Source organism: Pseudobutyrivibrio ruminis HUN009, from assembly GCF_000703005.1.
In the GTDB taxonomy this organism is placed as follows: Bacteria; Bacillota; Clostridia; order Lachnospirales; family Lachnospiraceae; genus Pseudobutyrivibrio; species Pseudobutyrivibrio ruminis_A.
In genome coordinates this window covers 1,583,357-1,814,042 of sequence record NZ_JNLH01000001.1, presented here as the reverse complement: position 1 = coordinate 1,814,042, position 230,686 = coordinate 1,583,357, and the positions used below count along the sequence as shown (strand labels likewise).

At 39.4% G+C, this 230,686-nt stretch carries 196 protein-coding genes (2 of these 196 cut by a window edge); 19 read left to right on the top strand and 177 right to left on the bottom strand.

All coding sequences use genetic code 11. The annotated features are described in order from the left end of the window. The 14 genes from BO15_RS0108135 to BO15_RS0108070 all read right to left on the bottom strand — a co-directional run. Positions 1-276 carry the 5' end (the start) of a DUF3298 and DUF4163 domain-containing protein gene (locus BO15_RS0108135; RefSeq protein WP_033153876.1) on the bottom strand. 981 nt of this gene lie to the left of the window's left edge, so 276 of the gene's 1,257 nt are visible here — the first part of the coding sequence; the start codon lies at positions 274-276; the stop codon falls past the left edge of the window. Between the two features lie 201 nt (positions 277-477). Beyond that, positions 478-1,761 (bottom strand): PhoH family protein, encoded by a 1,284-nt coding sequence (locus tag BO15_RS0108130; protein WP_033153875.1) that lies wholly within the window; start codon positions 1,759-1,761, stop codon positions 478-480. 164 nt (positions 1,762-1,925) lie between these two features. Next, positions 1,926-2,810, bottom strand: coding sequence for a ribokinase (locus tag BO15_RS0108125; RefSeq protein WP_033153874.1), 885 nt, complete (start codon positions 2,808-2,810; stop codon positions 1,926-1,928). A gap of 18 nt (positions 2,811-2,828) precedes the next feature. After that, on the bottom strand, positions 2,829-4,217 hold the full coding sequence (gene mgtE, locus BO15_RS0108120; RefSeq protein ID WP_033153873.1) for a magnesium transporter: 1,389 nt from the start codon (positions 4,215-4,217) through the stop codon (positions 2,829-2,831). A gap of 259 nt (positions 4,218-4,476) precedes the next feature. Beyond that, complete coding sequence (locus BO15_RS0108115) at positions 4,477-5,955, bottom strand: AAA family ATPase (RefSeq protein WP_033153872.1); 1,479 nt, start codon at positions 5,953-5,955, stop codon at positions 4,477-4,479. Between the two features lie 241 nt (positions 5,956-6,196). Continuing rightward, a complete protein-coding gene (locus BO15_RS0108110; RefSeq protein WP_033153871.1) occupies positions 6,197-7,048 on the bottom strand; it encodes a YitT family protein in 852 nt (283 codons plus the stop codon). A 123-nt stretch (positions 7,049-7,171) separates the two neighbouring features. Beyond that, positions 7,172-7,639: a hypothetical protein gene (locus tag BO15_RS13245; RefSeq protein WP_052169851.1), complete on the bottom strand. Its 468-nt coding sequence runs from the start codon at positions 7,637-7,639 to the stop codon at positions 7,172-7,174. Positions 7,640-7,650: 11 nt separating this feature from the next. After that, a complete protein-coding gene (locus BO15_RS0108100; protein ID WP_033153870.1) occupies positions 7,651-8,379 on the bottom strand; it encodes a hypothetical protein in 729 nt (242 codons plus the stop codon). Positions 8,380-8,396: 17 nt separating this feature from the next. Then, positions 8,397-8,834, bottom strand: a complete 438-nt coding sequence (locus tag BO15_RS0108095; RefSeq protein WP_033153869.1) for a hypothetical protein — start codon at positions 8,832-8,834, stop codon at positions 8,397-8,399. 140 nt (positions 8,835-8,974) lie between these two features. Then, positions 8,975-10,783 carry a methyl-accepting chemotaxis protein gene (locus BO15_RS0108090; RefSeq protein WP_033153868.1) on the bottom strand — a complete coding sequence of 603 codons (1,809 nt, stop codon included), beginning with the start codon at positions 10,781-10,783 and terminating at the stop codon, positions 8,975-8,977. Positions 10,784-10,897: 114 nt separating this feature from the next. Then, positions 10,898-13,927: a glycoside hydrolase family 3 N-terminal domain-containing protein gene (locus BO15_RS0108085; RefSeq protein WP_099047348.1), complete on the bottom strand. Its 3,030-nt coding sequence runs from the start codon at positions 13,925-13,927 to the stop codon at positions 10,898-10,900. 121 nt (positions 13,928-14,048) lie between these two features. Next, positions 14,049-15,344 (bottom strand): ATP-binding protein, encoded by a 1,296-nt coding sequence (locus BO15_RS13240; protein WP_052169850.1) that lies wholly within the window; start codon positions 15,342-15,344, stop codon positions 14,049-14,051. Between the two features lie 2 nt (positions 15,345-15,346). Then, the gene (locus tag BO15_RS0108075) at positions 15,347-16,060 is read right to left on the bottom strand and encodes a LytR/AlgR family response regulator transcription factor (protein WP_033153866.1); all 714 of its coding nucleotides are present in this window, start codon (positions 16,058-16,060) and stop codon (positions 15,347-15,349) included. A gap of 274 nt (positions 16,061-16,334) precedes the next feature. Next, positions 16,335-17,159, bottom strand: coding sequence for a Cof-type HAD-IIB family hydrolase (locus BO15_RS0108070; protein ID WP_033153865.1), 825 nt, complete (start codon positions 17,157-17,159; stop codon positions 16,335-16,337). Positions 17,160-17,270: 111 nt separating this feature from the next. Here BO15_RS0108070 and BO15_RS0108065 point away from each other — a divergent pair, with 111 nt between their 5' ends. Further along, positions 17,271-17,738 (top strand): methylglyoxal synthase, encoded by a 468-nt coding sequence (locus BO15_RS0108065; protein ID WP_033153864.1) that lies wholly within the window; start codon positions 17,271-17,273, stop codon positions 17,736-17,738. Positions 17,739-17,789: 51 nt separating this feature from the next. Here BO15_RS0108065 and BO15_RS0108060 read toward each other — a convergent pair whose 3' ends face one another. From BO15_RS0108060 to BO15_RS0107980, 17 genes are all read right to left on the bottom strand, one after another. Then, positions 17,790-18,638 (bottom strand): DegV family protein, encoded by an 849-nt coding sequence (locus tag BO15_RS0108060; RefSeq protein WP_033153863.1) that lies wholly within the window; start codon positions 18,636-18,638, stop codon positions 17,790-17,792. 93 nt (positions 18,639-18,731) lie between these two features. Next, positions 18,732-20,117 carry an AmmeMemoRadiSam system protein A gene (gene amrA, locus BO15_RS0108055; protein ID WP_033153862.1) on the bottom strand — a complete coding sequence of 462 codons (1,386 nt, stop codon included), beginning with the start codon at positions 20,115-20,117 and terminating at the stop codon, positions 18,732-18,734. Positions 20,118-20,132: 15 nt separating this feature from the next. Beyond that, the gene (amrS, locus tag BO15_RS0108050; RefSeq protein ID WP_081828597.1) at positions 20,133-20,969 is read right to left on the bottom strand and encodes an AmmeMemoRadiSam system radical SAM enzyme; all 837 of its coding nucleotides are present in this window, start codon (positions 20,967-20,969) and stop codon (positions 20,133-20,135) included. A 67-nt stretch (positions 20,970-21,036) separates the two neighbouring features. After that, positions 21,037-21,885, bottom strand: coding sequence for an FKBP-type peptidyl-prolyl cis-trans isomerase (locus BO15_RS0108045; protein WP_033153860.1), 849 nt, complete (start codon positions 21,883-21,885; stop codon positions 21,037-21,039). 73 nt (positions 21,886-21,958) lie between these two features. Then, a complete protein-coding gene (locus BO15_RS0108040) occupies positions 21,959-22,183 on the bottom strand; it encodes a hypothetical protein (RefSeq protein ID WP_033153859.1) in 225 nt (74 codons plus the stop codon). A gap of 467 nt (positions 22,184-22,650) precedes the next feature. Beyond that, positions 22,651-22,884 (bottom strand): GlsB/YeaQ/YmgE family stress response membrane protein, encoded by a 234-nt coding sequence (locus tag BO15_RS0108035; RefSeq protein WP_033153858.1) that lies wholly within the window; start codon positions 22,882-22,884, stop codon positions 22,651-22,653. A gap of 180 nt (positions 22,885-23,064) precedes the next feature. Next, complete coding sequence (locus BO15_RS13235) at positions 23,065-23,661, bottom strand: hypothetical protein (RefSeq protein ID WP_052169849.1); 597 nt, start codon at positions 23,659-23,661, stop codon at positions 23,065-23,067. A gap of 54 nt (positions 23,662-23,715) precedes the next feature. After that, entirely contained in the window at positions 23,716-25,326 is a 1,611-nt protein-coding gene (locus BO15_RS0108025) for a hypothetical protein (protein ID WP_033153857.1), read from the bottom strand. Positions 25,327-25,364: 38 nt separating this feature from the next. Next, the gene (locus BO15_RS13830; protein ID WP_033153856.1) at positions 25,365-28,109 is read right to left on the bottom strand and encodes an ATP-dependent DNA helicase; all 2,745 of its coding nucleotides are present in this window, start codon (positions 28,107-28,109) and stop codon (positions 25,365-25,367) included. A 304-nt stretch (positions 28,110-28,413) separates the two neighbouring features. Continuing rightward, on the bottom strand, positions 28,414-28,815 hold the full coding sequence (locus BO15_RS0108015) for a (deoxy)nucleoside triphosphate pyrophosphohydrolase (protein WP_033153855.1): 402 nt from the start codon (positions 28,813-28,815) through the stop codon (positions 28,414-28,416). 14 nt (positions 28,816-28,829) lie between these two features. Next, a complete protein-coding gene (locus BO15_RS0108010; protein WP_033153854.1) occupies positions 28,830-31,820 on the bottom strand; it encodes a DUF3427 domain-containing protein in 2,991 nt (996 codons plus the stop codon). A 31-nt stretch (positions 31,821-31,851) separates the two neighbouring features. Beyond that, positions 31,852-32,766, bottom strand: coding sequence for a DMT family transporter (locus tag BO15_RS0108005; RefSeq protein ID WP_242843761.1), 915 nt, complete (start codon positions 32,764-32,766; stop codon positions 31,852-31,854). Positions 32,767-32,878: 112 nt separating this feature from the next. After that, on the bottom strand, positions 32,879-33,199 hold the full coding sequence (locus tag BO15_RS0108000) for a nucleotide pyrophosphohydrolase (protein WP_033153853.1): 321 nt from the start codon (positions 33,197-33,199) through the stop codon (positions 32,879-32,881). 130 nt (positions 33,200-33,329) lie between these two features. Further along, complete coding sequence (locus BO15_RS0107995; protein ID WP_033153852.1) at positions 33,330-33,914, bottom strand: 50S ribosomal protein L25; 585 nt, start codon at positions 33,912-33,914, stop codon at positions 33,330-33,332. Between the two features lie 219 nt (positions 33,915-34,133). Then, positions 34,134-35,426, bottom strand: a complete 1,293-nt coding sequence (locus BO15_RS0107990; protein ID WP_033153851.1) for a hypothetical protein — start codon at positions 35,424-35,426, stop codon at positions 34,134-34,136. A 6-nt stretch (positions 35,427-35,432) separates the two neighbouring features. Next, positions 35,433-36,011: an ATP-binding cassette domain-containing protein gene (locus BO15_RS0107985; protein WP_033153850.1), complete on the bottom strand. Its 579-nt coding sequence runs from the start codon at positions 36,009-36,011 to the stop codon at positions 35,433-35,435. 200 nt (positions 36,012-36,211) lie between these two features. Next, positions 36,212-36,706: a helix-turn-helix domain-containing protein gene (locus BO15_RS0107980; RefSeq protein WP_033153849.1), complete on the bottom strand. Its 495-nt coding sequence runs from the start codon at positions 36,704-36,706 to the stop codon at positions 36,212-36,214. Between the two features lie 164 nt (positions 36,707-36,870). On the opposite strand from BO15_RS0107980, the gene BO15_RS0107975 reads away from it, so the two are divergent. Next, positions 36,871-37,068 (top strand): PspC domain-containing protein, encoded by a 198-nt coding sequence (locus BO15_RS0107975; RefSeq protein WP_033153848.1) that lies wholly within the window; start codon positions 36,871-36,873, stop codon positions 37,066-37,068. 16 nt (positions 37,069-37,084) lie between these two features. Further along, entirely contained in the window at positions 37,085-37,300 is a 216-nt protein-coding gene (locus tag BO15_RS0107970; RefSeq protein WP_033153847.1) for a hypothetical protein, read from the top strand. A gap of 1,065 nt (positions 37,301-38,365) precedes the next feature. Here BO15_RS0107970 and BO15_RS13230 read toward each other — a convergent pair. From BO15_RS13230 to BO15_RS0107920, 10 genes are all read right to left on the bottom strand, one after another. Continuing rightward, the gene (locus tag BO15_RS13230; protein ID WP_052169848.1) at positions 38,366-40,147 is read right to left on the bottom strand and encodes an HD-GYP domain-containing protein; all 1,782 of its coding nucleotides are present in this window, start codon (positions 40,145-40,147) and stop codon (positions 38,366-38,368) included. Between the two features lie 17 nt (positions 40,148-40,164). Then, the gene (locus BO15_RS0107960; RefSeq protein WP_033153846.1) at positions 40,165-41,157 is read right to left on the bottom strand and encodes a histidine kinase N-terminal 7TM domain-containing protein; all 993 of its coding nucleotides are present in this window, start codon (positions 41,155-41,157) and stop codon (positions 40,165-40,167) included. Between the two features lie 80 nt (positions 41,158-41,237). After that, complete coding sequence (locus BO15_RS0107955; RefSeq protein ID WP_052169847.1) at positions 41,238-42,548, bottom strand: sensor histidine kinase; 1,311 nt, start codon at positions 42,546-42,548, stop codon at positions 41,238-41,240. Further along, the gene (locus BO15_RS0107950; RefSeq protein WP_033153845.1) at positions 42,541-43,212 is read right to left on the bottom strand and encodes a response regulator transcription factor; all 672 of its coding nucleotides are present in this window, start codon (positions 43,210-43,212) and stop codon (positions 42,541-42,543) included. Before BO15_RS0107950 ends, BO15_RS0107955 begins: the two co-directional genes overlap by 8 nt. Positions 43,213-43,224: 12 nt before the next feature. After that, positions 43,225-43,821, bottom strand: a complete 597-nt coding sequence (locus tag BO15_RS0107945) for a GTP pyrophosphokinase (RefSeq protein WP_033153844.1) — start codon at positions 43,819-43,821, stop codon at positions 43,225-43,227. Positions 43,822-43,949: 128 nt separating this feature from the next. Further along, positions 43,950-44,345, bottom strand: a complete 396-nt coding sequence (locus tag BO15_RS0107940) for a hypothetical protein (protein ID WP_167541221.1) — start codon at positions 44,343-44,345, stop codon at positions 43,950-43,952. A gap of 24 nt (positions 44,346-44,369) precedes the next feature. After that, positions 44,370-46,058: an amino acid ABC transporter ATP-binding/permease protein gene (locus BO15_RS0107935; protein WP_033153842.1), complete on the bottom strand. Its 1,689-nt coding sequence runs from the start codon at positions 46,056-46,058 to the stop codon at positions 44,370-44,372. Next, positions 46,058-47,794 (bottom strand): ABC transporter ATP-binding protein/permease, encoded by a 1,737-nt coding sequence (locus BO15_RS0107930; RefSeq protein ID WP_033153841.1) that lies wholly within the window; start codon positions 47,792-47,794, stop codon positions 46,058-46,060. Before BO15_RS0107930 ends, BO15_RS0107935 begins: the two co-directional genes overlap by 1 nt. Before the next feature lie 15 nt (positions 47,795-47,809). Next, complete coding sequence (locus BO15_RS0107925; protein ID WP_033153840.1) at positions 47,810-49,786, bottom strand: amylo-alpha-1,6-glucosidase; 1,977 nt, start codon at positions 49,784-49,786, stop codon at positions 47,810-47,812. A 170-nt stretch (positions 49,787-49,956) separates the two neighbouring features. Further along, on the bottom strand, positions 49,957-50,499 hold the full coding sequence (locus BO15_RS0107920) for a glutathione peroxidase (RefSeq protein WP_033153839.1): 543 nt from the start codon (positions 50,497-50,499) through the stop codon (positions 49,957-49,959). Positions 50,500-50,679: 180 nt separating this feature from the next. Here BO15_RS0107920 and BO15_RS13225 point away from each other — a divergent pair, with 180 nt between their 5' ends. Continuing rightward, positions 50,680-51,828, top strand: coding sequence for a D-alanyl-D-alanine carboxypeptidase family protein (locus BO15_RS13225; RefSeq protein ID WP_052169846.1), 1,149 nt, complete (start codon positions 50,680-50,682; stop codon positions 51,826-51,828). A 95-nt stretch (positions 51,829-51,923) separates the two neighbouring features. Next, positions 51,924-52,652 carry an N-acetylmuramoyl-L-alanine amidase family protein gene (locus tag BO15_RS0107910; protein ID WP_052169845.1) on the top strand — a complete coding sequence of 243 codons (729 nt, stop codon included), beginning with the start codon at positions 51,924-51,926 and terminating at the stop codon, positions 52,650-52,652. A 144-nt stretch (positions 52,653-52,796) separates the two neighbouring features. Here BO15_RS0107910 and cysK read toward each other — a convergent pair whose 3' ends face one another. The 6 genes from cysK to BO15_RS0107880 all read right to left on the bottom strand — a co-directional run bounded on the left by cysK (position 52,797) and on the right by BO15_RS0107880 (position 58,478). Next, on the bottom strand, positions 52,797-53,729 hold the full coding sequence (gene cysK / locus BO15_RS0107905; protein ID WP_033153838.1) for a cysteine synthase A: 933 nt from the start codon (positions 53,727-53,729) through the stop codon (positions 52,797-52,799). A gap of 27 nt (positions 53,730-53,756) precedes the next feature. Continuing rightward, positions 53,757-55,091, bottom strand: coding sequence for an O-acetylhomoserine aminocarboxypropyltransferase/cysteine synthase family protein (locus BO15_RS0107900; protein ID WP_052169844.1), 1,335 nt, complete (start codon positions 55,089-55,091; stop codon positions 53,757-53,759). A gap of 379 nt (positions 55,092-55,470) precedes the next feature. Then, the gene (locus BO15_RS0107895; protein ID WP_033153837.1) at positions 55,471-56,226 is read right to left on the bottom strand and encodes an amino acid ABC transporter ATP-binding protein; all 756 of its coding nucleotides are present in this window, start codon (positions 56,224-56,226) and stop codon (positions 55,471-55,473) included. Then, entirely contained in the window at positions 56,226-56,900 is a 675-nt protein-coding gene (locus BO15_RS0107890) for an amino acid ABC transporter permease (protein ID WP_033153836.1), read from the bottom strand. The genes BO15_RS0107895 and BO15_RS0107890 overlap by 1 nt, the downstream gene beginning before the upstream one ends. Next, positions 56,881-57,540, bottom strand: a complete 660-nt coding sequence (locus BO15_RS0107885; protein WP_033153835.1) for an amino acid ABC transporter permease — start codon at positions 57,538-57,540, stop codon at positions 56,881-56,883. The genes BO15_RS0107890 and BO15_RS0107885 overlap by 20 nt, the downstream gene beginning before the upstream one ends. 38 nt (positions 57,541-57,578) lie before the next feature. Further along, positions 57,579-58,478, bottom strand: coding sequence for a transporter substrate-binding domain-containing protein (locus tag BO15_RS0107880; RefSeq protein ID WP_033153834.1), 900 nt, complete (start codon positions 58,476-58,478; stop codon positions 57,579-57,581). A gap of 186 nt (positions 58,479-58,664) precedes the next feature. Here BO15_RS0107880 and BO15_RS0107875 point away from each other — a divergent pair, with 186 nt between their 5' ends. Then, a complete protein-coding gene (locus BO15_RS0107875; RefSeq protein ID WP_033153833.1) occupies positions 58,665-59,069 on the top strand; it encodes an RrF2 family transcriptional regulator in 405 nt (134 codons plus the stop codon). Here BO15_RS0107875 and nifU read toward each other — a convergent pair. The 47 genes from nifU to BO15_RS0107630 form a co-directional block, all read right to left on the bottom strand. Continuing rightward, complete coding sequence (gene nifU / locus BO15_RS0107870; RefSeq protein ID WP_033153832.1) at positions 59,066-59,503, bottom strand: Fe-S cluster assembly scaffold protein NifU; 438 nt, start codon at positions 59,501-59,503, stop codon at positions 59,066-59,068. The two genes, BO15_RS0107875 and nifU, sit on opposite strands and share 4 nt — an antisense overlap. A gap of 26 nt (positions 59,504-59,529) precedes the next feature. Then, positions 59,530-60,738 (bottom strand): cysteine desulfurase NifS, encoded by a 1,209-nt coding sequence (gene nifS, locus BO15_RS0107865; RefSeq protein WP_033153831.1) that lies wholly within the window; start codon positions 60,736-60,738, stop codon positions 59,530-59,532. A gap of 150 nt (positions 60,739-60,888) precedes the next feature. Beyond that, positions 60,889-61,563, bottom strand: coding sequence for a thiamine diphosphokinase (locus BO15_RS0107860; protein WP_033153830.1), 675 nt, complete (start codon positions 61,561-61,563; stop codon positions 60,889-60,891). Further along, on the bottom strand, positions 61,560-62,213 hold the full coding sequence (rpe, locus tag BO15_RS0107855) for a ribulose-phosphate 3-epimerase (protein WP_081828694.1): 654 nt from the start codon (positions 62,211-62,213) through the stop codon (positions 61,560-61,562). Before rpe ends, BO15_RS0107860 begins: the two co-directional genes overlap by 4 nt. A gap of 5 nt (positions 62,214-62,218) precedes the next feature. Beyond that, a complete protein-coding gene (gene rsgA, locus BO15_RS0107850; protein ID WP_033153828.1) occupies positions 62,219-63,106 on the bottom strand; it encodes a ribosome small subunit-dependent GTPase A in 888 nt (295 codons plus the stop codon). Then, a complete protein-coding gene (gene pknB / locus BO15_RS0107845; RefSeq protein ID WP_033153827.1) occupies positions 63,106-65,106 on the bottom strand; it encodes a Stk1 family PASTA domain-containing Ser/Thr kinase in 2,001 nt (666 codons plus the stop codon). The genes rsgA and pknB overlap by 1 nt, the downstream gene beginning before the upstream one ends. Before the next feature lie 26 nt (positions 65,107-65,132). Beyond that, positions 65,133-65,852, bottom strand: a complete 720-nt coding sequence (locus tag BO15_RS0107840) for a Stp1/IreP family PP2C-type Ser/Thr phosphatase (protein ID WP_033153826.1) — start codon at positions 65,850-65,852, stop codon at positions 65,133-65,135. Then, positions 65,852-66,925, bottom strand: a complete 1,074-nt coding sequence (gene rlmN, locus BO15_RS0107835) for a 23S rRNA (adenine(2503)-C(2))-methyltransferase RlmN (RefSeq protein WP_033153825.1) — start codon at positions 66,923-66,925, stop codon at positions 65,852-65,854. The genes BO15_RS0107840 and rlmN overlap by 1 nt, the downstream gene beginning before the upstream one ends. Further along, a complete protein-coding gene (gene rsmB / locus BO15_RS0107830; protein WP_033153824.1) occupies positions 66,904-68,184 on the bottom strand; it encodes a 16S rRNA (cytosine(967)-C(5))-methyltransferase RsmB in 1,281 nt (426 codons plus the stop codon). Before rsmB ends, rlmN begins: the two co-directional genes overlap by 22 nt. A 14-nt stretch (positions 68,185-68,198) precedes the next feature. After that, complete coding sequence (gene fmt / locus BO15_RS0107825; protein ID WP_033153823.1) at positions 68,199-69,134, bottom strand: methionyl-tRNA formyltransferase; 936 nt, start codon at positions 69,132-69,134, stop codon at positions 68,199-68,201. A gap of 107 nt (positions 69,135-69,241) precedes the next feature. After that, complete coding sequence (locus BO15_RS0107820) at positions 69,242-70,039, bottom strand: alpha/beta fold hydrolase (RefSeq protein ID WP_033153822.1); 798 nt, start codon at positions 70,037-70,039, stop codon at positions 69,242-69,244. Between the two features lies 1 nt (position 70,040). Continuing rightward, the gene (locus BO15_RS0107815; protein ID WP_052169843.1) at positions 70,041-70,517 is read right to left on the bottom strand and encodes a GNAT family N-acetyltransferase; all 477 of its coding nucleotides are present in this window, start codon (positions 70,515-70,517) and stop codon (positions 70,041-70,043) included. 623 nt (positions 70,518-71,140) lie between these two features. Continuing rightward, positions 71,141-71,689: a GNAT family N-acetyltransferase gene (locus tag BO15_RS0107810; RefSeq protein ID WP_033153821.1), complete on the bottom strand. Its 549-nt coding sequence runs from the start codon at positions 71,687-71,689 to the stop codon at positions 71,141-71,143. Between the two features lie 128 nt (positions 71,690-71,817). Beyond that, entirely contained in the window at positions 71,818-73,104 is a 1,287-nt protein-coding gene (locus BO15_RS0107805; RefSeq protein ID WP_033153820.1) for a hypothetical protein, read from the bottom strand. A gap of 75 nt (positions 73,105-73,179) precedes the next feature. After that, positions 73,180-73,488 (bottom strand): hypothetical protein, encoded by a 309-nt coding sequence (locus BO15_RS0107800; protein WP_033153819.1) that lies wholly within the window; start codon positions 73,486-73,488, stop codon positions 73,180-73,182. 198 nt (positions 73,489-73,686) lie between these two features. Beyond that, on the bottom strand, positions 73,687-73,935 hold the full coding sequence (locus BO15_RS0107795) for a hypothetical protein (RefSeq protein ID WP_207641080.1): 249 nt from the start codon (positions 73,933-73,935) through the stop codon (positions 73,687-73,689). Positions 73,936-74,051: 116 nt separating this feature from the next. Continuing rightward, positions 74,052-74,306: a hypothetical protein gene (locus BO15_RS0107790; RefSeq protein ID WP_033153817.1), complete on the bottom strand. Its 255-nt coding sequence runs from the start codon at positions 74,304-74,306 to the stop codon at positions 74,052-74,054. 26 nt (positions 74,307-74,332) lie between these two features. Then, a complete protein-coding gene (locus tag BO15_RS0107785; RefSeq protein ID WP_033153816.1) occupies positions 74,333-74,803 on the bottom strand; it encodes a GNAT family N-acetyltransferase in 471 nt (156 codons plus the stop codon). An 18-nt stretch (positions 74,804-74,821) separates the two neighbouring features. Beyond that, positions 74,822-75,232 carry a peptide deformylase gene (locus BO15_RS0107780; protein ID WP_033153815.1) on the bottom strand — a complete coding sequence of 137 codons (411 nt, stop codon included), beginning with the start codon at positions 75,230-75,232 and terminating at the stop codon, positions 74,822-74,824. A 92-nt stretch (positions 75,233-75,324) separates the two neighbouring features. Next, a complete protein-coding gene (locus BO15_RS0107775; protein WP_033153814.1) occupies positions 75,325-75,690 on the bottom strand; it encodes an ACT domain-containing protein in 366 nt (121 codons plus the stop codon). Then, complete coding sequence (locus BO15_RS0107770; protein WP_207641079.1) at positions 75,650-76,666, bottom strand: alpha/beta fold hydrolase; 1,017 nt, start codon at positions 76,664-76,666, stop codon at positions 75,650-75,652. Before BO15_RS0107770 ends, BO15_RS0107775 begins: the two co-directional genes overlap by 41 nt. A gap of 38 nt (positions 76,667-76,704) precedes the next feature. Then, positions 76,705-77,616 (bottom strand): cyclophilin-like fold protein, encoded by a 912-nt coding sequence (locus BO15_RS13825; RefSeq protein ID WP_242843760.1) that lies wholly within the window; start codon positions 77,614-77,616, stop codon positions 76,705-76,707. Positions 77,617-78,430: 814 nt separating this feature from the next. Next, complete coding sequence (ppdK, locus tag BO15_RS0107755) at positions 78,431-81,067, bottom strand: pyruvate, phosphate dikinase (RefSeq protein WP_033153813.1); 2,637 nt, start codon at positions 81,065-81,067, stop codon at positions 78,431-78,433. Between the two features lie 199 nt (positions 81,068-81,266). Next, the gene (gtfB, locus tag BO15_RS0107750) at positions 81,267-82,619 is read right to left on the bottom strand and encodes an accessory Sec system glycosylation chaperone GtfB (protein WP_033153812.1); all 1,353 of its coding nucleotides are present in this window, start codon (positions 82,617-82,619) and stop codon (positions 81,267-81,269) included. After that, positions 82,592-84,088 (bottom strand): accessory Sec system glycosyltransferase GtfA, encoded by a 1,497-nt coding sequence (gene gtfA, locus BO15_RS0107745; RefSeq protein ID WP_033153811.1) that lies wholly within the window; start codon positions 84,086-84,088, stop codon positions 82,592-82,594. Before gtfA ends, gtfB begins: the two co-directional genes overlap by 28 nt. Before the next feature lie 24 nt (positions 84,089-84,112). Next, positions 84,113-86,452: an accessory Sec system translocase SecA2 gene (secA2, locus tag BO15_RS0107740; protein WP_242843759.1), complete on the bottom strand. Its 2,340-nt coding sequence runs from the start codon at positions 86,450-86,452 to the stop codon at positions 84,113-84,115. Next, positions 86,452-86,895 carry an accessory Sec system protein Asp3 gene (gene asp3 / locus BO15_RS0107735; RefSeq protein ID WP_033153809.1) on the bottom strand — a complete coding sequence of 148 codons (444 nt, stop codon included), beginning with the start codon at positions 86,893-86,895 and terminating at the stop codon, positions 86,452-86,454. Before asp3 ends, secA2 begins: the two co-directional genes overlap by 1 nt. After that, positions 86,896-88,506 carry an accessory Sec system protein Asp1 gene (asp1, locus tag BO15_RS0107730; protein ID WP_033153808.1) on the bottom strand — a complete coding sequence of 537 codons (1,611 nt, stop codon included), beginning with the start codon at positions 88,504-88,506 and terminating at the stop codon, positions 86,896-86,898. Between the two features lie 12 nt (positions 88,507-88,518). Next, a complete protein-coding gene (locus tag BO15_RS0107725) occupies positions 88,519-89,664 on the bottom strand; it encodes a preprotein translocase subunit SecY (RefSeq protein WP_167541220.1) in 1,146 nt (381 codons plus the stop codon). 160 nt (positions 89,665-89,824) lie between these two features. Continuing rightward, complete coding sequence (locus tag BO15_RS13760; RefSeq protein WP_052169841.1) at positions 89,825-92,059, bottom strand: hypothetical protein; 2,235 nt, start codon at positions 92,057-92,059, stop codon at positions 89,825-89,827. Positions 92,060-92,204: 145 nt separating this feature from the next. Further along, complete coding sequence (gene asp2 / locus BO15_RS0107715) at positions 92,205-93,698, bottom strand: accessory Sec system protein Asp2 (RefSeq protein ID WP_033153806.1); 1,494 nt, start codon at positions 93,696-93,698, stop codon at positions 92,205-92,207. Positions 93,699-93,765: 67 nt separating this feature from the next. After that, a complete protein-coding gene (locus BO15_RS0107710; protein WP_033153805.1) occupies positions 93,766-94,788 on the bottom strand; it encodes a hypothetical protein in 1,023 nt (340 codons plus the stop codon). Between the two features lie 102 nt (positions 94,789-94,890). Next, on the bottom strand, positions 94,891-96,900 hold the full coding sequence (locus BO15_RS13755) for a hypothetical protein (RefSeq protein WP_052169840.1): 2,010 nt from the start codon (positions 96,898-96,900) through the stop codon (positions 94,891-94,893). Positions 96,901-97,174: 274 nt separating this feature from the next. After that, complete coding sequence (locus BO15_RS13750; RefSeq protein WP_052169839.1) at positions 97,175-102,496, bottom strand: hypothetical protein; 5,322 nt, start codon at positions 102,494-102,496, stop codon at positions 97,175-97,177. A gap of 155 nt (positions 102,497-102,651) precedes the next feature. Then, positions 102,652-103,896: a class B sortase gene (srtB, locus tag BO15_RS13205; RefSeq protein WP_081828588.1), complete on the bottom strand. Its 1,245-nt coding sequence runs from the start codon at positions 103,894-103,896 to the stop codon at positions 102,652-102,654. A 4-nt stretch (positions 103,897-103,900) separates the two neighbouring features. Further along, entirely contained in the window at positions 103,901-104,254 is a 354-nt protein-coding gene (locus tag BO15_RS0107685; protein ID WP_033153804.1) for a hypothetical protein, read from the bottom strand. Positions 104,255-104,377: 123 nt separating this feature from the next. After that, on the bottom strand, positions 104,378-105,544 hold the full coding sequence (locus BO15_RS0107680) for a hypothetical protein (protein ID WP_033153803.1): 1,167 nt from the start codon (positions 105,542-105,544) through the stop codon (positions 104,378-104,380). A gap of 1 nt (position 105,545) precedes the next feature. Continuing rightward, on the bottom strand, positions 105,546-106,403 hold the full coding sequence (locus tag BO15_RS0107675; RefSeq protein WP_157752327.1) for a hypothetical protein: 858 nt from the start codon (positions 106,401-106,403) through the stop codon (positions 105,546-105,548). Between the two features lie 9 nt (positions 106,404-106,412). Beyond that, the gene (locus BO15_RS13200) at positions 106,413-107,162 is read right to left on the bottom strand and encodes a hypothetical protein (protein ID WP_052169837.1); all 750 of its coding nucleotides are present in this window, start codon (positions 107,160-107,162) and stop codon (positions 106,413-106,415) included. Continuing rightward, a complete protein-coding gene (locus BO15_RS0107665; RefSeq protein ID WP_033153801.1) occupies positions 107,162-107,737 on the bottom strand; it encodes a hypothetical protein in 576 nt (191 codons plus the stop codon). Before BO15_RS0107665 ends, BO15_RS13200 begins: the two co-directional genes overlap by 1 nt. Before the next feature lie 13 nt (positions 107,738-107,750). Next, positions 107,751-108,842, bottom strand: coding sequence for a DUF5979 domain-containing protein (locus BO15_RS0107660; RefSeq protein WP_033153800.1), 1,092 nt, complete (start codon positions 108,840-108,842; stop codon positions 107,751-107,753). Positions 108,843-108,859: 17 nt separating this feature from the next. Then, positions 108,860-109,741, bottom strand: coding sequence for a class C sortase (locus tag BO15_RS0107655; protein ID WP_033153799.1), 882 nt, complete (start codon positions 109,739-109,741; stop codon positions 108,860-108,862). Next, on the bottom strand, positions 109,722-110,615 hold the full coding sequence (locus tag BO15_RS0107650) for a class C sortase (protein WP_044933727.1): 894 nt from the start codon (positions 110,613-110,615) through the stop codon (positions 109,722-109,724). The genes BO15_RS0107655 and BO15_RS0107650 overlap by 20 nt, the downstream gene beginning before the upstream one ends. A 96-nt stretch (positions 110,616-110,711) precedes the next feature. After that, the gene (locus tag BO15_RS0107645) at positions 110,712-112,160 is read right to left on the bottom strand and encodes a SpaH/EbpB family LPXTG-anchored major pilin (protein WP_033153798.1); all 1,449 of its coding nucleotides are present in this window, start codon (positions 112,158-112,160) and stop codon (positions 110,712-110,714) included. A gap of 22 nt (positions 112,161-112,182) precedes the next feature. Then, positions 112,183-116,526, bottom strand: coding sequence for a SpaA isopeptide-forming pilin-related protein (locus BO15_RS0107640; protein WP_033153797.1), 4,344 nt, complete (start codon positions 116,524-116,526; stop codon positions 112,183-112,185). 243 nt (positions 116,527-116,769) lie between these two features. Then, positions 116,770-117,582: a hypothetical protein gene (locus BO15_RS13195; protein ID WP_052169836.1), complete on the bottom strand. Its 813-nt coding sequence runs from the start codon at positions 117,580-117,582 to the stop codon at positions 116,770-116,772. 769 nt (positions 117,583-118,351) lie between these two features. After that, complete coding sequence (locus BO15_RS0107630) at positions 118,352-119,368, bottom strand: glycosyltransferase family 2 protein (RefSeq protein ID WP_033153796.1); 1,017 nt, start codon at positions 119,366-119,368, stop codon at positions 118,352-118,354. Positions 119,369-119,610: 242 nt separating this feature from the next. On the opposite strand from BO15_RS0107630, the gene BO15_RS0107625 reads away from it, so the two are divergent. After that, positions 119,611-120,681 (top strand): HD-GYP domain-containing protein, encoded by a 1,071-nt coding sequence (locus tag BO15_RS0107625; RefSeq protein ID WP_052169835.1) that lies wholly within the window; start codon positions 119,611-119,613, stop codon positions 120,679-120,681. A gap of 57 nt (positions 120,682-120,738) precedes the next feature. Here the strand turns inward: BO15_RS0107625 and BO15_RS0107620 are convergent, their stop codons facing one another. The 35 genes from BO15_RS0107620 to leuB form a co-directional block, all read right to left on the bottom strand. Then, complete coding sequence (locus BO15_RS0107620) at positions 120,739-123,684, bottom strand: glycoside hydrolase family 3 protein (RefSeq protein WP_033153795.1); 2,946 nt, start codon at positions 123,682-123,684, stop codon at positions 120,739-120,741. A 43-nt stretch (positions 123,685-123,727) separates the two neighbouring features. Further along, positions 123,728-124,279: a GtrA family protein gene (locus tag BO15_RS0107615; RefSeq protein ID WP_033153794.1), complete on the bottom strand. Its 552-nt coding sequence runs from the start codon at positions 124,277-124,279 to the stop codon at positions 123,728-123,730. Between the two features lie 104 nt (positions 124,280-124,383). Further along, on the bottom strand, positions 124,384-126,741 hold the full coding sequence (locus BO15_RS0107610; RefSeq protein ID WP_033153793.1) for a glycoside hydrolase family 3 C-terminal domain-containing protein: 2,358 nt from the start codon (positions 126,739-126,741) through the stop codon (positions 124,384-124,386). Between the two features lie 225 nt (positions 126,742-126,966). Continuing rightward, positions 126,967-128,106 carry a GHKL domain-containing protein gene (locus BO15_RS0107605; RefSeq protein ID WP_157752326.1) on the bottom strand — a complete coding sequence of 380 codons (1,140 nt, stop codon included), beginning with the start codon at positions 128,104-128,106 and terminating at the stop codon, positions 126,967-126,969. 218 nt (positions 128,107-128,324) lie between these two features. Next, positions 128,325-129,029 (bottom strand): LytR/AlgR family response regulator transcription factor, encoded by a 705-nt coding sequence (locus tag BO15_RS0107600; protein ID WP_033154767.1) that lies wholly within the window; start codon positions 129,027-129,029, stop codon positions 128,325-128,327. A 79-nt stretch (positions 129,030-129,108) separates the two neighbouring features. Further along, entirely contained in the window at positions 129,109-130,182 is a 1,074-nt protein-coding gene (gene prfA, locus BO15_RS0107595; RefSeq protein ID WP_033153791.1) for a peptide chain release factor 1, read from the bottom strand. 56 nt (positions 130,183-130,238) lie between these two features. Continuing rightward, on the bottom strand, positions 130,239-131,069 hold the full coding sequence (gene prmC, locus BO15_RS0107590) for a peptide chain release factor N(5)-glutamine methyltransferase (protein ID WP_033153790.1): 831 nt from the start codon (positions 131,067-131,069) through the stop codon (positions 130,239-130,241). 2 nt (positions 131,070-131,071) lie between these two features. Then, complete coding sequence (locus BO15_RS0107585; protein ID WP_033153789.1) at positions 131,072-132,001, bottom strand: DUF1385 domain-containing protein; 930 nt, start codon at positions 131,999-132,001, stop codon at positions 131,072-131,074. A gap of 66 nt (positions 132,002-132,067) precedes the next feature. After that, positions 132,068-132,274, bottom strand: coding sequence for a 50S ribosomal protein L31 (rpmE, locus tag BO15_RS0107580; RefSeq protein WP_015550865.1), 207 nt, complete (start codon positions 132,272-132,274; stop codon positions 132,068-132,070). 136 nt (positions 132,275-132,410) lie between these two features. Further along, positions 132,411-133,259: a response regulator gene (locus BO15_RS0107575; RefSeq protein ID WP_033153788.1), complete on the bottom strand. Its 849-nt coding sequence runs from the start codon at positions 133,257-133,259 to the stop codon at positions 132,411-132,413. Beyond that, positions 133,259-135,241 (bottom strand): ATP-binding protein, encoded by a 1,983-nt coding sequence (locus BO15_RS0107570; RefSeq protein ID WP_052169834.1) that lies wholly within the window; start codon positions 135,239-135,241, stop codon positions 133,259-133,261. Before BO15_RS0107570 ends, BO15_RS0107575 begins: the two co-directional genes overlap by 1 nt. A 3-nt stretch (positions 135,242-135,244) precedes the next feature. Next, positions 135,245-135,760: a DUF4364 family protein gene (locus BO15_RS0107565; RefSeq protein ID WP_033153787.1), complete on the bottom strand. Its 516-nt coding sequence runs from the start codon at positions 135,758-135,760 to the stop codon at positions 135,245-135,247. A gap of 35 nt (positions 135,761-135,795) precedes the next feature. Next, a complete protein-coding gene (locus tag BO15_RS0107560; RefSeq protein ID WP_033153786.1) occupies positions 135,796-136,947 on the bottom strand; it encodes an NAD(P)-dependent malic enzyme in 1,152 nt (383 codons plus the stop codon). A 27-nt stretch (positions 136,948-136,974) separates the two neighbouring features. Further along, on the bottom strand, positions 136,975-138,393 hold the full coding sequence (gene rho, locus BO15_RS0107555) for a transcription termination factor Rho (protein WP_033153785.1): 1,419 nt from the start codon (positions 138,391-138,393) through the stop codon (positions 136,975-136,977). Between the two features lie 118 nt (positions 138,394-138,511). Then, the gene (locus BO15_RS13190) at positions 138,512-140,458 is read right to left on the bottom strand and encodes an EAL domain-containing protein (RefSeq protein WP_052169833.1); all 1,947 of its coding nucleotides are present in this window, start codon (positions 140,456-140,458) and stop codon (positions 138,512-138,514) included. A gap of 32 nt (positions 140,459-140,490) precedes the next feature. Beyond that, a complete protein-coding gene (locus BO15_RS0107545) occupies positions 140,491-142,134 on the bottom strand; it encodes a putative manganese-dependent inorganic diphosphatase (RefSeq protein WP_033153784.1) in 1,644 nt (547 codons plus the stop codon). A gap of 21 nt (positions 142,135-142,155) precedes the next feature. Then, entirely contained in the window at positions 142,156-142,794 is a 639-nt protein-coding gene (locus tag BO15_RS0107540; RefSeq protein ID WP_033153783.1) for a hypothetical protein, read from the bottom strand. 17 nt (positions 142,795-142,811) lie between these two features. Next, positions 142,812-144,209 (bottom strand): glycine--tRNA ligase, encoded by a 1,398-nt coding sequence (locus BO15_RS0107535; protein ID WP_033153782.1) that lies wholly within the window; start codon positions 144,207-144,209, stop codon positions 142,812-142,814. A gap of 20 nt (positions 144,210-144,229) precedes the next feature. Next, on the bottom strand, positions 144,230-145,009 hold the full coding sequence (locus tag BO15_RS0107530; protein WP_033153781.1) for a hypothetical protein: 780 nt from the start codon (positions 145,007-145,009) through the stop codon (positions 144,230-144,232). Next, a complete protein-coding gene (recO, locus tag BO15_RS0107525) occupies positions 145,006-145,731 on the bottom strand; it encodes a DNA repair protein RecO (RefSeq protein WP_033153780.1) in 726 nt (241 codons plus the stop codon). Before recO ends, BO15_RS0107530 begins: the two co-directional genes overlap by 4 nt. After that, positions 145,732-146,646 carry a GTPase Era gene (gene era, locus BO15_RS0107520; protein ID WP_033153779.1) on the bottom strand — a complete coding sequence of 305 codons (915 nt, stop codon included), beginning with the start codon at positions 146,644-146,646 and terminating at the stop codon, positions 145,732-145,734. A gap of 159 nt (positions 146,647-146,805) precedes the next feature. Beyond that, entirely contained in the window at positions 146,806-149,715 is a 2,910-nt protein-coding gene (locus BO15_RS0107515) for an insulinase family protein (protein WP_330372009.1), read from the bottom strand. Between the two features lie 12 nt (positions 149,716-149,727). Beyond that, a complete protein-coding gene (locus tag BO15_RS0107510) occupies positions 149,728-150,597 on the bottom strand; it encodes a mechanosensitive ion channel family protein (protein ID WP_033153777.1) in 870 nt (289 codons plus the stop codon). A 101-nt stretch (positions 150,598-150,698) separates the two neighbouring features. Further along, positions 150,699-151,736 (bottom strand): MucBP domain-containing protein, encoded by a 1,038-nt coding sequence (locus tag BO15_RS0107505; protein ID WP_033153776.1) that lies wholly within the window; start codon positions 151,734-151,736, stop codon positions 150,699-150,701. A 1-nt stretch (position 151,737) separates the two neighbouring features. Next, complete coding sequence (locus BO15_RS0107500; protein ID WP_033153775.1) at positions 151,738-152,586, bottom strand: hypothetical protein; 849 nt, start codon at positions 152,584-152,586, stop codon at positions 151,738-151,740. A 14-nt stretch (positions 152,587-152,600) separates the two neighbouring features. Further along, a complete protein-coding gene (locus BO15_RS0107495; protein WP_033153774.1) occupies positions 152,601-153,344 on the bottom strand; it encodes a hypothetical protein in 744 nt (247 codons plus the stop codon). Between the two features lie 11 nt (positions 153,345-153,355). Next, entirely contained in the window at positions 153,356-153,874 is a 519-nt protein-coding gene (locus tag BO15_RS0107490; RefSeq protein ID WP_052169831.1) for a hypothetical protein, read from the bottom strand. Positions 153,875-153,897: 23 nt separating this feature from the next. Next, a complete protein-coding gene (locus BO15_RS0107485) occupies positions 153,898-154,935 on the bottom strand; it encodes a DUF5979 domain-containing protein (RefSeq protein ID WP_033153773.1) in 1,038 nt (345 codons plus the stop codon). A 37-nt stretch (positions 154,936-154,972) separates the two neighbouring features. Next, positions 154,973-158,749, bottom strand: a complete 3,777-nt coding sequence (locus tag BO15_RS0107480; protein ID WP_033153772.1) for a DUF7604 domain-containing protein — start codon at positions 158,747-158,749, stop codon at positions 154,973-154,975. A gap of 292 nt (positions 158,750-159,041) precedes the next feature. Next, positions 159,042-160,277, bottom strand: a complete 1,236-nt coding sequence (locus tag BO15_RS0107475; protein ID WP_033153771.1) for a DUF1015 domain-containing protein — start codon at positions 160,275-160,277, stop codon at positions 159,042-159,044. After that, complete coding sequence (locus tag BO15_RS0107470; protein WP_033153770.1) at positions 160,277-161,440, bottom strand: phosphoglycerate dehydrogenase; 1,164 nt, start codon at positions 161,438-161,440, stop codon at positions 160,277-160,279. Before BO15_RS0107470 ends, BO15_RS0107475 begins: the two co-directional genes overlap by 1 nt. After that, positions 161,440-162,522, bottom strand: coding sequence for a 3-phosphoserine/phosphohydroxythreonine transaminase (gene serC / locus BO15_RS0107465; RefSeq protein WP_033153769.1), 1,083 nt, complete (start codon positions 162,520-162,522; stop codon positions 161,440-161,442). The genes BO15_RS0107470 and serC overlap by 1 nt, the downstream gene beginning before the upstream one ends. 4 nt (positions 162,523-162,526) lie before the next feature. Further along, complete coding sequence (gene ilvB / locus BO15_RS0107460; protein WP_033153768.1) at positions 162,527-164,197, bottom strand: biosynthetic-type acetolactate synthase large subunit; 1,671 nt, start codon at positions 164,195-164,197, stop codon at positions 162,527-162,529. 105 nt (positions 164,198-164,302) lie between these two features. Then, entirely contained in the window at positions 164,303-165,961 is a 1,659-nt protein-coding gene (gene ilvD / locus BO15_RS0107455) for a dihydroxy-acid dehydratase (protein ID WP_033153767.1), read from the bottom strand. Between the two features lie 2 nt (positions 165,962-165,963). After that, on the bottom strand, positions 165,964-167,055 hold the full coding sequence (gene leuB / locus BO15_RS0107450) for a 3-isopropylmalate dehydrogenase (protein ID WP_033153766.1): 1,092 nt from the start codon (positions 167,053-167,055) through the stop codon (positions 165,964-165,966). Between the two features lie 196 nt (positions 167,056-167,251). On the opposite strand from leuB, the gene BO15_RS0107445 reads away from it, so the two are divergent. Next, positions 167,252-168,040, top strand: a complete 789-nt coding sequence (locus tag BO15_RS0107445) for a biotin--[acetyl-CoA-carboxylase] ligase (RefSeq protein WP_033153765.1) — start codon at positions 167,252-167,254, stop codon at positions 168,038-168,040. Positions 168,041-168,043: 3 nt separating this feature from the next. On the opposite strand, the gene BO15_RS0107440 is transcribed toward BO15_RS0107445, so the two are convergent. Together BO15_RS0107440 and BO15_RS0107435 are read right to left on the bottom strand one after the other, a co-directional pair. Next, positions 168,044-169,600 (bottom strand): family 43 glycosylhydrolase, encoded by a 1,557-nt coding sequence (locus BO15_RS0107440; RefSeq protein ID WP_052169830.1) that lies wholly within the window; start codon positions 169,598-169,600, stop codon positions 168,044-168,046. Between the two features lie 153 nt (positions 169,601-169,753). Continuing rightward, entirely contained in the window at positions 169,754-171,094 is a 1,341-nt protein-coding gene (locus BO15_RS0107435; protein ID WP_033153764.1) for a butyryl-CoA:acetate CoA-transferase, read from the bottom strand. A 119-nt stretch (positions 171,095-171,213) separates the two neighbouring features. Between BO15_RS0107435 and BO15_RS0107430 the strand changes: the two genes are divergently transcribed. Next, positions 171,214-171,669, top strand: a complete 456-nt coding sequence (locus BO15_RS0107430) for an acyl-CoA thioesterase (protein ID WP_033153763.1) — start codon at positions 171,214-171,216, stop codon at positions 171,667-171,669. Positions 171,670-171,714: 45 nt separating this feature from the next. Here the strand turns inward: BO15_RS0107430 and BO15_RS0107425 are convergent, their stop codons facing one another. Genes BO15_RS0107425 through BO15_RS0107415 form a run of 3 tightly spaced genes read right to left on the bottom strand, consistent with a single transcriptional unit; the run spans position 171,715 to position 174,299 of the window. Continuing rightward, complete coding sequence (locus tag BO15_RS0107425; protein ID WP_033153762.1) at positions 171,715-171,957, bottom strand: hypothetical protein; 243 nt, start codon at positions 171,955-171,957, stop codon at positions 171,715-171,717. 10 nt (positions 171,958-171,967) lie between these two features. Continuing rightward, the gene (locus BO15_RS0107420; RefSeq protein ID WP_052169829.1) at positions 171,968-173,821 is read right to left on the bottom strand and encodes an ATP-binding protein; all 1,854 of its coding nucleotides are present in this window, start codon (positions 173,819-173,821) and stop codon (positions 171,968-171,970) included. A gap of 28 nt (positions 173,822-173,849) precedes the next feature. Beyond that, positions 173,850-174,299, bottom strand: coding sequence for a hypothetical protein (locus BO15_RS0107415; protein ID WP_033153761.1), 450 nt, complete (start codon positions 174,297-174,299; stop codon positions 173,850-173,852). A 164-nt stretch (positions 174,300-174,463) separates the two neighbouring features. Between BO15_RS0107415 and BO15_RS0107410 the strand changes: the two genes are divergently transcribed. Next, a complete protein-coding gene (locus BO15_RS0107410; RefSeq protein ID WP_033153760.1) occupies positions 174,464-175,411 on the top strand; it encodes a tetratricopeptide repeat protein in 948 nt (315 codons plus the stop codon). 9 nt (positions 175,412-175,420) lie between these two features. After that, the gene (locus tag BO15_RS0107405) at positions 175,421-176,605 is read left to right on the top strand and encodes a hypothetical protein (RefSeq protein WP_033153759.1); all 1,185 of its coding nucleotides are present in this window, start codon (positions 175,421-175,423) and stop codon (positions 176,603-176,605) included. Here BO15_RS0107405 and BO15_RS0107400 read toward each other — a convergent pair. From BO15_RS0107400 to BO15_RS0107325, 16 genes are all read right to left on the bottom strand, one after another. Next, positions 176,598-177,044, bottom strand: coding sequence for a MarR family winged helix-turn-helix transcriptional regulator (locus BO15_RS0107400; protein WP_033153756.1), 447 nt, complete (start codon positions 177,042-177,044; stop codon positions 176,598-176,600). The two genes, BO15_RS0107405 and BO15_RS0107400, sit on opposite strands and share 8 nt — an antisense overlap. A 21-nt stretch (positions 177,045-177,065) precedes the next feature. After that, positions 177,066-177,377 carry a thioredoxin gene (gene trxA, locus BO15_RS0107395; RefSeq protein ID WP_033153754.1) on the bottom strand — a complete coding sequence of 104 codons (312 nt, stop codon included), beginning with the start codon at positions 177,375-177,377 and terminating at the stop codon, positions 177,066-177,068. Between the two features lie 30 nt (positions 177,378-177,407). Beyond that, positions 177,408-178,280: an NAD(P)/FAD-dependent oxidoreductase gene (locus BO15_RS0107390; protein ID WP_033153752.1), complete on the bottom strand. Its 873-nt coding sequence runs from the start codon at positions 178,278-178,280 to the stop codon at positions 177,408-177,410. A 165-nt stretch (positions 178,281-178,445) separates the two neighbouring features. After that, entirely contained in the window at positions 178,446-179,258 is an 813-nt protein-coding gene (locus BO15_RS0107385; protein ID WP_033153750.1) for a flagellin, read from the bottom strand. 114 nt (positions 179,259-179,372) lie between these two features. Beyond that, on the bottom strand, positions 179,373-180,434 hold the full coding sequence (locus BO15_RS0107380; protein WP_033153733.1) for an SGNH/GDSL hydrolase family protein: 1,062 nt from the start codon (positions 180,432-180,434) through the stop codon (positions 179,373-179,375). A gap of 9 nt (positions 180,435-180,443) precedes the next feature. After that, complete coding sequence (locus tag BO15_RS0107375) at positions 180,444-182,036, bottom strand: MBOAT family O-acyltransferase (RefSeq protein ID WP_033153731.1); 1,593 nt, start codon at positions 182,034-182,036, stop codon at positions 180,444-180,446. A gap of 3 nt (positions 182,037-182,039) precedes the next feature. Beyond that, positions 182,040-182,273 (bottom strand): phosphopantetheine-binding protein, encoded by a 234-nt coding sequence (locus tag BO15_RS0107370; RefSeq protein ID WP_033153729.1) that lies wholly within the window; start codon positions 182,271-182,273, stop codon positions 182,040-182,042. Positions 182,274-182,395: 122 nt separating this feature from the next. Next, positions 182,396-183,916, bottom strand: a complete 1,521-nt coding sequence (locus BO15_RS0107365; protein WP_033153727.1) for an amino acid adenylation domain-containing protein — start codon at positions 183,914-183,916, stop codon at positions 182,396-182,398. Positions 183,917-183,920: 4 nt separating this feature from the next. Beyond that, a complete protein-coding gene (locus BO15_RS0107360; protein ID WP_033153726.1) occupies positions 183,921-184,640 on the bottom strand; it encodes an aspartate/glutamate racemase family protein in 720 nt (239 codons plus the stop codon). Positions 184,641-184,646: 6 nt separating this feature from the next. Beyond that, on the bottom strand, positions 184,647-185,909 hold the full coding sequence (locus BO15_RS13185) for a transglutaminase domain-containing protein (protein WP_052169828.1): 1,263 nt from the start codon (positions 185,907-185,909) through the stop codon (positions 184,647-184,649). Positions 185,910-185,988: 79 nt separating this feature from the next. Further along, entirely contained in the window at positions 185,989-187,566 is a 1,578-nt protein-coding gene (locus BO15_RS0107350; RefSeq protein ID WP_033153724.1) for a helicase HerA-like domain-containing protein, read from the bottom strand. 21 nt (positions 187,567-187,587) lie between these two features. Further along, the gene (locus BO15_RS0107345; RefSeq protein WP_033153722.1) at positions 187,588-188,283 is read right to left on the bottom strand and encodes an MgtC/SapB family protein; all 696 of its coding nucleotides are present in this window, start codon (positions 188,281-188,283) and stop codon (positions 187,588-187,590) included. A gap of 33 nt (positions 188,284-188,316) precedes the next feature. After that, positions 188,317-189,150, bottom strand: coding sequence for a formate/nitrite transporter family protein (locus BO15_RS0107340; RefSeq protein ID WP_033153720.1), 834 nt, complete (start codon positions 189,148-189,150; stop codon positions 188,317-188,319). 22 nt (positions 189,151-189,172) lie between these two features. Next, entirely contained in the window at positions 189,173-189,514 is a 342-nt protein-coding gene (locus tag BO15_RS0107335; protein ID WP_033153718.1) for a hydrogenase maturation nickel metallochaperone HypA, read from the bottom strand. A gap of 113 nt (positions 189,515-189,627) precedes the next feature. Beyond that, positions 189,628-190,710 carry a PTS transporter subunit IIC gene (locus BO15_RS0107330; protein WP_033153716.1) on the bottom strand — a complete coding sequence of 361 codons (1,083 nt, stop codon included), beginning with the start codon at positions 190,708-190,710 and terminating at the stop codon, positions 189,628-189,630. A gap of 20 nt (positions 190,711-190,730) precedes the next feature. Continuing rightward, a complete protein-coding gene (locus tag BO15_RS0107325) occupies positions 190,731-193,571 on the bottom strand; it encodes a glycoside hydrolase family 3 protein (protein WP_242843758.1) in 2,841 nt (946 codons plus the stop codon). A gap of 150 nt (positions 193,572-193,721) precedes the next feature. Between BO15_RS0107325 and BO15_RS0107320 the strand changes: the two genes are divergently transcribed. Next, positions 193,722-194,582 carry a patatin-like phospholipase family protein gene (locus tag BO15_RS0107320; RefSeq protein WP_081828585.1) on the top strand — a complete coding sequence of 287 codons (861 nt, stop codon included), beginning with the start codon at positions 193,722-193,724 and terminating at the stop codon, positions 194,580-194,582. A gap of 29 nt (positions 194,583-194,611) precedes the next feature. Here the strand turns inward: BO15_RS0107320 and BO15_RS0107315 are convergent, their stop codons facing one another. Then, positions 194,612-196,624: a methyl-accepting chemotaxis protein gene (locus BO15_RS0107315; RefSeq protein ID WP_033153712.1), complete on the bottom strand. Its 2,013-nt coding sequence runs from the start codon at positions 196,622-196,624 to the stop codon at positions 194,612-194,614. 239 nt (positions 196,625-196,863) lie between these two features. Between BO15_RS0107315 and BO15_RS0107310 the strand changes: the two genes are divergently transcribed. Beyond that, complete coding sequence (locus BO15_RS0107310) at positions 196,864-197,508, top strand: hypothetical protein (RefSeq protein ID WP_033153710.1); 645 nt, start codon at positions 196,864-196,866, stop codon at positions 197,506-197,508. Positions 197,509-197,536: 28 nt separating this feature from the next. Here the strand turns inward: BO15_RS0107310 and BO15_RS0107305 are convergent, their stop codons facing one another. The 3 genes from BO15_RS0107305 to BO15_RS0107295 all read right to left on the bottom strand — a co-directional run bounded on the left by BO15_RS0107305 (position 197,537) and on the right by BO15_RS0107295 (position 200,314). Further along, positions 197,537-199,192: a sensor histidine kinase gene (locus BO15_RS0107305; protein WP_033153709.1), complete on the bottom strand. Its 1,656-nt coding sequence runs from the start codon at positions 199,190-199,192 to the stop codon at positions 197,537-197,539. 16 nt (positions 199,193-199,208) lie between these two features. Beyond that, the gene (locus BO15_RS0107300) at positions 199,209-199,880 is read right to left on the bottom strand and encodes a response regulator transcription factor (RefSeq protein ID WP_033153708.1); all 672 of its coding nucleotides are present in this window, start codon (positions 199,878-199,880) and stop codon (positions 199,209-199,211) included. 83 nt (positions 199,881-199,963) lie between these two features. Beyond that, a complete protein-coding gene (locus BO15_RS0107295) occupies positions 199,964-200,314 on the bottom strand; it encodes a hypothetical protein (protein ID WP_033153706.1) in 351 nt (116 codons plus the stop codon). A gap of 200 nt (positions 200,315-200,514) precedes the next feature. On the opposite strand from BO15_RS0107295, the gene BO15_RS0107290 reads away from it, so the two are divergent. Both BO15_RS0107290 and BO15_RS0107285 read left to right on the top strand, forming a co-directional pair. Further along, positions 200,515-200,895 (top strand): response regulator, encoded by a 381-nt coding sequence (locus BO15_RS0107290; RefSeq protein ID WP_033153704.1) that lies wholly within the window; start codon positions 200,515-200,517, stop codon positions 200,893-200,895. Between the two features lie 3 nt (positions 200,896-200,898). After that, on the top strand, positions 200,899-201,780 hold the full coding sequence (locus BO15_RS0107285; protein ID WP_033153702.1) for a hypothetical protein: 882 nt from the start codon (positions 200,899-200,901) through the stop codon (positions 201,778-201,780). A 318-nt stretch (positions 201,781-202,098) separates the two neighbouring features. Here the strand turns inward: BO15_RS0107285 and thrC are convergent, their stop codons facing one another. From thrC to rsmH, 9 genes are all read right to left on the bottom strand, one after another. Further along, positions 202,099-203,589 carry a threonine synthase gene (thrC, locus tag BO15_RS0107280; protein WP_033153699.1) on the bottom strand — a complete coding sequence of 497 codons (1,491 nt, stop codon included), beginning with the start codon at positions 203,587-203,589 and terminating at the stop codon, positions 202,099-202,101. Between the two features lie 105 nt (positions 203,590-203,694). Continuing rightward, entirely contained in the window at positions 203,695-206,517 is a 2,823-nt protein-coding gene (locus BO15_RS0107275; RefSeq protein WP_033153696.1) for an ABC transporter permease, read from the bottom strand. A gap of 26 nt (positions 206,518-206,543) precedes the next feature. Next, on the bottom strand, positions 206,544-207,245 hold the full coding sequence (locus BO15_RS0107270) for an ABC transporter ATP-binding protein (RefSeq protein WP_033153693.1): 702 nt from the start codon (positions 207,243-207,245) through the stop codon (positions 206,544-206,546). 136 nt (positions 207,246-207,381) lie between these two features. Continuing rightward, a complete protein-coding gene (locus BO15_RS0107265) occupies positions 207,382-209,076 on the bottom strand; it encodes a phospho-sugar mutase (RefSeq protein WP_033153691.1) in 1,695 nt (564 codons plus the stop codon). A 19-nt stretch (positions 209,077-209,095) separates the two neighbouring features. Then, on the bottom strand, positions 209,096-210,202 hold the full coding sequence (locus tag BO15_RS0107260) for a cation diffusion facilitator family transporter (RefSeq protein ID WP_033153689.1): 1,107 nt from the start codon (positions 210,200-210,202) through the stop codon (positions 209,096-209,098). A gap of 1 nt (position 210,203) precedes the next feature. Beyond that, positions 210,204-210,548, bottom strand: coding sequence for a helix-turn-helix domain-containing protein (locus BO15_RS0107255; RefSeq protein ID WP_033153681.1), 345 nt, complete (start codon positions 210,546-210,548; stop codon positions 210,204-210,206). Positions 210,549-210,626: 78 nt separating this feature from the next. After that, complete coding sequence (locus tag BO15_RS0107250; protein ID WP_157752325.1) at positions 210,627-211,592, bottom strand: GGDEF domain-containing protein; 966 nt, start codon at positions 211,590-211,592, stop codon at positions 210,627-210,629. Positions 211,593-211,860: 268 nt separating this feature from the next. Further along, positions 211,861-212,817: a Gfo/Idh/MocA family protein gene (locus BO15_RS0107245; protein ID WP_033153676.1), complete on the bottom strand. Its 957-nt coding sequence runs from the start codon at positions 212,815-212,817 to the stop codon at positions 211,861-211,863. Between the two features lie 16 nt (positions 212,818-212,833). Then, positions 212,834-213,877, bottom strand: a complete 1,044-nt coding sequence (gene rsmH / locus BO15_RS0107240; protein WP_033153673.1) for a 16S rRNA (cytosine(1402)-N(4))-methyltransferase RsmH — start codon at positions 213,875-213,877, stop codon at positions 212,834-212,836. 161 nt (positions 213,878-214,038) lie between these two features. On the opposite strand from rsmH, the gene BO15_RS0107235 reads away from it, so the two are divergent. Next, on the top strand, positions 214,039-214,644 hold the full coding sequence (locus BO15_RS0107235) for an HAD family hydrolase (RefSeq protein WP_033153671.1): 606 nt from the start codon (positions 214,039-214,041) through the stop codon (positions 214,642-214,644). Between the two features lie 26 nt (positions 214,645-214,670). Here the strand turns inward: BO15_RS0107235 and BO15_RS0107230 are convergent, their stop codons facing one another. After that, positions 214,671-216,155, bottom strand: coding sequence for a DUF1846 domain-containing protein (locus tag BO15_RS0107230; RefSeq protein WP_033153670.1), 1,485 nt, complete (start codon positions 216,153-216,155; stop codon positions 214,671-214,673). 211 nt (positions 216,156-216,366) lie between these two features. On the opposite strand from BO15_RS0107230, the gene BO15_RS0107225 reads away from it, so the two are divergent. Next, positions 216,367-217,008 carry a DUF4867 family protein gene (locus tag BO15_RS0107225; RefSeq protein ID WP_033153668.1) on the top strand — a complete coding sequence of 214 codons (642 nt, stop codon included), beginning with the start codon at positions 216,367-216,369 and terminating at the stop codon, positions 217,006-217,008. A 29-nt stretch (positions 217,009-217,037) separates the two neighbouring features. On the opposite strand, the gene BO15_RS0107220 is transcribed toward BO15_RS0107225, so the two are convergent. Then, positions 217,038-218,540 carry an alanine/glycine:cation symporter family protein gene (locus tag BO15_RS0107220; RefSeq protein WP_330372007.1) on the bottom strand — a complete coding sequence of 501 codons (1,503 nt, stop codon included), beginning with the start codon at positions 218,538-218,540 and terminating at the stop codon, positions 217,038-217,040. 211 nt (positions 218,541-218,751) lie between these two features. On the opposite strand from BO15_RS0107220, the gene BO15_RS0107215 reads away from it, so the two are divergent. Next, positions 218,752-220,113, top strand: a complete 1,362-nt coding sequence (locus BO15_RS0107215) for an MATE family efflux transporter (RefSeq protein WP_033153663.1) — start codon at positions 218,752-218,754, stop codon at positions 220,111-220,113. Here the strand turns inward: BO15_RS0107215 and BO15_RS0107210 are convergent. From BO15_RS0107210 to BO15_RS0107185, 6 genes are all read right to left on the bottom strand, one after another. Continuing rightward, on the bottom strand, positions 220,110-220,985 hold the full coding sequence (locus BO15_RS0107210; protein WP_033153661.1) for an aldose 1-epimerase family protein: 876 nt from the start codon (positions 220,983-220,985) through the stop codon (positions 220,110-220,112). The two genes, BO15_RS0107215 and BO15_RS0107210, sit on opposite strands and share 4 nt — an antisense overlap. Before the next feature lie 19 nt (positions 220,986-221,004). Then, on the bottom strand, positions 221,005-221,487 hold the full coding sequence (locus tag BO15_RS0107205) for a GNAT family N-acetyltransferase (RefSeq protein ID WP_033153659.1): 483 nt from the start codon (positions 221,485-221,487) through the stop codon (positions 221,005-221,007). 381 nt (positions 221,488-221,868) lie between these two features. Beyond that, positions 221,869-222,396, bottom strand: a complete 528-nt coding sequence (locus tag BO15_RS0107200) for a cysteine hydrolase family protein (RefSeq protein WP_033153657.1) — start codon at positions 222,394-222,396, stop codon at positions 221,869-221,871. A gap of 14 nt (positions 222,397-222,410) precedes the next feature. Then, the gene (locus BO15_RS0107195) at positions 222,411-222,827 is read right to left on the bottom strand and encodes a DUF523 domain-containing protein (RefSeq protein ID WP_033153655.1); all 417 of its coding nucleotides are present in this window, start codon (positions 222,825-222,827) and stop codon (positions 222,411-222,413) included. 65 nt (positions 222,828-222,892) lie between these two features. Next, positions 222,893-223,693: a hypothetical protein gene (locus BO15_RS0107190; protein WP_033153653.1), complete on the bottom strand. Its 801-nt coding sequence runs from the start codon at positions 223,691-223,693 to the stop codon at positions 222,893-222,895. 438 nt (positions 223,694-224,131) lie between these two features. Beyond that, positions 224,132-225,133, bottom strand: coding sequence for an HD domain-containing phosphohydrolase (locus tag BO15_RS0107185; protein ID WP_033153651.1), 1,002 nt, complete (start codon positions 225,131-225,133; stop codon positions 224,132-224,134). Between the two features lie 84 nt (positions 225,134-225,217). Between BO15_RS0107185 and BO15_RS0107180 the strand changes: the two genes are divergently transcribed. Further along, complete coding sequence (locus BO15_RS0107180; protein ID WP_033153649.1) at positions 225,218-225,838, top strand: Hpt domain-containing protein; 621 nt, start codon at positions 225,218-225,220, stop codon at positions 225,836-225,838. A gap of 5 nt (positions 225,839-225,843) precedes the next feature. Here BO15_RS0107180 and BO15_RS13180 read toward each other — a convergent pair whose 3' ends face one another. The 6 genes from BO15_RS13180 to BO15_RS0107150 form a co-directional block, all read right to left on the bottom strand. Further along, positions 225,844-228,249, bottom strand: a complete 2,406-nt coding sequence (locus tag BO15_RS13180; RefSeq protein WP_052169827.1) for a response regulator — start codon at positions 228,247-228,249, stop codon at positions 225,844-225,846. A gap of 152 nt (positions 228,250-228,401) precedes the next feature. Beyond that, positions 228,402-228,704 (bottom strand): Dabb family protein, encoded by a 303-nt coding sequence (locus BO15_RS0107170; RefSeq protein ID WP_033153647.1) that lies wholly within the window; start codon positions 228,702-228,704, stop codon positions 228,402-228,404. A gap of 28 nt (positions 228,705-228,732) precedes the next feature. Continuing rightward, on the bottom strand, positions 228,733-229,086 hold the full coding sequence (locus tag BO15_RS0107165; protein ID WP_033153646.1) for an arsenate reductase family protein: 354 nt from the start codon (positions 229,084-229,086) through the stop codon (positions 228,733-228,735). A gap of 15 nt (positions 229,087-229,101) precedes the next feature. After that, positions 229,102-229,737 (bottom strand): methylated-DNA--[protein]-cysteine S-methyltransferase, encoded by a 636-nt coding sequence (locus BO15_RS0107160; RefSeq protein WP_033153644.1) that lies wholly within the window; start codon positions 229,735-229,737, stop codon positions 229,102-229,104. Between the two features lie 15 nt (positions 229,738-229,752). Beyond that, entirely contained in the window at positions 229,753-230,424 is a 672-nt protein-coding gene (locus tag BO15_RS0107155) for a methyltransferase family protein (RefSeq protein WP_033153641.1), read from the bottom strand. A 24-nt stretch (positions 230,425-230,448) separates the two neighbouring features. Further along, positions 230,449-230,686: the 3' portion of a deoxyribonuclease IV gene (locus BO15_RS0107150; protein WP_033153639.1), read on the bottom strand. 590 nt of this gene lie beyond the right edge of the window; only the last 238 of its 828 coding nucleotides appear in the window; its start codon lies beyond the right edge, outside the window; it ends in the stop codon at positions 230,449-230,451.

The window sequence follows — 230,686 nt, the reverse complement described above, 5'->3', positions numbered from 1 at the left end:
ATCAATTGCTGACTTTAGCTCTGGATGACTGTCATCTGTAATCTCAAGACACTGTACCTGGCCTTCGAAATAATCATAGCCCTCAGCCTCGACAGATGTATATGCGATTTCTGGTGCTGAAGCACTGGAATACTCTTTTTCTGTATTCTCTTCCTCCTGTGTCTGTTCTGTAACCTCTATTGTATCTGTATCCTGTGAATCTGTATCTTTTGCACAAGCCAACATAGATGTGACTGTAACCGCACAGATTGCAAGCATAGCTATTCTCTTTTTCATTTGTCTTTCCTCCATATTACTTAAAACAATATAACTAAGTTTAAGTTCAGTATACACATTCTCTGTATTATATCAAGTAGTACAGTAAATATTTAAGAATTCTTTACATTTGCTTTAGAAATACAAAAATAGGATTCCCCAAGAACCCTTGGGGAATCCCATCTTGAAAGGAGGATTTATTGTAATAAAAGAAATAGTAAACTATTTAACTACCAGCCTCTTTGCGCCTTCTGCAGCAAGTGGACTACGAACAGTTTCACTTTCTTCGAAAGTGATTTGAGCACATAATGTTGAGCCCTTCATTCTTTCTGCCGCAAATGTAAGACCATTGTTTTTTCTATCCAGCTTTGGAGAATCAATCTGATCAGGGTCACCAAGAAGAACTACCTTTGAGCCCTTACCAGCTCTTGTGATGATTTCCAAAATCTGGCCAATTGTACAGTTTTGAGCTTCGTCCACAATAATATATGAATTAACAAGCGAACGACCTCTCATATATGCAAGTGAACAAATCTCCAGGATACCTGTTTCAAACATATCCTCAATTTGAATCTTAATCTGCTCTTTCTCCTCGTTTTGTCCCTTCAAAAGAACCTGCAGGTTATCCATAAATGGAGCAATTAAAGGAGTCATTTTTTCTTCCAAATCACCAGGAAGGAAACCTAAGTCATTATCAGAAAGGGTGTTACTTCTGGTAATCATAATTCGATCATAGCCGTTGTGATAATAACCCTGAAGTCCTGCCGCCAGTGAAAGGAATGTCTTAGCGGTACCTGCACTACCCTTTAATATAACAAGTGGCAGTACATCTGGGCTTGCTAATAGCGCATACAATGCAAATCTCTGGCCCACATTTCTTGGCTGGCAATAAGGTGTGTAAAAATCTCTATCCTTTAATAGATGCCATCCATCAGTCTTAAATGTATAAAGAGCAGAATTGCTTCCATCCTTACAAATACCAAATTCATTCTCGATAAATCCCTTATTAAAAGGACTTTCTATATCTTCCGGAGTGATATCCGTTCTACCTGTGTAATTCTCATTATCAAGAATCATTTCGTTGTGATAGCCCTGTACAACGCAGCCACACATTGTAGCATTAATTCTCATGGATATATCATTTGTAACCAGAATAGTTTCAAGCTCAGATTGCTTTGCAATTCCCAGTACACAGTTGATTATTCTATTGTCAGGCCTATCAAGAGAAAACTCAGCTGGAATCAGCTTTTCAAATTCAGATTCTTTGGCGATGATAAAAGTACCGCCATTTGGCATCGTAACCCCCTTAGCATAATCACCTTCAACAGATTCGATGTTTCGAATACTCTCTCTGGCGCCATAGCCCACTTCCGCAAAAGCAGTCTTCTTTGAATCAAGCTCTTGCAACGTTGTTGTGGTGATGAGGACATTGTTGTCATCAAAACCAAATAGTGCTGTAGGGCAGTGAATCAAGATGTTTGTGTCTAGTACGTAGTTTTTCTTCATAGGGTCACGCTCCTTTATTAATTTGTATAATCTAATTTTATACCAATCAAGCACTAAGTTCTACAACATTTTGTGTTAAAGTATGTAAACTTTGTGAAAATAGACACCACATCTAGAACTGTCCCTAATAAAAAAACTGGCACCCGAAAGTACCAGTTTTATCGTTACATATTAAATAATTCTACCTCAGACATAAATGGAATTGATTGAGCCGCACCCTGCTTTTGAACTGCAAGGGCAGCTGCTTTAGAAGCGTTCACAAGTACATCCCTCATAGGTTGTTTTTTAAGAATTCCAGCAATTAAATATCCTGTAAATGTATCCCCTGCCGCTGTAGTATCCACTGTATCCACATCAAAGGCTGCTTGATATAACTCTTCATCTCCATGATGGAATATAGAACCGCCCTTTCCAAGAGTTAGGACGATTTTGGCATTTGCAAAGCTTGCTTCCATAGCCGCAACTATTGTGGTAGGTGTAGTCTGACCTGTCAGCTGCTGCCCCTCTGTTTCATTCAAAACAAATATGGAAACCTTGCCCAAATCACATTCGTCTATAATTTCATTCATAGGCGATGGATTCAAAACAATTGTCATTCCCTTTGCAAAGGCCTGATCAATTATATATGGAAGCTCATTTACTTCATTCTGAAGAAGAAGTATGTCGCCTGTTTCAAAATTCTTAAGAACCTCATCCACATATTCTTTTGTGTTCTTTTGATTAGCACCACCAAAGAGAACTATGCTGTTTTGCCCATCTTTATCCACTTGGATAATGGTGTGACCACATCTGCCGGTGACAGTTTTGATATAGTCCGTTTTGATGCCGCATTCTTCACAAGCATCATAAAAATCCAGACCTTCCTCTCCTACCAATCCTGCATGATAGACAGGCACTCCTGCCCTAGCCAATGCCACAGATTGATTGAATCCCTTTCCTCCTAAATGCATCTGCACATCGTTAGAAGAGATTGTCTCGCCTTCCCTGACAATGTGTGGAACCTGATAGGTATAATCCAAATTAAGTGAGCCGAAATTTAATACCTTCATAAGCACCCCCGTAGACAATTAAATATGTCCAACCAATAATAATCCAGCTAAACCATAATATGTAACAACAGCAACCAAATCGTTTACTGTTGTGATAAGTGGACCTGAAGCAACTGCTGGATCCACCTTAATTTTGTGGAAGAAAATTGGAATGATAGTTCCAATAAAGCTTGATACTATCATAGCAATAAAAAGCGAAAATCCAACGATTCCCGATACTTTAAATGCAGCTATCCAAACATATCCCTTAAAAGCATGCAGATAAAGAGCTACAAATACAAGTGCCAACAAGCCTAAAATAAAACCATTCGTTCCACCAACTCGCATTTCCTTGAGAACGAATTTAGCCTTTTCAAGACCAGAGATTTCTTCGTCCATAAGCACACGAATTGTAACAGCCAGTGACTGAGTTCCAACATTTCCTGCCATATCAAGAATCAATGACTGGAACACAACAACGATAGCTACCGATGCAACAACTTTATCAAAAATACCAATAACTGAGCTTGTTACAAGACCAAGACCAAGTAAAAGCAAAAGCCATGGAATACGTTTTTTAATACTCTCTGGCAAGCTCTCGTTTAAATCTTCCTCTGCAGTCAAACCAGCTAACTTAGCGTAGTCTTCACCCATCTCATCATCTACGGCCTCGATGATATCCTGAGATGTGATAACACCAATGATTTCATCATTTGGATTAAGAACTGGGATAGAATCCTCAGCGTAATCCTTTAAATCTTCGATTGTATCAGCAATCATTGCGTCAGCCTTTACGCTTGGATAGCTATGACTGATGATATCGTCCAATGGGGTGTAATCGCGAGCTAAAATAAGATCACGAAGCTCGATAGCACCGTAGTATTTCTTGTCTTCGTCCTCAACATAAATAGTGTTGATATTGTCGTTGTCCTTTGATTGCGAAATCAATGAACGCATTGCCTGCTTTACAGTGAAATTCTTAGCAATGACAATGAAGTTGGTAGTCATCATGCTACCGATTTCATCCTCGTCGTAAGAATTAATCAATCGTACATCAGCAGATGCATCCTTATCCATGAGGGCAATGAGCTTTTCTCTCTCTTCCTCATCTTCGATATCCTCCAAAGCATCAACCGCATCATCGGCATCCATGTTTTCCAGGACGTCAGCAGCCTGCTCTGGTGTAATCTCTGCTAAATATTCACCTACATCTTCAATATAAGGGAAAATCTCTGATAGACGCTCAGCTCCCAAGATATCGAACAGCCTTCTACGGTCCTCTGACTCAAGTGCTTCGTACGCTTCAGCGATATCATTTTCATGATAATCATCCAGCGCCTCCATAAGCTCCTCCGCGCTGATATTAGAACGTAGCAGGTCGACGATTTCTTGTAACTTGATGTCCTCTAATAAATCCTTTGTTTCCATGTTACTTTCTCCGCTATAAAAAAAGAATGTCATGTCTGATTTAGATGACGATGACATTCCTTACTTACATGAAAACAAAGCTCTTTTGATATTAACAAAAAGAACAGCTAATCATATGTATAAAAAATGTCTCGTCGCAGCATAATCGCCCATGACTGTCTGATTTATCCATAGCTGTTCTCCTTTCTTTAATTTGAATTAATTGTTTGAATTTTACATAAAAAACATAACATAAAAAACAAGACTTTGTAAACCCCATTTAACAAAGTTTTTCAACCATTTCTCTATTAAATACCACCGATTTTACACCATCCACTTCTATCTGATATAAAGCATTTGCTGCAAGGTGCTCTGCGGCCTGTTCTACGTTTCTGATTCCTGTCGAAATTACAAACTTTTCCATCACAGCATCAAGTCCATCTTCTGTTACCTGACACTCTTCCGAGCTCATACCAATTCGCTTTAAAACCTTTGGTAATGAAAATCTGCGGAAGATTTCTTTCTTCTCCTCCACTGTATAATCAGGAATATCGATAACTGCAAATCTGGACATGAGAGGTGCTGAAATATCAGCCTTTACATTTGCTGTGGCAATAGGGTAAACACCCATAGTTGGAATCATGCATTCCATATAATTATCTGTGAAACCAAGGTTATCAAGAAGGGTCAAAAGCACATCCGCTGGATTGCCGTTCCCTTTGCCGGAATTTGCTTTGTCCAACTCATTGATGATAAACACCAAGTTGCTTGTGCCCGAATTTGCAAAGGCTTCCATAATAATACCAGGCTTAGCATTTGAATAGATACGAGAGCTACCAGTAAGCTGCTCAGGATCATTGATAGAGCTCATATCAAGTGTTGTCCATGGCAATTTTAGAATACGTGCTACCGCATATGCGATTTGAGATTTACCAACTCCAGCTGGCCCACACAAAAGCAAGCCATAGCTTGGCAAAGTATGGGTACGATTGACTTGAATTACAGTCTCCATGATTCGCTGCTTCACTGATTCAAGACCGTATAATTCCTCATCTAGAATTCGTCTTGCCTCAACCGGATCAATAGCCTCAAAATAATCACTCTTCCATTGAATGCTAGTCATTATCGAAAGTGCTCTTTGAGCGTGGCGTCTTTCTTCTATTGTAACCTCAGCAGACTTGGCAACAGCCAGATTTCTTCTAGCCCAAAGGCGAATATTATCCGGAAATGTTCTGCCAGCGCAGGTGATAAAATCGGTGATAGATTGAATGCTTGTAAGCTTCATATCATCTCCGTCTTCTGCATCCTCCTCGTCAAGCTCTTCCTCCGATGGTGGATTGGAAGCAAAAAGACGTTCCATCATAAACTGTAGGAAGCCATCCTCCGAAGATAGTTTTCCGTTTCCTGTTGATGTCTCACGAATTTTATAGACAGCATAGCCTTCCTCAGTGTTTGCACCAGAAAGTCTAACTGGAATGTGATTCTCTCCAAGCCATCCAATCAAGCTGACAAAACGAGAATCCACTCGCAATATATCCTTTGATATAACACCATCTGCAAGCTCAGCTTCAAAGCTGCTTCTAGCAATAGGATTTGTAAACACACCATTTACATGATGGCTCAACTTGCCGTCCTTATCTTCTATTATAATAATAGGCTTTTGAGGACTGGCCTGAGGCTCATCAGATTGAAAAGTAGTATATGTCTTCACTGCCTCGCTGTTGTCTTTTTCTTCCTGTGCAAAATCAAATACTGGCATTTTTCTCTCCTTAAACTCCATTTTTATCTTTTTGATTGTAGCAAAACTCTTTAGCATGGTAAAGAGTTCTCAGAAAGAATCTTGCAAGTATACTTGCATTCCATTTTTGATTTAGAGGCTAAATATTGCTATTGCATAAAAAATGTGGATAACTCTCCAAAATTTATCTTAAAATTCAAAGAGTTATCCACATGTTATCTTTCAACAATATGATATTAATTATTTGATAATAATCTGATGATTATAAATATTTCTTTTGCTCTGTAAAGCCTCTTCCCTTAACTTCTGAAACACGACTTACAATAATAAATGCTTCTGGATCAATTTCATGAACAAGCTGTTCTGTCTTTGCAAGCTCTCTTGCTGTTACGATTGAAAGGGTGATTTCAGTATCTTTACCAAGGTAACCGGTGCGACCATACATAACAGTAACACCACGGTCGATATCCTGAAGAATTGCTCTACGTATTTCATCGCTCTTCTTGCTGACAACCTTAATCTGTGTTCTTGCCTTTCCAAGAATAAGCATTCTATCAAGAGTGTTTGTATATATAATTACGAGAATTATTCCATAGAGTACAAGGGTCTTTTCTGTGAATAAAGCCTGCAATACCAAAATGCAAATATCAAATACCCACATTGCTCCCGAAATAGGCGTACCAAAAAGCTTATTTAAAACAATAGGTGGAATATCCATTCCTCCAGTAGATGCGCCTGTACGAATAACAACACCAAGACTGGCTCCAATTATGATTCCTCCAAATACTGTGCAGAGGAATATATCGTCTGTAGGGGCGTAATGGACTGCAAGCATTTCTGCTATGTGAAGTTCTATAGGAAAACAGAATGTAGAAAGTAATGAGTTGGCTGCAAACCTGCGGCCCATAACCTTCCATCCGATAAGAAATAGACATGTGTTTATTACAAATACCACATGAGGGACCTTCCAACCAAGTATGTGGTGAAAGAACAACGCTATACCAGTACCGCCGCCAGTAATCAATCCTGCTGGCTCAATAAAAAATGCTACTGCTATGGCGTAAGTAAAGTTTCCAAGTATTACAATCAATGCTGTCTTTAATATCTGCTTCATAGTACACCTGTGCTTTTGAATAAATTATTCGATTTAACGTTTCGCAACAGGTTGGATTGTACACCATTTACGGACATTTGTCAGCACAGCACGGTAACGCATTAGCAGACTAAAGTATTCCAATTATTTGTCAAACTTTAGGAAGTGCATGCGGCCATCTTCTTTCTTGACCTCATGCTGAGGCTTTTCGCCTACATCTGGGTTGAAGAAAACACCCTTTAGGTTGTTGGTGCGTGAGCGAATGCAATCAGGACAATAGCGTCCGTAGCGGATGCTGCAGCCACAGCTTTCACACTGCACATATACAGGACTGCCCTCTGGAATCTCCAGGCGTCCCTGACGAAGCATACCATTGATAATATCAACTGGCACCCCAGTATGTTCTGAAATGATGATAGCTGGTGTGGGACCATGTTCATCTATGTATTCTTTAACTCTGCCAAAATCATCTATTTCTTGATTACCACAATCAAAACATTCGTATCGGCCTCCTCCGATGTAACGGATACGGCCCTTACATTTTGAACATCTATTAGGTTTTCTCTCAAGAAATTCTTTGGTGAATTTCTCTTGTTCAGCCTTTGTTCCCATTAAATATCCTCTTATAAATCAAAATCTTTTGTAATGCTCTCATCGAGAGTTACAGCATCTTTGCCAGCGCCCTCCAGCCCTTCTCTAATGAGCTTCCAATTCTGCAAGAACCAGACTGTCTGTGCAGGGTGCTTGTATAAAGAAAGCATCTGTGCTCCCTCATATTTGTATGGAAAAACCAGAGGGATGTTTGCTGGACGAGCTGTTGTAAAATAAAGAACGTTTTTATATTGATGCTTTGCAACAGCCTTTGGAGTGACACAGTAGAAAATATTCTCGCCAAAATCTGTAGAGTACCAAAACTTCATACTGCTTTGGTCTACATCTGAAGGCTCCATACCAGTAACTTCAAATTCATTCACTCGAAGTGACTTCATTTCTAAATCCTCTTCGTCATCCTCTTTCGCTTTTTTGACAGCTTCTTTCCATTTCTTTGCTTCTACAGGATTCATCAATCCTGCAAAGAATCTGTTTTCTTTTTCTGCTTTTTCGGAATCCTCTTCACTCTCATTTGGATCCCTGCCTGTCTTTAGCCAATAATTAATTGTGTTAAGATTGTTTGTAAGCAATCTCACATGTGGCGCATATTGTTTGTCCATTTGCACCATCAATTTAAGATAGTATTCGAATTCCTCTCTTGCTGCCTGTAAGTCATTTTTTCTTTTAAAATAAAATGGCAAACCTACAAGAGCAGAAATGCCTACAACAATAACCATTATGTTAACTACAACCCAATTCATAAATCATTTACTCCAAATTAAATAAATAAAATTGAATATCCAATCAGTCCTATCAGTGCAATCAAAAGAATGGTATTTATAACGGTAAGACTTGTTAATGTGGACATGCTCTTTTCCTGCTTTTTCAATCTATCCGCATTGTACACTTCTTCGATTTTTGCTGAAAAATCCTTTGTAACGTTATCCAATTGCTTTTTCAGTGGTGTACCGTAATCAAGAGAATCCTTTAAATCATTAACCTTTTTCTCTAAAGATTTAAGTAATTTTTCATTACGCTCCTGATTGTCAGCCACCTGCTGTTTAATGTCATTATTATCATGACCAAAAAGCTCCAGAGTTTGCTGCATAGCATAAATCTCTCCCTGAAGTCTATCAATCTCCCCACGAATGGATTCCTCGTCCATGCTTACATAACGATGCCTAAAAATAGGTTTTCCATTATATTCGTTTTGCATAAACTTCTCCCTTCTATGCGTATTATCCTGAATTTAGTTTAACACTTTTTCACAACAATTTGTATACTAAAAGACAAATTAATACTAAATCTAGAAAAGGCAGCTAGAGTGAACTAGCTGCCTTAAAATATACATATCTATTATAAAGAGAATTGTGCAACGAAATCCTGAAGCTCTTGAGCATTACCTGCAAGACGGTCAGATGCCTGGGCAACTTCATATGAAGATGCTGTCTGCTCCTGCGATGCAGCTGATACATTTGAAGTCTCATCCGCAACTGAAATACTCATCTGCTCTATGTCATGGATATTCTTTGCAATGGTATCTGTTCCGCCTGAAAGCTGTTCTACAATGGCGCTCATTGTATTTGATTCCTCAGAAATAGAGTTAACCATGTTTACAATATTATTGAATGTTTCACCAGCTTCATTTACAAGCTCAGAGCCATTGATAACTTCTTCTGCGCCCTGTTTCATAGCATCTACAGCCTGTCTTGAATTGTTCATAATAGCTGCAATTAGCTCGTTAATCTTCTGAGCTGCCTGATTTGATTCATCAGCAAGCTTTGAAATCTCACTAGCAACAACGGCAAAGCCTTTACCCATCTCTCCTGCACGAGCTGCCTCAATTGAAGCATTCAAAGAAAGGAGGTTTGTCTGGCTTGCAATTTCTGCAATTGTAACAACGAACTCGTCAATACTCTTTAATCTCTCGCCAAGATCATCTACTACTCTTGCTGAATTTTCAACAGATTCTTTGATTGTATTCATCATATCTGTTGCATTTGTCATATCAGCAGCGCCGTTGATAGCAGCTTCATTTGTAGATTTAATCATCTCAGAAGAACGATTAATTGCTTCCTTGAATTCCTGCATGTTTGTAACAAATGAATCTGTCTCTGAGCTGGCATCTGTTACTGCGCTTATCTGGCCAGAGCATGAGTTTGCAACATTTGTACAAGATGTTGCAACCATCTCACTAGCTTCTGCAGACTGTGATGCTGATGCTGAAAGCTCTTCAGATGCAGATGCTACAGACGATGTAGTATCTGAAATCTGAAGCATCAAATCTCGAATATTTTGATGCATCAAATCCAAAGCTTCCGAAATGGCTCCTATTTCATTGTTATGGTTCTTCAGCTTTCGAACCTCTTCCATCGCCTCATTTTCTGTAAAGTCTCTATTAGACATTCGAATCATCTGATCTGCTGCTGTTATAATAGGCTTTGTAATTTTGCCTCCTGCCAGGAATGCTGCAACAGAACCTATAATAACAAGAATAAGCATAATGACCACTATAGTCATGATATTCTTAACAAGCGCTTCATGTGCATGAGCTTGATACTCATCTACGACTACATCCAAATCATCAACCCATACACCTGTACCCATTACCCAATCAAATGGCTCATAGTATGCTGTATAGTTAATCTTTGGAAGTTCTTCTGTCTCATTTGGCTTCGCAAACATAAGCTCGGTGTAGCCGCCGCCCTCTTGCAAACCGTTTTCAATCATCATCTGAATATATTTATTTCCAGATGAATCTGTAGCATCCCATCTAGACTGACCTTCTGTATCTCTGCCTAAAAGAACTACATTCACACCTTTTGATGTATCAACCCAGAAATAACCGTTCCCATCGTCGTATCTAAGTTCACGAATGATATCAGCCGACTCCTTTTCAGCCTCTGCCAGTGTCATTTCACCATTCTGGTATCTTCCATACATAACCTCACAGATACTCATGGCTTCTTCTGTTTCATGTTTTAATTTAAGCTTAACATCCTCAAGAAGTCTTGAGCTATATACATCTCGCTGTGTATTGTTGGTGTTTATAGTGTTTATAATTGAAAATACAGAAACAATTGCTGACGAAAGTATAACAGACGCCATAACAACCCCAACCAAAACTGTTTTTAAACTACCACGTTTTTTTGCTTCTCCTGCCATAGTAAAAGTCCCTCCTTATTGTAATGGCTACATCAATTACTATAGCATTTATTTTCTGACATTTTTGTATTTTCACAGATAGTTCACTGTTAGTTCAAAATGTTGCACACAATATTATTTAGCTTTCTTTGCTGCTCTCTTCTCTGCCTTAGCCTGAAGTTTTGCTAGCTTTTTAGCGGTAGGCTTAAACAGTCTAAATATCTTGTAAATCTCAAGAAGTATAAGAAGAACAAATACAACAGTTACAATACGCATAACATGAGTTGTGATTCTTGCACCATCTTTAATATGGCTTCCTGGCATTGCACCATTCATTGCCTTTGAATTAGCGATAATGTAAAGCATGTGATGCATAGCCTGTCTTGCATAGTAGTATGTTGCAGCATCATTTTTATCAAAATTGTATCTTGCTGCTGAAGGAAGTGTTGTAAGCTTCACATCAGCTCCTGCCTCTGTCATCTGATAGCCATCCATGAATACACCAGTATTGGCATTATCTGTCATAACGAGACCATCAAAAGCCCACTCGTTTCTAAGAATACCTGTGATAAGGCCGTAATCGCCACCTGCCCATGTAGCACCAACCCTGTTGAATGATGTCATTACTGCCTGTGATGCTCTGATTTCCTTAGATGCATTTGCATAAGAACCATCATCCTGTTTTTCAACATAATTGAGAGTAACATCTCCTGCCTTCATGCACATTTCAAATGGAAGAAGGTAAATCTCACGAGCGCTTTGCTCGTTAAGCCATGTTGCAATACTGTACTGACCATCTCTATCACCACGGTGATTCTCCTGGTCGTTAAATGCGAAATGCTTAATATATGTATACATTCCCTTAGAAGCTGCACCCATTACCTCATTAGAAGCAACTGTACCAGAAAGGAATGCATCCTCTGAATAATACTCACCATTTCTTCCTGAGAATGGAGTACGGTGAATATTCATTGATGGTGCATACCAACCATCAGCTCCACCTATTAAACCTTCATTTCCAATCATAGTGCCATATTCCCTTGCAAGTGATGGATTCCAGCACTGAGCCATTGTCATGGCACTTGGGAACATTGCACTTGTTCCACCATAAATAAGGCCTGATGCTGTATCAGCATCGATATTAAATGGCTTTTCTATTGATTTGATATACTCGATTCCGTATCCGCTTACGCCGATTGCATTGTAGATTTCATCAGCTGAAAGCTCATCCAATAAATCTTCCCATAGCGGGTCATCATAATCCAGACCACGCATATCTATAAGCTTAAGTCCATTATCTTTGTCATAAACAATCTCTGTATCAGAAAGAGTTTCTGGATCTATAGTGGTTCCTGATTCAAAACTATCTAACTGTGCTATCAACTCATCAGATGCAGTCTTAGTATATGTATAAGATGCACCGTCATCTCCATTGATTTCATTTCCCCAAGTGCTTATCTGAGCACTTGCTGTACCATCGTGTGTAGGGAATGTTCCTACCCAATCGTTTCTAGTAAGATATGTAGCCTCACCCTTTGCATCATCAAATTGATTTGTGATTTCCTCGCCTGAATAGCTGTCCTTTGAATATGTAACAGTATCAACCTCTGTAATATCAGGAGTGTAAACTGATACAAACTCAGATGTAGCTTCATCTGTTGTATCATCAAGCTTTGTATTGATAATATTGTTAACTGCCTCATGTGCATTCTTTGCTGCAGTAATATAGTAATCACCAGCATCAAATATATATGTCTTTGCGTTATTAGCATCGTATGCCTTTAACTGAGACTTATCAAAACTAAGTGACATTGTCTGTGACTCGCCTGCTGCAAGCTCATTTGTCTTATCGTATGCTACAAGCTGCACAGATGCTTTTTCTACACCATTTTCAATATCATAATCTGTGTATGGACTCTGGGCATAGATTTCAACTACATCCTTACCAGCCACATCACCTGTGTTAGTAACTGTGATTTCAATGTTGCAAGTATCTCCATCCCATGATGTCTTCATATCGGACCATTCAAATGTGGTGAAAGACAATCCGTATCCAAATGGATAAACAACTTCTGAATCGTAGTCAAAATCCCCAGCGTTTTCACGACCTAGAGTTACATCCTCGTATCTGGTTTCAAAGTACTTATATCCAACGTAGATTCCCTCTTCGTAAGTAACATAGTTGTACTTTGTAAGGTCACCGTTTGAATCTGAATACTGATAGTCACCAAAGTTCATAGCAGCTGGTGACTCAAGTGGATTTGCAGCAAAAGTATCTACTGTTCTACCTGATGGGTTAACCTGGCCAGTTAAAATATAAGGCAATGACTCAATTGCTGTTGCTGAAATTACAGCCTTGATATTTGGATAATCTTTAACAAAATCAAGATCAAGTGCAGCATTTGAATTGCTTACAAGAATAAATCCATCAAAGTTGTCATTCAAATATGAGATAATTTCAAGCTCTGTGCTGTCTGGCTCAAGATATGTCTTTGCCTGATCCTGCGCATTATCAGCATGGTTGTACATAGAACGAGGCATATCTCTTCCTTCACCTGCTACTCTCTTTAAGAAATAAACAGGCACTGTACCTTTGAGTGAGTTCATTACATCGTCATTTGCTTGAAGCTCTGATAATGGAACCTCATTAATTGAGAAATCCTCAGCATCACCATATGAAATTGAACCAGCCCCCAAACCATAATTTTCAGACTGCTCTTTGTAATAATCAAAAAGTGTTTTATTGATAGATACATTTGCCGAATCAAAAATATCAGCAAGGCTTCTACCACCCATCATGCTATCATTTGATGTTACTGTAGCTGAATTCACACTAAAGAAACTAAATGTAGCATCTGCTGTCTGTGGTAAAAAACCATCCTCATTTTCAAGCAATATTGTACCTTCATCTGCAATTCTCTGATGAAGATCTGCCTCTGCAGTCTTAATAGAATCTGCATTGTAATCCGCCTTGTTGTACTGTAAGTCAAGACCTGTAGTATCAACATCCGAATTATCGATTTTTGTGTTAATGCCTCCCAGCATACTGTCTACCATTCTGGCATAGTTTGGTAGGATGCTGTTAACCGCTACAATTATAATCGCAAATACGATAATAAGAATTGAGCGGATGCATGTTCCAATAATTTTTCTTCCCTTGCTCATTTGCATTCTCCTTTTCTAGGGGCGTACCCCGATTGATAACTTTATCGAAAGAATAACAAAATCATTAAAAAAAATGCAGGCCTTGTCACAGCCTGCACATTTTTTGTCATAATCAGCATCTCTACTCAGAAAAAATAATTCTAAGTAAATACTTATCATTTTCAGTTTTAATAGTTAAATTGCCATCATATTTTTCTACAATAGCTTTGATACTTTGGGTGCCATATCCATGGCTTAGCTTGTCACTTTTAGATGTGATAGGCAAGCCATGCTGCATTTTAATTGTACCCGTGTATGGATTAATGATTTCTACCAGAACAATCCCTTTTTTATTTTGAATCTGCACTGATATCCATCTCTTGGCTCTATCTAAAATCTTTTCATTTGCTTCAATTGCATTGTCTAAAGCATTTCCAAGCAATGTGTACAAATCGATTTCATCCATAAACTTGAGCTGCTCCCCATCTGCCATACAGCTCATTCTGATTTCCTTACTGTGACATATCAGCTTTTTTTCAGTCAAAACTGTATCTAGAAGATCGTTACCTGTACGAACTACAGCATCATATATTGCTATGTCGTTTTCCATCTCAGATAAAATGCCTCGTCTTTTCTCATCACTTTCCATATTGGCCAAAGCATTAATCTGATGTTTCATATCATGATAATGTTGATTAACTACTGCCATGGCATCCTTTGAAAACTGATATCTCACCTGAGTATCTTTCCAAAGCTGCTCTTTAATTCTAAATGCTCTTTTTTCTTTTTCATTGATAAGCTGAGCTCTTTGATTTATCAAAATAAATAGACTTGCCAAAATAGCATACACCGCATGAATATGACCAATATTATTAACACTCGAAATAATGCTTAAAAACCAAACCACAAGCAAAATTACAACTGTGGCAGATGTAGCAGAAAGAGTCTCTATCAAATATTTGCCATCAACTACTGTAGATTTAGCAAACCAAAAATAAGCCATTATAAAAGAGCCTATAAGACAGACGGTATATAGTATTGGTTGATTATCCGGTATCCTGCCGTCTGTGCAATAATCAAAGAGTTCTCTTATACAGTAAAAAATATGCTCAATACAATAGCTAATTGCAAACAGATAGATTGCCTCGTGAAAATTTACCTCTGTAGCAAAATATATTCCAAATATCACCGCTATCCATATGACCATAAACCAAAACAAAATGATTATATATGCGGAGGGAGTTATATCTGAATAATCTGTTCCCTCATATCCAAACAGCTTAAGCACTCCTGTCATGACAGCATCAAAAAGGAGTCCTAAACAGACACAAGCTGCCCCTCTTAACAATGGATATTTTTTCTTGTTTAGAACACTGCAAATCCCTAAAACAGGTATCACCATTTCTAGAAGATATCCAACATTGAAAGAATTATCCATGGCTATATCTCCATTCCTACAAAATCACCAAAGGCTGAAATAAAATCCTTTTTCCTGCTTCGACTAAGAAAAAGCTCATCGCCTGCAACTGTAACCACATCACCTTTTATTCTATCCACATATTTAAGATTAATAAGATGGGATTGTCCACTTTGAACAAATCCATAATCTCTTAAATCTTCGGCGATTGCCTTTAGGCTTTTGCTTCTGGTTTCATAAACCCCACCCCTGCTATGGATAACAATAGTGTGCCCAACAACCTCTATATAACAAATATCTTCTGTATCAATTTTTCTTTTTGCTCCATCTTCTGCCACAATCAGTTCTGTACCTTTGTGATACTTATCAGCAGTTTTTAACACTTTATCCATTGTGACTTCAAATTGCTCATATACTACTGGCTTTAAAATAAAATCAAGAGCATTTACCTTGTACCCTTCTATCGCATATTGGGCAAGGGCTGTTATAAATACGATGATTACGCTGTCATCCAGCTCTCTTATTTTTCTAGCTGTAGTCATTCCATCCTGATATTTCATATGTATGTCCAAGAAAATCAGATCATACTCTGAAGTGTAGTCATCTAAAATATCTATTCCATCAAAAAAAGTCCTGACAATGAAACTGTCCGAATGCTCTTTCTCATATCTGGATAAATGCTCTATCAAGCTAGCCTGACACTTTTTTTCGTCTTCTACTATTGCAATTCTAAGCATCAACTATCCCCTTTCTATATTCTAGTGTAAGTATACCATTTATGTCTTCAAATCGACATGATATGCCAAACCTATAGAACTTTGCAAGATATCTGTTAACATATTTATTGATTGATAACATTCTAAAAGAGCCAGTTACTATGTATTTTATAGTGACTGGCTCTTTCTCATTTTTTCTTAAGATTTAGTATACTTCGTAAGCATCTCTATGTAGCTTTTAGTCATTTGTGACTGTGGCAAATTGCCAGGAAGGATATAGCCTATCTCCATATAGTCATCTACTTTTAGTGGCTTCGATGAATTTTTCGATTGCTACTGCTACTCCATCTTCATCATTGGATGGTGCAATAAAATCAGCCCATTCCTTGGTCTCATCCTGTGCATTTGCCATGGCAACAGAAAGACCTGCGTAACGCATCATAGGAATGTCGTTGAAACCATCACCGCAGGCAATCAGATGCTTGCGATCAATGCCAAGACTTCCTAACAATATTTCTAGAGATGATGCCTTTTCAATTCCTTGTGGCATTATCTCTAGGAAAAATGGCTCTGAGAAGAAAACATTAACAGTGCCATTAAACTTTTCATTAAGCTTTGCTTCTACATTTCTAAGAACCTTGTGATCACCCACGCATAAAAACTTAACAGGTGGATCAAGCTGTGCTTCCTCATCCAGGTGGAATACCTGTCTGATTGGAATGTTATTGATTTTTGATTCCAGCTGCACGTACTGATTGTTCTCGTCATTTGAAATGATGCCTTCTGAATCATATGTAAGTGTGGCAACATTGAATTTATTTGCGCAACGAAGAATATCTGCGTAGTACTTTTCAGGAATAGTTTCTCTGCGTACAACCTCTCCTGTCTTGCAATCGATAATCATACCACCGTTATACGCCAGTATGTATCCTCCTACCTCTTCCAGGTGAAGCTGCTTTGCAATCTTTTTTATTCCAGGTACTGGACGGCCTGATGCAAGGATAATCTTTACCCCTGCCTTTGCAGCCTTCATTATTATTTCTTTGTTTTTGTTACTAACCTCTTTTTTACTATTTAAAAGAGTTCCGTCTAAATCTAGTGCTATTGCTTTATATTTCATAAGGCATATCATAGCAAGCCGATTAGGTTACGTCAAATGTATTTTTTCACTTGTGATATCCCTCCCCAAACATTAAAATAACACTAGCAAAAATAATGACTGGAGGTTTTTATGGAAGATAAAATTACACTTACTATTGGGAAACAAAAAAACATTGCTCTTATTGCCCACGATGGAAAGAAGCCACTTCTTATCCAGTGGTGCGAAGACAATAAAGAAATTCTTAAGAATCATTTCTTGTGCGGTACAGGAACCACAGCCAGAATGATTTCTGACAAAACAGGGCTTCCTGTTAGAGGCTACAACTCAGGCCCTCTTGGCGGCGACCAGCAAATCGGAGCAAAGGTTGTAGAAGGCAGAATCGATTTAATCATCTTCTTCTCCGACCCGCTTACAGCACAACCACACGACCCAGATGTAAAGGCTCTGATGCGAATCGCTCAGGTTTACGATATCCCTATCGCAGTCAACAAGGCATCCGCAGATTTCATGATTAAATCAGAATTCATGGATACACCTTACGACCACGATGTCATCAATTTCCAAAAGAATATTGCAGATAGAGCAAATACACTATAATCAATTCTTTCTAAAAAAGACGATGCATTGCATCGCCTTTTTTGTTATCTATTAAAGTGAAAAGTATGCCAAGGCTATTGCACCTGGTCCAGCGTATGTGCCAATTGTTGCGCCTACAACTGTGTACTGAAGCTGTTCTTCATGGCCCTCATAGATAGCCTTTGAATCTTCTACATATTTAGTAAGCACCTCCTGGGAGAAACCTGAATAAGCAAGACATAATGGCTTACTAAAATCAATTCCACCAGAATTTGTTACATATTCTGTCAGCATGTTGTGGCTCTTTTTTGAACCTCTTGCTTTTCCAATAACCTTTACAATTCCCTCTTCGATAGTTATTACAGGCTTAATCATTAGCATATTTCCTGCAAAAGCTGCCGCTGAAGAAAGTCTTCCACCAAGCTTTAAATACTCTAAAGTATCAAAGGCAGATATTACATGCACCTTCTTCATTTCTTCCTGGATGATGGAAATGATTTCATCGCAAGTTTTTCCCTCATCCCTCAAATTTACAGCTCTTTGCACTAAAATATATTCTGATATGCAAAATTGCTTTGTATCCACAATATGAATATTGTCAGAGTAATCCGCTGCCGCAAGCATGGCGCTTTGATAGCATCCTGAAACTCCTGCAGATAAGCAAAAATAAATAAGCTCATCGCCAGCTTCATCAGCCTTCTCAAACTCCTGTGCATAAACATAAGGTGAAATCTGGCTTGTCTTAGGCACTTCATCAGTCTCGATTAATTTATGATAAAAATCCTCTGCGGAGAGTGTAACACCATCTAAATACTCTTCATCCCCAAATCTTACATTTATGGGTAATACTGTCACTCCCCATTCTTTTGCTACATCCTGTGGGATATCGCTTGCAGAATCTGTAATTATTCTTATTGCCATATTTTTATGTCCTTTCCTAATTACCAATAATAAAATAACATTATTTCAGTTATTTTAATTATTCGTCATTAGGAATGCAAGCCTTTTTTCTTATCATTTGTGTCTTATAACCTCAAATCTCTGAAGCTGAACCGGTTCATCCATGCCGATTCCGCCTTTTTGGCGTGCGATAGAAATTTGCTGTGCGACAGAGTCTACCCCATCCAAATCTGGAAGCAATAAACCTCTGCGATTTCCACTGCTTACAATTACGCCGTAGCGTTTCACATCTAGTTCTTCTGGTGAAGATATTGGCTCTGGCTCGCTTAGCACATCAACATTGATTTCCAAATCAGGCAATTCCTCCGGGCTGATTGGATTAAAGCGAGTATCTCTGGTGGAAGCACTGATGGCGTTTTGAATAATCTCTGCTGCCACACACTCGGTGGTAGGAAGAATTGTTCCAATGCAGCCTCTCAGACGACCAGCCTTGTGGATGGATACAAATGCTCCGGCTTGCTTGGAAAGCAGTTCCTTAGGCAAATCATCTGGTAAATCCAGGACCTTGCCACGCAAAATATAGCTTTCAAGAGATGCCTTCGCCAGCTTAACATATTCGTCAGTAGGCTTTTGTGATTCCTGTAAATGGGCATTCAGCTTTGCCAGATAGGTGTCTCTAAAACGACGATTCTCATCCTCTCCTGTCACATAAAAAGTTGCAATTCCATAACCAACGCCTGTCACATCCTGATGAGAGTAAACATTGGCATCTACAGCCTTTCCATCCAAAGCACCAGCCATTATAACAAATGAACGATGACCGCATTCTGCTGCTTTCTCGCAGAAATCCTCTTTAAAATCAAACATCTCCTCAAAAGCTGCACGGCCGGCCACGTCCATAATCCTCTGGTCATAAACAGGTCCCTCTTTGGCGAATCCATAAGGTCCATAGTCCTGAAGTTTGTGCGATAAATCTCCACTGGCAACGAAAACTACCTTGCGATTAACCTCATCCACAGCCTCCTGAATCATCTGACCTAAACGATAATGATCCAGCAAACCAAGTCCGGACAGGCCGATGCGCACAATCTGCCCCTTGGCATATTTCTTCCTTATAAACCAAAGTGGAACCATTGTGCCATGGTCTAGCTCTGGATCACGCTCACCTAGTGTGCCTGCCGGAAAGCTGGCGTCATAGGCGATTTCATTGATTCTATCTACAAGCTCTGTGTCATATTCTTCCTGGAAAGATACCTCCGGCGCGTTGAATCTGGCAAAAGAACCTTTCGCTCCCTTTCCCGGAGAAATATGGAAATAGTCCGAATACATGATACTGTGTGGACTAGTGATGATGATTGTATCCGGTTCAAGCTTCGCTATTTCATCTGCCACCTTTTCATAGGCATCGATAGTCTCCTGAACCTGAGCTTCACCACCGCGGCCTACAGCCGGCACAATCATCGGTGGATGTGGAACCATAAATGCTGCTAGAATTGCCATAGTATAACCCCTCCCTTAACAGTTTCCTGTGTAAACATATTTCAAATGTTGCTTTGCTATATCTTTTAAATGATAGATAGTCTCCACTGACGTAGCGCCTCTATCTACCATATGAAATCTTGGGAAAAACCTGGAAATGTGCAAAGGAATTTCTGGATTCACTGAAGCTATCCAACTGCTTAGCTCATCCATCTCCTCATCAGAGTCATTCTCCCCTGGAATAATCAGCGTGGTAAGCTCCACATGACAATGCTTCGCCGCCTCCTGGATAAAGTCCATTACCATCTGCCTGTTTCCCGTTAACACGTCCTCATAATAATGGTCTGTAAAGCCCTTCAAATCGATGTTCATGGCATCTACATAGGAGAACAATTCTTTGACTGTAGCTACATCAGCCATTCCGTTTGATACTAAAACAGTTTTCAGGCCCTTTGCCGAAAGGAGCTTTGCTGTATCTATAATGTATTCGTATGATATCAATGGCTCATTGTAAGTAAAAGCCACTCCAATATTTCCATTTGCACGCTGCTCATCAGCTATCTGGGTCAGCGTCTCAGGCGAGACGTATCTGGCCTCCCTCTTGCTAACCTCCACTTCATCACCCCATGAAATGTGATAGTTCTGACAAAATGGGCATCGCAAATTGCAGCCATAGCTTCCCACAGACAGAATATAGCTGCCCGGATAAAATCGATTCAACGGCTTCTTCTCAATCGGGTCCAGTGCAATCGCCGTGAGCATCCCATAATTCTCCGGCACGATGATACTGTCCCTGCAGGTCCTCACCTGACAGAAACCATATTTACCTTCTGAAATACTGCAATGCCTGTAGCATAAGTTACATACTGCCATAACTCCCCCCATTGGCTCCAATTATTCTTAGAAAAAAAGCGGTGCATAAGCACCGCTCTGCTATATACTATTTTACCTCTACAAGCTCAATTGTAAAGTTAAGTTCTTTACCAGCCATCTCGTGGTTTGCATCAAGAGTGATATTTGTATCATCCTTTGCAACAACCTTTACTGGGAATGGTCTGCCATATGGATCCTGTAAGTATACCTGCTGGTCTACTTCTAAGTTTTCTGAACCTGGAAGCTGTGCAATTTCAATTGTGAAAACTGCTTCCTCGTCACGCTGGCCATAAGCTTCCTCAGGCATAAGGTGAATGTCTACTTTCTCGCCAACTTCCATGTTTGCAACAGCCTTGTCAAAGCCCTTAATCATCATGCCTGCGCCACAAACGAACTCAAGTGGCTCGCCTCTGTCGTATGATGAATCAAACTGTGTACCATCGTTGAATGTACCTCTGTAGTGTGTACGGCATGTCTTGCCTACATTCTTGCCCTCGAACTCAGGCTCAGAATGGCATCCGCCACAACCAGAATGACCGCCACAGCTATGTCCTTCCTCGTGATCACCACATGTGTGGCCTTCACCATGATGATTGCAATTTACACCAGAGTTGATAAGCTCGCCCTTAAGGTATGCCTCAACTGCTGCATCTGTATCTCCTGATGCGCCAGCGCAAAGCTCGATACCATTTTCGCTAAGTGCAGCCTGTGCGCCGCCACCGATACCGCCGCAGATAAGTACGTCGATTGAATTGTTGCTAAGAAGACCAGCTAAAGCACCGTGGCCCTGTCCATCAGAACCGATAACTTCTGATGAAACAACCTTGCCATCTTCTACTTCGTAAATTTTAAACTGCTCAGTGTGTCCGAAGTGCTGGAACACCTGACCATTTTCATATGTAACTGCTATTCTCATTTTATACTCCTTTTAAAAACAAAATCCTTGCTATTATAACTTCAAAAGGAGTATTAAGCAAATGAATACGCTTTTAATGCTTTTCATTTGCTCCCTTCTGAATCTGGCCCGCCTCGTCGAAGTACACTAAATCACCTTCATTGATATCTCTCTTATACAAATCAGCATCAGGAACTTCGCGCTCAATTTGGTCGCCGGCCTCATCTTGTAATATCACAAGGACCTGCGGTACGTAACCTGCAGGTCGCTCTTCACATCCATAATCTGATTCTAGGATTTTCTTAATTTGGTAAGTCATATCTATTCTCTTTTGTTGAAAACTTAATCAATCTATAGTATTATTCAATATAAGAAAAGGTGCTACCGATAGACGGACAGCCCTTTGGTTAAATATTAATTCTTATAAGATAAGAAGTAATCGAACCTTTGGCGTGGGCGATTACTTCTTTTTCTTATGGTCTTTTCCGTAGCTTACGCCTAGTGAAAAACAAGTCATACCAAAACAGATGACTGCTATAATATCATAGATTTCCATAAGATATCCCTCCTGATGTCGATTTCTGGCAAGCCAGATTTTGAGGTAATCATGAGGGTACCGCCCTCTCTAATTTAAGGGCCGAATCGCCTACCGCTTGGTAGCACCGAGTACTAGTGTACCAAACGGGCAACAGGGATACAATCGAACAAATTCTAAAATCGAACTTTTTCTGCTTATAGAACTGCTGCAAGTACACGTATTGTCTTCATATGAATTTTTATTCTATATTAGAATAATCTTCTTCCCAACCAAATACAGATACATGCGCCTACTACAGAGACAATAAGGCTTCCAAATTGCCCATTGGCAGATAGCCCTAGAATATCGAATGCAAATCCTCCTACAAATCCTCCAGCAATACCGAGGATTATATTCTTAATCCATCCAGATTTCTCTCCCATTATAAAGCTGGCGATAAAGCCTGCTAATGCTCCAAATAATAGTCCAAATATTAAACTCATAAATTATAACCTCCGAATGATTGAATCTCATATGGATTTATTATATCATTTTATATAAACAAGGGGCTACCGATTGACGGACAGCCCTTTGGTTAAAAACTTACATGTTTATGAAAAAGAAGTAATCGAACCTTTGGCTTGGGCGATTACTTCTTTTTATTGTCTTCTCTGTTAGATTCATTACAATGGGCCATAGTTGTGCGAATAATAATCTATGATAGGAATACCTTTGTCTATTAAGAAGTTACCAACAGCTACTTCCACTTCTCTCTTACTATAACCACAATCCTCAGGTATTGGAATTATTAACACTGCATCAGTATACCAATGCAATCCTAGAAAATGTAGTAGAATCCCAGAACTTTTATATTTCCAATTTCCATTTTCCTGCTTAATATAATCCTTATAATCAGTTGGATAATCAAAATTAATATCTGCGCCTGAAGCCACAACCCCTACATGACCTTTATCTGAAAACTTAATCCATACAACGTTGCCTTTTTTTACATTGATTCCAGCCTTTTTATAATCAAATTCCAGAATATCATTCCTATAATATTCTTCTCGCGATGCCACCATTACCTTCAAGCCTTCATTTATCAATAATTTATCCAAAGCTTTACAAACAAGTTCTACTCCCTGTAATGGTGTATTATATCCTTTATTTGCCTCATATATCTCTTTGGCCTTTATAAATCTTTTGATTATATGAACTGAACTTGCTACTCCACCTGGAGTATTATCATCCCTATATTTATAGTCCCTTATCGATTTCATTCATATCTCCATGTATTGCTGATATTTTCCTATTAATTATAACTATTCGTACATTTAGTCCATAGATTGGTCAAGCTTATGTTTCCGATACTGTAAACTAGTTACCAACCGACCAATTTGCTTATGCTTATAAATCTCCTTATCCAAAACTTTGCATGATGGCATAATATATTCTTTTGAATACCTTAATGGTTCAGAATTGAGGTCTACCATTCCATCTTTATCATATTCAAGTTTGACTATAAACTTATCTCCTGGATTTAATTCTATTTGTTCTATCTCGAATTTACAGTATTTTGCATATTCGATTTCTGCACTACAAAAAGCATTTACACGGTATTTGTTCTGAGATCCATTTATTTTTGAATATCTAAAATATACGCCATCAAACATATCTATCAGATTATACTCAACAGTATATGTACCTTTCTCAAATATCTCACGAGGCGGTGTATAGTATTCCTTGATTGTTTTTGATGGATATACATGATATGTATTTGAATACTTGTCAAATTCTAGTTCTAGTTTATATGGCGAATTAAAGGTAAGTTTCTTGTTTTTATATATGTGAAAATCACATATTTTATAATAATCCTCTTTTCCTTTTAAAACTTGGATTTCTATGTCTTGACTTGACTTCATCGTATATTGAATTCTTATGTTTGAAAACATATCAATATATTTATTCATCCCATCGTGACATGGAAAACTTCGCTCATCGACATTTGAATAAAACCAATTATCGGATTCTTCATATTCTAATAGATTTCTCCCTAGTAATGTTCTATTTGAATATGGCTTATCAGGATTATAACAAGGCCAATAAACACCTATCACCCCCGATTTTCTATACTGATAGACCTTCACCATTTGTGGTGCGCCCCCAACTGTTGATGTTCTATTTTCCTTTTCTATCTGCAATAGTTTGCAAAGTGCTTCATACGGCTCCATATCAAAATACTTATCATGGGCAGATTCACAGTTCTTGCCAAATCTCTTATCAAGTATCCTATCGAGTATTTTTAAATATTCTTCTCTTTTATCACCTATTACCCCTAATTGCCCAAAATGACCTCTATAATTATCAAAATACAATTTACCAGCAGGAACAAATTCTTTTTCTGCTTTTTCTGCTTTTTTTTCTTTATTCTTATATATATATTGTTGACGAGTATTACCATAGGACAGAACAAAGTCGCCTATTCTCATCCCTGTTCCGTAATGCGAATCTAATACCTTGCTAGGAATATAAGAAATGGTTCTTATTCTAAATTTTTGCTCACACCAATCATATCCTGCAAATATATACTGGTTATTATATGGTTCAATTTTTATAGATTCATCACCACATCTCTGATCATCTATTTTCTCGGTCATTTTATTTAGAATACGTATAAAACTTCCAGATAAATCATTAAAGGTAATAGCTCCATTTGTTAATTTTGAATATTCAGCTAAATAATTATTCATTTGAAGCATAAAAGGATAAGAATATTCTGTATCCCCAGCAAATCCAAGTACACAGTCTTCCCTTCCAAATTTCATAATTTTGGGACACTCATCCCAGTACACACCACCATTTAGTCTACTATCGGAAATCAAAACCAATTCATATGTATTCTTCTTTTTATTAACACACCTCACCCATGATGCAACTAATGTCATCTTTTACCCTCATTATAAATTCAGTTACTATATTACAATTATTTGGCTTCATCATACTTTTCAGGACATTTATTACATATTTTTATGTGTGATTGTCCTGAAAAAATATTTGCCTCATTTCTTATGTTTGATATATTAAACTGCCCCAACACTTGTTTTTCAGATTCTGGAGTCCAATATATCTTTAAATGTTTCTTAGCTCGCGTAATAGCGGTATAAAAGATGTTATGAGTAATCAACTCATCTATATCTTCTGTAATAACTACTTTTACAGAATCATACTCTAAGCCTTGTGCTTTATGAATAGAAACTGCATAAGCTATTTGAAAAGGCATAACAGCGCTAATGTCTTCATTATCTGCGTCCTCATCAGGCAGCATCACAGAAAATCTGATTAATGTCTTTTCTGAATCTCCACTAATTATCTCTAAGTCTAATCCCTTAACATCCATTTCATTTAGAACTTTTTCAACTTCAATATCAAACCAAATAACACTATTAACATTATCTTGTTCTATATCTACTATCTTTCCCTTTAAGTTATTATATAAAGCCGGATAAAAGCGCTCGCATTCATTAAATAAGACAGGATCATCTATTTTATAAGTCCATATTCCCCACGAAACAGCTTTGTTCTTATTATTATTCTGTAAGAAACGATTTATATTATTAATTCCATAAAGACCGTTATAATTCAAACATAATATAATTTCATCTTTATCATTCTTTTTAAAAATGCTGTCATTTAAACGAGAGCAATATCCCTTCATATCCAAATATTCTGTAATGTCATCATCTAAATTTCTAACTTTAGTCCATAAAGCCTTTAACTCATCATTTTTCGCCCTATATGGAGTAGTCAACTCATGCCAACTTTTTTTCTTTAAAAAGTACCTTGCCAATCCAAACCAATTGCCAAATGTTATAGATTCAATCTGATAAATATCTCCAACTAATATTAATAAATTAAAGCTTGTTTTCTCTAATATTTGTCTCATATCGGAATTACTAACCATACTGCACTCGTCGACAATAACAATATCATACACTCGATCTACGCTTCCGCTTTTTATATATTTGGCTATAGTACTAAAATTACAATTCTGAGCAGAGACTTTTCTTTTCAAATTATCAACAGCTGGATTTGTGTTGGCCAAATACAATTTCTTACTAGAATCATATATCTGCGATATATGATTCAGCAAGAATGTCTTTCCCGTACCTGCTGCACCATAAATTAATGAAACCTTCGTTTCAGCAAACATTTCTTCTAATATTTTTCTCTTTTCGTCGCAATCAATTATACTAGGATTAGAATCTATCCAACTAGCTACAGTATTATAATGTCCAACCAAACCATCTTTTGATAAACCCATTAATCTTTCAATTATCGTTTTAGTATCATTGAAATACTCATCTATATAATAATAATTACCAAATTTTTTTATCTCTCTCTTCGGTCTATGCTTATAATATAAATTATTATTATATTTATCTACTAATTGTGGTCTATTATCGAATCCAAGAAGATCATCTTCTTGGGCATAAATTGTTCCATTTATATCAGAATTATTCTTTATGGCACGAGCAAATAATTCATGTTGTCTTCCCTCATCGCTAAAAGCTCCATACACCTTCGATAACTCAATATTATGTCCCAACAAAGATGTAGCAAACGGCATTTGTTCAAAAGGTATACATTTATAACTTAGTAACAAATCAGATAGCTGTCCATTAGGAGCGTTATAATATTGATCTTTCAAAACTTTATTACGCATAATTGTTGAAAGGTAGCTTATAATATTCGCTCCCGACTTACCTTCCACAATTAGTTTTCTTCCCGCATCCATAACATTGCAAAAGTTTACCGTTTTTGCTTTCATGCATATTTGGTTTTTAATATACACATAGTTTTTTTCAGAGCTACGCATAATATCGTTTATTGTCGCACCTGTAATTGTAAGATATTTCATTAATCCCTTATATTCGCTATGTGATACTTCAATCTTGAATGTATAGTTAAACAGTCTACCAAAATTACTTAATTCACAAGGTCGTATTGATACCTCAAAATATGTCATTATATTAATAGGCATCTTTTGTGTTTCTACAGAGATTTCATCCGGAAAAATACAGCATTTAATAGCATAATGATCTGGAATCATAAAACTAGAAAAAACTATAAAGCGATCAAATTTACTACTATAATCACTGGCAGGAATCAATGTGTTTTCAAATAATACTTCCCCCTCAATGTAAACTGGTTTTGAATTAATCACATATAACCGTCCGGTATTAAAATCATTTATTGGCCAATTCTTCTTTAATGACTTTAGGACTTCGATATAATATCCTTTTACCGAATTGTCCATATTTAAAGGAAACAAGTCTAAGTTATGTAGAATGTCTATACCAAATTCTTTTTTTACAAATTCTTTAAGTAAGACATAGTACTCATAATACTTAAGTGCCAATCGTTCTGCTCCGTCTTTACTCGGTGTATAATGCGATAATGATTCCTGTACAAAACCATGGAACTTTCGTAAAAAGAGAAATCTATTTTCACTTTTTATGTATTCACCAGCCGCCTTATTAAGCTCGTATTCACTTTTTGGCAATTCAAATTTCGTACTATATGCTTTAATTGCAACATATTCTATTAGATTTCTAGTATGAGACAAAATATTTTGAGCAACAAACCCCCTGCTCTTAACACTAATCAAATCAATATTTTCACATATTGCTTCATCTGTTTCTTTGATTTTCTCATCGATATCATACATTATTGACGTCCTCCCATTTGTTACTTGCAAATTATACATATTATGATTATACGTATAATCTCTAAATTAAATTATCGTATATACGTTATAGCCACCATTCAATAATAATGTGTATTTATCTAAAATTCAACTATATTTACATTACTTTACATATTTTAAACAATAAAAAAGCCATCCCCTTCAATTGGGGATGACCTTCACTTGTCATTTTAATGAATATTTGTCACCTCTTCATGTCTTTCCTTAATTCTACACCATAATACTAATTTGCAAATAATAGCAGTCTTACTATAATACTACAAAGCTATATTCCCTCTCCAACCTTCTCAATTAAAGTAATATCCGCTGGCAACCAATCAACGTCCCCAAGTTGCTCCTTAGTAAGCCACTTTGCTGCTTCATGTTCTTTTAGAACCAAATCGCCTTTTACAATTTCAGACCAGAAGCAATCCATTGATAAATGGAATGTTGGGTAGTCATACTCGATAGTGTCAATTAGTTCACCAACACTTATCTCTGTATCCAACTCCTCCATAATCTCACGCTTTAACGCTTGCTGTGGAGTTTCACCTTCCTCAATTTTTCCGCCAGGAAATTCCCAACCATCTTTATATTCACCGTATCCTCTTTGAGTGGCAAAAATTATTGGCTGGCCTTTCTCATTTTCAGCTTTTATAACTGCTGCAACTACTCGTACTGTTTTCATATACATATCTCCTTTTAAACACCTACAATGTACTCATAAATATCTTCTCTAACAGGTACATCTAAAATCCATTCTATTTCTACTGCTTTCTTCTCGGTATTGGCCATAGTAAATTCCTTGGCATATCCACTCGGAGTCATATGGCCTAAGTAGTAGAATTCTTTTGACCCTTTGTCGTCTTTATTCTTTCTAACAAATAATTCTACCTGTATTCCAAGTTCTTGGCTATTCAAAAACTTTTGAACATCATTTGACTTGAGGCTTCTTCCTGATTTTGATATTGCAATCAAAGTCCTGTTGCTAGTAAAACGATCTTCATATCTTGTAGTAAGACTTATGTCATCATCCTTTTCATAATTAATGAAAACAGGAAATGTCTTTGTCTTATCATTATACTTATATCCACCAATATTCGTTGGCACTTCGTTGTTTGCCCAATTAAGAAGCCTACATACATCCTCATATGTGTACTTCTGATATAGTACCAAATCAGTGTCAAGGTATGGTTTACTATAATCTCGCTCATATCGACTTATTCCAAAATCAACTAGCTCATTTAGAATATTATAAAAGTCCTTATTATGAAGCATTTTTATAAATGACTTGCTATAGGTATAATCTGTATTGTCTTTTTCCAATAACACGCATTCAGCATACGTCTTTTTTCCAGAGCCTGAAGCAAACTCATTTGTCATTACGTTTACAATGTTTTCAGCCTGGTCTTCTGATAAGTGCTTACCATAGTTCTCCTCAAGGTCTTTTGCTAACCCAGAAATAAGATTACTAACTGGAGCATATCCAACCAACAAAAGCATTCTTTTAAGCAATCTAAGCTCATGTATACGCTTACCATTAGCTAGCTTCTTCGATACAAATTCTATAACCTTTTCTTCATTATCGGAAAGACGAATTGTATATTCTTTCTCATACTTGACCAGAAACTTATAGTAAGAACCAAGGTTGTTATTATCAAATATTCTCAGTACATCCATCTCACCATAATCATCAAAATCCTTCAGCGCTGGAATGTGACCAAGTTTATTTTTCAAATTAGTATAGTTTTCTTTTATCAGCCTAACATCACTAAAATTGGCATTATCTACTGAATCAAATATTCGTTTTCTGCTTATCTCATCAAAATGAACCGTAGACGCTCCAGGAATAACTCTGCCACCTTCCATAACGTATCTACGAATATTGTCTTTGTTATAGGTACGGTCTCCGGAAAGTGCTATAGGAATCATAAAGTTGTTGTTATAGTTCCCAATGAAATCGATGATAACAACATATTCCTTTCCATTGGCTTTACGAAGTCCTCGTCCAAGCTGCTGTATAAATACTATAGGCGACTGAGTTGGTCGAAGCATTACAACCTGATTAACCTCTACAATATCTACACCTTCATTCAATATTTCATATGAGAAAATGTAATCAAGTGGCTGCATGTTTTCTGTCGCATCAGCTTCATCCATAGCAAGTCTTTCAAACGCTTCTTGTCTGGCATCTTCACTTGCATCACCGTTCAACGCAATAGTCCTATACTTTTTGCCAGTATCTGGATTTACAATCTGATTAAACTTAGCTGACAAAGTCTTTGATTCTTCTATTCCACTACAGAATATTAGTCCCTTTACTTTGTCACCACTGTAACCATAATACTTAGTCTGTTCAATAATGTGCCTAACTCTCTCATCACTTGTAAGAACACTGAAATCTCTGTGAGCATCGGCATCATCACCTATAATTGAAATATCCTTTATTCCAAAATAATGAAATGGACATAAAAGATTTTCTTCCATTGCCTGTTGCAATCTGATTTCGTAAGCTATTTGATAATTGAAGATTTCATAGATATTTCTTCCCTCAACATTGTCATCGCGCTTATCTGGAGTAGCTGTCATTCCAAGCCAAAGACTAGGTGTAAAATACTCCATCACTTTTTTATAAGAATCTGCTGCTGCATGATGAGCTTCATCAAATATGACACAATCAAATGCATCTTTATCAAACTGTTTTAAAGACTCGTCTTTGCTCATAGTCTGAATCATCGCAAAGATGTAGTCCTTATCTTTATTATCTTCAACTGAATGGCCTGCACCAATTATTCCTGTTGTAATTGTGCTACCGAAAACTCTTTCATAAGACTTCTTAGTTTGTCTGGCCAACTGACCTCTATGAACCAGAAAAAGAACTCTCTTGAATCTCATTTCTCTCATAGCAAAAGCCGAAGCATAAGTCTTACCTGTTCCTGTTGCAGAAATAAGCAATGCTCTATTTTCACCACTATCAACAATCTTCTTCAGATTTGTAATGAAGCCTACCTGCATACTATTAGGCTTTAACTTATAGCTCTCTATTGAAGTAACTTCGCTTTGTTTTGCGATCTCTCTTTGCTCTTTAATAAGCTTATATGCTTGCTTATAGTTTTCATAGAAAACATCGAAATTCAAAGCATATTCTGAATTCCATAAATCATTGAACTCGGTAACAATTTCCTGTGCTACTTCACCTTGCTCAGTTGATACAATTTTAGTATTCCACTCCTTATTACTGGTAAGCGCCAAACTAGTAATATTTGAACTTCCAATAATAATTCGATATATTTCATCTCTCTTGAAAATGTAACCTTTTGTATGGAAACCTTCCTCTGCTGCATCCACATCGTACATACGAATTTCAAGATTGCTATACTCATTAAGCTTTTTAAGAGCTCGTGGCTCACTAAAGTTAAGATAATTCGTAGTTAATATCTTACCTGGAACATTTCGTTCCTCAAGCTCCTTAAGTATCTGCAGCAATGGTACAATACCCGCCATTGTAATAAAGGCAACGCTTATCTGAAAACTGTCACAGTTAGAAAGCTCATCCTCAATAGACGAAATAACTTTCTTTCCCTCTTTATAGTTGTTTGAAACAAACTGAGGTCTGTAAGCAAGATTTGATGCTACGCTACCATCGATATATGCTGTTTGTAGACCTAGTTTTAACTCTTCAACGTTTGACATTTATTGATATCCCCTCAGTCTTGAATATTCTCTATTTCATCTTCCCACTATTAACAATATAAATACCAGCACTTACAAGCGCCAGCGCCACCAACGATTTCCACGAAATATTTCCCCACTCTCTCAGGAAAATGGCTGATAGCAACGCACCAAAGATTGGATTCGTAAATCCGTATACAGTAACGGTAGAAACCGGATTGTACTTCAGCAAAAGTCCCCACACTGAGTAAGCAACTGATGAAACCAAAGCTAGGTATACTATCAAAAGAATTCCCTGTCCTGATGATTGGTGAAGTCTGCCTCCGCCTGCCAGGCCAACCGCTATCATCACTATACCACCGATGATAAACTGGTATCCGCTAAGTGTTACCGGGTTCTCATGCTGAGAATACTCCTTTATCAGCACCGAAGATATTGCATAGGATACAGAAGCAATGAGGATGAATCCCTCACCATTAAAAGCGATGCCAGTTCCGATGCTACCACTGCTCAAACTTACAAGGATTACTCCGATTGCTCCAAGAATGCAACCTGTCAATTTACTAACTGTCATGTGCTCCTGCTTTTTCACCAAGCATGCTAGCAGGATTGCAAAGAATGTGCTCATTCCATTAATGATTGATGCGTTGACTCCTGAAGCATGGGCTAGGCCTATATAAAAGAAAAAATACTGCAATATGGTTTGGAAAATGCTAAGAGTACATATCATTTTCCATGAGCTTGCCTTTGGTACTAAAACCTTCTTCTGTGAAATGCTTCCAAAGATTACCGCCAGCACTCCTGCAAGCGAAAATCTAATTCCTGCAAACAAAATTTGCGACATCGAATCTGCTGCATTCACTCCGAAAATACGATATCCGATTTTGATGCTAGGGAATGCGCTGCCCCACAGCAAGCAACAGACTATGGCTAAGGCACAAACAACATATTTATTACTAAGTGACACTTTATTTTTCTTGATTGATTCCAATTAACAATTTCTCTCTTTAATCATTTTTCTTTTTCAAATACTCTTCCCACGTTAAAAAGATGACTGCACAAAAAGTGCAGCCCTATTATTATAATTCCGTATATTTCTTATTGCTTCCCCTAGACTTCTCCACAGGATACTTTGCCTCGTTCTTATCCATCTTCGCATTTACGATTTCATCCTCATCAAGGCCCAGCTTATCAAGCATGTTTCTGCAATACACGATTACATCTGCGAGTTCTTCCTTCACGTGGTTGATATCGTAATCATCGTCGCTCCACTGGAAGCATTCAAGCAATTCATTTGCTTCGATGGAAATAGACTTTGCCAAGTTTGCTGGTGAGTGGAACTGGTCCCAATCACGATCTATTGTCATTTTTCTTATACGATCTATAGTTTCCTGTGTCATAAAATATCCCTTTTCTTGTGTTTTCTAACAATGCTAGTATAGCACAGTGGTACTTTTTATGGCACTCTATTTTCTTATACATCCCTACAAAAAAGGAGCCTCCAACGGAGACTCCCTAAAATCATATCTTCTATGAAGCTGCCTGCTCAGAATCTTCATCCTCATCATCAGCAACCTGGTTCTTTGATGCAATAACCTCAACAACTACTTGGTCAGCGTTTGTAGTTACATCAACTTTCTTGTTCTTTGAAATAGCAAGATCTGCAACAGTAACTGTATCACCAAGTCTCAGTGAGCTGCAGTCTATTTCAATCTTCTCAACTACATCTTCGGCCTTTGCTTTGTAAGCTACCTCCGAAATGAGCTGCTCTAAAACACCTTCTGTAACAGCTTCCTTGTTTTCAAGAACAACCTCGGCTGTTGCGTGGATAACCTCGCCTTTAACAAGCTCCTGGAAATCCATCTCTACAATCTGATGCTTAGCTGCATCATAGTGTAGTTCCTTAAGTAACACATTATACTTCTTTCCTTCCAAATCCAAAGTCATCTGAGTGTGTCCGCTCTTTCTAAGAGCCTCAGCCTCTTTAACCTCGAACTGGAGTGGGATTGATTGTTCGATATCCTTACCGAACAGGTTACCTGTAACGTAGCCTTCTCTTCTCAACCTCTTTGCCTTCTTTTCCATGTCACGTCTTTGTACTCTGTAAGTATCCATTTGTCTCTTCCTCCTAAAATACAAATATTTGAGCAGGGAAATTTGCGGAATGTCGATATTCAATTGGCGTTTCGTTTGTTTCTCGTGTTCGACTCTGTTATAGTCCTCTTTTATTTAATAGTCAAGTGTTACTTGTTACTTCTCCTTTTACATCCTTTAAATAGCATCTTATTTGACGCACGTCAAATAAAATGCTATTTTATCCGTCCTTTATTAAATTTAGTCGTACTCTTCCTCCAAATGTCTAAACTCTGTGCCAAATACACTTTCGTAAACCAATATGGTTACCGCATCGCCCTCTTCGTATTGGCTGTATGTATTTGACCAGACCTTATACTCTTCGTATAGTCCATCATCATCTATAACTTGAAATATGTAGGTGTTGCCTCCTCTTCTACTACTATAACTGTGTTTGCTACGTAATTCTGCAGTAATTACTGTTGGCTCTCTGCAAAGCATAATAGAACCACAGTACACACTCTGCCCTGAAAGCATCAATATCACAAACAGAATTAAAAGCTGCCTTACCATATTTGTCCTGATTGGCATCGTATTTCTTCCATAAAATATATTTTTTATGATTGACATTACTAGCCAAAAAGCAAACGTAAAAACTAAAATAGCTACATTCATATAGCCCAATTCGTATATATGATAATTATTACAAGCGTAACGAGCACGCATATACAATAATACGATTCCAATTATCGGTGTAGCCAAAAAGAAATCTGGATTGAACCAAAACTTTCTTTTGCAATTGACTTTGTCCGGAAACTCGTCGTTCCAGTGAAACAACATAGCATCTTGCCAGAAAATGATTCTTGCGGCCCCCCATATAAAGGCCACCATACACACTTTCCACAATAGATTTGTAGGAACAATCTCCCCACCTTGAATAAAAAAGAAATATATCAAAGCTGCTATATTAAACAAATAGCGTGAAATCATAACATAGTATCTAGCAATCAATGAAGGTGGTTTAAAATACAGTTTTTCTCGTTTTTCCTGCTTTTCTTCCTTCTTTGAAGCACTCTTATTCACCGGTCTCTTGTTACATCTTTTTTGCAAATACTCAATTAGTTCATGTTTATTGGACGTTAAATCTGCAGTTGAGCACGACCAGCACTCTCCTTGATAATAGATTTCAAGGGCTTTCGCATTTTTTACCTTGCTATCTTTCTTTAAAGAAAAATACTCTATCAAATTAGAATCACCCTCAGCTGTTTTAGTAAATATTTGCTTAATAGTGATGTAACTTCCTTCTATGATTATCTGGTCATATAAAGCAGAAGCTGCTCCATATGTAAACAATAATATAACTCCTAAAAATATTAAAAAACCGATTATATGCCATATATTGTCAGTAATGCAGTATACACGTCTTTCTTCCGAGTACAGCTCATCTAATATGCAAATTACTGCAAAAGCATAAACTGCTAAAGTACAAAATATATAAATAAATCTATATTTCCAATTATATTTGATTTCTATTCTATCATCCGTCAAATTCATATATTCCTACAAGCAAACCTTTCTAGCAAAATCCAGCCCCTCTGCATCTTCCTGGGCAATTATAAGAGGCCTGCTGCCCTTTATATCTAGCAGATAATCTATGGTCTTCTGCTTGGTATCAGCATCCATTCCTTCAAATGGTGAATCCAGCACGATAAAATCTGCTGGTGTAAACAAGGCCTTTACCAGCTCCACCAACCTGCGCTCTGGCACGGATAGTTCTGATACTGGGATGCACTGTCTGTCAGGCTCTATAAAGCGGGTCAGCTCCTCTATGGCTCTTCCTTTGCTAGCCCATCTGTGTGCCTTTTTTACATTCCAGATGGCATCCTTCTTCAGATTTAGCTGGCCATCCTGGGAAACATATGCACTTTGCAATGTAGGATACTTATAATCTCCCATCCTACACACTTTTCCCTCATCCGGTTTCTCCATCCCCATAAAAATTTTAAGAGCTGTAGTCTTACCTGACCCTTTAGGCCCAACAAATGCATAGCATCTGCCATCTTCTATTTCCACATTAAGATTCTCCAGAACCTTGTTACCATCATATGATTTGCTAATGTTTTCTAGTATGATTGTCATTTTATTTATCCCCATTTCATTATTCTCGACCCAACTTACTAAATTTTACCACAAATCAATATCAGTAATGAATGTCTATGTGATGTATTTATCAAACTTCTGTTAGCCTTTTCTAACTCTAAGTGATATATTTGTTTTGTTCTTACTTCAAAGAAGCAAAAGAGGATTTCGACGAATTAGCCGAAATCCTGAAAAAATAACTAATTAAGCTTATCTTTATTAATTTTTCCCTCGGAAATCATTTTTGATACCCAAAGCTTGAGCGATTCCACAGTCAAATCGATTTGCTCAAGTTGCTTTTGAATTGCAAGGAAATCATCAATTTCATCATCAGAGATTATACCGTCGGCAGTGATATCAATGAAACGTTCTTTCTGATTGTTGAGAGAATTCAACGCTGACAACATACCAAGTACAATCTCAGGCAGGGATGACATCTTCACCTCAGGGACTGTTTCCTGGCCGATTTTACACTGATGAGTGCAGTAATAGTTGCATAAATCCTGGCGCTTGTATGCGTTTGCCAAATCCACAACATCTTCCGGATAGATTGCGACCTTACCAGTTTCGATTTTTTCAAGACGACTTTCTGTCATCGAACCTATCAATTCGCTAGCCTGAGCTCTTGTAAGTCCAGCCTCCTCGCGAGCCTTGAAATATACACTTTTGTCTTCTCTAATTGATTTTCTTCCCATCAGTATTATCCTCCTAATAAAATCATTATATCTATTTTGCCAAAAAAGAAAAATAGCATATATTCATTTGCTGAAAAAGTGATATATTAGTAGGAAATACAAATGTAAAATTTAAGTAAGAAATCAAACAAACCACTTATTTATAGAAAGGGAAGGTACTTAATATGAACGGAAAAAGATTATACAAAAGCAACAATAAAAAGATTTGTGGCGTTTGCGCCGGAATCGCAGAATACTTTGATGTAGATCCAACAATTGTAAGATTGATTTGGGCAGCAGTTACACTTGCTGGAGGAAGCGGAATTATCATCTACATCGTTGCAGCTCTTGTAATGGATGATAATCCAGTAGACGTTGTATAGTGAAGGAGGCATTGTTATGTCAGTAATATTTGGAATTTTATTTTTTATGATTTTTGGAAAGATGATAGGCTTGGCTTTCAGAGCAACATGGGGCATTTTTAAAATTATGCTTTATATCGTCTTCTTACCATTGTTTTTGTTAGCACTTGTATTTGGCGGATTGATGTATTTGGCTTTGCCAATACTAATCGCAGTAGGTGTGATTTCACTGATTGCAGGTGCAGTTGATTAACTACAAAATCTTTATTGAACTAAAAAAGCATCTTATTTGACATACGTCAATAAGATGCTTTTTGAACAATATCTTACTTCTACTAAACTTACACTTACCTAACTTTTCTAAAATAATCAATCAGTTTCAAATAGATTAAGCCTACTACGATTAAAAAGATTAACAATACCAAAATCCACCAGGCGCACCCCATAAATGGCAGGCTTGATGAGAAGCCCCAGGCGCCTGCCTCGCTTCCCCAGTTAAGGAAGAAATAAGGATAATTAAAACTCCATTCTCATTAATTGTGCGCTATTATATTTTATATAAGTATAATAATTGGTGCCCCATTATATTTCTACAATATGACGGATATTTTATATATTTTTAAGAATTACTATCTGCAATCACTTTTTGCTCACAGATAGTAGTCATTTCCTGATTTCTTACTCTCTGGAATCTCTTTTTCTTCCCAGATAGTAAGTTTTCTCCACTTTCTTACTATCTAGATTTGCTTTTTCGTTTCAGATAGTAAGTTTTGCCTACTTTCTTACTATCTTAAATCTAATTTTTCTCCCAGATAGTAAGCCCGGCCGTTTTTCCTACTGCCTAATATCAAAATCTCTTCCCAGGCAGTAGGCTCAGCCAATTCCACTACTGCCTAAATTCAAAAATCTTTTCTCAGGCAGTAGCCACAATCAATTCCACTACTGCCTAATATCAAAAATCTTCTCCCAGGCAGTAGGCTCAGCCAATTCCACTACTGCCTAAATTCAAAAATCTTCTCTCAGGCAGTAGTCCCAATCAATTCCACTACTGCCTAAAGTCAAAAATCTTCTCTCAGGCAGTAGCCACGATCAATTCCACTACTGCCTAAATTCAAAAGTCCTCTCTCAGGCAGTAGCCACAGCCAATTCCACTACTGCCTAATATCAAAAGTCCTCTCTCAGGCAGTAGTCCCGGCCCGCACAGCCCGGCATCCACCCCAAAACAAGCCCTCCGCGAGACCAAAACAAGCCCGGCCCCACAAAAAGAGCCAGCGCAAAAGCACTGGCTCTACAATTCCAATCTCAATCCTAAATAATTCTACCTTACAGCCTTCATATCTCCTCTATCCAGCAGCCTGACAAATATCTCCGCCAGAGCTGGGTCGAACTGGGTACCGGCGCATCTAAGGATTTCAGCTCGAACTGTTTCATCGTCCAGACGCTTTCTGTACACACGGTCAGATGTCATGGCGTCATAGCAGTCCGCCAGACAAATTATTCTTGCTACAAGTGGAATCTCCGTCTCCTTCAGGCCATCAGGATAGCCTTTGCCGTCGAATCTTTCATGATGATATCTGATTCCATCCTTCAAATCCTGTATTGTTGAATCCATACCATCCATAATTGCCGATCCAATTTCTACATGCTTCTTTATGATTTCATATTCCTCATCGTTTAGCCTCTCAGTTTTGTTAAGGACGCTATCAGGAACACCAATTTTTCCAATATCGTGCATGTTGCCAATGTATTTAATGCGCTCAATATCTTCCTCGGTAAAGTCATAATCAGCAGCCATTTCCCTGGCCAGGATAGATGCATAATATCCCACCCTTTCTGAATGACCACCTGTGTATTCATCCTTTGCATCAATTGTACCAGCAATAGTCTTTATGGTATTTACGGTAGCTCTTTCACTCTCCGCTTCACGTAACTTTGTCTCTGCAGTCCAATCCACAAGAATCTGAACCACGGTTGTAATCATCAAACATACCAAACCAATGCATGCAAATAATCCAAAGGCATGATTTTCAGTAGTATAGAATGCAATTATCTCCATTCCACATGTAGCAAGCATCAAATCCATGCCCACTGCTACTACCCGATATTCTTTTATCCTGCCTATTCGGACATCGTTGACTAGTGTGCACACACTCATCAAAAGGCTCAATACCATTATCAAGTGGGCTACTGGTAAACTTCTGAAAAGCTCTACCAATCCTGCGAAATGCAAGGTGAAGTTTAAGGCTATTACAATCGTGCCCACTAACTCCGCTATAAAATAAAATTTGTGATAATACTTATGCTGAACTTCATCAAAATACATGCAGGCCAGCACTCCCACTAGCTCCATCGAAGAATAAGAAAAATACTGAATCATGGTTGTCTTCGCAAAAATCAGCTGGCGTATCATTGATTCCGAAAACATCCAAATCGAGATGTCTATCATAAGCAAGCTCAGATAAAACACCAATCTATGATTCAAATTAGACTTTGAAAAAATAAGTGAAAGTGCAAGAAGTATTATTCCCAGTGATAAAATCATTTCGGCTGCAAGATTTACCGGGATATTCTGATAGATTACATTGAACCAGACGTTATTTCCATCGCCTAGTTTTATTTCATTTATGATGCCATAAACCTTTGCACGGATTTTGATTGTGATTTCCTTTGATGCATCTTCCGAAGATAGTTTGGTAACCACATATGCACTAGGAATATAGTAGGACATAAATGGAATGGATTCTGTGGAATACTCTGACCTAAGCTTGCCATCTATGTAAACATAAACATCCTCGATGTTTGCGCGAAACATAAGGCTGCTGTTGTCCTGCAAATTATCTGGCAATGTATTTGTTATTACAAAAACTTCTTCTCCATCAAAATCCGTTAAAAATGGCAATTGTATGATTCCCCGGGTACCATCTTCCATTTCTAAAATCCAATCCTGATTGAAATCCTGGACTGCAAAAGAGCCCACTGGTGCCTCGTGTGCCACATCCGTGGAAAAAATAGCTACAACATCCATAAAAATAGACATTGCAATGATGGAATAAACACACCATTCCACTAGATTTTCAATCAAGGATTTTTTATGATCCATACAATACCTTCCCGCAACTATCCATTCTTCTTGGTAAACTTAATCAAGTATCCTATTGCTTTCTTTCCCTTGTGGAGCCTTGATAGTTCCAAATAATAATCCTCACCCTGCACAGTAAATTCCTTACCCGCCATACTATCGTCAGCACCTGATTCAACATACCTCATCAAATCCTGTCTAAGAAATGTGTTGAACCTGCCGCCATTTCCTGGAATCCTTTCTTCCTTCTCCCACTGGCTGAGCTCTGGAAAAAGATTAACAGCATTGTCGTTGCAATCCATATATAAAAGCTTGTTAGACAGAACAATTAGCCCTGTCTCTTTCAGCTCGCTCTCAAGAATCTCCGGGTTGGTTTCAATTGCATAGTTTGCGATTTTTACCACCGGAATCAAAATTCCGAAGATGCCAATGGTATAGATAAATGGCATCAATTCCACCTTCATATGAATCAGTCGTTCAACTGCATACGCGCTAAACATCAGGAAATATAAAAAGATTAAAATGTCCACATCTCTTGCGCTGACAACATTCTTTTTTCTGCTGTATTTAAATGATATTGCAATGGAAATTATGAAATAAAAGGCCATAGAAATCAGGTACAGTGTATGAGCAAAACCATAGGTTTTAATCAAGTATCCACCTGAAGGTCCATAATGGAATTCCACAGTCTTATAGAAAATATCAAGCTGGCCTGCCGTACAGGCAGATAAAAATAGAACTATCTGAATCAAATACAAAACGATTTTTGTCTTTGTATATAAATGAATTTTGCAGATATCGCAGATATTAAAAAAGAAAAGCATTGGCGAAAACATACCTATAGTGTAGGTCAATTCATTGCCAAGCAGTGCCTCATTCAAAGATGTGGAGCTGGCCAGGGCATAGTAACCTCCGTCACCTATAACAGTAACAAAGGCTACAAGAATTGCGTTTGTACCAAGCTTTCTCTCATTAGATATTATCCATACTAATATGGCTAGCGAACAGATAAAACAAACCAGATAATACATACCCATCCCTCTTATCTATTCTCCCTATTAATCATTATGCCATATAATGTAAGATATTTTAACCAGTTTCTTGAAAATACTTAAAAAATACAAGTAAACGTGATGATGCCATCGCGCCAGTTTACTTTGATATCACCGTGATAACGCTCCATAAGTCCTTGCGCTATAGACAGACCAACACCATATCCTTCCTTGTCGATATTATGGGCTTCATCACCTCTGTAAAATCTATCAAAGAATCGGTGGTAATCTATTCCTGCTCCAGATTCATAGCTGTTTGAAACACGTAAGTAGATGTGCTTATGCTTTTTATCTCTGCCAAGTCCTACTGTGACTTTTCCCTTTGGATCACAGTATTTTATGGCGTTGTCGATAAGCAATGTTGAAATCTGACGGATATCCCCTTCATGGGCTAATATCTTTACATCAGACGCTATGCTAAGCTCCATTGTCTTTTCATCGGAAATAGCTACCGCCTCAAATGATTTTGCAGTGTCAGTAACGATGGCAGAAAAATCTGTCTCTACTCTATCTTCTTTGCTATCCTTTTCACTTGCCCTAGTTACCAAAACCAGGTTTTGGATAAGACCCGTCAATCGGTCTACCTGACGCATAGTAGACTGAGTCCATTCGTTTTCAACCCCCATGATCTCAAGCATTTCTGTGTTTGCCTTGATAACCGCAAGTGGTGTTTTCAGCTCGTGGCTGGCATTTGTAATAAATGACTTTTGCAGTTCTGCATTCTTAATCTCAGGCTGGATAAGCTTGCCTGCCCAGGATTTAATAACAAAGGCCGAAATAACCATACCAAATCCAATCAGGATACAAGCCAGTAATACAAGTCGACGATTGATAGCAACCTGTGTGCTACAGTCTAATACTACAACTATTGTTCCACCAACATCCCTTGGTGCCACCATATAATAATAGTCATCATAGCTTCCAAACTTGAACCAGCGCTTCATTACTGTGTTGGCATAGGTCACTGCCTGATCCGCTTCTACTGCTGCAGTGTGGGATGTAATTACCTTTTCAACATCTCCGTCTTCAGTGTAGGTGACCGCAAAATATCTGGTTGAATAATAGAATTCATCAGAAATGTAATTACTCTCAACACCGAAAAGCTTTTCAAGCTGATAAACCAAATCATTATTGTTATCAATGGTTGTATTATTGCCTCCAGCCTCGTCTGATTCGATGCTTTCATATTGCATAGGCAAAACACCATCATTTTCAACAATGTACTGAATGTTATCTTTTATTTGTCCACGTGTCATCAAGGAATTGATAACATAGATACACCCTGCTATAAAGCTCATTACAATAAAGAATGAAACCATTGCAGTAATTATGAACTTATTCTTTAATGCTCGAATTGATTTTTCACTCATTCACTACCACCTGGAACGAACCGCCCTTTTCGCCTTTAATAGTTACTCCGGAATTAATGTACTCCAGCTTGCCCTGCAAGAAATTTACATAGAGCCAAACTGTATCTTCCTCAACATCTGTTTCATCATTCCAAACATGCTCAATTAGATAGTTTGTATCTACTGGATGTTCCTGATTTAAAAGAAGCGTCTGCATCAAAGAGAATTCCTTTAATGAAAGTCGTACTGTGTTTGCGCAGATAAGCTCAAGGCTTTCAGACTTAAGTGTAATATCTCCAAACGAAAGCTCCTTAGCTGCATACTGGCTACCACGTCTTGTCATGGCCTTTACTCTAGCCATCAGCTCCTTCATTGCAAATGGCTTTGTCAGATAATCATCAGCCCCTGCATCCAATCCTTCTACTCTGTCATCCACCTCTGCCTTTGCTGTAAGCATCAGCACTGGTGTAACGATGTTTCTTCTTCTGATTTCCTTTAATACTTCAAGTCCATTCATCTTTGGCATCATTATATCTAGGATAATGCCGTCATAACCATTGCTGAGAGCAAGCTCCAAAGCCTGCGCTCCATCAACGGCACTGTCTACATCAAATCCCTGCATTTCAAGCATGGATGTAATAACCTTATTCAAATCAAGTGTATCTTCAGCAAGTAATATTTTCATAAATTTCCTCTCTTATTCGTCAATGCTTTCTGAGCGAATCAGGTCCCTTATTGTCTGCATGGACATATCAGTGGATGCCAATTCATCAGCACATCTTTTCAATTCTGCACTAATAAGTGCATCACTTTTAGATACCTTTTTCTTGTAGCGCATATGATGCTCTAACGCAGCCCAGGTATCCATAGAAATAGTTCTGATTTGTATCTCTACAAAATACTTATTATCGTATTTCAAAATCATGTGCAAGCTTCTGTAGCCGTTTGGTTTGGCTTGCTTGATGTAATCCTTTTCCTCGATTACTTCCACCTTCTCTATTTTTCTAAGGTGGTCACGAACAGAATAGACATCGCTGATAAACGCACATACAACTCTGATTCCAATAGCATCATGAATCTGTTCAAGTGCGGATTCTGTGGTTTCAGGAAGATTCTGTCTTCTGCATTTTTCACGCATGCTATCCTCTTCCTTGATACGAGCCAAACAATGCTCCACTGGATCACTGCCAAATTCTTTTATCATATTTTCCCTCAGCTCATTAATAGAACTAAGGATTATATTCATAACATTTTCCATCTCACTGCGATGGTTACCATATATACTTTCTGCCAAAACTTTCTCCTATTTTTAAATTTGAGTCCTCAACAAATTTAGTTTCAATGATAATTATTCCACATAAAAAGAGTTTACCAAAAAAACATGGTAAACTCTCTTAAATTTTTCTAAAATTTATCTGAACTTTACTCGATGACTGCGTCAATCAATACAAAATATTTTCCCTCGCCCTTGGTATATGTGGCAAAAGTACCAACTACTGTGATTGCCTCACCATCGTCCGGATATTCTTCATCCTCAGGCAGAAGGTATTCAATTCCCTCTGTACAACAGCCCAAAGCGTCATAAACGATACAAGAATGTGTGCCGCCGTGTGTGGTGTTGCTATCCCCATCCATTCTCACAAGCTGTCCTTTGTAGTTGGAAGGATTGGCAAGCATATCTGCCACATAAGAGTAAACCATGGTAGATGACATAGTGGTTAAATCCACATCCACATCTCCTACATCAGAGCTCTTTCCACATCCTGCAAAGCTGATAATTATGGTTAATACTAATAATAAACTAAGATATTTCTTCATAAGCCATAGTTTAACACACATTTTTTAAAAATCTATTACTGAATCGGCCACTCCCATAGTGGATTTTCTGTGAGAAATTAACACTACTGTTTTGTCCTTAGCCTCTTCCTTTAGAGATTTAAGGATGATTCCTTCATTTAAAGAATCAAGTGAGCTGGTAGGCTCATCCAAAAGAAGCATATTTCCTCCATGAAGGAATGCGCGGGCTATGCCGATTCTTTGCTTCTCTCCTCCCGAAAGTGTAGAACCAAGCTCTCCCACCTTTGTGTCGTAGCCTTCTGGGAGACTCATTATAAACTCATGTATGCTGGCCTTCTTTGCCGCATCCATAATTTCTTCGATGGTCGCATCCGGCTTTGCCACTGCAATATTTTTTGCAATGGTATCCTGACTAATCCAGGTTTCCTGTGTGACAAAGGATTGATTTTTTCTAAGGGATGCTGTATTTACATCACCGATTTCAGTAGGGCCTTCAGTCTTGTCGTAATAGTAAATCTGCCCCTTGTCTGGCTTCCAAAATCCCATTAAAAGCCTTAGCAATGTGGATTTGCCACAGCCGCTTGGTCCGTGAATTCCAAGAATTTTGCCCTTAGGAATATCGATTGTTCTGTTCTTGATAACCTCAACATCCTCATAGGCAAATGAAACATTGTTTACTGTAGCAATATTTCCCCTTGAATTGGCCACCATTTCCAAATCCACGCCATCTGTCTCTTCCTCTACAATTGGATTTTCATCCAAAAGTGCAAGCACTCTCTCACCACTGGCGAGGGTCTGATTGAGATTATTGGATAATGATGCAAGGGCTACAACTGGTCCAAAGGAACTCATCATGCCAACAACAGCCACCATCACCTGCTCGAAGGAAACGCGGCCCTTGTTGTAGGCAACCACCATTACTACCAAAATGATTAATGAAAATGCCTGGATAGACAGATTTGTAAGTAGCTTCTGATTCTTTTCATAGTCCACCAAATCCGATTTGATTTCCGCCAGATTATCTGACTTTGCATTTAATCTATTTAATTGCTTATGGCCATTTCTGAACTGAATCGTATCATCGATACCATATAAAGCTCCCAAGATAAAGCTGTTCATCTTGCCAAATTTATTTCTAAACTTAAGACCCGCCTCAGCAGAGCTTATCTCGTTAGAAACAGGAATCATACCACCTACAGTAAGATATGCGATTGCCGCAATAATGCCTGCCACAGGATACTGCATCCACAAAAATCCCAACATAAACAGGGACACTATTATCGCAATTGCGATAGGTGAAATTGTGTGAGCAAAAAACACCTCTAAAAGCTCTATATCTGTTGTAATCATTGTGATCAGATTACCCTTTTCCTTTGTTTCCAATTTGGCTGGGCAAAGCACACGAAGCTTCTCGAAAACCTTGTGTCTGATGATAGCAAGGATTCTAAATGCAATGTAGTGATTGCAATACTGCTCTCCATAATGAAGCAGACCTCTAAGTATTGCCACAGCCACAATCAGCTGGAAAAACTTAGGCAAGGTACGAACCAGAACAGGGTTAGATATACTGTTGACTACCATTACTATTCCTTCTGCACCAAGCACCGTAACGAAAATGGCACACAAATGTCCCAGACTTCCCAGCAAAATACCAAGAATCATAATAAATATCAGCGGTTTTACCAGGCCTATTAAGCGTGCCATGATTTTTAATCCAGATGTTTCTTTCTTCATTACATGGCACCTCCTGCATAGTTTTCCAAAGCATGCTGCTTCTTGTAAAGAGTAGCGTAAGCTCCATTCTTTTTAATCAGCTGGCTATGGGTTCCGGCTTCTACAATACTTCCACTATCAAGCATAAATATCTGGTCCGACTTCACCACATTTGCAAGTCGATGTGATATAAGGATAACCGTCTTTCCAAGCTCTTTCGAAAGCTTGCGGATGATACTCATTATGATTTCTTCTGATTCCATATCTATATTGCTGGTAGACTCATCAAAAATATAGATTGGCGAGTTTTTAAGCAAGGCTCTTGCTATACATAGGCGTTGCTTTTGACCACCAGAAATATTAGCTCCACCCTCTGCAAGCTCAAACTCCAATCCCCCTAAAGGTGCAAGCTCATCCCATAAATTCAGAAGCTTTAAAATATTTACAAGCTTTGTATCATTTGCTTTTGGCTTGCCCAGGTGAAGATTCTCTCGAACTGTTCCATGGAAAATATAGCTATTCAATGAAACCGCTGTCATTGCAGACATAAGTGATGCTTCTGAAATATTTTTAAGCTCTTTGCCTGCAACAGTGATTGAGCCCTTGTAGTTTCTATTTTGCTGTCTAAGAAGACTGGCGATTGTGGATTTGCCCGAGCCAGACACACCTACAATTGAAACGAGCTGCCCTGCTTTAATATCCATTGAGATATCTTTTAATGTCTCCTCTTTGTCGTACGCGAAAGACACGCCAGTAAATCGAATATCGTAAGGTCCCTCTGATATTAAATACTTCCCTGCCTCAGGCTCTGGTAAATCTAAGAACTCGAATATCTTGTCTGCCGCCTTCATTCCATTCATACCAATATGGAAGTATGAGCCAAGAAGTCTCATTGGAAGGAAAAACTCTGCCGACAAAAGCAAAAACATAATAGCGCTAACGAGAGTCATATTTCCATCTAGGAACTCTTTGATTGTGGTGATGATTCCCACTGCCGCTCCAGCGTAGGCAACAATATCCATGACGATGGTGCTGTTGAGCTGCATAGAAAGCACCTTCATAGTGATTTTTCTAAAGCGCTCTGATTCTACATCCATCTCCTCCGCAGCCTGTCCGTCAGACTCATAAATCTTCAGAGTGGTAAGTCCATGAAGCTTTTCAAGAAATGTATCTCCCAGGCCATAGTATACTTTGAAGTATTTGTCCAAAAGCTTTCTGGCAACCTTCATAACTATCATGATAACAATTGGAATAAGTGGAACTGCGACAAGTAGAACAACTGCCGCTCTCAAATTGTATTGAAATAGAATTCCAAATAATGTGAGGGGAGCAAGTAACGCATATACGAATTGGCTGATATACTTTCCAAAGTATATCTCCAGCTGCTCAACGCCCTCTCCCATCATCTGGGTAATCTGCGCAGAGGATACCTTGCTACGATAGCTGCTTCCAAGGCGAAGTAGCTTGCTGTAGATTTCCTCACGCATCATTTTTTTAACATCTACACTGGCTTCAAAAGAAGCTTCAGTATAGAGTCTATCAAAAACTAATCTAGAAAAAACGCAAAACAAGGCAACTGCAAGATAAATCACCAGATGCTTTGTGTCTAATTTGCCGGCGTATGTGCCGCCAATTATTCTGGCAAAGCAACCTACTATAATTATCTGAGCAACAAGACCAAGCCACTGCCATAGAATAGACATGAACACGTGGCGTGTGCCTTGCTTCATCATTTTTAGTAATCTTGTTTTAATCATATTCTTCCCTCAAAACTATTTTTTAAGGAGTGCATATGCTCTAAGTATTTCGCCTACAGACCAAGCCTGCGCAAAACATCCCTTTGGCTGATATGGCTTTTCACTGTTAAAGTTTTCTGAGTAATTGCCAATACATTCTGTTACAAGATGCTTTTCTACTGGCTCAAACATAGCCTTTGCTTCTTCGATAGCCTGTGCGCTATGTCCGCCAACCTTAAGATATGCCTCAATAAACGCACCAAGCATGAAGCCCCAGGCTGTGCCTTCCTCCAAAGATTTAAGACCAACGCCAACATAAAGATTGTCTTTTACGACCTTTACTACAGACTTTTCCTTTTCTGGATCAAGCATTGTAAATGGAAGGCTAATAGCAAAAAGCTGATCAGGACAAAGAGCTGTATCCTTTTCTTCCTCACTGATTGAGTTGTAAAGGTATCCGCCCTCTTCATACCAGAAATCTGTGTTGAATGCTTCCTTAACCCAGATAGCAAGCTGACTGCAACCACCTGCGTATGCCAAATAGTTTTCTGGCTTGTTGTGAGTTCTTCTAGCAATGCCTCGTGAGATTTCCTCCATTGTCATAAGAGCGTTGTACCAAAGAGCATTAATATCAACAGGCTTGCACTTGCCTACCTGCATCAAAGCATCATCATCCATCTTGATTGAGTATGATGTGCCCTTTCTGTATGCTCCCATGATTTCCTGAAGATAAGGATATATTTCATCCTCAACAAACTTCCATGCCTCATCGTTATCAACGTATTTCAGATAATTATATACTGCATAGAAATACCAAAGTGACGCATCCGCTGTATTGTTTGAAGGTGTGCCTCCCTCCTCTGGGAATTCATTTGGAAGCAAACCATTTTTGATATATTTTGCAAATGTAAGAAGAATGGATTTGGCATCATCAAATTGACCTGTCTCAAGGCAAATGCCTGTGAACGCCACCATAGCATCTCTACCACGGTCTGTGAGCCATGGATAGCCTGCAATAATACTCTTTTTATTAGAAGACTTTCTCTTTACGATGAACTGATTTGCAGCCACAGTAAGAACCTGAGCTAGCTCGTCGTCCTCATCAAATCCAGCAGTTTCAATAAGCGCCTGGACTCTATTCTTCTCTTTTTCTGCCTCTACAAAAGCAGTGTCTCTATCAATTTCTTCAAAATCCGGCCAGTTCACCTTCTTACGACCAGTGCTGGATTTCACATCTACTGAACAAACAAATGAAGCCTTCGAAACTCCACCTGCAGCAACTTCCATAACAAAATCGTATGGCTTAATATGGCAATCCAAACCATCCTTGCCATCATCCAATTCATGCTGAAGCTCCATGTTTTCATCGTAAACATTGTTACGCTTTACCATCTCACAGCCTGCAGAAATAAGAGAAATTCTCACATCTGAATTGCTAACTGGGCTATAGTAAAAGCCAACATTGCCATTATTCTCGTTACGAATCTCCTGGAAAACTTCCTCTGGCAACTCAAATCTCAAATCATCGATAGTCATATGAGCTGAGTGCTTTCTATAATTCATAAGAGGTGTGATAACTACACCTGCTGCTGGACCATTATTCTCCAACGTATATGCGATAGTACACTGATTCTTTTCATGAACCAAAGTAATTGTCTTTGTGAGGCGCATACCACCCGCCTCATAAATAAAGGTAACATTGCCATCATACTTAAACTGGCTCAAGTGCATATTACCCTGATTAAACTCGCTAGTATAAGGGCCCTTATGCTGAGCTGTAGTCAAATCATAAATCCTGCTACCACACACAAGACGCTCATTTGTCTTTGAAAACACAAGCACTCTATCCACCGGTGCCTGCAAGCTAGCAATCAAATAGCCCTGATGAATTCTCGAGTGTGCACCGATAATGCTACTGCTTCCATATCCACCAAGGCCATTTGTCAAAAGCCATTCTCTATTTAAATTATTCTTATAATTATTAAGCTTATCTAAAACAAATTCAAAATTCATTTATTATTCTCCATCGTACACGCAAAAGTTTACATCTACATTATACACAAAAATCCCCCCATTTCTTCATTAAATTTGCAAAAAACTATTGTAATTGACAAAAATAAAAGGACCAGGCATGGGCGTGCCTAGTCCTTACAAAAAGGGAGAAATAATACGAATATATTAGACTAAATCAAAGAAGCTACACACTTCTCGACTTCTTTCATGTCAGCTGTTGGCTCGAAACGGGCAACTACATTACCCTGACGGTCAACGATGAACTTTGTAAAGTTCCATTTGATTTCAGGATTGTTCTTGTAATCCTTGTCAATCTTCTTGAGCATTGCGCTCATAGCAAGTGCCTTTGCACCTCTACCAAATCCTTCAAAGCCCTTCTGAGACTTAAGATACTTGAAAAGCTCGATAGCTGTCTCACCATTTACATCAGCCTTCTTCATCTGAGGGAACTGTGTGTTGTAGTGAAGCTGGCAGAACTCGTGAATTTCCTCGTCGTTGCCAGGTGTCTGACCTGCAAACTGGTTGCAAGGAACGTCTACGATTTCGAAGCCCTTAGCGTGGTACTGCTCATAGATGCTTTCGATGTCCTTGTACTGTGGTGTGAAGCCGCATCCTGTAGCTGTGTTGACAATCATGACAACCTTTCCCTGATAATCGCTCATAGCCTGCTGCTCGCCATTTGTTTTTTCAACTGTAAGATCATAAAATCCCATTACTTTTCCTCCTTAACAAAAAAACATGTTCATATTTCTTTTTAATTTAATTGTGTGCAATTGATTATGATTGAATTGTACGCAATTAAATTTTATTTGTCAACACTTTTTTTCAAATTTTATTTTTTTCCTTGTTCTGATAAAATAAAAATAACATTTATATATGGAGGAAATATTAATTTGAACCTAAAGAATATTAAAAAGATATTTACTAAAACTGCCTTGTCTCTAGCCTTGGCATTGACTATTAGTTTTACAGTGCCAGTGGCATCACTTCAGGCTGAGGCCGCTAATTATTCTGTTACACCTATTTCTGCAGTGCTTTTGTCCTGCAATGGTACTGAAGTATTTGCTGATGCAGATACCACCACTTTCGTAAAAACTCTCGCAGTTAATACACCTGTGCAGGTTACAGGCCAGACATCAAATGGCTTTTGGCAGGTTAGCCTTGATGGCGGAATTTACTATATTTCTCAGCAGGCTCTTTCTGCTGCAGCAAATACTACTGCTGTTCGCTTTACTTCTTATGATGTAAATGCAGCCCTTGTTGCTAATGCAGCTTCAGGCAAAATTATTTATAGCCAGGGAGCAAATGACAAGCTTGAGCCAGCCAGCACCACAAAGATTATGACTGCTCTTCTTGTAATAGAAGCAATCGAAGCTGGACAGCTTACTTTAGCTACACCTGTTTTGACTTCTTCAACTGCAGTTGCTTCTCTTCCATCAGACGCAAGCCATGTGGAGCCAAGACTTCAAGCAGGAGAAATCCTTACAGTAGATCAGCTTCTTACAGCAATGATGGTTAGCTCTGATTGTCAGGCCTGCAATATTCTTGCAGAGGCAGTTGCTGGTTCAGTATCAAACTTTGTAGCACTTATGAATGCTAGAGCCACTCAGCTTGGCTGTGTAAATACAAACTTTACTAATCCATCTGGCTATCCAGATAAAAATATGTACACAAACGCTTACTCACTTTATTTGATTACAGCCAACGCATACGCTCATCCACTATTCAAGCAGTATTATGGTATGGCAAGCGCTGTGCTTCCAGCCACAAACATGTGCGCCACTCCTAGAGCACTTGTAAACACTGATGCTCTTGTAATTCCAGGTTCTGCTTACTACAACCCATACGTGGTAGGTGGCAAAACAGGAACAGCAGGCAGAGCTGGCCAGTGTCTTGTGACTGTTGCTTCAAGAGAAGGCAAGACAATTATCACTGTTGTACTCGGTGGAAAGAACCGTGCAATGTACGATGGAACCGTAAAATCATCACGTTATTATGAAACTAATCGTTTAATTGAACTTGGATTCGCAAATTACTGGTAAAAAAGCCTTAAATTATACAGAATTTACATAGTTTTTTCACATCAGTGTCCGATAATCATTATAGAGAGATTTTTGGAAGGGAGTGTGATTTACAAATGAAACCAATTAGAAAGCTCTTACGAAAATATGTTGTAGTAATGCTCCTAGTTGCAATGGTTTGTCCTTCTATCACTGTAGATGCAAAACAACCTGTTAAAGAGTCATCTACCCAGAAAGTAATTGTGATTGATCCTGGCTGTCAGATGAATGCCAACAATCGAAAGGAACCAATTGGGCCTGGAGCTTTCAAAACAACTGCACGTGCCACAGCTGGTGTGGATGGGGCCGAAACAGGAATTCACGAATATGAGCTGAATCTGCAGATTGCCTTGAAGACATCTTCTCTTCTTAGCAAGCAGGGCTACACCGTACTCCTTACCAGAAATGAAAACGATGTAAATCTTAGCAGTGGCGACCGTGCAATGATTGCAAACACTGCAAATGCCGATGCATTTATAGTAATTCAGACTGGGGAAAACAATGGAGTTTCTGTTGTATGTCAGTCAGAAGATAATCCATACAACTATGGAAATTATAATGATGCTAGACTATTATCAGATGCAATCCTAGGCTCTGTTGTCCAGGAAGCTGATTGTGATAACGCAGGCGTCACCGAAGACGATGATATGCCTATCATCAACTGGTGTGCATCTCCTACCGCCATCGTAGAAGTTGGTAACCTCACAGACGCCGACGAGGAAGCTAAGCTTGTGGATGACGAATACCAATTGAAGCTTGCCCAAGGCATCGCCAATGGCGTAGATAGCTACTTCACACAGAAATGAACATAACGAGAGCCAGCATGTTACGGCTACAAGCCTACTGATTTCTCCGCTCGACAACACGTCTCGCTTGAGAAATAGTAGAGCTTGATGCCTACAGGCTGGCTCATTTTAGTTTATACGTGTCGGCTACCTCGCCCACACGGTTTATTCTGTAAATAGTGGTGTTGAGTAGTATCTATCACCAGAATCAGGAAGTAAAGCTACAATTGTCTTGCCTTTGTTTTCTGGCTTCTTTGCGAGCTCGATTGCTCCGTGGAGAGCTGCTCCTGAAGAAATACCAACTGAGATTCCTTCCTTCTTTGCAAGAAGCTTTGCTGCTGCAAATGCATCTGCACTATCTGCTACGAAAATCTCATCGTAAATCTCTGTATTTAATACATCTGGAACAAATCCTGCGCCGATACCCTGAATCTTATGTGCACCTGCACGTCCCTCTGAAAGAACAGGTGAATCCTTTGGCTCAAGTGCAACAATCTTAACCTCTGGCTTCTGTGACTTAAGGTACTCACCTACACCTGTGACTGTTCCACCAGTACCTACACCAGCGATGAAGATATCAACATTTCCATCTGTGTCTTCCCAGATTTCTGGACCTGTAGTTGTTCTGTGAGCTGTTGCGTTTGCTGGATTTACAAACTGTCCAGGGATAAAGCTTCCCTCGATTTCTGCTGCAAGCTCCTCAGCCTTTGCGATAGCCCCCTTCATACCCTTTGAGCCTTCTGTAAGAACGATTTCAGCGCCATATGCCTTAAGGATGTTTCTACGCTCAACTGACATTGTCTCTGGCATTGTAAGAATTGCACGGTATCCCTTTGATGCTGCGATTGCTGCAAGACCGATACCTGTGTTTCCTGAAGTTGGCTCGATGATTACTGAACCTTCCTTGAGGAGACCTCTCTCCTCTGCATCCTCGATCATAGCCTTTGCTACTCTATCCTTTACTGATCCAGCTGGATTGAAATACTCAAGCTTTACAAGAACTGTAGCCTCAAGGCCAAGCTCCTTTTCAATATTAACCACCTCAACAAGTGGAGTCTTTCCAATTAACTCAATAGCTCCCTTATAAATCTTAGACATTTCAAGTCTCCTCCTAGTTTTTTTATATTATACCGCATTTGCGTTTTTTTCTGCATTAAAAACTTCTTCAATCTTCTCTGCATCAATTGCATCAAAGCCCTTCTGTAAATCCTCAATGATGTCATCAATGTGCTCTGTACCAATTGAAAGTCTGATTGTAGACTGTGTAATTCCCTGATCTAAAAGCTCTTCCTCTGTAAGCTGAGAATGAGTTGTTGTCGCTGGGTGAATAACCAGGCTCTTTACATCTGCTACATTTGCAAGGATTGAGAAGATTTCAAGGCTATCAATAAACTTGTAAGCTTCTTTCTTGCCACCCTTGATTTCGAATGTGAAAATGCTTCCGCCATCCTTTGGGAAGTATTTCTTGTAAAGCTCATGGTCTGGATGATCCTCAAGTGATGGATGATTTACATGAGCTACCTTTGGATGATTCTTCAAGAACTCAACAACCTTCTTTGTATTTTCTGCATGTCTGTCGAGACGTAGAGGCAATGTCTCAATTCCCTGCAAAAGGAGGAATGCATTAAATGGTGAGATTGTTGCCCCTGTGTCTCTAAGAAGAATAGCTCTGATGTATGTTACAAATGCTGCAGGACCGGCAACCTCAGCAAATGATACACCATGATAGCTAGGATTTGCTTCTGCGATGTTAGGGTACTTTCCGCTTGCCTTCCAATCATACTTGCCAGCTTCTACGATAACACCACCAAGTGTTGTTCCGTGTCCACCGAAGAATTTTGTTGCTGAATGAACAACGATGTCTGCGCCGTGCTCAATTGGTCTTACCCAATAAGCTGCTCCAAATGTGTTGTCAACAACAAGTGGAAGTCCTGCCTCGTGTGCAATCTTTGCAATTGCATCGATATCTGGAATATCGCTGTTAGGATTTCCAAGAGTCTCTAAGTAGATTGCTCTTGTGTTATCCTGAATTGCGTTTTTAACCTCATCCAAGTTGTGGGCATCTACGAATGTTGCTGTGATTCCATACTGTGTAAGAGTATGAGCAAGAAGATTGTAGCTTCCGCCGTAGATAGTCTTCTGTGCTACGATGTGTCCGCCGTTTGCAGCAAGTGCTTGGATTGTGTATGTAATAGCTGCTGCACCAGATGCAACTGCAAGTGCTGCGCTTCCACCTTCAAGTGCTGCAACTCTCTCCTCTAAAACACCCTGAGTAGAATTTGTAAGACGACCATAAATGTTACCTGCATCAGCAAGACCAAATCTATCTGCTGCATGCTGTGAATCTCTGAATACGTAGCTAGTAGTCTGGTAAATAGGTACTGCTCTTGCATCAGATGCTGGATCCGGGTTTTCCTGGCCCACATGAAGTGCTAATGTTTCAAATCTATAATTGCTCATAATTCTTCCTCCTTTTTTTGCCTATCTGTTTGATATGTTTTTGTGTTGAAATGATAATACATTTAATTACCTACCTAGTCAATAGGTTTTACAATAAGCAAAAACTATAGCTGGCTATAAATCGAATTTATAACCAGCCAAAGTCACACTTTTAATATTTTATTTTCACATTTTGTTGCTACTATATTCTTATATAAAAGCAAAGGTAGGTGTTTTTTTATGGATATGGTAAAACTTCGTTGCCCTATGTGTCGCAAAATGTTTGAAATATCAACAGTTGAATTAGAAAAAAAAATATAAGTACGGTTTTGTGCCTATTTTTTGCAACTACAAATGCTTGTTACGTTTTTCTAATCACCACTAGGACAACTGTGCTTGTTTATATATACAAGGCACTATCATACTCAAAGGTTCTAAGGAACTTTTGAGCTCGTTCTGTAACAGGTTCCTTAAAGAATCCTTTTACGTCCTCTGTCTCTTCTACTATCTCGCCATTGTCGAAGAATAGGATTCTATCTGCAACAGCCTCTGCAAAACTCATTTCGTGAGTTACTATAAGCATAGTGCGGCCACTTTTAGCCAGCTTAATCATAGTTTCAAGTACCTCATGAACCATTTCTGGATCAAGAGCCGCTGTAACCTCATCAAAAAGTATAATCTCTGGATGCATCACAAGTGCTCTTACAATAGCCACACGCTGCTTCTGTCCACCTGAAAGCTGCCTTGGATAATAGTCCTTTTTATCTGAAAGACCAACCTTATCTAAAAGCTCTATCGCCTCCTTTGTAACCTCTTCCTTGTTTCTCTTCTGAACCTTTGTAGGTGCCAGTATGATATTTTCAATTACTGTCTTGTGAGGGAACAATTCATAAGACTGGAACACCATTCCAATCTTCTGGCGAAGCTTTGTGATATCTCTTTTATCAGCCTCCACTGGAAGTCCATCAACGGTAATGATGCCTCCCTGAATTTCCTCCAAACCATTCAAGCATCTAAGAAATGTACTTTTACCACAGCCTGATGGTCCGATGATTACTACAACCTCTCCTCTTTTTACAGAAAGGTTGATATCTTTCAAAACAACATTGTTTCCAAATTCCTTATGTAAATGTGTAACCTTTAATAATTCGCTCATTACGCCCACCTTTTCTCCAAATAAATACTAAGTCTACTAATTGGCCAGCAAACCAGGAAATACAGAAGCATTACCACACCAAACACACCGAATGCAGCATTTGGTGAAGTGTTTCTGTTTGCCTCGATAATCTGCTGTCCTACCTTCAAAACTTCCACAATACCAATCATCATTACCAGTGATGTTGTCTTAATCATTCTGGTAATAAGGTTGATTGATAGTGGAATCAAACGTCTTATTGTCTGTGGCAGTATTATGTATAAATAGGTCTGAAGCTTATCCATACCAAGAGCATATGCAGATTCAAATTGGATACGAGGAATACTCTTTATAGAACCTCTTACCAAATCTCCCATCTCTGCTGTGCCCCAGAAGGTGAATACAAAAATTGCTGAAGCTTCTGCTGATAAGTCCCAACCAAAAACTCTGGTAGTTCCGAAATAAACAATGAAAAGAAGCACCATCTGTGGCATGATTCTTACTGTCTCTAAATATAGCTTCAACACGGCTTTTAAAATCTTATTATCGACTGTCATCAATACACCGACAACAAGTCCTAGTAAAATGCTAATTGCAACGGATATAAGGCTGATTTCAATTGAAACCCACAAGCCCTGAAGCAATCTCATGAAGTTTGTTCCTTTGAACAGAACATCAATCCCCAAACTGGCCATAGCGCAACCTCCTTTCCACAATCGCTCCTATGATTGATACTGGAAGGAGCATAATCAGGTAGAATACAACCAAAAGGAACAGACACTCAATTGTCTTTGCGTACATTCCTATTAAATCCTTTGCAGTAAACATCAGGTCCATGAGACTAATTGTTGAAAAGACAGATGTTTCCTTCAATAGGAATATCACGTTGGCCAAAAGTCCTGGCACGCTGATAGAAATTGCTTGAGGCATAATTACAAGCCACAAGGTCTGATACTCATTCATACCAAGGCTGAGTGCGCTTTCTTTTTGTATTACAGGAATTGCTTCCAGACCACTTCTAAAGGTTTCAATCATATAGGCTCCGCCTAGAAGTCCTAATCCTAGAACACCGCATGTTTCCGCAGTTATTTTGATACCCACCTTTGGCAACGCAAAGTAGATAAAAAACAATTGAACCAAAAGTGGTGTGTTTCTAAAAATTTCAATATATATCCCAATAATCGTTTTAAGCACTGGAACTTTAAAATGCAGGATAGCAGAGCCCACAAGTCCAATGATTAGACTCATAAATATGCCCTGCCATCCTATCTTCATTGTAAGTAAAAGTGCTTCTTTATATAGTGGAATATATTCTCTAAGAATATTTATATCCATTACTAAATAAATAGCCTTTCAAATTTTCTTTAGGAATCTTACTGCTCTACTACAAGAGTATCTTCGTAGTCTGCACCGTATGTATCAAGAAGAGTTGCCTCATAGTCAGCGTGGAAGAAGTTCTCATCTCCAAGTGTATCAAGCTCTTCGTTAAGCCAGTTGAGAAGTGTCTCATTCCCCTTTGTTACAGCTGGAGCGATTGTATCCTGGTCACCAAGCTCTGGAATACCTACTGTGTATCCTTCATTCTCTATCGCAAATGCGATAACCTCTGTATTATCGTTTGCCCATGCTACACCGTTGCCGTTTTCAAATGCTGTCTTTGCCTCTGCATATGCATCGTACTTCTGAAGCTTGATATCAGGATAGTTCTTTGTAAGGTATGTCTCTGCTGTTGTACCAGAAATAACAATTACCTGATCATCCTCACCGATATCATCAAGGCTCTCAATAACTGCATCTGAAGGTGATACAACGCCAAGCGCAACATTCATGTATGGAAGAGCGAAATCGACCTCCTGTGCTCTCTCTTCTGTTACAGTAAAGTTTGCAAGAATGATATCAACCTTTCCTGTCTGAAGGTACTCAATTCTGTTTGCAGCTTCTGTTGATACGTAGTTAATCTCAACGCCAAGATCCTCACCAATTCTTTCTGCAAAATAAACATCGTATCCTGCATACTCGCCATTTTCATCTACATAACCAAATGGGCTCTTGTCTGAGAAAACACCGATGTTAATTGTTCCGCTTTCCTTAATCTCATCAAGTGTTCTAAAGCCTGCATTTGAATCTGCAGCATCTGCGCCTGCCTCCACACTTGCATCCTTTACTTCCTCTCCTGCATCTGCACTGGAATTCCCGCATCCAACAAATGCTGTAGCTGTAAGTGCTGTAATAAGTAATCCGCTTGATAATTTCTTAAGTAAGTTGTTTTTCATCTGCTACCTCCTTGTTATGTGTGATATCTTATCTCTTATTACCTACTAGGTCAATAGGTTTTATAATCAAGGTTTCCTATACACCGTTATCAACAAAACCTATAGCAAAGCCACCATCCACCTAATCCCCCTTGATTTACCTATTTACCTAGGATATTATAGTGTGTATATAAAGGAGAGATAATTATGTTTAGTACTAAAGGTAGATATGCACTTCGTGTAATGATAGACTTGGCGCAGCAAGATAGCGAGGCTTACATTCCACTTAAGGATATTGCTGAGCGCCAGGATATTTCTAAGAAGTATTTGGAGATAATAGTTAAAGAATTGGTTAAAGGTGGACTTGTGGCTGGTGTCAGCGGTAAAGGCGGTGGATATCGTCTTACCAGAAAGCCTGAGGAATATTCTATTGGTGAGATTATAGAATTGCTTGAAGGCAGCCTTGCTCCTGTGGCTTGTTTGGCCGACGGTGCAAAAGACTGCCCTCGTGAAGGTGTATGCAAAACTCTTCCTATGTGGACCGAGTTTTATTTGTTAGAGCGTGATTTCTTCTATGGAAAGAAGCTCAGTGATCTTGTAAACGAAGCTTAGTTTACGTGACAAGCTTCACAATCATGCTCTTCTGGAAAATCTGCTGGATCGTACTCTATGCCATTTTTGTCGTAGTAGTCCTTTACAGCAGATTTTATTGCTTCTTCAGCAAGAACTGAACAGTGAAGCTTGTGTGGTGGAAGTCCATCAAGTGCCTCAGTAACTGCCTTGTTGGTAAGCTGTAAAGCCTCTGATACTGGCTTGCCCATAATAAGCTCTGTAGCCATTGAGCTTGATGCAATGGCGCTACCGCATCCAAATGTCTCAAACTTAACGTCATCGATAATCTGCTGGTCATTAATCTTAAGATATATTTTCATGATATCGCCACAGACTGGATTTCCTACTTCACCTACTCCATCGGCGTCTTCAATAACTCCTACATTTCTTGGGTTTCTAAAATGGTCCATGACCTTTTCGCTATATAATGCCATCTTTCTACTCCTTCTCTCTTGTGTATTTAAGCGATTTCCTTGTGCTCTGCAAATACGTGATTTCTCTTGCCGCTAATTAAATCACCCCAGAATGGTGAAAAGCTTCTAAGGTACTCAACCACCTCTGATACAGATTTGATAATGTAGTCCACCTGCTCCTCTGTTGCATCCTCGCCAAGTGAGATTCTTAGTGAGCCGTGAGCCACCTCGTGTGGTCTGCCAATTGCAAGAAGTACATGGCTTGGATCAAGTGAGCCTGATGTACAAGCTGAGCCTGATGAAACTGCTACGCCCTTATCATCAAGTAACAATAAAAGTGACTCTCCCTCAATTCCCTCAAAACAGAAATTAACATTTGATGTTACTCTAGCGTGTCTGTCTCCGTTTAACTCTGAATATGGAATCTGAGATAATCCCTGGATAAGTCTTTCCTGAAGAGGTACAAGATGCTCATTATTTGCGTCGATATTTGCAACAGCATCCTCAAGTGCAACTGTAAGTCCTACAATGCCTGCAAGATTCTCTGTGCCTGCTCTCTTTCCTCTTTCCTGAGCACCACCGTAGATTACATTAGACACAGGGATTCCTCCCTTTACATAAAGAACGCCTACTCCCTTTGGTCCATGGAACTTGTGGGCAGAAATTGAAAGCATATCAATATTCTGTTCTTCAACATTGATATGAACATGGCTAATTGCCTGAACCGCATCTGTATGGAACCATACCTTCTTCTCACGACAAATTCTTCCGATTTCTGCGATTGGCTGGATTGTTCCAATTTCATTGTTGGCATACATGATAGTCACAAGCGCAGTATCCTCACGAATCGCATCCTCGATTTCCTTTGAATCTACCACACCATTCTCATGTACATCCACAAGTGTGATTTCAAATCCTTCCTTCTCCAATGCCTGAAGTGTGTGAAGCACTGCATGATGCTCAAACTTTGATGAAATAATATGTTTCTTACCCTTCTTTGCACCTGCTCTTGCTGCAGACATGATTGCCTGATTATCTGCCTCACTTCCGCCTGATGTAAAATATATTTCTCTAGGCTTCGCACCTAAAATAGCTGCCACCTTTTCTCTTGATTCCTCTAATGCTTCCTTTGCCTTCTGGCCTACCGAATAAAGGCTTGATGGATTTCCATATACTTCTGTGAAATATGGAAGCATGGCATCCACTACTTTTTTACTAACAGCTGTTGTCGCTGCATTATCTGCATATACAAACATAACTACTACCTTTCTTTAACATTATTCTAAGTTGCTCCTTTTACCTAGTAACCTAGTCTGTTAATGAAGATATCACCAAACACCTACTAGGTCAATAGGTGTTTGCATCTTTTAGCCTTATTAAGAAATCTTCTCATTAAAAAAGAGATGCTAAATTGCATCTCTTGTTTCACACACTATTAAATATCCTTCTTTTAATGTAATACTGCCAACCTCTTCTGTAATTTCATTGCTAACAGTCAGGGTATTGAATCCTTCTATAGTGGCATTTTCCAAAGGATATTTGAAACCTGTCATAGTCACGCCCGTGGCATTGCCTCCATAAGAGAATATTGAAACATAATGACCAAATTGGGCTCCCTCTCCCTCTCTGGAAAGATTAAGAACCTGCCCGGCCGAAATCATTTGAATGTAATTATACTCATCTACAATTACAACCTTACGCTGTTTCAGGCAGCCCATACCAAGAAGATTTACGTTTCCAAGGAAATGATCCAGGCGTTTGCCTGTGGCACCTAAAAGGTAAATATAATCCCCTACCATTGACTTGCGAATAGCTATATTTAACGCTGCCTCAATATCTGTATCATCCTTTACAGGATTAAGCTTAATAACCTCCGCATTGCTATTCTGAAGCTTTTCGTATGCGTCCTTTGATATGGAATCGAAATCTCCTATAACAATATCTGGCTCCTGCCCTATATCCAGACAGTTTTCATAGCCACTGTCGCAAGCAATTATACTTAACGAAGCTTCATCAAGCTTGCTTATGAACTCACTTATGAAATTCTTATTGATGCTACCGCCACCAATAATTACTATCATCGCATTTTCTCCATAAGTGTTTCTACGTTTGCTGAAATATCGCCATTAAACACAGCTGAGCCAGCTACGATAATATTGGCTCCTGCATCTAAAGCATCCTCAATAGTATCTTTGTTAATGCCACCATCAACTTCGATATCAATCTTTAATCCCTTTTGATTTAAAAGCTGTGATAGCTCTCTTACCTTATCAAGTGTGTATGGAATCAATGACTGTCCACCAAAACCTGGGTTAACTGTCATGATAAGAACCATATCTACCTTTTCCAAAACATGGCTAATCGCACTAAGTGGAGTTGCTGGATTGATTGCTACACCGGCCATAGCACCACTGGCCTTAATCAATTCAATCGTTGCATCCAAATGCTTACAAGCCTCAGCATGAACTGTAATAATATCTGCTCCTGCCTCAGCAAAATCCTTAACGTAACGCTCAGGATCCACTATCATCAAATGCACATCCATCATTCTGTCTGTGTATTTACGAATTGTCTTTAGAACAGGAAGTCCAAAGCTGATACTTGGCACAAAAACACCGTCCATTACATCGAAATGAACGTACTGTGCTCCAGCCTCATCAATAACCTCGAGTTGCTGTTTTAAAATTCCAAAATCCGCTGACAAAATTGAAGGTGCTAAACATTTTTCCATAATCATTACCTGTATTTATTATTCCTTTCATTAACCATTTCAGAATAAATCTGAAGGTAGTTCTCGTATCTGCTGGCTGCGATTTCACCAGATGCCACAGCATCTTTTACACCACAGCTTGGCTCCTTGTCGTGAGCACAGCCAGTAAACTTGCAGTAAGAAGCTGGCTCAATAAACTCTGGAAATAAGGTATATAAATCCACAGGCTCAATCTTTGGTACAAACAAAGATGAGAAACCTGGTGTGTCCATAATGAATGTGTCGTCACCTAAATATAAAAGCTCGGAATGACGTGTCGTATGTTTTCCTCTACCGATTTTTTCGGAAACCTCTCCCGTTTCCATGGTCTGGCCTTCAGTCAATTTATTGACTATGGAGCTTTTGCCAACTCCAGATGGCCCTGCCACGGTAGATGTCTTGCCTTTTAAAATATCTCGAATGCCATCTATGCCCTCGTCGTTTTTTGCAGAACAGAAAATAACTTTGTATCCTGCATTTTCGTAAGTAGCCCGCATTCGTTCTTCAAAGCCCTCGTCCGCTATATCTTCTTTGTTGAAGCAAATGACGATAGGCAAATCCTGCTCCTCCATCATACAGAGGAATCTATCCAAAAGATTAAGATTTGGCTCAGGATTTTTAGTTGCAAAAATGAGCAATGCTTGATCAACATTTGCAACAGCCGGTCTGATAAGCTCAGACTTTCGCGGCAAAATGCTTATAACATTGCCCGTCATTTCCTCGGAAGAGATGACGTCAATTGTGACATCATCTCCTACCAAAGGCTTTATTTTATCTTTTCTGAAGGCCCCCTTGGCCTTGCACTCGTATACACCCTGGTCCTCTACGTATACGTAGTAGAACCCGGCGATACCTTTAATTATTTTTCCTGTCATTATTGCTCAACTGTACCCTGTATAGTTTCGGTTTTGGTTTCAGTTTTGTCATCAAGAGAAACTGTGCTTCCGTCTGATGCAGTAATTGTAGGAGTGTAAGTCAAAGTAATAGTAAGCGATGACTTTGGTGACTTACTAATATTGATTGCACCATTCTTTGGAATATTACCTGACTGGTTTGTCTCTGCAATTGAGTATGTACATGGACCATCAAATGGATTTGATACTGTATAGCTGTATGTTGTCTCTTTTTTACCCTTGCTGATTACAAGTGAAATGCTTGTGTTTGGTGCAACCATTTCACCAGCTTCGATTGACTGGCTAATTACCGAACCAGAAGTAACCTCATCTGAGTACTCCTGAGTTGTGCTAGTAACAACGATACCCTTTGCATCTAAAACAGTAGTAGCTTCTGCCTGTGTAAGTCCAACAACGCTTGGCACTGCAACTGTGGAATCTGAATCAGTTTTTGTATCTGTCGAAGATGATGTATTTCCGTTGCTAGAGCTACTTGAGCTGCTTGAACTACTTGAGCTGTTTGAGCTGCTTGAGTTGCCTGAACTATTTGAGCTGCTTGAACTATCTGTTCCTGAATTGCTTGAAGCATCAGTTGATGTATCTGTTGAACCTGATTCTGCTGAATCCTCGCCTGTTACTGTTAATCTAAGTGTATCTTTAAGTGAGAACTCCTCGCCTTCAGCAACTGACTGATAAATAACGGTGCCATCTTCGTAATCGTCATTTTCCTCATATGAAACAACAATATTGTCTTCTGCATCAAGACCAAGGCCTTCAAGCTGTTCAACTGCTGCCTCATAAGATGAACCAACAACATTAACCATTGTTACTTTCTTTGCGCCAAAATTGAAAACACCAAAAACATTTCCAAGAATTGCTACAAGAATAGCTACAATAGCAACACCAACGCCGATGCCTGCAAATGTCATGATTCTGTCCATCTTAGAATCATCTTCATCCTCATCATCGTCGTCATAATAATCGTCATCATCATAGTATTCATCGTCATCGTAGTACTCTTCTTCGTCATCATAATCATCGTCGAAGATAAGAGCCGCGGCAGCCTTCTTTGTAATAGATTCCTCTGTCTCAACAGGAACCTTTGGCATAACCTTTGTCTGACCAAGATCTGCTACACCAACGATTGTAACGAAATCCTCATTAGGACTAACAAGAGCTCTCTTTAAATCGATAAGCATATCAGAGATAGTTGGATATCTTCTATCTGGTGACTTCATTGTAGCCTTGAGGATAATCTTCTCAAGTGAAATAGGAAGGTCTGGAGCATATGCTGAAGGTGCTACCATCTCCTCCTGTAAATGCTGGATTGCGATTGCTACAGTATTGTCTCCATCAAATGGAACACGACCTGTAACCATTTCGTACATAACAATACCAAGTGAATAAATATCGCTCTTTCCATCAACAAAACCATTTCTAGCCTGCTCTGGTGATGAATAGTGAACTGAGCCCATCACATCTGCGTGAATTGTGTTTGAGCTCGCTGCATGAGCAATACCAAAGTCAGTAACCTTAACCTTTCCTTCTGTGGAAATGATAATGTTCTGTGGCTTGATATCACGATGGATGATGCCCTTCTGATGAGCAGCCTCAATACCACGGCCCACCTGAATGGCAATTGAGATAGCCTCTTTGAAATTGAGCTGTCCCTTTTTCTCGATATATGTCTTGAGGGTAATGCCCTCTACATATTCCATAACGATGAAGTACATTCCATTTTCGGAACCTACATCATATATGTTAACGATATTTGGATGTTCAAGACCTGCTGCTGACTGAGCCTCAGTTCTGAACTTTGCTACAAATGTAGCATCCTCGGAAAATTCCTGCTTTAAAATCTTTATTGCAACTTCACGACCAAGAATGTGGTCCTTTGCACGATAAACATCAGACATTCCGCCTGATCCAACTCTATCTATTACTTCATATCTATCCGCTATAAATACGCCTTGTGTAATCATGTATTCTCCTTTATACAACCTATTCCTTATTCGATAATAATAACTGAAACATTGTCTTTGCCACCATTTGCATTGGCACGCTCAACGAGCTTGTTTGCCCTGCTTTCGATGTTTTCCTCAGATGTGAGAATCTCGAATATTTCCTGATCCTCGACCATATTGGTCAATCCATCTGAACAAAGAAGGATGTGTTCATTACCGCTGATTTCCACATCAAAATAATCTGGTGTAATAGTTTCTTCGGCCCCGATAGCTCGAGTAATCATGTTCTTACGTTTGTCATATTTAGCATCGTCTTTATCTAACTCACCAGTTCTAACTAGTTCAGCAACAACAGAGTGGTCTTTTGTAACCTGCTTTAGCATTGCTCCATTAGCAACGTAGAGTCTACTATCACCCACATTGGCCACATAAAGGTGTCCATCAAAAACTGTAGCTAAGACCAAAGTAGTCCCCATACCAGTTTTGCTAGAATCCTTATGAGACTCTGTAAATATGCGATTGTTTGCTGTCTGAATTGCCTGTTCTAAGATTCTGACAGTCTCAAGCTCATTCGAATTGGTAATTGAATTAATTATGATTTCCACACACTTTGCAGAAGCATAATCACCTGCCAATTCTCCACCCATGCCATCAGCCACAATATAAAGGTTTGGAAGCTTTCCAACCCTTGCGTCAGATGCATAGATAGTGTCTTGATTTACCTTTCTCTTGACACCGACATCAGTTTTTTCATAGCTTATCATTAAGTAGTCCCTTTCGAAGCGTCTTTTGCGTCCATTGTTCGCTTTCTAAGTTGTCCACAGGCCCCGTCAATATCGCGACCCATTTCCCTTCTAATAGTAGCATTATTCACGTATTTTTCAATCTTTTTTTGGAATGCATAGGCCCTGTCCATGCTTGGTGAAACGAAATCACGCTCCTTAATTGGGTTCACCGGAATGAGGTTCACATGGCAGTTAAGATGACCTATTAATTCACCTAATTCTGTGGCATCCTGGTCTCTATCATTGACACCCCCAACAAGCGAATATTCGAAAGTAATTCTTCGACCTGTCTTGTTGAAATAGTACTCGCAAGCATCGATTAGCTCATGAATCTCATACTTGTTTGCAATTGGCATAAGCTCTGCTCGCTTCTGCTGATTTGGTGCGTGCAAGGAAATTGCAAGTGTGATTGTCAAATCCTCATCTGCAAGCTGCTTTATGCGAGGAACAATACCGCATGTGCTGACTGTGATATTTCGCTGAGAAATATTCAGTCCATTTTCATCTGATAATAGTCTAACAAATTTAACTATATTATCATAGTTGTCCATTGGCTCGCCTGTGCCCATAACAACTAAATTTGAAACACGCTCTCCTGTATCCCTTTGAATGGCATATATCTGTCCAAGCATCTCTGAAGCTGTAAGGTTTCTCACCCATCCGTTGAGTGTAGATGCACAGAAACGGCATCCCATTTTACATCCAACCTGAGAGCTGATACATACAGAGTTTCCATGCTTGTAGCTCATCCAAACGCTCTCTACCATTTCTCCATCGTAAAGCTCAAACAGGTATTTGCGAGTGCCGTCGATTTTGGAAACCTGCAAATCAATCTGCTTTAATGGATGATAGTTGCATCTGTCTTTTAGCTTTTCCTTGAGAGACTTTGGAATGTTTTTCATCTCGTCATAGTCCTGTGCCAAATGCTGATGCATCCACTCATAAAGCTGCTTTGCTCTAAACTTTGGCTCTCCCAAGTCAGCTGTAACAAATTCTGTTAGTTCGTTTAAATTTAGCGACCTAAGGTCTACTAGTTCTTTTTCATTACACATATAAAAAACCCATCGTGACTAGAATCAGGCAATAGCTGTTCCATGTTAACCATTGTAAAGTCCTTATGTGATGATAAGAAGTTGTTTACCTGATTTTCGTTTTCATCTTTATTAATAGTACAAGTGCTATAGCACAATGTTCCGCCAGCCTTTACATACTTACAGACAGTATCCAAGATGTTGGCCTGAAGCTGTACCAGCTCATTCAAGCTTTCTGCTGTCTGGTTGTATTTTATATCCGGCTTCTTTCTGATAATACCAAGACCTGAGCATGGCAAATCAGCAATTACCACATCATACTGATTTTCTGCTTCCTGGTCAAATTCTGTGGCATCCCACTGCTTTGCAGTGATGTTGGTTGCCCCGGTTCTTTGAATGTTTTCATTTATAATAGAAACCTTTGCTTCGGTAAGGTCTCTGGCTTCCACACTTCCTTTGGAAGCAATCTGCGCAGCATGAAGTGCTTTGCCTCCTGGTGCTGCACACACATCAATGACTTTATCAATATCCTTGATGCCAGCCCTGTATGGTACAAGCTGTGAAGAATAATCCTGAATATAGAAAAAACCTTGATTAAACTCTGGAATACTTACCAGAGAATCATATCCATTGATGTAACATGCGCTGTCGATTGTATCGCATATACGTACTGAAATATTTCTGCTTTCCAATTTCTCTTTCAGTTCTTCCCTGGTCACTTTGCTAAGGTTGACCCTGATGCAAAGATCCTGTGGTTCGTAGAAGCCATTAAGGATTTCTTCTGTCTGCTGTGAGCCGTAATCTGCAGTCCATTTGTCCACAATCCACTGTGGCATGGAGTACTTTGTGCACAAATCTGTAAACTTAACCTCTGATTTCTGCCTGGAAATGTTTCTTAGCACTCCATTAACAAATCCTGCCAAGCCAGTAAAGCCTTTCTTCTTTGCAATCTTTACGTATTCATTGCAAGTTGCAGAATCTGGAACTGAATCCATGTAAAAGATTTCATAAGCTCCCATTCGCATAATGGTGCGAATCACAGGCTTCATTTTTTTAGCCTTGGTTTTTGAAAAGCTGTCAATTATGTAATCAAGCTGAAGCTTTCGCTCCACTGTGCCGTTTACAAGACGTGTGATAAATGCTCTCTCGTTTTTATCAAGATATGCGTATTTATCTAAAACAGCTTTTAAATATATATGTGAGAACTGACCATGCTCAAGAATCTCAAGTAGAGTTTCAAAAGCAATCATTCTCGTGTTTATCTTATTGTTATCCGACATCAAATATCCTCTAATTAATTCTTACTATTTGATAGTTTGGCACCAATCTCTAACTGATATCCTCTAAGGAAATCACCAGTTGCCATACGCTTTTTGCCCTCAAGCTGAAGCTCATTTATCTCGAGAGCTTTGCTTCCGCAAGCTATCGTAAATGCGTTTTTATTTACATCAATAACTGTGCCTGGCTCCCCTGATTTATCTACAACGGTTGCCTTCCAAAGCTTTAGCTGCTTACCATTAATAAATGTAAATGCAGATGGCCATGGATTAAGACCTCTGATAAGGCGCTCAATCTCCTCAGCTGGCTTAGTCCAGTCAATATTTCCCATATCCTTTGAAATCATGCCTACGTGTGTAGCCTGTGATTCATCCTGAGGGATTGGTGTGATTTCACCTCTATCAAGAGCTTCGATTGTCTTAACTGCAAGCTGTCCGCCATCAATAGCAAGCTTATCAAAAAGGCTGCCGCCTGTTTCGTCTGCTGCAAGTTCTATCTCTGACTTAAGAAGCATATCGCCATCGTCAAGACCTGGCCCCATAAGCATTGTTGTGTTTCCAGAAACCTTTTCACCGTTGATAACAGCCCACTGTATTGGCGCTGCACCACGATACTTTGGAAGAAGTGACCCATGTACATTTACACAGCCAAGGCGTGGCATATCAAGAATAACCTTTGGAAGAATCTGTCCAAATGCAGCCACAACAAATACATCTGCCTCGTACTGACGTAAATATTCAACTGACTCCTCCGCTCTAATTTTCACTGGCTGATAAACTGGAATACCATGCTCCATGGCAAATTCCTTTACTGGAGTAGGCTGAAGCTTTCCGCTACGTCCCTTTGGTTTATCAGGCTGCGAAACTGCAAGAATAATCTCATGCCCTGCTTCGTATATTGCCTTTAAAGTCTCCACCGCAAAATCCGGTGTACCCATAAATACTACTTTCATCTATATCAATCCTTTCTGCCTTTTACATAAGAAAAAACGTCTCAAGACGCTACTTCTAAGTGTAACATTTTAAGACGTTTTTGTACAATCGCAGTGGTGGCTGTGGATTAGCGTCCACAAATCTCGAATACTTTATTATAAAAATTCTTATCCTCTTCAAACAGGCCATGTCCTAGGCCATCAAAGATAATCATTTCACTATTCTCAATTGCATCCCTTAGCTCATAAGGTGCATCATTGCCAACAGTATTATCGCAGTTACCTGACATGATATATGTAGGACATTTTATTTTAGATAGGACTGGCCTTGCATTAAAATCCAGTATCGCATATGCGTTTTTGCAAAACCTGTCATAATTTTTAGGCTTTGTAAATCTAGCAACTATTGGTAGATACTTTTTATTCTTCTCATTGAATTCCTTTGTATAGACTTTCTCAGCTGTATCAAGCATTAGCTCTGTATGGGACGCATTTCGAGTCATTTCTATCCATTTTGTAACAACACTTTTAATTGTTTCATTGGCGTATGGTGCAGTGACTACAAGAATCAACTTCTCCACCAACTCAGAGTGATTCGCTGCCAAAAACTGCGCAATCATGCCTCCCTGGGATACTCCCATCACAATCGCTCTATCTATGCCAAGATTTCTCATAGCAAGAGCCTGATCATCTGCCATATCTTCTATAGAATAGCCCTCCGGGATTTCATTCTTTCTGCTGAACATGTACACAGTGTAGTCCCTAAAGAACCTTTTGTAAGAGCCTGCTAAAAGCATGGCCTTTCCCTTTACAGTCCACAATCCATCAGACAATCCTGGCAAAACTACCAGATTCTTTTCCCCTTCTCCGAAAGCCACATAATACATATCTGTATTACCAACTTTCACACATCCATTTTTCTGCATTTTATAATACCTTCTCCATAACAGATACTGATGATTTCTTCTTTCCCCAAGTCAATTCATCACGTTTCTTTGTTACAAAGCCCATCTTCTCCCAGAATGGAAGAACATTATTTTCATAGTCATCAACTACATCAATTCTAATAATTTGTGCTCCAGAATCACGAACCATATTCTCAAAAAAATCATAAACAGATGTGCCTAGGCCATTTTTCTGCTTTTCCTTTGTAATCATCATCAGAGAAAGATATACATATCCTTCAGCATTTATCATATAGTCAAGGATGCCGATTGGTTCATTGTCTACAAGTACATAGTTAGATGTAAAACCATGGGCTAGCATTTCTTCAAGCTCATTTTTAAGGAAACTTTCATCTATATGATCTTCCCCTAAATGATGAATTAGAAAATCTGTATTAGAATTATATATTTTTATAGCATCAGCTATGTTTGTTGTGTCTATTGTTCTAGTCTCTATCATATTGTATATTCTTTCTTATGTCTTTTTTATGGCAAATATCTTGTTTTATTATCCAAAAGTCATCCCCATCTGTCTAATTGTAATTAAAATATCTCCTTCAGGAGCCGAGTTAAGTGAATTACTGAAATCCCCAAATTCACTTACACGCAAATTGAATATAAGTTAAGTGAATCTAAAAATTTTTTTAATCTCACTTAAAAATGAAACACGGCATTAAGTGTATTAAAAATATCTCAAAATAAACTTAACTTTTTCATCCTAAAATCTCCGCTTCTTAAGTTTATTATGTAATAAGCAAAATAAACTTAACTCAATCACACTGTTTATTAAGTGAATTTTTGATTACCTAATAATCGACTTAACTTTATATAAAACATTTTAACTTATTTTAAGTTTATTTATATTTTTTCTATATTCACTTAACTGCTCTAGCACTTTTTAAGTGAAATACAGATTTTCATATTTTAACTTAACTAAATATCTCCTCCAGTCACGAATTATGAATCCACATTAATATATCTATTTTCGTATGCCTGAAAGCTGGTTCGCTCCAGTAGCTCTTCCAGTGTAAGCTCCTCGTAGTAACCGTATGGATTTCATAAATTCTCCCTCTCCTGCGCATCTTATAGCATTTTCACCATAAGATATTCATCGCGGTAACTACCATCATCATACTTCAGTGCCTTTAGCGTCTTGCCGATTTCAACAAATCCCATCTTTTCATAAAGATGCTTTGCTCGATTATTGCCATCAACTACACCTAACTCAACCTGCTCATATCCCATTTCTTTTGCCAGAGACAATGCGTATTTCATCATTTCAGTGCCTAGACCTGCATCGCAAAATTCCTGTGCCAATGCTATTGCAAAATCGCAACGATGACGAATTCTGCGAATCTCTCCCTTTGTCATAATGCAACATGTCCCTGCAAGCTTTCCTTCTACTTCTGCTGCCATCATTATTTCCCTAGGAGCATTGCGCTTGCCCTCAAGAAGTTTAGCTTCGTCCTCAATAGTGTATGTCACTTCATCTGCATAACGAAGCAGAAACTCAGTTTCACCAAAGACAATGCGCAAATATTCAATCATATCTGCTGAATCGCTCTTATCAATGGAACGCAACTTACATTTTCTTCCATCTTTTAATATGATTTCTTTTTCTTCAAAAACCACGACTTATTCCCCCTACGCTCTTTAATTATTGTTTCTATTCTATATGTTATGGCTTCATAAATAAAGAAAAATATTCACACTATCTGGAATTTGTTGTTAGCTAGAAACGCAACAAAAAAGCAGCCATCTTACGATGACTGCTGTAATAATAACAATACCCAATCCTGGGACTCTATGTCGTATTCAGTTCCGCAGAATGGGCAGTTCTTGTTGAGGACTGCATTGAAACTTCCAGAGCATGTAGGGCAAGATATTCGTGTCATTGAAAACTGAAGGTTCAAAGGAATATCTACCCTTCTACGAAATACGGCTCTGTATTTTTCGTGCTTGTATTTGATTTTGTTATCAAAAGCATACAGCGTATCAAAGAACACATCCATGGCAACGGTCACCGAACCATTATTTTCCGTAAAGCTAATAAGCTTCATGGCATTGCCATAGTTCATGTCGATGATATCCTTGAATCTTTTATCGAGAGCTGGTCCCTTGTAAAAAAGCAAATCCTGCTCATCTTTTGAATACACGGCTGTCTTAATAAGGGATAAGGCCTTTCCCGAAAAATAATCGAAGGAAAACTCTGGACTATAGGCCTTCATCATGTGTTCGAACTTGCCATGTGTACCTGCCGTGCCCCATTTACCTGCATTATTAACTATATCCCTGCGTATAAGATTTAGAACATCCAGCACACAAAAGGCTGAGTAAGTAATCAGCATACCAAAAACAGTTACGACAAAATGTTCAAAAAGATTATAGTCCCCATCGTATACGTTTATGGTATACAAATTCAAGATTGCACCGATAATGAATCCCAAAATTAATCCGCCAAGCAACACCTTTCCACGAAGCCTAGTGTCTTCTCGCTCCTTAGGTGCTGCATCCTCGGTAAAATAATATCTGGTGATACGTGGAAACAAATCATCCATCTTGTACATGGTTTTGCAATATGGACAGCCATCCACCAATCTAGAAATTGTACTTACTGCGCCACAGTTGGGGCAGGTACAAGGTTCCAAATCAGCTCTTATTCCGCTTGTCACATCTGTAATGACAGTATGAAGTGTGTTGTGTCTGCGGTCACTGTATTGCTTTTTGCCATCCTGCTTCACAGTTCGTTTTACATCATATTCCTCAAGACAAACGTAATTCTGATAGTGAGCATCTTTCCAATCGCTAAGAACAATTGGTCCTAAATCTAATTCGTCTGCTTCTTCTTTGTCGGTAACCTCATAATCAATCGAAAGGCCCTTATCCATAATGCGCTCATGCTGAAGCTTTAAAAGATTGGTTATATCATTATCTGCAAAAGTAATCTTTTTGCCTTCGGCTATGGCCAAGCCCAAATTTTCTGTAAAGGCGTCATATTTCTTTCGGTATAGTTCTGTCAGTCTTACTGGTCCAATATTAAACCCCATAACAATATTCTGTTAGCCCCCTTTATTTGCATTCTACTGTTTATGCTACCAATTTCCCCATAATTTTTCAATTGTCTATATTTCGCAATATTGATCGTAGACAACGACACTAACAACTGGCGAATCCCATGATGCATATTTAAGTGAAGCATTTCCTCTTTCATAAATATCTGAGCGGATAGATGCTTCATCAATAATGAATTCGCTACAGCAGCTTGATTTATATGTGAATGTGTTTGTTGAATCTGTATCTACATCTGCTTTTGCGTCACCCATTATGCATTCAATAACAACCCCATTTTCAAGAACAAGGTCGATATACTGCCCTGCTACTGTGTCAAATCTACTTCCGACTGCAATCAAATATCTATCGTCCAGCTTCATAAAGCCATCGCTATCAGGCTCAGCTAAATCATTAATATCTCCTAAATCACCATATGTGATTTTGCTTGAACGCTCAATGGTTTTTCCTCCATTGTAGCTAATTGTGTTTCCAGATACAGGATTTACATAGCTACTAGGAATCTCATATACAGTTTTTTCAACTTCCTCAATTTCTTCTTCAACTTCTTCTATAGAGTTTCAAGCATCTTCAATAATTTCTGAAATTATTTCAGTGCTTTTCATTGCTATTTCTTCCTCAATAATTATAGCCTCTTCCTCCACCATTTCCATGGCATAGCTTCTGAGATAGCAATAGCAATGCAATATTAATAATAATGATGTGATTAAAATAATACTACAGGCCTGGTGGCCCGCTCGAATGTAATTAGAGTTCAATCCTTTCATGTTTTTAATATCCTTTCTCTCATAAAGTGGGTAGTCTAACAAAAAAAATGACATCTAGCAATGGCTAGTTGTCATTTTTGTGGCACTATTCACTCTGAGAGAAAAGCGAGTAGCAAGCATATATCATCCCCATAAACTAAAGGATATTATGTGGTCTTTTATTCACCTTTAAAAGCAGAAAAAATATCTATAGAAGCAGCCATCTTTTTAAGCTCTGTAAGGTGTTCTTTTAAATATCTTTCCAACTGCTGCACTTCAATTTCTGCAAACCCATCATTTTTTAATATTTTACAGTCAGGAATTTTCCCTTCAGCTGTCCTAACACCATCCTGAAATGTAACAAACGCATACTTATCCCCCTGTTCACTCCTGCAAACAGATGATACTGTCATTTTTAATTCTCCTGCTTCCAAAGCTTTCTCCTCCTTCAAATCCCATTTTACAACTTATACTGCATAAAATTTCCGTTGTGCTCAAATCCATAAGAAGTGTAGAGCTTTACGCCCATATCTGAAGCAGTAATATGTACTGCTCCACATCCATAAGCCTTTGCCTCTTCTACCACTCTATTAAGCAGTTCTTTTGCAATGCCCATCCTTCGATAATCTGGATTAGTATACATGCTGGAAAGGAGGCCTAATCTTCCTGTTGGACAACCAAAATATGGTGGCTTTTCAACAAAAGACATGCCACTTGTTCCTATTATTTTATCCCCATCAAATGCCAGCCATGAGACAAATGTCCCATCCGCAAGATGTCTATCATAATAATCTTTCAATGCTGCTTGCAAATCAACATCTGTCGGAACAGTTCGCCCATATGAAACATATTCCTCTGTAAGCTGTGTAATTCTCATATTGATGAATATATCTAATTCAGTTGGTGTAAGCTTCTTATAAGAAATATTCATTTGTCTCCCCCTATATATTTAGATTAAATCCCCGCTAAAATGTTGGATTTCATGCTGTATAATCTGTGCGGTAAAATCTGTATACCTGCCATGCTGAGGCTTAAAGTTTTGATCAAGATAATCCACTTCTATTTCCTTATATCTTACGCATGGTCTTTCGCCGTCCAACGACAGGCAGCTTTCCTCTGTCTCATACTTACCGCTCTTGGCAGTAATCACCGGATTGACCATCGGGAAAATGAATGGCCCTGCAGCCACAACTATGATTTGCTTTTTAACACCAATCATATTTGCAGCCATGCCAACACATCTATCTAAATTAGCTTTCAATGTATCAATTAAATCCACTATAACCTGACCATCGGCCTCTGTGGCCGGCTCAGACTTCTGTTGTAAAAACAATGGATCTCTAACTATTTTTTTTACCATAAATACTCCTTCACAACTTTTATCGGAAAAACCGATAGCTTATCTTTTCTTATAAAGAACAAGTTCAGGATTTTCTCCCTACAAATTTGAAGTTATACCACTGTATATCCTTCAGCATCCAATACGTTCAATGCACGCTCAAAATTTTCTTCTTTTACAAGAATATAATCTGTGTTATATGTCGATACTGCAAAGATTCCAATTTTGTGCTCTGCAAGAATACCTGAAAGTTTTGACAAAATTCCAATTAATGAAAAATCAAGAACTCCTTGAATGCGAAAACCTCGCCATCCATCATCTCGTTCCACCGTATTTATAGGAGTATCTTCCGTTTTACAAACTAATGATACCTCTTCATCTGTCTTACCAATAAAATATAAATCCGACTCTAAATTGATACTTGATACCTCAGTTACCTTACAGACTGTTAGTTTGCAATCTATTCTCTTCAGTTCCATCTATGTTCTCCAATACAAGCTGCGATTCAATAAATTCTACAAGTTTCTCAGCTATTATGTCTTGCCTATAATTATGTACATAATGACCACAATCCAGTTCTATAACTTCTGCATTTGTAAGATCTGAAATATAATCACTTTGAATATCTATCCAATTTTCAACACCTGTTTCATGTCCATCTGATACAAACATGAGCATTGGTATATCAGGCTTAGGATTTCTATCAATTTCTGTTACTGCATCCGAAATTGCCAAACCCTCATTTATGATACAAGTATTTACTGCTTTACTTGCAGCAAGCGCCCTATAAATCTTCTTTTCTTTGTCTGTAAGTTTTTCTGGAAGCTGACTATCAGAATAAAATAACCTAACTATCCCTAGTTCACGAGCAAAAACTGCAAGCCTTTCCTTTTTAATTGTGCTGTCCCAGTCCCAATTATCGTAGGCTCTCGGAAGTGCCATATCAAGACCAACAATAGCTTCCACTTCATCTGGGTAATTTTGAGCCCACATTATTGCTTCAATTCCTGACATAGAATGTGGACAAAGAATATACGGGCCTTCTATTCCTGCCTTGGTGAGTGCTTCCCTATCTTGTCTAAGAATAGTTTCAAATGATCTCTCACTATCAACCACATCACTAAACCCATATCCAAATTTTTCAATAACAACTATTTTATAATCACTACTCAAAAGAGAATACAAACTTTTAAAATCAAGAACCGGCGCAGCTGTTCCAGAACCTGAAAGGAAAAGAAGTGTATGTTTTCCTTCGCCTTCGGTGTATATATTCATCTTGTGACCATCCACCTCGACATATTGCCCAATAGGTTTCTCTATTAGCGCCTCTTCAGATGCAAGCATAATCTTGTTATAGATAAAAATTCCACCAATAAGAAAAACCAACACTATAAATAGTAGTAATAAAATCTTCCCAGTAATTCTAGCTATTTTTTTCATTTTTTCTCTCTTCATATATAATTCATCATTTGAACAACTCAAGCTATTTCTTCCTATTGAGCTAATTTCAATGTCACATCAGCATTACTTAATAACTCTGTCAGCTCATCTTCAGACAGATTGATTTTACCAAGCCTGGTGTATGCCCATGAATTAGAGCCATAGAATACAACAATCTGATTGCCTGAATAGAGCACAATGTCACCTGCACTTGTGGTGGTCTGCTTATCATCTCTGGCAATGCTCTGGCCGATGGAGCCCACCTGCTCAAATCCACCATACATAGACATTTGGATTTCCAGGCCATCTGCCGCAAGTTCGCATAAAGCATCCACAGATGCATTATCTTCCCAAGTAACCGGTATTTCTTTTCCATCAATTTGTAATATCATCCCTACCTCTTCCTCTGAATCTTCTTCAATAATAGCCTCCTGCATTTCTACAGTGTCAGGCGCATTTGGAGGCTGTTTAATGCTGCTATACGACATGAGCGATACAACTAACCCTGCCAGAGCACACACCACTATCGCCAGCCCTTCGCCTATGAAAAAACCTTTGATATGAAACCAATAGTCGTGATACTCGTCCACCATGTCCTCAGTGCCTTTGAGCACAAACTGTGGATCATGACAGAACCAGATGATATCCAGCACGATTGCATCATACGCATTTACGATAGTCCAAAGCAAAAAACCATATTCAAATGCCTGCAAGAACGTTGTATATCCATTGATAAATCTTAGGATCAAAGCAAGAATCACCACAAATAATAGTGACGCTCCTACCTTTGCTACCACCTTATTCTTTCGGGTAGGAACCTGGTCCTTATATTCATCTAAGGACATTACACGTTCCTGAATCTTCGGCGGATAGTTGTACAATGTCTTAATCGGATTTCTAGACATGATATAAACCATCAAAGTAAACAATCCACATAAGACTACGCTTTCAATAACAAGAATCATAGTACTCCCCCATAAATCGCGATTTGTCAATATCACTGCCTTTAATTATACAGAATCCTTAGTCTTCACGAAATACCAAATCGATATTCCTGATATACAGTTATATTTGTATTCTTTCAGAAAAAAACTGTATCCGTCTCAAAAGATCTCTCCTAGTGTGTATTATCTCCGCATAATTGCTATACAGAATATTAATCATGAGTAGTAACAATCTGTTATATCGTCATAATACTATCAAAAACATTACAAATAGGCATTTCCATACAGTTAAAAAATGTATTTATTAAATAATAACTGTACGTCTTCAATCTGGCGTTCAAGAACCGCCACACAACATCTTCTCAAGCAGTGCTAGAAGCAGTTTTTTAGCAGTAATGCATCCCGTATATCCATAATGCGTATTCAGGATGCATACTGCCAAATACTTTTTCATCCCAAATCTCAAAAACTTGCCTATGGGATGCATTAACTTAAACAATCGTCTCTATACATATGCATCCCCAAAAATCAAAAAACACCTATGGGATGAAAATCACTAAAATCACCTCTAATCATATGCATCCCAACAACACATAATTCTCCTCTGGGATGCATCATACAAAATTACGACTTAGATGCATGCATCCCAAAACAACAAGTCCAACATTTGGGATGCATTTTATAGAGTCTAACTAGAATTTGACCGGAATTATCCCCAAAAGTCCCCTCCAACAAACAGACCACAATAACCAAAAAGGCCCAGCCCTCGGCAAAACCGAGGGGCTGGGCCCAATAACTCAACTATATTTTACTAGCCAAACAACAAAGCCGCCAATTACTTGTTAGCGATAGCTGCCTGTGCTGCTGCAAGTCTAGCGATTGGTACTCTGAATGGAGAGCATGATACATAGTCAAGACCAATCTTGTGGCAGAACTCTACTGAAGATGGATCTCCACCGTGCTCACCGCAGATACCTACGTGAAGCTTAGGATTTACTGGCTTACCAAGCTTGATAGCTGTCTCCATAAGCTTACCAACACCTGTCTGGTCAAGCTTAGCAAATGGATCGTTCTCGAAGATCTTTGTGTCATAGTAAGCATTTAAGAACTTACCAGCATCATCACGAGAGAAACCAAATGTCATCTGTGTAAGGTCGTTTGTACCGAAGCAGAAGAAGTCAGCTTCCTTAGCAATCTCATCAGCTGTAAGAGCAGCACGTGGGATTTCGATCATTGTACCAACTTCGTACTCAAGCTTAACGCCTGCAGCTGCGATTTCAGCATCAGCTGTCTCTACAACAATGTCCTTAACATACTTAAGCTCCTTAACCTCACATACAAGTGGGATCATGATTTCAGGCTTAACATTCCAATCTGGATGAGCCTTCTGTACTTCGATTGCTGCACGGATAACAGCCTTTGTCTGCATCTTAGCAATTGAAGGATATGTAACTGCAAGACGGCATCCTCTGTGACCCATCATTGGGTTGAACTCGTGGAGTGACTCGCAGATGTTTCTGATTTCCTCTACTGACTTGTTCTTAGCCTTTGCAAGCTTCTCGATATCAGCATCCTCTGTAGGAACGAATTCGTGAAGAGGTGGATCAAGGAATCTGATTGTAACTGGGCATCCCTCAAGTGCTTCGTAAAGAGCCTTGAAGTCTCCCTGCTGGTAAGGAAGAATCTTATCAAGAGCAACTTCTCTCTCTTCCTCTGTATCAGAGCAGATCATCTCGCGGAATGCAGCGATACGCTCTGGCTCGAAGAACATGTGCTCTGTACGGCAAAGACCGATACCTTCTGCACCAAGCTCTCTAGCCTTCTTAGCATCAGCTGGAGTATCTGCATTTGTACGAACCTTAAGTGTTCTGAACTGATCAGCCCAAGCCATTACACGACCGAACTCACCAGCGATTGTAGCATCAACTGTTGGGATGATACCAGCGTAGATGTTACCTGTTGTACCATCGATAGAGATTTCAGAACCCTCTGTAAATGTTGTGCCTGCAAGAGTGAACTTCTTGTTCTCCTCATCCATAGCGATGTCGCCGCAACCAGATACACAGCATGTACCCATACCACGAGCAACAACGGCAGCGTGTGATGTCATACCACCACGAACTGTAAGGATACCCTGAGCAGCCTTCATACCTGTGATATCTTCTGGAGATGTCTCAAGACGTACAAGAACTACCTTCTCTCCTCTAGCAGCCCAAGCCTCTGCATCGTCAGCTGTAAATACAACCTTACCACATGCAGCACCTGGAGATGCACCAAGACCCTTTCCAAGAGGTGTTGCAGCCTTAAGAGCAGCAGCCTCGAACTGTGGGTGAAGAAGTGTATCAAGGTTACGTGGGTCGATCATTGCTACAGCCTCTTCTGGAGTCTTGTGTCCCTCATCAACAAGGTCGCAAGCAATCTTAAGAGCAGCTGGAGCTGTTCTCTTACCGTTACGGCACTGGAGCATGTAAAGCTTCTTGTTCTCTACTGTGAACTCCATATCCTGCATATCATGGTAGTGATTCTCAAGAGTCTCACATACCTTGATGAACTCTGCGTATGCCTCTGGGAACTCCTTCTCCATCTGAGCGATTGGCATTGGTGTACGAACACCTGCAACTACGTCCTCGCCCTGTGCGTTGATAAGGAACTCACCCATAAGCTTATTCTCACCAGTAGCTGGGTCACGAGTGAATGCAACACCAGTACCTGATTCATTATTTAAGTTACCGAATACCATAGGCATTACGTTAACTGCTGTACCCCATGAATAAGGGATATCGTTATCTCTTCTGTAAACGTTTGCACGTGGGTTATCCCATGAACGGAATACTGCCTCGATAGCAAGCTTTAACTGCTCTACTGGATCTGATGGGAAATCAGAACCGAGCTGCTTCTTGTACTCTGCCTTGAACTGCTCAGCAAGTTCCTTAAGATCTGCTGCAGTAAGGTCTACGTCATACTTAACGCCCTTCTTCTCCTTCATCTCATCGATGAGCTGCTCGAAGTATTTCTTACCTACTTCCATAACTACATCTGAGAACATCTGAATAAAACGTCTGTATGAATCATATACGAAACGCTCGAAAGCTGGATCTGGGTTACCAGCGATCATAGCTGCAACTACTTCATCATTAAGACCAAGGTTAAGGATTGTATCCATCATACCTGGCATAGATGCACGAGCACCTGAACGAACTGAAACTAAAAGTGGATTCTTAAGATCTCCGAACTTCTTGCCGTTGATCTCCTCCATTTTCTTAACACCTTCCATAGCCTGAGCCATGATTTCATCATTAATCTTGCGACCATCCTCATAGTACTGTGTACAAGCTTCTGTTGTGATTGTGAAGCCCTGTGGTACTGGAAGACCAATGCTTGTCATTTCAGCAAGGTTTGCACCTTTTCCTCCTAAAAGATTGCGCATTGTCATGTCGCCTTCGCTAAACATGTAGACCCATTTGTTAGCCATTTCAAAATCCTCCTAACATATATATAACTTTTGATTTGTCTGTCTGTAAAAAACGGGGTTTTCAAACAGTCCGTTATTATTAAAACACAATTTAGACACCAATACAAACAAATTCGTTGTACAGTTAGTAGAAATTCAGGAGTGATTTTTGTGCATTTTTATCAAACAAGTAAGTTGTTTGAAACTTTGACTCAATTAGCTAAAATGTATAATCATCTACAGATGCATTCAAAGCGTATCTTTGCTGACTGTAAACCGCAGTTTTAAGCTGATTCTCGTCTTTTAATAGACTTTTTATCCTTTCTGTCATTTTGAGGTACTGTTTCGCCTCAAAACGATTTTCACGGGCTGTATACGTCAATCCATGTGCAGTTTCGTTAAATGTCAGAATAAGCTGATTATGAAGAAATGCCTTTCTAGTTGCGTCAACAATTTCCCCCTCACGATTGATATCGAGGAAGAAATCACACTCCCAGAAAAGTCTATCCAAAGTAGACATTTTTACATTTGGATACATGATTACATTGTCATATTTCTCATGTGCCAAAAGCTTTGCTGACATTTCTGTAAGCGCGGTAACATGGAACTTCAACTCTGGTAAAGCCTCCACCAATTCCTTCAACTTTTCGACATTTTCTGTATTTGTACAAATAAGAGCAGATGGTCGACCTAGGTTTTTCTTTTTGAATGAATAAATATATCCCAACTCATCCATTTTATCCTCAGGTGCATTAAGCATTCTAAGGCGCTCATAGGATGGATGATTCTGCACTATTACTCTCTTGCATCTTTTTGCTTTTCCATCAAATATCAAAAGCATATTGCCAGGGATTGCCTCATGTGTAGCTTCCTGCCAAAACAATATATCCTCCCTGCCGTCTGAAAGTGGTGGTAAAGAATTTGAAACAAAAAATGGAACCGACAAAGAGTTAAAAAATAATCTATGCTTTTCAAGACCCAAAGACTTTAGATAATAAACCACAAATTCTGTACGATTCTTGAAAAACAGAGACTGATCATCAATATTTAAAATGATGTCTCCTGTAACAAAGTTTTCAACAATGATTTCCTGTCCATGGCCATTGAAATAAGACTTGCTTACCTTTTGAGCCTTTTTGTTAAAGATAGTTCTGGCGTAAAGCATGCCATATTTATTGTAGTGGTCGCTGGCTCTGACTTTTCCTTCCTCATCAAGCCAATCCACCACCTTTACAAATCTTTTATTCTTTGGCTCAGCATAAAAAATTCTACCGCGCTCCTTTGCCTTGTCATGAATGCTTCCGCTAGAATTATTGCCACTGATTTGCCAATACTTTGGCACCTGAATCTGATTAAAATAAAGAGGCTTTTTAGGACAGCCTTCCACCTTCTTAAAATCTCCCAGGAAATGCTCAAACACATTTTCAACGCCATCAGGCAAAAAGCCATCATCATTGATTGTGACAGCCTTTACTTCATAATCTGCATTCTGAAATGAGAAAAGCAAATCCTGGCTACCCATATTAAAATAGTCGAACAACAAAACTATGTCGTTTCTATTAGTTTTTTCCATTTTGCCTCCACTTCACTTGCAAGATATTTTTTTGCCTTTGAATAAGAATGCTTATGCATTTTTTCTAAATCATCCTCTGTAAACAATTTACAGATTGCATCAACCATCGCTTTCTGACGTCTTCCCTTTTCCATTCCTGTGGCATAAGGTAGCCTGTAGCCATTCTTTCCCTGGTCGATAAAATTCTGATTTCCATAACGCACATCAAAGCCGATAATCGGCAAGCCTGAACCAATTGCCTCCATCAGCGTAAGCCCAAATCCCTCACTGGTAGATGCCGATAAATATGCCTCGTAATTTATATACACATCCGTCAAATCGTGCTGACCCATCAATCGTATATACGAATCGGCCCCAAGTGACCTTATCTTCTCTTTCAAATCCTTTTCTGCAGCGCCCTTGCCATAGATATCTAAAGAGATATCTGGCACTTTATCATGAGCTGCCACCACCGCATCTATCATCCAATCCACGTGCTTTTCAGTGGCAAGACGTGACGCCGTAATAAGAGAATGCGGCTTTCTCTCACCTGCCGGATATTTAAGCTCCTGCAGCGCCCCCACCGGGATAGTCACAATATTCGGCTTTGCACCTAAATACTTGTCAAACTGCTGCAACAACAGCTTTCTCTGATCCTCCGTAGCAGTGATATAAAAATCTATTTCATCATGCATAGAGAAGGAATACTCGTAGTAATTGTTCCACAAGATATAATCATCATCTGTAGCACCTTCGCTAAAATGGTCTGCATGAATGACAATTCCAACCTTTGCATCTCCCACATTTTCAAGGATTGCCTGGCCCTGGCCGGTGGTTCTATCGATTATTACGATATCATCGCTGGTAAGCCCAAGCTTGCTTGTCATATAGCCAACAAGTTCTTCCTTTGAACATATTAATTTATCTGGGAATTTGTACATGACATTGTCATCATCATTGATTTCCTCGTATGCAAGGCTACCATCCTGATTGAAGAATCTTCTGTGATACAGATGTGCCTTGCCATCAAGTGGGGCATAGTATTCCGAGAACACACGCTTAGACATGAAATAGTCCTTGCGCACCAAACATCCCCTGGAAACCATTTCCACACGATGAACGAAATCCTCCTCCGTATTTACGAAGTAGACTCTATAGAAATTATTATCCCCTTCAAATATCAGCTTTCCTATTTTGCCCTCACGCTCATAGGAAAAAGATTTATCTCCAAGTGTTGCCTTTAAATCCTCCAAAGTGTAGGTGACAGGGCCTGGTTTAAAATCCGTAAAGAATGTGTAAAGCCAAATAATTTCATCGTCTTCAAATCCAATATTTCTAGTCATGTCGATAAGATTATCCTTTGAAAACATATCTGAAAATATGAACTTTGCCTCAGCCCCAATATTGCGAAGCACCTTTGCTCTATAGCTTTGAGCATACTCCACCCCTGAGCTGGCCCATCCTATTCCTAGATTAAAGTTGTAAATCATATATGCCCCTTTTCTGCCAAACTTTTATGGAAGTATGATGTGTAATCTGTTCTTTTTATCCATGCTTACTTCCGAAAGCAATACATTTCTGATGATATTTCTCTTAATGGATTTTTCCATTTTTCTGAATGATTCCAAAGCCTCTGCATGATACTCAAACATAAGATTTCGCTGAGCACTGCTTCGTCCTGATACTGCCGCCTGTAGCTGCTGCAAATAGTCAACCTGCTCAATCCAAGCCTCATCAATTGCCGATAAAGCTGAGACTCTCACAAAGTCATTCATTGCGCTTTCAGAGTCGATGGATGCTTTCTTTTCTTCAAGCGACTGTTCCACCCTGGCCATAATATATGCCTTAACTCTGTTTCGATTTTTGAGATTCAAATATCCCGTATCTTTTTCCATTCTATAAGAAATATTGTCCAGAAGATAGCGATTCAGTGTGGACACATCCAAATCCTTATTCTCCTTCAAAAACAAGTCCACATTATCCTCCGCAATACGAAGTAGACGGTCTTTTTCAACAGTACCACCGTCAAGCAGCATATCTCTGGTGTCGTACATCAGCTTACGCTCCAACTGAAGAACTACGTCGTAATCCTTTGAAGTCTTTCTGTTTGTACTGCCAAGCTCCTCATTTATCTTTTGAGCGTTATTAACAATTCGCTTGATTTTTCTATCGCTTATACGTTTTGTTCCGTCGATATATTTCTGAATCTTTTCTAAATCTGTACCTTTTTCAACAATATCGTCCTCCAAAGATACGATGAATCTACTGTATCCAGGATCACCCTGTCTTCCGGAACGGCCTCTCGCCTGACGCTCATCGCGGATGTTTAGCATACGGCCTACGCCAATAACTGCCAGACCTCCCAGCTCCTTTACACCTGGTCCAAGCTTAATATCTGTACCACGTCCTGCCATGGATGTAGCAACTGTCATTGCTCCCATCTGTCCTGCTTCCTTGATAATATCAGCCTCCCAGAAAGCATTATTGGCATTAAGCACTGAATGTGGTAAGCCCTTCTCTACCAGCAGATGTGAAATGATTTCAGTATCTGCAATCATGGTTGTAACAATAAGCACCGGCTGACCTGTATCATGCTTTTTGACAGCAAGACGAATAGCCGCCTCAAACTGCTTCTTGGAATCGCTGAAATACCAATCAGGACAATCCACTCGCTGAATTGGATTGTTGGTTGGAATAACTACTACCTGCTTGCCATAAACATCGTACAGCTCATCCTTTGCATCGTAGATAGTTCCGCTCATCCCCGACATCTTTGGAAACATAGAGAAGAAATTCTGATAAGTGATGGATGCCATTGAACGGTTTTCCTGAGAAAGCTCTAATCGTTCCTTGCATTCGATAGCCTGATGCTGTCCACCACGAAGCTTTACGCCCTTTAAAGTACGTCCCGAGCTGGCGTCGATAAGGGCAACTTCGCCGTTTTCAGATATCATGTACTCTGTACCTTTTTCGATAATCTTGTGGGCACGAAGTGCCAGTACCAAATGTCGATATATTTCGAAATACTCTGGCGCAAAAATATTGTCGATTCCAAAGTACTCTTCTGCATATTCAAGTCCTTTTTCAGTGAACCATACGTTTTTCTCTTCTACTTCGTAGTCCTCATTCTCCCTCAGAGTACGAACGAAGAAATCTGCCGATTCGTATAAATTGGACTGGACACGTGGTGCACCTGAAATAACAAGTGGTGTGCTGGCGCTGTCCAATAGCACTGAATCAGCTTCATCAATGATTATGAAATTGAATGGTCGTAAAAATCTATCACTGGCAGACTTTACCAGATTGTTGATAAGGTAATCAAAGCCAAGAGCAGAGTGTGTGGTATATACGATATCTGCTTTGTAGATTTCCTTCTTTTCATCGTTTTCAAATCTATCGTCCTCGTCACGCTTAACACCAGCCTTAATCGAAAGCCCCATAAATTTATATGCCGGTCCCATTTCCTCTGCATCACGCAAAGCAAGGTATTCGTTGTTTGTAACAAGGATTGCACCTTCCCCTGTAAGTCCATTTAGATACATCGGTAATGTGGCAGTAAGGGTCTTTCCTTCGCCTGTGTTCATCTCTGCCAGATATCCCTGATGTAAAGCAATGCCCGCCATAATCTGGACGTCGAAAGGATACATTCCCAGCACGCGCTTGTCGGCTTCGCACATAGCAGCAAAAGCCTCTGGCAAAATCTTATCCAGGGACTCTCCTTTTGAATAACGCTCCTTGAAGGATGCAGTCAACCCCGACAATTGCTGGTCCGTAAGCTGCTCCATCTGCTCCTTATATGACTTAACCTTTTTCAGTTCTTTTCGTAGCTTATTTACAAGCTTTCTAGTTTTCACTATCGCTCTACCTCAATCTCTTCAATGGTAATTGAATGATATGTAAATTCCGTCATACCAGCATTTATCAACTGCATTCTATAACTATATGTCTTTAAAGGACATGAAAATTCCGCCTCTGTACCTCTCACTGTAAAATCCCCTGCCTCTCGTTCGTATCTGTCAAGGAATACCAAGCGCACCAAAAATCCACCTCCAGTAGGAGTATGCACGTTTATTTTTATGCGATAATGGCTCTCGCCATCAATAATAGGAAGTGATGGTTCGATACGTTGAGCTTGATAGTTGGTCAGAGAATACCACTCCTTTATCACCGTTCCTGGTGGCATCAGTTCATTTTCAAAATGTACGTAATTTCTTGCTTTATAATCTATCTGAGAACCATATAGATAAGTATCTGAACTGTATTCATTCCAATAGATTGTCCAACTTGCCTTTTCCATTTATTTCTCCAAACCTGCTATTACATTCTTCCATCTTTCAAGAAGATGCTTTGTGGTAAATTTCTGTCCGATATCGTAAGAATACACCTTTGCCTGATTCCAATTGAAAAGACTTCCCAAAAAGTAATCCAATGCAAAAGGTATTCTGTCTATTTCCGTCAAAACAAATCCATTGTATCCGTTTTGCATATACTGTGTTTCGCGTCTGACTATCTGAGGGATGGCTGAACTGATACAGTTAATCTGTAGGAATAAATCAGGATTGTGACGCATATCAATCATGATACGCTGCTCACGAATACACTTGCTGACTGATAGCTCATCTACACACTGCTCCACAAAGAATCTGATAGGAATTTCTTCCTGCTCCTCAGCTTCCATTTCCTCATTTTCAGCAGTTGCATCTTCATCCTCGTGAATTACCATGCGCCTGTCAAAACCTTCGCTATCAAGAATATCTGCTATTTTGTTTAAAAGCTTTTTAGGCAAATCGTAGGTAGCATTTCTAGTAAATATGCTGATAACAGCATTCTCATTCATCTGCAAATACTTTGCCAGGGCAATCATCATTTCCCTAAAACGTTCCTCTGGCAAGCCATCTACAGGCACAAGCACCTTTTGAACCATCAACTTTTCGCTAACACCAAAATCCATTCTAGAATCGTAAGGAGAAATATCCGTAATATTAGTGATTTCTTCTTCCATCTCTCGCTTCAAATAACGAGTGGTTGCCTCAGAATCAGTGATGATGTATCCTGCCCTTTTTACTAGTGGTCTGGAATCTAAATGATCCTTTATGCGGTATCTATCTCCGTAGAAAGATAGAATACATTTCTTTTTCCCTATGAGATTCTGTGCTGCCTGATAGTTCAGTTCATGCATAGCAATGCAGAAAACATCATCTTCATTGTCATCCTCAATATGTGCTTCAAGCACTTCCAGGATTACATCAGTAAGACTCATGTAGATTGTCTCTTTGAAAGTCCTAGTCTCTGTTGTGTTATCAGATTTAAAAACCAGATAGGTGTTGCAGCTGGCATTGATTTCCACCGCACCTGTTTCTGCATACACACGAAGCTTCGTAACACCAGCCTCTGTCAGATAATCGGTATAGAGCATACGACCATTGTCATAAACCTCCGTAGATGAAACGAAGCCTCTATCGTCGTAGATATTTCGACGGCTGAGAACCTCTTTCTTGTACATACTTACCTGAATAGGATTGCCAGCTTCACCGAAATCTATCTGGGCATACTTTGTATTATGCAGATAAGCGACTACCACAAATGGCGTATAAACAAACTCTATTCCCTGTGGCCAGTCCAAATTATGAAATGAAAAAACCGCAGCTTTCCTTTTCTTAACCTCCTGAATGGCATCAAAACAAGACCAGTATGGAGCATGAAAAACTCCCTGGCGATGTAGGAAATGTCTGAAGTTTGGAGCATGGCTTAATAGAAGAATTTTAAAATCTCGCATACCACTGCGATAAAACATCTGTACCTGTTTTACCGTGTCATCAAACTCTGTATGCATTCTTCGTGTATGCCAACTCTGTTCGGACTCTCTCCACTCATTCTGTTGATACCACGCTGGAATAAAATAAAGCATATCTATTACCTCTTATAGGAAAGGCACATAAGCATCGTAATCTCTTACCGCCCTAAGCTCTCGATATAAATTGCAGTTGATACTTGCCATGGCAATCAAAATTGATGGCAAACTGATAACTGTTGATTCCACATAGCCTCTCAGATGAAGAACAAGTGGAACTATGATAAAAAATCCCATAAACATTGCAGAGAAAAATGCTATCCAAAATACTTTAATTGAAATAAACCTGCGAGTGTATCTTCCAGATCTAAGACCAGTGATACTATCCCCAGCCTTTTGTAGTGATTCAGCAAGGTTCTTAGGACTTATAAATACAAATGAGAAAACTATCGTAATTACGTATAGCACTATCGTATATACGACAATTCCCAGGGGATGAGCTGTATCCATATTTTCATATACCCACTGTAAATTTCTGTCATTTGGGAAAAGCATACTAAGTCCCATCGAAACATATACTGGCAGCATAAAAAATGCTGTAGAAAACATTACAGGCATCATTCCAATTGGATTTAGCTTGATAGGGATATAGTTTTTATCTGAATAAATATTGTGAATAGAAATTCTCTGCATAGGAATTCTGTATTCGCTGTTTTCAAAAATAATAGTGAAAATTAATGCTAAAAATCCTATTCCACCGATTACGTGCATTTCCCACAGTTCTGAATTCTTAACTGTGTTAACCACGCTATCCAGGATATTTACATAGATTAGAACCGTTTGACCACCTATACCGTATTTACCATTACGCGTAGCAAGCCATAAAATAACAAAGGCTCCAGTGACCATCTGACAGCCAGATACGATTTTTGCAATTATTAGTGACCAACCATCATCATAAATATAAATAGTGGAATTAACGGTGAGATATGCTTGTATGCTTGCCCACACAAACATCAAAATAAGAGTTGCCCTAGTTATTTTTTTAGGTGAAGTATGAGCCTTCGAATCAGCATGCTTTATTGCAACTATCACCTGCACAAAGAGCATAGAAAACATGAAAGGAGAAATACCAAGTGCCAGCAGACTGGTTTTGTATCTATCTCCTCCAATTGTTTCCATAATAAGATCTCCAGAAGTGTTCTGGAATGCTTTATAAGCATCTAAATCAACTCCATATAAAGGAAGCTCCCTACCAACAAGATAAACTCCCATAATTATGAAGGTAAATATTAATTTTTGAATAAGTGTTTTGGGAAAAAATTTTTGTCTCAACTGATTATCCTCCCCCCATTATGCACTTTTATTTTACTACACTAAAAGTAGAAAAAATAGAGGCAACCTTTCGGTTGCCTCCAACTATTAGAAAAGTGTCTTAGTTATTTTCTTTCTCTTTTTCCTTTTCTTTTTTAACCTTATCGTATGTCACCTTTCCAGTAATCAATGCGATAATCCACCACCAGAAACCTTTTCTTGCAAGGCTTTCATCTTCTGTGACTGTAATGCCCTTAGCAACATCATCATCTGCGATTTCTGTTACTTCAGTTTCTGCCTCATTTGCAGCCTCGATTGTACGACCTTCAACGATTAACTCACGGCCACCTGTCACTTCTTCGCCACCAACTGCGTCGTCATTTACAACACCAAGTGGAACTCTTGCATCATCGATAGGTGTGATTGCCTGGTTTGCAATAGCACCTGCTGCTGGCATAACTGTCTGTGCAGAAGCTGCTGGTGCTGCTGTAGATGCAGATGCTACAGGAGCAGATACTGTTGCTGCAACTGCTGCTGACTCACTTGCTGATGCGCTTGTGCTAGCTGCAGTAGAAGCTTCCTCGCTTGCTGCTGTTGAAGCCTGCTCACTTGCCTGATTAGATGCTAACTCACTAGCTTCTGTAGATGCCTGCTGGCTTGCGGCTGTGCTTGCTGCGCTCTCAGATGTGCTTGTGCTGTTAGAAAGACTTTCTGCAGTCTTTGTGCTGTTAGCAGCATACTGTGACCATGCACTATCAAGCTCATTAGAACGAGCTACATACTCGTCTACCATTGACTGGTATCCCTCAACCTGTGAACCAGTAGATGCAATTGCTGCTGATAAAGATAACATCTCTGATGCTAATTCAGAACGCTCATCCATCTGGCTGTTCATGAATGCGTAGCCATAGTAATCTTTGCCTTTGTAATGGCCGTTTTCATCTGCCACCATAGAATAGCTCTGTCTTGTAATTTTGAATGTCTTTTCTGTGCCGTCATCACATTTAAATGTATATGAAAACGGGTTGCCGCCATTTCTTATGCCATTGTCTTGTAAAAACTTCTCAACAATATTGATTCCTGAAACATAAGGAGAATAATTCTCTATAGAAATATTTCTTGGAATTGTAATACCTGCGGCAACATCTTCTTCAGAAAGTTCAGACCATTTAAAGAGACTTTCACCTCTAGCATTAGCTGTTACGTAATCATAATATTCCTCATGAACCTGTCCATCAGTTCCTAAATAAATTGTACAGAAATGCTTTTTATCATATCCATCCGGTGTGTAATATTTAATCTGTGCGCTATCAATATAATTAGGATCAGCTTTTCCGTCAATTACAAGGTTATATTTAATCATTGTAATTGCAAGAGGTCTGCAAGCGTGTTCAAAATAATCAGTATCTAAACTCTTGTTCTTATCAGCTAATGCTTCTCTCTTTGCTGTTTCAATCGCCTGAGCAGCTTTAACATCTTGCTCTAATTTATCAAGCTTTGCAATGTTGTAGTTCTTAGATGCATAATCCTCTGATGTTGTAGTCATTGTCTCTGAATAGCTTTCATACTCAGATTCAGCCTCTGATGCTGAAGTAGAAAGTTGCTCAGATGTAGATGATAATTCACTTTCAACTGTAGAAAGTGATACTCCTGACTCAGAAATCTGTTCCTCCGTATATACGGTAGCTGCCTCTGCTGTATCAGAAAGGCTAGCATCAGTTTCTGTATCGTTTGTTAATTCAGTTGCAAGAGGAGCTGCCTTTCTCATAGCTTTAAGCTCAACCTTGTTTTCAGCTAACTCATTCTCATCAATTGATTCATCTCTATAAGCCCCTCTAAGAATAGTGAATACATCGTCATTTGTATCCTCGGCTAGAGCCGCAGGAGTTTCTTCTGCTGGAGTAGCTGGTGTCTCAACTGGAGCCTCCACAGCTGGAGCTGCTGGTGTCTCAACTGGAGCTTCCTCTACTGGAGTTGCAGGTGTTTCTGCTACTGGAGTAGATGGCACTTCTTCTACTGGTGTAGTAGGTGTCTCTGCTACTGGCGCTGGAGTTTCTACCGCTGGAGCTGGTGCTGCAACTTCCGCTGCTGGTGCTGGTGCTGCAACTTCCGCTGCTGGTGCTGGCGCTGCAACTTCTACTGCTGCTGGTGCCGGTGCTGCAACTTCTACTGCTGCTGGTGCCGGTGCTGTAACTTCTACTGCTGCTGGTGCTGGCGTAGTATCTACAACTATCTCACCTGCTGCTTCTTCCATAGCATATACTAAATCGGCATCGCCAAGTAAAGCTGCTCCACCTACTGAAGCACCTGTAATGGCTACTCCTTTTAATAAACTTCTTACTTTCTTTTCACCCATTTTTCAATCCTCTCTTTCACAAATCCCTTCTTCTTATTTGTATATAGTTTATCGGTAAATTGTGAACTTTTTTTGCTCCCCGCTGTCAGTTATTGCCATTTTTCCTTACTTTTTGCCAATTCACAGAATGCTTAAATTGCAAGAATTATCTGTCAAAATCCTCCTTCAAAACACGCTCATATTGCCCTTTAAACCAAGCACCAATACCAGCTGTATTATCATTATGTCTACCATGTAAGCCCTTGCCGTAAACCTGCACACCGGCAGAATTCAATTCCGAAATCAATTTATTATAAGCAGTAGAATCATAATCATCTTCAATCATATAAGAAACAATAAACTTAGTATGGCCAAAATCTGTATTTCTAATCTTATTCCATACTCGTTCATTAAGCCTATCTATTGCCTCTTTATCTGTTCCCCCACCATATCTCTTTAAAATGTCTAGTGATGTTGGAAATCCTTTTGGTCGCTTCAACGTCTCATTTGCAGCGATATCACCAAGGCTAGCCAAAGGTTTTCCTAAAATAAGAGCATGAGGTCTCATGTCGCAGCCATAATATAATGAGCCAATTGTTCCCATAGATATTCCCGAAAGAATCAACTGATCTGGATAAAATCCCAGTTTATTCAAATGCTCGTCAATTATCTTTACCATAAGTGACTCAAATTCTGGGCTTCCCATATAAAAGCCACCGCCTTCAAAACGTTGCTCTGCAATCAGCAAAAATGGGCATCCCATTTTTCGCATCATGTAATATCCTTCAAAACCTTCTTGGGTTTTATAGCCTGAAAAATAAACTGCAAGTGGCGGTTTGAAATCTCCTGGATCAAAGTAAGAGAAAATCTCCTCTCGTTCAGATGTGACATAACGTTTACCACCCACCATAAATGTACCTAAATCCCATCTAGATACACGGTCATGTAAAGCAATAATGTTAAGCTTTCCCTGGCCTGCTGCACGAAGTGATACAAACAGCTGTCCATCACCATTTCGACCTTCAATAAGGACTGGTTCTTTTAATTCTTCTTCACTAAAGATCCATGAATCCCTGACCTCTGAAAGTGAACCTGGCACAAACTGTGTTATAGCCAGTGATATTTCGATTGAATCATCCTTTTCATACTCTAACCAAAATTCCAGGCCCTGATTCTTTAATAAAGGAATATTGTTTTTCCAGAAAGCTACCTGGGTAAACTCATTTCCATAATCCCCCTGTAACTCTACAGCATACTGTCCATTCCATCTGATGCTTCCTTTGAAGCCCTGAGCAATACCAACGTTTTCTGGCTTAAACTTTTCTCCATATGGATGTGGAAAATACTTCTTTGTCTCATTGGTCAGAAAATCCTGAATATCCTCCACCGCCAAATTTTTGCCCATTCTTCGATTGAAAAGTCTGGTGGTAGGCCGATTAAGCTTGAAATCTCCAACAATAAAGACGCAGTATGACATGGACATTTGTAAAACTGCCTCAACCTCGTCCTCCTCCAGATTTCTTTCAAGCATAACAATCTCATATATTTCTTTTTTCTTTTCGATTGCATTGTCAGCAAAGATAATCTTTACATTGTCAGGATAGCTATATTTGTTTTCCCAACTTTCTGTTCCAATCTGTAAAATTCTAATCTTATCCATGAAAATTTAAGCCCTTCGTGCAATATTAAAGCCCAGCAAGCATTACTACAAGCTGGGCCTATAAATCTTAATTATCTCTTTCCTCTATTTTCAGTCCAAGTGGCTTATCCAAAAGTGAAAGGATACTAGCAACTGGAACAATATAGAGTGCTCTAACTGCTACCTTGAACGAATCAAGATTCTCCCCCTGTAGTGCTACTACTATTATTGCACAGATTACTACTCCAAGCCAAATACATAAATCAGCAACATTTTCATTCTTAACAACCTTGATGATAATTGCAATTACAAGTACCGCAATTGCGATAGTCCAAGGTGTTGCAAGAACTACCTTTAGTCCTTCGCCAAATGAACCAATATTGCTCAAATTATATACAACAACATTCTGCAAAAATGCTGCTCCATTTTTGAAATACCATAAATATAATCCCATTGGGACTGCTACGGTTATCCAACCCTCAACTGTTGAGAACCAGAATGTTCTGTATCCCTTTCCATCAATGCCATCAACCTTGAATTTGATTGCAAAGAATACAATCAATATTGCCCAGAATATTGCATATCCTGGTTGAAGGAAAAGAACCAATCCCAAATCGATAGCAAGTAAATATGTGTGATGTGAAAGCATTCCAACCTTTAACTGGCGTGCCACATGGTAACAAGTCAGTGACATAATAAAGAACAATATTTCTTCTGCACCAGCATGAGTAAGTGCTCCCCATTCAAAGATTGCAACCACTGCTGCTGCAACCCAAGCAAAAATATTCGATGTGTAAAGCTTTGCTGTCTTATATAAGAATAATATAGACACAAAATTGAGAGCTGTCTCCATTATGAACTGAACTAAGTGAGTGTCTGTTGGTAAATAACCAAGTCCAAAGAACTCATATACAACCGGTCCGTAGTGACCGTCCAATTCAACATATGCTAGATATCCTTCTCTTACTGAATACGCAATACTAAGGATTTCTTCCTGAACCTGAGTAAAGACATTGTTCATCCAAGGATTTAATGGACTTGAAATTGCAACAATACCAGTGATTACGACAATCGCAAGGAATTCTAAGCACCTTTTTAGATTTTTGTTCATATATTACCTCCTACTCATAATACAAAGAGTGGAAAATGTCTGACATCTTCCACTCTTATATTATAATTCACTTTCTAGTTACATTCCACACACTTTTGTGAATTATTTCTCATTATTTATTTCTTTAGCAAATCTTCGTTTCTTATCATATGATACTAAAGCTGAAATGCCAGTGATGATAATGAGAATCCAATACCACCAAATTCTTCCTGCGCCAAGGTCTGCAAGACCTTTAGCTGTTTCTTCATCCTCGATTGAAATTGTAGCTACTTCTGTATCATTAGCAGGAGCTTCTACTACTTCTTCAACAACTGCTGCTTCTTCGACAGTATCTGCTACTTCTTCAAGACCGCCAGCGAGAGGAACAAGTCCATCATCGATTATTACTGGAAGTACTGTCTGAGCAAATGTAGGAACTATTGGAAGTATAGGTGTTGTAGCTGTAACGTATGTTGGAACATAAACACCAGGTACTATAGGAGTTTCTGGCGCACCACCTGTAGGTTCCTCTGGAGTTGGTGTTGGCTCAGGCTGTGGCTCTGGCTGTGGTTCTGGCTCTGGCTCAGGCTGTGGTTCTGGCTCTGGCTCAGGCTGTGGCTCTGGCTGTGGCTCTGGTTCTGGTTCTGGCTCTGGCTGTGGTTCTGGCTCTGGGTTAGGATCTGGATCTGGTGTTGGGTCTGGATCTGGTGTTGGATCTGGATCTGGTGTTGGATCTGGATCTGGTGTTGGATCTGGATCTGGTGTTGGATCTGGATCTGGTGTTGGATCTGGATCTGGGATAATTGGCTTATCAAAGTTAATTGTTACATCTGTGCCTGTAATCTGTGTTCCAAGATATTGTAAATCATACTTCTTCGTAAATTTGTAAATATAATTTCCTTCCGCATATCCTAAAACTTTGATTGGATGTAAAGTTCCATCACCACCTGTGTATAATTCAGGTGTGCTAACGGTATCGCCATCAATAACTATGCTTCGCCATACTGTTCCATCCCAAATACACCATGAATAATTGTTTCCACTATTCCACATTCCTAAATATGCTTTTGTAGGATCAGCTAAGCAAGCTAATGGTAATTTATCTCTCTTCTGGTTCTCATATCCAACTGGATAAATCCATAAATCTGGTTCTGCAGCTGTTTCATATCCATAATAGTTCTTGTAATGTTTATTTCCTTTAAATTTATTTACTGTATCTATCAAACCTTCAGGTGTATCTGTGGCATGATCTAAGTCTTCTCTTTCCTTATCATCCATTGTGAATGTGTAGTCAACACCATATTCTAAACCAGCCACCTTATCATGGAATTGATTAGGATTTAAATTTTCTTCTGTCACAGTTACTACAGTTGCTACTTCTACTTGATTAAATACTATTGTTCCATTCTCATCTACACCACTGTATGTATAATATACTGTATTGTTTTCAGCATCTGTTACCGCATATACGGTATTTCCATCAGTAGTATCTGTTGTTACTGTAGAACCTTCAAAGTATGCTCCCAATAGATTTGTAGCTGAACCTGTAATATCTGCTCCTTCTCCTGCATCTCTGATTTCATTTCCATATGTAACAATAGGATCTTCCTCGTCCCCTTGTGCTGGTGCAGCCATCATTAATCGCATAGGCATTACTTCTGTTGGCACTTCCTCTGCTGGTATGATTACTTCTGCTGGTGCTTCTGGTGCTTCTGCTTCTTCAGGTACAAGTGCTTCTGCTGGTGTTTCCTCTGCTGCTGGCGCTTCTACTTCCAGTGCCTCTGTTGCTGGTACCTCTGCGGCTGGTGCCTCTACTGCTGGTGCTTCTGCGGCTGGTGCCTCTACTGCTGGTGCTTCTGCTACTGGCGTCTCAACTACTGGTGTCTCGACTACTGGTGTCTCAACTACTGGTGTCTCGACTACTGGTGTCTCGACTACTGGTGCTTCTACTGCTGGTGCTTCTGCTGCTGGTGCCTCTACTGCTGGCGCTTCCGCTGCTGGTGCCTCTGCTGTTGGCGCCTCTGATGCATAGGCTATATTAACATCATTAAATGCATATGCTCCTGCAAATGAAGACCCTGTCATAGCCGCTGCAAGTAATAAACTTTTAACCCTCATATTTCTCTTTGTCATAATATCCGTCTCCTTTCGTGGAATCTCCAATACTTCTTTCCGGTTCCGTCCGGGAATAAACATTATTCTCTGTAACGTTCTTGATTTTGTACTGTCATACTACGGGGAAATTGTGAACGAATAGTGTTTTTTTATAGAGGTTCTTGCCATCTGTTGCATGATATTGCCACGTACACAAAAAAGTCACATATATTGTGTTTTATATGTGAAATACCACACATTACCCACAATATATGTGACTTTATTCTCAATTGTATACAATATGTAACTTTAATTACTTATCTGTATCTTCAACTTCCTTTTCAACAATGCTTCTCTTATCCTTAGCAACCTTTCCAGTAATTGCTGTGATAATGATAAGAATCCAATACCACCAAACTCTTCCACCTAAACCGCTCTTTGTGATAGAAAGTGGTGTCTCCTCATCCTGGATTGTTGTGTACTCATCCTCAAACTCTGATGCCAAATCATCTGTTGAGTCTAATCTTACAGCAAGTGGTACCTGCTGTTCCTCAATTGTTGTCTCAGCTCCGCCAATCTCATTGAATGATGAAACTGTACTTGTAGATGAAGCATCTGTTGAAACTTCATTATATGAAGAAGTTGTTGTTGCTGTTGTTGTAGTAGCTGTGCCATTTGTCTCACTTGCTGATGAAGGAGTGCTAGATTCGCCATTTCCATTGTTGTTACTTGCTGTACTTGTAGCTGCAGATCTACTTGCTGACTCTGATGCACTTGTGCTTGCTGAAGCTGAAGCACTCTGGCTTGCTGATGCGCTTGCACTTGCTGATGTACTTGCACTTGTCGATGCACTTGCGCTTGCTGATGTACTGTTGCTCAAGCTTGCTCTCTCTGAAGCACTAAGACTCATGCTCTCTGACAAGCTAAGGCTAACTGAAAGTGACATGCTTGCACTCTCTGAGAGTGAAATACTCTCAGATGTTAAAGCTCTCTCGCTAAGTGATACGCTTGTTGAAAGGCTCTCTGATATTGATGCACTCTCACTAAGTGAAGTACTTATGCTTGCTGACTCAGACAAGCTTGCGCTTGTTGAAGCAGACTCGCTCTGGCTAAGCGATGTACTTGTTGATTCACTCAAGCTTACTGAGGTGCTCTCACTAAGTGATGTACTTGTACTCTCTGATGCTGAGTTACTTAAGCTTGTTGATGTGCTTGCACTTGCTGATTCACTTGTGCTTGTTGAAGCACTCTCTGATGCACTTGTACTTGCTGATGTGCTTGCGCTTATTGAGGCACTTTCACTTGCTGAAATACTTGCGCTTGTTGAAGCACTTTCACTTGCTGATAAGCTCTCACTTACAGAAGCACTTATAGATTCTGAAGCACTTGTGCTTGCTGATAGGCTTTCACTTACTGATTCAGAAATACTTAAGCTTGCAGAAACACTCTCACTAATTGAAATACTTGCACTTGTTGATTCACTCTGGCTAAGTGATGTACTTGTTGACTCACTTAAACTTGTTGATGTGCTATCACTGAGTGATGTGCTTGTTGACTCAGACAAGCTTGCTGATGTGCTATCACTGAGTGATGTGCTTGTTGACTCGCTCAAGCTTGCTGATGTAGATGCACTCTCACTTGCTGATGCACTTGCGCTTGTTGAGGCACTTGTGCTTGCTGATTCACTATTGCTAAGTGATGTACTTGTTGACTCGCTCAAGCTTGTTGATGCACTTTCACTTGCTGATGTGCTTGTGCTTGTTGATTCGCTTGTACTAGCTGATGTACTTGCACTTGTTGATGCGCTTGTGCTTGCTGATTCACTATTGCTAAGTGATGTACTTGTTGACTCACTCACTGATGCTGAATCACTTAAGCTTGCTGATGTACTTGCACTTGTTGATGCGCTATCACTTGCTGATGTAGATGCACTCTCTGATGCACTAGTACTTGCTGATGTACTCTGGCTGAGTGATGTACTTGTTGACTCACTTACTGATGTTGAATCACTCATACTTGTCGATGTACTTGCACTCTCTGATGCGCTTGTACTTGCTGATTCGCTCTGGCTAAGTGACGCACTTGTTGACTCACTCAAGCTTGTTGATGTACTTACACTTGTCGATGCACTCTCACTTGCTGATGCACTTGCACTTGTTGAGGCGCTCTCACTTACTGATGTGCTTGCACTTGTTGATGCACTCTCACTTGCTGATGTACTTGCGCTTGTTGAGGCGCTCTCACTTGCTGATGCGCTATCACTAAGTGATGTACTTGTTGACTCGCTCAAGCTTGTTGATGCACTTTCGCTAGCTGATAAGCTTGCACTTGTGCTTGCTGACTCGCTCTGGCTAAGCGATGTACTTGTTGATTCACTTACTGATGCTGAATCACTTAAGCTTGTTGATGTACTTACACTTGTCGATGCACTCTCACTTGCTGATACACTTGCGCTTGCTGATTCACTCAAGCTTGTTGATATGCTGACACTTGTCGATGCACTTGCGCTTGTTGAAGCACTTGTACTAGCTGATGTACTAACACTTGTTGAGGCACTCTCACTTGCTGATATACTTGCACTTGTTGATGCGCTCTCACTTGCTGATGTGCTTGCACTTGTTGAGGTGCTCTCACTTACTGATGTGCTTGCACTTGTTGAGGCACTCTCACTTGCTGATGTACTTGCGCTTGTTGAGGCGCTCTCACTTGCTGATGTGCTTGCACTTGTTGATGCGCTCTCACTTGCTGATGCGCTTGCACTATTTGATGCACTTGTACTTGCTGATTCACTATTGCTAAGTGATGTACTTGTTGACTCACTCAAGCTTGTTGATGTACTTACACTTGTTGATGCACTTGTGCTTGCTGACTCACTCTGGCTAAGTGATGCGCTTGTTGATTCACTTACTGATGCTGAATCACTTAAGCTTGTTGATGCACTCTCGCTTGCTGATAAGCTTTCGCTCACTGATTCAGAAATACTCAAGCTTGCTGATACACTCTCACTAATTGAGATGCTTGTACTTATGCTTGCTGATTCACTATTGCTAAGTGATGTACTTGTTGACTCACTCACTGATGCTGAATCACTTAAGCTTGTTGATGTACTTGCACTTGTTGAAGCGCTCTCGCTTGCTGATGTAGATGCACTTTCTGAAGCACTTGTACTAGCTGATGTGCTTGCACTTGTTGAAGTACTTGTACTTGTTGACTCACTCACTGATGCTGAATCACTTAAGCTTGTTGATGTACTTGCACTTGTTGATGCGCTCTCGCTTGCTGATGTAGATGCACTTTCTGAAGCACTTGTGCTTGTTGATGCACTTGTACTAGCTGATGTGCTTGCGCTTGTTGATGCGCTCGCACTTGCTGATGCAGACACACTCGCACTTACAGACATGCTCTGGCTTACATACTCTGATAAGCTTGCGCTAAGTGATGTGCTAATGCTCTCGCTCATTGATGCACTTTCGCGTGCTGATTCACTGAGTGATTCTGATCTAGATAATGAAGCACTATCAGATGCTGCTGCACTTTCTGATAATGACTGGCTGCGAGACTGTGATGCGCTTTCTGACGAAGCAGCACTCTCTGATACTGATTCGCTTCTGATTCCAGACTCACTCTGTGAAGCCTCAGCACTTGCACTTACAGATGCCTCCCAAGAAGAAGACTCTGAAGCAACCTGGCTTGCTGACTCTGAAAGTGATGTTACCTGGCTTCTCTCCTCAGCATAGTCATCTTTTCCTGTATTGAAATCATCTTCTGAATAATATACGTAACCCTTCTTTCCAAAGTTACCATCTTTTACTTCGCCAAACTTGTTGGTGTATGTGTCGCTACCATCATTCTCTTTAGCAACAAACTTTGGAGAGAATGTGTTTGTGGTAGATGCTGTGCTTGCTGCTGAATAAAGCGTGATAACCTGTGTTTCATATGTCGAGCCTGCCTCATCAGTATATGCGTAAAGAGTATATGTACCATCACCGTTCTTTACTATATTTGATGAGTGATAGTAGTATGTCTCGCCTCCGATTTCGATTGCTGTATAAGACTTTTCAGCCCATACCCATTTATTTAACTGATATGACTTTTTCTGTGTAATAAGATTTACTGTATTACCACTTTCATCTACTAGAGTTGAAACGCTCTTAATACCTGAAGCATCTGTGGAAACAACCCCAACTGATGAATCACTGGTATTTCTAGTCAAACCGCCAAATGTATTATTCCAATTGTTATCTGCTGATGAATACTGTCCAAGATCGTAGTAAGTTGTTCCATCTGCTGACTTATATGTTCCCCAGCATGTATCTCTTACAATTGTAGTTTCAGAATTAATAGCAGAAGTTCCTGTGATTGAGAATGTACCATCCTCATTAAGTACAACCTCAGCATCTGTTTCTACACCATTGATGTAGTAAACACACTCTGTAGTCTCAGTGCCATCCTCAGCTGTAAGAGTCTGATAATCCCATGTAAGCACATTGCCATTGCCGTCAGAGTACTGAACAGTCTTCTGAACAACCATGATTCCACCAACAACATATGGATTGTCGTGCTGATCTGAATTCTCAGTTCCTCTAAATGATGCACCATCACCTGCTGCAAGTGCGTTGCCATTGTCATCTACTGTTACATAATCGAAGTATGCATACTTTGTCTCTCCAGCTGCATCGATGTATGTTACCTTTACGCTGTTTGTTGTGTAGTTGCTAGAATCCCACTCGCTATATACGATTTCACCTACATAGCCTTCCTGGTAGAATGCATACTGAATAAGAAGGTTTGCAAGCTTATCGCCATATCCATAATAGTTATTAGAAGAACCTGAATGGTTGAGCCACTGACCGTTTGCCTTTGCAACTTCCTGAGCTGCCTTAAGCTCTTCCTGTGCCTGCTCGATTTCTTTAATAAGATTTTCAAGATAATCATCCTCTAATCCTGCTTCTGAGAAAGATGTGGATGCTGATTCATATGCAGTCTCTGCCTCAGACATAGCTGTAGAAAGGCTAGCTGACTCTGAAGCTAACTCCTGTGAATTAGATGTTGATGTACTTGCAATTTCATCATTTTCTGATTTTAATGAATCTGCTGATGATGTCGATGTAGATTCGATTTCAGAAGTCTCTGTTGAAAGAGATTCTTTAGATGATTCAGATGTTGATTCTATCTGAGAATCCTCTGTTGATAATGAAGTGCTAGCTGATTCAGATACAACTGCAACTTCAGAAGCAACGTTAGATGCATTTTCATCTACTGGTGTGTTTTCATTTACCGGAGCGTTTTCATTTACTGGAGCAGTCTCATCAAGATTAGCTGCAACCTGTGTATCTGTATTTGTAACGGCAGATGCTTCAAGATCAACTTCTTCTATTTGAGTTGAAGATTCAGCAACAGCCGCAACCTCTACTGTTTCCTGTTGTACTGACTGAACTGTAGTCTCAACAACCTGCTCTGCCTGAACCTGTGTTGTCTCAAGGACGATAACGCCTTCGGCATTAGCAGCAGCCTGTTCTTCGCCAAGCTCAGCAGCATAAGCTAAATTAGCATCACCAAGCACTGAAGCCCCGCCAACTGTAGCGCCTGTGATTGCTACTCCCTTTAACAAATTCTCGACCTTCTTCTTTGACATCCTTGTACTCCTTCTATTTAATATACCATTACAAATTATTGTCCAATTATCATTTAATGTTATTCTATCACGCAATTTATTTTTTTAAATAGAATTTCGTAACTATTCTTGCCAAAAAAGTTACATTTCTGCCAAATAATAATTTCTCGTCAAATTTATAACGATATATCTTCTCTTAAAACTCCGTGTACTGTAAATCTCATGCCCGATGTTGAGCATGTCGACAGGGTCACCACCCTATCTGCTGAGGTAACTTCCTCTGTATCCACTACTTCGTATGAATGACGAAGCAGCTCTGAAATGTAATCCTCGAACTCTTCACAATCTGAATATGGAACAGCATAAACCCAAGATGCCGCCTCCGTATCAAAATATGAAAAAATCTCATACCGCATTTTCGAATCAGGTGTGATTATTTGGAAATATCGATGTTCATCCAAATATCCTTCCTCTGTTTTGTAATATTTTAACGTACCAAACATTGAGAGGTTTCTCATGTTGTGGCCATAGATGATGCTGTGGCTATCTTTAAAATCAGGATAATTGTATCCCTCAAGGAAAATGGAACCAGCCTTTGCACTTTCACCTTCCATTGTGGTACGAAGATATGTCTCATCATCACCTGAATACAAAATAGGATAACTGATATCTGTACCCTCTACGTAAATCCATGCAACCACATCTGGATTAATCTGCTGAAGGGAATCAAAATCAACATCTATCATGCTGTCCCATGAATCGTCGCTAACCTGCTCATTTATATTTATATAGGAAGAATTAAGTTCACTATATAAACTGTTTGAGCTTTGATAATCCATAAATATATATATGAAACCGCCCATGGAACCAACGATGATTACTAAGCCAAGAGCCAGGAACACTTTTGGATTGACCTTTGTATTATGCTTTTTATTTTCAGCCTTTTCTTTATCCTGACTTTTATCTCCTGCATTTGATAATAGCAATCCAATGATTAGCAACATCACCGCAACAATCTTTCCCGTTATTTCAGAAAGCCATGATGCAATGTAACCTAAAAAAGGAACATGAGCCACAACACGTCCAATAACATTCACATATGCTACTGGAACAAAATCTTCATTGTTATTTGCATCGCCCTTTGTGGTGATTAGCTTCGACTGTGAATCAATAGATGTGATTCGGTGAGTCACCACGCTGGCTCCAGATTCGAAGGCAATCACATCCCCCTCTGCCAGAGCTTCAAACTCCGTATTCTTCACATAGACAATGGAGCCTACTGATATAGAAGGCTCCATCGATCCTGATATTACGTTATATGTTTGTATACCTAGCACCCTTGGTACCGCTACTGGTAAGCATGCTAGAATTATCAATCCAATTAACAGATTTCCTATTACTTTAAAAACTCTAGAATTCATTGTGCTAGTTTAGATTTTCCCTCTCATTTTTTTCTTTAATTGTTGCGGCAATGGTAGTCACAACAACCAACGAGCCAAAGACTATCATAACCACTACATCACGTTTGTATCGCTCAAAAGTGGCCATGTTTTCCAATCCAAGTGGAACCTCCTCTTCCTCAATTTCCACTTGCTGCTTTGATTCGTCTACTACCTGCTCCTGCACTTGTTCCGTTTTGTCTTTTTCTTCGCTAGCATATACTGGCAGGGCTATGAATAAACTTAAGCATATTATTAAAATGCTCTTTTTAATCTTTCCCCTCATATTCTCTTTTACTCCCCTGAAGAAACTAATAATACCTCTAAAAACTTTACGCATGTTTCCTCATAGACAGTGTAACATATTTTCACCCCGTACTGAAATAATTGGCAAATAAATAATAAAAATGGCAAGTATTAATAAAAAAAAGAGGAAGCAAATCGCTTCCTCTTAAAAACTTATTTATTCATTATCGTCGTGCTTTTCAACCTTTACAAGCTCCTGCTTTCTCTTCTTATTTGCAATGTAAAGTGTAACAAGAATTGAAGCAACTGCGATGATTGCAATGATGATTCCAATAATCATATTGCGAATCAATGTATCGCGAGTACCACCGGCCTTAGCAACTTCTTCATCGTCGATGTCTAAGATACCACCTGGTGTATTGCCGTCTTCAATTGCTTCGCCGCCATCATTTCCGGCTGCACCTGCATCTGCATTGCCAGCATCGGCTCCACCATCTCCATCAGCACGGTTATTTACTGTACCACCATGACCACCGCCATTATTCTGAGTTGTAACTGTAGTATTTCCGCCACCAGTTGTTGTACCAGTAGAACCTCCATCGATGTACTCGTATTCATACTCGTACTCTGGATCACCTTCTATTGTTGAAGAAGATTCCTCAGTCTTTTCTATTACTTCTGTTTCCTCACCAATAACACGCTTGTGATATTCGAATGTGAAAACTGTATCCTTCTTAAGACCTTTTGAAGCTGTTCTATAGTAGTAGTCCGGAACATATCCCTTAATATGACGAGCTGGAACATAAACTACTTCGCCCTCTGCTGCGTAAAGCTTTTCATCTGGCAACAGCTCATTTGTATCTTCGTCTACGTAACGAACTATGTATGGAATAATATTTCCAACACCGTAAGCCACAACATAAGATTCATCACCTACTACATGAAGCTTTACAATCTTATTTGTATCCTTTACTAAATCATCACTACCTGCAACTCTAAGTCCCTTTACATAGTACTTAGAAGTATTTGTTTCAGCATTGTCAGTCTTTACTTTGATAAGATCACCAAAGTTGAATGTGACATCATCACCATAATTTAACTCACTGATAACAAGATTCTTACCTGATTGTGATACTGTGAGAGTCTTCCCAAGTTCTGCAACTGCTGTATCATCAAAATACGCATTTGCGTTATTACCAAGAGAAATCTTGATTCTGTAGGTATATGTAGAAACTGTAGTAGTTTCTTGTGTAGTAGTGGCTTCTGTAGTAGTTTCTTCTGTAGTAGCCTCTGTTGCATTTACTACTGTAGAATCAACAGCAAACACTGATAATAAGAAGGCAAGTGTAAAGATTACGCTAAAAGCTTTCTTTAAGATTTTCATCTTAGGCCACCTCCTTATTATTTCTAGTCATTCTAAAATACATGAAAATAAGGAATAATCCTAATAATAATGTTACACTACAAAATACAAGTGGTAAAACGCTATCTCCTGTCAAAGGATTCTCACCGAATAAAGGTGTGTCCTCATCTTCAATGACAACAATCTTTGTACCATTTGGAAGAGTTCTTTCAACCTTCTTTGACACCTTCTGTTTAGCGTGATTTGTATGTGTTGTGAAAATAGTTTTTGTGTTTGTAATTGTCTTTGTTATAACAATACCATCTTTATTATCTGACTCTGGCTCTGCAGCAAACTGAATATTCAACTTACCAACTGCAGCCATATAGCTGTTAGACTGTGTATTACCATCAAGTACAATAATTACTGTAACTTTTCCGCTATCACCTACAGCTAATGCGCCAAGATCAAAGTAAGCTTCACTGTTTCCATTTACCTGAGTAAGACCAACAACATCATCATTATCACCACCGACAGTCTCACTATCAAAAAGTGGTGTAGTAGATTTGTCTGAAAGGATTTTGTAGGTATAAGCACCACCTGTTGCGTCACTGCCTTCCTCAAGTGTTTTTACAACATTTGCATCCATGTAGAAGTTTGCTGCCTCTGTAGATGCATTTTTGTATGTCACTTCATATGTGATTGTATCTCCTGGCATTGCTCCAGAAACTGTAGCCTTTTTAACATCATATGTGGTTCCAAAAGTGTCTGTACCATCATATGTAACAGTCCATGTAACTGGATCTAAAGTATCTGCAAGAGCTTCAGCTTTTAATCCTATGAATCCTGCTGCCACCAAAGCGAGAGCAAGGACAATATTCATATATTTCTTTTTCATCATTACTCTCCCTTAGTTCGAACCATCAATTGAAGTAATATTACCATTTGAATCGATTGTTGCCTCAACACCCCAGGCGCCAAGGATTGCCTCTGCTCCACTGTGTGTCTGAACTGCATCAACACGAATCTCTATCTCGAATGTCTTGCCATCATAGCCGTATACATTCTTAATTGTTTTTCCATCTTCAGAAACCTTTGTAGTTGTAACACCATCAAGGATTTCTCTTTCAAATGAGATGGCATCTAGAAACTGTACTTTTTCACCAACCGTCACAGGTTTTCTGTAATAATACACAGTACCTTCTGTGGTACTCTCATTTTTATCTATGAACCAATCATCTGTTGTCTTGAGTGTGATTACTGAAGGATCTAATCTAGTATCTTTTGATCCATCATTCTTAATCCAGCTCTTTCGTACAAGCACTCTTACGTACTCATCATAAGCACCTGTATTTTGTATCCGAACATGTTCTTCATAATTATGATTGACCTCAAGCGGATTTGTCTCATTTAATGCCGTAAGTTCAAGCTTTCCAACCATATTTTGTTGATTTGAATCAGAACGACTCATTGCTACACTTACATAACCACCATTTCGCTCTTCCTGCAAATCTACATTAAGCTCTTCTGTTTCAAATGAAACTTCCTCAGCAGCGTTGGAATAGCTCATAGCAGCTCTTGTTGCTCCCACAGAGCTTCCTGCTACAATAATTAGTCCGAGAACAAGTATTGTTAAAGGGTTCTTAATAATTCTTTTCATTAGTTATTTCCCCCTTCACCTGTGCTATCTGTTTGTGTTTCAGTATTATCGTGGAACTTAGCATTAAACACATCCTGCTTCATTATCACATCATCCCAAGCTGCTACCAACTTGTCTGTCTTGTTACCATTCTCGTCTTTAGCATATACAGCCTTTGCAGCTTCCTGTACGATAACTACATTGAATGTATCATAATCCAGTCCTTTTGGAGGCTCAATTGTGAGCTTAAGTACTGATGATACATCTTTTTTTGCTAACATCTTATTGTAATAGTAATAGCCATCATCTGCGTTGTAGCTCCAGTCATTACCACTTGTAAACTTTACCCCATACTGTGAACCACAAATTGCCTTTACTCTAACAAACACATCATAATCACCAGTATTTGTAACAGTGATATCTTTTACCCACTCTTTAGCATCTTCTTTTGGAGTAATTTCTAAATCTCCCAAATGAACTGTAACTGTACCACTGGCCTGATGGGAATCTGTGAAGTATGCCATTGCTGGCTTTATGCTTGTTGCACCGATTACTACAAGAGCAGCGGCAACAAGTAAATATTTTCTATATTTCATTTGCCTCTCCTCCTTAGTTTTCAGTTTCTACATTTTCTGTAGTTGTGCTATTTGGATTAATATTAGAATCCACATAACCATTCTCATTGAAGTGGTTCTCTATACTGATTGTACCTATATCAGTTTGGTCATCATAATCATTAACGAATTCAACTGTTGAAGTTTCATTCTCAACAATTGTAGTAGTTTTTGTTTTATCGCTAGTTAATTTGTAGCTGGCTCCTGAATATACCTCAGTAACCGTTACCGTAGAATTTGCTGGAATCTTTTCAACTGTTATTTCCCGGGAACCCGGCTCGCTGAAGTCCATAGAAAATACATTGCTGTATACTATTTCCTTATTATCTCCTTCACCGTAAAAAGCTTCCACTTCAAATACAAATGGTGTTGTTCCAAGAGATTCATTGTAAGTCTTTAGCTCTTTTGTAATCTTAAGATTTCCATAAATCTCTGTTGCCTTACACTTCAATGCAATTTCTGTGTCATACACCCAATCATCACTTGATTCAACATCAACAATGTTTCCATGTTCGTCAACCTTAGTTCCCTGTGAAATAGTTGTACTATAAGGAACCATCACAATGTACTTATCAAACGAATACTGATATTGCTTGTTCTGAAAATCTTTAACTACATAAAGGTAAATACCTCGATCAACACCTTTATCACCATTTACGGTCTTTGATAATTCTTTACTAGGGTTAATCTCGACTTTGTAATTTGGAGCACTATCCTTTACTACTTTATATGCTTCATTGGCAGTTGCCTTAATATCCTCAGCAGTAACATCAGACTTACTTAAATCTGAGAGGTCCACGCCTGCTAATGAAATTCCTATCTCTCCGTTTAATTCAACGTCTGCAAGCTTGTAAAAATCAACTTCCAGTGTGCCATCATATAAAGAGATTCCATTAACAATACTACTATCAGCTGGCTTATCATCCAGTGAACATGTATCAGGAACTTTCACAGTAATAGTACACTGCTTGTTCTCATCAATCTTTTCAGCCGCCTGACTTTGATAAACACCAAAACCTGACACAGCAACCACTGCTGCCATCGCAAAGGCTATTAAATTCTTTTTCTTAAAAATTAAACTTTTCACTGAGTTCTCCCTTCAGCTTATGCGGTTTTCTTTTTAAATATCCTTCTCATTATTAATATGATAATCACTGCCGCAATAAATCCAGCAATGCCCATAATCAAGTAGTAATTCTTCACTGTCTCAGCAACAGCTGCTGCACCGGTAGGAACTTCATCCTCTCCCAGGTACTCAACTCTGGTGCCTCGTACTAAAAGTCTGTGAGTGTTTACACCGTATGGTGTACAGGTGAAAAGTGTAACGTAATCTTTGCCCTCTTCCACCTTCATTGCATTTTGAAGTGAGGTAATATCCTCTGCTTCAATCATTGGATAAATCATATCCACCTGATAAGCAAGTGTCTCATCTAAAACATGGATGTAAAACTTATCTCCAACCTCCAGCTGATCAATGTTTGTGAAAAGCTCTGCGCTTGGCAAACCTCTGTGACCAACTATTACTGAATGTGTGCCTTCACCTCCAATTGGAAGTGCTGTTCCATTCATATGTCCCAAAGCTGTCTGGAGGTACTCATCAAATGTGCCATGCATGATTGATAGCTTTAGATTTATCTTTGGAATAGACAAATAGCCCATAACTCCATCGCCATTTACGTTGAGCACTGAATAGTACTCTGAGTTTAAAAACTCATCTGTAGGTGTTGTTGCATCGCCGTCTGCATTTGCCCCGAATACATCTGTGCCAATGGCATTTTCTGTAATCTTTTCATTAAATGCTCTGGCTGCCTCCCACTCTTTTGTGTAATCTTCCTCGGTCATTTCTGACAGGGAATCTTCATAATCATTGATGAGTGTACTCTGAACATATACATTCCACTCATTTGAAATAGTAGGATAGGTAAGCAAGCCAAATCCTACAAGAAATAATAAAATTAGTAGAATCTTAATAACTCTTTGTTTCAACTGCCTTATCCTTCTTACTTCTCTTCTTGTCCATTATGTAAAGTACTAAGATGAACGCTCCTACGATAGCAAGTCCAACTATTACCCAAAGAAGGTAATTGGTATGTAAGCTGACTGCTCCGAAAAGTGGAGTGTCTGCATCTGCCAAAAGCTCTGGTGTATATGGCACTCTGTGGCCTCTAACCATGAGACGCTGAGTGTTTACACCATATGGTGTACATGTGATTAATGTACAAAGATCCTGACCATCCTCTACCTGAAGGAGTGATGTATCATCAGGCTCAACCACCTCTATCTGATCAACTTCATAAGCATAATACTCGCCCATGATAATAATGAAGAAATCTTCTCCAATTTGAACTTTGTCCAAGTCTGTAAATAGTGTAGCACTTGGAAGACCACGATGTGCAGAAAGAACTGAATGTGTATTCTCTCCGCCTACTGGAAGTGATGAACCTTCCAAATGGCCAACACCAATCTGCAAAACCTCTTCCGATGTTGTGTGGAAAATAGGAAGCTTTACATTAATTGATGGAATCTGAATGTATCCCATGATTCCATCCCCGTTGGTGTTAAGTAAGCTCATGTAAGTTTCGTCTGTGCCGTTTGCCTCTGCCTCTGCAAAGGAATCTGGCAAAATAGAAGGCAACAACTCTTCGTTGTACTCGTATGCTTTTTCAAGCTCAGCATCAACATCCAGTGAACCTTCTGAAATAGCTGTATCAACAGCCTCTGTGTAGTTGTTTACCAAAGTTGCCTGCACATGGTTGTTCCAAGTGTTTGCAACCAGTGGGTACACCAACAAGGACAAACCAACAATCATCAACGCTGCAGTCGCTATAGTTTTGTAATGTTTCAGTAAAAATGCTTTCATTGTGTCTAACTGTTGTCCTCTCCTTGATAGTGTACCCAGCGGCCTTTCAGCCGCCGGGCCACATCATATTTTCATTCATAACTCAGCGAATATTAATTACTTTGTAGCTTTCTTCTTTGTTGCAAAGTAAAGAGCTGAAGCCATAACCATGATAGCTACACCAAGTACTGTAAAGATTGTTGTACCCATACCACCAGTGAATGGAAGCTTGATAAGTGTTGTATCTGATACAGTAATTGTAGCTTTCTGTACAGCGTCTGCTGCGATTGTTGTATCCCAATCAGCAGCTGTTACCTTGTGTGCTGTCTCATCTAAAGTATATCCTGTAGGAGCTTCTTTCTCGTATAATACATACTCAACATCCTTATCAAGACCTGCTACATTAATCTCACCATTTGCATCTGTTGTAAGATAATAGCTTGTATTATCTGCTGTCTTATCATATGTTTCCCATGCAGTAATCTTTCCTGTTGCATCAACATTAGCAATCTCTGTCTCATCTGCATTTAAGAGTATAAATTTAGCTCCTGGAAGCTTTTTCTCTGTATCTTTAACATCGTTCTTTATGAGCTTTAATGTACCAGAGTAGCTCTTTACAGGTACATATTTTACATCAGGTTCTGGATCGTTTTCGCCATATCCTGGGTAAGAGATGTTGTTTACTTCAACATCAATTACTTCTGCCTTATATACAATTGTTACAGTCTTGAATGCATTTGCATTATCTTTTAATAATTCTGTTAAATCTAATACAAATGTCTCACGCTGCTGAGAATCAACCGCATAATCACCATACATTGTAGTAGGTTGACCATCACCAACCTTAACACTTAATTTGATTTTGCCATTTTCTACATCCTGCATCTTAGCGCCTGTAAGTTTATCATATACCTTGAACTGTGGATTTGTCTGTCCATCAAAGATATATGGCACATCTGCTTCTACAGTATAAGTAAGAATTCTTGATGTCTCTACATATGTTGTATCATCAACTTTCTTAAATACCTGATCTGGACTTCTCTTAGCAACCATTGTTAAATTATCAGAAGATTCAAAATCGCTTGGAAGAACACCAATGCCAGCTAAACTATAAACATACTTCTGAGCTGCTGGATTAGTTGAATTCTTTGCCTCAAATTTAACTACATAATATCCTGCCTCACTTACTGTGAATGAAGTATCTGAGCCAGACTGTGAAAATGAAACTATATCTTTTACAGCCTTTAAAGCTTCAGAAACTGTTGACTCTGCAATCTTATTTTCAGCAAAATTTTTAAGTGTAGTCTGTCCATCAACTGAAGAGTTTTCTCCGTTTACAGCCTCTAAGAAAGCTTTCTCAACGTCTTCGTTTACAAAACTCCAACCAGATGTCTTAGTTGTATCAGCCTTGATAATCTGTGCATAAAATACAGCTGCCTCCCCAGCCTTCAGATTTGTAATCTGAATCGTTTTCGATTGTGTCTCTGCGGCAAAAGCTGTGATGCTCATTGCCATCATCATTACTGTTGCAAGTGCAAGAGCAACGATTTTTCTGATCTTTTTCATGTTTCTTTTCTCTCCTTTTCCTTTATTTGCTTTTATTGTTTTTGTTTTTATATAACAACAGCGCCCCCGCAATCATTAGTAGGATACCGCCGATTGTATAAACGTAAACTCCGCTTCCACCTGTTTCTGGAAGTGTGTAAGCAACTTCATTTTCAAATTCTACTTCAATAATATTATTACTAGAATCCGTCTTTGCAATTGTCACATTGCCTTTTTTTACTTCTACTGACTGGTATTTTTCTACTGAAACAGTCCACGTCTCTGTACTTCTAGCATATTCTTTAGGAGCTTTTGTCTCTTGCAATGTGTATATTCCATCAGCAACCTCATCTACCTTTTCATCATCGGCAAATGTTTTATCTGTATACCAAACAATAATTCCATCATCACCACTTAAACCATAGTAGGCTATTGTATTGCTAGACAGTTTAAACTCAGCTCCCTGTAATGTTTTTGTGTGATTTGAAGCACTTACTTTCTTAAGTTTCCATCCATATGTCTTCTTAAATGTATTACGAATATCAACTTCATTGTTATCGTCCTGACAATCAATTGTTGCTGTTACATCTGTAGTTGTCTGACCATTGCAGACTATCTCTGTATCAAACCAGTCAAGATCTACACCATTATAAGCACCAACTTCTGTAACCCTATATGTTCCTGCCGGCAAACTCGAAATAGTAACTGACTGGTTATCATAAATACTATAAATACCATCTTGGCAACCAGGATTCCAATTAATATCGCCTTGCGTACTTGTTACATTTACCTCAGTAATCTCTTTATTTCCAATGAACACCTTATGCGTATATGGATCATAATCAACTACCTCGGCTTTTTCCTGTCCATCCTCATATGTAATCTTCTCAAGTTTGATTCTATATAAGCCATTTGGATAAGGATTTGTATCATCAGCTATTACTGTCTTCCTAAATGTTAGAGTAATAGTACTTATAGTATTAGTGAAAGAATGCTTCTCATTACCCGTAGCCTCAATTGAAACTGCTTCAATAGTCTTTGGCGAAAGGACTAAATCCAATCCTGGATATGAATATCCGTATCTTGAATTATAATAATTCCCTTTTCCTGTGCTCACAGTAACCGGACATTCAACGGTCGCTGTTGTAAATAGATTCTTACCACTTAAATCGACATATCCTTCCGTTGGACTCGTAGTACCGGTGTAGTACATCGCAATATTACGATATGGTTCATGCTCATTAGTGAACTCTGAATCATGTTTATAATATCTTGCACCATCAACATAATATGAATTCTTGTCAATTATAACTAGCTTATAGTCATCTGTACCTTGATACTTAACATAAAAGGCTATTACTGAATTGGAACCTAATTTTTGCTGACTAGCTCTCCACTCATAATCTGATTCTTTGGACATTGCCACATTTTTTGTTTTAGAAATCCATTTATAATTGTCATCATAATATCCAATCACAGATACCTGAGAATCTGTACCATCTAAATCTTTAATACTTTCTATTATTTTAGATTTGGCATCATCTCCATCAGATACCGCATTCAATTCAATATCTAAATGACTATAAATGTTTTCCCCCGCTGTGCTAGCAGGAACAGGAATCAAATCATCTACCGTTACTGAAGATTCACCTGTAAATGTCTTTGTATAATCCGTCTGCGTATATCTTGGGATATCTTCCTCTTCAGAATACCAGGTAATTATTTTACTAGTATCATTATCATAAAAAACTGGTATGCCAGAAATTGTCTTGGTCCAACCTTCAGAAGAAGTCAACTCATAGATTGTCAACGACGATGCCTTATCATTATAAGAATTTCCAGCACAATCAACATACTTAACACCTTCATTATCTGCATATGTTCCATATACATTAATATTCAATGAAGATGGTCTAATAGTAGAACCATTGTCGTCCCAAATTTTTTCTAATGTTATGCTCTTTGTGTAATTTTCCTTATTGTTAATTGGTGAAAAATTGTATTTTATCTTGCAATTAGATTGACTCGCACCTCTTTCAAAATACACAACGTGCATGATATGAGTTTCTTTGCTAAACTGTGACAACTTTTTTCCAACTATCTCATATAAATCTAAGTCACTATTTCTTAGGTTTTTACGATTATTTGTATATCCTTCCCCTGTCACATAACTGTTTGCTTCTACATGAACCTTGCCTGTTGCAAAATCTATTGATCCTGTAACTGCACCGTGAATTCCACCTAAATCAAGTACTAAGTCGCCGTCGATGTATACAAACACATCATCATCTCCAGAGAATTCGAAGACTGTGTTTACTTCCTCACCATTAACAACGGTTTTTCCATTAGACGAAATTGTAAATTCAATAGGCACATCCATTCCAAAATGATAATTACCAAATGGCTTAAACATTCCATCGCCCGAAGATACATTGCTAACTCGCTTTAATATAGCGTTATGTGTTATTGAATCTTTAGCTGACTCTCCATTATCCTTGATAATTTCATAATTATATTTTGAACTGTCTAGTTCATAATATCCATCTGACGTCTGTGTGAATTGAACATTTACATCATAAGCAGCAGCTTTGTAATTACTATTATTCTGTGCATTACTTTCAGAAGGAAATAGCTCATTCTTTAAAGTAATGGCCTCGTTTAACCTAAAAGTATTTGAATATGTACTACTTGCAATACCTTGATAAATACATTTATCAGTATGGTAATTATCTCCCTCATATGGATTATTTGCTGTATCAATTGTTCCACCACTAGAAGAAAACTTAAAAGCGTCAACTGACCTATTATTAATCTTTGTAGTACCAGCTTTAAAATATGATTTATAGTCAATTAAAGTAGCTCCACTAATTGTGTATAAATCATCTTGTTTCAAATAAACGTCTAGATAATTAATATTTTTTTGAAGATTATCTGGATAAAAGTGAGTCCAATAACTACTATCAGTATAATTTTTTGTATCTGATGATAAATAATTATAAAAACCCTCGTTAAAGCTTGTTGGATTTGCAACCTGGTAAAGTTTAGCATTCTCATGTGATGATCCATATCCATATTTAACATTACTAACTGTATAGCTTTCAGAAGTAATATTGAAATTCTCTCTAATAGCACTACTAGAGTTGGAAACTAAATAGGCATAACTTAGTGTTTCAGCTGGTTCATCACTATCATCAACATACACTCTAATTTCTAATGGATAAAAATATCTGTATGAAGTTCTTCCAAAAGTAGCATAATAATATGCATCATTAGATTGGTATGAGCTGTGTGAGCTTATATCTGGCCACTCCGATGCACTCTTCCAATTCAAATTTTTGCTACCATATACTGTAATATATTTACTATCAAATATATTATCACTTCGATTGCCCTTAACTGCTACGATATAAGTAGAAAAATGATCAGTAACCATCTCAACCGTACTATCATCAGTTGGTGTTACATTTTCCATCTTGTCTACATTTTCACTATCTTCATAGTGATATACCTCAGTAGTGTATTCCTCTACATCAAGACCATCTACAGAAAGATTATTAAATACAACATTAACCTCTCCATTTGGTTCTACTTCATCTCCATCTTTATTAAATAGCTTTATATCATAGGCTATAAAATCAATTACTGATGTTTCTGTATCAGTGGTCTTATCAAGAGCATCTGACATCTCATTGTACTGATTTTCATCAGTCTCAACTGTGATTTCTTCAACCTTAACATTCTTAGCACCATTTAAAACAGACTTCTTTGCTGTGATTGTAACAAGGCCATCCTCGTCCTGAAGAGTGATTTCTTCATCATCTTCCTCTTCTTCCTTCTCATATCCGCAATGAATACACTTGCCGTCCTCACCGAACTCGCAGTCCTCTGTTTCTTCTTGAGCCACACCATCTTTGTCAGTCCACTTCTTTACATGAGTACCATCATTGTTAGATTCGTAATCGTATGTGATTTCATCATCCTCATCTTCTGCATCTTTATCAGCGTTTGCATCAGCGTCAGCTTTATTATCAGCATCTGCCTCTGCATCGTCAGCTGTCTTATCAGATGACTCTGGTGTCTCACCTTTATTAACTTGCTCGTCTGAATTGGAATCATTCTCAGATGCAGAAGCACCTGAGCTTACCTGGTCAGAATCTTTAGATTCTGAACCAGTCTCAGAATTTGTTCCCTCAGAGGCAGGTGTAGAGTTTCCTTCTAATGACTCCCCTCCATCAGAAGTAGTAACCTCTTCGGTTGTATTTTCAACGATGGTCTCCACAGACGCATCATTCATTTCTTCAGCGTACACTGATGCAGGTGAAGAAATAAATAGCGCAAGTGCAAGACCAAAAGACAATGTTCTGTTAAGTAATCTGTTCTTTTTCATTTAACAAATACTCCCTTAAACGTTAACTGAAACGGTATATGTGACGATAATGTATATAAAATGTGTCTTTCTTGTGTTCCGAATGATATATTATTACACCGCGTAACGTTTTTAAAGTGAGTTGGCAGGAAGTGCAAAATTTTGGCAAAAAAATACCCCAAGCTAGAAAACTTGGAGTAAAAGTATCGTAAATATTGACAAAGACGTTATTCTTATGTATTGCGATTTTCCTAAATCTATTGCTTAAATATTTTTATCAAAATATTCTGAGAGCATTCCTCTTATCCTTTTCACATTAAACTGCTTATTCTTTGTTTCATAAGTAATAAGCAGTCTAGTTCCGCGATAAATCCCCGCATCTTCGTATTCTCCTATCTTTCTAATATTCTTCTCCATATAATCCATGTTATCCAGCATCCCCAGGTGCTCCAAATAAACCTCCTGTCTATTTCGCATATCTAACAATGTAAAGTCAGGCCCCACAGTCCTATTATTTGGCAGCTTAAGTGGTTTTTCATATAAATAAGGAATCCCCAGCTCATCTAATATATTAGAAATCAACACCTCAGACTTCGACCTCATTTTTATTCCTTTGCTATTCTCATATGTAAGCGCTTCGCTATAATAGTCAAATGGCTCATACTCCTGTGCCAGCCATTCCGCCACATATTCCTCGTCAGACTTCTCCACTGGTGTAACCAAAGCCATTTTTAAAGGAGCTATCTTTTCAGGAACTGTTTCAATATTCTTATTCGTATACACTTTCATTAACCTTTTGAGAATTTTGTATTCTTCCTTTGCTGCAAGCAATACTTTATTGTCATATTCCTTTTGAGCTATTGTCTTTGCCAGACCTTGCTCGCCTTTCTTCAAGTACTTTCCATTTGTATCCCCGCCCTCATATCTAATAAAGTATTGTACTGTTCTACCATTCTTGGCAGCTCGAAGTTCTCCATCTGGTGCGTCCTTGACATCCGCCTCCTTCTCTCTGATTATTTTATCTAACCATAATAATCTCTTATCTATTACTTTTCTAAAACTCTTGTAACCAATCATAACTCTTTCCTTTCATAACCTCTTTTTACTTTAAATGCTATAAATAAAGCATTTTCTTAATTCTTATAGCACTATAAATTGCCCATCTACTATAATCTGTGCTTTTTCTCGAATCCTATAGCAGATTTTAACTGTGAGTTGCTATAGAATTTACATTTCTGTAAATCTTATAGCAGCAAATCCCGACAATCTGCTATAACTTTAGGCTTTTCCTAATTCTTATAGCAGCCCGGCTTCAGATTCTGCTATAATCTACAGACTTTTTCTATTCTTATAGCAACCCAGCTTCAGATTCTGCTATAATCTACAGACTTTTCCTATTCTTATAGCAACCCACTCCGGCCAGCCACTTCAAACTAGTCTTCAACTAATCTTTAAACTAATCAAATATCTATTTCTCTACAAATTTCACCTCCATAGCTATTGCATGCACCGCCTTCCCAAAAAACTGCACCACAAAAAAGCCACTTATTTTTCGTTTCCCCTAAAAAATAAAATGGAAATAATGCCCCGTTTGCACCTCAGGACATGAACCTGTGAACCAGGTTCAAAAGAATCGCGTTTCGATACGAAAGATATTATCATGCTCGCCCACTAAAGTCTATGTGAAAAAGCAACAAAAAAGCTCACCGCACGGGTGAGCCTGATGTCTAGTTGAATCCTGGGGTTAAACTGTTTCCAGTGTAAGCAACAGTTTAATTCTGCTTCGCAGAACACACATTTCGCTTTGCGAAATATGTGCCATTTACGGATTCAATTAATCTGATGATTAATTGAATCCTACTACCTTCTGGGCAATCTTGTATGCTGTGATAGAGATTGCGCGGCCACCATGGCCAGGAAGGTTTGTAGTTGCGCACATGAAGCCATAGCGAAGCTTTCTATATAAGTAGTAGTCCTGCTCTTTGATGTATCTCCAAAGATCATGGCGCTTCTGCTGATGTTCCTTTGTGCCACTCTTCATAAGAAGAACTGTAGAGATAACTGTAATCATCTCTAGATAATTGAACATGTATTTCTTAACATGATTATCCTTAATATTCTTGTAGTCGTAAGCTTCCATCATAAGCTTGTTGACTTTGATTTGCTGGTCGATACGAGAAATCATAACCTTTTCGTTAACTGACTGATCGTCACGACCAATAAAGTAACGATAGAAATCAACATCCAAGTAGTACATAGTCTTTACATATGGAAGTGGATAGAATACATAAAGGTTATCAACATAGAATGTATGCTTTGGAAGCTCCATTCCACAGTCGCGTAAAAGCTTTGTGCGATAGATAACTGAATGCATCAAAATGTACTGGCCTTTTTTGAAGTGACCTGTCTCATCCCAAGAGAAGTACTTGTTCTTTGGAAGGTTTGAATATGACATAACCTTCTTGTGATGAGCACCTTCTTTTTCGTATACGTAATTTGAAATAAGCATATCAAGCTGCTTGCCGTTTTCAACTGAGCTACGTAAAACCTTTAAGATTTTGTCGTATGCATCTGGGTCTACCCAGTCGTCTGAATCCACGACCTTGAAGAATAAGCCTGTGGCATTTTTAAGACCTGTGTTGACAGCCTGACCGTGACCGCCGTTTTCCTGATGAACAGCCTTGATGATGGTAGGGTGTTCTGCTGCAAGTCTGTCTGCGATTTCTGCTGTGTTATCTTTTGTAGAGCCATCGTCTACTATTATTATTTCTACATCTTCACCACCATGTAACAGAGTCTCTACGCAATGCTCCATATAAGCTGCTGAGTTGTAACATGGTACTGCAAAACTTAGTAATTTCATAAATACTCTCCTAACTAATTTAACCTTTACAATTTTAACAAATCACACTCAATTCTTCAACGCCACTTCCCCCTATTTGACACATCAATTCTGGCAAAGTTTCCAAATATTTATAAATTCACCAAGCTTTAAAAGTTTTTCATACAACATTACAGTTTTCATTGTCAACACATTGTTAAGGGTGTATAATAACATTGTTTTCAACACAATAAAATTTTTGCGTTTTAAAGGGACAGTAATGTATGATTAAAGATGTATATGGATATGTCAGTGATCTACCGGCGGGATGTATTACAGAAACTGACATCTATACAGATTCGGGGGCACTTCTTTGCCCAAAAATGACAGTCATCGACCAAAAGATTTTACAGTCGTTGTCTGACTATCATGGGAAAATCCACGCTACTATTTATTATTCAGATGCGGATGAATTTGATTTAGAGGATGATTTTCCACTTCCAGATGATTCCATATGTTTTGATGAAAGCTTCAGACAGTATGCCATGGAGTCTTTAGCTAGGCTGTACGCAAATCTTGATGATATAGATAGCCTAACTAAGGGAATCATTCAAATCGGAGAAAAGGTTTGTAGCATAATAAATGACTCAAAATCCTTGAGCCTTAATCTTTCAAAGCTAAAGGTATGTGATGAATACACTTACAGACATTCTGTAGATGTAGGTACAATGGCAGCCATATTAGCAAAGGCCTTAGGAGAATCTGATTCATTTGTAAAAGATATTACCGTTGTGGGTCTTCTTCACGATATCGGAAAAGAAGAAATTCCAAATGACATTTTAAATAAGCCAGGAAAGCTTACAGCTACAGAGTTTGAATTAATCAAGACTCATCCCGTAAGAGGATATCGCCTGCTCGCCAAATCTCCTGACCTTACTGAGGAGATGCGCCAGGCAATCCTAAATCATCATGAAAATATTGATGGTTCAGGATATCCTAGAAATCTTTCTGGCGATCAAATAGGAAAGATGGCTCAAATCATTTCTATTGTAGATGTGTATGATGCTCTTGTTACTGCAAGACCATACAAAAGAGCCTATACTCCAGCAGAAGCAATTGAAATAATGTTTACAATGAGTAACAAGTTTAATCTGAAATACTTCAGAGCATTCCTTACTATCGTAAACATCTATCCAAATGGTTCTACTATCAAGCTTAGCAACGGTGAAGAAGGCGTGGTTGTTCGTCAAAACAAGGCTTATCCACTTCGACCAGTCATTAAAATTACAAGCATTCAAACGGTTGTTGATTTATCAAATGACCGCAACTATCTAAGCACTGTAATCGTTAAATAAAACCTTATATAAAACTTGGGGCAGCTCTTTCGAGTTGCCCCACTTTTGTCTTTATTATTACTCTTCTGTTGTCTCTTCTACAACTGTTTCTACTTCTACCTCTTTCTTCTTTGCAAGATATTTCTTTACTGCAAAGTACTCAAGGCAAGCGATAAGAAGAACAAGTACTGCATCGATAGCAAAGAGAATCTTCTCCCATGTAGGTAGGCCTGCGCTGATTTCTGAATCGTATGCACGGCTGTTTACTACAGTGTAAAGAATGTTGTGAGAAGCTGTTCTCATAGCAATTACTGATGTAGCAGATTCCTGATCTGTAACTGTAGACTGTGGTGTAGCGTATGTTGCAAGCATAAGGTCACAACCATTTCTAATCATACGGTCAGAATCCTGATATCCGTATCCACCGAAGTAATCTGTCTCTGCAAGACCTCTGAATCCCCACTCGCCACGAAGTACTGTGTTAAGAAGCTCTGAGCAAGCCTCAGCTGGTACTGTACCGATGTTGTTGAATGCAACCATTGTTGCACCTGGGTTTGAGTTCTTGAATACAATTTCAAATGACTTTAAGTAAATCTCACGCATTGACTGCTCATTGAGCCATGTGCAAAGGAAGTTTGTTCTGTTTGTTTCCTGGTCATTTGTTGCAAAGTGCTTAACGTATGAGTATACGCCCCACTCTCTTGCACCATTTACAGCGTTTGCGCACATCCAACCTGCAAGTACGCCATCCTCTGAGTAGTACTCGAAGTTACGTCCTGCAAATGCAGATCTGTGTGTGTTTGTAGCTGGAGCATACCAACCAGAAACATCCATGTCGTTTGCCATACGGCCGATTGACTGACCAAATGCAAGTGCAATGTCCTTGTTCCATGTGCAAGCAATCATAACTGCTGCTGGGAATCCGATAGAACCCTGGCCTGTAAAGTTGTTGTTGATTGAAGCAGGACCATCACAATCGTATGTCATAACCTTGCCGATTGAATCAACTGCTGATGTCTCGTATCCACCGAGCTCGATAAGTGTGTTCATATCTGAAACTGTAAGCTCATCGAGAAGTGTATCCCACATTGGATCATCGTAATCAAGACCACGAAGATCTGCAAGCTTAACACCATTGTCAGCGCCTGTTGTAGGCATTACATCTGAATCATTATTGTAATCAGTAGGATCATAGTTTGTCTCGTTGAAGTAAGTAGCCTTTGCTTCATCAGACATTTCATAGCTTGTTGGAGCAGCTGTTGCCTCGTCATAGTTAGCGAAGCCATCTGCACGTGAAAGGTAAGTTACATCACCTTCTGCGAAGCCAAACTGGTTTGTAGCTGCAACCTGATCTGACTCACGCTTGTTTGACTCATCATAAACGATTGTAGAGTCAACTGTTACTGTATCTGTAGCAATCTTGTTGTGTGAATCTGAGTTGATAGAAATCTCATAATCACCAGCCTCAAGTACATAGCAGCCCTCGCCGTATGTGTCGTATGAAGCCATATCTTCAAGCGCAAATGAGATGTTGATTGTCTCTGATGCACCTGGCTCAAGTGTAGAAGTCTTTGCAAACTGGATTAAGTTTGCAGCTGCCTTCTCAATGCCGCCGTTTGTGTATGGTGGGTTGTAGTAAACTTCTACAACGTCCTTACCAGCAACATCACCTGTGTTTGTAACTGTTACATCAAATGATACTGTTGTACCATCATTTGTGATAGGTCCCATCTCCTGAGAGAAGGTTGTGTACGATAATCCATAACCAAATGGATAAACTACTGCAGAGTCGTAATCGAACTCCATGTTGCCAGCCTGAGCCTCAGCATAGGCTGTCTCATAATATTTGTAACCAACGTAAATACCTTCTACATAGTTTACGAAAGTAGGATAAGCCATGCCGCCCTCAGCGAACATATTCTCATATCCGTACTCTTCCATGTTTGTGTAATCGAAATCACCAAAGTTGTTTGCTGTTGGTGTTGCGAATAAGTCTGATACAAATGTGTCAGCTGTCTTACCAGATGGGTTGATTTGACCTGCAAGGATTTCGCCAAGTCCGTCGAAACCTGTCTGACCTGTACCTGGGCAGTAAAGAACTGACTTAATCTGTGAGTAATCGTTAACGAAGCCAAGCTCCATAGCGTTTGCTGAGTTAACAACTACGATAACCTTGTCAAAGTTTGCTGTTACTTCATCAAGAAGTGCCTTCTCTCTGTTTGAAAGCTCAAGGTATGACTTAGATGCATCAAGATCGTCCTTCTGATCTGAGTAACGCACTCCTGTTGCTCCAAAGAAGCTAGAGCCATCATTGCTGTATGTGTCTTCTCCGTCATATGACTGTGGAAGATCTGCTCCCTCACCACCTGAACGTGCGATGAAGAAAATAGCTGTATCTGAGAAGTCCTTGGCATCTGTGATAAGGCTGCCATACTCAGAAACTGTTGGCTCAGGAATTGTCCAATCCTGTCCCATCATACCTATTGTAGGTCTTTCTGTTCTCCATCCTGTATAGAAATCTACAAGGTCCTGATTGTACTCGATACCTGCATCAGTAAGACCTGTAAGGAAATCAACTGTTGGATATGCATCTGAAAGTGCACCTGATCCTGTACCACCATAAATTGGGTTTGTTGAAGACCAACCAAATACGTTGACCTTTGTACCCTCTGCAAGAGGAAGTGCTGCATCATCATTCTTTAAAAGAACAATACCCTCTTCAGCAATTTCTGTTGCAAGAGCTTTTGCCTCTTCGATGGCTTCATCTGAAATTGTGCCACCACCCATTGCCATGTTTACCATTGAGTAAACAGGTCCGAGTAGAATAGTATTTACTACTATAACTACTACTAATGCGAAAGCAAGCCAAGCTTCCTTTCTGATGAAGCCCTTAAGAGGCTTCTTAGCCTTCATCGCACAAATTGTAACGATGATTGCTGCAACGAGTGCCACGCCTAACACGATAAGCTGTGGAATCATTGTTTGTAGTACGGCGATAACGTCCGCAATGTTGATTGATAACATTTTCTTCTTCTCCTTCCTTTCAACTAGCGTTAAAAGTTATATCTCATTCGGCCTTTGGTGTTTCTGGGAAAATGATCTTATTTACAAAGAAGAAGACCACCATAGAAACTCCGCCGTTGAGTACTGTAGTTCCGATGTTGTACAGCCAAGCTGGTACAAACATTCCTGCAACTGCTACCCAGATGCAGTTAATTGAGTTAACGATGCATGTTATTACAATGAATGCTGCAATATACCATGCTATCTGCTTGCCAGGCTTATCGTGATTACGGAAAACGAAAAGCTTTTGAATTGGGAAATTAATGCACTCACCAATTACCATTGCAATCATATAAGCTGTGAAGTAAGCAAGTCCTCCGTGTGCCTGGTCATAACCAAGGATATTCCAATCGAAAGTCTCACCTGCGATTGTAAGTGGAATTCCTGGCCATCCAAATGCTCTGTCGCCTAAGAATGCGAAGGCTGCCGGCAAAAATGTAAGTAAAAGATATTTGAATACTGTAATCAAGTTACTTACTATTACAAACAAGCCACCTTCTCGCACCCACTTTGCTGCTGCCGGGTGCTTCTCAGCAAAACTATTCCATAAATTCATCTAACTACTCCAATCCGTCTGTTACACTCACAAGCATTATGTTTCTCCGTTCATACATTATTCACTTGAGAAACATAATAGCTTGTTAGTTACAGACTCACTTATTATTTATGATTTAATCTACTTTCGTATTTCTTGTTCAGACCGCGGTTGCGGAAGAATCCTCCAATCACACCACCAAGACCTCTGAAGAAGTGTCCATTGGCGATGGTTACGATTGACTCAACCATTTCACGGCTAACCATTCCGCCTGACATCTTGCTAATTGCTCTGAAAGGCATGTTGTAGATGAACATTGTGTTCAAGTCTGGAACACCCTTTTCATAAGACTTATCAAGATTATTCTTGAGAATCTTGTAAACCAATCTGCAAAGTCCGCTCTTGGCATCCTTCATCTGACAAAGAGCATCGTTGATATCAAGTGGTCCAACCTTTTCCTCAGGAAGTGGCTTAGCATAAAGCTTTTCGAACTCCTCGTAATGAACGTTTCTAACCTTTCCTGTCTTGTAGCTTGGAAGTGTTTCGATGTCGTAAGGAAGCTCTGTAATTGTGCCTTCCTTTGTGATTGTTCCTGTAAGTACGATGTCAGCAACGTTCTTTCCAACGTAAATCTGATACTCACCGCCTTCGATTTCCCACTTGTTTGAAACAGTTGAGAAATAACGGAATGTCTTATCATCAAATGGAATCTCTACTTCCACTGATTCGCCAGCCTTAATCCATACCTTCTTGAAGCCCTTAAGCTCCTTCTTAGGACGGATAAGTCCTGACTGGCTCTTGCCAACATAGAGCTGAGCAATTTCAGCACCGTCGCGCTTTCCTGTATTTGTGATAGTAAACTTAACACCATCCTCTGTAACAGAAAGTGCTGAATACTCAAATGTTGTATAGCTAAGTCCATATCCGAATGGGAACTGAACTGCCACATCTGCTGTATCGTAATAACGATATCCAATGAAAGGTCCTTCGCGATACTGAAGATTTCTCTTTTCCTGATCTGCATAATTAACAATTGAGCAGTCCGCATATGCGAATGGATAAGACTCAGAAAGCTTACCAGTAGGAATTTCCTTTCCAGTGATGATATCAAGAAGAGCTGACGCTCCAGCCTGACCTGTTAAGTATCCGTGAAGCAATCCCTGGAGATTTGAAAGCCAAGGCATCTTTACTGATGAACCAGCACTCATAACACCAACGATGTGCTTGTTGTAAACTGTAAGCTCCTCAAGCTCTTTGATTTGATACTCAGGAACATCGATAGACATTCTATCTGCTCCCTCGCTCTCTGCGATTTCATCAAGACCAAAGAAGAATAAAACAACATCTGCTGCTTCAGGATCATCAATAACCTGTAAATCGTAATTTGCAATCTGCTCTCTGATTGTCTCAACCTTTGTTGAGTTAACCTGTGAGCTTCCTGAACCCTGATAACGTGGCTTATCCACGAATGGTCCTCTAAGGCATACCTTTGTGCCTGCTGCAAGAGGAAGGATGTCCTCGTCGTTCTTAAGAAGAACTGCTGAGTTAACAGCTGCCTTTTTAGCGATAGCATGATGAGCTTCTTTATCAAAGCCCTTTGTGTGGTCGTTTTCTTTGAAGTAGATTGCTGCTTCGATAATTGGAAGAATTGCTCTGTCGATTTCTTCCTCCGTGATGCGACCTTCGCCCTCTGTAGCTGCCTTAATAAGCTCTCTAGCTGAATCAAGTCCTGGGTTTGGCATTTCCACATTTGACTGACACTTAACACCAGCAACATGGTCATTACTTGCACCCCAGTCAGTAACTACGATTCCATCGAATCCCCATTCATTTCTGAGGATGTCTACAAGCAGATGCTCGTTTTCGTTTGCATACTTGCCATTAACTTCGTTGTAAGCAGACATGATTGTCTTTGCTCCACCTTCTTTAATAGCAATTTCAAATGCTGTAAGGTAAATCTCTCGAAGTGTACGCTCATCTACAACTGCATTCATTGCCATTCTGCGATACTCGCGAGAGTTAACTGCGAAATGCTTTGGACAAGAATAAACATGCTTGCTCTGTATACCCCTTACATAAGAAGCTGCCATCTTGCCGGCAAGGATTGGATCCTCACTAAAGTATTCAAAATTTCGTCCGCACAGTGGAGAACGTTTCATATTTAAGCCTGGACCAAGAAGTACATCAACGTTCTGTGCAACTGCTTCCTCACCAAGAGCTGCTCCAATTTCTTCACCAAGACTTTCGTCCCAGCTGTTTGCTACTGTAGCTGCTGTTGGAAAACATGTAGCTGGAAGAGATGCATTAAGCCCCAAATGATCTCCTGCCCCCTCCTGACGACGTAAGCCGTGAGGACCATCTGAAAATGAAATCGACTGAATTCCAAGTCTTGGAATGTCACGTGATTCCCACTCATTCTTTCCGCTCAAAAGAGCTGCCTTCTCCATCAATGTAAGCTGTGAAATAATTTCTTTAGCGTCCATCTACATCCTCCATAAAATACTAACTAGCCAAAGTCCGTCTGTTACGCCTACAAGCCTGATGAACTCTCCGTTCGATACATATCTCACTTGAGAGTTATCAGAGCTTGATGGCTACAGACTCACTGGAATAACCTCAACTAATTTTTTCTTGATATTAATTTACACCCTGCCACAAAAAAAAGTTGCCCCGAAGGACAACTTGTCATTTATCCGTGATAACTGGCATTATTTGCTTGCAGCCAGAAGCACTTTAACCTTGAACCAGCCATCTTCATAGCTGCAATTCATTGCGCCGCCGTACTTTTCTGCAACCTGAGTAATGGACTTAAGTCCATATCCATGCTTTACGTTATCTCCTTTTGTAGTTTTAGGTAGGTTATTCTTTCCAAAGAAACTACGCCTCTGATTATTTCGAAGCTTTACATTTTCGCTGTCAGAGTAATTCTCACATTCTACAATGATAAACTGGTTTCTTTTACGAACAGAAAGTGTGATAAGACGCTTTTCCTTATCAACAACCTGCTGAGATGCTTCGATAGCATTGTCCAGAATATTTCCAAACAAAGAGCAAATGTCTTTTACATGGATATCTGCCAATAAATCACCGTCAACCATTGCGTTTAAGGTGATGTTCTTCTTTTGGCACTGGAGGCTCTTTGTAGTAAGCACAACATCAAGAACCTTGTTTCCTGTATTCATAAAGGATTCCTGTATTGCAATAGCCTGTTCCATATCTGCAAGAACTTCTGAGCGACGCTCTGGATCATCCTCGTTTTTGAGAGCCATAACGTAATGCTTCATGTCATGCATTTCCTTACGCAAGGCCTCGGAATTATCAATTGCAAGCTTGTACTGCTCGTACTGTTTTTGGAAAAGCTGATTAATCTCGGTACTTTCCTTTCGAAGGGCCAACTCGTTTCTACGGCCCATCTCTGTCATCAGCATCAGCATTCCTCCGAAATCTACCAGAGTACGAACATAAAGCATGTTCTCTGTGGCAGAGAATGGTGTTCTGCTGTTTACAAAACTGATATTGGACATGATAAAGGCTCCAATACCTGTGGCGAGAACACTAATCATCTCTTTATTGCTGATGTTAAGGTTTCTATTAGATGGCACATTGCCACGTTCAAATCTGTAATAAACAATATAAGTTGCAATGTACACCAGGAGCATATTGCAAACAGATTCGACCATACCTTCCTGCTCAGTAATTTTTACGCTCCACACATAAAGCTGCTTATAAAGGCTGGCAGCAAACTCTGCCAGTACAAATGCATGAGTTGTAAGAACCGCACAATCCCTAGGCTTTATATCCAAAACAATATAAAGTGAAAAGTACATAAGTCCTACTGCACCGATCATAGTAGGAATCCAAAAACCCAGTGGCAACAACCCCGCTATAAATTGAAATGCGACCAAGATAATAAATATAGCAATACAGTAAATAGCAAATTCCTTATCATGCCTCTTTTTCTTGTATATATTAAAGTAAACAAAAACCGCTAGCCATTCAGCAATAGCGGTAAAAAGTCTTGGGGTGTCCTGTATATTTACAGGGTTTAAAAATGCATTAAAAACCATTACAAAATATCCTCCGTCAACGCAGCCATGAACTCTTTCTTTCTGGCACGACTTATTGGAAGCATCACCTCATTTGTTAATAAAACTTCCTCTTTTTGTACAGCTTCAACCTCTGAAAGATTGATTAAATATGCATTATGGCACTTGCTAAAACCATGTTCCATCAGCATCTCATCAAACCGCTTGAGAGGCCCTGCTGTAACATAATCATCATCCTTGCAATGTATAACCACATTGTTACGCTGACTTTCAATATAGATAATATTGTTGCAGTCAAGCTTTAGCTGCTTGTCATCAACAGCAACCTTTATATAAACATGCTGTTGCTTGGCCTGCACTCTCACTATTGCCTTGTCAAAAATCTGCTCAAACTGATTATATGGCACAGGCTTAAGAACATATCCTAGCGCATCCACTGCATATCCCTGCACTGCATACTGAACTGTGGATGTGATAAAAATAATGATAACATCAGAATCCACCTGGCGGATTTTCTCTGCTGCTGCCATGCCATCCAAATGCTTCATCTGAATATCCAAAAGGATAATATCAAACTGTCCCTTATAATCATCCACCAAATCTATTCCATCTGGCAGATTTGTAATATTAAACTGCTGATTCTTTGCCGAACTGTATTTACTTATATAATTCTTTAAAACTGAAGCCTGTTCTAGCTCGTCTTCAACTATACAAACATTAATCATGCTATTAAAATAATACAAATTTGAATTGTGCGCAAGATTAAAAAAGGTCCTTGCCATAGGCAAGAACCTTAAAAATCTATTAGTCTTGAGACATCTTTGCAAGCTTTGCAGCCTGATCTGCTGCGATAAGTGCATCAAGAATTTCCTGAATATCTCCGTTCATAATCTTATCGAGCTTGTAAAGTGTAAGGTTGATACGGTGATCTGTTACACGTCCCTGTGGGAAGTTGTATGTACGAATCTTTTCTGCACGATCACCAGTACCAATCTGTGAGCGACGCTCTGCAGCTTCTGCATCCTGCTGCTTCTGAAGCTCTAAATCATAAAGCTTTGCACGAAGGAGTGCGAAAGCCTTTTCCTTATTCTGAAGCTGTGACTTTTCTGTCTGGCTATAGATAACAATTCCTGTTGGGTAGTGAGTAAGACGAACAGCTGAATCTGTTGTGTTGACACACTGACCACCGTTACCTGAAGCACGCATTACGTCGATACGGATATCCTTTTCATCAATATGGACATCTACTTCTTCTGCCTCTGGCATAACTGCAACAGAACATGTAGAAGTCTGGATACGGCCCTGAGACTCTGTCTCTGGTACACGCTGTACACGGTGTACACCAGACTCGTACTTAAGGATTGAGTATGCACCAGTTCCCTTAACCATGAACTCGATGTTCTTCATTCCGCCGATACCTGTCTCGTCTGCTTCAAGAAGTTCAACCTTCCATCCACGTGACTCTACATAATGTACGTACATACGGTAGATTTCTGCTGCGAAAAGAGCTGCTTCCTCTCCACCTGCACCTGCACGAATTTCTACGATAACGTTCTTATCATCGTTAGGATCCTTAGGAAGAAGTAAGATTTTAAGCTCCTGCTCAAGACGCTCAACCTCAGCCTGAGACTCTTTCATCTCTTCCTTTGCAAGCTCCTTCATTTCTTCGTCTGATTCAACCTCGAGAAGCTCTAACGAATCCTGAATGTTCTGCTTGTGAGCTGAATACTGCTTGTAAGCCTCTACGATAGGTGCAAGCTCAGCCTGCTCCTTCATGAGTGCTCTAAATCTGGCATTATCGTTAGCCACATCTGGCTCAGAAAGTAAATTCATTACTTCCTCGTATCTTAATACTAAATCTTCTAATCTATCAAACATGCTAAAACCTCCATGTTATTAACCACTTAATTAACAGACACAATACATCTGCATCGCTATAGGTGTCCCTTAACGACTCTATCGTTGCCTGCTAAATCCTTTATTACTTCAACGTCCTTGAATCCTGCCTCTTTAAAAAGCGTAGAAACATCTGCTCCCTGATCATAGCCGATTTCCACCAAAAGCCAGCCACCATCATTAAGATAATCCCCTGCTTCTGCAGTGATTTTCTTATAGAAGAAAAGGCCATCCTCTGTGCCGTCTAATGCAAGACGAGGCTCATGATCCTTTACCTCTGGCTCCAACTCATCTACTACTGCAGATGGAATATATGGTGGATTTGATACGATGGCATTGAACTTGCCACTAACTGGCTGGAACATATCGCCTTTAACAAAATCCGCCTTACGGCCTACAAGCCTAGCGCCATTCTCGCGGGCAACAGCAAGTGCTTCCTCTGAGATATCTACACCTATTCCTGAAAGCCCCTGTCCCAGGACAACAAGAGATAGAATAACACATCCACTGCCAGTACACAAATCCAAAATATGGCTACCACTAGGAATGACCTTTAGAGCCTCCTCTACGAGAGTCTCAGTATCCTGGCGAGGGATGAGAACATTTTCATTTACCCAAAATGTGATGCCCATAAAGTCCTGCTCTCCAGTGATGTGCTGGAGTGGCTCATGGCCTGCTCTCCTTAAAAGGACATCCTTATATTTATAAAGAATATTATTATCGATTTCCTCTGATTGCTTCAGAAAATACTGAGCCTTTGTAAGGCCGCTTACAAAAGAAAGAAGATACCAGGCATCAATCTTAGCATCAGCAATATTTTCTGATTCCAATAATACTATTCCTTTATCTAAAGCCTGTTTAAAAGTCATACCTAAAAACACTCCCTGTTTTCTTCGATGAATCCTTTCCAATCAAACACTGCTTCTACTGAGGCAATTCCAACCTCAATCATATCATCATCTGGCTCCATTACTGTAAGTCTCTGCAACCATAGTCCTGGCTTAGAAAAGATATTTACAAAGCCATTTTCATGACGCCCTGCAAGCCTAATGAACTCGTATGAAATACCAGCGATAACTGGAATAAGCAAAAGTCTTGCAATAAGCTTTAACCATGTATTATCGAAAGTGATAAACATGAAAACAAAAACTGAAATAATGAACACTATGAAGATAAAACTGGTTCCACAGCGCTTATGAAAACGAGTGGATGAGCGAACGTTTTCGACTGTAAGTGGCTTTCCTGCCTCCACACAATTAATGCATTTATGCTCTGCACCGTGATACATAAAAGTACGCTTGATATCCTCCATATGAGAAATCACCACAATGTATCCAATGAAGATGCCGATTCGAATAAGTCCTTCGATAAGAGCAATCAATGCCTGCGACTCAATATATTTGTTTAACCCAAGGGAAATAAAGTAAGGCAATGCAAAGAAAATACCAAGAGCAAGCACAAATGACAACACCAGCGTGCCACCCATCTCAGCTTTTTCCTTTTTCTCGAGCTTTTTAAGCTCTTCCTCAGAAAGCTTTGATTTATCGACGGCATCCTCTTCGTCCTCGAAGAAGCTAGCTGAATACATAAGTGTACTAAGGCCAATTACAAGGGAATCTATAAAAGATACCATACCTCTGATGATTGGGATTTTGTGCCACATGTCATTTATGTCTTTTGTATTTTTAACATCTACTGCAATAGATTTGTCTGGTGTACGAACTGCTACGGCATATTTGTTGCCATTTCGCATCATGACGCCTTCCATTACAGCCTGTCCGCCTATGCCTGAATACTTCATTTTAAGCCCCCTACACGAAATAAAGGGCTGAGACGAATCTCAACCCTTAAAAGTCCAAATAAATGACTACTTTGCGTCAATACCATACTTCTTGTTGAACTTGTCAATACGTCCACGAGCCTGTGTAGCTTTCTGCTGGCCTGTGTAGAATGGATGACACTTTGAACAAATTTCTACGTGGATGCTCTCCTTTGTAGAACCTGTTACGAATGTGTTACCGCAGTTGCAAGTAACTGTAGCCTGGTAATAATCTGGATGGATACCCTGTCTCATTTAATTTCACCTCTCATAATAATTTTTTACAATTTCCAACTGTAATTTGTGAGATAAAAATCTCGAATACTGCTTAAATGCGAGGGTCTCGCATTTCATCCCGATTAACAGCTTCTCAAGTATAACATGGAATATACTAAAATACAACCCCTGTTTTGCCATCAGACTCTTCTACTTCTTCTGAATCCTCCATTGTCTTCAGACGGCCAAAGAAATCTTCCAGCTTATCCATAAGTTCTTTTTTATCTATGGATTTAAGTATATAGTCTTCTGGCCCTAAGCCAACGGCTCTTATAACCATATCTCTATCGCTCTTGCCAGTCAAGAACATTACCGGAATATTTCTAGAGCCTGGATCTTCTTTTAACATTCGAAAAACTGTAGGGCCATCCATTGATGGCATCTCACAATCTAATAAAATCAAATCTACATTCTGCGAGTTGTCCATCAACCAGTGAATAGCCTTTGTTCCAGCATCAAGCATAGTAATCTGATATCTGTCCTTCATCCATTCGTGAAGCATTCGCATATATGTAGTGTCGTCATCAACTATTAAAATGTGGTGCTGTCTTGCTGGTTTGATTTCTCCCCCTAATGCTTTTTCCAAAGTCTCCATCAAAGCATCCATATCAACAGGCCTATTAAACCATCCTACAATTGCCGATTTAGGGATGATTTCTGTAGCCTTTTCATACTCCGCTTCTTCACCTACAAGTATAAGCAAACGTTCCTGCTCCAAGCATAGCTTCCTCATTTCATTTAAAAAATCTTCTCCGCTTGGAGTATAAATCTCATCATCCAAATAGTAGATTATTGGCTCACTCTCATCAATAGCCTCCTCAATCTGAAAAATACTTGGACGAACTGGCACTCCTTCTATTCCCGATTCCTGCAGCTTTTTTTGAATTCCCATTACTGAAAAGCTGGACTTTGAACTGATAATTGCAACTTTACTTTGCTTTTCATTAGAAACTCCGTAATCCATTAGTTACCCCCATTGTTAAGCATATTTTTAGCCAATCCAACAACACCCTCATAATCAAGCTTCTGCAGAAGCTCTCGCACATGTTTCATTTCCGATTCTACATTCTCTGGCATCTCGTATTCATCCAATGAATCTATAACCATCTCCGTAGATGTGTAATCGCAGACACTTGCCATTTCTATAATTGAATAAATAGCATCCTTCAATTCCCCTGCATCCAATTTTTTCTTTGTTTCTTTAACCTCTTTGTACGAATTCTCCAGGCTTAGATATTCTCTTATTAATTCCTTATGATGAGATTTTATATAATCCCAATCATTTTCGTTTCCTGCTTTCTCTAAAGCCTCAGCTTTACTTGATATGGACATTTCGCCTATCAATCTGGCTGTACTCTTCAGTCCATGAACCTTGATAGTGTAATTTTTAATATCCTCCGCTTCCAACAAACTATCCAAATTCTTTGCTGTTTCTTGAATCGTGGATACAAAGATTTTAATCAAAGCCTTTCTTTCATCATCATTTACTGTTAGTGATTTATTATTCTTAATATCGCTAATGGATTTCTTTACTATCTTTTCTGCCGGAACATATTTGGTTAAAACCTGTTCCAATGCTTCTGCATCTATTGGCTTAGTCAGATAGTCGTTAAATCCCTTTGATATATAAAAGTCTTTAGCTCCTGCGATAGCATTTGCCGTCAAAGCAATTACTGCCGTGGACTCATCTATCATTTGTCGCTTTTTCAAAATCTCCAGCGTTTCTACGCCATCCATATCAGGCATCATATGATCCATGAAAATGATGTCGTAATGCTTCTCTTCTATCCTGGTAACGGCTTCCGGCCCGGATTCTGCCAAATCAGGAATAAAATCATAAACCTTCATAAGATTCTTTGCCACCACAAGATTCATCTCGTAGTCATCTACAACAATGATATTTGCCTTCGGCATAGATGGATAAGTGTACTTGTTTCTACGCCTATAGCTGCGTTTAACGCGTTTTCTATAGTCACCCAAAGGCTCGTCATTAATGATTCCCTGTCTGATTACAAATGAAAAAGTAGAACCCTGGCCATACACACTCTCCACCTTAAGGTCACTTCCCATAAGTCTCAATATTTCTATTACAATCGGGATTCCAAGACCTGTGCCCTCAATATTTCTATTGCGTTCCTCTTCTATTCTCGTAAATGAGGCGGACAGCTTTTCCATGTCCTCTGGCTTGATACCTATTCCCGTATCCTGCACACTTACCCCGATATCAATTGCTCCATCTTCCCTTGATTCTTCCCATATATTAAGGGTTATTACACCTACTTCAGTGTATTTTACTGCATTTGTAAGCAAGTTATTAATAACCTGCCCCAATCTAACATCATCCCCCAATAATGTGGTTGGCAGGTTTGTATCTACATTTACCTCCATTCTCAAGCCCTTGGATTTAGCTCTAGTCGCAACAGATGTTACAAAACCATTTATCATTGTGGCCAAATCATACTCTACCTGGATTATATCCATCTTGCCTTCTTCTAGCTTTGAGTAATCCAAAATACTATTTACCTGGGCAAGCAAAGCCTTTCCGGCCTGTTTAACATTTGTTGCATACTCTACAATCTGCTCGTCCGAGCTTTCCCTAATAATCATTTCGTTCATACCAAGGATAGCATTAATAGGTGTCCTTACTTCATGTGACATACTAGCAAGAAACTGACTTTTTGCCTTACTTGCCGAATCTACAGCATCCAACTGACGTTGCATAAACTCATTCATGCTATTTATTTCTTTTATAACATTCTGTGCAATTTTCAGTGCCACAATAATGGCTAATATTAAAAAAATGGAAAAAACAACGATTAGTTTAATGAATTGATTTCTACTAAGCGTGCCGTCAGAAATGACGGCAACTGAAGCTAGTAGTGCCCCCACTACAATAAATAATGCCACTGTTACAATTAAAATCATTTTAATGTAAACAGATTTCATACCTCACCCCATAAGTATATCCATCACCGCTTCATATACCTGATCACTACGTACCTTCCAATTGTTGCATAGTGTTTCAGCCTGCTCCTTTGAGCCTACATGAAAGCTTAAATCCATGGTCGGAACATCGTTTTCCGTAATACGAAGCTGTACCACATAGCCACCCCTATCGGCTTTGAAGTACGTTGCCTTGTAGGAATTCTCTTCCTTCATGGAAATGGAATTGACCTTGAGATATTTGTTAATATCCTTTGAAAGAGCTGGAGAAATCTTTTCTTTGAATAGCTCCAAGGTCTTCACGCCATCATCTGTAATTGAATAGGTCGTATTATTATGATTAGTTTTCGAAAAAATCAGCCCTGCTTCCTCATCGTCGCTGATGGCTTGCTGGGCTGTGAAATAATCAGTCAAATCACCTTCTAAAAAGAAGTCTGTGATTTGACTGTTGCTAAGCGGGAAACCACTACGATGTAATAATTCTAGTATTGTAATCTTGTATATTAAATTTGGTTCTGCCATGATTTTCCTCACTAACTACTTATAACTTATTTGATTTAAACCAATGCTTTAATTGCATTTGCTACTGCTACTGCAACACGTGGATCAAAAGCCTCTGGCAAAATGAAATCATCGCAAAGATTCTCTTCATCCACAAGACCGGCAATAGTTTCTGCTGCTGCCAATTTCATTTCTTCTGTGATTGCTGTAGCTCTCGCTTCAAGGGCGCCCCTAAAAATACCAGGGAATGCAACTACATTGTTAACCTGATTAGGAAAATCAGAACGTCCTGTACCAATTACCCTAGCTCCTGCTTCCTTTGCTTCGTCAGGCATAATCTCTGGTGTAGGGTTGGCCATAGCAAAAAGAATCGAATCCTTTGCCATAGATGCAACCATTTCCTTTGATACAATACCCGGAGCTGAAACACCAACAAAAATGTCCGCACCAACTAAGGCATCCTTAAGTGTACCAGTCTTATGTGAAAGGTTCGTGACGTTAGTCATTTCTTTTTGCATCCAATTAAGATTTGGATAGTCCGGACCAATGATTCCTTCCCTATCACACATTGTGACATCCTTAAATCCATATCTAAGAAGAAGCTTTGTAATGGCTATTCCTGCAGAACCTGCACCATTAACTACTACCTTGCAATCTTCTTTTTTCTTGTTAACTACCTTTAACGCATTGATAATGCCAGCAAGTACAACAATTGCTGTACCATGCTGATCATCATGAAATACTGGAATATCAAGCTCCTTTTTAAGACGCTCTTCGATTTCGAAGCAACGTGGAGCAGAAATATCCTCAAGATTGATTCCACCAAATGTTGGAGCAATAGCCTTTACTGCAGCAACTATTTCGTCTGGATCCTGAGTATTTAAAACGATAGGAAATGCATTAACACCACCGAACTCCTTGAACAATACGCACTTGCCTTCCATAACTGGCATTGCTGCAAGTGGTCCAATATTTCCAAGGCCAAGGACAGCAGAACCGTCAGATACAACAGCTACTGTGTTTGCTTTAAGTGTGTAGCTATATGCTGCCTCTGGGTCTTCAGCAATGATACGGCATGGAGCTGCAACACCTGGTGTGTAAGCAATCGACAAATCCTCTCTGCTTTTAACTGGTGCCTTTGCACATGTCTCGATTTTACCGTTCCACTGCTTGTGTAAAAATACCGCTGTTTCGTCTACTGATGCCATGATTTCCCTCCTTGAATATCAATTGAATTAGATAACTCTCTTACGAATAATCATATCGATATATTCGTCATTGCTCTTTGTGTGAGCAAACATATTAAGAATAGTTTCAACGGCGTCTTCTTTTCTAGCACCATTGATTGCTTTTCTCATAATTTCCATTGCATCAAGCTCTTTTCTTGAAAGAAGAAGGTCTTCTCTACGAGTACCAGAACCTGTGATATCAATAGCTGGGAATATTCTCTTTTCTGAAAGCTTTCTATCAAGAATAAGCTCCATGTTACCTGTACCCTTGAATTCCTCGAATACAACATCGTCCATCTTGGAACCTGTATCTACAAGTGCTGTAGCAAGGATTGTAAGGGAACCGCCTTCACGCATGTTTCTTGCAGCACCAAAGAACTTCTTTGGCATGTGAAGAGCTGCTGGATCAAGACCACCTGAAAGTGTACGGCCTGATGGCTGTACTGTAAGGTTGTATGCGCGGGCAAGACGTGTGATAGAATCCAAAAGAATCATAACGTCCTGGCCATGCTCTACTAATCTCTTAGCTCGCTCAATAACCATTTCTGAAACACGCTTGTGGTGTTCTGGACTCTCATCAAATGTTGAATAGATAACCTCAACATTTTTGCTGTTTCTCATAGTGTCCTTCATATCGGTAACTTCCTCAGGACGCTCGTCGATAAGCAAAATGATAAGGTGCATATCTGGATGTGAGTAATTAACTGATGTAGCCACTTCTTTAAGAAGTGTTGTTTTACCTGCCTTTGGCTGGGAAACAATCATACCACGCTGTCCCTTACCAATTGGGCTAACCAAATCAACGATACGCATCGCTACTGAGCTGCGCTGTCTTTCAAGACGAATACGTTCATTTGGGAAAATAGGTGTTAAATCTTCGAAATTAGGGCGCTTGCTAGCTCTTGAAGGATCGTAACCATTGATTGAATCTATAATCATAAGAGCAGCGAACTTATCTGTAGGGTTGTTGAAACGCTTCTTACCTATGATAATATCGCCTGTCTTAAGGTTAAACTTTTTGATTTGTGACTGACTAACATATACATCGTCTGTACCTGGCATGTAGTTGTCACATCTGATGAAACCAAAGCCGTCGCCCATTACCTCAAGAATTCCACTTGCTGGAATAAGATTGTCCATTGGGATATCTGCTGGAACCTCTGTCTTGTCTGCCTTCTCAGATTTTTCAGCCTTCTCTGGTCTCTCCTGTCTTTCTGTTCTTTCTACCTTTTTTGGTCTTTCAGCCTTTTCTACTGGCTCTGACTTTTCTGCAGATGCAGCTTCATTCTGCTTGTCAATTTCGTCCTGTGCAAGCATAGCTTCTACCAAATCTGCTTTTTTCATTGCTGATGCGCCTTTTATTCCCCTAGCTTTTGCTAAGTCGCGCAAAATTGTTACTGATAAACTTTCATATTTTTCTCTCATCTAACTCTCCTTAATAAAATGAAAAACGTCATGGAAATAAAAGTCGAATCGACTATCGAATAACTTTGATGATAGTTGCATTATATAACCAAAATCTTCATCTGTCCATAACTTTATTTTAGGCCAAGCGCTCTAGCTTAGGCTCAAAGAATTCCTCTAATTTGTTGATTGGAACTGGTGCTGCGTATTTATATCCCTGGATATATTCGAATCCTAGACCAATAGAAAGTTCAGCCTGTTTGTTGTTTTCAACACCTTCTACAAGTACTACTAATCCATGGCTCTTAAACACATCAACCATATTTTGAATCAATCTAAGCAAAATAGGGTCATCCATTGATTTATATAGTAAGCTCTTATCGAACTTAATTGTTCTAAATGGTAAGCTGACAATTCTTTCAAGGTTAGAATAACCTGTTCCAAAATCGTCAAGATAAAAATGTACACCTGCGGCATTAAACTCTTCCATGTTGTGACTAATTGCTTCGATTTCGTCACTGGTCATAGATTCTGTCATTTCAAGACGAATTCTATCGCATGTAATGCCATTATTTTTGATGATATCAATCAATTCATCATGCAGGCAATAATCCATAAACTCTGAAAGTGAAACATTTACAGATACAGCTTCAAAATTGTAGTAATCCTGAATCTCGTAAATCTTTGCACATACCTTGTTAAGAATAATTCTTGTAAGAGTATGAATGCATCCCACCTTTTCAGCCAAAGGAATAAATATATCCGGTGAGATTAATCTGCCATGAACCTCAAGACGCATCAATGCCTCAGCGTTTTGATAATTGTTGTTTGTAACATCGAAAATAGGCTGCACATAAACTTCAACTCTTGGGTCCAATAAATCGTCCTTGTTTCTAATGTCAACAATAACTCGCTCGATTTCCTTCTGTTCCATGCAAATATTGTAATCAGAAAGTGTCGCCTCATAGACTCTCACTTTCTTTTTAGCTGCCTTGTCGAACAAGAAGTTAGAATATGCGTCAAGTGTCTGTAAATCGCACTTTTCCAAATCATTTTTTATAACAACCATTCTGTATTCAGGGCTGTTTGAATATTCCCAACTCGACATAGCCTCTTCAAGGTCTTTCTTAACAAGCTCAATTGTCTCTCTTGTGATGTGCTCGCTATTATTTGGGAAAATGATGCCATATGTAAACTCATTGATAGAGTAAACTCTAGCGTTTGGGTTGTGTTGTTCCAGGTTTCTAATCTGTGCAGAAATTCTACGATTTGCTATATACATAAGCTCATAGTTATCTACAACCTCAAGACGAGGGAACTTAATATAGATGAAACCAATATGCTTTCCGTTTTTACTCTTCTTTTGAAGCGACAAAAGATGAGCTTCGAAAGCCTGCTTATTTTGGCAGCCTGTCACCTCATCGTACAAAATGCTATGGAAAGTAATATAGCAAAGCATAAATGGAACTACATATGTAACACTAAGGATTACATACTGTGGCTGTATCATTTGAATAACAAGTGTAAGTATTTCAAATGGTACAAATATGAATATAAGGTTCATGAGAACTCTTGGGATTTCATTTCTATTCTGAAAGGTGGAAAGAACGATAAGCACAACATCCAAAAGTGCAAACCATACATTGACATAAAACCATTCAGTGAATTTGTATGCTCCATCAATAACAGTTACATAACTATCAGAGATAAATACTCCTCCTACAACAACCATGTAAATTGCGATGAAGACAATAACAACAACATTTAACGTATCTAAATTTTCTCTTTGCTTTAAACTAAGCAAATGTATATATGAAAACAATAAAACTAGAATTCCAAGATAAGTAACATAATAGAACAACACAGTCATTCTAAAAAGAAATCCTTCTAAGGCTGTATCAAAGCTTAAAAGGAAAATAGAAGCCATGTGCAGAACAATATTTGCCAATGATAAAATCTGGCCATAAAAAACAACGGAAAGGACAGCGGTCCTCCTTGGTTTGGTGGCCACTGTCAAATAAAGCATCACAAGTGCTATTAATAAGTCTACTCTCTCTGCTGCAATATTAAATCCGTTGATTAACATAACAAAATTCTGCCCTTTAATTTATATTTTGCTTATTCCTGTAGAGATTCCATGATAGGTGGTATAAGCTGTTTCTTTCTTGAAACTACACCATCTAAAATGTAACTATCTGCAGCAACAGGCATTCTAAATGCATCGGCAATTATTTTGTCAGCCTCCCCGCCAACGAATAGAAGCTCTGTTGATTCATTAAGAATATCAGTAAGCATTACGAATACAGCATTTAAATCTGATGATTTAAGTACTGAATCCATGTATTTTCTGATTTCATCCTTAATTGAATTGAGCTGCCCCTTCGATACTGAACTTACTTGGGCAACTCCAAACTTTATGTCCCCGCTAGTAAAGATTTTGTAATCCTGATGGAAAATCTGCTCAGCTGTACGGTCTCTAAAATCGCTTCCTGCTTCAAACATAGAAGTTGCAAGCTCTGTAACATCAACACCAGCAATCTTAGCAAGCTCTCTTGCTCTTTCTTCGTCTGTTGGTGTACATGTTGGTGACCTGAACATTAAAGTATCTGAAAGGATTGCTGAGCAAAGTACACCAGCAATTTCCTTTGGAATTTGTACTCCTCTTTCCTTGAACATCAGCGATACGATTGTGGCTGTAGAGCCAAGTGGCTGATTTCTGAAAAGAATTGGTGAAACAGTTTCAAGTGAACCAAGTCTGTGGTGGTCGATGATTTCAAGTACCTCTGCCTGATCAATACCATCAACTGCCTGAGACTTTTCATTGTGGTCTACTAAGATAACCTTCTTCTTTTGCATATTTAAAAGAAGACGACGTGAAACCATTCCAATGTAATGTCTGTTTTCATCGAGGATTGGGAAATCTCGATGACGAACTGTTTTCATAACTTCTCTAACATCATCTACATAATCATCTAATTCAAAGCTGATAATGTCTTCCTTCTGCATGAACTGACGAATAGGCATTGACTGATGAATAAGACGAGCAACTGTAAATGTGTCGTACTCCGTAGTGATAAGCACTACCTGATGATCTATAGCTGCCTTTTCAACCTCTGGATCTACTGATGAAGCGCCACAAACTACTAAGCAGCTACATCCAGCTTCGATACAGATGAGCTGACGAGCTGTGATATTACCAACAATCACAAGGTCATCTCTGCTGATATCTTCTTTAAGATCCTCTCTGTTGTTTGATGCAATAACTACAGAACCTTTTACAAAATATGCGTGTGGATTTCCTGTAACAAGGCGTCCACTAAGTGTACTAATAATGTTTGAGTACTGTGTACGTGCTCTTGAAAGGATGCTATTGTCGTATACATCCATGTATGAGTACGCAATATCTCCGTTTACGATTACACCTTCAAGCTTGCCTGTCTTTGCAATAACTGGAAGTGTAACAACATCTCTCTCAAGCATGATTTCCCATGCCTTCTTAAGAGAAATATGACCATCAACGCCCTCGAGCTGTCTGTACTCAATATCCATGAGCTGTGCTCCAACGTCTGATATTGTTTCTGGCTCCTGAACGCCAAAACGGTCTAATACGTAACGAGTCTCCTTATTGAGCTCGCCCGCTTTCTTTGGTATATAATTTACTCCTGTGCCAAGTGCATTTTTAAGGTATGCATATCCTATAGCGGCACAAATACTGTCGGTATCAGGGTTCTTGTGTCCGATAATAAAAACTGAATTCGGCATAATCCCTCCATCTATTCTATCTTAAAATAATCCTATCGAGAGAATAAGTGATGCAATAGATACCCCCATTGTTAATACAAGCAAAACAATAACTACAACCGAAAGCTTCTTTAATGAGCTGTAATGCTCAACTGCCTTAACAGCCTGCTCTTCGCTGTTGTCGTGTTCTTTTAATAAATCCTGAATCAAACGATATAAATGAACTGATTCTGAGTGCGTTTTCTCGGAAAGCTCGTTTTGAATATTATCTAAACCATCTGATACATTTTTAAGTGTATCCTGAAGATTTCTATTGTGGGTCTCGTAGGACTCTTGATTATCACTCACTTGGCCCTTAATGTCAATCTCTAATTGATCCATGTTGTTTTTAACAACCTGCATCATACGGTCTACCTGAGTTTCTACATCAGCAACAAGGCTGTCTGCCTCCTGCTGCTTTCTAGAAAGCTCTTCCTGTAGCTTAACATTAATTGCTTCTTTCTCTCTAACTAAAGCTTCTAACTCTGCAGCCTTACGCTCTTTCTGAGCAATGAGTTGCTGTAGCTGTGTTGCCTTCTCGCGGAATGCATCAATCTGTTCTAAAAGTAAATCTTCTCCGTTGTCAACAACTGGCTGTGCAACAGGCTTTTCAGCTGCTCCCTCTACATTAATGTTTTCCATAGCACTCTCCTCCTATGTTAAAATGTAAACTTGTCTGCAAAATATGCATCCAAATCTGCAATCGCAATTCTTTCCTGCTCCATAGAATCACGATGACGAATTGTAACCATATGGTCTTCTTCTGAATCAAAGTCATATGTGATACAGAATGGTGTTCCGATTTCGTCCATACGACGATATCTCTTACCGATTGTTCCTCTGTCGTCAAATTCGCAGTTGTATTTCTTTGAAAGCTCTGTAAATACCTTTTCAGCGCCTTCGTTAAGCTTCTTTGAAAGTGGAAGCACACCAATCTTTACTGGTGCAAGAGCTGGGTGGAAGTGAAGAACTGTACGAACATCGCTCTTTCCATCCTTACCAACCTCTTCCTCATCGTATGCTGCGCAAAGGAATGCAAGAACAACACGATCAGCACCAAGTGATGGCTCAATTACGTATGGTAAGTACTTTACGTTTGTCTCATCATCGAAGTATGTAAGATCCTGACCAGATACGTTCTGATGCTGTGTAAGATCGTAGTCTGTACGGCTAGCGATACCCCAAAGCTCACCCCAACCAAATGGGAATAAGAACTCGATATCTGTAGTACCTGTTGAGTAGAATGAAAGCTCCTCTGGATCGTGGTCACGAAGTCTCATCTCATCTTCCTTTATGCCGAGGCTTGTAAGCCAATCACGACAGAAGCTTCTCCAGTACTGGAACCACTCATCCTGTGTACCAGGCTTGCAGAAGAACTCAAGCTCCATCTGCTCGAACTCACGAGTACGGAATGTGAAGTTACCAGGTGTAATCTCGTTACGGAATGACTTACCAATCTGGCCGATACCAAATGGAACCTTCTTTCGAGATGTACGCTGAACATTCTTGAAGTTTACGAAAATACCCTGTGCTGTCTCAGGACGAAGGTAAACTGTGTTCTTTGCATCCTCAGTAACACCCTGGAATGTCTTGAACATAAGGTTGAACTCACGAATATCTGTGAAGTTGTGCTTACCACATGTAGGACATGGAACGTTGTTGCTGTCGATGAATTCCTTCATCTCCTCTTTGCTCCAGCCATCAACTGATGACTTAAGCTCGATGCCCTTTTCAGCTGCAAAATCCTCGATGATTTTGTCTGCTCTAAATCTTTCGTGACATTCCTTACAATCCATAAGTGGATCTGAGAATGAACCAAGGTGACCAGAAGCAATCCATGTCTGTGGATTCATAAGAATCGCACAATCAACACCTACGTTGTATGGATTTTCCTGAACGAATTTCTGCCACCAAGCTTTTTTTACGTTATTCTTGAGCTCAACGCCAAGATTGCCGTAATCCCATGTATTAGCAAGACCACCGTAGATTTCGGAACCTGCATATACAAAGCCTCTTGCCTTGGCAAGAGCAATAATTTTGTCCATTGTTTTTTCCATGATTATGTTCCCTTCTAATATTATTCCAAAGTATATATAACATATACTAAATCTGAAGCATCCTCATTCCCATCAGCTTGGGAAATTGTAACTGTGTCAGCTTCTACCAAATCAACATTGGCATTTGATATATATGTAATTGTGCCAGGCACAACAACAGTAACGTTTTCTTTGATGATTGCTACCTGCATTCCTGCAAATAAGCTTTCAGTATCAACCACCTGCGCTTCCCCTACTACATTATCAGCTACAGTTGAAAAAAGCTCACCAAAATCGTAGCCAGCGGAAACTGCATCTTCGTAAGAAGCATCAAAAGTTTCATAAGATGTGAAAGCTGTGTAGCAATCAGCATCCTTATATGTAGTTTTGATGTAGGCTTCGTCCCCTTTAACAGAAAGCTTGTTTAGCTTGATTGCTTCCTCGCCATAGGTTTCATTGAAGCTGTCAATCAAATCATTTGTGTAACTTTTAAGCTCTGATTTTGAATATGTATCTGTGTCAAAATCAATCACTTCTTCAAATACGACTTGTCCATTTTTTTGGAATGTAATGGTAGAAGTGTCGGCTGTATTGCCTGAACCAATCAGCCCACCTAATAATTTTACAATAAGTGTAATGAGAAGTGCAAAAATACAAAGGCAAATCACACCTAAAATAATGCGATTGCGCATCACTTCGCGCTGTCTTCTTTTCCTACGGGCTTCCTGAAGCTCCTTAGCAGCAACTCCCTGTCTGGTAGGACTGTTTGCACTATTACGACTCCGCATGCCAGAACCCTGGCGGGGTCTGTTATTAGTCATAGAAATTCCTCGCTCTTATATTTATGCGACCTATAGTTTAATCTATAGCCGTCTAAAATTCTAGTTAATTCTTCTTCAGTTTCCTCATTCAACACAAAAGTATACAACTTTTCAATGGTTGAGGAAACAATAAATTGCATTGTATACAGTGTTGAGCTGGAAATATTTGAACCAGATTCCAAATTTGCACATTCTTTGCAAAGCATTCCATGTCTTTTCAACGAAAAGGCTGTTAAATTTTCTTTTTTTCCACAACATGTGCAATTAAATACATTAGGATATTCACCATCGATTACCCAAGTCTTTAAATCGTAGATATTTTTTAGAAGTCGATGGCTGAATTTGCCAGATTCCAAAGCTTTCAAGCTCTGATATAAAAGAGCTAATCTGTTTCTTTCATCCATTCCCTCTACCGAGAGAAAATCTGCAACTTCCAAAAAATACGAGCCCAGGCACACCTTATCGTAATCCAAAACCAAATCTCTGAAATAATTGGAGATGTTTGCTTTGCTTATATGATAGGAATTTCGGCCTTCAAAGGCATCAAACACACCAAAGCAAAATGGTGAACACGCAGCAACTAGCGGATTATTCGGCCTTCTTGCTCCTTTTGCAAATGCAGTGATTCGCCCTGCTTCCTTTGTAAGAATAACCAGACGCTTATCAAATTCGCCAACATCAGAGCTGGAAAGCACTAATCCTGTCAGGGTAACCAGTCCCATTTATCCTAAATCCTCTTTCTTGTAACCGAAAGTCTTTAAATCGTACTCGCTTTCTCTCCAATCCTTTTTAACCTTAACAAAGAGCTTAAGATTAACCTTTGCTTCAAGAAGCTTTTCGATTTCGTAGCGAGCATTTGTGCCGATTTTTTTAATCATTGCGCCGCCTTTGCCAATAATGATTCCTTTGTGTGAGTTTTTCTCGCAAACAATTGTCGCTTCAATGTCCCACATTGGACGCTTACCTGGACGCTCCTTCATGGAATCAATGAGAATTCCAATTCCGTGTGGAACTTCGTCATTTAATGCGTGAAGAGATTTTTCACGAATGATTTCTGCTGTGATTTCTCTAAGAGTCTGATTTGTAACAGTCTCTGAATCATAGAAGGCAGGTCCCTCTGGTAAATATTTAAATATAGTAGAAAGAAGATCCTCGCAGCCTTCTCCATGTAAAGCAGAAACTGGAACAACCTCAACAAAATCACATAAATCCTTAAAGGCTGAAATTGTCTCTCCTACTTTTACACCATCAGCCATGTCAATCTTGTTGATAACCAACATTACCGGAGCCTCAACTGTGGATAAAAGCTCAGCAATTTTCTTATCTCCTGCTCCGACCTTTGTATCAGGCTCTACAAGCCAGAGGATTAAATCAACATCGTTAATTGTGCTTTTAGCTGCAGACATCATGTATTCACCAAGCTTATTTTTAGCCTCGTGCATACCTGGTGTATCCAAAAATACGATTTGACCCACTTCCTCATCTGTATAAACAGTTTGGATTCTGTTTCTTGTTGTCTGTGGCTTGTTACTTGTAATAGCAATCTTCTGCCCAATTATATGATTCATCAAAGTGCTCTTTCCTACGTTAGGACGACCAACTATAGTAACAAAACCAGACTTAAAATTATCACTCATTCTTTATTACCTCTTACCTCTACTCCGCTGGTTACATCTACAAGCCTTCAGTTACGCTCTCAAGCCTAAGATATTGCCTTCGTCGACTAACACGTCTCCTACAGCAACACTTAGAGCTTGATAGCTACTGAAATGCTTGTAAAGTACCAGCTCATCTAACTAATATAAATTCTCTACTACGGTAAATAGCTCCGCATTCGCTTCCACCACGGATTCGTTTCCTACAACACAGATGTAGCGTTGTGACATAGCTGCATCTACTGGATCAGCTAAGGCTCTGATGTCCTCTACCGTAGCATCTAAGACTTCATCCCTAGTGCGTTGCAAATCCTCGTAGCTGATGCCGGAAATGTAGCAGTTCAATCCACGAAGGCCGCGCTGAGAAGGTGTAAGTGGTGTATCCATACCACTTATAGTACCAATAATGTACTTTGTCATATCTCTATCGTCGGCATCAAAGTTTCTAAGATATTCTCCTGTCTCTTCAAATACCTTGAGTGTCTCAGCAAGATTTGGATCACGATATGATACAAATACCATATCTCCCTGACGGCTTGAATTCATGTTGCAGCCATATGCACCACCCTGGACACGAACCTTTATCCAGAAGTAGTCATAACCAAGAATTGTATTGAGAAGCTTATAGCTTCCGTTGTATTTATATCCTGATTTAACAAAATCGCCAGCCATTGCTACATACTGAATCTGTGAAGCATCCTTAAGGGCCTCCTTTACTGGATGAACCTCAAACTCATTATCTCCCTCGAAGGAAAGCTTTTCCTGAGAAAGCATAGGTCTGATTTCATTTACAAGCCTTCTTGCCTGATTCAGTACCTCTGTCTTACCAGTAGATGATATTATCAATCTATCCTTTGCAAATATTGTTTTGCACATTTTATTAAGTTTAGATATAATTTCATCTTTTCTATCATCAAAGTTCTCTTCAAGGTCTACCAGAAATCTATAGAATCGAACTCCATTTGCCAAATCTGAAATATTGGCCTTCTTTGAGAAACCGCATCTTGCTCTAGTAGCAGCCACCTGGTTACCTCTTGAATTGAGAAGTGATTCCATGTGGGATTTCTCTGCTACGATAAGCTCCTTTAATCTCTTTTCATCCGAGAATATGGTATTGCATATCATTTCCATTGCAAGGTCCTTTGCCACATCCGCTTCTTCATAAATGAATTTCGAGCGAACCTCAAAGGTGATGCGATATTTATCATGCTCGCCAAACACTTCATGCACAGCTGTTGTAGTAGTGATACCACCAGTATGAAGATACATTTCATTAGTGTAATCAGCATATGTATAGTGCTTTGTATCCATCAATCCTATGAATCGTTCCAATAATGATACATATGGAATATCTGATAATGTAATATCGCTGATATCGAAAACCATATTGAAATAATGGATTCCATTTGTACTAACCTTGTGATGAAGGATTGTTGTTCCATCCTCATCATAGACCGCCAAATCTATAGGACGAGCTTCTCTTGTAAGGTCGAATCTGGAAAGCATAGGTATCTTTGCCAAATCCTCCTTTGAACTAGGAGTCTCCTGATATTCCTTCAGATGAGCTGTATGTTCAACAATCTGTTTGATTTCTTCCTTTGAAAGAGTTGCCTTTTTAGCAGCAAGCTTTTCTTTTAATTCATTGTCATCTGCTGCTGTAAGTCCCTGCTTTGGTCTAAGAGTAACGATAGACTTATGATTATTTGAAAGTAGATAAACATCTGCAATATAATCGAAAAGTCCATTATTAACTCTCGTTTTAATTTTATCTAATACTTCAACAGCGTGTAAATGAAGGAATGGTTGGTTTTTATCATATAACCAGCTATCAAGAAGCTGAAGTCCAATGATAAGCCCCTTTGGAGCGCTACCGAAGTCTAGCTCTCTAGCTCTAAACTGTTCACCATTTATAGCAGCAAAAAGAGTCTTTTTATCAATACCCTTTTTAATCTCGTTTTGAAGTGTAGTTTCGATAATGTTAACAAAGCGGTCTCTATCCTCTTCGTTCGCGCCACGTGCCACTACTGAAAAATACATCTGGCGCTGAGATGATTCAAACGAACACTCAACATCCTCTGCAATATTTGCATCAATAAGTGCTTTATACAAAGGTGCGCCTGGTGCCGAAACAAGTGCATAGTTTAATATATCGAAAGCTCTATACATGTTTGGATCAAGAACATCGCCTATACAAACATTGTAAGAAAGATAAGCATTGTTCTTTGTGTCCTGGTCTGCTGCGATTGGGTAATCTACCGTGACCTCAACTGGCTTATCAAAGGCAGGCTGCATGTTAATCTCTGAATCTACCTCTAGATAATCGTAGTGACGAAGATATTTGGTATCTAAATACTCAAGCAAATCATCGATATCCACATCACCATAAACATAGATGTATGAATTGCTTGGATGATAATACTTGCTGTGGAAGGCAAGGAAATCCTCATATGTAAGAGTTGGGATAACCTTTGGGTCACCGCCTGATTCAATAGCGTAAGTTGTATCAGGGAAAAGAGAATTAAGAATCTGGCGTGAAAGCACATCATCAGGTGATGAATATGCTCCCTTCATCTCGTTGTATACAACACCGTTGATTGTCAGGTCGCTGTCCTCATTTTCCATTTCATAATGCCAGCCCTCCTGCTCAAATATCTCGCGATACTTGTAGATATTTGGGTGAAAAACTGCATCCATATATACATCGATAAGATTCATATAGTCAGCGTTGTTTGTGCTGGCTATAGGATAAACTGTCTTATCTGGATATGTCATTGCATTAAGGAAAGTGTTTAAGCTTCCCTTTACGAGCTCTACAAATGGGTCCTTTACAGGATATTTGTCTGAGCCACAAAGTACTGTGTGCTCAACGATATGAGCCACACCGGTAGAATCCTTTGGTGGAGTTCTAAAACCTATGTAAAATACTTTGTTTGTATCATCGTTTGAAATAAAACAAATTCTGGCTTTTGTTTTCTTATGTTCAAATATGAAGCCAAGGGAATCTAATCCCTCAAGCTTTTCCTCTTTTAGTAATTCGTATGCCTTGTTCAAATTAATGCCTTTCTATTGTGTGATATGTACATCTAGCTGATTGTAACAAATCTCGATTCCAGATTTATCAAATCTATTTTTAATTTCTTCTAGTGTATCCCATTTGGTGGTCCAATAATGGTCTATATCCACTGGAAATCTCAAACCAATCTGTACAGCACTATCTCCAAGCTCTGCTACAAAAACCTGAATAGGAGAAATCTCCAATCTGTGCTCAGCCTTTTCTGCAATGTCCTGAAGGATTTCTTTTGCCTTTGCGATATCTGAGCCGTAGCTGATACCCACTGTTTCGTTAAACAAACGATAGCTTTGAGCTGTGCAGTTTGTAAGTGATGCAGCCGAAAGTGTTCCATTTGGAATTTGAACCAAACGGCCATCTAGCATCTTTAGAGTAGTATAGATGATGTTGATTTTATCAACTGTACCTTCCTGCCCTGAAGCATGCTCAATAATGTAATCCCCAACTCTAAATGGATGCATAACAAGGATAAGTATGCCACCTGCAAAGTTTGACAAAGCGCCCTGTAAAGCAAGACCTATTGTAACCCCAAGGCCTGCAACAGCTGCAGATATTGATGTAGTTGTAACACCAAATAAGCCGAGAATAATTGTCAGTAGAATTATATAAAGAATCCATCTAAGAACAGACTCAAGAAATGTCTCCACGCCTGGATCCACCTCTTTGAGGTTCATAGCCTTATGAAAAACCTTGATGATGCCTTTTATAATGCGAGTTCCAATGATAAAAACTATAAGCGCAAGTACTGCACTCCAAAAGAAGCTCCAAAACTTTGGTATCATGGCTTCAAGCTGTTGTTGAAGCACACCAGACTGTATGTCTTCCACTAGTTCGTCCGCTGTAACTGTCTCTACTGTGTCCATAACACCCTCCATTTATTTACAATCTGTTATATTGTATCATATTTACTGACATGAAAAAAGCGGCAGGAACTCCTGCCGCCTCAAAGTAATATAACTATTAACTAGTCATATTTAGAAATATCATGCTTTTCTTTTATTACCGCTCCAATTGTTAGAAGTATTAACAACAATCCAAGTATTGCAATAACCATTGCTGTTCTCTCTAGAACATCAAACATTTTTTCTGTTTCACCAGCTTTAGCAACATCTTCATCATCAATGTCTATGACATCTGCAGCTGTAGGTGTTTGAGTATCTTCGATTGCAACTTCATTATTTCCGTTGGCTGCTTCATTATTCCGGTTTCCGCCTGCTGCACCGCCAGCTTGATTTGTGCCATTTCCATTTGCTGCGCCACCAGCCTGGCCATTGCCTGCCACTTCTCTTACTGCCGCTGGAACAAATTGATAGGTCATTTGGCCTTCACCTTCAACCACGCCATATGATGTGGAAGTGGTTGTATTATAGATTGTCTGGCCACCAGATGATGCCTTAGTATATGTAAATACAAATTCGTCATTTTCCTTTAAGCTTGTAGTATGAAGATTTAAGGCGTTTGGAATATATCCATCGATATATTTATATGGAACATATACTTCATCACCAATGGCTCCGTAAAAGGTATTCTGCTGAGCAAGTGCATTTCCTGCGCTATCCAAATACTTAACTGTATATGGAACTACCGCGCCAACTCCATAAGCTACAACATAGGAATTGTCTTTTGTAACTGGGAAAGTAGATTCAGAGACAACATCGTTTGATCCACTGATTCTCATTCCCTTTACATAGTACTTATCGTTTGAATCATCAGATATTTCCACTGCTGATTTAGGGTTGAAGGAAATCTGGTCATTATATTTAAGACCCTTGATTGTAACCGAATCCTTATTTGACGAAACAGAAACCTCACCACTTGCACTTACAATTGTCAACGAATCTGACATATCTGAAACAAAAGCTGCTCCTATTTCCTCTGTGCCACCACGAATTATACTTATTTGATATGTGTACTCTTCAGCTCTCACCCAAATAGGCGAAATAAGAGAACATAACATGGTCATTATTAAACTAAATCCGAATAATCTTTTTAATTTCTTCATATCACGCTACCTTCTCTCTATTATTTTTTGAGATCCAAAAGTAACTAATTACAAGTAATAATCCTATAAGTAACATCATGCTACATACAACAATAGGAATAATGGAATCTCCTGTTTGAGGGCTGCCAAGTGTATTAGCAAGCGTATTAGCAAGTGGAACTGCTGGCTCCTCTAATACTACTACTTGAGATCCTCCTGGGATGGTGTACACTACTCGTTTTGTTTCAGATGTATTTACTACTACATTCTCCGGTGATGTTTGCTTCTCAGCTCCAAACCTTACATCCAGCTGTGCAAGCTTTTGCATGTAATCGTTATCCTGTGAATTTCCATCAAGCTTGATTTCTATAACAACTGTTCCGCTGGCCTGGCTTGCTAATGTGCCCACGCTCATAAATGCGTTTTCTCCATTTTTCAATCCCCCCTGAACCTGCTGTAATCCGACTACAGTAGTGCTATCGCCACCTACAGTTTCACTATCGTATAAGACGTTAGTGTTGCCATTTAAGATATAACTAATATTGTAGGAATAGGCACCGCCGCTGATATTTGCTGAGCTTCCATCTGCATTTTTTTCTTCCAGCGATGCAATGACATCTGTACTTAAGTAGAAATCTGCAGTTGCGCTAGAGTTGTTTTTGTAATTAACCTGAAATTTTACTGTGTCCCCAGGCATTACGCTGGTAATAGTAGATTTATCCACATTGTAGTCTGAGCTAAATCCCTGGCCATCATATTCAACATTCCATCCTGTTGTTTGGGTAGCTGCATTTGAATCAAAACTTGTCGTCATCAGCCCTGCTACTGTGACCACTAGAGCAAGGACTGTATTAATAATTTTCTTTTTCATCGCTTGCTCCTTTCTTAATTAACAGGCTTATCACCAATTGTTAATATGTTTCCGTCGTCTTGTCCATCACATGTTGCCTTGATTCCCCAGGCTGCATATATTGCATCTTCACTGTTGTGTGTCTGCACTGCATCTGCCTGAATTTCGATTTGGAAGGCTTGTCCATCGTAAAGATATTCGTTTACTATGGTTCCTTTGATTGCTACGCCATCCTCTACATATTGCTTTGTTTCTACGAAAGATGTAAGCTCACTTTTTACCCTAACTGATACTAAAAAATCTGCTGCATTTCCACAGCCAAGAGGAGTTGTCATGTAATAAACAGCCTGCTCTTTTGTGGTTTCATCAGGATTTAAATACCATCCATCAGCAATTCCTAACTCAATCAAATCAGGATCAAGATTTGTGCTCTTACCATCCTTGTACCAATTCTTTCTAACTACAACTCTTACATATTCACTGTAGCCAGTTTCCTGATTAGAGTTATTAACAATTCTTACACTCTCGTTGTATATTTTTCCTACTTTGAATTTCTCATCTTTTGCCACTTCACTGAAATTCAATTCATTTTCTACTGCAACGTATCCTTCATCCGTTTTCTCCTGAACCTCAACTGAAATTGTTGCTGTTGAGAAATTTACTCTCTCAGCTGCTGACTGATAAACAATTGCTGCTCTTGCTGCCCCAGCAGATGCTGAAATAATGATTATCAAGCCAAGTGCTAATATTATCAGAGGGTTCTTATATAATTTTTTCATATCAATCCCTCCTATCGCATCTGTTCAATCACTTCAACAGGTTGCACTTGATCTTCGTTGGAAATTGCATTTGTCCAATCAGCGTATGCATTTTCTTCCTCGTCGTAAAGAACTTTTGTTGCTTCCTGAATGATGATTACATTGAAATCGCTTGTACTACCGTCAAAATCAATTTTCAGGTTTAAGTCCTCCGTCTTTTCGCCTGGTTTTAGGATTTCACTGTAGTAATAGTATCCACCATCTAAATCCGACCAATTAGTAGATGTTTGCTTTGTAATTGTACAAGTATCTGGATATAAAGCCTTTGCTCTAACAAATATGTCGTAATCACCTGTATTTGAAATCGCTATTGTTTTAATCATGTGATTAACGTCATCATCCATCTCTGGAAGCTCCACATCTCCAAGTGAAATTGGAATCGTCTTACTAACAGTAGCAGTGTCCGTAAAATATGCTATGGCCGGTTTTACTGCAAGACCGCCAATTAAGGCAATGGCTGCAGCAACTAATATTAATCGATTTACTTTCATAATTAGCTACCTCCATCTCACATCTACCTAAAAGTTTCTGCTGGTTCCATATGTAACTGTTCCTTTGGATTGCCATCCTTGTCAGTCCATATAATGTTGCCATTCTCATCTACAGTGAATTGATTTTCTGCACTGATACCACCAGAGATTTGATTTCCGTTGTAATCATTTTCAAAGTTTGCTGTTACTGTATCTCCAGGTTTTATTACTAATCCTGTAACTATTTCATTACCTACTGCTTCGTAACTTGCTCCAGTGTATATCTCTTCTACTGTGACAACTGCTGATGCTGGTAAATCCTTTATCGTTCTTGTCTTGCTTCCAGCTTTATCAAAATCGATTGAATACACATTGTTCCAAACCACTTCATTATCAAGGGTTGCTGTAACCTTATATACGAATGATGCTTTGCCAAGAGACTTATTAAATGTATCCAAGGTCTTTGTTATAGCAAGATCACCGAATGCTTGCTCCGCTTCAGACTTGATTGTAAAGGATACATCATACTGCCACTCATCGCTTCCTTGACCTGTCATAATGTATGTACTGGTTGGTGCATAGAGTATGTAGCTTGTAAATGTGTAAGCATATCTACCATATGTTACCTGCTGTGGTACGTATAAATAGATTCCGGCTCCACCTGGCATGGTAACTGTTTTTTCAGATTCACCATCACCTCTATTTATTTCAATAGTGGTATAGTCGTCCATCTCGCTTGCAATAGGTTCGGCAACAGCCACTATATTTTCAAGGATACTATCCGGTGATGGGTTTTCATCTAATATGCTAAGGTCGATGCTTTCAAACCCAGCCTCTATAGTGGCCTTGCCTGTCTCTCCAACATCAGCTATCTTATATAGTCTGATTTGAAGCGTACCTTCAAATTCCTGTGCAAATATCGATTGATCATTTTCAGCTATTTTAGCTGTAATAGTAATCGGAGTATTAGGATTAATCCTTCCAGCAGCTTTTAACCCAGTTATCTGTAGACAGCCTATGATTAATAACGCCCCAAGAATTATTCCTATTAATCCTTTTGATTTAAATACTGCCTTCTTCATTGGCGACTCCCTTCCAAGTCACTATGACTTTACCATGTTAAAAACCTGCTTTTTTTCTTCTGTTCAAGTAGAACATGAATGCTGATAAAATCATCATTGCAATTCCGGTTACTGTAGTTTTGTATACGCCGCTTCCACCTGTGTAAGGTAAAGCTGATGCTTTTTTGTTTATGAACTCAAATCTGTAGGTAATAACTTTTCCGTCTCTCACTGGTTCAACCAAGTACTCTGTTCCTTCTGGATTACCACTTTCTGTAACAATTCTTACTGTAGGTACATTCTCATCAGAGATTGTGATTATCCAATTATCATTGCTAGTCACATATCCTGTAGGAGCCTGCATCTCTTTCAACTTGTAAATCTTTCCAGTTGCTACAGTGTCATTCCAAACAACCAAACCTGATAATTGTTCAACCTGTTGGCTAGTTCCTGTATAAGATGTAGCCACTGTTCCTTCTTCTGCCTGCTCTTCGAGTGTGAATTGTGCTCCATCTAAGTAATCACCGCTCTGATTTACCTTGTAGATTTCCCAAACATTTGTGAAATGCACCTGAACTACAGGCTTAGGGAAATCAAGCTTACCTGACTGGTTGTTTATTACATAAGTTGTATTAGCTACACCATTTGAATAGAAGCCAGGTAATAATGATGATGTAATTGGCCTGTTGTTACCATGGTCTGTTTCATCATCGCCTGTGTGAGGATAAGGATTCTCATCATCTTTGTGTTCGTAGTAGTAATCGTATGCCAAATCACTTGGCTGTACGTAGAACTTAACCTGATACTCATATCCATCATCTAACAGATAACCCTGTGGGAATACCATGCTAATTGTTCTTACAACTGTTCCATCAGCATTATTTTTAACGATGTAATTTGCTGTTAGAACTGTTCCATCAGGTAATGTGTATGTGGCAGGTGATTCCTGAATTCCATCTTTGATAACACCTGGCACACTTGCTACACTCTCATCTTGAACATCCTGTAAGTCTAAGGTTACGTTAATCTTGAATGTACTATCTGGAACTATATCTACATATTCGCTAAGTGTATCTGTCATTACTACATTTGATGAGTAAAACATCTCTGTACTAGTTTCAAGTCCACCTGCTGCAATGCTGCTGATTGTTCCAGCCAAGCTATCAAAGATAGAACCAACCTTTTCCGGAGAAATATTATATGCCTCCGCTCCTTCTTTAGCTTTTACTTTGGCGCTCATATTCTGTAAAAGTGTGAATGCATCGATGCCACCTGATGCATCACTATATGAGTTGTAGCCGAGGCCCATTCCTATAGCGTAGAAATAGTCACATTCAAGCTGACTCGCATAAGTATATGTAGCAGTTTCTATTTCTGTTGTTAAATTTGTACCTTTACCTATTTGCTTTCCATTTTTTATACCGTATGTAGGGCAGCCATCTGTAAGGAAAATAACAATCTTCTTTGCATCGACTCTAGCTCCAGGTATCTGTTCGTTGGCCATCTTTAATCCGGCACAATAGTTTGTTCCACCTCCTATACTTTCTGCTGGTCCAAGCGCCTCTGTTACTACAACATCGCCTGTATCAATCCAATCACTTGTCATCAGCTTTGCATATTGGCCAAAGTCTATAACCTTCCATTTGGCATCAACATCATCTTTATCCTTTATAGTCTTTACCATAGAATCTACTGCTGCTACCACGCACTTTATACGAGTAGGATAATTAGGATCTGTTGTTGCATATCCCATAGAATTGGATTTATCAACAACTAATACAATATCTACCTTGGTTTTTTCTTCCTGCTCAAGTTCTTCCGAAGTATCAATAGTGGTAACGATTTTTTGTTCTGGACCTTTAAACTTGATTGTAAGATCATAATTATCATCTTCTGCATGATATCTAATATACTTTGCCACTGTTGCAGATACGATTTCTGTTGGTCCAGTAACTGTTGTGTAACAGTTTTTAAACTTAATATTCTTTGTAGACTCATCATCAACAGTTGTTTCAACTACTCTTGAATCCTGCGATGCAGCTTCATATTGAACTAATAATGTGTCTGCCTGATTCTTCTTTACCTCTAGAATCTTTGTAGTGAAATCCTTTAGTTTATAAGTACTTTCATAAGATGTACCTGTTTCTGTGATATAGTAGCTTCCTGCTGGAAGATCTATGAATTCAGCCTTTTGTCCAGAAAGTAATGTAAACATTCCAGATGCAGCGTCTGTGGTTCTTAATTCTTCGCCTACATAATATTTTGTTGCGCCTACTGGAACATCTTCTGAATTCTTGATTACAAATTCATAAGTTGTAGTAGTATCTTCTTTAGCAGCACCTGTTGCAATTTTCTGTACTGTAAGGTTTATGTTCTTTTCGTAGTAAATATTTACAGTTGCTTTTGCTGAACTACTTAGAGCAACTTTTGCAACCTCTGCACCTTCATTTAGTAGTTGTAAGTAATATGAGTTAGAGTTATCTTTCTTTATAAGCTTAAGTCCATCAACGTCTTTTCCTATGCCATCTACCTTGTAGTCAGCTCTCCTAAACTTGTATCCAGGAATATCATCAACCTTATCCGAAATCATAATTTCAGGAGTACTTCCGTCCATGTTAATTGATTCTTGAATTTCTTCGTATTCTGGAACTTCTTCACCATCTGTAATTTGTACAAATACATTGTTGAAAGTAACTTCGATTTGTCTATTAGTATTTCCATTCCAAAGCAATGTATAAACGGAGAAGCAATCGTTAGTGAAGCTTGCGCTCTTTACTGAAGTATCTGATGAAGTAGATACTGTTGCGCTACCTGCTTCTGAAAGATTTTCAACCTCATCTGTTTTATCATTGATATGTACTACATCAACCTTGAGCTCTTTAGCGTTATCAACATCTTCCTGAGATACAGGAAGGATTTCGCTCTTGTATTCCATTGAAATAGTTACATTATCAGATGGCTCAACTTCTTCGCCTGTTTCAATGTCTGTAAAACAAATATCGTATGCCAGGAATCCATATACTTCATTTTCTGAATCAGCTAACAGCTCTTCCATCTTGTCAGCTGTGTGATTATAAAGGTCTCTAGTTTCTTCATTTTCTTCTGTAATAGGCTTAACCTTTAAATCTGCATTTTCAGGAACTGCACCAGAAACAGTTACTATTACATATTCATCTTCATAAACAAGTACTGGATCTGGAAGGCGCTTGTAACCACACTTAACGCAAATGCCGTCATCGTCATACTCACATGTTTCTGAGTACTCTTCCATATCACAAAGAGCACATGTAACTGTGTGGCTTCCGTCTTCGTTGGATGTGTAAACTAGCTCATGCTCGCATTCCTCTTCCGCGTCCTCTTCTTCAAGCTCCTCGTCTTCTAGTTTGTCGCCGTCAAGCTCATCTTCTAATTCGTCGTCTAGTTCCCCATCTAGACCATCACCCTCTAAACCATCACCATCCTGGTTTAAATCATCCTTAGGAGTTTGGTCTCCGGCTGTATCAGATTCTCCCTGATTACCATCAGTAGGAGTTGTGCCATCTGTTGGGGGTGTACCTTCCGATGGGGTTGTGCCTTCTGATGGAGTCTCACCAGCTGCAGGTGGTGTAACCTCTGAAGCTGGAGCCTCATTTGTAGTTGTACTTGGTTCTGCCGGTGCACTTGCCTCAGGAGCAGGGCTGCTCTCTGGAACAGAAGCAACTACCTCTGTAGGAGTATCCTCTGAAGGCGCATCTGTTATGTCAGCAAATGCACTTATTGACATTGCCAAATACAGTGGTACTATAAGACCTAATGAAATGATCTTATTAAGTAATAATGGTAGATTTCTTTTCATATGATTCTTCCTCACTTAATATTTGCCAATCAACAATGTCTCCTACAAAACGTTACACGAAATAACTTTTTGTAATTTCAAGTTAGCATATATTGTGTGATAAATCTGTGTACTGGCAAGAATTGTCTGAATATTGGCAAGAACGTGATTAATTTGCTATACAATTCGTGAGAATTTTGTGAACAAAGTTACGAAATAACTTTATAGACTTTCGTAAATGAAATGGTAGAAAACGAACACTGAATCGTTTACTGAGAAAAAATTAGGGACAGCTTACGCTGTCCCGTTTCCTTTATATCCTATGTATAAACAACCCACTTCTTAGCTTTGGTTCAAACCAAGTGGATTTTGGTGGCATTAAAAGTCCTGCGTCTGCCACATCAAAAAGCTCTGAGATACTGGTTGGATACATGGCAAATGCCACTCTGCAATCTGTAGCACATCTGCGCTCCAACTCTCCTAGACCTCTGATGCCTCCTACGAAATCAATTCTATCGCTAGTCTTAGGATCATCGATTCCAAGGAGTGGTTCTAGCACTAAATTCTGTAGCAATGAAACATCAAGGCCCTCTACCGGGTCGTCAGTTAGAAGCTCTTCTCTAACCTGGTACAAATACCAGACGCCATCCAAGTACATGCTCCACTGCCCTTTTTTCTCTGGTCTGATTGCTTTTTCTGAGGTAGATAGCAAATCTACTACATTATCTAGTTCCTCAAGGAACTCTTCTGGAGCCATGCCATTTAAATCCTTGACTACTCTGTTGTAATCATAGATTTTCAGCTCATTGTCTGGAAATAGAACTGACAGGAAGAAATTAAAATCTTCCTTTCCTGTGTAGTCAGGATTCTCTTCTCTGCGCTTAAAGCCCACCTTTACGGCTGAGGCTGCTCTGTGATGACCGTCTGCAATATAGATTGAATCCATTTTATCGAATGTGGTAGCAATCAGTGCGCATGTCATCATATCATCAATTACCCAACAGCGATGTGATATGCCATCTTCTGCCACGAAATCATATACAGGCTTTCGGCTTTTTGCCTTCGCAACAATACTGGCAATCGTAGAGTCTGCCCTGTATGCAAGGAAAATAGTGCCAGTCTGAGCACTACAGGTGTCCACATGGCGAATTCTATCCTGTTCCTTTTCTGCCCTAGTATTCTCATGCTTTTTAATGATGCCATTTGCATAGTCATCTATTGATGCGCATGCAACTATTCCTGTTTGTGAGCGTCCATCCATAGTAAGTTCGTAGACATAATAAAAAGGCATATCATCCTGAATGAATCTGCCCTTGGCTATCCACTCATTAAGCATTTCTGCAGCCTTGTTATAAACCTTGTCGGAATACATGTCCACATCTGGCTCAAACTGAGTCTCTGGCCTATCGATTGCCAAAAACGAACCGGGCTGCTCCTTTACTTTTTGATATGCCTCTTGTCTATTGTATACATCATAAGGAAGGGCTGCTATTGTAGCAGCCTCTTCTTTACTTGGTCTGATTGCCTTAAAAGGTACAATTAGCGCCATTATTTTACCACCCTAACTTTTATAACACCATCAACCTTCTCTATTTCTGAAATAACCTGATCTGTAAGCTTGCTTCCAATATCAAGTAATGTGTATGCGAAATCCCCACGGCTCTTGTTTGTCATATCTTCTACATTGACATTGTCCTTACTAAGGATTGTTGTAAATGAAGCGATAAGACCGGCCTTGTTCTTGTGAAGAATAGCCACGCGGCTTTCTGCTGTACAAACTCCCATGTCGCAGTCTGGATAGTTTACAGAGTGAGTAATGTTACCATTCTCCATATAGTCCATTACTTCTTTAACTGCCATAACAGCACAGTTATCCTCTGCTTCCTCTGTTGAAGCCCCAAGATGAGGAGTACAAATAACACCCTTCTTTCCAGCGACAGTAGGATTTGCAAAGTCTGTAACGTAGTGACGAACCTTGCCTGATTCAATGCCATTTAATACTGCAGTCTCATCAACAAGAAGGTCTCTAGCGAAGTTAAGGATTACAACACCCTTTTTCATCATCTGCACTGCTTTTTTATTAATCATGCCCTTTGTAGAATCAAGAAGAGGCACGTGAACTGTGATGAAATCACATTCCTTATAAATATCCTCCACGTTTGTAACATGCTTTACATTTCTAGAAAGGTTCCAAGCTGCATTTACAGAGATGTATGGATCATATCCCAAAACTTCCATACCAAGGCGATTTGCATCGTTGGCAACCTTAACGCCGATAGCGCCAAGTCCGATAACACCAAGCTTCTTTCCTGCAATCTCAGTTCCTGCAAAAGCCTTCTTTGCCTTCTCTGCAGTCTTGCCAATGTTCTCGTCGTCCTTGTTTTCAAGAACCCAATCGATACCGCCTACGATATCACGTGAAGCTAAAAGCATTCCTGCAAAAACAAGCTCCTTTACACCATTTGCATTTGCACCTGGTGTGTTAAAAACAACGATTCCTTCCTCTGCACATTTATCAAGAGGAATGTTGTTTACGCCAGCTCCTGCTCTAGCGATACATTTAAGCTTATCCCCAAGCTCCAAATCATGCATTGCTGCAGAGCGAACCAAAGCTGCATCAGCCTCTGAAATATTTTCAACCTTCTTGTAGTCAGTTGAGAAGTTAACAAGACCTTTATCTGAAATTGGATTTAAACAATTATAAGTAAACATTAGGCATTCTCCTCCTCAAACTTCTTCATAAACTCTACAAGCTTTTCTACACCTTCGATTGGCATAGCGTTGTAAATAGAAGCGCGCATACCGCCAACAGTTCTGTGTCCCTTAAGGTTTACAAATCCTGCTGCTGTTGCTTCCTTTACAAACTTCGCATCAAGCTCCTCGTTTCCTGTAACGAAAGGTACATTCATAAGTGAACGATCTTCCTTTCTAACAGTTCCCTTGAAAAGCTTTGAAGAGTCAAGGTAATCATAAAGAATCTTTGCCTTCTTTTCGTTGAGCTCCTTCATGGCTGAAAGGCCACCATTCTTAAGAAGCCACTTAAACACCTTTCCGCAGATGTAGATATCGTAGCAAGGTGGTGTATTGTAAAGGCTGTCGTTGTCTGCCTGTGTTTTGTACTTAAGCATTGTTGGTGTGCCAGGAAGAACGTCGTCACGGATTAAATCCTCACGGATGATAACAATTACCATACCTGCAGGTCCAACGTTTTTCTGAACACCGCCATAGATAATAGCGTACTTGCTAACATCTACTGGCTCTGATAGGAAGCAAGAACTTACGTCTGCTACCAAATCCTTCCCCTTTGTATTTGGAAGAGTCTTAAATTTTGTGCCATAGATTGTATTGTTTTCGCAGATGTATACGTAATCCATATCATCTGTGATTGGTAAATCCGAGCAATCTGGAATGTAGCTAAATGTCTCATCTGCTGAGCTTGCGAGCTCTACTGCTTCACCGTAAATCTTAGCTTCCTGATAAGCTTTCTTAGCCCACTGACCTGTGATGATATATCCAGCCTTTCTATTCTTCATAAGGTTCATAGGAATTGCTGCAAACTGCTGGCTTGCACCACCCTGAAGGAAAAGAACCTTATAGTTATCTGGTATATTCATAAGTGTTCGGATATCAGCCTCTGCCTCTTTGATGATGTCATCGAATACCTTTGAACGATGACTCATCTCCATAACAGACATTCCACATCCCCTATAATCAAGCATTTCATCAGCGGCTTCTCTCAAAACCTCCTCTGGTAAAACAGCTGGTCCAGCACTAAAATTATAAACTCTACTCATTACACTAATCCTCCTTGAAAAACTCGTTAATAGGTGCTCCTGGTGCTACCATTGGCCATACCTTGTCATCTGAATCAATGATACAGTCAATAAGCACAGGCTTCTCGGAGACAAGGGCCTCCTTCAAGGCACTTTGGAATTCCTCCTGAGTTGTAACTCTGTAGCCTGTTGCCCCCATAGCCTCAGCTAACTTAACGTAATCTACTACGTCATCAAGGACTGTTGCTGAATAGCGCTTCTCATAGAAAATTGTCTGCCACTGTCTAACCATTCCAAGAACGTGATTGTTGATAACAATTTCGATGATTGGAAGCTTTTCTCTTACAGCTGTTGCAACCTCGTTCATGTTCATGCGGAAACAACCATCGCCGGCAATATTGATAACCTTTTTGTCTGGATTTCCTGTCTTTGCACCGATTGCAGCACCAAGACCATAACCCATTGTTCCAAGGCCACCTGATGTCAACAACTGATGAGGCTTCTTGAACTTGTAGAACTGTGCAGCCCACATCTGATGTTGACCTACCTCTGTTGCGATAATTGCATCGCCCTTTGTCTGTCTGTAAGTTTCAGCAACAATATACTGACCTGACAAGCCTTCTGCTGGAATTGTAAGAGGATATTTTTCAGAAAGCTCTTTTACATGCTTCATCCAAGCTTCATGATTTGACTGCTCAAGAACTTTATTTAATCTAGATAAAATTTCCTTCACATCTCCAACAACAGCATGATCAGTAAGAATATTTTTATTAATTTCAGCAGGATCTACATCAAACTGTAGAATCTTTGCATTGCTAGCAAATTTGTCTGGATTTCCAAGAACTCTATCAGAGAATCTTGTGCCCACTGCAATAAGCAAATCACACTCTGAAACGCTAAGGTTTGATGCCTTGCAGCCATGCATACCAAGCATTCCTGTGTATCTTTCGTCTCTGCCATCGAATGCGCCCTTACCCATTAGAGTGTCACAAACTGGCGCATCAACAAGCTCTACAAACTTCTTTAATTCCTTTGAAGCATTAGCAAGAACTGCTCCACCACCAACAAAGATAACTGGCTTTTTAGACTTTTTGATAAGCTTTACAGCCTCTTTGATGGCATCCTCAGTGATGCTCTTTTTAACACGACCAACTGGAATTGGTTTCATTGGCATGTATTCATATTTATTATTTGGAGCTGTAACATCCTTTGGCACATCAATGAGAACTGGACCTGGGCGACCGCTCTTTGCAATAGTAAATGCACGGCGGATTGTCTCTGCCAAATCCTTGATATCCTTAACAATAAAATTGTGCTTAGTGATAGGCATTGTAATGCCAGTGATATCAATCTCCTGGAAAGAATCTTTACCAAGCAAAGATACATTTACATTACATGTGATGGCAACAATAGGAACCGAATCCATATGAGCTGTAGCAATACCTGTCACAAGATTTGTTGCGCCAGGGCCACTAGTAGCGAAGCACACACCAACCTTGCCAGTTGAGCGCGCATAGCCATCTGCAGCGTGAGCAGCCCCCTGCTCATGGCTTGTAAGCACATGATGAATCTCATCACTATGCTTATAAAGCTCATCATAAAGGTTTAGGATGGCACCGCCTGGATAACCAAATACCGTATCAACTCCCTGTTCCTTTAAACATTCTATAATTATTTCTGAACCATTTAATAACATATATACTCCTAGTCCGCTGGTTACGTCTACAAGCCTTAGCATTTCTCCGCTCAACAACACGTTTCGCTTGAGAAATCTAAGAGCTTGATACCTACCAGCTCATCTCTATTTAAGGATTGCTCCTCTATTTCCACTAGTTACTTGTTCAGCGTACCTTCTTAGATACCCTGTTTTTACCTTAGGCTCACGTGGCTGCCACTTAGCTTTACGAGCTGCAAGCTCTTCGTCGCTAACCTTTAAAGTCATAGTGTAATTTGGTATATCGATAGCGATGATATCGCCTTCTTCTACAAGTGCGATTGGTCCGCCAACAGCTGCCTCTGGTGAAACATGTCCGATGGAAGCACCACGACTGGCACCTGAGAAACGACCATCTGTAATGAGAGCAACTGATGAACCAAGTCCCATACCTGCAATTGCTGATGTAGGATTAAGCATTTCTCTCATGCCAGGGCCACCCTTAGGTCCTTCGTAGCGAATGACTACAACATCTCCCTCTACGATTTTGCCACCCTTGATAGCTGCGATAGCATCTTCCTCTGAATCAAATACTCTGGCTGGTCCTTCATGCACAAGCATCTCTGGCACTACTGCACTTCGTTTTACAACTGAACCGTCTGGTGCAAGATTGCCCTTGAGGACTGCCAGGCCACCAGTCTTTGTATATGGATTGTCTACAGGTCTGATAACCTCTGGATTTCTATTAACTGCATTGGCAATGTTTTCGCCTACTGTCTTTCCTGTAACAGTCATGCAATCTGTATTAAGAAGTCCTATATCTGCAAGCTCCTTCATGACTGCCCATACGCCACCAGCTTCGTTAAGGTCTTCCATGTATGTAGGACCTGCTGGTGCAAGGTGACAAAGGTTTGGAGTCTTTTCAGAAATAGGATTTGCAAATTCAATGTCAAAATCAAATCCGATTTCATGAGCGATAGCTGGCAAATGAAGCATTGAGTTTGTCGAGCACCCAAGTGCCATATCAACTGTAAGAGCATTAAGGATTGCATCCTTTGTCATAATCTGACGAGCTGTAATACCCTTGTTATACATATCCATAACAGCGTAACCAGCATGCTTTGCAAGACGAATTCTTTCTGAATATACTGCTGGGATAGTGCCGTTTCCTCTAAGGCCCATTCCAAGTGCCTCAGTAAGGCAGTTCATGGAATTGGCTGTGTACATACCAGAGCAGCTTCCGCATGTTGGGCAAACATTCTCAACGAAGTTTTCAACCTCTTCTTCTGTCATGTTGCCAGCGGCATGAGCACCAACTGCCTCAAACATAGAAGAAAGGGAACGCTTCTGACCTCCTACATGACCTGCAAGCATTGGACCACCTGATACAAATACAGTTGGTAAATCAAGACGGGCTGCTGCCATCAAAAGTCCAGGAACGTTTTTATCACAGTTTGGCACCATAACAAGTGCATCAAACTGATGAGCAAGTGCCATACACTCTGTTGAGTCGGCAATCAAATCACGAGTTACAAGGGAATATTTCATTCCTATATGTCCCATTGCAATACCATCGCATACTGCGATAGCAGGGAAAACAACTGGAACACCGCCTGCCTCAGCAACCCCAAGCTTTACGGCGTCCACAATCTTGTCGATATTCATATGGCCTGGTACGATTTCGTTGTACGAAGATACGATACCAACCATTGGCTTTTTCATTTCTTCTGGAGTAAATCCCAGTGCATTAAACAAACTTCTCGCTGGTGCCTGCTGCATACCAGCTCTTGCATTGTCACTTCTCATATTTATAACTCCTTTACAATTAAATCACCCATCTCCACTGTGCCGACGCGAGTTACGGCGCTGCCGTCGCGAGGCATAATGTCGATTGTGCGGTAGCCAGCCTTAAGCACCTTCTTTACGGCTGCTTCGATTGCATCTGCCTCAGCATCTAAGTCAAAGCTGTAGCGAAGCATCATTGCTGCCGAAAGAATTGTGGCTATCGGATTTGCGATACCCTGGCCTGCAATATCAGGTGCACTTCCGCCAGATGGCTCATACAATCCGAATTTTGTATCGTTAAGGGAAGCAGATGAAAGCATTCCAATTGAACCGGTAACCATGGATGCCTCATCTGAAAGAATATCCCCAAACATATTCTCTGTAAGGATTACATCAAACTGACCTGGGTCTTTCACAAGCTGCATTGCGCAATTGTCTACAAGCATGTGCTCATAAGAAACCTCAGGATAATCTGCTGCAACCTCTTCTACAATCTTTCTCCACAGTCTGGAGCTATCAAGTACATTAGCCTTATCAACTGATGTAACTTTCTTTCTACGCTTCATTGCTATATCAAATCCACGCTTAGCAATTCGGCGAATTTCATTTTCTGAATAGGTAAGAGAATCTCTGGCAACAAGCTGACCGTTTTCTTCCTTTGTAGAACGCTCTCCAAAATAAAGACCACCTGTAAGCTCACGCATAATCATCATGTCAAAACCATCGCCGATGATATCGTCCCTAAGTGGGCATGCCTCTTTCAATTCATCATATAAATATGCTGGTCTAAGATTTGCAAAAAGATTAAGACTTTTACGAAGCTTTAAAAGGCCGGCCTCTGGACGTTTGTCGGCAGGTAGCTTGTACCAAGGACTGGTAGATGTGTTGCCACCTATTGAACCCATTAACACTGCATCACTTGCAAGAGCTTTTTCTACTGCCTCATCTGTAAGTGGCTCTCCTGTTGCATCGATTGAGCAGCCTCCCATGAGGATTTCAGTATAATTAAATGTGTGTCCATATTTAGCACCGATAGCATCAAGAACCTTTATTGCCTCGGTTACTATCTCTGGACCAATTCCGTCTCCCCTAATAACGCCAATGTTACATTTCATAGCTTTCTCCTAATTAACATTCTAATTAATAGTTACATTTTAGTACACTAAAGTGTGAAATTCAATTAAATTAAACCTCATTTTGATATCTTTGACAAAATAGCCCAAATACTTCTAAAATACATATGAAGTGTTTAGTAAACTTTACCACTTTAAAGCACGACATTCTACTATAAAATTCTTTTAGGAGATTTTTATGAGTTCAAAAGATAAAATTTTAGCCTTGCTAGAGGCCAATAAATCAACATTTCTTTCAGGAGAAGCTATGGCTTCATCCCTTGGTATTTCAAGAAATGCCATATGGAAAGCCATCAATGACCTTAGAAAAAACGGATATGAAATAGAAGCAGTAAGCAACAAAGGTTATAGACTTGCTGGGCAAAATGATATTTTATCAGCGGCCGGCATTAGCTCATACCTTAATGAAGATGTAGCTGACATTTACAAAGGAAATGACAGTCTGATCCACATCTACGACTCCATTCCATCCACCAATCGAAAGGCCAAGGAACTTGCCATCACCGATTTGAAATATGGCACACTTGTCATTGCAAACGAACAAAGCGAGGGACGAGGTCGAGCAGACCACAGCTTTTATTCCCCAAAAGGCGGCTTGTACATGAGTGTGGTAATGACTCCAGATCATTTGCCAAGTACTGATTCAGATGAAATCACCACTTTCATTGGCAATGCTGTATGCGACGCTATCTCATCTCTCACCGATACAAAACCTACACTTAAGCCAATCAATGATCTTTTTGTAGGGGATAAAAAAATCTGCGGAATTCTGACTGAGGCTGGAACAGAATTTGAAACAGGCCTTCTTCAATGGATTGTTATTGGAATAGGCATCAATTTTAATTCCGATATCAACACCTTCCCAGAGGATATCAAAAATAAAGCTACTAGCCTATTCTCGGATAATGACATTACCATCACAAGAAATCAGCTAGTAGCCGAAATATTAAATCGAATACTTAAATAACATTTACTGTGCAACTTCTATTTTGAAAGTTGCACTTTCTTTATCTGAACCATCAGTAAGTGTTAGTACTTCATCTTCTAATGTTATATACTTTCCTGGCTGTGCCACACTCTCCAAACTTACTCCATTTTTATCTGCAAGTCCTTCAACTGTTTTATAGGTCTGATTAGCTGCTGAACCCTCTGATGCTTTTGTATCCTGGCAAAGTGTTATAGTTCCATCAGAATTTGCTGTAATGTAAAGGCCTGGCTTATTTTCAGATTCGATTGAGACATATGATTCATTGGTAAAATCTGCTTTTCCACTTCTAATCACCCAATCAAAATCTTTAGACTCACCTTCAACAAGATTAATTCCAATGGCAACATCCTTGTATGGATAATCGCTATCTGCTGAAGAGCAAACAAATGGATTATGAGCAATCTTGACTCCATCCATGGTAGAAATGGTTGAAGTTTTACCTGAAATACCTGCTGCACTTTCTTCAAACAAATCTATGCTGCCGTCATCGTTAAACTGAAGCTCCACAACACAGGCAGTTCTTCTGAAGCCGCTTCCTGCTGGAAGTGAACCATTGTGATAAACAAAGTAAGTCTTGCCCTTAAAGTCAAATACCGCCATGTGATTTGTGTTAGAAGTAGCAGTAGGATTCATAATTTTCTTAGTCTCGCTCCACTCACCGCTTAGCAAATCATCAGTGGTTGCATAGGCCATGCACTCTCTCCACTGGTGTGCAAAGAACAGATAGTAATCGCCATAGTAGTTGCCATTTTCATCAGATCTGCGATAAATCCATGGTGTCTCAGTGTAGCTCTCCAAGCCATCAGTGCGAATTACCACATCATCCTCTCCTGCTACCTTGCCGCTAGTAATCTTTCCATCACCATTTACATCCGTCACAGAAGTCATATCCTCGTTAAGCTCGCACACAAAAAACATGCCATTGCCCCAAGCAAGATAACGATGCTCTACACCATCCTCATCTGTCTCAATCCAAGCTGTTGGGTCGATATCATTGAAGGTGCTAGTGTTTGGCTTTGTAACAGTGCTCTTCACAAGTGGCGCACCTATATCAACAAAGGTACCAGTTGGTGAATCAGAAACTGCAACGCCAATACACTGCTTTCCTGTCTTGTCCCAGCTGCAATAGTATAGGTAATATTTGTCTTTTCCATCTGCAGGGTCTGTATGCTTCATTACCTGAGATGCCCAGGCAGAAGTGTCATTGCTAGTCCAGCTAACATCCTCCATGGACATTACAACTCCTTCGCTGGTCCAATTCACCATATCTGTGGATGAATAGCACAGGTACTCTGGAATATTGTAAATAGATTTTCCAACTTCCTCATCTGTAGAAGCATCATGGCCTGTGTAAAGATACACAGTATCCCCATCAACAAGCACCGAAGGGTCACCACCGTATACATAATCCTCATTAGAAGATACTAAAGGATTGCCCCCATCCTCTTTCTCAAGCACAACTTCCTTAGGCGAGCCACAGCCCACTAGGCCTACAGCTGTCGCTGCAATTAGTACTGCAGCCATCGCTTTTTTCTTCATGTAATTATCCCCCTAGTTATTTTCGTTTAGCTTTTGTTAAATTAATTTATAATTATGTATAACATTAATATAAACCACTTTCAATAGGAATAGCTGTGAAATATTCAACAAAAAAAGGACTTCGCAATTAGCGAAGTCCCTGAAAATCTAAGATTATTTATTTGAACGTCTCCAGATGTGCATCTTCTCAGCCTCAGCAATAAGCTCATCACGGAAATCAGGATGTGCAATACCGATAATCTTTTCTGCACGCTCCCAGGCTGAAAGTCCCTTCAAGCAAACCTTGCCATACTCTGTAACAAGATAGTGTGTATTAGCACGAGTATCCGTAACAATTGAGCCCTCAGCAAGTGTAGGACGAATACGGCTCTTTACTGTGCCATCCTTTGTTGTAAATGTAGATGAAAGACATACAAAGCTCTTTCCACCATTTGAAAGATAAGCACCAAGTACAAAATCAAGCTGTCCACCTGCACCAGAAATGTGCTTTGTTCCAGCTGACTCAGCATTAATCTGACCGAACAAATCCACATCAACAGCATTGTTGATAGAAATGAAATTATCAAGTGCTGAAATCTGGCGAATATCATTTGTATAATCAACAGGAGCACTCATAAGCTCTGGATTCTCATCCATGTAATCGTACATCTTTTTTGTACCTGCACCGAATGCATAAGTCTGACGGAATCTATCAATATTCTTCTTTGAACCGTTAATCTTTCCAGCCTTTGCAATATCAACAAATGCATCAACATACATTTCTGTATGAACTCCCAAATCTTTCAAGTCTGAATCAGCAATCATGGCGCCTACTGTATTTGGCATACCGCCAATGCCAAGCTGTAAGCATGCACCGTTTGGAATTTCCTCAACGATAAGCTTAGCAACAGCCTTATCTACATCTGTAGGAGCAGCGCCGCCACCCATTTCAAGGATAGCTGGATTATCTCCCTCTACGATAGCGTCTACCTTAGAGATATGAACTCCCTCTTCAAATCCACCAAGGCAACGTGGCATGTTCTTGTTAACCTCTACGATGATGTGCTTTGACTTTTCAACTGCAGCCATAAGATGTGAAGCGTTAGGACCAAAGTTGAAATAGCCATGGTTATCCATTGTAGTAGTCTGAATCATAAGAACATCATTTGGCTCAATATGCTCTCTATAGTATCTAGGAAGCTCAGAGTATCTAATTGGTGCATAGTAAGAGCAACCTCTTGCAATAAGCTTTCTCTCAATACCACCCATATGCCATGAGTTCCAGCAGAAATGCTCACCTGCATCCTCGCGCTCAAAAATTGCAGGCAACTTCATCAGAATACCGCCACGAACCTTTACATCTCTAAGCTCATCAGTACGTTCAGCTAAAGCCTTATCCAAAGCATCTGGTGTGCCAGTACACCAGCCATAATCAACCCAATCCCCACTTTTTACTACCTTTACAGCCTCAGCTGCTGTAGTCAGCTTCTTCTTATACTCAGCCTGAAAATCCATAATAACCTCCGCTCGTTAAATTTTTATCAATTAAAGTCATTTTACCACTATCATCCTACACAATCAATCTAATTTTTGTGATATAATTAACGTAGTAAATTTCATCAGGAGGTAACACTATGGCAAAACAAGAAATTGAAGTTGCTGGTGCTAAAAGGCAGATAAAGATTACCCCTTTTGAGCATCACACAAAATATCACGAGACAGATCAGCAGGGAATCATCCATACATCTAATTATCTGAATTGGATTGAGGATGCTAGAATGAATCTTATGGAGCAGATGGGACTTTCTTTTAAGCAGATGCTTGATATGGAAATCACCTCCCCTGTAATCTCTCATTCTATCGAATATAGAAGTCAGGTAAAGTTTGATGAGACAATTGTTGTAGATACTAAATTGGTTTCCTACGATGGTCATGAAATGGAAGTGGCTTATCGTATTTACGATAAGTCTACTGGAGAAGACCGTGCCGTAGCAAAGACTAGACACTGCTTTATGAATAAATCAGGAATCCCTATTTCTATGAAGAGGGCTTATCCTGAGCTTGATACAAAGTTCTTTGAATTTAAATAACAGATAATGAAAAACCTTCCCGCATCAGCAGGAAGGTTTGTTTTTTTACATCCCCTTGGAACCAATTTCCATCAAAAGATTGATAAGTTCAATGTCTGATTCCTGAACTCTAAGGTTTGTTTCGATTTTCTCACCAGCTGGATCTGTGATTGCAATTTCAATAACAGAACCTGGTGTCATTGCCTTGTTTTTAGCTGCCCCGAAAAATGGAAGAAGCTTTGGATGATTTGCATTGAAAGTAGCTGCTGCACTTCTAACTTTAAATAAATCTGCTGGATTAAATGCCATCGTAATCTCCTTATATCATGTATTTTCTGAGAAGCTTTTTAAGCTCCTCTTCTTTGATTGGTTTTTCGATGTAGTCGCTAAAACCAAGACCCTCGTATTCTTCTTTAGCGCCTACAACTGCATTTGCTGTCTGCATGATAAGAGGTGTATCCTTGTTTGGATTATTCTCTATTGTATCCATAATCTCCTTTAACTGGAGTCCATCCATGCCAGGCATCAAATGGTCAATAAATATAATATCATATTTTGTTCGTTTTATCTTCTCTATTGCTTCTGCTCCACTGATTGCTGTATCAACAGTAACATCAGTATTATTTAATAGCATCGAGAACACTCTTAAGTTTATAGCTACATCATCTACTACAAGTATTGCGCCAATCACATCAAATACTTCATGTCTGTCAGCCACACGTCTGTCGCCATTAGGTCCCATAGAGAATGTGCCACATGGTTCCACTGAGCATATCTCCTGTGGGATTACAACTGTAAATGACGTGCCCTTACCTAATTCTGATTCTACAGCTATCTGTCCATGCATCAAATCTACAAGCTGCTTAGTAATTGTAAGACCAAGACCGGTTCCCTCGATTTTGCTTTGTGCAAACTCCCCTACTCGCTTGAATGAATCAAACAAATATGGGATGCTTTCTTCCGCTACACCTATTCCTGTATCTCTTACAGTGATTATCAACAGAAGCTTGCCTTCTGATATCTTTCCCTGAACAGAAAGTGTTATTCTTCCCTCAGGTGTATATTTAACTGCGTTAGTAAGAAGGTTTGTTACTACCTGTATGATGTGCTCCTTGTCGCCCTTTAGCTTTTCTGGAAGCACGTCACTCATATCCACTTCAAAGGATAATCGACTAGCCTTTGCTCTAGGGCGAACAAGTGCGTAACACTCACGCACCATATCCATTAATTCGTACTCTTCATCTACTATCTCTATCTTGCCTGCACTTACCTTAGCAAGATCCAGTACCTCGTTTACTATTCCAAGCAGATAGTTGCCGGCGCTGTTAACATCACGGGCATAATCCAAAATATTATCCTCTCTGCTCTCTCTAAGAATCATTTTATTCATTCCTAGGATTGCATTGATAGGCGTTCTCATTTCATGGCTCATTCTTGTAAGGAATGCTGTGCTGGCATCCTGTGCCTTAACTGCTGCATACATGTCTCTTTCCATAGTACGCACATCTGTGAGTGCTCGGAAATATGACATAACAATAAAGAACAGCAAGCCAAATAAGAGGATTCCTCTTTCCACAGTAGTCGGTCTACTGTTGTAGGAAAGAATCTGTGCAAAACCAGCTATAAGAGCTCCCGCTACCCCAACCAATTCTGGCCAATTATCTTTCAAGCGTCCTTGGATAAAATCTATGACAATGGAAATAATAAATATTAGCATTGTAAGTACAATAGCAACAAAAGCATATGGCAACACATTAATTAAATCAGTGTTATTAAAGAACTGAAGCATTATTGCTATATAGCCACAAAATACATCAAGCACTGAAACTATCAAATAGAAAATACGATAGCGTCCTTCCTGAAGCCTGTCAAAATAAAATGCCATAGCAAATGGAAGCATCATCAAGCTTAGATATGTCATATATGACAAAAGTGAAAAGTTTGGGGCTATAAACTGCCTTACATTGGATTCGGCAAGTGACCACATTCCTGCACACATAACTACCCAGCCAGCGTAGAACAAAGGCATGGTCCTTCCATAAGTAGCTCTTACAACCAGGCCAATTATAAATGCAATAAATCCAAGTATAAGTAGCATCAATGTTAAAACTAGCGAATACTTCTCTTTAGTAAAGAGATTCTTGGTGATACCAAGTTGGGTTCCTATGCACATTTCACCAAGAACTCCTGAATAATTATTGTCACCTATAAAAAACTATTCGCAAATCTTGACCATTATCCTCTGGATAAACAGGAATAAACATTAACGCGCCTGGACTGTTGTCTCCAAATAATCGTGAATCTTTAGTTGAATAACTATATCTCAATTCACTGTTTACGTAGGCATTAATATCCTGCTTTGCAGAATCAAAACTGACAAACAAAGGCTCTTCTACATTAATCTCTTTTTCAATTACAAACTCATGTGAAGAATCAGGCTGATACTGTCCTGGAATTTCTATGGCTTCTTTGGTACCATCAGAGTAGATTCTATACCATCCATCATTATAACTTTCAAGATTAAATGACGTGTAGGTTCGCTCCTCTTTCAAAGCATTTTCGCCCAAAATCAAAAGGCCAATAATAAATAAATATATTAGTGCTCCTGCCACGAGCACTATTTCGTAGATAAATAAACTAGTCCTTTTCATAATTCAATCCCCGTAATTCTCATAAAATACTAATGTAATTGTAATATTTAATTTGAGTCAAAACAACAAATTACGAAAAACGTCACAGAATTTTAAATATTAGTACTATTATTAAATGATATACTTATGGTGATGTATTTGTGAGTTTTGCATAGGAGGTTACTATGGCTAGTTCAGAACAAATTGCAAAAGAGTATTATGACAAGGGAATGTATTTAGTCCATTCAAACAACCTTGAGCCAGGTATTGACAATCTTAATATGGCTGCAAGCGTCTATGAAGAATTACAAGATTATAAGCAATACATCCTCACTCTCAGAGGTCTTGCTATTGCTTATGGAATTATGGGCTATGATAGTAAGATGCTTCATAAGTGTCTAAACGCTCTTGATATTATTGATAAGCATCAAATACTTGGTGCGAAGCATTTCTTCTATACCACTATTTGTAATCGTTATATGATACTAGGCGATTACGATAGTGCTGCTAACTATGGAAAGATGGCTCTTCAGGATTTGGAAGACCACGGAGATGATTTTCCAAACGAACCTCATTCTTATTTAGTAGCCTGCCTTAACCTTGCCTATTGCTACTTACATGTGCACAGATATGCAGAAGCTGAAAGCTATTTAAAACGAGGTTCTGAAATAGCCACCAAAAACGACATGCACCATCACGACCTTAGTCTTTCTGTCTTGGAAGCAAACTTACATCATCGCATGGGCGATAATCAATATGTATATGACCATATAGACGAATTGGTAACCTTTATTAAAAGCTCAAAAATCACTATTCAGGATTACATCGAGGACTTGAAGCTCCTTATTGAGACCTTCTGTGGAATGAAAGAATATGACCGTGCTGAGGCTGTGGCTCTTAGCTTGGATTCTTCCGCAACAATTGCCAACAACATTCATATGAAGCTAGAAGCTTCGAAGCTTTATATGATGGTATATCGCAACAGTGGTGATACAGAAAAATACCAACAGGCTTGCGTTCGCTTTGCTGAAGGTACAATCGAAGTTGCAGATACAGAAGCCACACAACATCTACTTGAGATGGACACTGCCATCGCTTTGTCTATTGCAGATACTCCAATAGAACTTTTATAATTTCTTATTATGAAGAAAAAAATTGGAATAACAATAATTATCGTATTTGCAATATCTATATTTATTAAGGCAGAATTGGACTTTAATCCTACAGTAAGAGTGTTAGCTTCAGTTATTAATTTTTCTGAATCCACGCTGAACAGTCCAGATTACTTGGCCTACAATATCGACCTAAAGGATTTATTTAGAAACTACACAAATTCCGACATTCGCTATTCCGGAAACGCCTACATCAAAAAAGTAAAGGGCTTTCCATATTCTATCAGCGGTAGCATAAAGGGTGAACGCTCTTATGAGCAAAAAAAATTCTCCTGCAACTCTAATCTTAATGTATTAGTTTTAAATGTAGGCGAATTAGATATCTATGCCCAGGATGATACCGTCTATCTTGTTGCACCTCTTTTAGGGGACATCTCCTACGGATTTGATACTGGCGAGGATTTATTCCTTAAGGCTCCAAATCTGAACAACGATATCTCCCGTGAATGGTTCCACAATAATAAACGTAATATCTGGAACTTTGTGCACAGCATAGAAATAGCTAAAACCGGTGAAGTTTATACTGACGAGGATGGTACGGAAGCCTCTGAATTTAAAATCACTATACCTGCAGGCGAGGGTGATTTCATTTGGGATTTGCTTGGAATGAAAACTCCCGACCACGATATAACATGCTCTCTTTATTTAGATAAATGGAATCACACAAGAAAGATCGTATTTGATTTATCTTACAAGAATGAGGGTGAGTATCTCGCTGTCTACGGCAAGAACCTTAACACCATGGAGTTTTATGCTCCTCTTCCAGACGATGAGCTTGCAGTTGTCACTATCAAACGAGATGGAAGCACCACATATACAAACTCTTTTACGGATAATCTTACTTACTATGCATCCAACGGCGATGTATATTCCATTGATTGTGGAGTATTATTAAACTTTATTGATTCTGGTATGAAAGCAGAAGTTACCAATATTGAAGTTGCAAAAAATGATGAAGTTTTAGGGGAAGGCTACATGAAGGGCACTCTTCAAACTGTAGAAAATATGGGAGATGTCTTTGATAATGCTGGCGCTGATTTATCCAATGTTGAAGTCATCGACTGGGATACAATAAAAAATGACACCGCCTCTTTCGTAGACGATGTCATTTCTAAAGCTCGTGAAAATGTGGATCTATTTAACCTTTTTAATTAGCTTCTTCTGGGAAAGATCCAAGAATCTTGTATAGCAAACTGTAAAGCTGTGAAGATTCCTCTGGTGATAAACTTACACATTTGCCCATCTTAGCAGGTATTTCACATGCCTGCTTTTTTAATTCCAATCCCTTGTCAGTAAGTGTGATGATAAGATTTCTTTCATCATCCTTTGAACGACTTCTCTTAACATAACCCTTCTGCTCAAGCTTCTTGAGAACTGGAGTAAGTGTGCCAGAATCAAGGAACAATTTGTCTCCAAGAGCCTTAACAGTAATCTCCTTTTCTTCCCAAACTACCATCATTGTAATGTACTGTGTGTATGTAAGATCGATTGGGTCAAGATATGGCTTATATCTCTTTACAATCTCCTTTGAACAAGCATACAGCGGAAAACAAAGCTGATTTGAAATTTTCAAGCAATCAAATTTATCACTCATTTAATACTCACCTCTTATTAATTATAAGTTCTTAGACACAAAGTCAGAAAGTGCTTCCTTTGGAACGAAACCAACGTTCATGTCAACCTTTTCGCCATCCTTTAAAACAACGATTGCAGGAATATTCATAATACCATATTCTCTTGCTAAATCTGGATTATCATCAGTATCAACACTGTAGAAGTTAGCCTTGCCAGAAAGCTCTTCAGAAACCTCCTCCAAAACTGGAGCAAGCATCTTACATGGACCACACCATGTTGCATTGAAGTCTAAAACAGAAACACCTGACTTGTCCATTGACTTAAATTCATCCTGATTAATTTTCTTTACCATAGTATATCTCCTTTCGTTCTAAATCAATAACTAATTTTGCGCTTTTTTTAATTCATTTAAATATGAAACAGCTGAAAGTGCTGCTACATTTCCTTCACCAGCGGCCTTAATGTACTGATATGGTGTACCAGTAATATCGCCACATGCAAATAAACCTTTGATGTTTGTATTCATCTGACGGTCTACTTCAACGTGATTTCCATCCATCTTTAAACCTGGAACAAGCTGTGATGGAGCAATCTGCTGTCTTAAAATAAAGATTCCATCTGCTGAGAATGTATCGCCATCTGTTGTAAGAACAGCCGTACCATCCTTCATCTCGATTGTGCCTGGCTTTACATCGCATGTTACCTTAATATTACCACTTAGATTTCCATTATACTCGTATTGTGGCAAATAATAAACTGTGTCAGCTCTCTCTGCTAAGAATTCAGCCTCTGGCTCATCCTCTTCACTGTAAGCAAGGATGATTGCTGTCTTTCCCTTATACAAAGCAGCATCACATGTTGCGCAATAGCTTACACCTCTTCCAAGGTTTTCCATTTCACCAGGGAATGGCTTCATTGTAGTCATACCAGCTGCAATAATAACTGAGCTTGCTTCATAATCACCATTATGGCACTGAATTGCAAAATACTGCCCCATTGAATAAACGGCATTTACCTTGTCTTCTGTGATTTCAATGCCCATTCCTGTAGCATGATCAAGAAAAGCCTTTGCCATATCCGCACCAGCTACATCAGGTAAACCTAAGTAATTCTGAATAGTGTGTGCCTTCGAAACCTTATCAGAAGAACCCTTTCCTCCAATAAGAAGTACTGATTTATTTCTAACCTTTGCTGTAATAGCTGCCTCTAATCCAGCAGGGCCTGTACCGATAACTGCAATATCAAATCTTTCCATGTTTTAAAACCTCCATAACTCTTTTAAAACGATATAATAATTGTGTGCAATCTTTTAAGTTGATTTAATTGTACTCAATTGAATTGCATTTGTCAACTCATTTTTCATAAAATAAAAACCCTAGGCATTTTACTGTCTAGGGCAATTATAATTAAAATACATTGTTTATTGGAACATCTTTGATACAAGATTTTCCTGGCTTTCCATCTGATTCTTTAAAGCCATATTCTGGGCAGCTCCAACCACTCCACTTGACTTCATTTTAGTAACTGACTCGTAAAAATCAGCATCTTCTTTCTGAGCCTGTGCACTTGTAAGATTCTCAGCTGTATTGTTGTTTACATTATAGGCAGCTGATAAGCCATTTGTCTCGGCACCAATCTGACTACGCATATCACTTATTGAAGAATATGCATTATCCAAAGCATCAGTGCTGATATTATTTCCATTTCCAGAAACATCAAAGTTTTCTAAATCAGCAATTGCAGCCTTTGCATCTGCTTCCTGAATTGTAGTGCTTGATGTACCAGTGTAGATATTTATATCTCCTGTTGAACCATCAAGTAGATTCTTTTCATTGTACTGTGCCTGATTAATAGTCTGATTAATTGTGGCTACAGACTGCTCATTTGCCTCCTGAAGAATAGCTCTGTCGCTTTCTGAATAGAGACCATTCATTGCTCGAACTGTGTTCTGCTCAATATCTCCAAGAGAATCTGTAATATTAGAAAGGGCTCCATCTGCAATGTTGGTAGCGTCTATTCCATAGGAAATATTGCTACTACCTGTTGTAAGGGACTTAGCCTCTTTCATAATCTGCTGTGAAATTGATAATGCTGCTGCATCATCTGCCGCTGTATTTACTTTTTTACCTGTTGAAAGTTCCTTTGAAGCTTTCTTCTGCTGCTCCTCAGTTTCCTTTCTTTTATTAATTGTGTTCTGATACTGTGCTGTGTTTACATTAGATTGAATCCTCATAATAACTCACCTCAATCTTAAAACGTTACATAACTGCATAAATTTCCAATTTGTAAACGTATTATAACACCGCGTCGTCATAAAGTCATGTGAATTTTATGTGATGATTCTGTACTACTGTTCTTCTGGGCCATGGACAGTGCCATATAGCTTAATATTCGTAGTTTGCCTTTCTATCTCAGCATTGTATCTTTCAATTACCTTATCCCAGTATTCATTGAGAGCACTCTCGTCTCTTCTATCTGGAATGCCGTACTCAGTGGTAAGCATGTTTCCCACATAATCAGAAAGCTTCTCTGCTCCTGCCAAATTTAAATGAAGACCGCCATCATACGTATCCTGGCTCCAATCAAGACCAAGCTCATCCTGAAGCTCTAGGAAATTGATGTAGTCCAAACCATTAGCTGATGCATAGTCCTTAATCTGCTGGTCCCACTCATCATACCAATAAGGATAAAGTGTAGGCGCCTTTACAAGGACAAGCTTAACATCATTTTCCTTGCAAAGCTTTGTTAACTTATCAAGGTAATAGTAAGAATTGTCGCCAAACTGATAATCCGCAAGAGGTCTTCCCTCTGGCACGTTCTCTGCAGCTTTTACATCCACTCGCATATAATATCCGTTGAAGGAAACCTTATCTCTGTGGAACATGTATTTAAAATCTTCTGCAGATAAATCACTCCACCTAGAGTGATATCTAAGAATAGGGAAAACATAGTCAATAAAGTTTTCCTCATCTGTCATTGAAGCTTTTATGGAATTTACTTTGCTTGATGACCATTTCATGCCGTCCAAAGTCATTCTGTTATATGCCTCGTTCTGTGGCTCGTTATATTTCATAGAAAGCACGTTGAAAACAATCACATCAGGATGCTCCATTTTGACTGTCTCCTCAGCAAGATAATATGACTGCCAAATCAACTGCTGGGCACTTCCTCTTATATATGAATTGATACCATAATTCTCCCAAAGATAAACAGGAGAAATGTTTTCGTATAATTCACAATCGCCAATGAATACCACATTATGATCTGTAGGATCATCATAGTATTCCTGAATCATTGCTCCTTCCAAAATGCCTGACATATATTTAGGCTCAAGCAGCTTGGAGGCAAGAAAGATGCCGGTGAGAGCAATGACTAAAGATAATATAATCGCTATAAACTTTTTCATCATACCCTCCGACTAAAACTGATTGTAAATAAATTGGCTAGCTGAATAACCGATGCCATATGCACCGAATACTAATGTAGCCATAAATAGTCCATACCAAATAATGAAACGAACAGGTGCAGCAAGTCCATAAATCTTTTCACGCACACTTCCACTTCGTCCAATAAGGCTGACTGTTACAAGAATAAGCATCCCCACAAAAACTACAAGATAATCGAATCCTGTAAGCCCCATACCAATGAAAGCCTCGGCATTTATCTGGCTAAGGCTTGACTGGCTGAATATGCTTCCAAACATTTTGAATGTAAGTGGAACATCTCTGTAACAATCAAACATACGAAGGCTGGACATAATAAGAACAGTTCTGATTACCTGGAACAATCTCCAGCCAAATGTGCCTCGCACATGAACCTTTGAATGGAACCAGCGATAAAATGGCTCAAGCTCCTGAGAAATCATGATAACTACAAAGTTGCCAAGTCCCCATACAATAAAGTTCCAGCTTGCTCCATGCCAAATACCTGTTGTAAACCATACAATAAAGCTTGAAAGATATACAGGCACTCTCTTACCAAGATTGTTTCCAAGGCGTGCTCTACTCTTCTTTGAAAGCTTCATCATAAACTGGCTGGCACTGATTGGATAGAAAATGTAATCAGTGAACCATGTTCCCATGGTAATATGCCATCTATTCCAGTATTCCTTGATATTCTTTGAGAAGTATGGGCGAATAAAGTTCTCTGTAACCTTGATTCCCATAGTCTCTGCCACACCAATAGTAATATCGATTCCACCGGTGAAATCTGCATAAAGCTCAAGTGCATAAAACATTGCGCCAGCAAATGCATAGAAACCGTTGTAGGTATCTGTGTCTGCAATGATTGCCTGAACAGCCACAAGGATTCTATCTGCGATAACAAGCTTTTTGAAAAAGCCCCACAGAATACGCTCTAATCCAAAGCTCACTGTCTTCCAATTGAAGCTATGCTCCTCATAAAGAGTCTGGCTCAAATCGTGATATCTACTGATTGGTCCCTGCACAAGCTGTGGGAAAAATGATACGAATAAAGCGAACTTGAAAAGGTTATCCTGTGCTTCATGCTTGCCGTTATAAACATCAATAAGATATCCCATAGACTGGAATGTGTAGAAAGATATTCCCATTGGAATGATTAAATCTACAAAAGAAATCCCATCTGCTCTACCAAAGGCAGATAGTAAGGAATTTATATTGGCAATGGTGAAGTTTGTATATTTCGTAACTGCAAGTATGCCTAAATTGAAAAGAAGGCATGCTAAAAAGATTTTCTTTTCAGCGCTATGCTCCTTTGCCTTTAGGGCCTTACGTTCTTCCTTTTCATATTCCTTTTTATGCTCCTTAAACCATCCATCAAAGGCCACCTTTTTATCTGAGATAACCTTTGCACCATAAAAGGTAGTAACTGTTGTGATAGCAATGAAAATCAAATATCTAGGATCTGCTATGAAATAAAAAATGTAGCTGGCAATAAGTAAAAAAGGCCACTGCATCTTTTTAGGAATCAAATAATACAGCACAAATACTGCCAGCAAAAATCCTATAAATCCATATGAAGTAAAAAGCATTCTTTAGTCCTCGTCGTCTAGCTTTTCCTTAATCAAAGCATAGATTGCTTCTGCGGAATTGAAGTTCTCTGGTGTGAGCTCTGCAGCTCCAATAGTAACATCAAATGTCTCGTTAATCTCTGAGATAAGTGAAACTATGTCGAAGGAATCAAGGATACCTCCATCAACTAAATCTGTGGCTGTCTCAAAGTCAACCTCAGGATGTAAATCCTCCAAAATCTCTAATAAATCATTCATTTTCTAATCCTCCTATAATCCGCTGGTTACGGCTACAAGCCTTAGTGTCTCTCCGCTCAGCGAAAATGCTTCGCTTGAGAGACCAAAGAGCTTGATGCCTACCAGCTCATCTAAAACTTTAATTATTTAGCTGTGCTTTCAATGTATATTTGTGTTAGCTTTACACGGTCTATTTTACCATTTGCTGTAAATGGCATGTTCTCCAGGCGATTCACCTTGTTTGGTAGCATGTAGCGTGGAAGCTTGGTCTTTAATGCTTTGATAAGGTCGCCTTCTGTGATGTCACCCACATAGTAAAGCACTATTTTGCCTTGTTCCTTGGCATAGATACAACCTGAAAGCTTTATTTCAGGAACAAGGTTTACGTTGGCTTCGATTTCCCCAAGCTCGATACGGTGTCCCATGTGCTTGATTTGGAAATCTTTTCTGGAATGGAACACAAGCTCACCGTATTCGTTGATATGGCCAATGTCTCCAGTTCTATAAATGATTTCTGGGTATGCAGTATTCAATGGGTTCTGAACATACGCCTCAGAAGTCTTTTCTGGATTGTTGTAGTATCCAAGTGTTACTGATGTACCTCTTATGCAGATTTCCCCTTGCTCTCCATCAGCTGCCAATGTGTTGTCTTCCTTCAAAAGCAGAATTTCTGTGTTTTTAAATGGGAAGCCAACAGGGATAACCTCGTCATCAGCAAACTCTCTTTCCACTGGATAGTAGCAACACATTCCTGTACCCTCTGTTGGTCCGTAGAGATTGAAGAACTTTGCTTCTGGCACTGCTTCTCTCCACAATCTAAATTGCTTGATTGGGAAGACTTCGCTGCCGAATGCGATTGTCTTTAATGTGTGTGGTACAACCGTATCAAAGGTCTTGAAAGCACTAATCATTGTAAGGGCTGATACAACCCAGCAAACTGTATTGATATTGTGCTCGTTAATGTATTCCACAAGCTTAATAGGAAACATAAAATATGAATGTGGAATCAGATAAGTGGTTGCCCCGAATTTAAGTGTTGGATAAAGCTCCTTGAGACAGGCATCAAAATAAAGTGGTGTCTGGTTTCCGAAAACAGTATCCTCATTAAATCCAAGTGTCTCTGAAAGCTGCTCGATATAATCGATTACTGAACGGTGGCAAGCACATACTCCCTTTGGCACTCCTGTAGATCCTGACGTAAATACGATATAGATTGGATCAGTGTCGATAGCTTTCTTTCTAACTAAAGCAAGCTTATCCACATCTGGCTTAGTATTTACAATATCTTTGAACAATAAAACCTTAGCTTTATACTCAAAACCTTCTGCAATATCCACTGTGGAATCATCGCAGATGATAACCTTTGGCTTGCAATTTTCAAGAATAAGCTGAATACGTGTAGCAGGCATTTCGCTATCGATTGGTACGTAGTAGCATCCTGCATTGATTACTCCGAAGAAAGTAGCAATTGTATTTGGGCTCTTCTTCATAAATACAATAACCGGCTCTCTGCTGCATCCCAGTTCAAGGAGGTTTGTTCCTACAGAATCCATGATGCTTTTAACATCAGAAAATGTAAGCTGTACCTCGTCGTCAGCATATGCAATCTTGTCTGGTACTCTTACAAGACTATCGTTAATATAGTCTAAAACATTGTTTTGCATTTCATTATCCTTCTTTATATATTAATTCTTTGTATTCTGGCCTGAGCCTTGCGCATTTCATTACACAATCCCTTGCCAAAACATCTATTATGTCAAGAACACCTTCTATATGATTATCTCTTTTTGCTATAGAAAGCTCTGTACATCCTAAAATAACTACTTCCGCTCCGGAATCTAAAAGCTGATTTTTAACCAACTCAAATTCCTTCATGGAAACAGGCTTGCCTGCCTTTACCTCATCATAAATGATGCTCATTACAAGCTTTTGATATTCCCCGTCCGGGTAAACGCACTGAATGCCATAATCCATAAACACGGAGTCAAAAAGCTTGGTTGAAACTGTTCCATCAGTGGCCATGATGCCAACCTTTTTTATACCATGCTCTGATAAATAATCTGCTGCTTCTCTAATTCCATTGGAAACTGGCACATCCACACTCTTTGCTATCTGCTGATGGAAATAGTGTGCAGTGATACATGGAATTGCTATATAATCCACATCCTGTAATTCCAATCGACTTGCCAAATCAATAATCTTTGGCAGTGGACTTTCCTTTGTATTGTCCAAGATATAGCCTGTGCGGTCTGGAATAGATGGGGAATTATAAATCACCATTTCAATATTATCCTGGTCGGTGGCTGCATCTGTCATCTCTATAATGCGGCGCATAAAATATGCTGTAGCCATAGGTCCCAGGCCACCTATTATACCTAACTTTTTCATTCTCCCTTATTGCTCCTGATTGTCGTTAAAATATGTGTAAATTTCTCTATCATAGTTGTGAGAATGATAATGAGCATCTGAGTATGTCATTAATTCCTCGTCTGTCAGATAGAAGCCTTTGAAACTTTTGTCCAGTCGTGGTGTGGTGTCAAAATGACGCCAGCCCTCACCACAATCTATTACATTCCAATAATGATGTCTTGTGGCTGTTGGAATGATTTCGATATCCTCATTTGGAATGCCTGCCCTTGTGAGCAAAGCCTTGCTTACTGCAAAATAGTTGTAGCAGTCACCATGTCTGTTTTTAAGACCATCGTAGGCACCCTTCAGCCAATCTCCACTATCTTCACTTTCGCTGTAACCGATATTACCCTGCACCCACACATAAATAGCATGAGCCTTATCATAGGCTGACATATCATCTGTGATTATTTCTTCCAGTACCTCATCAGCTAAAGCGAATACATCTTCCTCAGTGTATTCCTGCTGAATCACTGTGATTGTGCCTTCTTTTAAATCCATGTTGCCCATGGAATCTGTAGCTGTATAGACCACAGTGTACTCACCAGGTGTATCCAAATCAACCTTGCTACTATCCACCTGAACCTCAATATCAGTATCCACATTGTCGGTAACAATCACATCAGTTTTGAAGCTGACAGAAGTACCTGCATATACGGTTTTATCAAGCTGGCCTTCAATAATTGGAGGCTCTATATCGTATTCCTGAACGAGATTTAGAACTGTATCTGCTTCTGTCTTGTTGCCTGAGCCATCCTCAGCAACAATAGTGATAGGAATCTGACCATAATTATCAAAGCTTATGGCCTCACCAAAATATACTGAAACATCCCCAGATAAATCACTTACAGATTCAACAAAATCTTGGGCTGCTGGAATTTCTTCCTTTGTGCGAGTCAATTCCTTTACAGTAAGCTCTGGAGCAACTGTATCCTGTACCTCCAAAGTGCATTGGTAGGTGTACTTACCGGAGATAATCCCTACATCATAGGTGCCAGGAAAATCGGTAGTAATAACTGTGTCACCTGTGAACTCCGCTGTCTGATCTGGATTCTTCAGAAAATCTGCTGCAGAAACTTCCCCACCAAGTTCTACAACACAGCTAGAATACACCCTGCTTGAATAGTCATAATAAAAATAGGCTCCCACACCTAAGCAGACTGCAATAACAGCTGCTAATGGTATGAAAAGCCTATATATCATTCTAGTTTTTTTCTTTTTCTTTTTTGGCGATTTTGTCATTCCCATGATACATATTCTCCCGAGCGATTACACTCAATGATAATTTTAGCAATCATGGTTATTATAGTCAAATTTAGCTAGATTTTTACTTAATCAACGTATTAAGGATACCTCTAAACAACTGAGCGCCAGTGTTGCCACCAAGTGTCTGACCAAACTTTCCTCCGATTTGCTTGCCAACCTTTTTGCCAAGCTCACGTCCTACAGTGCCTGCCACAGTTGTACCTACTGATTTTGCTGCGCGCTTCTTGCGATTGGCTTCCTTTTCCTTTTCACGCTCTGCTGCTTTTGCTGCTGCAGCCTCCTCTTTTGCCTTGGCTTTTGCAGCTTCTTCCTCTTCCTTTGCGAGAGCTTCTGCCTGTTCCTTTTCTACACCCATACGAAGAAGTAGTTCGTAGGCTGACTCAGCATCTACCCCATTTGCATATTTAGAATAGAGCATACTAGACTTTATAGCCTTATCTCTAGAAGCATCATCAATTCCACCCATTTGGGACTGAGGTGGTAGAACAGCAACCTTTTCTACGATTGATGGAGTGCCATCCTCCTGCAAGAATGAAACAACTGCCTCTCCTGTTCCAAGGGCTTCGATTATATCTGCTGTCTTGAATGCAGGATTCTCTCTGAAGGAATCTGCCGCTGCCTTCACAGCCTTTTGCTCTGCTGGAGTGTACGCATGAAGTGCATGCTGTACCTTGTTGCCAAGCTGTGCCAATACTCCATCTGGAATATCACGAGGATTCTGTGTAACGAAGAATACGCCGACTCCCTTTGAACGGATAAGCTTTACCACCTGCTCAATCTTATCAAGCAAAGGCTTTGGTGTATCATTGAATAAAAGATGAGCTTCATCAAAGAAGAATACCATCTTTGGCTTGTCCAAATCGCCCACCTCTGGCATTGTTTCAAAGAGTTCAGAAAGCAACCAAAGAAGGAATGTGGAATATAATCTGCCGTCGTTTACAAGGCTTTGGCTATCCAAAATATGAATCATACCTCTGCCCTGCTCACCTAATGTAAGAAAGTCTCTGATATCCATAGCAGGCTCGCCAAAGAACTTATCTCCCCCTGCTATTTCAAGAGCAACTACAGCTCTCTGGATAGCACCTATGCTTTGCTTATTGAGAGTTCCATAGTCAGCTTCAAACTCCTTATTATTATCAGACACATAGTTAAGCATGGACTTTAAATCTTTTGTATCTATTAAGGCAAGATTGCTTTCATCTGCGATTTTAAACACAATGGAAAGTATGCTACTTTGATTATCGTTTAAGCCAAGAATTCTAGAAAGTAAAAGTGGGCCCATTTCCGTAATTGTGGTACGTGCCTGAATACCATTTTTGCCGTAGATATCCCAAAGAGTAACAGGATATCCATGGTACTCAAAGCCAGCCTTATCAAGTCCAAACCTTTTAATGCGCTCCTGCATATCGGCACTATCCTGGCCTGGATTAATCATTCCTGCAATATCCCCTTTTACATCTGCAAGGAAAACAGGTACACCCAAATCAGAAAATGCTTCCGCCAAAACCTTAAGTGTTATTGTCTTTCCTGTACCTGTGGCACCAGCGATAAGTCCATGTCTATTTGACATCTGTGGTAGTAAATATACCGGTTCTGACTTTTCCGTATTTGCAACCCAAATCTTACCTTCTCTAATCATAATCGCCCTCCCAATATTTATTTAAACTTCTTCAACATAACTTACAAAATCAAGATTGTTAAGATCATCGATAAGCTTTAAGTGTGAATGTCTCTTCTTGAAGTCCAAATCAATCATAAGCGCCGTATCTGTACCAGATAAGGTCTTATCCTTTGTCTTATTCATGCTAGTGATTTGATAGCCCATTCCTACGAAGCTTTTACGAAGCTTCTTGATACCGTTTGTCTCTTCTACTTCGATGTAAAGGCTCACATATCGGCTATTTTCCTCAACACGTGTGCTTAAGTGCATAAGTAAAAGATTAGCAATAAGTACAAGGATAAAGCATACAAACCCCACTGATAAATATCCTGCACCAAAAGCCATACCCATACATGAAGCAACCCAAAGTGTTGCGGCTGTTGTAAGACCTTTTATTTGATTTCGTCCTGTAACAAGAATAGTACCTGCACCAAGGAAGCCAATACCGCTGACAACGCCTGCTGGAATACGGCTTACATCAGCATTCAGGTTAGGAATAAGGGCCAGATAGATATTTAATACTGCGGCAACTGCTGAACCTAAGCTGACAAGTGCAAAGGTACGAATACCTGCGCTGTGTCTTCTAACTACACGCTCCCATCCAATAAGACTGCCACAGGCTGTCGCTATCACCAGTCTAATCGCCACTGCCAAATCATCCATGCCCTGCAAGTAATCTATTATCGTATTTACCATATATAACACCTCAATTATTTAGTCTGTATTATGCTAATTCTTTTTGCAGTGAGCCAAATAACATGGCAAACCAACAAAAATCATTCCGCCTAAGATATTTCCGATTGTGACTGGAATTTGATTTGCAAAAAATCCAGCCACAGAAAGATTAGCAAGCTGATCTGCGGTGATACCGTATGCCTCTGCAGCCTTTGCAACATATGTATCATTGGTAGCAGCAAGCATGCCCATTGGAATGTAAAACATGTTTGCAACGCAGTGCTCAAATCCACCTACCACAAATGCCATGATAGGAAAGAAAATAGCCCAAATCTTACCAGAAATATCCTTTGCTGCTGCACCCATTAAGATGGCGGCACAAACCAGAATATTACAAAGTATTCCCGATGCAATTCCTTTTATAGGAGTGATTGTAGCTTTCCCAAGAGCAACCTTTATTGAGTATGCACCTAGCAAACCTGCTGAATAGTCAAGATTTCCTGAGAAATAAGTGAGAGCCACTATGATTAAGGCTCCAACCAGATTAGATAACCAAATGATACAAAGATCTCTGACCACCTTTCCCCATGAAAATCTGTGGTCCATTGCCCCCATTGATGTAAGACAGTTGCCTGTGAAAAGCTCTCCACCAATAAATGTGATAAGCATAAGTCCTACTGGGAAAATAGCTCCCGCCACAAAACGAGAAAGCCCCACATTTGTTACTGCATGAGCAGCTGTTGAACTGGTGGCAGCACCAAGAGCAATAAATGCTCCTGCCATAATTCCAAGCAATATCATCTTTAGAAGTGGAAGGCTAACCTTCTTCTCCCCTCCACAAATATTTGCCTCTATCACCTCTTCTGGTGAATTGAAAATTTTGTCCATATAACCTCCCCTTCTTAAAACCCTACTCTGCTTCGATTCTTTCCACAATGAAATCGGTGCATCGATTAAGTTTTAAATTATTACTCCCACATTTTAAGCAAACATCCTTGAATTCATGTCTGGTAAACTCTGCGCCACAGTCCTTACATACAACCTTCGATTCCTTAACTTTGGCATCCACCTTTACTCCATCAAGAGGTGTTCCCTCGCTCATGACCTGCAGATATTCTTCGATAATCTCAGGTACATAATCACACTGATCTCCTATCAGTAAATGAATACTATTTACTTTTGAAAGATTGTTTTTTTCGGCCTGTTTATTGACTAATTCAAAAACATATTGTGTCACTGCTAGTTCGTGCATTTCAACCTCTCATTTAAAAACCTTACTTTTCTTATTATTTTATTTCATATTGGTGTTATAAACAAATATTTTTTGACAATTAAAAAGGCAGCAGAAAACTGCTGCCAAATTCTTTATTGAAGTTTCATGTCTCCGTCTTTAACCCATCCAAGCTTCATCGCAATCTTGTTGAAGATTGGGCAAAGCACTGCTGGAAGGATAAAGCAAATAAGTATTAAACCAATCCAGTCAAATGCTGTGATTGCAGCTTTTGAGCCGGCTGCCACATCATTTACCCAGCCTGTATACACACCAATCTGACCTACCAGACCGCATGTACCCATACCTGATGAAACGGCTGGTCCGTTCATCTCAAGCTTGAAAAGGCATGTTGCAAGTGGACCTGTGATGGCTGAACACAAAATAGGTGCTATCCAAATACGAGGATTCTTGATAATATTTCCCATTTGGAGCATTGATGTACCAATGCCCTGTGAAATAAGACCACCCCATTTGTTTTCCTTAAAGCTCATGAAAGCAAAGCCTACCATCTGTGCACAGCATCCTGCTACTGCTGCACCACCTGCTAGTCCTGTAAGTGATAGTGCTGCGCAAATAGCTGCAGATGAAATAGGAAGTGTAAGTGCAATACCTACGATTACTGATACAAGAATTCCCATAACAAATGGCTGCTTTGTTGTTGCCCACATAATAAGTGTTCCTACTGAGCTGGCAGCCTTTCCAAGTGCTGGAGCCCACCAAGCTGAAAGAGCAATACCAACACCTATTGTTACAAGAGGTGTAACCAAAATATCGATTTTTGTTTCCTTTGAAACTGCTTTACCAATTTCTGCTGAAATGATTGCTACAAATAAAACTGCAAGTGGACCACCTGCCCCACCAAGAGCATTTGAAGCAAATCCTACTGTGATAAGTGAAAACAGTACAAGAGGCGGTGCCTGAAGAGCATATCCAATTGCAACTGCCATAGCAGGACCACTCATGGCTGTAGCAAGACCACCAACGGTGTACTCCACACCAGCAACAGTAGCTACAGGCACAGTCAAAAATCCAATTCCAAACTGAGTTCCAATGGTATTGATGATTGTTCCAATAAGAAGTGAACAGAACAATCCTTGGGCCATGGCCCCAAGAGCATCTACAAGATATCTTTTAACAGAAATCTCGATGTTTTTTCTTTTCAAAAAATCTCGCATATAACAATTCTCCTAACTTTTTAATCCTCTCCAAGTCGAGCAAGCATATCGTGAATCTCCTGCTCCTTTGAGCATACAAATTCTACGTTAATATCTTTTATCTCCATACCATCCTGGGCAAAGTAAAGCTTGATATAGAAGCTTGCAAAGCAGTCTGTGAAATCTACAGAAACTGTCTGCCACTCTCTGTCCTCTCCTGTGAGGGTTATCGTCTTTACGATATCTCTATCTCTGAAAACTGTCAAAGGAATTTGTGCAAGAGCACTGAGGTTCTTTGCACGCACAGTCATGTTAAGCCTGTAATCCCCTCGTTCCTTGATTGCAACAGAAAGCATGTTGGCACTATCTCGTCCTGTTTTGATTTCAGCTGGATTAACGAAAAAGACATCACTTTCCTTAAAATTACAGTCTATCATGTTGTCATATGAAAGCTCTTCCTCATCTGCCTCATCTAAAAGCTGATTATCTATCTCATTGTTTTCATTTATAAGTCTAAAGAACACTGGCTTTGAAATAATGAATCTACAAATGTTAGCAGCGCAGCGCTGGTAGTCAGCTCTGGTTACTGTACCATTTGCTAGTCCTTCCAATGAATTGTCATTGTTGGTGTTGTCTGCAGCACTTGTTGTAACCATGTAAAGGTCGTTTTGAGCAGCTACGATATCTGCCATATCTGCCCCATCTCCAGCTCCTGTATTTCCACCTTTTGCCCACCAGTCTGTCATTACAATACCTTCAAAGCCCCATTCATCCCTAAGGATTTTTGTAACTAAATCGAAGTTTGAAGATGTGTATCTTCCGTTGACTGGACCGTAAGTGGTCATTACCGCATGAGCGCCTGCTTCCTTAACAGCAATCTCATATCCCTTTAAATAAAGCTCTCTGATTGCTCGCTCTGATGCCACATGCTCCGCATAGTGACGAGATGTCTCCTGTGTATTCAAGGCAAAATGCTTTATTGTTCCTGTAATGTCGTATTTATGCATACCCTTTAACTGGTATGCTGCACATTTTCCTGTAAGGAATGGATCCTCTGAAAAATACTCAAAGTTTCTACCATTCAAAGGATTTCTGTGAAGGTTCATACCTGGTCCAAGCAATACATCTACTTTATTTTTACGAAGCTCCAAACCTTCCCACTGGTAAAGCTCTTCCATTAATTCAAGATTCCAAGTGCTTGCAAGAAGTGTTCCATTTGGCATAGCAAAAGCTTTCTTTCCTGAATCCATTCTGATTCCAGAAGGGCCATCTGTACAGCAAGCAACTGGAATACCATAGCCTAAAAGCGAATCTGTAACACCACCAAATGCTCCACCTGTTCCTGGTGTAACCTTTGGAGAGCTCATGCCCTCTCCTCTAACTATTGCTACCAAATCATCGTCTGAAAGCTGAGCAATAAAGTCATCCATAGAAACCTTGCCTTTAGCAACATCCACAAGCTTGTAGCCCATATCCTTTGTCTGAGGGATTTCAGCTGGAAGCTCCTGCAGACGATGCTCGATTGTAGTTTTAGTTGCAGTTGGAACAGCTTCGTAAACAACTGAGAATGTTTCATCTGCATTTGCCTCAGGCTTAAATCTTGTGAAGTCAATGGTAGGTGCCATAAGCTCTGACTTCTGATCCACCACAATAGTTTCAGAAATATCTACTGATGCTGACTCCTCTGCTCGCACATCGCCACCTACGTAGAATGTATAAGTTCCCTGCTCTAGCACATAGGCGCTTTTGTGGCCTGTAACGCCAGAGTCATCGTAGCAAGACATATAGTATGTTGGTACATGGATTTCACATTCCACTGTTTCACCAGGCTCAATTTTCTTTGTCTTTTCAAAGCCTACCAACACTCTAGCTGGATTTCCAAGCTTGCCCTGAGGTTTTTCTAAATAAAGCTGGACAACCTGCTGTCCTTTGCGTGCACCGGTGTTAGTAACTGTTGCCTTCACAGTAGCGCCATTAGCAACATCAAACTTTAGGTCCTTGCACTTAATATCAAAGCTTGTGTAAGATAATCCAAATCCAAATGGATATAGAACCTTATCCTTTGCAAATGTTTCAAAATATCTGTATCCAACATAGATATCTTCCTGCTGGATGTTTCTCTTCTTTTTGCCAAAGTTTGCTGTAGATGGACAATCCTCAATATCATAAGCGATAGTATCAGACAGACGACCTGCTGGATTTACATCCCCTGATAAAACATCAAGGACACCATTTCCACCTTCCTGTCCACCCTGCCAGATATATGCAACAGCGGTTGGGTTGTACTTTTTAACCCACTTCATATCGATAATGTTACCAACATTCAAAAGAACGATTGTCTTTTCAAAGGCCTCGGTAACATTTTTCAGCATTGTATGCTCATCTTCTGTTAGAAGATAGCTTCCTTCTGTTGCACTATTATCCTGGTCCTCACCTGCTGTACGACCGATTAGCACAATTGCAACATCCGACTTAGCTGCTGCCGCTTTTGCTATTTCTGGAGTGATTACCATTTCCTTTTGGAACCATGGTTCACTAGCCCAACCGATTCCTGCATCAAATGGATTATCCTTAATCCACTCATCATAGATAGCTTTTAAATCCTGATTCAGATTATATCTATCATCAGCCTCAAGTGCTTCTTTTACACCAATAACATACTTGGTATTAACCATACCACCTGAGCCGGTACCGCTTTTATAGTAGTTGTACTGACTACGTCCAAACAATGAAATAGTGGTACCTTGCTGAAGTGGTAAAACATTACCATCATTCTTCAAAAGCACCACACCTTCAGCAACTGCGCGTCTAGCCACAGCTGCAAATCTATTTTCGTCAAATAGCTTTCCTGACATTCCTCCAATATCCTTTCTCCAAAACATCCTTTCAAGAGTATACATTACGGCCCCATACCTTGCATCATTTATTTTTACGAAAATCGCTCTAAATTTTGGTCTTTTTTATCAATAAAAACTTGCAATTAATTGTACGCAATGATAAGTTTTTATTTATAGAGAATTGAGGGAATTATTATGAAAAAAGGATTAGTAATGGAAGGTGGCGCCATGAGAGGCATGTTTACCTGCGGGGTAATTGATGTTCTCATGGAAAACAATATTGATTTCGATTGTGCTGTTGGTGTTTCAGCTGGTGCCACATTTGGACTTAATATTAAATCAAAACAGATAGGACGTGGTATTCGCTACAATAAAAAATACTGTAACGACAAGCGCTATGCTAGCTTTAGCTCCCTTATTAAAACTGGAGACATTTACAATGTGCCATTTTGCTATGGCACTCTTCCATACGAGCTTGATAAATGGGATTACGATACCTTTTACAAGAATCCTATGGATTTCTTCTGTGTTGCCACTGAATTATCTACCGGAAATGCGGTATATCATAAATGCGATAACTATGACGGCACTCCAGATGGAATAGACATTCGCTGGATTAGAGCCTCCGCTTCTATGCCAGCAGTTTCAAGACCTGTTCCAATTGGAGATGATTTATATTTAGATGGTGGAATGTCAGATTCCATTCCTCTTCGCTTTATGGAAAAGCAAGGCTGTGACAAAATCCTTGTTATCGAAACCCAGCCAGCGAACTATATTAAAAAGCCTCAGAAATACATGGGAATTATTAGATGGCTTTTAAGAAAATATCCACGAATGATTGACACTATGGAAAACAGGCACAACATGTACAATGCCCAAAAGGCATACGTTAAAAAACAGGTAGCAAACGGTAATGCCTTTGTAATCAGGCCAGATGCTCCACTTAATATTGGTGCTACAGAAAAGAACCCAGAAGAATTGCAACGTGTTTACGATATCGGTAGACGCATTGCCACAGAAAATCTAGAAAAAATAAGAGCTTATTTGACCGCTTAGCCAAATAAGCTCTTTTATTATGCTTTCGTTTATACGGTAAACTGATTAATAAGATTTTCAATCTTATCAGATGATTCAGATACTACAGTGGCACTGTTATCCACACCACGAGAGTTTTCTGCAACCTGTTCTGCACCTTCAGCAAGACTTGTTGCTGTAGCACTAACTTCCTGGGTACTAGCTGACTGCTCCTCAGAAATAGCAGCCATAGAAGTTGCAATCTCATCAACACTACCAATCTTATCAATCATATCTCCAACAGTATCACTGGCCTCATCAAGGCTCTTGAATATCTTTTCAAATGTTTCACCAGCCTGATTTACAGATTCCATACTGGTGTTGATTTCTTCAACATTTAATTCTGCCTTTGTTGAAAGCTCTGCAATCTGAGCTGTAATCTCTTTGATGATAGCTGAAATCTGCTGAGTACTATCTGCAGAATTCTGCGCCAATGCACCAATCTCATCAGCAACGACAGCAAATCCTTTACCGGCTTCACCTGCACGTGCTGCCTCAATGGAAGCATTAAGTGAAAGAAGGTTTGTCTGGCTGGAAATAGAATTAATCATATCAACAATAGAATCAATCTGCTTAGCAGACTCATCTACATTGTTAACAACATCATTCATTTCACGCATAGACTGAGCAACATTTGTCATGCCAGACTGAACAGCCTCCATGTCTCGTTGACCATCTCTTGCTGTGCTAACCAAATCGTCCATTGTCTGCTTTGTTGTCTCACTCTGCATAGTCAAATCATTAACCTGCTGAGCCAATACTGTTGCATTTTCTGCTAGATCAGCAACTGCAGATGACATATCATCCATCGTATGCTGAATCTGTTGCATAGCACTTGCCTGCTCATCAGCACGCTCGTTCAAATCACCAGATACATTCTTACTATTTGCAGCCTCAGAAGCAAGCTGATCAGTCATACTCTTAATCTCAGTGAGCGTACTACGCATCTGTTCAACATAATCATGCATGTTATTATTCATGGTGCCAATTTCATTTCCGCCACCTGCTGGAATTTCAACTGTAAAGTCACCACTAGCTATTCTTGTAATATTTTCTGTAAGACCACGTACTGGCTTAGTAATCTTTGAATTGATTAACTGAAGAAGAATTACTGCCATTATCAAAACAATAATTGCAGCAATTGCAATACTAATGATAATGAATTGTCTAAGCTCTGCTAATACTGCATCCTGTGGTACATAAGAAATAAGAGTCCACTCTGTACCATCTACATTATCAAATGAAACGAAATAATTCTTTCCATTATTTCCTTTCATTGTAACTACAGAATCACTTCCACCTGCAGCAACAATTTCTGACATTCTTTGTAAGAATCCATCATCTGTATGTTCAGATACATCAGTACCTACATATTCTGTTTCCACGGAACCAATAATCTGAGTTCCTTGAACAAGCAAGCTGGCTCCACTTTCACCTGGTGTATACTGGCTAACCATTTCAGAAATGCCAGCAAGTGCAATATCTGTAGACATAACACCCTTACGACCGTTCAATGTAATAGAACGTGAGCCGCAAACAACCATATTTCCAGTTGTTAAATCAAGAGAAGGTGCACCTATAACAATCTCTGTCTGGCCATCACCATTCTGATACCAACCTCTGGTAGTTGCATCATATTCACTTAAATCTGGAAACCATCCGCTACCATCATAGAACTCTGTTCTACCGATTGCGATATAGGCATCTGTTACAACACCAGGGAACTCATTCAATGATTCAGTCAACAGATTATTAATCTGTACATCACTTTCGAAAGTTCCGCCCTCAATAGCATCCGCCAAACCATCATAATACTTGGTCATGCTATCCATTGTCTGAGCAATATCTGCAGCATTTGCTCTAGATTCCTGATGCAGCCCTTCTGTTGCTTCAGCCTCAATTACATTCTTTGCCTGCAATGCCAAAATAGTGGTTACAATTGCGATTGCCACAATTACAAGTGGAATTAAAACCACCAATAACTGTGTACTAATTCGCTTTTGTTTAGCTTGCCCTTTCGCCATAAGCCCCCTCCTTCTGTATAATATGAAACGTAAACGTAAAGTGTACTATTAAAACACTAGCATATTTGGATGTGCAAATTTATAAAAATCCATGTCTTATCTGTGAATTTAATGTGTTTTTCTATTTTTGTATGTAATACAAAATTTATTCACTAGATATCTGACAAAAGTATGATATGATGTAAATATCAAAAAGGGGAAATTTGAACTATAAGGTTCATACAAGAAAGGGGTTTATTATGTTAAAAGACTATACTAAAATTCCTGCTCCACTAAACTCAGATGTTGTTTTGAAAATAATTCCTGGTCACTTCGCAACCAACCACTCCCACATCACAAACTACATGGAAATCGGAACAATAAAGACCAGATGCAACGAAGCTCATGGCGTAGCCCAGCTTCTTGCAATGCACTACTCCGTTTCCACACCAGTAGACACAATCGTATGTGCCGATGGCATGGAAGTAGTTGGAACCTATCTTGCTGAAGAACTAACAAAAGCCGGCGTAGCAAACTACAACCAGCACAAGACAATCTATGTCACTGCCCCAGAGCTTGCATCTTCCGGCCAGCACATCTTCCGCGATAATCTGCAACTGACTATCCGCGACAAACACGTTCTTTTATTATTCGGATCACTAACCACAGGCCGCACTCTTGAAAGCCTGGCCGAATGTGTACAATACTACGGAGCAACTATAAGCGGTGCTTGCGCCATCTTCTCAGCCGTTCGAGAAGTGGACAACATCCCTGTAACAGCCGTATTCCACGACGAGGACATCCCTAACTACCAGTCATACCCACTCCACGAGTGCCCTCTCTGCAAATCCGGCGTTCCAATCGACGCCATCGTAAACTCCTTCGGCTACTCAGAGCTCCGCTAATCCCAGGGGCCACCATCCACAGAGGCCCCTACTCCTCTTCGGCGAAGGGGTCGATTTTGATTTCGAACCAGAAGGTGGCGCCTTGGCCGGTGATGGATGAGACTCCGTATTTGGCACCGTGGAGTTCCAGTACATTCTTTACGATGGAGAGGCCTAGTCCAGTGCCTTGAAGGGCTCGCTTGTGGGTTGTCTTGTCCTTGTAGTAGCGGTCCCATACGTATGGGATGTCCTCTTGTTTTACGCCGTCGCCGGTGTCAACTACTTCGATGCGGAGGGTATTGCCAATGACCTTTTGGATAACGGTAACCTTTTTGTCTTCGCCGGTGTAGTTGATGGCGTTGTTTACCAGGTTGTAAAGGACCTGGTACATCTTCTGCTCATCTGCATATACGTTGACTTCGTCGTCATATACAAAGTCTATGGTGTAGCCTTCTACTTCGCGAAGCTTGTTGTAGCGTTCCAGGACATGGCGAATGCTTTCTGTAAAGTTGTATTCCTCTGGCTGGATGGAAATTGTGCCAGCCTTGAGTTTTGAAATGTCCAGCATGTCGTTTACAAGACCTGTTAAGCGCTCCGTCTCTTCGATGATAACCTGAACATTTTCTGGCGTGTTCTCGCCAGGGATGTCTCTCATAACCTCAGCGTATCCCTTTATCATGGTAAGTGGCGTCCTAAGATCGTGGGATACATTTGCGATTAGCTCTTTCTGTAGGCTGTCAGCTTTTCCCAGTTCTGTTGCTGCATAGTTTAGAGTGTTTGAAAGCTCGGCCACTTCCATGTAATCGTTGGCATTGAATTTTACGCTGTAGTCACCAGCTGCAAGCTTCTTGGCGCCATCGTTCAATTTGATAATAGAGCGTGATGTGCTTTTAGCTGTGGCTGCTGCAAGAATAAATGCAATGATAATTATGATGACGGTGATAATTCGAAGCTGAGCTTTCAGTGTAGTAACTGTAGCATCGACAGGTGTTAACACTGAGTTAATCATGACAACTTCTTCCTGCCCATCCACTTCGATTATGCGAACATAGATAACAGACTCAGCCATTTCATTACCAATGTTTTGTCTGAACTGCTCCTGCATCATTTCGTTTTCCGGAGGGATTGTGTATTCAATTTTTCCCTCTCCCTGACCAGAGGATTCTTCTGAAGTTTCATCTGCACTGTCTGGAGCATTCTCTAAAATGTTTTCAGGTTGTTCTAATTCCGTTTCAGGAGTGGCTTCTGATTCTCCGTCTATTTCAGGCTGTTGTTCTAACTCCTTATTAAGGTTTTCCCTGATGCTTCGCTGCATCTCGCTACCTTTAAACTCAATAACAGCCTCACCACCATTAGCTACCGCCTCATCGTAAAAGAGGCTGAACATAAAATGTGGCAAAGAAGACATTTGAGAATTCGAAATGTATTCTGCATTATAAAGAGAATTTCCCTCTGAATCTGTAATGAATACGCCAAGGTTGTTGCTAGCTGCTAGCTTGTCAATTTCAGATGATGGGTCATCCGATTCATGAAGAAGTGTCTCTACTTGATCAAGAACATTTTCTGTTTCCTTTTGCTTTATCATTTTGTAGAAATCATTCAGATAGACAATCTGAAAAAACCATAGTACTCCTAGAAGTACTATGGCAAAAATCAAGAATATACAAAAGGTTTTCCATTTAATACTTATCTGACTTTTTTTCAAAAGGGTCCTCCACAATTTAAGCCTCGAATCTATAACCTACACCTCTAAGTGTAACAAGTAGGCGACGATACTCGCCTAAACTGTTTCTAAGAAGCTTTATATGTGTGTCCAAGGTTCTGTCATCACCATAGTAGTCATAACCCCAAACCTCAGTAATAAGTCGTTCACGTTCAAGTGCTATATTTTTATTTCGAACCAGGTAAAACAGAAGCTCATATTCCTTTGGTGACATATCAACTCGTTTGCCATCAATAGAAACTGTTCTGGCAGTAAAGTTGACCTCCAAGCCTTCGTAACGAAAAATATCTACAGCACCTTCATCAGATTTGCTGCGGCTCGTAACAACATTAACACGCATCATAAGTTCCTTTGGTGAGAATGGCTTTACAACATAGTCATCAACACCTGCCTCAAAACCGTGGATTCTATCATATTCCTCGCCTCTTGCTGAAAGCATGATAACTGGAATATCCTTTATCTTTTTGATTTCACTGCAAGCTGAGAATCCATCAAGCTCTGGCATCATAACATCCATGATGATTACATCATAATCACTGTTTGCCTTGACCTTTTCTATAGCATCCATTCCATCGCATGCTTCTGCAATTTCATAGCCCTCAAACTCACCGTACTTACGGATCAGTGAACGAATCTTTTCTTCGTCATCTACCACCAAAATCTTTTTCATACTGACCTCCTATAGCTAACCCAGCTTAGATTATTATATAATCCCCCCTAAATGTGAATTCTAAGTGACGGTATTAGAATTTTTTAATGAATATATGTCTTCTTTGCTTTACGGATAAAGTATGAGAAAACACACCACACTACAACAAAAGCAATAAGAAATCCTACATTTACTGCATGAGGGAACTTTACATAACCAGTGTCATTAAGCAATCCCTGAATTCCAAACACAATACAAAGTGCTCCAAAAATAGCTGACTTTGGCATCAAATACTTTGAAAGCCCTTTGATATCAGAACACTTTGCAAGCTCCTCTGTTGTAATCATCATAGGATCAACGATTCCAGCCTTAAGGCTTTTGATACTAACAAATACCAGGTATACTCCCAATACCCCTATTACAACATCAAATATTTTCATAAAACCTAAATCCATTTTTAATCCTCCAATAAATTATTCTCGCTTATAATTATATAGATTATTTATTCTCTTTTCTATAAAAACAGACCATTTATTTGCTCCAGAAATTTTCCCTCAATTCCTTTAAAGTTAACAAAAATATCAGATAAATCCATTTGAATAAAACCTATTCTTATTGTATTATTATTCTATACTGTGCAGGAGGGATAAGACATATGGATATTACAGGCAAAAAGATTTTAATATGCGATGATTCAGTCCTTGCTAGAAAACAACTCATGGATGCAGTTAAAGAAGTAAGCACAGGTGCTACTTTTATTGAGGGAAAAAACGGAGCAGAGGCTGTAAACTTGTACAAATCAGAAAAACCTGATTTAGTTTTTATGGACATTGTAATGCCAGAGAAAGACGGCACTACTGCTCTATCTGAAATCAGAGAATTCGACAATGATGCAATCATTATCATTGTTTCTTCAGTTGGTACTCAGGATCAACTCAAAAAAGCAATTCAGCTCGGCGCAAAGGACTTTATTCAGAAGCCTTTCGAGAACAATCAAATTCAAGAAATAATCGAGCTTCGACTTGGAGGAAAATAATCTATGTATACACAATTCTTGGGGAATTATTTGCTTCAAAAAGGAATTGTAAATCAAGAACAGCTTTTCAATGCAATGTCTCGTCTTTCGCAAACACATATTAAGCTTGGCACAATTGCCATTCACGAAGGTTTCATGACTGCTAAAGAAGTGGATGAATGCTTATATGTTCAGACACGTGAGGACAAACGTTTTGGAGAAATAGCTGTTGAAAGAGGGTATCTTACAGATGATCAGGTAAACGATTTACTTACAAGACAGACTCCTGATTTTATTTTACTTGGTCAAAATCTTGTAGAAGATGGAATTTTTTCTTACGAAGAGTTAGAGCGTATTCTTTTCGATTATAAAAATGAAACTGAAATATATGATTTAAGTCTAGATGTTGAAAATGAAGAAGCTGTCCATGCAATCATTTCCAATTTCTTTGTCCTTGCAGAAATGCCTGTAAGTGAAGAAAACGTTATGTATTTGGAGCTGATGTTCAACAGCTTAATTAGATTTGTTGGAGAGGACTTTTCTCCTCTCACTCCTATGGTACTTGATGAATTTCCTGTCACATTTGGTGTTTCACAGAGAATATCCAGCGACAGAGAATTTCTTACACATATTGATTGCGACAGGGAAACAGCCATTGCATTTGCTTCCCGCTACGCAAAAGAAGACTTTGGAGACTTCGATGAGTACGTTGTTGCAGCCCTTGAGGACTTCCTCAACCTCCACAATGGACTCTTCATAGTAAATATTTCCAACACCTTATCAAAAGACATATCACTTGCTCCACCAGAAATCACCGCCGACGGTGTCCTCTATGGAGCCAACAAATGCGTAGACTTCCCGGTCGCCTACCCATTTGGAACCATACACCTTATCATATGCTTCTAACCTGACGGACACACCGTAGCCCGCTGGTTACGGTCTCAAGCCTGAGATATTGCCTTCGTCGACTAACACGTCTCCTGCGGCAACACTCAGAGCTTTATACCTACCAGCTCACTGAATCATAGAATAAAAGCCAACCTACAAAAAAGTGGGTTGGCTAATTTTATGCATAAAATAAGGACACATCATAATCTTGGCAAGCGCGAGCAGGGAAGTATCGTGCCGAGCATGGGAGGGATCCCACGCCGGCGGGTGGGGGCCCATGCTCGAGTACGAGGGGTGCCCTGCGGGAGCATGTAAAACTACGGTGTGTCCGTCATGTTAGATACCCAGGAAGCGTTTGACTTCGGCGCACATGTCGGCGACTTCTACGACGGTGTCGTGACGTACTTCTGCGGAGCGGATTTCTTCGATGGCGTTAGGTACGGCGACTTTGCCGAGTTCTGAGAGCTTGTCTACGAGTACGAAGTCTTCTTCGCTTTCGTAGGCTGAGTCGATTGCTCCCATGACAGCACGTGTGAACTTAAATGGGCTGGCTGTTGATGCAATGACTGTTACCTTGTCATCCTGAGTGTCAGCCTTGAATTTGTTATATACACAAGATGCAACGCCAGTGTGTGTGTCAATGATGTAGCCTGTCTTATCATAGAGATTCTTGATGGTCTCACCTGTCTCTTCTTCTGAAGCGTAATTTCCATAGAAGCTTTCAAGCTTAGCCTTCATATCTGAAGTTATTTCGTATTTACCAGTTGTTTTAAGAGACTCCATAAGCTCTGAATTCTTTTTAGCATCATCACCAGCAATGTGATAAATTAGTCTCTCAAGATTGCTTGAGATAAGGATATCCATTGATGGAGAGTTTGTAAGGATGAACTCTCTGTTTTTGTCGTATTCTCCTGTAGTAAAGAAATCATAAAGGACCTTGTTTTCGTTTGATGCACAAACAAGCTTATCAATAGGAAGTCCCATGTTCTTTGCATAGTATGCTGCAAGGATATTTCCAAAGTTACCAGTAGGAACAACTACGTTGATTGCCTCTCCTGACTGAATCTTCTCCTCCGAAAGAAGCTTTGCGTAAGCGTATACATAGTAAGCAATCTGTGGAACTAATCGTCCAATGTTGATTGAGTTTGCAGATGAGAACTGGAAGCCTGCTGCATCAAGTTCCTTTTCAAGAGCTTTGTCGTTGAACATCTGCTTAACACCAGTCTGAGCCTGGTCGAAGTTACCCTTGATACCAACAACATGAGTGTTAGCCCCCTTCTGAGTAACCATCTGGCGCTCCTGTATTGCTGATACACCATTCTTTGGATAGAATACAACGATTCTAGTGCCCTCTACATCTGCGAAGCCAGCAAGAGCAGCCTTTCCTGTATCACCAGATGTAGCTGTAAGAATTACGATATCGTTCTTGATATTATTTTTACGAGCGGAAGTAATCATAAGATGTGGCAAAATCGAAAGTGCCATATCCTTAAATGCAATTGTTGAACCATGGAAGAGCTCCAAATAATATGCTCCATCAGCATAAACAAGTGGTGCAATTTCCTCTGTGTCAAACTTGCTATCATAAGCGCTATTTATACAATGCTTAAGCTCATCCTCTGTAAAGTCTGTAAGGAAAAGCTTTAACACTTCATAAGCAACCTCCTGATATGTCATTTCAGAAAGCTTCTCAAGTGAAACATCTAGAGCTGGAATGGATGTAGGTACATATAAGCCTCCATCATCAGCCAACCCCTTTAAAATAGCCTGTGAAGCTGTAATCTGCTGCTTTGATGCATCTCTTGTGCTAACGTAATTGATTCCCATGATTATTCCTCTCTAACTATATTTTTGTTTAACTTTTGGGCTAGTCCCAAACAGTTACACATACTGTAGCACAGTAAAGCATTAAATGCTAGTAATTTCTGTAAATTACTCTACTGCTTTCAGAGATTCTGTCATGCTGATTTCATCAAGCTTTTTGCCCATCAAAAGATTAATAATAAATGTAAATAATACGGTTAATACAAAGGCCAATGCATAGCTAAGAGCAGTGACTCTAACATCAAATGTAATCAAATCTACCACTATCTCGCTCATAACAAAAGCATGTAAAAACTTGCCCAGCACCAGCCCTACTGCTGCTCCCATGATGGCTAGTAGAATATTTTCTCTGAATACATACGCGCTTGTTTCTTCCTTATAGAATCCAAGTACCTTTACTGTAGCAATCTCTCTTACTCGCTCAGCAATGTTGATGTTGGTCAGATTGTAAACAACCACTGCTGCAAGAGCCATCGCACTTCCTATTACAAGATAAACTATGATATTCAAGCTCTTCATCATGCTGTCTACTCTATCCAAAGTATCAATGGTAGCTGAAACCACAGAAATGCTCTTGTTGTTCATAAGCTCCGCACCGACTGAGTGGGCATCCTCCCCATCTTTGATGTTCAAGTATACGTTCTTCTTATCTGGAAGCGCGCCAATACTTGCTTCATATCCACTTTTTGTTAGGTATACGTAGTTATAGATGAAGTTTTCATTTATGGCAGCCACTGTGAAAGTAGTAGCATTCATTGAATCAGATGATATGGTTACCTTATCACCGATTTTAATTCCATATCGCTCACTTAAGCCCTTATTAACAATGATTTCATCGTCTTTTAAATCCGCAAATACGATATGCTCCGCACCATTATGCATATCGTAGAAGTAATCAATATTTGCATCATTATCATATACATTTAAATAAACATTCTTAGTGTGCTTTTCAGCCTTCAAATCTACCGAAGTGTGATAATAAAGTAAATAATCATCTACCGTATATCCCATATTTTCAAGAGGAGCAACTGTATCTTTAGCACCGTCTTTTAGGGTGATATCCATATCGTACTTAGATATATTTGTAAACTGATTTACGGCAATATCTGCAATAGAATCATAAATTCCAAATCCTGCCACAAGAAGGGCTGTACAGCCACCGATGCCAAGTACCATCATGAACAGTCTGCCTTTGTAGCGGAAAATATTTCGAAGGCTAACCTTCTTTAAGAATTTAAGCCTGTTCCAGAACCATGGTATATATTCTAAGAAAATGCGCTTGCCGGCCTTTGGAGCCTTTGGACGCATAAGGGATGCAGCCATCTCTCCCATTTCGTATCTACAGGAAATAAATGTAACACCAACAGAACATATGAAAGCTACAACAAAGCTGATTAAAAGCATTGTTGGGCTAAAGTAATATATTAGCTCTGATGTATTGTACATCATCTTATAAGCAAACCAAATAGCTTTTGGAAAGGCAATTGTTCCAACCACGAAGCCCAAAGCAGTACCTATAAATGCAGCTGAGCCTGAATAGAATACAAACTTGCCCATGATACTTCCATTGCTATATCCCAGCGCCTTTAGTACACCAATTTGTGTTCGCTGATCCTCAACCATTCGATTCATGGTGGTCATGAATACAAGGGCTGCAACTAGGAAGAAGAAAACCGGAAATACGTTAGCTATGGCTCCTACAATTGTGGAATCACTTTCAAAGCAAACATATCCCACATTGCTGTCTCGCATCAAAAGATATGTATTAGCTTCCTCTATATCTTCTATTTCAGCTTCTGCATCTGCTATTTCTGCCTCTGCATCTGCAATCTTTGTATTGTATTCCTCCAGGCCTTCCTCATATTCAGCAAGTCCATCATTATATTCTGCAAGACCATTTGAATACTCAGTTTTTGCTGTCTCAAGTCCTACCTGAAGTGTATAAAGCTGTACGCTAAGCTCTCCTGCCGCATCCTGTTGAGTTGGGTCCAGCAAAAGTAAATCAAGCGTAGATTTCAGCTGACTTTCCTGAGCCTCATATTCTTCAATCTGTGCTTTTGCCGAATCTAATTGCTTCTTTGCACTATCAAGCTCTTCTTTGGCATCAGCCAATTCTGTTGCCCCATCCTCTTTGCTGGTTTCAAACTCTTCCTTAGCATCATTCAATTCATCATAAGCATCTGCTATTATTCGGTCGTATCTATTATTTGCAGCCTCATCAAGAGCCGTCTGAACCTCATCCTCTTTTCCGTCAATAAGATCCTTATATTCATCTGAATAGATTTCTAAATCACTATCAAGCTTCACATAAATGTCGGTGTAATACTCTACATCAAATCCACCTTTATTAATGTAAATATAACCGTCTAGCACACCACTTCCAAGGGTTGTGCTACCACGTTCATACTGAATATATAGTGGTGATTTTACTGTACCGACAATTGTGTACTGGCTGTATTTAAAGTTTTCTATATCCTCTTTTTCATTATTGCTAGATATTTTTATGGTATTTCCGATAGTAGATTCATCAAACAAATATGAATCCACAAGACACTCATCATCATTTTCTGGTAGTCTACCTGACTCCAATACTATGGTATTTACGTTAGTTGGAATGCTAATAGCTTTTATAGCATGAGATGAATCTGCATAATCTGCCAAAACATCAAAGGAAATAGAGCCTTCTACAGCCCTTGCACTGACATTCTCTGCCACATACTCTACATCTTCCTCTTCAAATCCCAATGTTGAAATCAATCTATAATCATAAAAACTAGTATCCTTAAAGTATTGCTGCATAGCCTGACGCATAGCAGGGTCCGTCACCTTAAGTCCTGAAAAGAATCCAACACCAAGGGCGATGATAAGAACAAGAGCGATATATCGACCTATAGTCTCTTTTATTTCTCTAAAACTTGATTTTGCTAGCATTTATCTTCTCCAAAACAAAATAACCACTAGTAAACTATCTCATCCACACTCTTAGGATGCTCATTCAAAGTAATATCTACAACCGTGCCTGATTTAACAGAAATAACTCTATCTGCCATACCTGTAAGAGCATGATTATGAGTAATTACAACAACTGTTTTGCCCTTCTTTTTGCATGTGTCCTGCAAAAGCTTTAGAACTGCTCTACCTGTAGCATCATCCAACGCACCAGTTGGTTCATCACAAAGCAAAAGCTTAGGGTTCTTTGCCAAGGCTCTTGCTATGGCAACTCGCTGCTGTTCGCCACCGGAAAGCTGAGCCGGGAAGTTATTCATTCTGTCTGCAAGCCCTACTTGAGTCAAAATCTCCTCTGCTGGAATTGGATCATTGCAAATCTGAGCCGCCAGCTCCACATTTTCCTTTGCTGTAAGATTTCCAACCAGGTTGTAGAACTGAAAAACAAAACCTACATCATATCTGCGGTAGCTGGTCAGCTCCCTAGGTGAATATCCAGACACGTCCCTATCAGCCAGATAAACTCCTCCCGATGTAAGAGTATCCATTCCACCTAGGATATTCAAAATCGTAGTCTTACCTGCGCCGGAAGCCCCTACAATAATGCAGAACTCTCCTTCTTCTATTTCAAAATTAACATCGTGGAGAGCCTCTATCTTCACCTCTCCAGTCTTATATATTTTTCCAACATTCTTAAACTCTACAAAACTCATGAAAATACCTCCGCCTAAATGCACCTTTGGTGGGTAGTATAACCATGCTACCATAAAAGTGTGTCTTATTAGCGAAACAAAAAAGGAACTTAGCCATACGCTAAGTTCCTTCAATAAATCCATATTAACCTTGCAATTACTCTACCGAATTAATAAGAGCGAAGATTTCGTCCTTAATCTGTCCGTTAACCTTAAGTGCGTTCTCCCTGCTATCCTGATTTGAATAGAAGTAGAACTTAATCTTTGGTTCTGTACCTGATGGGCGGATTGCAAACCATGAACCATTATCAAGGAAGAGACGAATTGCATTCTGTGGTGGAATGTCCTCGTATCCATTGATGTAATCAATAACCTTCTCAACCTTTGCACCAGCTACCTCTGTAGGAAGGTTCTCGCGGAACCACTTCATCATACGCTGGATGCGCTGTGCACCAGGAATTCCCTCAAGGATGATGTTTGGTTCATCCTCTGCGAAATAACCACACTTAGCGTAGATTTCCTGAAGAACATCCCAAAGAGTCTTGCCCTGCTTGCGATAGTATGCAGCTGCCTCAGCAACCATCATACCAGCTGAGATACCGTCTTTGTCGCGGATATCTTCGCAGATAGCGTATCCTACAGACTCCTCATATCCAAAGAGATATTTGTATCCGTTCTCGTGAAGATATGGAATCTTTCCACAAATGTTCTTGAAACCTGTAAGTGTTTCAAACATTTCCACACCATAAGCCTTTGCCATGATTGTAGAAAGTGTAGATGTAACGATTGACTTAACCATTGCTCCCTTTGCTGGAAGTGTGCCGGCATCCTTGTGTCCTTCAAGAACGTAATTTACAAGAAGGTATCCTGTCTGGTTACCGTTAAGAGGTACGTAGTTGCCCTCACTGTCACGAATCTCAATTGCAAATCTGTCTGAATCTGGATCAGTGGCCATAAGAAGCTCTGCTCCAAACTTGCGTCCATACTCCTCAGAAAGCTTAAATGCCTTTGGATCCTCTGGGTTTGGATATCCAACTGTTGTAAAGTTAGGATCTGGATTCTCCTGCTCTGGAACGATTGTCCAGTTTGAGAAACCTCTGTCGTTGAGCATCTGTCTAAATGGGATTGAACCGCATCCGTTAAGTGGTGTGTAAACAAGAGGAATAGAAAGATCAAGCTCATCGCCTTCGTGAATAGCTAAAGATTCAATCTTATCAAGGTACTCTCTGTCATATTCAGCGCCTAAAACGATAATTTTACCATCCTTAACACCCTGCTCAAAGTCTGATTTTTTGATACCTGTCCAAATATCTACAGCATTGATGCACTCTGTCATGCCATCTGCAATTTCAGATGAAACCTGGCATCCATCATCCCAATATGCCTTGTAACCATTGTATTCTCTAGGGTTGTGGCTGGCTGTAATGTTGATACCTGAAACTGTACCAAGGCGTCTAATCATAAATGCAAGCTCTGGTGTAGGTCTAAGATCTGGGAATACATAAACCTTGATTCCATTTGCTGCAAAAATACCAGCTGCAAGCTGAGAAAACTCCTTAGAAAAATGACGTGGGTCGTGTGCGATAACAACACCCTTTTCGCAGGCATCCTTCCCCTTTGAAACAATAAAATCTGCAACACCCTGTGTAGCCTTACCAACAGTAAAGAAGTTCATTCTATTAGTACCTGCGCCAACCTTACCACGAAGTCCGGCTGTACCAAAAGAAAGATCCTGATAGAATCTATCCTCGATTTCCTTTTCATCTCCAGCGATTCCCTGGAGCTCTGATTTTAATGGATCTGTATCTGAAAGCTTTTCAAGCCATTCATTGTAACGTGCTTTATAATCCATAATTCCTCCTAAAACTAAATTAATCACTTAAGTCGATGTCCAAGTTAAGATTAAATGTATATTGTGGATATTTTTCCTTAAGTGCATTATTAATACTTTCAAAAGTCTTTTTTCTATTTGGGTCATCGAAGCTGATAACCACATCGAAGTTGACACTCTGATTTGCTTCATCAAAATAGAATCCATGAATCTGCTTAACATAATCGAATGTCTTTACAAACTTTGAAAGCTCTTTTCTAAGTATGTCAGCTGGTGAATCCTTTTTGTTTTTGCAGTAGATGCCGATTCCTTCAAGGCCAACACCTGTCTCCTGATATACCTTATGAAAGATTTGTCTTTGAAGCTGATCAAGATGAGCCATTTCCATATCCTCATCAACCTCAATATGTATCGAACCAACGTAACGGTTTGGTCCATAATTGTGTAAGCTAAGATCATATGCCCCTAGAACTTCATCAAAGCTAACAACAGCTCTCTTTACATCATGAGAAAGCTGCATTTCTACGCGTTCTCCAAGAATCTGTGAGATTGTTTCTGAAATCATATCGTAGCCTGATTTGATAATGATGATTGAGATGAGGGCACCAAGCCAAGCCTCAAGACTTATACCAAATACAATAAAAATGATTGCAGCTACAAGTGTTGTTGCAGAGATAACCGAATCCAGCTTTGCATCCTCACCAGATGCGATAAGTGAACCTGAATTAACACTCTCCCCAACTTTTTTAACGTATGTTCCAAGTACAATCTTTACAACTACAGCAACAGCCACAATAATAAGGCTTGCTGTGTTGTATTCTGGATACTGTGGCTCAATTATTTTCTTAATTGATTCGATAAGTGATGTTATGCCGGCATATGAAATGATAATTGCAATGATGGCAGCAGTGATATATTCAACTCTACCGTGTCCCAGTGGATGCTTTTTATCTGGTGCCTTATTGGCAATTCTAGTACCGACAATGGTAATTACCGATGATAAGGCATCACTTAAGTTATTTACTGCATCAAGGACAATTGCAATTGATCCTGTAATAAGACCAACAAACGCCTTAAATCCCGCCAAAAAGCAATTGGCAACAATACCAATCAAACTGGTTTGAATGATCTTTTTATTTCTGTCCATTTTATTTCTTATTCCTTAATCCCTTAACATAATTTGTAAGTTCTTCTTTTGTTTTCTTATTAAGTTTTTCCATCTTTTTGAGAACAGCGTATTCTGCAGTTCCTTCACTGGCAATAAGGAAATCAACCTCTCCTGCCCCTTTAGAAGGAATTGTGTCCTGAAGTAACTCAAAAGGTGAAACATCTAGTACATCGCAGATGGCCATAATCTTGTCTGATGATGGGTTTGTTTTCTTTCTCTTCCAATCACTGATAGTGCTTTGAGCAATCCCTGTCTTTTCTGCTAACTGAAGCTGCGAAACACCTTTTTCATCCATCAACTTAAAGATACGTTCACTAATAATCATCCTAATACCCCTCCATAACTGTAAAATCCCGCGTTAATAACTCTATTGTATATACGATAACACAATATAACTTTATCCTCAAGACAACTGGTGATGGGCCTGTTTTTCCACATACATCAGCTTGTCTATAAGTTCTTGAAACTGTTTTGCAGTAAGACTGCTGTCATGATTATAGCTTTGGAAGCCACAGCTTATGCCCACACCATGTGGCCAATTATTACGAGCGCTCTGCTTTTCTACCTGGCTTCTAACCTCATCAATCTTTTCGTTTATCTGGTTCATGTCCATTTCGTCAGTGATTACACAAAACTCATCTCCTCCAAAACGTCCTATGGCTGCAGACCTTCCAAAAATATCCACAAGAATATCAGCAATGATTTTGATTGCCTTATCCCCTTCCTCATGACCCATACTATCATTAATATCTTTGAAATTATCAACATCCATCATGACTGCAGTAAAGTCTTTTCCACTAGAAATGGAACTTTTAACCATGTCCTGCATCTTGATATCAAGTCCTCTTCTGTTTAATACACCAGTGAGGTAGTCGATGTTTACATCTCGACTTTGATAATAGAAAAATAAAATCAAGCAGCCCAATGAGATACCTGCATAAGTGCAATCAATATTGGCGATGAATATTTGTAGCAATGCACCAATTAATGATAATGCAGGCAAAAACAACACTGCCGCCTTGTACTCACTCAAGATGTGTTTATTGAATACCAGCGCATAAACAAGCAACATGAAAATGAACAACAGCATAAATCCAGCTCTTATAAAGAAGAATTGACCGCGATAGTAAATACCATTTTCAAAATAGAAAAACCATTTCAGCCCGAACAACGCTGATATTGAAACGAATACTATATTCAAAACTGCAAACAGTTCGAAGCAGTATCTGATTGGACGTCTATGCTTTAAATCTTCATCATCCATCCAGCAATCCAGATAATACATGGCATACAATATATCAAGTGGATCCAATAGGAAGATTAGAAAGTATCCAATATATCCCAAGAATAAATACTTATTCGGATACATTTCACCTATACGACCAATAGTTTCAGATAGTAACAGAACCAGCGTACACACAAGGATTGCCGAGTACTTACGTCCTTTCTGCAACCTGGAAATCTGATTTTGAAATATCAGCAGCAATATTAATAAAAATGATGTAAAAAAATTAAGTATAACCCAGCTCTCAGCCTCAACCATAAAAAGCCTTTCGTAATAAATCTTTAAAGATAAAATATGCTAAAACAAACACACCGTTTATTTTAGCATATTAATTGTATAAAACTGTGAATTATTAATTCGTTTTTTCGATAATGCTCATTACCTGCGCACTGCATTTTAGCAATTTTTCATTGGCTTCAAAATCCTTCTCCTGAATGATGCGCTTGAATTCTGCAAATTCAAAGTAAAGTCTATGACTTCCATCCGAAAGAGAAACCTCTTTTGTTTCTGTATCAGCATCATTGAAAAGAACATCGTATTCTGTCATGCCATTTACGTGAGGGTAAATACAGATTGTTGCATCTACACCCTGGATTGTTGATGGACCAGGCGCCATACAATCCTTGGCTCCAATACAAAGAACCTTGAAATTGCCATAGTCTGCAGTAAGTACGCCGCTTGTATCAACGCCCTTTTCCATATTAGCATCATATCGAACTGATTTTGGCTCTCCAAAAAGACCAACCATTGCAGATATGTTGTAGACATTTAAATCCCTAAGGGCACCTCCATCATGGGCAGGGTCAAACACCGCTGGCACCATTTCTCCACTGTGGAACTTGCCATATCTGCTAGACATCTGGCTGTAGTTGAATACACAAAGCTTTAAATCTCCAGCTAACTTAACATCCTGCTGCAGCTGCTTGTAAGCTGGCATATGGTAAATACTCATAGCCTCAAAATACATAACCTTATTAGCCTTCGCTAAATCTACAAGCTCCTGAAACTCAGCAAGGGTCTTTGTAACAGGCTTTTCGCAAATAACATGCTTCTTTGCCAAAATAGCTCTCTTTGAGTATTCATAGTGCAAATCATTAAGTACACCTACGTATACAACGTCAACGTCAGACTTAAGCATTTCATCATAGTCCGTAAATACGGTATCTAAATGATATTTTGCTGCCATGGCATCCAGCTTATCTTTGCTTTTCTCTCTGCCACAAATATAAATCTTTTCAAACTCAATCTCGTCAATAAACGAAAGCACTTCCCCAACAATAACACCGTTTCCTGCTATTCCTAAAACCATTATTCTCCTCACTTTCTTACTGTTTTATTGCCCATCTCATCTTGGTAGATTTACTTCTAGGATTGATTCTGCATTCCTCCGCCGATGGACGTATCACATCTGAAGAAACATCAGCATACACTCCCGCTTTCTTCAATTCCTTAAATGATTTCTTTACAAGTCTATCCTCTCCTGAATGGAAGGTAAGGATGGCAACTCTGCCCCCTGGCTTTAAAATCCCTGGTAGTTTTTCAAGGAATGCGTATAACACTTCAAACTCGCTATTAACGTCTATACGAAGTGCCTGGAATACTCTGGCACAGCTCTTTTTAATAGCCTGGTCCTTTTCATCCTTTGGGACCTTCCAAAGTGCCTCTGCAATTGCCTCGCGGAGCGTTGTGGTGGTGTCCATAGGATTTCCTTTTGCCATAAGTGTAAACACCTTGTGTGCGATTTCCTCAGCATATGGCTCGTCAGAATTCTCTATCATCATTCCAACAAACTCTTCTTCAGTGATGTTGTGAAGACGTTCTGCCGCACTTTCACCATGAGCAGGGTCCAGTCTTAAATCCAACGGACCATCTATCTTATAAGAAAAACCACGCTCTGGATTATCAATCTGCATTGAAGATACTCCTAAATCTGCAAGAACAAAATCAAACTGGCCTGCTTCCTCGGCTACCTTATCTATGTTTGCAAAATTGATAAGTCTAAACTGAAAATTGTCCTCTCCAAATCCGGCTTTGCGCAAACGCTCCACAGTTTTTGCAGATTCGATTGGATCCACATCCAAACCGTACATAATACCCTGGCCCTGAAGCTGCTCCAGCATTTTTCTGGTGTGGCCACCATATCCAAGGGTACAATCCAGCCCCTGCTGTCCTGGCTGTATCTGCAAGAAATCCAGAATTTCCTGCACCATAATAGAAATATGCATGCCAGCAGGTGTTGAGCCTTTGCTTATTACATGCTCAATTGTATCTGCATATTTTTCAGGATTATGCTCCTTATATTTTTCCTCAAACTTCTTTGGATATTTTCCTGAGTAATGAACTCGTCGTTTATGCTTTTTTTCTTCCATATTGCTCCATGTTTCTATCTATATTTCAAATTAATTCATCTTCTAAATTATAATATAAGGTCTTAAATAGTATCAATAGGATTGAAAGAGCCACAGTAGTTTTGCTAAACTATTAGCTGATGTTTTAATTTTTGACTTCCGCGTATGAAAGGGGAATTATCATGATAAAAACTATTATTTTTGATATTGGTGGAGTCCTTATCGGCTATGATTGGACTGCATATATGATGAAGGAATTTAATAACGATGCTGAGCTAGTTGAGCGAATCAAGGCTAATGTCTTTGGTGATAAATGGGCCGAGGTTGATAGAGGCGTTCTTACAAATGAAGAATTGGTAGCCTCTTTTATAAAGGATGCCCCTGATATAAAGGATGAAATCATTCATTTCTGGGAGACTGCTGGTGATGCACTTTGGCAGTACGACTTTGCAAAGGATTGGATTCGCGACTTAAAAAGTCGTGGCTATCAGCTGCTTTACCTTTCAAACTGGTCTTCTCACATGAGGGAAGGCGCACTAAAGCAACTTGATTTTCTTCCAATGCTTGATGGAGGTGTATTTTCATACGAAGAAAAGCTAATCAAACCAGACCATGCCATCTATAATCGTATAATCGAAAAATATAATTTAGTTCCTGAGGAATGCGTATTTATTGATGACAGCAAACCAAACGTAATCGCTGCCAGAGAATGCGGTTTGAATGCCGTATGGGCAAAGGACAAGAATCACGAAATTGCCCTTAAAGAATTAGAAGCTCTTTTGCAATAAAAGAGCTTCTATTTTTTTCTATTAAATTAGCTGTGATAAAGCTTGTTGCCTTCGTAACGTGGCTCACATGTAAGGTGAACCCCAAGCTGCTTAAATACACCTACGTCTACAGAAGAAAGAATAACTGATGAATGTACCTCTGCACCTTCCATCATTGGAATGCAATCATATGCCTTCTTTGCATTTTCGTTGCTGATTGATTCCATTGAAAGGGCAATAAGAAGCTCATTCAAATGAAGGTGTGGATTGTGGTCACCTAAATGCTTTGTCTTAAGATTCATAATAGGTGTAAGAATCTCAGGTGAGATAAGCTTAATCTCATCAGGGATGCCTGCCAAATGCTTTAATGCGTTAAGCATCATAGCTGATGAAGCACCAAGCATCTGAGAAGTCTTACCTGTGATAATCTGACCATCTGGAAGCTCCATAGCTGCGCATGGTACTCCAGTCTGCTCTGCCTTGATGTTTGCTGCAGATACAACTGGTCTGTCGGCTACTGAAATGCCTGCCTTTTCCATTAAAAGCTCAAGCTTCTGAATAGCTGAATCACTTCCATCGCCCTTGCGCTTTGCAACTATAGCTTCATAGTAACGACGGATGATTTCCTGGTTTGATGCGTTTCTGCAAACATCATCATCCACAATTGCGTTTCCTGCCATGTTTACACCCATGTCTGTAGGTGACTTGTATGGAGATTCCCCAGAAATCTTTTCAAACATTGCCTTAAGAACTGGGAATACTTCAACATCACGGTTGTAGTTAACAACAGTCTCTCCGTATGCGTCAAGATGGAATGGGTCAATCATGTTGACATCATTCAAATCTGCTGTAGCAGCCTCGTAAGCAAGGTTTACAGGATGGTTAAGTGGTAAGTTCCAGATTGGGAATGTTTCGAACTTAGCATATCCTGCTTTTACGCCACGCTTTGACTCATGGTAAAGTTGAGAAAGGCATGTAGCCATCTTTCCACTTCCTGGGCCAGGTGCTGTGACAACTACAAGTGGACGAGTTGTTTCAATATAGTCATTCTTTCCAAATCCCTCATCAGATACAATGAATGGAATGTTTGATGGGTAACCTGGAATGATATAGTGTCTGAATACCTTAAGACCAAGGGCTTTAAGCTTTTTCTCGTATGCTACTGCTGATGGCTGCTCTGCAAACTGAGTAAGAACAACAGAACCTACATAAAGGCCATAGCTTGTAAAGGCATCGATAAGTCTGAGAAGATCCATATCGTATGTGATACCGATATCTCCACGAACCTTGTTTTTCTCGATATCGCCAGCCTTGATAGCGATTACGATTTCTGTTTTGTCTGCAAGCTCCTTGAGCATAGTGATTTTGGCATCCGGCTTAAATCCTGGCAAAACTCTTGACGCATGGTAATCGTCAAAAAGCTTTCCACCAAACTCAAGATAAAGCTTTCCACCAAATTGATCGATGCGCTCTCTAATTCTTTTTGATTGCATCTCTGTGTACTTTTCGTTACTGAATCCTAATTTTCTCATATTTTCCTTCTTCTAAATAAAATCAAATGATTGAAATGTATCTTTTAATGGCTATAAGTTTACCATGGATGGGCTTTTAATCCAATAATTTTAGTATAAAAACAAATCAATTTTTAGCCACTAATAGTTAAATAATTGCTACGACAAATTGTTCTGCTCGTTATAGTATCTTATTAGGATTTAAGGTAAATAATGTACTAGGAGGATAATCATGGAAATTTTAAAAGTAACAGATCCAGAGTTTATAGGCTATGGTCGAATCATCGAGGGATATGATGCAGAAAAGAAAGCAATCATGGAGGCTTTAAGAGACAACACTCCTATTCCAGAGGGCACAGAATACGTTGCCGAGGAACCAGCCCTCCAGAGCTTAGCTGCTGCAGACAAGATTACTAATTCCCTATTTGGTGGCTCTCCAATGCAGTTTGGTTGGTGCAACGGTCACAACACAAAGCTCAACTGCCTTGAGTATCACCGTTCAAGTGAAATCAACATGGGAGCTACAGATTTCATCCTTCTTCTTGCAAAGAGAGAGGAAATCGTTGATTACAAGCTTGATTCTAGCAAGGTAAAGGCTTTCTTCTGTCCAAAGGGCGTAATGATTGAAGTTTATGCTACTGCTCTTCACTATGCTCCATGTCAGGCTCACAAGGATTCGGGATTCCAGGTTTTAGTTGGCCTTCCAAAGGGCACAAATGTTGGCAAGCCAGAGTTTACTGCTGACAATAAGGAGGATACTCTTTTGACAGCCACAAACAAATGGCTTCTTGCTCACGCTGAAAGCTCTGAAGCAAAGGATGGCGCTTGGGTTGGTATTACAGATGAAAACATCGATATCGCTGCCGACATCTAACATCTAAATAGGCATAAAAAAATGGCGGATTAAACCGCCATTTTTTTTATCTCTTCTTCATGGACTGTCTGAATATGATCCAATGCTGAAAGCATAGGCTTTACATCCTTATGAAAAATCTTTCTTTGAACATAGTTTTGAGTAATCTTCATAACTGTTCCGCTAAGTGCAAGCACACCGATAAGGTTTGGAATAGCCATCATACCATTGAGAGTATCTGAAATATCCCAGGCAAGGCTCAAATCCATAGTAGCTCCTACTACGATAAAGGCTACGAAAATCACCTGATAAATCTTTACATTCTTTCTACCAAATAAGTATTCAAATCCTTTGCTACCATACTGGCTCCAGCCAAGTGTTGTTGAGAAAGCAAAGAGCAAAATCGCAATTGCGATAAATGCATATCCAAACTTGCCAAATACTGTTGAGAAGGCTTCTGCCACAAGGGCTGTTGATACCTGGTCTGAAATAACTGCTCCTGTTTCCAAATCTACAAGTCCACTTGAAAGAACCGTAAATGCGGTAATCGAACATACGATAATTGTATCTGCAAATACTTCGAAGATTCCCCACATTCCCTGAACTACTGGTTCTCTGACATTCGAGCTGGAATGAACCATTACAGATGAACCAAGACCTGCTTCGTTTGAGAATACACCTCTCTTCATTCCCCACTGAACAGCCATGGCAACGCCACTACCTACAATACCACCGCCAACAGCTCGCATACCAAATGCTCCCTTTATAATAGAAGTGAATACCGATCCTGCCTGATCAATATGGACAATACAAACGATTAACGCACCAATTAAATAGATAACAGCCATGAAAGGCACTAGTTTTTCTGTAACTGATGCGATTCTCTTAAGACCGCCAACAATAACAAGACCGCCAAGAATCATAAGAAAGATACCAGTTGCAATAGCTGGGATTCCAAAAGCAGATTTGATATTTACTGCAATTGAATTTACCTGTCCCATGTTTCCAATACCAAAAGATGCTCCGATACAGAAAACGCTGAACAAAACAGCAAGCCCTGAGCCCACATGTCTCATGCCCTTTTTAGAACCAAGACCATCTCTCAGATAATACATGGCACCACCGCACCACTCATTTCTCTCGTTTCTTCTTCGATAATAAATGCCCAACACATTTTCTGAGAAGTTTGTCATCATTCCAAAGAATGCAACAATCCACATCCAGAAGATGGCACCAGGGCCACCGGATGCAATAGCTGCTGCAACACCGGCAATATTACCTGTTCCGATTGTAGCTGCAAGTGCTGTACAAAGACTTTGGAACTGAGAAATCTGAGTATCCTCTTTTTCTGTGTGTGCTGTAACATGTGAGTCCTTGAAAATACCACCGATAGTATTTTTAATCCAATGCTTGATGTGAGTAATCTGGAAAAACTTGGTCAGACAAGTCATCAGAATACCAGTACCCACTAAAAGAATGAGCATTGGCAAGCCCCATACGAATCCATTTACTGCACTATTAACCTTTTCTACGATTGATAAAACTCTTTCCACAGGCATATCTCCCTTTACATCTTATTTGGCCAGTTGCGTCTCGTGCGGACATTTGTCTTCCTACGCAAGACAATTTTAGATATATTCTAACGCTTCACCAAGCTAAAGTAAAGTATTTTTTTATTCTTATTATTTTGTTAGCAATTATTGCTAAGACATCCCTTGAAAATGTAGATATAATGTGGAAAAAGTGCCATAAGGAGAGCTATATATGTCCAGCAAAAACATTACAGATATGACCCAAGGAAACCCAACTAAACATCTTCTGTTGTTTGCCCTTCCAACCCTTATTGGCAATATCTTTCAGCAAATATACAACCTTGCAGATTCTATCATCGTTGGCCGATTTGTAGGTGCAAACGCTTTCGCTGCTATCGGTGCCACCAGTTCTATCACATTTCTATTTTTTGCCTTGTGTAACGGAATAGGCGGAGGCGGCGGAATTGTTGTTTCCCAATTTTACGGTGCACACGAGGATTCCAATGTCAAAAAATGCATTGTAAATACCGCATTAATCATGCTTATAGTGCCTCTTGTGATAGGTATTTTGGGCTTTATTTTTGTTCCTCAATTTTTACGAATTCTAAGCACACCTGAAAATATTCTTTTTGATGCCATTTCCTACACTCGATATATGTGCGTAGGTTTGCTTTTTGTTTCTTTATACAATTTTCTATCCTCTATGCTTAGAGCTCTTGGGGATTCCAAGACACCTTTATATTTCTTGATTTTCTCAATCGTTTTGAATATCACACTAGATATCATTATGGTTTGTATTCTTCATAAAGGTATTCAGGGTGCAGCACTTGCTACTATTATTTCTCAATTAACATCAGTTATTCTATGTAGCATCCATGCCTATAGAACAAATCCGTATTTCCGTTTTACATGTGATGACATTCAGCTTTCACGACAGATGTGTTATAAGGTTATTCGCCTTGGTGTACCTATGTCTATCCAATTTGGATTGATAGCAATCTCATCAATGGCAGTTCAAAGAATAGTAAATTCCTACGGCACTATAGTGGTTGCCGCTTTCACTGCTACAAACAGAATTGAGCAATTAATACATCAGCCATATACAACACTTGGCACCTCAATTTCTACCTTTAGCGGGCAGAATTTCGGTGCCAAGAAAAATGATCGTGTACTATCAGGATACTATTCCGGAATTCGTATCATGATTATACTAACGCTGTTTTTAATTTTTATAATGCAGTTCTTTGGCCGTACCATCACTGGGCTTTTTGTAGAGGATGAAGCCATCATCTCGCTTGGTGCCATGGGCCTTCGAATTACCAGCCTATTTTATCTGGCACTTGGAATGATTTATGTCATTCGTGGAGTCCTAACTGGAATAGGTGATGCCTTCTTTTCATTGTTCAATGGAATTGTTGAGATCATCGGCCGTTTCACCATCCCTGCATTGTTCTGCAGTTATCTGGGTTTTGGCGAAGCAGGCATTTGGATTTCTTCAGGCGTTGTTTGGCTCATTAGTGGCGTTACTGCATGGATTAGATACCTTACCTACTTTAGAAGCAAGATTTCCATTGAAACAGATATCTCTATTTAAAATACTTGAATATCAAAGCTTACCTGGAATATGTCTGTGATACTTAACGCATTTCCGTATTCACGTTCCTCTAATTTTTGATTGAAGCCTACTCTATCGCATCTGCCATACCATGGCTCGATACATACAAATGGTGCATGCTTTCCTACTGGGGACCATACACCAAATAGTGGTGCATCAAACTTAACTGCTATTACAGCCTGACCGTTGTCATCAATGAGTGTCACCTTGTCTGATTGTCTATCCTCAATGATAAGAGCGTCTCGGCTGAAAAGCTCATCTGACATTCCAAGGACTCCATTTTCAAGCTCAAACTGCTTCTGCTCATCTCCTAAACAGCCACTTCCATCATCTGCAATGATATTTGCGGTAATCTTTGCATTAGGCTGATTGTCTTTTTCGAATCGGAGTGTATAAGTGTCTAAATCACAATTAAATGCTGGATGTCCGCCAATCGAGAAGTACATAGTTTCTTCGTTTGGATTTTCAACCTTCCATTCAACATTTACAGTATCATTTTCCAATCTGTAAGTGATTACAAGTAGGAATGAAAATGGATATTTCTTTCTTGATTCTTCGTTATCTTTAAGTAAGAAAACCAGCTCATTTTCAGTCTGTCTGCCAAGCATAAAATCCATATCTCTGGCAAAGCCGTGCTGCCCCATTTCATATGTCTGGCCATTGTATACTGACTTTTTCTGATAGTAATTTCCTACAAGCGGGAAAAGCACTGGCGCTGTACGTCCCCAATATGCAGCATCTGCCTGCCACATAAGCTCCTTCCCATCAGCTTTTCTAATAAGTGATTTAATCTCTGCTCCATGCTCAGCAACTGTAAGCTTTATTTTGTCATTTTCTAATGTGTAGTTCATAGTATATTATCCTTCCAAATTATAATTCCATCTCGTAACAAAGCATTGGCTGCTCATACAACTCACATTCACCCACCTTATTAAATGGGAATGCAGAATAACATTTAAGTGCCTTAAGATTATTTCTATTCACCAGAAAATGAAGACTCTTATAGCTTCTATTTTTCAACTCTTCCAAGCCTTTTTCAATCATTTCTTTAGCCAAGCCTCTACCTTGGCAATCTGGGCTAACCGCAAGCCGCGAAAGCTCTCCACCTGGCTGCAATTCATCTGTCCAGCAATCTAAATTGTTAACAGAATCATCGTCATCTATTGAAATAGTAGCAATTATCTTGCCCTCTTCTCTCATTACAAGCAAAGCATCCCTGGATAAATCAAAATCTATCTCTTCCATTGCAGGATAGTATTCATTCCAAGGGCAATATTCCCTACCAAGCTGGGATTTATAAAGTTTAAGAATCTCCTCTTTGTCTTTTACTGTAGCTTTTTCTATTACTCGCATGTTGGCCTCCCTTTCTTGCTAGACACATTATGTCATTTTGTGTCTGTTCTATCAAGAATTAGTCTTCAAATCCTGTTATTTTGATTCTATTTTCAAAATCCTACGGTTGAAATTTCTTTTTTGTTGTTTCAACCGTAGGATTTTCTTTTAAACACCAAAAAACCTACGGCTAATTTTTTAAAGTCTAAAAACTAGCCGTAGGTCAATTTGTGTCACTACGGTTGGGTTTACAAATCTCCTAAATCAGCCGTAGATTAAACTTGTTTTCAATAATCTTTTGTAATTTATCTACGGACGAGAATTCGAAATTACATTTTCAACCGTAGTATTTTGAGAATAATTGAATTTTTAAGTCCAAATCCAGCTATGTCATTATTATAATCACTTCTCTCTCAACATCTGCTCTGCTTCCTCAACAGCTACACAGTCTGCAAAACGTTTTGGCCACATCATCTCGTTATAATATCTATAAGTTGTCTCAGCATCCATGTAGTTATTATCAAATGTAGAATTGCATCCGGCTGGAACAATAACCTGGTAGCCTCTATCAAAGGCTGACTTTACTGTGGCATCTATGCAAAAGTTTGTCTGGAGGCCCACTATCATAAGTTCCCTTGTGCCTTTCCGCTCTAGATAAGATGCAAAGTCTGGATTACCAAAGCAGCTATTCACTGTCTTGGTAAAAATCTTCTCACTGCCTATTGGCGCAACCTGATCTGCAATTTCATAATCCTTATCTCCTACAGAGAAACCTGAACCTGGGCCGTCGTCATGCTGTACATAAATGACCTCCACATCATTCGCTCGTGCCGTCTGTATCAATCTTGATGTGTTTTCTATAAACTCCTGATAATTATATAATCTTTCGTCTGTAATTCCCTTTTGTACATCAATAACCAGTAAAACCATTATTGCCCCCGTTTCTATAAGTCAGCCACATCTACTACTTTTATTCCATTTTGCTTGAGAAGCTCAACAAACACGCCATTTCCAGGTATTAGATTTCCTGAAAAAGTACCATCATAAATAGTATTAACGCCACAGGATGGACTTCTTGATTGTAGTATCACAAGCTCTGCTTGTTTATCTATTAGTATTTGCAAAGCCTTCATTGCACCAGCTCGAAATTCTGCATCTACAGAACTACCATCCTTGTGCTTTACAACACCATCAACTATTTCCGCTGATTTCCTTGGTGTAGGAAGCCCTCCTAAAACTTCAGGGCAAACAGAAATAACCTCATGCCCCTTTACATATTCCAGGGTCTTTTCACTATAATTATTGCCCCCATTGTATTTACAATTCTCGCCTAATAAACATGCACTAACGCCTATGACCATGTAAGTATTCTCCTCTTAATTTCTAGGCGCATTATGGCATTTGTTGTTTATCAAGTCAACACTTGTTAAATGCAATAATTCACTATATTGTGTATAACATCCTTACTATTAAGCGGAATTTCACTTGTTTCCATAGATAAAATCAAATTATCCCCCAAATGATAGCCACTTCTGCTGTAATCATAAATCTTAAGCATATTCTTTTTGGCATAATCTACGTTATCAATTAACCCTAAGTGCTCCCAATAAATAGTCTTTCTCTCTCTTACATTAAGAACTGCAAAATCCGGGTATACGATATGTCCGATAGAAAGCTCTAAATACGGTTCGTATACGTAAGGCACGTTATATTTTTCAAACAAATCAGCTATTATCTTTTCTGACTTTGATCTAACTCTTTCCCCATTATTTGTTTGGATTTTACCATCCTCAAAAAATGTGTTTTGATTTCCGGCGTGTTCCAGCTTCCAGCGTTCTATATACATTTCATCTGTTTCTACAATTGGAACAACTATATTTCGCTTGCTCAATGGAAGCTTATTATAAATAGAATGAATATCTTCAAAGTCACATCTTTTAATAGTCTTTTCTATTTCCTTTTCCATTTTCTTAAGCTTACTATTAACTGCCACCTCGTAGTCACGCTGTATTATTTTCTTTACCAGTGTATATTCATCGTTCTTCGCATATTTACTTTCACCTGTTTCAGGATCTACAAAATAATACTGAACGCAGTTATTGCTTGTTGATGACCTAATTCTCTTATTAGGAAGCCCCCTATACTTAGCTAAATTCTTTTGAGATTTCTGCAACAACTCATTTATTGCCGTCTGTTTTTCTATTAATAATTCTTTACAATCTTTCATATACTCTATTTCCTATAAAAAATATTAGATTTTCGATTTCCCTACGGTTGAGATTAGTTTTTTGTAATCTCAACCGTAGCGATTTCTTCAAATCATCAAAATACCTACGGCTATTATTTAAACTTGCAAATCTTAACCGTAGGACACCAACTGACACTACGGTTGTATCTACATAAACGCAGTAATAGCCGTAGGTAAAACTCATAATCGCTACTGCTGTTCTTTATTACTACGGTCGAAAAATAGAAATACTAATTTGAACCGTAGTATTTTCGTAAAATTGGGATTTTATCTCCGAAAAACAAAAAAGAAGTTTCAAAATGTTATATGAAAAAGCGAATTAAAAAGATATTTGTATAATATAACGTCAGAATTCAGATTTGTCAACAACTAGCTCCAATATTCCCGCATCAACTGCCCTATACAAGCCTAATTCGCTTATACATCTGGGAACGCCCCTTCATCAATCATTTCAATCATAATATCTGCAAACTTAGGGTCAAACTGGGAGCCTTTGCCCTTTTCTATCTCTCCGCGGACCACTTCAACTGGTAGTGCTCCTCTATAGCTTCTGGTACTGGTCATGGCGTCATAGGCGTCGGCCACTGCGATGATTCTGGCTTCCTCAGGAATGTCCTCACCTGAGAGCCCCTCTGGATAGCCCTTTCCATCGTATCTTTCATGATGCCATTTAGCGCCTGCTGCAAGCTCAGGCATTTCCTTTATATTCCCCAAAATCTTCCCACCAATGCCTGGGTGCTTTTTAATCTTGGCAAACTCTTCGTCTGTAAGTCTTCCTGGCTTGTTAATAACTTCATCAGGAACTCCGATTTTTCCAACATCATGAAGAAGCCCCATCATAAAAATTTGCTCCTGGTGCTTCTCATCATAACCATATCTTCGAGCTATCTCTTTTGAAAAAACTGCTACTCGTCCTGAATGGCCTTTCGTGTAATTGTCTTTAGCATCTATAGCGTCTGCAAGGCTCTCTACTACGTGAAGGAAAAGATTCTCATTCTCTCTTGTTTTCTCTTCCACCATGCCCTCAAGATTTCGTTGGAGTCGGATAAGCTCCACAGCATGCTTCACCCTAAGCACCAGCACGCTTGCCACAAAAGGCTTTCTGATAAAATCCATTGCACCAAGAGACAGCCCCTTTGTCTCTGTGTCCTCATCTTCGTTGCCTGTAAGGAAAATCACAGGGGTATCCCTCCACCCAGCTTCACACTTTTTAAGCTCCTTAATAACTTCAAAGCCATCCATTTCAGGCATACTGATATCCATAAGGATAAGGTCCGGCGCCTGATTATCCCTGGTGTAATCCAAAAGGGCCTTTCCGGATTTCAAAACTACTACTTTGAGCCCAGAGCTTGTAAGAGTGTTCCATGCTTTTTTTAAAATTATAGGATCATCGTCTACAACTACAATCTGTGGAATCATTTTTTGCCTCCCCAATGTAATCCTCCTGCTGGTTTATACCGGATTTTAATAGTGGTATACTCTACTTATGGAGGAGTACGATTTATGAATATTAATATACCTGGTATTGATGTAAAAAAAGCTATCAAAAACGCTGGTTCAGAGGAACTCTTTATAGAGCTTCTCGGTGATGTATATAAATTAATGGATGACAAGGTCGCTTCAGTAGAATCCAACCTTGCATCAGGTAATATCACAAACTATACGGTCGATGTACATTCCCTAAAAACTACCTGCCGCATGATTGGAGCCATGGAGCTTGGCGAGGATTTCTTTACTTTGGAAAAACTCGGCAAGGACAATGACGTGGAGCAAATCAAGGCCCTTACACCAGGTGTTTTAGATGCCTTTAAAGGACTCAAACCTTATCTTGAGCCATTTGCGTTAAATAGCCTTGTGCCTCAAAAAAGTTTTGATAAAGAAGCCCTGTCAAATATTCTAAATATGCTCATCGCTGCTGTGAACGACTTTGATTTAGGAAACGCCGAAGATGCTGCAAAACAGCTTCTTTCCTATAAATGCGCTGAAGCTCTTTCAGCTCAAATCAAAGACTTGGATAAGCTTGTTTCTAATTTGGATTACGATGAAGCAAAGGAGCTTGCCATGAAAATCCAAAACTCCCTTAAAACCTGCTCTATTGGAAATGAGCCTTATTTCTGTTCTTAATATAGCTATTCATGCTCGTTTTCTTCATTATTACTAAACTTAGTAAAAATCGGATAATCCATCAGTATCAAATCTATTTCATGGGTCTTCAAATAGGAAGAAGCTTGCCTTATGGATTTGGCAACAGCAACATCATAGCTTTCTGATAGGCGTGCCGATGCTTTACGCAAAAAATCTATATCCTCATTTACAACAAGGATGCTTTGCATCTTTTCGCTCTCTGGAGGACGCACCAAATCCGGTGACAAATAAGTAAGCAACATATTCTCTAGCTTTACTGTATCTATAGGCTTTGTAATGTAATCGTCAAAACCTGCATTTATATACATTTCTCGCATGCCAGATACCGCATTTGCAGTAAGGCAGACGATTGGTGTTTTAGCATTCAATGTGTCCTTACATTCTTTCATTTCTTTAATAGTTTCAATTCCATCCTTATCAGGCATCATGTGATCCAGGAAAATCACATCATACCTATTTTGCTTATATAGAGCAAGGCAAGCATCGCCGCTTTCTGCAGTGTCTATCTGTATTCTAGTTTCCCTGAGAAGATTTACGAACACCTTAAGGTTGATTACATTATCATCAACCACCAAAACTCTAGCATCGGGAGCCACAAACTGTACTTTATATTGCTGTCTTTCCCTAAGAAAGCTCTTATATGCTGAGTCGAACTCTCCTAAAGGCTCCCATTGCACAACCTTTTGCTTTAGATCAAATGAAAATACCGAGCCTTTTCCATACTCACTTTCTACCTGAATTCTGCTGCCCATCATATTTAGAAAGCTTTGAGCAATAGCCATTCCAAGACCAGTTCCTTCTATGTTACGATTCTTCTTTTCATCAATTCGCTCAAAGGCTACAAATAGCTTATCCAAATCCTCTTTTTTTATTCCGATTCCAGTATCTTCCACGCTTACATGAAGCATTACATAACCCGAATTCTCTTTACATTCACTGCTTTTGATTGAAAATGTGACACTCCCCTCCTTGGTGTATTTCACTGCATTTGAAAGAATATTGGTGATGACCTGCTTAATCCTTATCTCATCACCATGTAAACACCGTGGAATATCAGGGTCCACGTCTAATCTAAAATCAAGGTTCTTCTCATCCGCCTTCTTCTGAACCATATTAACAATGTCATTTAAGAGTGAAGCACAATTGTAGTCCACCTCCATAATTTCCATTTTTCCTGCTTCAATCTTTGAAAAGTCAAGAATATCATTTATGATTCCAAGGAGTGTATTGCCTGCTGCCCTAATATTTTCAGAGTACATTGCTATTACATCATCTCGACTGTCTCGTAGAATCATTTCATTCATGCCAATTATGGCATTCATTGGGGTCCTAATATCATGAGACATTGTGGACAAAAAATATGATTTTGCTTCGTTCGCCTGATTTGCAGCCTCAGCCGCCACAGTTAGTTTTCGGTTAAAACTTAGAAGTATCATCAGGTTAAAATACAGAAGAATCATAAGTCCTAAGGTAACAATTCCTAGACTCTGCCAGTCAATAGATCTGTTAACTATAAGCTCAGATGCAGGAATGTAAGCTACCAAGAACCATGAATCCAAACCTGTTAAAGGAGTGTAGGCAATCACACAGTCCTCATCTTTTGAATTGTGAATGTGCATTGAGCCAATATCTGTGCGAATTGACTCTAATACATTGTTATATTCCTGAACTGACATAGGATTATAGGTTTTGAAATACTCAAAAAAATTGTTATTCTCCATAGACTTTCCATGGATCATATAATCTCCATCCCAATCAATTAGAGATATTTCAACATTCTCATATTCACCCTTCAAAAATACCAATTTTTGCTCAAGACGACTTACAGGAACTACACGGATAATAAGGGCCTTTCTCACATCGCCAGTTTCACTATCCAAAACCTTTATGTTATTTAAAAATGCAATTGACTGAACACCATTTAATGGATTGGTGTATGCACTTGTTAAATTTACTGCACCATCTGCATTGCTTACCTCAAGGTTGTCAAAAATATTAATATGGGAATAATTCACAGAGTAATCCGACGGATCTGTAGAGCTGGCGGTTGTAGATATGCCCGCCATAGAACCGTCGTCAATATATATTAGATGTCCTGATATTTCAGGAGATATTTTCGCTTTTCGAATATAAGAAATAGCCTCATCAACTGTCATCGGAGTCCCAGCCTCCTCTGATCTATTGATATAATTGGCCCAAATATCACATAGATGCTGCTCGTCCGCCAAGTAATTGACGACGATTTGCTCTGTTGTAGTTGTCATTTTTTCAAAAGACGCAATTGAAGCTAGGTTTGATTCTTTTGCCCTGTCATTGGCATATTTTGCGATAATGAAAAGAATCAAACCTACTATCAAAATATTAATGATAACAATATATCTTTTCTTCAATTCTCATCCCCTGTACATAAAAGCAACAATCTACATAATAGTGTACAAGTTAATTATATCATTTAACATATAGAAAATTTGTTAAGAAATCTTTAATTATGACTTCTTGCTGACAGAAAAATGAAATTGCCAGCAAGAAGTCATGCATATTTCTAAATTTCAAAATCCAGGCAGCTTCTGATTTTAGTGTATGGTCTAACCTTCCCATCCGCTACAGCAACATGCTCAGGATGTACCGCATAGCCCTTGAGAGCCTCTTCACTTTCAAATGTAGAATCAAGCATCAAATCAGCATTTGAGCTAGCAAGACCATTGATGTTGACCTTGATATCAATCATTCCTGGAATCTTTCCTGCCAATTCCTCTAATCCTTCTTTGATGCCAAGCTTTACCTGCTCCTTTTCCTCAGCTGAAAGCTCATCTTTAAGTGTCCATAAAATAATGTGTTTTACCATGTCGTCTCTCCTTTTATAAGTTGTTTCGTTACTTAAGTGCCTGTGCCCACTCGGCCTCTTTGAAGCCCAGAAGAACTGTATCATCAGTAATAACAAGCGGGCGTTTTACAAGCATTCCATCTGTTGCCAAAAGATCAAGCTGCGCTTCTTCACTCATATCTGGAAGCTTCTTTGAAAGCTCCATCCCTCTATAAAGCTGGCCGCTTGTATTGAAAAATTTCTTAAGAGGCTGACCACTTTTTTCATATGCTGCTTTGAGAGTAGCTTTGTCTGGATTGTTGCCTTTGATATCAATTAAATCATACTTGATTTTATTATCATCAAGCCACTTCAGAGCCTTCTTACAAGTAGTGCATCTTTCATAACAATAAACTTTAATCATATTCGTAACCTCCTATTATTTTGCATCCAAATCAATTCCAAACTTGCCAAGATCTACCTTTCCGTTTTGAACCGTAATTCCATCTGCCTCTAATAGCTTCTCCTGAACCCCAGCTCCACCAAAAACGTACTCATCTGCCAGCTCACCTTTGGAGTTTACTACTCGATAGCAAGGAATGTTTTCAAAATCTGGATTTTTGTGTAAAGCATTTCCCACAGCCCGGCTCATTTTAGGATTGCCTGCCATAGCAGCCACCTGACCATAGGTGGCAACCTTGCCCTGTGGGATTCGTTTTACTGCTTCGTATATACGTTTTGTAGGGGAATCTGTCACCAAATCATAGCTTTCTGCAATCATGCGTTTAACATCATCGTCAGGAATGCTTCCATCTAAAATCACAGTGTTCCAATGTTCCTTGTTCTGGTGATATCCAGGGATAACCGCATCATAGGTACGCCTCCAGAAATCTCTCCATTCAGGGTCACATTTCAAATTCAAACAAATCTGCCCGTCTTTTTCATATGACCAAAGGAACGCCTTTTTGCTTGGCTTCACTCTGATAAGCTGCCAATTTGGATCATGAAATGGTGCCTCCTGATATGTGTATGGAAATGTAAGGCCGTAACTTAATGCTTCCTCTCTGGTTTTCATTTTACAGTCCTCCTTTTACCACAGAAATGGAATAATTCTATATTTTACACGTTCTTTGTATTGCTTGTATCCATCAAGTCCCTCTTCTAGTACCTTCTCCTCATTTCTAATACGCTTTGCAATGATTGGAAGATATACAAGCATTATTACAAATGAAAAAATAGAGCCTAGGATAATTGGCATAGATAAAAATAGTAGAACTGTTGCCATATACATAGGATGGCGGACGATTCCGTAGAGGCCTGTGTCTACTACCTTCTGGCCTTCCTGCACTTCTATGGTTCTTGAAAGATATTCATTTTCCCTAAGTACTTCGGCATACAGCGCATAGGCTAACAAAAAAAGTACCGTGCCTAAAATCGTCACCCACGCTGGAAGCACTAGCCACGAAAATCTGAAATTTAAACCTGCAATTATGAATGAAGATAAAAACATCAAACCGCTGAACAAAACCACCTCTTTTTGCTCCAGCTGTTCTTCCTTTGCGTTAAGTCGCTTTCGCAAAAGAGATGGATTCTTCTTCATCAAAATCAAACCGGCTACAAACATAGGGATAAAAAGGACTGCCATAAAAAGCCACGCCTGCCAAAAGGCAAAGCTTCCTGCCGCTGGAAAAAGCAATAATCCCACTAAGAGCACGCCTGAAAAAAATTTAATCAGTGCCGAAATCAGTAATTTTTTTGTCATAACTCGCCCCCAATCTGCTTTTACCTACATCCAACTATTTACAATCGCTATTTCTTCTTTATATCCTGCATCATCATTTGGTGTTTCCAAAATAAATGGAAGATTTTGCAGAACCGGATGTGTTGCGATTCGTTTCATAGCTTCCATACCGATGTAGCCCTGGCCTAACTTTTCATGACGGTCTTTTGCAGCACCGCATTCATTTTTACTGTCGTTGAAATGTATCGCCTTTAATCTATCCAAACCGATGATTTTATCAAAC

Excerpts from the sequence above, each read along its gene's own strand:
- BO15_RS0107285 (WP_033153702.1), top strand. The coding sequence starts at position 200,899 with ATGTATACACAATTCTTGGGGAATTATTTGCTTCAAAAAGGAATTGTA.
- BO15_RS0107510 (WP_033153777.1), bottom strand. The coding sequence starts at position 150,597 with ATGGACACAGTAGAGACAGTTACAGCGGACGAACTAGTGGAAGACATA.
- BO15_RS0107330 (WP_033153716.1), bottom strand. The coding sequence starts at position 190,710 with ATGCGAGATTTTTTGAAAAGAAAAAACATCGAGATTTCTGTTAAAAGA.
- BO15_RS0107340 (WP_033153720.1), bottom strand. The coding sequence starts at position 189,150 with ATGGACAAAATTTTCAATTCACCAGAAGAGGTGATAGAGGCAAATATT.
- BO15_RS0108065 (WP_033153864.1), top strand. The coding sequence starts at position 17,271 with ATGGAAGATAAAATTACACTTACTATTGGGAAACAAAAAAACATTGCT.
- BO15_RS0107375 (WP_033153731.1), bottom strand. The coding sequence starts at position 182,036 with ATGCTTTTTACTTCATATGGATTTATAGGATTTTTGCTGGCAGTATTT.
- BO15_RS0107320 (WP_081828585.1), top strand. The coding sequence starts at position 193,722 with ATGAAAAAAGGATTAGTAATGGAAGGTGGCGCCATGAGAGGCATGTTT.
- BO15_RS0107230 (WP_033153670.1), bottom strand. The coding sequence starts at position 216,155 with ATGAGAAAATTAGGATTCAGTAACGAAAAGTACACAGAGATGCAATCA.
- BO15_RS13200 (WP_052169837.1), bottom strand. The coding sequence starts at position 107,162 with ATGAAAAGAATTATTAAGAACCCTTTAACAATACTTGTTCTCGGACTA.
- BO15_RS0107990 (WP_033153851.1), bottom strand. The coding sequence starts at position 35,426 with ATGAATTTGACGGATGATAGAATAGAAATCAAATATAATTGGAAATAT.
- BO15_RS0108060 (WP_033153863.1), bottom strand. The coding sequence starts at position 18,638 with ATGGCAATAAGAATAATTACAGATTCTGCAAGCGATATCCCACAGGAT.
- rlmN (WP_033153825.1), bottom strand. The coding sequence starts at position 66,925 with ATGTGTAATGAAAAAGAACTAGTAGACCTTAGGTCGCTAAATTTAAAC.
- BO15_RS0107725 (WP_167541220.1), bottom strand. The coding sequence starts at position 89,664 with ATGGGAGTTTATCTTGTTGGTAGGGAGCTTCCTTTATATGGAGTTGAT.
- BO15_RS0108035 (WP_033153858.1), bottom strand. The coding sequence starts at position 22,884 with ATGAGTTTAATATTTGGACTATTATTTGGAGCATTAGCAGGCTTTATC.
- BO15_RS0107575 (WP_033153788.1), bottom strand. The coding sequence starts at position 133,259 with ATGGATTACGGAGTTTCTAATGAAAAGCAAAGTAAAGTTGCAATTATC.
- BO15_RS0107195 (WP_033153655.1), bottom strand. The coding sequence starts at position 222,827 with ATGGTCATAGGCGTTAGTGCATGTTTATTAGGCGAGAATTGTAAATAC.
- BO15_RS0107675 (WP_157752327.1), bottom strand. The coding sequence starts at position 106,403 with ATGATGAAAAAGAAATATATGAATATTGTCCTTGCTCTCGCTTTGGTG.
- BO15_RS0107165 (WP_033153646.1), bottom strand. The coding sequence starts at position 229,086 with ATGATTAAAGTTTATTGTTATGAAAGATGCACTACTTGTAAGAAGGCT.
- prmC (WP_033153790.1), bottom strand. The coding sequence starts at position 131,069 with ATGACTTTTAAACAGGCTTTAGATAAAGGAATAGTATTATTGGAATCA.
- BO15_RS0108010 (WP_033153854.1), bottom strand. The coding sequence starts at position 31,820 with ATGTCAAACGTTGAAGAGTTAAAACTAGGTCTACAAACAGCATATATC.
- BO15_RS0107545 (WP_033153784.1), bottom strand. The coding sequence starts at position 142,134 with ATGCCGAATTCAGTTTTTATTATCGGACACAAGAACCCTGATACCGAC.
- asp1 (WP_033153808.1), bottom strand. The coding sequence starts at position 88,506 with ATGCTTTATTTTATTCCAGCGTGGTATCAACAGAATGAGTGGAGAGAG.
- BO15_RS0107345 (WP_033153722.1), bottom strand. The coding sequence starts at position 188,283 with ATGGTAAATACGATAATAGATTACTTGCAGGGCATGGATGATTTGGCA.
- BO15_RS0108025 (WP_033153857.1), bottom strand. The coding sequence starts at position 25,326 with ATGACATTAGTTGCATCATGGGTGAGGTGTGTTAATAAAAAGAAGAAT.
- BO15_RS0107890 (WP_033153836.1), bottom strand. The coding sequence starts at position 56,900 with ATGGCCAGTTTGGGGATTGATGTTCTGTTCAAAGGAACAAACTTCATG.
- BO15_RS0107495 (WP_033153774.1), bottom strand. The coding sequence starts at position 153,344 with ATGAAAAAATTATATAAGAACCCTCTGATAATATTAGCACTTGGCTTG.
- BO15_RS0107190 (WP_033153653.1), bottom strand. The coding sequence starts at position 223,693 with ATGAAAGATTGTAAAGAATTATTAATAGAAAAACAGACGGCAATAAAT.
- BO15_RS0108000 (WP_033153853.1), bottom strand. The coding sequence starts at position 33,199 with ATGACACAGGAAACTATAGATCGTATAAGAAAAATGACAATAGATCGT.
- BO15_RS0108100 (WP_033153870.1), bottom strand. The coding sequence starts at position 8,379 with ATGAATTGGGTTGTAGTTAACATAATGGTTATTGTTGTAGGCATTTCT.
- mgtE (WP_033153873.1), bottom strand. The coding sequence starts at position 4,217 with ATGGAAACAAAGGATTTATTAGAGGACATCAAGTTACAAGAAATCGTC.
- BO15_RS0107940 (WP_167541221.1), bottom strand. The coding sequence starts at position 44,345 with ATGAAGAAATATCTTAGTTTATTATTAGTATTAACCATAATTATCAGC.
- BO15_RS0107325 (WP_242843758.1), bottom strand. The coding sequence starts at position 193,571 with ATGTTTTGGAGAAAGGATATTGGAGGAATGTCAGGAAAGCTATTTGAC.
- BO15_RS0107300 (WP_033153708.1), bottom strand. The coding sequence starts at position 199,880 with ATGAAAAAGATTTTGGTGGTAGATGACGAAGAAAAGATTCGTTCACTG.
- BO15_RS0107885 (WP_033153835.1), bottom strand. The coding sequence starts at position 57,540 with ATGGATATAAATATTCTTAGAGAATATATTCCACTATATAAAGAAGCA.
- BO15_RS0107490 (WP_052169831.1), bottom strand. The coding sequence starts at position 153,874 with ATGAAAGTAAATCGATTAATATTAGTTGCTGCAGCCATTGCCTTAATT.
- BO15_RS0107385 (WP_033153750.1), bottom strand. The coding sequence starts at position 179,258 with ATGAGGATTCAATCTAATGTAAACACAGCACAGTATCAGAACACAATT.
- BO15_RS0107680 (WP_033153803.1), bottom strand. The coding sequence starts at position 105,544 with ATGAAAATCTTAAAGAAAGCTTTTAGCGTAATCTTTACACTTGCCTTC.
- BO15_RS0107410 (WP_033153760.1), top strand. The coding sequence starts at position 174,464 with ATGGCTAGTTCAGAACAAATTGCAAAAGAGTATTATGACAAGGGAATG.
- BO15_RS0107160 (WP_033153644.1), bottom strand. The coding sequence starts at position 229,737 with ATGAAAACCAGAGAGGAAGCATTAAGTTACGGCCTTACATTTCCATAC.
- serC (WP_033153769.1), bottom strand. The coding sequence starts at position 162,522 with ATGAGTAGAGTTTATAATTTTAGTGCTGGACCAGCTGTTTTACCAGAG.
- BO15_RS0107610 (WP_033153793.1), bottom strand. The coding sequence starts at position 126,741 with ATGGACGCTAAAGAAATTATTTCACAGCTTACATTGATGGAGAAGGCA.
- BO15_RS0108045 (WP_033153860.1), bottom strand. The coding sequence starts at position 21,885 with ATGAGAATAGCAGTTACATATGAAAATGGTCAGGTGTTCCAGCACTTC.
- rsmH (WP_033153673.1), bottom strand. The coding sequence starts at position 213,877 with ATGGAAGAAAAAAAGCATAAACGACGAGTTCATTACTCAGGAAAATAT.
- rpe (WP_081828694.1), bottom strand. The coding sequence starts at position 62,213 with ATGGAAAAATGTTTAGCACCTTCAATTTTGTCAGCGGATTTTGGAATT.
- BO15_RS0107925 (WP_033153840.1), bottom strand. The coding sequence starts at position 49,786 with ATGAATTTTGAATTTGTTTTAGATAAGCTTAATAATTATAAGAATAAT.
- BO15_RS0107820 (WP_033153822.1), bottom strand. The coding sequence starts at position 70,039 with ATGCAGAAAAATGGATGTGTGAAAGTTGGTAATACAGATATGTATTAT.
- BO15_RS13190 (WP_052169833.1), bottom strand. The coding sequence starts at position 140,458 with ATGTTAATCAACGGATTTAATATTGCAGCAGAGAGAGTAGACTTATTA.
- BO15_RS0107400 (WP_033153756.1), bottom strand. The coding sequence starts at position 177,044 with ATGAGTGATAAATTTGATTGCTTGAAAATTTCAAATCAGCTTTGTTTT.
- BO15_RS0107775 (WP_033153814.1), bottom strand. The coding sequence starts at position 75,690 with ATGGAACTGAAGAGAATAGATTGCAAACTAACAGTCTGTAAGGTAACT.
- BO15_RS13240 (WP_052169850.1), bottom strand. The coding sequence starts at position 15,344 with ATGGATAATTCTTTCAATGTTGGATATCTTCTAGAAATGGTGATACCT.
- BO15_RS0107485 (WP_033153773.1), bottom strand. The coding sequence starts at position 154,935 with ATGAAGAAGGCAGTATTTAAATCAAAAGGATTAATAGGAATAATTCTT.
- BO15_RS0108015 (WP_033153855.1), bottom strand. The coding sequence starts at position 28,815 with ATGAAAACAGTACGAGTAGTTGCAGCAGTTATAAAAGCTGAAAATGAG.
- BO15_RS0108110 (WP_033153871.1), bottom strand. The coding sequence starts at position 7,048 with ATGAAGCAGATATTAAAGACAGCATTGATTGTAATACTTGGAAACTTT.
- BO15_RS0107480 (WP_033153772.1), bottom strand. The coding sequence starts at position 158,749 with ATGAAAAGAAATCTACCATTATTACTTAATAAGATCATTTCATTAGGT.
- BO15_RS0108075 (WP_033153866.1), bottom strand. The coding sequence starts at position 16,060 with ATGCTTAGAATTGCAATAGTAGAAGACGAAAAAAAGTGTCAGGCTAGC.
- ilvD (WP_033153767.1), bottom strand. The coding sequence starts at position 165,961 with ATGAGAAGTGACAATGCAAGAGCTGGTATGCAGCAGGCACCAGCGAGA.
- BO15_RS0107975 (WP_033153848.1), top strand. The coding sequence starts at position 36,871 with ATGAACGGAAAAAGATTATACAAAAGCAACAATAAAAAGATTTGTGGC.
- BO15_RS0107260 (WP_033153689.1), bottom strand. The coding sequence starts at position 210,202 with ATGGACAGAAATAAAAAGATCATTCAAACCAGTTTGATTGGTATTGTT.
- BO15_RS13245 (WP_052169851.1), bottom strand. The coding sequence starts at position 7,639 with ATGGGAACAAAGGCTGAACAAGAGAAATTCACCAAAGAATTTCTTGAG.
- BO15_RS0108115 (WP_033153872.1), bottom strand. The coding sequence starts at position 5,955 with ATGCCAGTATTTGATTTTGCACAGGAAGAAAAAGACAACAGCGAGGCA.
- BO15_RS13230 (WP_052169848.1), bottom strand. The coding sequence starts at position 40,147 with ATGGATCATAAAAAATCCTTGATTGAAAATCTAGTGGAATGGTGTGTT.
- pknB (WP_033153827.1), bottom strand. The coding sequence starts at position 65,106 with ATGATTACACAAGGCGTATTTATAGCGGATAGATATGAAGTAATAGAT.
- BO15_RS13830 (WP_033153856.1), bottom strand. The coding sequence starts at position 28,109 with ATGTATGATATCGATGAGAAAATCAAAGAAACAGATGAAGCAATATGT.
- BO15_RS0107920 (WP_033153839.1), bottom strand. The coding sequence starts at position 50,499 with ATGGGATTTTATGATCTTACAGTTGAAAAAACAAATGGCGAGCAGCAG.
- BO15_RS0107910 (WP_052169845.1), top strand. The coding sequence starts at position 51,924 with ATGAAACCAATTAGAAAGCTCTTACGAAAATATGTTGTAGTAATGCTC.
- BO15_RS0107200 (WP_033153657.1), bottom strand. The coding sequence starts at position 222,396 with ATGGTTTTACTGGTTATTGATGTACAAAAGGGAATTACAGACGAAAGA.
- BO15_RS0107625 (WP_052169835.1), top strand. The coding sequence starts at position 119,611 with ATGATTAAAGATGTATATGGATATGTCAGTGATCTACCGGCGGGATGT.
- BO15_RS0107295 (WP_033153706.1), bottom strand. The coding sequence starts at position 200,314 with ATGGATTTAGGTTTTATGAAAATATTTGATGTTGTAATAGGGGTATTG.
- BO15_RS0107185 (WP_033153651.1), bottom strand. The coding sequence starts at position 225,133 with ATGATTCCACAGATTGTAGTTGTAGACGATGATCCTATAATTTTAAAA.
- BO15_RS13760 (WP_052169841.1), bottom strand. The coding sequence starts at position 92,059 with ATGGGTGAAAAGAAAGTAAGAAGTTTATTAAAAGGAGTAGCCATTACA.
- BO15_RS0107405 (WP_033153759.1), top strand. The coding sequence starts at position 175,421 with ATGAAGAAAAAAATTGGAATAACAATAATTATCGTATTTGCAATATCT.
- BO15_RS0107985 (WP_033153850.1), bottom strand. The coding sequence starts at position 36,011 with ATGACAATCATACTAGAAAACATTAGCAAATCATATGATGGTAACAAG.
- BO15_RS0108040 (WP_033153859.1), bottom strand. The coding sequence starts at position 22,183 with ATGACTTACCAAATTAAGAAAATCCTAGAATCAGATTATGGATGTGAA.
- nifU (WP_033153832.1), bottom strand. The coding sequence starts at position 59,503 with ATGGCATTATATAGCGAAAAGGTCATGGACCATTTTAGAAACCCAAGA.
- BO15_RS0107210 (WP_033153661.1), bottom strand. The coding sequence starts at position 220,985 with ATGAACTACACATTAGAAAATGACAAAATAAAGCTTACAGTTGCTGAG.
- BO15_RS0107430 (WP_033153763.1), top strand. The coding sequence starts at position 171,214 with ATGGCAAAACAAGAAATTGAAGTTGCTGGTGCTAAAAGGCAGATAAAG.
- BO15_RS0107315 (WP_033153712.1), bottom strand. The coding sequence starts at position 196,624 with ATGGCGAAAGGGCAAGCTAAACAAAAGCGAATTAGTACACAGTTATTG.
- fmt (WP_033153823.1), bottom strand. The coding sequence starts at position 69,134 with ATGAAAGTAGTATTTATGGGTACACCGGATTTTGCGGTGGAGACTTTA.
- BO15_RS0107205 (WP_033153659.1), bottom strand. The coding sequence starts at position 221,487 with ATGCGAGTAATAGAAAAAGCTACAGTAAAAGACAAAGAGGAGATTCTT.
- BO15_RS0107685 (WP_033153804.1), bottom strand. The coding sequence starts at position 104,254 with ATGCGTAAAGTTTTTAGAGGTATTATTAGTTTCTTCAGGGGAGTAAAA.
- gtfB (WP_033153812.1), bottom strand. The coding sequence starts at position 82,619 with ATGGAAAAAACTAATAGAAACGACATAGTTTTGTTGTTCGACTATTTT.
- BO15_RS0107360 (WP_033153726.1), bottom strand. The coding sequence starts at position 184,640 with ATGAAAAAGTTAGGTATAATAGGTGGCCTGGGACCTATGGCTACAGCA.
- rpmE (WP_015550865.1), bottom strand. The coding sequence starts at position 132,274 with ATGAGACAGGGTATCCATCCAGATTATTACCAGGCTACAGTTACTTGC.
- BO15_RS0107380 (WP_033153733.1), bottom strand. The coding sequence starts at position 180,434 with ATGATGAAAAAGTTTATAGCGATTATATTATCTTTAGTCATTGCTCTC.
- BO15_RS0107500 (WP_033153775.1), bottom strand. The coding sequence starts at position 152,586 with ATGAAAAAGAAAATTATTAATACAGTCCTTGCTCTAGTGGTCACAGTA.
- BO15_RS0107290 (WP_033153704.1), top strand. The coding sequence starts at position 200,515 with ATGGATATTACAGGCAAAAAGATTTTAATATGCGATGATTCAGTCCTT.
- BO15_RS0107615 (WP_033153794.1), bottom strand. The coding sequence starts at position 124,279 with ATGAATTTATGGAATAGTTTTGCTGAGAAGCACCCGGCAGCAGCAAAG.
- BO15_RS0107710 (WP_033153805.1), bottom strand. The coding sequence starts at position 94,788 with ATGAACAAAAATCTAAAAAGGTGCTTAGAATTCCTTGCGATTGTCGTA.
- BO15_RS0107425 (WP_033153762.1), bottom strand. The coding sequence starts at position 171,957 with ATGGCATTTAATCCAGCAGATTTATTTAAAGTTAGAAGTGCAGCAGCT.
- BO15_RS0107235 (WP_033153671.1), top strand. The coding sequence starts at position 214,039 with ATGATAAAAACTATTATTTTTGATATTGGTGGAGTCCTTATCGGCTAT.
- asp3 (WP_033153809.1), bottom strand. The coding sequence starts at position 86,895 with ATGGAAAAGGCAAGTTGGACAATCTATTGGAATGAATACAGTTCAGAT.
- BO15_RS0107215 (WP_033153663.1), top strand. The coding sequence starts at position 218,752 with ATGTCCAGCAAAAACATTACAGATATGACCCAAGGAAACCCAACTAAA.
- BO15_RS0107440 (WP_052169830.1), bottom strand. The coding sequence starts at position 169,600 with ATGAAGAAAAAAGCGATGGCTGCAGTACTAATTGCAGCGACAGCTGTA.
- BO15_RS0107900 (WP_052169844.1), bottom strand. The coding sequence starts at position 55,091 with ATGAGCAATTATAGATTTGAAACATTAGCACTTCATGTGGGCCAGGAA.
- BO15_RS13755 (WP_052169840.1), bottom strand. The coding sequence starts at position 96,900 with ATGACAAAGAGAAATATGAGGGTTAAAAGTTTATTACTTGCAGCGGCT.
- BO15_RS0107505 (WP_033153776.1), bottom strand. The coding sequence starts at position 151,736 with ATGAAGAAATTAAAAAGATTATTCGGATTTAGTTTAATAATGACCATG.
- ppdK (WP_033153813.1), bottom strand. The coding sequence starts at position 81,067 with ATGGCTAACAAATGGGTCTACATGTTTAGCGAAGGCGACATGACAATG.
- gtfA (WP_033153811.1), bottom strand. The coding sequence starts at position 84,088 with ATGATTTACAACTTTAATCTAGGAATAGGATGGGCCAGCTCAGGGGTG.
- rsgA (WP_033153828.1), bottom strand. The coding sequence starts at position 63,106 with ATGACAGGAAAAATAATTAAAGGTATCGCCGGGTTCTACTACGTATAC.
- BO15_RS0107630 (WP_033153796.1), bottom strand. The coding sequence starts at position 119,368 with ATGAAATTACTAAGTTTTGCAGTACCATGTTACAACTCAGCAGCTTAT.
- BO15_RS0107535 (WP_033153782.1), bottom strand. The coding sequence starts at position 144,209 with ATGGAAAAAACAATGGACAAAATTATTGCTCTTGCCAAGGCAAGAGGC.
- BO15_RS0107170 (WP_033153647.1), bottom strand. The coding sequence starts at position 228,704 with ATGGTAAAACACATTATTTTATGGACACTTAAAGATGAGCTTTCAGCT.
- leuB (WP_033153766.1), bottom strand. The coding sequence starts at position 167,055 with ATGAAATGTAACATTGGCGTTATTAGGGGAGACGGAATTGGTCCAGAG.
- BO15_RS0107605 (WP_157752326.1), bottom strand. The coding sequence starts at position 128,106 with ATGATCGGTGCAGTAGGACTTATGTACTTTTCACTTTATATTGTTTTG.
- amrA (WP_033153862.1), bottom strand. The coding sequence starts at position 20,117 with ATGGCAATTCTAGCAGCATTTATGGTTCCACATCCACCGATGATTGTG.
- BO15_RS0107470 (WP_033153770.1), bottom strand. The coding sequence starts at position 161,440 with ATGTTTACTTATAATTGTTTAAATCCAATTTCAGATAAAGGTCTTGTT.
- BO15_RS0107180 (WP_033153649.1), top strand. The coding sequence starts at position 225,218 with ATGAATATTAATATACCTGGTATTGATGTAAAAAAAGCTATCAAAAAC.
- BO15_RS0107265 (WP_033153691.1), bottom strand. The coding sequence starts at position 209,076 with ATGGATTATAAAGCACGTTACAATGAATGGCTTGAAAAGCTTTCAGAT.
- BO15_RS0107665 (WP_033153801.1), bottom strand. The coding sequence starts at position 107,737 with ATGAAATATAGAAAATATTTACTTGTTGCCGCTGCTCTTGTAGTAATC.
- BO15_RS0107770 (WP_207641079.1), bottom strand. The coding sequence starts at position 76,666 with ATGAAGAGAGAAAAAATGAAAAAAATAGCTAGAATTACTGGGAAGATT.
- BO15_RS0107800 (WP_033153819.1), bottom strand. The coding sequence starts at position 73,488 with ATGAAGCTGGACGATAGATATTTGATTGCAGTCGGAAGTAGATTTGAC.
- BO15_RS0107930 (WP_033153841.1), bottom strand. The coding sequence starts at position 47,794 with ATGATTAAAACAAGATTACTAAAAATGATGAAGCAAGGCACACGCCAC.
- BO15_RS0107250 (WP_157752325.1), bottom strand. The coding sequence starts at position 211,592 with ATGTATCCGAATAAGTATTTATTCTTGGGATATATTGGATACTTTCTA.
- BO15_RS0107780 (WP_033153815.1), bottom strand. The coding sequence starts at position 75,232 with ATGGTAAAAAAAATAGTTAGAGATCCATTGTTTTTACAACAGAAGTCT.
- prfA (WP_033153791.1), bottom strand. The coding sequence starts at position 130,182 with ATGTTTGATAGATTAGAAGATTTAGTATTAAGATACGAGGAAGTAATG.
- BO15_RS0107640 (WP_033153797.1), bottom strand. The coding sequence starts at position 116,526 with ATGAAAAAGAACAGATTACTTAACAGAACATTGTCTTTTGGTCTTGCA.
- BO15_RS0107255 (WP_033153681.1), bottom strand. The coding sequence starts at position 210,548 with ATGATTATTAGTGAACGTATCTTTAAGTTGATGGATGAAAAAGGTGTT.
- BO15_RS0107950 (WP_033153845.1), bottom strand. The coding sequence starts at position 43,212 with ATGAAAATATTACTTGCTGAAGATACACTTGATTTGAATAAGGTTATT.
- BO15_RS0107805 (WP_033153820.1), bottom strand. The coding sequence starts at position 73,104 with ATGGGGTTTAATATTGGACCAGTAAGACTGACAGAACTATACCGAAAG.
- BO15_RS0107475 (WP_033153771.1), bottom strand. The coding sequence starts at position 160,277 with ATGGCGCTAATTGTACCTTTTAAGGCAATCAGACCAAGTAAAGAAGAG.
- BO15_RS0107585 (WP_033153789.1), bottom strand. The coding sequence starts at position 132,001 with ATGAAGTATTCAGGCATAGGCGGACAGGCTGTAATGGAAGGCGTCATG.
- BO15_RS0107270 (WP_033153693.1), bottom strand. The coding sequence starts at position 207,245 with ATGAGTTTTGTAGAGTTTAAGAATGTTGGAAAAATATATAAGACTGGA.
- BO15_RS0107645 (WP_033153798.1), bottom strand. The coding sequence starts at position 112,160 with ATGAAAAAGATCAGAAAAATCGTTGCTCTTGCACTTGCAACAGTAATG.
- BO15_RS0107350 (WP_033153724.1), bottom strand. The coding sequence starts at position 187,566 with ATGATTAGAGAAGGTAAGATTTGGGTTGCAAATACGGAAAAGTCAGAA.
- BO15_RS0107570 (WP_052169834.1), bottom strand. The coding sequence starts at position 135,241 with ATGAAATCTGTTTACATTAAAATGATTTTAATTGTAACAGTGGCATTA.
- BO15_RS0107960 (WP_033153846.1), bottom strand. The coding sequence starts at position 41,157 with ATGTATTATCTGGTTTGTTTTATCTGTTCGCTAGCCATATTAGTATGG.
- era (WP_033153779.1), bottom strand. The coding sequence starts at position 146,646 with ATGAGTGATAATTTTAAGTCTGGTTTTGTTACTATAGTTGGTCGTCCT.
- BO15_RS0107310 (WP_033153710.1), top strand. The coding sequence starts at position 196,864 with ATGTTAAAAGACTATACTAAAATTCCTGCTCCACTAAACTCAGATGTT.
- recO (WP_033153780.1), bottom strand. The coding sequence starts at position 145,731 with ATGGGACTGGTTACCCTGACAGGATTAGTGCTTTCCAGCTCTGATGTT.
- BO15_RS0107980 (WP_033153849.1), bottom strand. The coding sequence starts at position 36,706 with ATGGGAAGAAAATCAATTAGAGAAGACAAAAGTGTATATTTCAAGGCT.
- BO15_RS0107420 (WP_052169829.1), bottom strand. The coding sequence starts at position 173,821 with ATGTGCATAGGAACCCAACTTGGTATCACCAAGAATCTCTTTACTAAA.
- srtB (WP_081828588.1), bottom strand. The coding sequence starts at position 103,896 with ATGAATTCTAGAGTTTTTAAAGTAATAGGAAATCTGTTAATTGGATTG.
- BO15_RS0107955 (WP_052169847.1), bottom strand. The coding sequence starts at position 42,548 with ATGAGTGAAAAATCAATTCGAGCATTAAAGAATAAGTTCATAATTACT.
- amrS (WP_081828597.1), bottom strand. The coding sequence starts at position 20,969 with ATGGCAGTATGTAACTTATGCTACAGGCATTGCAGTATTTCAGAAGGT.
- trxA (WP_033153754.1), bottom strand. The coding sequence starts at position 177,377 with ATGGTAAAGAAAATTAATCAGGATGAATTTAAGTCAATGGACAAGTCA.
- BO15_RS0107370 (WP_033153729.1), bottom strand. The coding sequence starts at position 182,273 with ATGAATGATTTATTAGAGATTTTGGAGGATTTACATCCTGAGGTTGAC.
- BO15_RS0108070 (WP_033153865.1), bottom strand. The coding sequence starts at position 17,159 with ATGAAATATAAAGCAATAGCACTAGATTTAGACGGAACTCTTTTAAAT.
- rsmB (WP_033153824.1), bottom strand. The coding sequence starts at position 68,184 with ATGTCGGATAACAATAAGATAAACACGAGAATGATTGCTTTTGAAACT.
- BO15_RS13185 (WP_052169828.1), bottom strand. The coding sequence starts at position 185,909 with ATGGGAATGACAAAATCGCCAAAAAAGAAAAAGAAAAAAACTAGAATG.
- BO15_RS13235 (WP_052169849.1), bottom strand. The coding sequence starts at position 23,661 with ATGAAATCGATAAGGGACTATAAATATAGGGATGATAATACTCCAGGT.
- BO15_RS0107560 (WP_033153786.1), bottom strand. The coding sequence starts at position 136,947 with ATGGCATCAGTAGACGAAACAGCGGTATTTTTACACAAGCAGTGGAAC.
- BO15_RS0108125 (WP_033153874.1), bottom strand. The coding sequence starts at position 2,810 with ATGAAGGTATTAAATTTCGGCTCACTTAATTTGGATTATACCTATCAG.
- BO15_RS0107970 (WP_033153847.1), top strand. The coding sequence starts at position 37,085 with ATGTCAGTAATATTTGGAATTTTATTTTTTATGATTTTTGGAAAGATG.
- BO15_RS0107895 (WP_033153837.1), bottom strand. The coding sequence starts at position 56,226 with ATGAGCGAATTATTAAAGGTTACACATTTACATAAGGAATTTGGAAAC.
- BO15_RS0107415 (WP_033153761.1), bottom strand. The coding sequence starts at position 174,299 with ATGAAAAGGACTAGTTTATTTATCTACGAAATAGTGCTCGTGGCAGGA.
- nifS (WP_033153831.1), bottom strand. The coding sequence starts at position 60,738 with ATGTTTGTATATGCAGATAATGCAGCGACAACAGCTGTTAGTAAAAAA.
- BO15_RS0107155 (WP_033153641.1), bottom strand. The coding sequence starts at position 230,424 with ATGACAAAAAAATTACTGATTTCGGCACTGATTAAATTTTTTTCAGGC.
- BO15_RS0107935 (WP_033153842.1), bottom strand. The coding sequence starts at position 46,058 with ATGAAGAAAGAAACATCTGGATTAAAAATCATGGCACGCTTAATAGGC.
- BO15_RS0107875 (WP_033153833.1), top strand. The coding sequence starts at position 58,665 with ATGTTTAGTACTAAAGGTAGATATGCACTTCGTGTAATGATAGACTTG.
- BO15_RS0107650 (WP_044933727.1), bottom strand. The coding sequence starts at position 110,615 with ATGAAAGCATTTTTACTGAAACATTACAAAACTATAGCGACTGCAGCG.
- BO15_RS0107815 (WP_052169843.1), bottom strand. The coding sequence starts at position 70,517 with ATGATAGAGACTAGAACAATAGACACAACAAACATAGCTGATGCTATA.
- BO15_RS13195 (WP_052169836.1), bottom strand. The coding sequence starts at position 117,582 with ATGATTGGTTACAAGAGTTTTAGAAAAGTAATAGATAAGAGATTATTA.
- BO15_RS0107995 (WP_033153852.1), bottom strand. The coding sequence starts at position 33,914 with ATGGATACTTACAGAGTACAAAGACGTGACATGGAAAAGAAGGCAAAG.
- BO15_RS13825 (WP_242843760.1), bottom strand. The coding sequence starts at position 77,616 with ATGATTCTTGTTATTGAAAGCGTAGTCTTATGTGGATTGTTTACTTTG.
- BO15_RS0108095 (WP_033153869.1), bottom strand. The coding sequence starts at position 8,834 with ATGCAAAACGAATATAATGGAAAACCTATTTTTAGGCATCGTTATGTA.
- BO15_RS13750 (WP_052169839.1), bottom strand. The coding sequence starts at position 102,496 with ATGTCAAAGAAGAAGGTCGAGAATTTGTTAAAGGGAGTAGCAATCACA.
- BO15_RS0108130 (WP_033153875.1), bottom strand. The coding sequence starts at position 1,761 with ATGAAGAAAAACTACGTACTAGACACAAACATCTTGATTCACTGCCCT.
- BO15_RS0107600 (WP_033154767.1), bottom strand. The coding sequence starts at position 129,029 with ATGATTAATGTTTGTATAGTTGAAGACGAGCTAGAACAGGCTTCAGTT.
- BO15_RS0107275 (WP_033153696.1), bottom strand. The coding sequence starts at position 206,517 with ATGCTAGCAAAATCAAGTTTTAGAGAAATAAAAGAGACTATAGGTCGA.
- cysK (WP_033153838.1), bottom strand. The coding sequence starts at position 53,729 with ATGTCTAAGATTTATAAGGGAGCTATTGAGTTAATTGGAAAGACTCCA.
- BO15_RS0107565 (WP_033153787.1), bottom strand. The coding sequence starts at position 135,760 with ATGGCAGAACCAAATTTAATATACAAGATTACAATACTAGAATTATTA.
- BO15_RS0108085 (WP_099047348.1), bottom strand. The coding sequence starts at position 13,927 with ATGAGCAAGGGAAGAAAAATTATTGGAACATGCATCCGCTCAATTCTT.
- BO15_RS0107840 (WP_033153826.1), bottom strand. The coding sequence starts at position 65,852 with ATGATAAGCTATGAAAAAACTGATGTCGGTGTCAAGAGAAAGGTAAAT.
- BO15_RS0107335 (WP_033153718.1), bottom strand. The coding sequence starts at position 189,514 with ATGCACGAACTAGCAGTGACACAATATGTTTTTGAATTAGTCAATAAA.
- BO15_RS0107540 (WP_033153783.1), bottom strand. The coding sequence starts at position 142,794 with ATGGAAAACATTAATGTAGAGGGAGCAGCTGAAAAGCCTGTTGCACAG.
- BO15_RS0108090 (WP_033153868.1), bottom strand. The coding sequence starts at position 10,783 with ATGGCAGGAGAAGCAAAAAAACGTGGTAGTTTAAAAACAGTTTTGGTT.
- BO15_RS0107860 (WP_033153830.1), bottom strand. The coding sequence starts at position 61,563 with ATGATAGTAATTATTGGTGGCGGTAGCATCAATAAGAATTTCATAAGT.
- BO15_RS0107365 (WP_033153727.1), bottom strand. The coding sequence starts at position 183,916 with ATGCAAAACAATGTTTTAGACTATATTAACGATAGTCTTGTAAGAGTA.
- BO15_RS0107880 (WP_033153834.1), bottom strand. The coding sequence starts at position 58,478 with ATGAAAAACAACTTACTTAAGAAATTATCAAGCGGATTACTTATTACA.
- rho (WP_033153785.1), bottom strand. The coding sequence starts at position 138,393 with ATGAGAGAAAAATATGAAAGTTTATCAGTAACAATTTTGCGCGACTTA.
- BO15_RS0107620 (WP_033153795.1), bottom strand. The coding sequence starts at position 123,684 with ATGTTATCAATCAACATTGCGGACGTTATCGCCGTACTACAAACAATG.
- BO15_RS0107785 (WP_033153816.1), bottom strand. The coding sequence starts at position 74,803 with ATGAATATTTCTTATAAGAAGCTTACACCAACTGAATTAGATATATTC.
- BO15_RS0107445 (WP_033153765.1), top strand. The coding sequence starts at position 167,252 with ATGAGTTCAAAAGATAAAATTTTAGCCTTGCTAGAGGCCAATAAATCA.
- BO15_RS0107245 (WP_033153676.1), bottom strand. The coding sequence starts at position 212,817 with ATGGTTTTAGGAATAGCAGGAAACGGTGTTATTGTTGGGGAAGTGCTT.
- BO15_RS0107435 (WP_033153764.1), bottom strand. The coding sequence starts at position 171,094 with ATGGATTTTCAGGCTGAGTATAAGAAGAAGCTGACTACAGCAGCTGAG.
- ilvB (WP_033153768.1), bottom strand. The coding sequence starts at position 164,197 with ATGTTATTAAATGGTTCAGAAATAATTATAGAATGTTTAAAGGAACAG.
- asp2 (WP_033153806.1), bottom strand. The coding sequence starts at position 93,698 with ATGGATAAGATTAGAATTTTACAGATTGGAACAGAAAGTTGGGAAAAC.
- thrC (WP_033153699.1), bottom strand. The coding sequence starts at position 203,589 with ATGGGAATCAATTACGTTAGCACAAGAGATGCATCAAAGCAGCAGATT.
- BO15_RS0107225 (WP_033153668.1), top strand. The coding sequence starts at position 216,367 with ATGGAAATTTTAAAAGTAACAGATCCAGAGTTTATAGGCTATGGTCGA.
- BO15_RS0107390 (WP_033153752.1), bottom strand. The coding sequence starts at position 178,280 with ATGGAAAGATTTGATATTGCAGTTATCGGTACAGGCCCTGCTGGATTA.
- BO15_RS0107530 (WP_033153781.1), bottom strand. The coding sequence starts at position 145,009 with ATGACTAATAACAGACCCCGCCAGGGTTCTGGCATGCGGAGTCGTAAT.